Source organism: Micromonospora sp. NPDC049004 (assembly GCF_040649315.1).
In the GTDB taxonomy this organism is placed as follows: Bacteria; Actinomycetota; Actinomycetes; order Mycobacteriales; family Micromonosporaceae; genus Micromonospora.
Genome location: NZ_JBEZFG010000004.1, coordinates 124562 through 353402 on the forward strand (window position 1 = coordinate 124562; position 228841 = coordinate 353402).

The following is a 228841-nucleotide window of genomic DNA, read 5'->3' on the forward strand; positions in this document are numbered from 1 at the left end:
GTGTGGGGCTGGCCCTGCGGCTGGCGGGGTTGGCGGGTGTTGTCGTGCTGCGCCGGGTGTGGGGCTGGCCCTGCGGCTGGCGGGGTTGGCGGGTGTTGTCGTGCTGCGCCGGGTGTGGGGCTGGCCCTGCGGCTGGCGGGGTTGGCGGGTGCTGTCGAGCTGCCCCGGATATGGGCCGGCGCTCCGTGGCCCTGCATGGCGCTCCGGCAGTGGGGGAACTGGCGCCCTGGGTGGGCTGCGGGCGCGGCTCCCGGCCATGATCGACTCGGGATCCCCGATATCGGGGTGACCGGGAGTCCTGGACACCCCGATATCGGCGATCCCGAGTCGATCAATGCCTGACGTCGAGCCATCGGAGGCACTCCGCCCCACCAGCGGGGCAGCTCGACAGGGAACGCAGCAGGCGGCCAGGGTGCCGCTCCGGATCCACGGATCCACAGGTCCGCGCGTCCACAGGTCCGCGCGTCCACAGGTCCGCGCGTCCACAGGTCCGCGCGTCCACAGGTCCACAGGTCCGCGCGTCCACAGGTCCGCGCGTCCACAGGTCCGCGCGTCCACAGGTCCGCGCGTCCACAGGTCCGCGCCTCCGCTTTAGGGCCGCCGCTTCGTCGTCGCCCGTTGCGGGCCGCCGGTTGGTGGGCGCGCGAGGGGTGGCCGCCGGTCCGCGGTTGTGGGGTCGAGGGCTTGGGGTGTTGGCTTCGCGGGGTCGTTCGGCTTCGGGGCGGCCCGACCGTGCGGCGGCCGTGCAGCGGCCGTGCGGCAGCGGCGCGGGCGGGCCGCGAGGGGGCAGGATGGCGGGTGATGTCGGTCACCGTGGCCGGTGTCGATGGCCCAGGTGATCGCCGGGCGGGACGGGTACGCGCCGCGCCGCCCCGGTCGGAGGGAGGCGCACGGTGAGCGACGAGTTCGACGTGGTGGTGGTGGGGGCGGGGCCGGCCGGGGCGGCTGCGGCGCTGACGGCGCGCAGGGCGGGCGCCAGTGTGTTGCTGTTGGACCGGGCGGACTTCCCTCGGGACAAGGCCTGCGGCGACGGGATCGCCGCGCACTCGGTGGACGTGCTCGCCGAGCTGGGCGTGACCGAGGCGGTGGCCGGCTACGCCGCGCTGCCCGCGCTGCGGATGGTCTCGCCGGGCGGCCAGGCGGTCGCTCGGGCGCTGCCCCGGCCCGCGTACACGGTGCCTCGGGAGGTCTTCGACGCGCGGCTGGTGGCGGCCGCGGTGGCCGCCGGGGCGCAGTTGCGCCGCCACAACGTCCGGCGGGTCCAGCCGCGCTCCGACCGGGTGGTGCTCGACGGGGAGCTGTCCGGCCGGGTGGTGGTGGGTGCGGACGGCGCCGGGTCGGTGGTGCGCCGGGCACTCGGCCACCCGGTGAACCCCGACCGGCACCTGGCGCTGGCCATCCGGGGGTACGCCCCGGCGCTGCCCGGCCCACCCGAGCAGCTCATCGTCACGTCGAAGGCACGCTGGCCGGCGTACGCCTGGTCGTTCCCGATCGGCGACGGGCGGGCGAACGTCGGGTACGGGGAGGTGCTGCGCGTCGAGCCTCTGAGCCGGGCGTACCTGCTGGACCGGCTGGCCGCGCTGCTGCCCGGCACGGACCTGTCGACGGTGACCGCGCTGCGCGCCCACCACCTGCCGCTGTCCACGCACCGGCCGGCACCGGGCCGGGACCGCACCCTGCTGGCCGGTGACGCCCTGTCGCTGATCAACCCGTTCACCGGGGAGGGCATCTTCTACGCGCTGCTCTCCGGTGCGCTGGCCGGCGCCGCGGCGGCCCGTGCGCCCGAGGCGGCGGCGCGGCGCTACGCCCTCGGTCTGCGTCGTCGCCTCGGCACCCACCTGCGGCACAGCTCGGTCGCCGCGTGGCTGGCACGACGGCGGCGGGTGGTCGACGCGGCGGTCCGGGCGGCCCGCCGGGACGACCGTGTGTTCGACGATGTGGTCGAGCTGGGGCTGGGCGACGGGCGGCTCACCGCCCGTACGCTGGGCATGATCGGCATCGAACTGTCCGGCGGGGATCGGCCTCCGAAGGGGTGATCCCGCTGGCGGGTCGCTACGCTGCTAGGTGATGACGCTGCGGAACCTTATCTACTCCGTGTACGAGCGCCGGCTCACGGCGAAGCTCGCGGGCAAGCCGGTGCCCCGACACGTCGGGGTGATGTGCGACGGCAACCGCCGGTGGGCGAGGGAGATGGGCTTCGTCGACCCCAACGACGGGCACCGGGTCGGCGCGGCGAAGATCAAGCATGTCCTCGGTTGGTGCGACCAGGCCGGCATCGGGCACGTGACCCTCTATCTGCTGGCCACCGACAATCTGCGCCGTCCCGCCAGCGAGTTGGACCCGCTGCTGCAGATCATCGAGGACCTGGTGGTGGAGCTGGCCGAGGAGGGCAACCCCTGGCGGCTGCGTATCGTCGGCGCGCTTGATCTGCTGCCCGCCCAGACGGCGGCGGCGCTCAAGGGCGCCGAGGAGCGCACCCGGGACCGCAGCGGCGGCGCGGAGGTCAACATCGCCGTCGGCTACGGCGGCCGACGGGAGATCACCGACGCGGTCCGTTCGCTGCTGCTGGAGCACGCCGCCTCGGGCGGCACGATCGAGGAGCTGGCCGAGGTGCTGGACGTCGAGCACATCGCCGAGCACCTCTACACCCGCGGCCAGCCCGATCCCGACCTGGTCATCCGCACCAGCGGGGAGCAGCGGCTGTCCGGTTTCATGCTCTGGCAGTCCGCGCACTCGGAGTTCTACTTCTGCGAGCTCAACTGGCCGGATTTCCGGCACATCGACTTCCTGCGCGCGCTGCGCTCGTACGCCACCCGCCAGCGCCGGTACGGCGCCTGAGCCCTGCTGCGGGCGGAGGCGAGCCCGGTCAGGGCAGCCGGGTCAGGGCCCGGGTGAGGAAGTCACCCAGTGCGGCCGGTGACTCGATGGTCAGGTCGGCGGCGTTGGCCACCTCCTGACCGGTCTCCGGGTTGGCCACGGCCACGCAGACGCCGAAGAAGTCCGGGTCCGCCTCGGCGCGGGCACGTAGCGCCGCGAACGCCTTGATGTCCGAGACGTCGTCGCCGAAGTACCAGGCGCCGGTGGCGCCCTGGACCACCTCGCCGATCACCATTCCCTTGTCCCGGTCGACGGGCGGCTTGAGCTCCAGCACCATCCGCCCGGCCTGCACCCGGAGCCCCAGCCGGTCGGCCTGCGCCTGACCCCACTGCTGCACGGTCGCGCCGAGCTGCGGCGCCGTACGCCAGTGCAGCGCGACCGAGAGCCGCTTGAACTCGACGAGCGTGCCGGGTGGCAGTTCCGCCCGGGCCAGGTCGGCCAGCTCGGCCATGGTCGGCACCCACGGCAGGGCGGTGGGCTCGGTGACGGTCTCGCCACCGGAGTGGCTGTGCTCCAGCCCGTAGAGACCGTAGAGGTCGACGCCGCTCAGCTCGCCGAGGCGGTCCCGGAGGAACTCCACGGGCCGCGCGGAGACGATCGCGATCCGCTGCACCATCGGGGCCAGCGCCTCGATCGCGGCGAGGGCGTTGGGTGCGGGGCGGACCGCCGTCGGGTCGTCGTCGACGGGCGCGAGTGTGCCGTCGAAGTCGAAGAAGAGCACGGTCCCCGCCGCCCGGCCGGCAGTGAACTGCCATGCCTGATCGGCGTCCAACGGGGTCCTCGGCTGGTGGTTGCCCAGATTCAACGGTGGCACGCGCGTCAGCGTACCCCGGCGTTGAGGGCTCATTCCTGGCCGAGCACCACCGCTCGGCGGCGCGCGATCAGCGTTCGGCGGCTCCCCGTCCGCGGCGTCCGAATGGCACCACCGCAGCGTCCTGCCCGTGGCTGAGCAGGTAGCCCTCCACGAAGCCGGTGTTGCGGTCCCCGGTGCGGGTCTCGATCTCGTTGAGTCGTGCCACCAGGAACTCGGTGAGTGCGCTGATCCGGTCGTTGAGCCGCTCGTGCAGCTCCGCGACGACGGCCAGGATGACCGCCGTGCCGGCGCTGATGAGGGCGAGAAGGTTGACGGGCAGCGGCAGCTGCCCACCGTTGACCGCGAGGGTCACCACGTTGCCGGTCGCCCACAGTGTCATCGACACCGTGGCGACCACGACTGCCCACCACTTCAGGGTCATGGACAGACCCCTCCTTATGTCCCGCAGGGCTGGGTTCGGCCTTGTCCCGTCCCCCCGCCGATGACGAGCCCAAGCAGTACGAGTACGGACGCTAGCGTGCCCGTTCCGACCCCGGAGCGAAACGAATGAACCTGACCAGGCGTTCTTTCGCCATCTGAGGAACTAGCCTGCCTGATTGCCTCTATTTCGGACATCGACCGGCAACGTTGGGCGGTATGCGAGATATCTGATGGTTTCGCGGATGTGGAACTTCTCCGCGTCCGACACGTTCGGGTCGACGAGGCGGCGCAGCAGAGCCTCCACGTCCGGGTCCATCGGTGGGGCCGGCTGGCCGGCGCGCGGGCCGGTCGCGGTGCGGTCCCAGCCGAGCGCGGCGAAGGCGGCGGCGGGGTTCAGGCCCAGGCCCTCGCAGAAGGCGACGACGCGTTCGGCCTCGGGGTCGCTGGCCCAGTCTCCACGGACCCACCGGTTGATGGTCTGCCGGGAGACGCCGGTACGTCGGGACACCTCGGTGCCGCTCCAGGCCCGCGTCGCCCGCGCCTCGTCGAGGGCACGCCGGACGAAGGTGGCGAAGGCGATCTTTCGCGCATTGGCCGTCTCGGTCACCCCGTGACGGTACGACCAGCCTGGTTCGGGCGTACGCCCAGGCACGCTGCTGTCACGCTGACGTGACGGCTCTCTCGGATTCGTGGTAAACGATCCAGCGCCGCTCTGGAGGGGTGTCACCCGGGCAGAATAGATGCCCGTAGTGGCGAATGTAAGAGGACGAAAAGCTGATACTGTCACGCTCATGGGACAATCTACGGTGTGTCACGTGCATGAGACGACTGGTGCTCACATGCGTCACGCCCCCGGTGCCGAGGGGGTGTGGTGACCGAGCTCGCCACCCGAGCCCAGGCCTTCGGGCTGATCGCCGAGGGAGTGGCCGCGGGGCTGAGTGCCCCGTGGCGCCTCTATCTCGCCCGAGGCTGCCGATACCTGTCGCTGAGCGTGGGCGACCGCACCGAGTGGAACGCCTGGCGTACCCACCTCGGCTGCCCCGAGTTGAGCGTCCGTGTCTACGACGCCGGCGGGGAGATTCGCCGCTCCTCCGTCGCCGAGGTCGTGCTGGACGGCTGCCGGATCAGCGTCGAACTGGTCGAGGAGGTCAGCACCGACGACCTGGACCGGCTGCTGGTCGCGGATCCCACCGCCGACCCCACAGCGGCCGAGCCGGAGGAACGATGACGCGGCGTCCGGGCCGGGCCGGGGCCGCCCGATGAGCCCGTTCCTCGTGGTCTTCCTCGTCCTGGTGCTCGGTGCCACCAGCTACGCGGCTGGTCGGCTGCACGGGCAGCTCAGCTACCGCATCGGCTACCGCTTCGGCTATCGACAGGGCTACTTCGACGGTGACCGGGGCGCCTGGAACCGGCGCCGACGCGACGCCCAGGCGGCGATCGCCTCCGCCCTGTCGGTCTCCTCGGCGGGGGCCGTCCGCTCCGCCGGCACGGTGGCCCGCCCCGGCACCACGTACACCGGCTCGTCGTTCACGGCGCCGGCCGCCCCCATCACGGGGCGGCACCCGACCGGCACGCTCGTTCGACGGACCGGCTGAGCCGGCCGGCGGGCCGCCCCGGGCGGTCCCGCCGACCGGTGCCGAAAAGCGCGGTGCGTCGTCCGCGGCGGACACGCACCGTCGGGGCCACGTCAGACCGGTGACGGTGGCCCCGGCCGGCCGGGATGCGCGCAGGGGGCATGCATCCCGGCCGGCTCGCCGCGCCCCGCTGTCGACCTGGCGGCGCGGTGTTCACAGGGCTGTCTCCGGAGATCCACGATCACGGCACTAGCCGGGACGGTCCGCCGCCGCTAGCGTCTAGGCATGGCACGGGGTTCTCCCGAGCCAGCCGGTCCGCCCGGATCTGCGACCTCGCGCACGGGGTTCCGCATCCGACCCCGTGTCCCCGGGCACCGGACGAGGCGGAACACGGGTGGCCGGGTGCCCATCCGTCGGAGCAGGCCTGTGACGACTCGCCGTACCACCGCCGGTGCCGACCAGATCCCGGCCGCGACTGCCACGACCCGCCGCGCCCCCCGGAGCCGCCGTAGCGCGGCAACCGCGCCGGCTGACCCCAAGGAGCCGCGACCAGCGGGCCAGGCTTTCGTTCTGGACACGTCCGTGCTGTTGTCCGACCCGGCGGCGTTCCACCGATTCGCCGAGCACGAGGTGGTGCTGCCGCTGGTGGTCATCACCGAGCTGGAGGGCAAGCGGCACCACCCGGAGCTGGGCTGGTTCGCCCGGCAGTCGCTGCGCATGCTCGACGAGCTGCGGATCCAGCACGGCCGGCTGGACACGCCCGTGCCCGCCAACGACGCCGGTGGCACGCTGCGGGTGGAGTTGAACCACACCGACGACGGCGTGCTGCCCCCCGGGTTCCGCACCGAGAGCAACGACGCCCGGATCCTCTCCGTGGCGCTCAACCTCGCCGCCGAGGGCCGGGACGTCACCCTGGTCAGCAAGGACATGCCGCTGCGGGTCAAGGCCGCCTCGGTGGGTCTGCGCGCCGACGAGTACCGCCACGGCCAGGCCAGCGACCCGACCTGGACCGGCATGTCCGAGCTGGAGTTGGGCGAGGAGCAGATCTCCGCGCTGTACGCCGGCGACACGCTCGACGTCGACGAGGCGGCGGGTCTGCCCTGCCACACCGGCCTGGTGCTGCACTCGACGCGCGGCTCCGCGTTGGGCCGGGTGCTGCCGGACAAGTCCGTCCGGTTGGTCCGGGGCGACCGGGAGGCGTTCGGCCTGCACGGCCGCTCGGCCGAGCAGCGCGTCGCCCTCGACCTGCTGCTCGACGAGACGATCGGGATCGTCTCGCTGGGTGGGCGGGCCGGCACCGGCAAGTCGGCGTTGGCGCTCTGCGCCGGGCTGGAGGCGGTGATGGAGCGCCGCCGGCACAAGAAGGTGATCGTCTTCCGCCCGCTGTACGCCGTCGGCGGCCAGGAGCTGGGCTACCTGCCCGGGTCGGAGTCGGAGAAGATGTCGCCGTGGGCCCAGGCGGTCTTCGACACGCTCGGCGCGGTGGTGCACGAGAACGTGCTGGAGGAGGTCACCTCGCGGGGCATCCTGGAGGTGCTGCCGCTGACCCACATCCGGGGGCGCAGCCTGCACGACGCCTTCGTGATCGTGGACGAGGCCCAGTCGCTGGAGCGTGGCGTGCTGCTGACCGTGCTCTCCCGGATCGGGCAGGGCTCCCGGGTGGTGCTCACCCACGACGTCGCCCAGCGGGACAATCTGCGGGTCGGCCGACATGACGGCGTGACCGCGGTGATCGAGGCGTTGAAGGGCCATCCCCTCTTCGCCCATGTCACGCTCAGCCGGTCGGAGCGGTCGCCGATCGCCGCGATGGTGACCGACCTCTTGGAGGACATCCCACTGTGATGGGGGTTTTGTAGGCTTTCGTCCAGATTTTCTGTGTGGTGCAGATCACAAACAGGCCGGTTGGTTTCCCATCAGCCTCACTGTGCGCGATCGTGTCCCACGAGCGCCCACGCACCACAGGCATCGTTGGTGATCGTTCGTCCAGGCTCTGGACGGCATCGGTGACGGTCGGTGCGTCGGCGCGACCGGCTCACCGGTCGGGGCGCTCACGGCACGGCTGAGGGCCCACCTGGCCTGGCGCCGCGTCGTGTCCTTGCCCCCAACGAAGGGACCACTTCGTGAGTCGGCTGTGGAGCCGGTTGGGCGCCCGTACGGCCGCTGTCGCGCTGCTCTCCGTGGGCGTGGCCGGTGGCTTCTATCTGGGCCAAGACCGGGAAACCCAGCAACAGGGTCTGACCGCGCAGGAGAGCGTCGAGGTCGATCGGATCGACTTCGCCTACCAGCGCGAGCGCCAGGCCAGCCACCAGATCGCGTTCGCCCGGCAGCGGGCCGCCGAGTACCAGGCCAAGCTGCGGGCGGCGGAGGCCGCCAAGGAGGCCGCCGAGCGGGCCCGCCGCGCCGAGGCCGCCGCGGCGTCGCGCAAGCGTGAGCGCGAGGCCGCCGCCAAGGAGGTCACCAAGCCGTACGAGGGGCCGATTCCGGCGTCCTGCGCCGAGTACAGCGGCAACCGCAAGATCGGCTGCGCGCTGATGCTCGAAGCGGGCTTCGGCATCGCCGAGTTCCCCTGCCTGGAGAAGCTCTGGACCAAGGAGAGCGGCTGGAACCACAAGGCCAGCAACTCCTCCTCCGGCGCGTACGGCATCCCGCAGTCGTTGCCGGGCAGCAAGATGGGCTCGATCGCCGACGACTGGCGGACGAACCCGGCCACCCAGATCAAGTGGGGGCTGGGCTACATCAAGGGCCGGTACAAGACGCCCTGTGGCGCCTGGAGCAACTTCCAGAACAACGGCAACTACTGACGTCGTCGAACGGCGGGGCGGGTGGGCGACCACCCGCCCCGCCGTCGCGCGTACGACAGGCAGGCGAGCGGGACGCGAGTGGCGGCCGGCCCCTTTTGCTGATAGCAGTTGGGGGGTGAGCCTGCAGCCGCCAAGCGGCGACCCCTACCGGTTCGGCACCGAGGCGTTCTACGCCGCGCTCGGCCGGGCCTTCGTCGCCATGTGCGCGGTGGTCCCGTTCCTCTTCCTCATCGAGGCCGTCGACCAGGGGCTCGCGTTCGGCCTGGACGCGACGGCCGGCATCATCCCGCACCGCATCGACGGCCTGGACGGCGTCTTCTTCTCGCCGTTCCTGCATCACGGCTTCGACCACCTCTACAGCAACAGCATCCCGCTGATCCTGTTGGGCACCTTCGTGCTGGCCGCGGGCGCCCGCCGGTTCCTCTGGTCGACCCTGATCATCATCCTGGTCAGCGGGCTCGGGGTCTGGTTCACCGGCTCGCCCAACTCGGTGGTGGTCGGCGCCAGCGGGGTGATCTTCGGTTACCTGGGCATCCTGCTCACCCGGGGCATCGTCGAACGCAGTTGGTGGAACTTCGCCGTCTTCCTGCTCGTCGGTCTGCTCTACGGCTGGCAACTGGTCGGCATCCTCCCCACCGACGAGCGGATCTCCTGGCAGGGCCACCTGTTTGGGCTGCTCGGCGGCGTGGTGGCGGCGATCCTGTTCCGCCGTCGCCGCCCGGCCGTGGACGGCCCGGACTACTCGGGCTCCCCCCTCAGCCTGCCCTGACCTGCTCCTCGGCACGCCCCTGGGACATGCTTGCCCGACCGCTGTGCCCCGCCTACCGTCGAGATCAGCACGCGTTGATCCGTGAGCGGAAAGCGACGGTACGCCATGCGCGAGGTCGATGTCGCCGTGATCGGGGCCGGTCCAGCCGGCCTCTTCGCCGCGTACTACGCCGGGTTCCGAGGGTTGTCCGTGGCGGTGATCGACGCGCTTCCGGAGCCGGGCGGCCAGGTCACCGCCATGTATCCGGAGAAGTTGATCCTCGACGTGGCCGGCTTTCCCGCCGTGAAGGGCCGCGACCTGGTCGCCAACCTGGTCGCCCAGGCGGCGCCGTTCGGCCCGCAGTACCTGCTCGGCACGAGGGCCGAGAAGCTGTCGTACGCCGATGACCGGCCCGTGCTCGGCCTGGCCGGCGGCGAGCAGCTCGCCTGCGGCGCGGTAGTGGTCACCGGCGGGCTCGGCAGCTTCAGCCCACGGCCGCTGCCCTGCGCCGACGGCGCTCCCGGTGCCGGCATCGTCTACTTCGTCACCGACCCGGCCGAGCTGACCGACCGGGACGTGCTCATCGTCGGCGGCGGCGACTCGGCCTTCGACTGGGCGCTGGCCCTGCAACCGCTGGCCCGCTCGGTGACGCTGGTGCACCGGCGGGAGAAGTTCCGGGCGCACGCCTCGACTGTCGCCCGGGTGTTGTCGCTGCCGGTGCGGGTGGTGGTCAACGCCGAGGTCACCCGCCTGATCGGCGATGCCACGGTGACCGGCGCCGAGGTGACCGTACGCGGCGGCGCGGCCGAGACCCTTCCGGTGGACACTGTCGTCGCCGCTCTCGGCTTCACCGCCGACCTGGGCCCGCTCGCCGAATGGGGCCTCCAGCTGGACCGCCGGCACATCCTGGTGGACAGCGCCATGGCGACGAACCTGCCCCGGGTCTTCGCGGCCGGCGACATCACCGAGTACCCGGGCAAGGTGCGGCTCATCGCCACCGGCTTCGGCGAGGCCGCGACGGCGGTCAACAACGCGGCGGTGGCCATCGACCCGGCCGCCCACCTGTTCCCCGGGCACTCCTCCGACGCCGGCTGACCGTCGGTATCGGACACACACCGCCGCGTGTCCGGACCGAGACGCGCCGGGCCGATCCTGAGGGGATGACGGGGCCCGAGACATCGCGTGACGGCGCTCCCACGACACTGTCGTGGCTCTGCCACCCGGCCACCGTGGTGGCCCTGGTGGTGCTGGTGGTCAACGACCGCATGCTGAAGGCGGCGTTTCCCGGCCTGCTCACCGGCAAGCTGAGTGACGTCGCGGGTCTGGTGCTCGCGCCGCCGCTGGTGGCGGTGCTGCTCACGCTGCTCGCGCCGCGCCTGCCGGCCCGGGCGGCCGCGCTGGTCGGCCTGGTCGCGGTGGGCGCCGGGTTCGCGCTGGTGAAATCCAGTGGGTACGCCGCTGAGCTGGCCTCCTCGGCCTGGACCGCGCTGGCCGGGCCGTCACTGGTACGAGCCGACTGGACCGATCTGCTCACCCTGCCGGCGCTCGGCCTGGCCGGGTGGAGTTGGACCCGGGCCCGGCGGCGACCGGTGCGTCAGCGCGCGGCCCGGCTGGTGCGGCTGCTGGTCGTGCTGCCGCCGGCGGTGCTGGCGGTGGCCGCCACCAGCGCTGTCCACTACCCGTACGCGCTCGGCACCACGACGCTCGACGGCCGCCCGGCGATCTCGATCGGCTCCGGCTTTCAGGATCCGTACATGCCGGACAAGCCGGCCGACGGCCGTTGGCGGGTCAGCGAGGACGGCGCGACCACCTGGCGAGAGTCCACCGACAACGAGGAGGCCCGGCTGGACGGTCTGGACTCCCCGCGCCAGCAGGCGTGTGCGCCGGACGACCCGCGACGCTGCTACCGGGTGGCCGCCGGGCACCTGCGGGTGGAGCAGAGCGACGACGCCGGCATGACCTGGCAGGTTGCCTGGGAGGTGGCGGACGCCCGGCGTGACGAGTTGGCCCGCCGGTACGACGACCCGGGTGACTTTCGCCGGCACTTCTCATCTCGCGAACTCGTCGTCTACCCGCACGCCGGGGGCGGCCACGAGGTGCTGGTCGCCAACGGCCGGGACGGATTCGTACGCCGCCTGTCGGACGGCGGGTGGCGGCGCGAGGGCTTTCTCAGCCTCCAGTCGTACATGGCTGACACGCCCGAACTGCCCGACGTGTACGACGGCGGGCGGGTCCAGCGCGCGATCGACGTGTGGCTCGCGCTCGCGCTCGCGTTGCTGCTCGGCTGCGCGGTCACCGTGGTCGCCGGTCATCTGGCGATCCGACGTGGTGGCGGCGGTCGCGGTTGGGGGATCGCCGGGGCCCTCACGCTCCTGCTGGCCGGGCTCGTGTTGAACGCTTCCTGGTCCCAGGTCGACGGCACCGGCGTGGTCACCGTGCTGGTCGTCGTGCCATTGGGCGCGGTGGCGGTGGCGGTGCTGCTGCTCGTACCGTGGCTCGGCCCCGCACCAGGTCGTTGGGTGCTGTGGACCGTGGGCAGCTTCCTGCTCACGATGGTCCTGGCCGGGCTGCCGATGGTCGGCTGGCTCAACGGGACCCCGGAACAGGCCTGGGTCGCGGTCCCGCTGGCCCTGCTGGCCACCGTGCCGGGACTGCTGCTGGCCGTCCGGCTCGCCAGCCTGGCCGACCCGACCCGCGAGGAGAACCGGCGCGACACGCCGCCCTACCCGCCGTACCAACCCCTGCCGCCGCGAGTGCCGCTGCGCTGACGGTCAGCGGCGGGCCGGTGGTGCCAGCGCGGCGATCAGCACGGCCACCATGGTCAGCGCGGCCCCGAGCAGGGTGTTCACACCAGGGTGTGAGGCCGCCGTGGGCAGCACCAGGTCCAGCAGGACCGCCCCCACGATCTGGCCGGCGATGGTGGCCAGGCCGAGCAGCAGCACACCGGTGAACCGCACGATCGCTGCGGCGATGGCGATGAACACGATGCCGATCGGGCCGCCCAGGTAGAGCCACGGCTCGCTCGGCAGGTGGCCGGTCGGCCACCCTCGTACGGCGACGTCGATCGCGAACGCGACGAGCAGGGTGGCCGTGCCGACGGCGAAGTTGACGAGCGTGGCGGTCAACGCGCTGCCGGCAGCCGCCCGGACCCGCCCGTTGACCGCCTGCTGCCAGGCCGTGCCCACCCCGGCGACCAGGGGCAGGAGGGCCAGCGCCAGCGCGCCCGGAGCACTGAGCCGGTCGCCGACCGCCAGGCCGACCGCCAGCACGGTGAGGACCGCGCCGGCCAGCCGTTGCCGGGTGACCGGCTGCCGGCCGGTCGGCCCGATGCCGGCGCGGTCCACGGCGAGGCTGCTGCCGGACTGGCCGGCGACCACGGCCACGGTGAAGACCGCCACGCCCAACGTGCCGATGGTGAGGCCCTGGGAGGCCACCAGGAACGCGCCGCACATCCCGCCCAGGCACTGCCACGGTCGCAGCGCGCCCGCCGCGAGGGCACGACGCAGCGCGACCAGCCCCCGTCGCCCGCCGGGGGTGGCGGGCACCAGCACCAGCAGCACCACCAGACCCAGCCCGAACGAGACCACCGCGGCGGCGAACCCGTCGGCCAGGCGTACGCCCAGCTCGCCGTTGATCCGGGACTGCACCGCCACCGCGACTCCGGAGAACGACGCCAACGCGACACCGGCGATCCGGCGGGTCGCGGAGAGGGCCTGCGGCGTCGCGGCGTCGGTGGCGATCACTCCTGCTCGGCCAGCGGACGACCGTCGAAGTCGACAGCGGAGTAGAGCGCCAGCTTCTCCAGCCGGTGGTACGAGTCGATCACCCGGATGGTGCCGCTCTTGGAGCGCATCACGATCGACTGGGTGTACGCGCCGCCGGCCCGGTACCGCACCCCGCGCAGCAGGTCCCCGGAGGTGACCCCGGTCGCCACGAAGAAGCAGTTGTCCCCGGTCACCAGATCGTCGGTGCCGAGCACCCGGTCCAGGTCGTGCCCGGCGGCGAGTGCCTTCTCCCGCTCCTCGTCGTCGCGCGGCCACAGCTTGGCCTGCATCGCCCCGCCCATGCACTTCAGCGCGCAGGCCGAGATGATGCCCTCGGGGGTGCCGCCGATGCCCATCAGCACGTCGACGTCCGACTCGCCGCGGGCCGCCGCGATGGAGCCGGCGATGTCGCCGTCGGAGATGAACCGGATGCCCGCCCCGGTCCGGCGGATCTGGCTGACCAGGTCGTCGTGGCGGCTGCGGTCGAGCACGCAGACCGTCACCTCGGACACATCGGTGCCCTTGACCTTGGCGATCCGGCGCACGTTCTCGGCGACCCCGGCGTTGATGTCGATCACATCCGCGTACGCGGGACCGACGGCGAGCTTCTCCATGTAGAAGACCGCGCTCGGGTCGAACATGGCGCCCCGCTCGGAGACGGCGAGCACCGCCACCGCGTTCGGCATGCCCTTGCTCATCAGGGTGGTGCCGTCGACCGGGTCGACCGCGACGTCCACCTCGGGGCCGGTGCCGTCGCCGACGTGTTCGCCGTTGAAGAGCATCGGGGCGTTGTCCTTCTCGCCCTCGCCGATCACCACGACGCCGCGCATCTGGATGGAGTTGATCAGCTTGCGCATGGCGTCGACGGCGGCGCCGTCGCCGCCCTCCTTGTCGCCCCGGCCGACCCAGCGGCCGGCTGCCATCGCCGCGGCCTCGGTGACCCGGACCAGGTCGAGGGCCAGGTTACGGTCGAGATCCTGTGGGATCCGCGTCCTGGTGTTCGTCATGACGGCTGCTCCTCCTCGCGACGGTGCGGGGACGGCCGGCGGCGGAGCGGTCCCGCGCCGGCTTTGTCGCTGATCCTCACACGATGGCCGACCGGGCGTCGGCGCGGGGCGGTGATGGGCCGGATACCGCCGGTCGGGCGGCTGCGAAGATAGCAGGGTGGAACCCGCACAGCCTGCCGACCGCGTACCCGCCGACCGCACGCCGCCCGGTGGCCAGCCGCCGGTCGACCAACCCGCCGGCGCCGAGCCCGCCGCGACCGGGCCGACGACGCCGGGTACCGGCGAGCCGGCCCTCGTCGCCGGTGAGTCGTCTCCGGCTGCCGACGAGCCGGCCCTCGTCGCCGGTGAGCGGGCGCCGGCTGCTGGTGAGCCGTCGCCGGACCCGTCGCCGCGGCCTTCGGTCGCCCGGCCGGGTGCGGCCGCCGGTGGGCCCGGCGACGCCACGGGGACCGGTGAGCGGTCCGCGCCGCCGCCACGGGTGGCCGCGGCGGCGACCAAGGCCGAGCGGTCGCCCAAGGACATGGCGATCTCGCTGCTGGTGCTGCTGATCCCGATCGCGCTGCTGCTGGCGTTCTACCGGGGTTTCCTCGGCGGCGATCAGGCCACCACTGTCGATGCGGCCCCGGCGATCGAGCAGGCGCGGTCGGCGAACACCTTCCCGGTCAGCGAGCCGCAGGGGCTCGGCTCCGGCTGGCGTACGGTCAGCGCCCGCTACCAGACCGTCGAGGGCGGCGCGAACCTGCGGATCGGCTACCTCACGCCGGAGGGGCGGGGTGTCCAGCTGCTGCAGAGCAACGTGCCGGCGGAAAAACTGCTCCCCGCCGAGCTGACCGACCAGAGTCAGCCGCAGGGCCCGACGGAGCTGGCCGGGCGCACCTGGCAGCGCTACACGGCCCGGGGGAACCAGCAGGCGCTGGTGCTGCTGGAACCGGCCCGCACGGTGCTCGTCGTCGGTGACGCCCGGGACAACGAGCTGCGCGAACTCGCCGGCGCGCTGCGCTGACAGTCCGACATCGATACGCCCCCCGCGACGCTGGGGGCGTATCCGTTACGCTCCCTCGGCTCGGTCCGGTCCGCACACTGCGGCCGGGCCATGTCCATCTTCGTGAAGTGAGATCTCAGTGAACATTCGACGGTGGAGCTTCGGCTTCCTCGCCGCCGCCCTGCTCATCCCCGGCCTGGCCGCGTGCAAGTCCGACGCTGCCGAGCCGGCCGCTGCACCCAGCCCGTCCGCGCCGGCGGTGCCGGCCGACCCGAAGGAGGCGCTGCTCGCCTCCACGAAGGAGGCGGCCAAGGGCGACTTCACCTTCACCCTGACGGGCGCCGACCTGACCGGCGGCGGCCTGGTGCACAAGCCCAGCAACAGCGCGCAGCTGACCATGAAGCTGGGTGACGCCTCCCAGGACGTGTCGATGGAGATGGACCTCATCTACATCGACTCGGAGAGCTGGGTGAAGATGGACATCGGCGGTGCCATGGCCGCCATGGTCCCCGAGCTGGCGAAGAACAAGGGCAAGTACCAGCACCTCGACAAGACCAAGGTCAAGGGCATCAAGGACCTCCAGCTCGACCCGGAGACGCTCGACCCGATCGACAGCGAGACGCTGGTCAAGGGCGTGACCGACGTGCAGAAGACCGGCGAGGGCACGTACGCCGGCAAGATCGACATCAGTGCCTCCACCGACTCGGTCGCCCTCGACGAGGACGTCGTCACCGCGCTGGGCGCGCAGGCCAAGGCGCTGCCGTTCACCGCCAAGCTGGACCCGCAGGGCCGCCTCACCGAGCTGGTCATCTCGGTGCCGGCCGCCGGCGAGACCGCCGCGCACGACGTCAAGATCGCGTACTCGGGCTACGGCACCGGCACCGGCGCGAAGAAGCCGTCGGCGGACAAGGTCGTCGAGGCTTCGGCCGAGACGTACGAGATGTTCAAGTAGGTCGGCACGACGGATCGGGGTGGCCCTGGGCCACCCCGATCCTGCATTTCGGGGCAGGTTGGCGCGAGCAACCGGACGATAAGGGTGATTGTTCGACGCGTCGACGGGGAACAAAGAGGGAGTGATCCGGGCGTGCCGCTCGTCCCGGATCGCGCGACGTGGCCGAAGGGCTGCCGCGTCGCCCGGTTTCCGGCGCCGACCAGGTCGTCGGGTGACCCCCTTGGGAGACACGTATGACTGTTCGACGACTCGGTGCCGGCCTGGTAGCCGCCGCCCTGTTCACGCCCGCCCTGGCCGCCTGCGCCGGCGGTACCACCGGCACCGCCGGATCGACCGCGTCCCCCACGGTGAGCGCGTCCGGCGTGCCCAGCGCGTCCGGCGGCACGCCGGTGGCCGGCGACGCCAAGCAGGCGCTGCTGGATTCCACCAAGGAGATCAGCAACGGCAACTTCCGGTTCAGCCTCTCCGGCGCCGGCTCGGTCGCCGAAGGGCTGGTGCACCAGCCGAGTCAGAGTGCCGCGATGAAGATCTCCATCGGCGGCCCCTCCTCCGACCTGGCGATGAAGCTCGACGTGATCCACTTCAAGCCGGACAGCTGGGTGAAGCTGGAGCTGACCGGCCCCACCGCCGACAGCCTGCCCGCCATCAAGCAGCTCAACCTCGGCAAGTACCAGCACCTCGACCAGGCCCGCATCAAGGGCAACAAGAACCTCGGCTTCGACTTCGAGAAGGTCGACCCGGCCGGCAGCGCCGTGCTGACCCAGGGCATCACCGAGGTCCGCAGCACCGGCACCGGCACGTACGCCGGCACCATCGACGTCACCAAGGCCGCCGAGGCCGGTTCGCTGAACGCCGCCACGATCGCCGCGTTGGGCACCCAGGCCAAGACGGTTCCGTTCACCGCGAAGGTCGACCCGCAGGGCCGGCTCAGCGAGCTGGTGCTGCAACTCCCGGCCGCCGGGCAGACCGCCGCCCAGGAGATCAAGATGACGTACTCCGACTACGGCTCCGCCACCGCCGCGCAGAAGCCGCCGGCGGACCAGGTCGTCGAGGCGCCGGCCGAGCTCTACAGCCTGTTCAGCTGACCGTCGTACGCGGGTGGGGCGGCTCCGGCCGCCCCATCGGTGATCAGGACGCGGGGTCCTGCCGGGCGGCGTCGATCCGCGCCCGAGCGCCGTCCAGCCAGCGCTGGCAGATCACCGCCAGCCCCTCGCCGCGCTCCCACAGCGCCAGCGACTCCTCCAGGGACGTGCCGCCGGCCTCCAGCCGCTCGACCACCGAGGCCAGTTCGGCGCGGGCCTGCTCGTAGCTGAGCCGCTCGTCCGGCCCGGCCTTCGTGTCGTCAGTCATCGCGTCCATCTCAGCACACCCCTGTCCGGGTCACCGCGTCGCCACTGCGCCGTCGACAGTCGCGGCGAGCTCACCGTCGGCGAGGCGGACCCGCAGCGGGTCACCCTTGGCGACCTCGGCCGCCGCCCGCACCACGTGCCCGTCGGCGCGTTGCACGATCGCGTACCCCCGGTCGAGGGTGGCGGCGGGGGACAGGGCGCGCAGCCGGGCCACTGTGTGCCGCAGGTCGTCGCCGGCGCCGGCGAGCCGGTGGTCCAGGCAGCGGCCGGCGCGCTGGCGCAGCGCGGCCAGCTCGGTCGCGCGCTGCTCCACCATCACCTGCGGCCGGGCCAGCACCGGCCGGGACCGCAGACTGTCGAGACGGTGGGACTCCCGGTCGACCAGGTTGCGGACCGCCCGCTCGAGCCGGTGCCGGGCCTGGCCGATGAGGCGTACCTCCTCGGTGAGGTCGGGGACCACCCGCTTGGCCGCGTCGGTCGGGGTGGAGGCCCGCAGGTCGGCGACGTAGTCGATCAGCGGCGCGTCCGTCTCGTGGCCGATCGCGCTGACCACCGGCGTACGGCAGCCGAACACGGCCCGGCAGAGCGCCTCGTCGGAGAAGGGCAGCAGATCCTCGATGCCGCCACCGCCCCGCGCGATGATGATCACATCGATGCTCGGGTCGGCGTCCAGGACCTTGAGCGCGTCGACGATCTGCGGCACGGCGGACGGGCCCTGTACTGCCACGTTCACCGTCCGGAACTCCACGGCCGGCCAGCGTCGACGGGCGTTGGTCAGCACGTCCCGCTCGGCGGCCGACGCGCGACCGGTGATCAGCCCGATCCGGCCGGGCAGGAACGGCAGCCGGCGCTTGCGCGCCCGGTCGAACAACCCCTCGGCGGCGAGCAGCTTCTTGAGCTTCTCCAGCCGGGCCAGCAGCTCACCGAGCCCCACCTGCCGGATCTCGTCGGCGCGCAGGCTCAGCGTGCCCCGGGCGGCGTAGAACTCCGGCTTGGCGTGCAGCACCACGCGGGCGCCCTCGCGCAGCTCCGGCGCCCCGGCGTCCAGCACGTCGCGGTTGGTGGTGACGGTCAGGCTCAGGTCGGCGGACGGGTCACGCAGGGTCAGAAAGACAGTGGTGGCCCCGGGGCGGCGGCTGATCTGCGCGACCTGCCCGTCCACCCACACCCAGCCGAGCTTGGCGATCCACGCCCCGACCTTCTGCGAAACGACCCGAACCGGCCAAGGCTCCTCCGCGCTACTGGCCCCGCCGCTCCCCGCTCGCGCCCCACCCTCAGTCACCCGCCCACCCTACGACCCAGCCCATCTGGACCGTCGATCATGAAGTTGTCGCCTCCGTGCCGGCGTGTCGGGGCAACAACTTCATGATCAGCGCAGAGTGGGGGGTGGGGTCGTCGCCCGGTGCCGGTAGGAGAGCCGGCACGTACGATGGGGGGGTGACTGATCTCCGGACCGGCAAGCGCGTGCTCCTGGCCAAGCCCCGTGGCTACTGCGCGGGTGTGGATCGCGCCGTGCAGACCGTCGAGGAGGCGCTGAAGCTCTACGGCGCCCCGATCTACGTGCGTAAGCAGATCGTGCACAACAAGCACGTCGTGCAGACGCTGGAGGCCCAGGGCGCGATCTTCGTGGAGGAGAACGAGGAGGTGCCCGAGGGCGCCACAGTCATCTTCTCGGCGCACGGCGTGGCGCCCGAGGTCTACGAGCAGGCACGGGAGCGCTCGTTGAAGGCCATCGACGCCACCTGCCCGCTGGTCACCAAGGTGCACCAGGAGGCGAAGCGCTTCGCCGCCGAGGACTACGACATTCTGCTGATCGGCCACGAGGGGCACGAGGAGGTCATCGGCACCGCCGGTGAGGCTCCCGCGCACATCCAGCTCGTGGACGGCCCGGACGGCGTCGACAAGATCACCGTTCGCGACCCGGAGAAGGTCGTCTGGCTCTCCCAGACCACGCTCTCGGTGGACGAGACGCTGGAGACCGTCGCCCGGCTCAAGACCCGGCTGCCGCTGCTGCAGTCCCCGCCCAGCGACGACATCTGCTACGCCACGTCCAACCGGCAGCACGTCGTCAAGGAGATCGCCCCCGAGTGCGACGTGGTGATCGTCGTCGGCTCGACGAACTCCTCCAACTCGGTCCGGCTGGTCGAGGTTGCCCTGGACGCCGGCGCCCGCGCCGGTCACCTGGTCGACTTCGCCCACGAGATCGACGACGCCTGGCTGGCCGACGCCCGCACGGTCGGGGTGTCCTCCGGGGCCAGCGTCCCGGAGGACCTGGTCAACGATGTGCTGACGCACCTGGCCGCACGCGGGTTCGACGACGTGGAGGAGATCACCACCGCCAACGAGCGGCTGACCTTCTCGCTTCCGCAGGAGCTGAAGCGGGACATGAAGGCCGCCGCGAGCCGCGGCTGAGCACGTTCGGGCGCCGGGGCACGCCGTGCCGCGGTGCCGCCGGTGATCAGGAGGCGAATCACTGTGGGAACGCCACGCGGTCCCGGTGCGTCGAAGACGGCATGAGGACCCTTCGGCTCGTCGTCCCCGCCCTGGTCGCCGTCGCGGCGCTGAGCGCCTGCGGGGGGACGGACGGCTCCACCACCCCCGGAGCGCCGTCGGCAACTGCCGGGCAACCCACTGCGGCGTCGCCCAGCAGTTCCGCACCGGCGATCACGCCCTCGGGCCCGCTCAAGTCGCCGGGCGGGCCCACCGTCCCGCCGCCGGTCGGTGCCACCGAACTCACCGGCACGATCACCGCCGGGGTGGAGCCGAACTGCCTGCTGCTCGACGGCTATCTGCTGGTGGGCGGCCCGCGGGACGTGCTGGCCGCCGGCACCCGGGTCACCGTCACCGGCCGGGTCGAGAAGGGCATGATGACCACCTGCCAGCAGGGCATGCCCTTCGTCGTGGAGAGCGCCAATCGCAGGTAGGAGCAGGCGCGGCGCGGTCAGCGGTCGGCGTCGTCCAGCAGCTCCGGTGCCTGGGGCTGGCGGGGAGTCAGCTCGATCTGCGCGGGCGTCGCCAGCTCGTCGTCCGAGACGCCCAGCTCGGCGAGCTTGCGGGCGCTGACCAGCACCCGCGCCTCCAGCGAGCCGACCGCCCTGTTGTACGCGGTCACCGCGCCGGCCAGCGACGAGCCGAGCTTGCCCACGTGGTCACCGAGGGTGGAGAGCCGGCCGTACAGCTCCCGGGCGAGGGTGTGCACCGCCACGGCGTTGCGGGCCAGGGCTTCCTGTCGCCACGAGTAGGCCACCGTGCGGAGCAGGGCGACCAGGGTGGCCGGCGTGGCCAGCACCACGTTGCGGGCGAACGCGTGCTCCAACAGCGTCGGGTCGCGTTGGAGCGCGACGTCGAGAAACGGGTCGGCGGGCACGAACAGGACCACGAACTCGGGTGAGCTGTCGAACGCCGACCAGTAGGACTTGGCGGCCAGGGCGTCGACGTGCCCGCGCAGGTGGCGGGCGTGGGCGTCGAGGTAGGTGTCCCGGCCACGCTCGTCGCGGGCCTCCATGGCGGTGAGGTACGCGTCGAACGGCGCCTTCGCGTCCACCACCACCGACCGGCCCCCGTGCAGGCGGACCACCAGATCCGGGCGGACGACCTGGTCGTCGGTGGCGGCCGTGACCTGCTCGGAGAAGTCGCAGTGCTCCAGCATGCCGGCCGCCTCGACGATCCGGCGCAGCTGGTGCTCGCCCCAGCGGCCCCGCACCTGTGGCGCGCGCAGCGCGGCGACCAGCTGCTTGGTCTCGGTGCGCAGCTCCCCGGAGACCGCGTTCATCGAGCGGACCTGCTCGCGCAGCTCGGCGTACGCGTCGACCCGGTCGTGCTCCAACTCGGCGACCCGCTGTTCGTAGCGGCGCAGGCTGTCGTGCAGCGGCGCCACGGCACGGGCCACCGCCTCCTGCGACTGCGCGGTGGCCTCGTAGCTCAGCGCCCGCATGGACTGCTCCAGCCGCCCCTCGCCTTCCCGCGTCGCCGTCAGGGTGGCATCCAGCCTGGCGATGTCGGCCGCCGACCGGGACCGGGCCGCGAGCCAGCCCACCGCCCCGCCGGCACCGAGGCACACGATCACCACCAGCAGCGTCGAGACGTCCATCACCGGAGCTTGCCAGACGGGTACGACGTGACACCCGGGGGTACGTTCGATGACATGGAACTTGTGCTGTGCCTCGCGATCGTGCTGGTCGGCGCGCTCGGTGCCGCGGCGCTCATCCGTGCCCAGGGCACCGCCCGCCGGCGCACGGAGCTGGGCGACGCCCGCGCCGAGGCGCACCGCTGGTACGAGCGCCTCGGTGGTCAGCTGTTGACCCTTCAGGGCGACGAGCCGGCGGTCCGCCAGGCGCTGGCCGACGCCGGTGAGCGGTACAACGCGGCGGGTTCGCAGTTGGAGCAGGCGCGTACGCCGCACCAGTTCGCGCTCGCCCGGGAGACCGCGCTGGAGGGACTGGCGTACATCCGGGCGGCGCGGACCGCGCTGGGGATCGATCCCGGCCCCGAGGTGCCGGCGCTGGCCGCCGCGCGGGGCGTCGGGCAGCTCACCAAGGAGCGCGAGGTCGACGTGCAGGGGCAGACCTTCCGGGCCGGCCCGCAGCCCGGTCGGCAGACGCCGTACTACTACCCCGGTGGCCGCTACCAGGGCCGGCCGGTGCCGGCGGGCTGGTATTCGACGCCGTGGTGGAAGACCGCGTTGGGTGCGGGGGCCGGCGTGCTCGGCGGCATGTTGATCGCTGACGCGCTGTTCTCGCCGGCCTTCGCCGACCCGGGCTACGGGTACGACGAGGGCTACCAGGAGGGCTTCGGTGACGGCGCCGACTACGCAGGTGACCAGGGCGGCGATGCCGGCGACCAGGGCGGCGACTTCGGCGACCAGGGCGGCGACTTCGGTGGCGGCGACCAGGCTGGCAACGTCGGCGGCGGCGACTATGCCGGCGGTGACTTCGGCGGCGGAGGTTTCGGCGGCGGCGACTTCGGTGGCGGCGACTTCGGCGGCGGTGACTTCGGCGGCGGCGACTGGTGAGCACCGCTGGCTGAGCATGCGGAACGGGCCCCGGTCGTGGTGACCGGGGCCCGTTGCCGTGCTGCTTGATCAGCCGGTGTTGCGCATGCCGGCGGCGATGCCGTTCACCGTGGTGAGCAGTGCCCGCTCCAGGGCCGTGCCGTCGCTCGGGGCGCGTCGGCCACCCGGGGCGGTGGCCACCGCACGGCCGGCCGCGCCGGATTCCCGGTACTGGCGCAGCAGCGCCACCTGGAGGTGGTGCAGCGGCTCCAGGTAGGTGTCCCGGACGGCCAGGGTGCGCTGGAGCACCGGCGAGTTCTCCAGCAGGGCGGGCGAGGCGGTGACCGCCAGCACCTCCCGCTTGGTCAGCTCGTACTCCTGCTCGATCTGCTCGAAGATCGGGTGCAGCTTCTTCGGCACGAGGGTCTCGACGTACCGGCGGGCGATGCTGAGGTCGGTCTTGGTCAGCATCATCTCGACGTTCGACAGGAACGTGCGGAAGAAGTGCCAGTTGCGGTGCATCTCGGCGAGCACGTCCGCCAGACCGGCCTCCCGGGCGGCGGCCAGGCCGGAGCCGACGCCGAACCAGCCCGGCACGATCTGCCGGGTCTGCGTCCAGCCGAACACCCACGGGATGGCCCGCAGCCCGGAGAGCCCGGCGCCCGTGTTGGGGCGCTTCGCCGGCCGGGAGCCGATGTTCAGCGCACCGAGCAGCTCGGTGGGGGTGGACGCCCAGAAGTACGCCGGCAGGTCCGGGTCCTCGACGAGCGACCGGTACGACCGGAACGCCGATTCGGAGACCACGTCCATGGTCGCGTCCCAGCGTTCCAGCATCTCGGCCGGCTGCCGGGGCGCGGTGTGCAGGAGCGTCGCCTGGAGCACGGCGGCGAGGGTCAGCTCCAGGTTCTCCCGCGCCAGCGAGGGCAGGGTGTACTTGTCGGAGATCACCTCGCCCTGCTCGGTCACCTTGATCGCGCCGTCCAGCGTGCCGTACGGCTGCGCCAGGATCGCCTCGTGCGTCGGGCCGCCGCCGCGGCCGACGGTGCCGCCACGACCGTGGAACAGCCGCAGGCGTACGCCGTGCCGGGCCGCCACGTCACGCAGCGCGCGCTGGGCCCGGTGGATCGACCACTGGCTGGTGGTGATCCCGGCCTCCTTGTTGGAGTCGGAGTAGCCGAGCATGACCTCCTGCACGTCGCCCCGGGCCGCGACGAGCGCCCGGTACGCGGGCAGCGACAGCAGCTCGTCGAGGATCTCCCCGCCGGCGTTCAGCTCGCCCGGGGTCTCCAGCAGCGGCACGAAGCCGATCCGGGCCCGGCCGCTGTGCACGTCGACCAGCCCGGCCTCGCGGGCCAGCACCACGGCGGCGAGCACGTCGTCCACGCCGAGGGTCATCGAGATGATGTACGACTCGATGACCTCCGCGCCGAACCGGTCCTGCGCCTCGCGGATCGTGCTGAACACGTCGAACGTCTTGCGGGCCGACTCGGTCAGCGGGGTGTCCAGGGTGGACAGCGGCCGCCGGCCGGTCAGCTCGTCGGCGAGCAGCTTGGTGCGCTCCAACCGGCTCAACGCCGGGTAGTCGGGCACCTCGCCGACCGCCTCGTAGAGCTGGGTGAGCACCTCGTGGTGCTTCTCGGCGTGCTCCCGCACGTCCATCGTCGCCAGGTGCAGGCCGAACGCGGAGACCGTCCGGATGGTGGAGGCGAGTCGGCCGACGGCGGTGAGCTGCCCGGAGTTGCGGGCCAGCGAGGCGCGCAGCAGGTCCAGGTCGGCGATCAGCTCGGCGGAGCCGCGGTAGTCGCGGCCCGGAACGTGGGCGGTGCCCTGGCGGAGCCGCTGCCGGGTGTTGGCCAGCTTCGCCTTCACGCAGCGGGCCTTGAGCCGGTACGGCTCCTCGGCGTTGACCCGACGGAACCGGGGTGCCACCTCGGGCAGCGCGTCGAGGTCGGCGGCGAGGCTGGCGGAGAGGTCCAGCGACACCCCGCGCAGTCGGCGGGACACCGACACCTCGTTGATCAGGTGGTCCATCGCCTTCTCGGTGGCCGCGATGCCGTGCTCGTGCTGGATGGTCAGCACCTCGCGGGTGACCGCCGGGGTGACGAACGGGTTGCCGTCCCGGTCGCCGCCGATCCAGGTGCCGAAGCTCAGCGGGCGAGCGGTCGGCGACGTCTCCACGCCGAGGGTGCGCAGCGTGTCGGCCAGGTCGTCGAGCACCTGCGGGGCGGCCTCGGCGTACAGGTCGCGCAGGTAGTAGATGGCGTTGCGGGCCTCGTCGGTCGGGTCGGGCCGGTCGAGCCGCAGCTCGTCGGTCTGCCACATCAGGTCCAGCAACTCGGCCAGCCGGCGGTTGGCCGGGCCCTCGTCGCTGGCGCCGTAGAGGATCGCGTTGGCGGTCTCGGTGTCCAGCTCGTCGGCGATGGCGCGCAGCTTGGACAGGATCGAGCGGCGGGCCGCCTCGGTCGGGTGGGCGGTGAAGACCGGGCGGACCGCCAGCCGGCGGGCCGCGGCGGCGATCTCCTCGGCCGGCACCCCCCGCTCGGCGATCATCTTGGCCGCCTGGTCCAGCCAGCCGCCCTGCACGGCGCGACGGCGACGCAGGTCCCGGGCGCGGTGCACCTGCTCGGTGATGTTGGCCAGGTGGAAGTAGGTGGAGAAGGCGCGGGCCAGCTTGGTGCCGGTGGTCACGTCGAGCCCGCCGAGCCGCTCGGCGGCGGCCGGGACGTCGGAGCGGACCTGGGCGCGGATCTCCTCGACGAGGTCGAGCAGCGGGCGGCCCTCCTGGCGGGCCAGGGTCTGGCCGAGGAGGGTGCCGAGTCGGCGGATGTCAGCGCGCAGCGCGGCGTCCGGGCCGTCGTGGTCGTGCTGGTCGGTCACGATGCGCTCCTTACGTGAGTACGAAGGACAGCGCTGTCCGACTCCCTGGATGGTATCCACGTCGGGCCGGCTGGCAGGAGGGGCTCTCCGCATGCCGCGTCGTGACACGGAACACCCCGGAGATCGCTTCAGGGTCTTGCGCCGGCAGTCGCCCGACGCCCCCGCACCCGGGTCGCGCCGAGCAGGGCGGCCAGCGCGACCACCGCCCAGAGCACCAGACCGGTCACCGGCCAGCCGATCGAGCGTCTGTCGAAGTACACGGCTGACTTGATCAGGTCGGTGGCCAGGCCGGGTACGTTCCACAGGTGCATTCCGCGCAGCCAGGTGGGCAGGAACTCGGGAGCGTAGATGCCACCGGAGCCCGGATTGCCGAGCACCACCAGCAACAGGATGACCAGCCCGGTGCCGAGGACGCCCAGCCAGCCCTGGACCGCCGCGGCGACCATCGCGGCGGCGAAGGCGGCCAGCATCCCGGCGCCGGCGACCGCCGGCAGGTCGTGGTGCCAGACGTCCAGCACCGGGCCGACGATCACCGCCCCGACGATGCCGAGCGCCACGCTGTAGAGGGCGAGCGCCCCGATGCGCAGTCCCGCGCGGCGCAGGGTGCGCGGGGCGGTACCGGCGGAGACGCCGAGCACCGTCGAGGCCAGGTATCCGCCGAGGACGTACCCGATGGCCAGGTAGAAGGGGACCAGGCCGCGGGGGTCGGTGGCGGCGACCGGCACCTCGTCGGTCACCCGCAGCGGCAGTCGGGCCTGCTGGGCGGCGCTGGTGAGCACCTGGGTGACCAGGTCGGTGGCGGACGGTGCGCCGGCGCTGGCGGTGGTCAGGACGAGCCCGCCGTCGGGGGCGGAGCTGAGCACCGCGTACACCTCGCGGCCGGTCAGGCCGTCGTCGGCGGTGCCCGGGTCCGCGTACTCGATGGCTTTGATCCTGTCGGTCCGGTCGCGGACGGCGGCCAGGACCGTGCGGGCGGCCTGGTCGCTCGCCGCCACGCCGACCGGCACGTCCCGGGGGTGGGGCTGGTGCAGGGCGCCGACGTACGCGGCGATGAAGGCGGTGGCCAGCGCGAGGGTGCCGAGCAGGAGGCCTGCGGTGCGGGGGAGCCAGTCGCGTACCCGGACCTCCGGCGCCTCGTCCACCAGATCAGCCTAGGGCGACATTTGCCCTGTTCACGGCATTTCTCGGCGAGTGGTGAAGGTGAGCAATTTTCTTCAAGACCGTCCGGGGGGCGCTCGGGAGGATGGTCTCCGTTGGTCCGGGAGCCACCCCGCAGAGGTGGCCGGATCGGGGCATGCGGGCCTGTTCGGGGAGGTCCGACGCCTCGACCGGACCTGTCGCGGGCCGCTTCGGGCGTGCCCGAAGGAGGTGCCGTACGCCCCCCGTGCGGCACCTCCGCCGGCCTCCGGGCTCAGGCTGTCGCCCCCGGGTTCTCGCGGGTCGCGGTGAGCAGGCGGCGCAGCCTGGCCGGAGGGTGACCCACCTGCTCGCGGACCACCCGGGTCAGGTGTGCCTGGTCGGCGAAGCCGTACTCGCTGGCGAGCGCGCCGAGCGGGCGGCCGTCGGGCTCGGCGAGGGTGTCCAGCACCGCACGCACCCGCAGCCGGTTGCGGTAGGCGGTCAGGCTGCTGCCGGTCATCCGCTGGAAAACCCGGCTGAGGTGGTGCGGAGAGCTGCCCACCTCCCGGGCCACCTCGTCAAGGCCCATCGTGAACCCCGAGTTGGCCAGCACCTCCCGGGCCCGGTCGGCGAGCCGTCGGTGCGCGGCGACCGTCGCCGGCCGGCGGCGGACCGCCCGCTCCACCGCGCCGTCCTCGCCGTTCTCGCCGTTGGAGGCGAGGGCGCTGTGGCTCAGCAGGCGGGCCAGGAACCGCTGGAGCCGCTCGGCCATCTCGAAGCCGTCCAGCCCGCGCCGGAACTCGGCCACCAGCAGACGGTGCGCCAGGTCCAAGGTGGCGTCCGAGGTGCCGGCCCAGCCGGCCCGGTCCATCCAGCGCTCCGCGTCCGGCCGCTGCGCCAGCACCGCCGAATCGATCTCCAGGCAGGTGTACGAGTCGCCGCAGCCGAACGGGTGCGCCACCGCCATCTCGTCGCCGGGCCGGGTCAGCAGCATCGACGTGGCGTCGGAGACCTCGACCCGCCCGTTGAGCCGGCGCCGGTACGCCCCGGAACGCCCCAGGATGACCTTGTGCCGGTCCTCCGCGACAGTCTCCGTCCAGCCGTGGTTCTCCACGATGCAGCGCACCTGGTAGATCAGCATGCCGTCCGGATGCCCCAGCACCCGCCACCGGGCCGGCGTGGTACGACGACGCGGATCACTGCCGACTCCCTCAGCGGGCATCGTCCCCCCTTGCACGGCGATCTCGCACTACCCGGCTCGATTCTGGTCACTCACCAACCCCTGGTCCACCCCGAGCGACGGGTCGCTCCGCAGCGGCTCTTCGGGTCTGTGCCGGCCCGTGCTGGCCCGTGCCGGTCCGTGCTGGCCCGTGCCGGCCCGTGCTGGCCTGTGCTGGCCTGTGCCGGTCCGTGCCGGCCCGTGCCGGCCCACCTGGTCGGCTGTGGTCGACCGGCTCGGTTTGCGCCTCGGTCGGCTCGATCCCGTGGTCGGCGGGTTCGCGGGTCGGGGAGTCGGCGTGGATCAGGGATTGACAACGGCGAAGGCGCGGACCGGGAAGGTGCCCATGCCGGCCACCATCGGTGGGGCCGCGGTGAAGCGGAACCCGCTCGGCGGCAGCGCGCCCAGGCCGGTCAGGTGCTCCACGATCGGGACGCCGGCGGCGAGCAGCGTGCTGTGCGCGGGGCGTACGCCTCGGGCCGCTGGGCTCATGTCGTCGATGTTGATCGAGTCGATACCGACCAGTGCTGCGCCGGCGTCGACCAGCGCCTGCGCGGCGTCCCCGGTCAGGTACGGCGCCTCCGGTGCGCCGTACCGCTCGGTGCCGAAGTGCACGTCCCACCCGGTGTGCAGCAGCACCGCGCGCCCGGCCACCTCGTACGGAGCCAGCGTCAGCCGGTCCACGGCTCGGGTGCCGGCCGGTACGCGGACCAGCAACCCGGGCAGGTCGGCGAGGCGGTCCAGGGACACCCCGGTCAGGTCGTCGCCGCCGGACCAGCGGTGGGCGGGAGTGTCCACGTACGTGCCGGTATTGGCGATCATGTCGATCCGGGCCACGTGGAACTCGGTGCCTGGCGCGTACCGCTCGCGGGATGCCGCGAAGGTCAACCAGTCGGCGATCCTCGGAGCGGTCCACCCCGGCAGTGTGGTCATCCCGTCGCGGATCACGTGGCTCAGCTCGACCAGCCGACGATCGGCGCCGTAGTCCTCGACGCCGACGCCCCGACCGCCCTTGTGCGGCTCCTCGATGATCGTCTTCGCGCTGATCCGGACCTCGGCGACCATCAGCAGCCCGAGGTGGCGGACGAACAACGCCGCGAGATCGTCGTCGGTGATCTCCCGACCCGGAATGTCCAGTCGGAACCCCTCCGTGCGCAGCCCGCCGCCGTTGGCGAAGCTCACCTCCGCGTCGAACTGTGCGCGCCACTGCTCACTCATTCCGAAACCCGACCACGCCTGCCGGCGCCGGTCAAGATCTTTTCGCGGCGTGGGTGGCCTGTAGTCGGCTGCCTGTGGTCGGCTGCCTGTGGTCGGCGTCGTCCAGGTGGCCAAGATCGTGCTCGATCCACGAAAGAGTGCGATCCGACGAATTCGAGACCACTACATCCTGGATCGAGCACGATCTTGGTCGGTGTCGCCCCGTGCAAGGCGGCAGCGTGCCCCGTCACCCCCGCGCGATGGCGTGTCCGCGCTCCGGGACGGCCGAGGACGCTTCCAACCCCGCAAGATCCGCACAACATCGGGGAACTTGCTGCCTCCCGCGCTCCGGAGGCAGCAACTTCCCCGATGTTGTGCGGATCTTGGGGCGAGAGGGACTGCGGAGGGGCGGACCCGTGCCGGGTGCGGACCTGGTCGGGGTGCGCGGGCCAGGGGCGCGGACGACGCGACCTGGGCGGAACGGGGTGGGTGTCGGTGCGCGGGGATAGGCTGGTTGGCGTGCACCCCCCGTCCGGTTGGACGAGGGGCCCAAGTGGTGTGCGCCGACTCCCCTGGAAGGATTCCCTTGCTCACCGGTCTGTTCTCCGCCGCTCTGGCCGACCCCGGGCTGACCCGGGCGCGTGACCTGGCGCGCTCCGGTGCCGCCCAGGTTGACGGCCTCGACATCACCGCTCCCGCCGCGCTGCGCCCGTTCGCGGTGGCCGCCGTCGCGGCCGACCCCGACGGCACCGGTGGCGGGGCCGGGCGGCCCGTGCTGGCGGTGACCGCCACCACCCGGGAGGCCGACGACCTGGCCGCCGCGCTGGGCGCGCTGCTGCCGCCGGAGCAGGTGGTGGTCTTCCCCTCCTGGGAGACGCTGCCGCACGAGCGACTGTCCCCCCGCTCCGACACGGTGGGCCGCCGGCTGGCCGTGCTGCGCCGCCTCGCGCACCCCGAGTCGACCGACGCGCACGGCGGCACCGGGCCGCTGCGGGTGGTCGTGGCGCCCGTCCGTTCACTGCTGCAACCGCAGCTCAAGGGCCTCGGCGACCTGGAGCCGGTGCAGCTCGCCGCCGGCGAGGAGGCGGACCTGGAAGAGGTCGCCCGCCGGCTGACCGACATGGCGTACGCCCGGGTCGACCTGGTCACCAAGCGCGGCGAGTTCGCGGTGCGCGGCGGGATCCTGGACGTCTTCCCGCCCACCGACGAGCACCCGTCCCGGGTGGAGTTCTGGGGCGACGAGGTGGAGGAGATCCGCACCTTCGCCGTCGCCGACCAGCGGACCATCGAGCAGGTTCCGCTGCTCTGGGCGCCGCCCTGCCGTGAGCTGCTGCTGACCCCGGCGGTGCGCGAGCGGGCCGCCGCGCTCGCCGAACAGCACCCTGAGCTGGCCGAGATCCTGGACAAGCTGGCCGAGGGCATCCCGGTGGAGGGGATGGAGTCGCTGGCCCCGGTGCTGGTCGGTCCCGACTCGCTGGAGTTGCTGCTGGACGCCATGCCGGCCGGCACCCACGTCCTGCTGTGCGACCCGGAGCGCATCCGCACGAGGGCGCACGATCTGGTGCGTACGTCGGAGGAGTTCTTGCAGGCCAGCTGGGCCGCCGCCGCGGTCGGTGGCCAGGCCCCGGTGGACGTCGGCGCCGCCGCCTTCCGCACCCTGGGCGAGGTCCGCGCCACCGCGGCCACGCTCCGCCAGCCGTGGTGGACGCTGTCCCCGTTCGGCCTGGTCGAAGCGGAGACCGCCGAGACACGGCAGCCGTGGGAGGACGCGCCCGAGCAGGCCAGCGTGACCCCCGACGACGCCATCGCGGTGACCCTCGCCGCGCAGCCGGCCCCGCTCTACCACGGCGAGACCGCGCGGGTGGTCGACGACCTCAAGCGCTGGGCCGGCGAGGGCTGGTCGATCGCGCTGGTCTTCGAGGGGCACGGCCCCGCCCAGCGGGCGGTGGAGGTGCTGCGCGACGCCGGGCTGGGCGCCCGGCTCACCGAGGAGGTGCCGACCGCGCCCGCCCCCGGCGAGATGGTCGTCACCTGCGGCGCGCTGGGCAGTGGGTTCGTCGACGAGGCGTCCCGTTTCGTGCTGCTCACCGGCAACGACGTCACCGGCGGTCGGGGCACCTCGACGCGGGACATGCGCAAGATGCCGAGCCGCCGGCGCAACACCATCGACCCGCTGGAGCTCAAGGCCGGCGACTTCGTGGTGCACGAGCAGCACGGCATCGGCCGCTACGTCGAGCTGGTGCAGCGCACAGTCAACGGCGCGAGCCGGGAATACCTGGTCATCGAGTACGCGGCCAGCAAGCGTGGCCAGCCCGGCGACCGGCTGTTCGTCCCGACCGACCAGCTCGACCAGCTCTCCCGCTACGTGGGCGGTGAGCAGCCGACGCTGCACAAGATGGGCGGCTCGGACTGGCAGAAGTCCAAGGCCCGCGCCCGCAAGGCGGTCCGGGAGATCGCCGCCCAGCTCATCCAGCTGTACGCCGCCCGCAAGGCGTCCAAGGGCCACTCGTTCGGCCCGGACACGCCGTGGCAGCGGGAGTTGGAGGACGCCTTCCCCTGGCAGGAGACGCCGGACCAGCTCGCCGCTATCGACGAGGTCAAGCGGGACATGGAACAGACCGTCCCGATGGACCGGCTGATCTGCGGTGACGTCGGCTACGGCAAGACCGAGATCGCGGTCCGGGCGGCGTTCAAGGCCGTGCAGGACGGCAAGCAGGTGGCGGTGCTGGTGCCGACGACGCTGCTGGTGCAGCAGCACTACAACACCTTCGCGGAGCGGATGAGCCAGTTCCCGGTGCAGATCCGGCAGCTGTCGAGGTTCCAGACCCCGAAGGAGACCGAGCGGACGTTGGAGATGGTCGCCGACGGCACCGTCGACATCGTCATCGGCACCCACCGGCTGCTGCAGACCGCGACCCGGTTCAAGCAGCTCGGCCTGGTGATCGTGGACGAGGAGCAGCGCTTCGGTGTCGAGCACAAGGAGCACCTGAAGACGCTGCGGGCCTCGGTGGACGTGCTGAGCATGTCGGCCACCCCGATCCCGCGCACCCTGGAGATGGCGATCACCGGCATCCGGGAGATGTCCACCATCGCCACTCCGCCGGAGGAGCGGCACCCGGTGCTCACCTTCGTCGGCGCGCAGGACGACCGGCAGGTCGCCGCGTCCATTCACCGCGAGCTGCTGCGCGACGGGCAGGTGTTCTACCTGCACAACCGGGTCGAGTCGATCGACCGGGCGGCCCGGCGGCTGCGGGAGCTGGTCCCCGAGGCGCGGGTCGCGGTGGCGCACGGCCAGATGGGCGAGGAAGCCCTGGAGAAGGTGATGGTCGGCTTCTGGGAGAAGGAGTTCGACGTCCTGGTCTGCACCACGATCGTCGAGTCGGGCATCGACATCCCGAACGCCAACACCCTGATCGTGGAGCGGGCCGACCTGCTCGGCCTGGCCCAGCTGCACCAGATCCGCGGCCGGGTCGGCCGGGGGCGGGAGCGGGCGTACGCGTACTTCCTCTACCCGCCGGAGAAGCCGCTCACCGAGCACGCCCACGAGCGGCTGGCCACCATCGCGCAGCACACCGAGCTGGGTGCCGGCATGTACGTGGCCATGAAGGACCTGGAGATCCGGGGCGCCGGCAACCTGCTCGGCGGCGAGCAGTCCGGGCACATCGAGGGCGTCGGCTTCGACCTGTACGTGCGCATGGTCGGCGAGGCGGTGTCCGCGTTCAAGGGTGAGCGGCAGGAGGAGGAGACCGACGTCAAGATCGACCTGCCGATCGACGCGCACCTGCCGCACGACTACGTGAGCGTGGAGCGGCTGCGCCTGGAGATGTACCGCAAGCTCGCCGAGGCACGCGACGAGGAGCGTCTGCGCGAGGTCGTCGCCGAGATGACCGACCGGTACGGCGAGCCGCCGGCCCCGGTGCAGAACTTGGTGGCGGTGGCCCGGTTCCGCCTGCTGGCCCGCCGGTACGGCCTGAGCGACGTGACGATGCAGGGCAAGCACATCCGGTTCGGGCCGCTGCCGCTGCCCGACTCGAAGCAGATGCGGCTCAAGCGCTACCACCCGGACGCGGTCTACAAGCAGGCCACCGACCAGGTGAGCGTGCCCCGACCGACCACCCGTCGGATCGGTGGCGAGCCGCTGCGCGACCAGGCGCTGCTCGAGTGGTGCGCGCAACTGCTCTCCGACGTGCTGGGCGCCCCCGCCCCGCTGGTCGCCGCGGCCGGGTGAGCACGGCGGCCCGACGGTGCGGGTGCGTCGGAGTCGCCGGGCCGAGCGCGACGGGTGGAGGTGGGGGGCGTCACAGCGCCGGGTGATGGCGTGAGAGAGTGACGGACATGCGTGCTCGCCGTCTTGTCGCCGCCGCCACCGTGGCGGTCGGGATCGTCGCCCTCTCCGGTTGCCGTGCCGAGCCCGGTGTCGCCGCCTATGTCGGGGACCACCGCATCACCCAGGATGCGGTCACCGCCATGCTGGACGATCTGCGGGCGAAGAACCCGACGCCCCCGGCGGACGACCCGTCCGCCGCTGCGCGTCCGCCGCTGCCCGGTCCGGCCGAGGTGGCCAGCGTGCTGGTGCTCGGCGAGGTGTGCGGGCGGGTGTCCAGGGAGAAGAACTACCAGCCGCGCGCCCAGGTGTCGCCCGAGCAGGCCGCCCAGCAGTTCGGGCTCGCGCCCGAGACCCGGTACGCGCGCTCGGTCGCCGAGCTCTACACCTGCCTGTCCGGGGTGCCGTCCGGCGAGGCGGTCGCCCCGACCGACAAGGAGTTGGCCGACGTGGTCGCGGCGGGTCGCAAGGCCGCCAAGATCCCGGCCGACGTGAGCGACGAGGACGCCGCCCGTCAGCTCGACGGCGAGCAGTCGCGTGACCAGTTGCGCGCCGCGCTCGCGACCCGCCGGGCGCTTGTCGAGGCGGTCGAGAGCCACGACGTGACAGTCAACCCCCGGTACCGGCCGCTGGAGTTCCCGGTGCTGACCTTCGAGGGCAACGCTCCCGCGGTGAGCGTGCCGCTGGGCGAGGCGGGCTCCGGAACTGTCACCGACGTCTCCACCCCGGACGCGGTGCCGCCGAGCGCGAACCCGGACGCCGAGGGCACGGCCAGCTGAGCATGACGGCACGGATCGTCCTGCTGGTCACCTCACCCCGGTTGCCGGCCGGCCTGCTGACCTCGGCCGCCTGGGATGTCGTACGCCAGCATCCGGTCCTGGCCGGTGCGGAGAGCGAGTTGACCACGGCCGTGCGTCAGGCGGGCGCCGAGGTGCGGATCGTGAACGGCCCGGCGACGCAGCCGCTGCTCGACACGGTCGCGGCGCACGGTACGGCGGTCTGGTTGGCCGGCCCGGCCGGCGACGAGGCCCTGGCCCGGGAGTTGGGTCTGCGGCTGGCCCGGGAGCCGGGGCTGGCCGAGTTGGAGCTGATGTACGGCTCGTGGGACCCGCCGGGGGCCCGGCTGCTCGACGCGGTGGCCGTGCTGGACCGGCTGGCCTCGCCGGGTGGCGACCCGTGGAAACGGGCGCAGACGCATCGCAGCCTCGCGGGCTATCTGCTGGAGGAGAGCTACGAGGCGTACGACGCGATGGTCGAGGACGACACCGACTCGCTGCGTGAGGAGTTGGGCGACGTGCTGTTGCAGGTGGTCCTGCACGCCCGGCTGGCGGAGGAGTTGCCCGAGGGCGAGCGGTGGACCATCGACGACGTGGCGGGTGGCCTGGTCGACAAGATGATCCGGCGCAATCCGCACGTCTTCGCCGGCGCGGAGGCGGGCACGTTGGAGGAGATCACCGCCAACTGGGAGCGGATCAAGCGGATCGAGAAGGCGCGCGATTCCGTCCTGGACGGTGTGGCGCTCAGCCAGCCCGCCCTGGCCCTGGCCGCGCAGGTCCTGGAACGCGCCACCCGTAACGGCATCGAGGTCCCGCTTCCGCCGGTCGCCACGCAGGTGGACGCCGAGGCGAGACTGGGCGCGAGTCTGCTGGCGACAGTCGTCGCGGCCCGCGAGGCGGGAATCGACAGCGAAGCGGCCCTGCGCCGAACCACCCTGGCCTACGCCCAAGCCGTCCGAGCCGCCGAAACCGCACCCCCACCCCCACCCGTCGACCCGAGTTGATCAAGAGGTTCGCGTCGGAATCCGGCTCGGATCCGACCCAAACCTCTTGATCACCGAGGTGGGCGCGGAGGGCTGGGTAGGGTGGGGCCGGTGGAAGAATTTGGGGTGCTCGCGGAGCGGGTCGTTGAGGCTCTGCTGGAGTCGCGGCCGGGTGTAGCCACCGCCGCCGGGGATCATCGGTTCGACTCCCGGCTTCCGGATCTGTCCGCCGACGCGCTGGCCGCCGACCGGGTGATGCTCTCCGACGCGGCGAACGCGTTGTCCGAGTTGGACCCGGACTCGCTGGACGTCGACGAGCAGGTGGACCACGCGCTGCTCACCTCCTTCGTGGACCGGGAGTTGTTCGAGCTGACCGAGATCCGGTCGCACGAGTGGGATCCCCTGCACCACAACCCCGGCCCGCTGCTGCACCCGTTGCTGGCCCGCCCGTACGCCCCGGCCGAGGTGCGGTTGACGCAGCTGGCGGGGCGGCTCGCCGCCGTACCGGATGCGCTCGCCACCGCCCGCGCGACGCTGCGGGACATGCCGCGGATCCACGCCGAGACGGCGGTGGGGCAGTTCACCGGCACTGCCGCGCTGATCCGCGACGAGCTGCCGCCGCTGCTCGCCCAGGCCCCGGGCAGCCTCGGCCAGGTCGAGCCGGCGGCCACCGCCGCGATCGCCGCGCTGGAGGAGTTCGTCGCCTGGCTGCGCGCCGGCCTGGCCGCCGACGCGGGCCCCGGCCGCGACCCGCGACTGGGCCGCCGCCGCTGGGAGGCGCGGCTCTGGCACACCCTCGACACCGAGCTGGGGGCCGCCGAGATCCAGCGCCGCGCCTGGGCCAACCTGGACCGGGTGACCGCGGAGATCCGGGCGGCGGCCGTCGAGCTGGTCGGCGGTCCGGCCGACGACGCGACGGTACGCCGGGCGCTGGACGTGCTCGCCGCCGAGCACCCGGACGACTCGACGATCGTCGAGCTGGCCGGGGTGACCCTGGACGAGGCTACCGACTTCGTCCGCCTCCACGACCTGGTGACAGTTGTCGACGACCGGTGCGTGATCCAGGAGATGCCGGAGTTCGCCAGGGGTGTCGCGGTGGCCTACTGCGACGCGCCCGGCCCGCTGGAGACCGCCGCCCTGCCGACCTTCTACTGCATCGCGCCCACCCCGGCGGACTGGTCGGCGCGGCGCGTGGACTCCTTCTACCGCGAGTACAACGACCACATGGTCCGCAACCTCACCGTGCACGAGGCGATGCCCGGCCACTTCCTCCAGCTCGTCCACGCCCGGCGGCACGCCGGTGGCACGAGGGTGCGGGCGCTGGCCCGCTCCGGCCCGTTCGTCGAGGGGTGGGCGGTGTACGCCGAGGAGCTGATGGCCGGGCTCGGCTTCGGTGGCCTGCCGGTGCGGTTGCAGCAGCTCAAGATGCAGCTACGCATGACCATCAACGCGCTGCTCGACCAGTTGGTGCACGCCGAGGAGCTGCCCGAAGCCGAGGCGATGGCGCTGATGACCGGGCGCGGCTTCCAAGAGGAGGGCGAGGCGGCCGGCAAGTGGCGCCGGTCGCTGCTCACCTCGACGCAGCTGTCCACCTACTTCGTGGGGTACAGCGAGATGGCGGAGATCGCCGCGGCCCGCCCGGACGGGGTGTCGGTGCGCGACTGGCACGACGCGATGCTCGCCCAGGACTGCCCGCCCCCGCGCCACCTGCGCACCCTGCTGGGCATCTGACCGGGTCGGTCGGACCGGTCAGGAGCCGCCCGGCCGACGGTCCACCACGCCGGCTCCGGCGGGCGGGTCGAACGCGTTCGTCTCCACCGTCTCGGAGTAACTGCTCAACGCCAGCTCCATCGGCTTGCCATCGACCGCGCCGAGGAAGCTGCCGAGCACGCCCTCGGTGGTCACGCAGGCGCTGAAGTCGCCGTCCGAGCGCTGCACCTCGACGCATGCGGCGTGATGCCCGGCGACTGTGGTGTCGCTCTGCTTGATCACCGCCTGCGGGTCGAGTGCGGCGGCGGTCAGCAGCCCGACCACCACCGGTGGGGTGACGAGACCCTGCCGGTTCGCCTCGGTGAAGAGCGCCACGGTGGGCTTGGTGCCCGGGGTGGGTGGCGCCACGAGCGTGCACGCCATCCGACCTGCGGTCGACGTGCAGCGGGTGACGGCGTCCGGCGTGACGGTGAGCCGCCCACCCGGGTAGGTGTACGCGGAGCGGGCCGGATCCTGCGCCTGCACGATCGCGGCGCTCTGGCCGCCGGGCAGTTGGTAGTCGGCCGAGTAGGTCAACTCCAGCGCCCGGTCGAGGCGGGCGGCGAGGTCGTTGACGAGATCCGAGCGACCCATGGCGGTGCCGGCGTCCTCGTATGTCTGACAGCCGGTGACCGTGAGCGACGCGATGACCGACACGGCGAGCATGCGGAGGGTGGTCGAGGCGGCGGGCATGACGACCAGCCTGGTGGATCAAGTCGGCGCAGCGCAAACCCGTTGCCGGTTGACGCCCGGAAATCCGGGAATGTCCGTCAGTGCGGGGCGACTCGGGTGCGCGGGCGACGCCGTGCCCGATCCCGCCGCCCGATACGCTGCGTTCAACACCTGCCTCAGCCGCACCGTCGCGGCCCACCCACGGACCGGATCACAACAACGAGGAGCGACTCAGTGGCAACCATCGAGGGAATCGTCGCCCGGGAGATTCTCGACTCGCGGGGCAACCCGACGGTCGAGGTCGAGGTCGGCCTGGACGACGGCACGGTGGCCCGCGCCGCAGTGCCCTCCGGCGCCTCCACCGGCGCGTTCGAGGCGATCGAGCTGCGCGACGGTGACGCCGACCGCTACCAGGGCAAGGGCGTGGAGAAGGCGGTCTCCAACGTCGAGGACAAGATCGTCGACCAGATCATCGGGTACGAGGCCAGCGAGCAGCGGCTCATCGACCAGAAGATGCTCGACATCGACGGGACCGACAGCAAGTCGGAGCTGGGCGCGAACGCCATCCTCGGGGTCTCCCTGGCGGTGGCGAAGGCGGCTGCCGGCAGCGCCGAGCTGAGCCTCTTCCGCTACCTGGGCGGCCCGAACGCGCACCTGCTGCCGGTGCCGATGATGAACATCCTCAACGGTGGCGCGCACGCCGACTCCAACGTCGACATCCAGGAGTTCATGGTCGCGCCGATCGGTGCGCCCACCTTCCGTGAGGCGCTGCGCTCGGGCGCGGAGGTCTACCACGCGCTCAAGTCGGTGCTGAAGAAGAAGGGCCTGTCGACCGGGCTCGGCGACGAGGGTGGCTTCGCGCCGAACCTGCCCACCAACGCGGCCGCCCTGGACCTGATCGCCGAGGCGGTCGAGAAGGCCGGTTACCGGCTCGGCACCGACATCGTGTTCGCCCTCGACGTTGCGGCCACGGAGTTCTTCGACAACGGCACCTACACCTTCGAGGGCGCCGCGAAGTCCGCCGAGGAGATGAGCAACTACTACACCAAGCTGGCCGGTGACTACCCGATCGTGTCGATCGAGGACCCGCTGGCCGAGGACGACTGGACGGGCTGGCAGACGCTCACCGCGTCGATCGGCGACCGGGTGCAGATCGTCGGCGACGACCTGTTCGTGACCAACCCGCAGCGCATCGCCCGCGGCATCGCGGAGAAGGCGGCCAACGCCGTCCTCGTCAAGGTCAACCAGATCGGTTCGCTGACCGAGACCCTGGACGCCGTGGACCTGGCCCACCGGGCCGGCTTCAAGTGCATGATGAGCCACCGCTCCGGCGAGACCGAGGACACCACCATCGCCGACCTGGCGGTGGCCACCGGCTGCGGCCAGATCAAGACCGGCGCACCGGCCCGCTCGGACCGGGTCGCCAAGTACAACCAGCTGCTCCGGATCGAGGAGGAGCTGGCCGACGCGGCGCGCTACGCGGGCGCGGGTGCGTTCCCGCGTTACCGTTCGGCCTGAGAGGTTGTCGGGAAGCCCCACTGCGGGGCTTCCCGACGCACTCGGCACCACACGTAGCCTCGGGGGAGGGGTGTGACGATGCAGCGCCGCACACCGGGTGGTCAACGTCCCGCCCGTCGACCGGGTCAGTCCGGCCGACCGGGTGCCGGCCGGGCCACCCGTGGGTCGCTCCGGGACGCCGGCGTACGCGCCGAACCGCGCGGTGCCGCCGGTCGGGCGCCGGGCGCGGTCCGGGGCGCCGAGGGCGTGCGCTCCGCGAACCGTCCGGCCGCCGCCCGTCGGACGGCCTCGGGCGGTGCCGTGAAGCGGCTCGCCGCACCCCATCCCCGTCGCTTCACCGGCCGGGCCACGGTGCTCTGCGCGGTGCTGATCGCGCTCGCCCTCGCGTACACCTATCCGGTGCGCGTCTACCTGGACCAGCAGGCCGACATCGAGCGGATGGAGGCCGCCCAGGCGGCGCAGGAGGAGGAGATCGCCAAGCTGGCCGCGGAAGCGGCCAAGTGGCAGGACGACGAGTACATCACGACGCAGGTTCGGGAGCGGTTCTTCATGGGCCGGCCGGGCGAGAAGATGATGGTGGTGTTGAACGACCCGGAGGGTGCCGCCCGCGACGCCGGGAAGTCGCCCGGCTCGGGCGCCCCGGCCGGTCCGACGACCTGGTACGACACGCTCTGGTCGAGTGTGCGGGCGGCGGACAGCCAGCAGCCGGGCAAGTGAGCCACCGACCAGCACACCAGGAGAGACGAGCACCGTGACTGTCGCACCACCGCCGGAGTCGGCGGCGGATTCCGTACCCCTGCCGCAGCGGGAGCCGGCCACCGAGGCCGACCTGGCCGCGGTGGCGGCGCAGCTCGGCCGCACGCCCCGGGGCACCCGTGCGGTGGCCCACCGCTGCCCGTGCGGCCTGCCCGACGTGGTGGAGACGACGCCCCGCCTCGCCGACGGCACCCCGTTCCCGACGCTGTACTACCTGACCTGCCCCCGGGCGACCGCGGCGTGCAGCCGGCTGGAGTCGGCCGGGCTGATGCGGGAGATGGCCGACCGGCTGACGACGGATCCGGAGCTGGCCGCCCACTACCGGGCCGCGCACGAGGACTACCTGGCCCGCCGGGAGGCGATCGGCGAGGTGCCGGAGATCGCGGGCATCTCCGCAGGTGGCATGCCGGGCCGGGTGAAGTGCCTGCACGTGCACCTCGGCCATGCCCTGGGTGCTGGCCCCGGCGTGAACCCGTTCGGTGACGAGACGTTGGCGCTTGTCGAGCCCTGGTGGGCGAGCGGCAGGTGCGTCGACGTGCCCCCGGCCGAATGACAGCTCAGGCCGAGGGGCAGATCCTGGTGCGGCGGGCCCGCACCGGGGACGTCCGGGGCATCCGCCGGTTGGTCGACACGTACACCGACGACCGGCGGCTGCTGAGCAAGGCCACCGTCACCCTCTACGAGGACGTGCAGGAGTTCCGCGTGGCGGTCCGGCCCGACGACGGCGTCGTGGTGGGCTGCGGGGCGTTGCACGTGATGTGGGAGGACCTGGCCGAGATCCGCACGGTGGCCGTCGACCCGTCCTGCCGGGGCCAGCGGATCGGGCACCGGCTGGTGGGTGAGCTGATCGACGCGGCCCGGGAGCTGGGCGTCGCGCGGATCTTCGTGCTCACCTTCGAGACCCGGTTCTTCGGCTCGTTCGGGTTCCGGGAGATCGACGGCGCTCCGGTGCCGCAGCCGGTCTACGAGCAGTTGCTGCGCTCGTACGACGAGGGTGTCGCGGAGTTCCTGGACCTGGAGCGGGTCAAGCCGAACACGCTGGGCAACACCCGGATGCTGCTGCGTCTGTAGCGGCCCGGCCGCGTTCGGCGTCGAGCTGTCGGGGCCGGTCACTCGGTTGAGCGTGATGCCTGTGCGGCATCAAGATGACACAGAGGCATCACGCTCATCGGCGACCAGCCGGTCCGTCCCGCCGATCGCGTCGGTGCCCCGGCGGGTGGCTGTCGTAGGGTTGCCGGGTGACGACGCGTGTGGCGGCCATCGACTGTGGGACCAACTCGATCCGACTGCTGGTCGCCGACCTGCCCGACGAGTCGGCCGGGCCGCAGGCCCCGCTGACCGACGTGACCCGGCGGATGGAGATCGTCCGGCTCGGGCAGGGCGTGGACCGGACGGGACGGCTGGCGCCGGAGGCGATCGAGCGGACGCGCGTGGCGCTGGCGTCGTACGCCGCCGACATCGAGAAGCTGGGTGCCCAGCGGGTGCGGATGTGCGCCACCTCGGCCTCCCGGGACGCTTCGAACGCCGCCGACTTCACGGAGATGGTGCGGGCGACCCTCGGGGTCGAGCCCGAGGTGGTCAGCGGCGACGAGGAGGCCCGGCTGTCGTTCACCGGCGCGGTGCGCGGGCTGCCCGCCGACGCGGTGGAGCCGTTCCTGGTGGTCGACATCGGCGGTGGCTCCACCGAGTTCGTGGTCGGTGACCGCGCCGGCGGCGTCCGGTCGGCCATCTCCGTGGACATCGGCTGCGTCCGGATGACCGAGCGGCACCTTCCGGGCGACCCGCCCACGCCGGAGCAGGTGGCGGCCGCTGAGGCCGACATCGCCGCCGTCGTGGACCGGGCGCTCGCGGCGGTGCCCGGCCGCGAGGCCGCCACGCTGGTCGGCCTCGCCGGGTCGGTCACCACAGTGGTCGCCATCGCTGCGGGCCTGCGGGAGTACGACCCGGAGCGCATCCACCACGCCCGGGTGTCGTACGAGGCGGTGGCCCAGGTGACCGCGGACCTGCTGTCCCGTACCAGCGCGCAGCGGCTGGAGATCCCGGTGATGCACCCGGGCCGGGCCGACGTGATCGGGGCGGGCGCGCTCGTGCTCCGCGTGATCATGGAGCGGGCCGGGATGCCCTCGGTGGTCGCCTCCGAGCACGACATCCTCGACGGCATCGCCTGGAGCCTCCAGTAGGCCACCAGCGCCCTTGACCGACGTCGTGTTGATCTGAGACCGGACGCGCCCGTCGGGGCGGAATCGTTGACGCTATTGCGCATTGCGCACTAGTGTGCAATGCGTGGACACCACACAGTTGTTGAAGGGCGTGCTCGACCTGGCCGTCCTGGCCGTCCTGAAGGAGGAGGACGGCTACGGTTACGACATCCTGCGCCGCCTCCGCGAGGCCGGCCTGGAGGAAATCGGCGACGCCTCGGTCTACGGCACGCTGCGCCGTCTCTTCGCCGCCGGCCTGCTCACCACGTACGTCGTGCCGAGCGAAACCGGCCCGCACCGCAAGTACTACTCACTCAACGCGGCCGGGCGTGACCAGTTGACCCGCTCCGGCAAGCTCTGGCGCTCGTTCGCCACCACAATGGACACTCTGCTCGACGATCGGGGGCTGGCGGCATGACCGTCACGGAGCAGGAGATCACCGACTACGTGGCGCGGGTCCGGGCCGCTCTGGCCGACCTTCCGCCCGACCGGCTCAACGAGCTGACCGAGGATCTCGCCGACCATCTCACCGAGGTCGCCGCCGAGGCCGAGGGCACCCTCGTCGAGCGGCTGGGCGAGCCGGAGACGTACGCCGCCGAGCTGCGCGCCGCCGCCGGCGTCGGCGTGGGTGGCGGGCGCAACCTCGACCAGCGGGTCGCCACCGCAGTGGTCCGGCTCCGCGGCCGGCTGCGCGCGATCGACACCCGGCTCGGCCCACCCCTGGGGTACGCGACGGCCAGCGACTTCCTCGGCCTGCTGCGCCCGGGTTGGTGGGTGCTGCGCGGCTATCTGGCGGCGATGCTGGTCACCGTGATCACCACGGGTGGCAGCTTCGGCCTGCTGCCCCGGTTCGGTGGGGAGCTGCTGGCCGGCCTGATCCTGCTGGTCGGTTTCGTGCTCGCCTCGATCTGGCTCGGTCGCCGATCCGGTCAGTTGAGTCGCTGGCCACGGTCGGCGTTGCAGGTCGGCAGCGCGGTGCTTGTGGTGTTCGCGCTCTCCGCCCTGATGCAGGCCGAGGACCGGATGCGCTACGGCGACTACGGCTACGACCCGACGTCGGTCGACAACCCGTACGACCGGATCCGGGACGTCTTCGTCTACGACAGCGAGGGTCGGCTGGTGGAGAACGCCCGGCTCTTCGACGAGAACGGCAACCCGATCCGACTCGGCTATCCGGACTGCGCCGACCCCGCCGCGCAATACGGCAACCCGCTGCTGCGGGCGTACCCGTACTGCCCGGACCAGGCGCCCTTCGGACCGCGGGGCCCGGGTATGCCCGGCCGGCCGACGAGCGGACCGCAGCCGACCGACACGTCGACGCCGAGCGAAAGCCCCGCGGTTCCGACCCCTTCGGCGACTTCGGCGAGCCCGAGCGTGACGCCGAGCGTCACACCGAGTGGCGGTCCGACCCCTACCGCGACGAGCTGACGGGCGATGTGAACCAGATCATGCACACGATGCTGGGAAATAGCTGAACGGACGAGGCGAGCGGGGCGACGCCGGAAATCAATGATCGTTACGGTGTCGTCTGCTCATTCACCCCTCGGAAGGAACCCCCGTGTCAGAGCAGGTCGCACCGCCCCCCGCGTCCGACGCCGCGCCGCAGCAGCCGGCCGTCGAGACGCCGCCCCCGGCCGAGCCGGAGGCGAAGAAGTCCGGTGGGAAGAAGGCGCTCGGCATCATCGGCGCGATCGTCGTGTTTCTCGTCGTCGCCGGCCTGAAGTTCGGTCTCGGCGCGGCGATCGGCAACTTCGTGAACAAGGACGAGACGGCCGACGCCAAGGCCGGTGACTGCATCGCGGAGCTGCCCGAGATCAAGGGCACCAAGGAGGAGGAGGTCGACGGCGCCAAGGTCGTCGAGTGCACCTCCACCGACGCCGCGTACAGCGTGGTGGGCCGGATCGACGGGCAGACCGAGGCTCAGGCCAAGGCCGACACCACCTGCAACGAGTTCTTCAAGGAAGACCAGGAGGGGTACGTCTTCTACAGCATCGAGTCGGGCAAGAAGGGTTACGTGCTCTGCCTGACCAAGAAGGCCTGACCGAAAAGGTCAGACCGAGCTGAGAGACCGATGACGGCGGCGGGGGAGTGTTCCCCGCCGCCGTCGGCGTACTCCCGGTCACCGCCCGGCGAACAGGAGGTGAATGCCACTGTTCCGGCGTCTTCCCGGCGGAGGCGCGGCATGGCAGGCTACCGGCACGTAGGACCACTGGGCGACCAGCCAACGATGACTGACCGCTAGGAGGACGGCCGATGGGCGACATGGTGAGCTACCGCAGCAACGGGGGTACGAGCGAGGGGTATCTCGCGATACCCGCCAGCGGCACGACCAGCCCCGCCGTCATCGTCATCCAGGAGTGGTGGGGTCTCGTCCCGCACATCCGGTCGGTTGCGGACCGGTTCGCCGAGGCCGGCTTCGTCGCCCTCGCCCCGGACTTCTACCACGGTGAGACCACCAGCGAGCCGGACGAGGCGCAGCGTCTGCTGCTGTCGATGCGGATGGACGAGGCGGCGAAGGACATCGCCGGTGCCGCCGACTACCTCGCGGGGCGGCCGGAGGTCGCCGGCAAGGTCGGCGCCGTCGGGTTCTGCGCCGGTGGCAGCCTGGCCCTCTGGTCGGCGACGCTCTCGGAGCGGATCGTCGCCACCGCCGGCTTCTATCCGGTGCTGCCCTGGGAGTCGATGCGCCCCGACTGGGTCGACTACGCCGGCAAGACGGCAGTCATCCACTGCTCCGAAGAGGACGGCACCTCGACCGCCGACGGTGTGCAGACCGCACGGCGGGCCATCGAGGAGGCCGGCGGCACCTGCCAGCTGTACGACTACCCGGGCACCTCGCACGCGTTCTTCAACGACGACCGGCCGGAGGCGTTCGACCAGCGTTCCGCCGCCAGCGCCTGGGCCCGCACCCTCGAACTCTTCCGGGCCAAACTTGGCTGAGTCGCGTACCCCCGACCAGGTCGTCGCCCGCGCCGCGCGGGCGACCGACCTGGCCGACCTCGACGCGGCCGTCAGCGACTGTTTCGCCTGTCCGCGCCTGGTCCGGTGGCGGGAGGAGGTGGCCCGCACCCGGCGGGCCGCCTTCCGCGACCAGGAGTACTGGGGTCGACCGGTGCCGGGCTTCGGCCCCGCCGACGCGCGGATCGCCATCCTCGGGCTCGCGCCCGCCGCGCACGGCGGCAACCGCACCGGCCGGATCTTCACCGGCGACCGCTCGGGTGACGTGCTCTTCGCGGCCCTGCACCGGGCCGGGCTGGCGAACCAGCCGACCAGCGTCTCCGCCGACGACGGGCTGGCGCTGCGCGACACCCGCATCTTCTCGGCCGTCCGCTGCGCCCCGCCGGACAACAAACCCACCCCGGATGAACGCGACACCTGCGCGCCCTGGCTGCACCGCGAGGTCACGCTGATCCGGCCCACCCTGCGCGTCGTGGTCGCGCTGGGCGCGTTCGCCTGGGCCGCGTGGTGGCCGGTGCTGCGCCAGGTGTACGGGCAGCGCCCGCCCAGCCCGCGACCGGCGTTCGGTCATGGGGCACACTGGTCCGGCGCGGCCGTGCCGGAGTTGCTCGGCTGCTATCACGTCAGCCAGCAGAACACCTTCACCGGGCGGCTGACACCGGGGATGTTGGACGATGTCTTCGGCCGGGCCAAGCAGCTGGCCGAAGTGGACTGAGAACGCGTGGGGTGGTGGCGATGACGAGCGCAGCACGCCCGCCCACACCGTCCCCGGTCGCCGGGTCGGGTGTGGTCCGCCCGGTGCTCGGCCTGCTGCGCCGATGGTGGCCGGTGGGTGCGGTGGCGGCGCTGCTCGCGGCCGCCGCGCTGGCATCGGCGCACTCGTCGATCGGCGCCAGTCAGATCCCGCCGGCCGCGGAGAACGTCCCCTGGGTGCCCGAATATCCGACGGACACGCCGTCGCCGCCCCCGTCGATCCCGGTCGAGCCGAGGGACGCCGGCGAGGGCACCCAGGCGCACATCCCGCAGTGGATCGCCACCGTGGCGATGGCTCTGCTCGGGCTGGCCATCCTCGCGGTGCTGGGTTATCTCAGCTGGATCCTGCTGCGTGGCGCGCTGCGCCGCACCTCGCGGGCGCTGCCGGCGCAGCGGGCCCGGCGTACGGCCGAGGGCACCGCCCGCGAAGTGGTCGCCGCCCTGGACGCCGGCCTGGTGGAGCTGGACGACCAGGCCACCGATCCGCGCGTCGCGGTGATCGCCTGCTGGGTACGCCTCGAGGAGGCCGCCGCCGCGGCCGGTGTGCCCCGGCTTCCCGGCGACACCCCGACCGACCTGGTCACCCGGCTGCTGCGGGGTGATGAGTCGACCGGGGTCCCGGCGATCGTCAGCGCCGACGTGCTGGCCGAGTTCGCGCACGTCTACCGCGAGGCCCGGTACGCCACGCGCGAGGTCGACAAGAGCACCCGCGACCAGGCCCGCGCCGCGCTGCGCCGGCTCCGCGGTGAACTCACCATCGTGACGACGGGCGCCCGCGAGGTGTCGTCGTGATCGGGCCGGGGACGGTGGGCCGGTGAGCGGCAGCGCCAGCATCGACGACCTGCTCGCCTTCGAGGAGGAGCGGCCGAGGCAGGACGACCGGGAGCGGGGTGGCCGGGCCGGGCGCGTCTTCCGCGCCCTGGCCGGCAACGCCGCACTGGTCGCCGTGCTGGTCGTGGGCCTGCGGGCGGTAGGTCTGCAGGTGTCGTTGGTGATCCTGGTGGCCGGGGTGTTCGCGGTGTCGGGGGTGCGCCGGATCGCCGCCGCGCTCGCGCCGCCACCGGCAGCGAGGTCCCGTCCTCCGGTGTCCCAGTACGACGACGGCACCTGGAACTGGAGCGCCCGGGACGCGCTGCGCGCCGCCATCAACGGCTGGGAACTCCCACTGGACTGGTCCACGACGCGACCCGAACGCTTCACCGGGGTCATCCTGCCCCGGCTCGCGGAACTGGCCGACGAACGGCTGCGCCTGAAGCACGCCGTGACCCGCGAGTCGGACCCGGTCCGCGCCCGTGCCCTGCTGGGTGACCGGCTGTGGACGTTCCTGGAATCCCCGCCCCGCCGCCCCCCGTCGCCGCGCGATCTCGCGGTGATCGTCGCCGAACTGGAGAAGATCTGATGAACGACGTGGACCGGAGCATGCCCGCCGCCGAGGTCGGTCGCCTGGCCCAAGCCGTCCTGGACGCGGTCGGCACCGTCGTGGTCGGCAAGCGGGACGCGCTGGAGCTGGTCCTCGCCGGGATCCTGGCCGGTGGGCACGTGCTCCTGGAGGACCTGCCCGGCCTGGGAAAGACGCTCACCGCGCGCTCCTTCGCCCAGGCGCTCGGGCTGGACTTCCGCCGGCTCCAGTTCACCCCGGACCTGCTCCCCGCCGACGTCACCGGCTCCTTCCTCTACGACCAGCGCAACGGCGACTTCGCCTTCCGGGCCGGGCCGGTGTTCACCAACCTGCTCCTCGCCGACGAGATCAACCGGACGCCGCCGAAGACCCAGTCCGCGCTGCTGGAGGCCATGCAGGAGAAGCAGGTCTCGGTGGAGGGCGTGACGTACAAGCTGGACGAGCCGTTCCACGTGCTGGCCACCGCCAACCCCATCGAGTACGAGGGGACCTACCCGCTGCCCGAGGCGCAGTTGGACCGGTTCCTGCTGCGGGTCTCCTTCGGCTATCCGGAGCACGAGGAGGAGTGGGAGGTGCTGCGCCGTCGGATGGGCCGCCGCCGTGAGGAGGCGGACATCAAACCGGTAGTCGACGCCGCCACCCTGCGGGCGATGCAGGCCGCCCTGGAGGACGTGGTGGTGGAGGACTCGATCGGCCGGTACATCGTGTCGTTGACCGCGGCCACCCGGGAACATCCGTCGGTGCTGGTCGGCGCCTCGCCGCGTGGCTCGCTGGCGCTGCTGCTGCTGTCCCGGGTACGCGCGGTGTTCGGCGGCCGGGACTACGTGGTGCCGGAGGACGTCAAGGAGGTGGCGGCGCCCGCCCTGGCCCACCGGATCACCCTGCGCCCGGAGATGTGGCTGCGCCGCGTCGACCCGGCCTTCGTGGTGGGTGAGGTGTTGGAGGCCACGCCCGCCCCGGCCAGCGGCGCGCTGCCCAGCTACGCCGCCGGCGGGCTCCGGCGCTGATGACCGGCCCGACCGCGCCCGCGCCGCGATCCGCCGAGCCGGAGTCGGCCGCCGGCTGGGCGCCCACCCCGGCGCTCGGCCGCGCGGTGCTGCTCGCCGGCCTGTTGCTGGTGGCGGGGGTCCTGCTGGGGCGGGTCGATCTCGTCGTGCTGGCGGCCCCGTTCGCACTGGGCACCGCGTACGCGCTGCGCCGCCGGCCCACGACGCTGCCGCAGGTCTGGATCACCGCCGGGGACGACGGACCGCTCGTCGAGGGCGGCGAGGTGTCGGCGGCCGTCAGCGTCGGCAACCCGGACGCGATCGACTACGACCTCGTGGTGGTGCGGTCCCGGGTCTCGCCGTGGTTGCGGATCGCCCGTGCCGGTTTCGCCGGCACCGGCCCTGCCGACGATGCCCCGCCCGCCGACGCCCCGCCCGCTGCCGGCACGTCCCCCGGCACCGGCCGTTCCGTCGCCGACCGGCCGTTCGTGACCTCGCTGCCGGCCGCCGAGGCGGTGGACCTGGAGTTGGCCGGCCGGGCTCTGCGCTGGGGCCGGCATCCGGTCGGCCCGGCCGGCGCGCGGGTCGCCGCGGCGGGCGGCCTGCTGGTCTCCCGAGCGGTGTTCACCGAGCCGGTCGGGGTGCGGGTCTACCCGCGTACCGAACCGTTCGAGGCGGTGGAGGCGATGCCCCGCGCCGCCGGCCTGGTCGGCGCGCACCACTCCCGCCGGCCCGGTGAGGGCGGCGAGCTGGCCGGCGTACGGATCTTCGCCCCCGGTGACCGGCTGCGCCGCGTCGACTGGCGGGTGTCGCTGCGCGCCCGGCAGTTGCACGTGGCGGCCACCCTCTCCGACCGGGACGCCGAGGTGGTGGTGCTGCTCGACGTGCTCGCCGAGGCCGGGCGCTCCGGCGGCGTGGACGGCTCCGCGTCGGTGCTGGACACCACAGTGCGGGCCACCGCGGCGATCGCCGAGCACTACCTGCACCGGGGCGACCGGGTGTCGCTTGTGGAGTACGGGCCGGGTGCCCGCCGGTTGCGCGCCGCCGCCGGCCGCCGGCAGTACCTGACCGTCCTGGAGTGGCTGCTCGACGTACGCGCCGAAGCCTCCCAGCACGAGCCGTACGACCAGGTCTTCGGCCCGCAGCAGCTCTCCTCGGACGCGTTGGTGGTGGTCCTCACCCCGCTGTTGGACGAGCGGTCGGCGCAGATGCTGGCGCGGCTGGCCCGCTCCGGCCGGTTCGTGGTGGCGGTCGACACGCTGCCGGCCAACCTCACACCGCCGAAGGATCGGGGTTGGGCCGAGGTGGCGTACCGCCTGTGGCGACTGGACCGGGAAACCATGATCGGGCAGCTCCGGGAGCACGGCGTGCCCGTCGTGCGCTGGGCCGGCGCGGGCAGCCTGGACCAGGTGCTGCGGGACGTGGCGCGGCTGGCGACGGCCCCAAGGGTCGGTTCCCGGTGAGCGTGAGGAGTGAGCCGGGTTTGCGAGCCCCGCAGTCGCGAGCGACAGGTGGCCTGGTGAGCGCGAGGAGTGAGCCGGGTTTGCGAGCCCCGCAGTCGCGAGCGACAGGCAGCCCGGTGAGCGTGAGGAGTGAGCCGGGTTTGCGAGCCCCGCAGTCGCGAGCGACAGGCAGCCCGGTGAGCGCTAGGGGTGTGTGCAGATGATCGACGCGATCACCGGGCGGGTTCGGGCTGCTCAGAATGCTGTTTCACGGATCAGCGCCGTTCCGCTGATGGTCCGGGCCGCGATCTTCGTCACCGCCCTGGCCGGGCTGGCGCTGGCGTTTCCCGCCGAGGTGTTGACCGGTCGGCCGCTGCTGTTGCTGGCGGTGGCCGCGCTGCTGCCCGCGATGGGTCCGCGGCGGCTGTGGCCGACCTTCGTGGCGCTGGTCATGGCCGGGGGCTGGCTGCTCGCCACCGACGGATACGGCCGGCCGGTGGCGTTGTGGCGCCTGCTCGCCGTCGCCGCGCTGTTGTATCTGGGGCACTCCCTGTGCGCGCTGGCGGCGCTGCTGCCGTACGACGCGATGGTGGACCCGGAGCTGGTCACCCGGTGGTTGCTGCGGGTGGCGGCGGTGCTGTTGGGCACGGCCGTGCTGGGGGTGCTGCTGTTGCAGGCGGCGGACCTGGGCGGGGAGGCCGGTCATCAGTGGGTCACGGTGCTGGGGCTGGTGGTGGCGGTGGGTCTCGTCGCGTTGCTGGGTTGGCTGCTGCGGCGTAGGTGAACCCCTGTGGCGACAGGGTTACGCAGGTCACAGGGGTTGTGTTCCGTCACAGATGGGGGGCGCGAGCGGGATTACCTGAGCCGGGCGGGGAAAGATAGATGACGTGAATCCGAAGCGGATCCTTGTGGTGGGTGCCGGGCACGTCGGTCTCTACGCGGCCCTGCGCCTGTCAAAGAAGCTCAGCTCCCGTGAGGCTGAGGTCATCGTCGTGGACCCCCAGCCCCACATGACCTACCAGCCGTTCCTGCCCGAGGCCGCGGCGGGGAACATCTCCCCCCGGCACTCCGTGGTGCCGCTGCGGCGGGAACTGCGCCGGTGCAAGGTGGTGGCGGGAACGGTCACGCGTGTCGAGCACGACCGCAAGGTTGCCACCGTGCAGCCGATCGTCGGCCCGGCCCGGGAGATCGCGTACGACCACGTGATCGTCGCGCCGGGTTCGGTGTCCCGGACGCTGCCGATTCCCGGCCTGCACGAGCAGGGCATCGGGTTCAAGACCATCGGTGAGGCGATCTACCTCCGTAACCACGTGCTGGACCGGCTGGACGTCGCGGCCGTGACCCCGGATGCGGAGGTGCGCCGCTCGGCGCTGACCTTCACGTTCGTCGGTGGCGGTTACGCGGGCATCGAGGCGCTCGCCGAGATGGAGGACATGGCCCGGGACGCCCTGCGCTACTACCCGGAGCTGAAGCCGGAGGACATGCGCTGGGTGCTCGTCGAGGCCACCAACCGCGTCCTGCCCGAGGTCGACCGGGACATGGGCGCCTACACGGTGCAGCAGCTCATGAAGCGCAACATGGACATCCGGTTGGACACCCGCCTGGAGTCCTGCGTCGACGGGGTGGTCAAGCTCTCCGACGGGGACAGCTTCCGGTCCGACACGATCGTCTGGACGGCAGGCGTGAAGCCGTCGCCGATGCTGGACGCGACGGACTTCCCGCGTGACGACCGCCGGCGGGTCACCTGCATCCCCACCCTGCAGGTGGTCGACGGTGACCGGGTCATCGAGGGCGCGTGGAGCGCCGGTGACTGCGCCGCCGTACCGGACCTGACCAAGGAGCCGGGCAACTTCTGCTCGCCGAGCGCCCAGCACGCGGTGCGCCAGGCGGCGCGGATGGCCGACAACATCGCGAATGTGATCCGGGGCCGCGAACCGGTCAACTACAAGCACAAGCACGCCGGCAGCGTCGCCAGCCTCGGCCTGCACAAGGGCGTCGCCCAGGTGTACGGCATCAAGATGACCGGCTGGCCGGCCTGGTTCATGCACCGGACGTACCACATGAGCCGGATCCCCTCGTTCAACCGCAAGGTCCGGGTGGTCGTGGACTGGTCGCTGGCGTTCTTCCTCAAGCGTGAGGTCGTCGCCCTGGGTCAGCTGCACGACCCGCGCGAGGAGTTCGTCGAGGCGTCCCAGCCGGTCGGCGCACCCCGCGTCTGAGCGAACTGGACGAAAGGGCCCCTCCTGTTCGGGAGGGGCCCTTTCGCGATTTTCGGCGTCAGACCCGCCAGATCCAGGCGTCGGCGACGCGGGTGGCCGGGCCGTACAACTGCTCCAGGGTCGCCCGCAGGCTGTCGGCGTGCGGCGCGTCGTCGGCCAGTGCCACGCAGGACGCTCCCCAGAAGTCGACGTCCCGGGCGGCCTGCCGGCGCTGCTCGTCGCCGATGGCCGGCTGGTCGCCGCGGCGGGCGACATCGGCCAGCAGGGCCGAAGTGGGCTGCTTGAAGGTGCCCATGGCGGCGGTGCCATGGCGTCCGTACGGGCCGATGAAGAACCCCTCGGGCAGGCCGAACCCGGCGTCGGCGGCGGCTGCCCAGCGCATCGGCCACGGTTCCTTGGGGGTGGGCAGCGGCACCGGGACCAGCACCCCGCCCGGGCGGACGCACTGCCGCCAGTGCCCGCCGGTGATGAACTCCGGCACGGCGGGCCGCTCGGTGGTCGGCAGGGGAGTCGGGAAGATCGGCAGCAGGGCTGCGATGACGGCCAGCGGCACCAGCCGCCGCGCCCGGCCGGTGCCGCGCAGCGCCCGGTCGACGGCCACGACGAGCACCGTCGCCACGATCGGGAGCAGCGCCAGGCCGAACCGCATCGGCAGCGCGCCGTCCACCACCGGCAACCCGGCCAGCAGGGCGTACGGGCCGGGCAGCGCGGTGCGGGTGCCGCCGAGCACCACCTCCGGGCCGAGGGAGAGCGCGCCCATCACCAGCGCCGCCACCACGCAGGCGAGCACCAGCCGGCGCCGGCCGGCCCAGACCGCGCAGACGGCGGTGACCAGCAGCAGCGGCCAGCCGAGGAAGGTGTTGTATTCGGCGGGGCCGGTGGTCAGCCGGGACGCCTCGTCACTGCCGGCGACGGACAGCGGGGAGACCGCCCACCAGCTGCTGAGGTCGGCCGAGAAGTAGGCCGGGCTGAACATCCCGTCGGCGACGCCCTGCGGTCCGGCGAACTGGAACCAGAGCGGGTAGCCGAGCACCAGCAGCGCCAGGCCGGCGGCGATCGCCAGCCCGCCGGCGAATCCGGGCAGGGCGCGGCGGGCGAGGTCCCGGTCCGCCACGGCGTAGCTGATCGCCATCACCAGCAGCGCGACGGCGCAGAGGAACAGGACCTCCTCGCCGATGAAGACCTGCGCGGTGACGGCCGCGGCCAGCCCGGCTGCGGAGCTGATCATCCGCCGTCGGTCCGGGCCGGCGGATCGGGCGCGGCCCGTCCCGTCGGTCGTCGTGGGGCCGGGGTCGGACGCGCGGAGCAGCCGGAGCACCAGCCAGACGATCACCGGCACCAGCCACTGTGCCGTCATGTGCAGATGGCTGTTGGACTGCGAGATCATGCCCGGACCGAAGCCGCACAACCCGCCGCCGAGCGCGGCGGCGAGGCGGTGGGCCCGCAGCGTCCGGTGAAACAGCAGGTACCAGGCGAGGGCGGTGCCGGCCAGGTTGGCGGCGGCGAGCAGCGCGAAGGTGGTGGGTGCGCCGAGCAGGAGGGTGATCGGCGCGCAGACGACGCCGAGCGCGATGACAGTGGTGTTGGCCATCAGGTTGACGCCGTCCGGGGCGTTGAGCCGGTCGGTGAGCAGGTGGAAGTCACCGAGCAGCGCCCGCGCGTCGACAGCCAGGAACCACTCGTAGAGCGTCTGGTCCTCGGGGTTGAGCGCCAACGTCCGCCCATTTGGGTCGGGCCACAGGCCGTGGGTCAGCCAACCGGCCAGCGCCACCCAGACCAACGCGATCAGCAGGTCCGTCCGGTGGCGGCGGACGGCGGAGCGCAGCCGGACGGCCCGGGGTCGGCGGATGACCTGATCGTCGAGACGGAAGACCTGGTCAGGGGCGGCGTCGGGGGCCGTTGGGGCTGCGCTGCTCACGGCATCGACCCTAATGTGGCCACCCCGGCGGGGTACGCCGGGTCGCCGTCGACCGGCTACGGTGACACTGGACCGTGCGTGTCGGCGCGCGGGTGCCACCCGCCCGGGTGGTGGAACGGCAGACACGGCCGCCTTAAAAGCGGCTGCCGAAAGGCATGCGGGTTCGACCCCCGCCCCGGGCACCCAGCCGCCACGGCCGCCGCGTTCTCATCGTGATCACCAGGAGTGGGTCGGGCAGTTTACTCTTGGGGTGCACGTTCACGTGCAAACGACCCCCTGAGGGAGGCCAGAAAGTGAAGACCTCGAACCCGGTGCTCGCCCGGCTCGGCCAGGCGGCCGAGCGGGAGCGCTCCGCCGGGTACGCACCGGCCGGGCCGTACGGACAGCCCGGCATTCCCCAGCAGTACCCGTCCCAGGCCGGCTACCCGGCCGCGCCGCCCGCCGTGGCGCCGATGACCGTCGACGACGTCGTCGTCAAGACGGTTGCTCTGTTCGGCATCCTCGGCATCACCGCCGCGGCAGCCTGGGTGCTCGTGCCCGACGCGCTGGTCGGCACCGCCTGGATCGGCGCGGCGGTCGTCGGCCTGGTGCTCGGCCTGATCATCTCGTTCTCCCGGATGGCCAACCCGGCGCTCGTCATCGCGTACGCGGTCGTCGAAGGTGTCTTCGTCGGCATGGTCAGCAAGGCGTTCGAGTCCGCCTACGACGGCATCGTGCTCCAGGCCGCCGTGGCGAGCTTCGGCATCTTCTTCGTGATGACGATGATCTACAAGGCGAAGATCATCCGGGCCACCCCGGTCTTCGTCAAGGTCATGACTTCGGTGATCATCGGCCTCGCCGCGGTCATGCTGATCAACCTGGTGCTGGCGCTGTTCGGCGTCAACACGGGTCTGCGTGACGGCAGCCCGCTGGCCATCGGCTTCAGCCTCGTCTGCATCGTGGTCGCGTCGCTGAGCTTCGTGCTCAGCTTCAAGGAGATCGAGGACGGCGTCCGGATGGGCCTGCCCCAGCGCTACTCCTGGGTCGCCGCGTTCGGCATCCTGGTCAGCCTGGTCTGGCTCTACATCGAGATCCTGCGCCTGCTGAGCTACTTCCAGGGCGACGACTGACCTCGTCCGTCCCGTCCGACCGGCGCCCGCTCCCGCTCATCGTGGGGGCGGGCGCCGTCGTTGGCGCCGTTTCGCCGCCGCCGTCGGGCCGTCCGGGGCAGAGTGACTGCCAGGGGTACGCGGGCGAAGGAGGCGACGGTGCGCAGCAACAACCCGGTGCTCAACCGGCTGGACGAGACCGGCCGGTTGGAGTCCCGGGTGGTCAGCTCCCGCGACGTCGAGCCGATGACAGTCGACGACGTGGTGGTGCGTACCGTCGGACTGCTCCTGCTCACCGGCGTGGCCGCCGCGGTGTCCTGGGCGCTGGTGCCCGACGCGGTGTGGTCGGGGGCGGCCCTGGCCGGCACCGCCCTGGCCTCGATCGCGCTGGTCCTGGTCATCTCGCTGCGGGGGATCACCAACCCGGTGCCGATCGTCGGCTACGCGTTGCTCCAGGGGTTGCTGCTGGGGGTCGCCAGCCGGACCTTCGAGCAGGTCTATCCGGGGATCGTGGTGCAGGCGGTGGCCGGTACGTTCGGCGTCTTTCTCGGCATGGCCGCGCTGTACCGGGCGCGGGTGATCCGCGCGACGCCCAGGCTGGCCCGCCTGGTCATCGGCACGCTGCTCGGCATCGCCGTGCTGAGCGTGGTCAACCTCGTGTCGTACCTGATCTCCGGCCGGCCGGGACTGGCGGTCTACAGCGTCAGCGGGGAGGTCGGCTGGCTGCCGTACGCCTTCTCGGTCGTGGCGATCATCGCCGGTGCGTTCAGCTTCATCCTCGACTTCGACCTCGTCGAGCGTTCGGTGCGCGACGGCCGACCCCGCCGGTACGCGTGGCTGAGCGCGTTCGGCCTGCTCACCGGCCTGGTCTTCCTCTACTGGCAGCTGCTACGGCTGCTCAGCTACCTGCGCCGCTGAGCGGCCCGCGATGTCGGGGCCGGCGTCGGCCGTAGACTCGGCGGCGATGAGCGCAGAGGAGCTGGAGCGGACCGTGCGGTTGCTGGTCCGCCAGGTCGGGCACTGGGAGCAGCCGCGCTGGGCGGCGGCGGCGACCACCGGCAACGTGCCCCGCGCCGACCTGATGCACCGGTTGGTGCAGGAGATCGCCAACCTGGCCGCCGACGCCGAGGGGCAGCCCCGCCGGACCGTGCCCCGGCTGGACAACGACCTGGCCCTGCCCGACCAGCTGCGCGTGGTCACGGCCGACCTGCTGGCCGCCGGGGCCGACGCCGAGGCGCTGGCGCGGGCCGCCGCCGAGGTGACGGCGACCCGCGGCGCGCTCTGACGTCGGGTCAGCTCAGGCGTTCGAGCACCATGGCCATGCCCTGCCCGCCGCCGACGCACATCGTCTCCAGACCGATGGTCTTGTCGTGCCACTCCAGCGCGTTGAGCAGGGTGCCGGTGATCCGGGCGCCGGTCATGCCGAACGGGTGGCCGACCGCGATCGCGCCGCCCATGACGTTCAGCTTCTCCTCCGGGATGCCCAACTGCCGGTAGGAGGGGATCAGCTGGGCGGCGAACGCCTCGTTGATCTCGACCAGGTCGACGTCGTCGATGGTCATGCCGGCCCGCTTCAGGGCCTGCCGGGACGCCTCGACCGGTCCGAGGCCCATGATCTCCGGCGACAGCGCGGTCACGCCGGTGGAGACGATCCGGGCCAGCGGGGTCAGACCCAGCTCCTGCGCCCGCTGGGCGCTCATCACGACGACGGCGGCGGCGCCGTCGTTGAGCGGGCAGCAGTTGCCCGCGGTGATCCGGCCGTCCGGACGGAACACCGGCTTCAGGCCGGCGACCGCGTCCAGGGTGACGCCCGCGCGGGGGCCGTCGTCGGTGCTCACCACTGTGCCGTCCGGCGTGGTGACCGGGGTGATCTCCCGGGCCCAGAAGCCGTCGGCGATGGCCTTCTCGGCGAGGTTCTGGCTGCGGACACCGAACTCGTCCATGTCGGCGCGGGTGACGTCGTACACCTGGGCCAGGTTCTCCGCGGTCTGCCCCATGGTCAGGTAGATGTCCGGCAGCTCACCGGCCTCGCGCGGGTCGGTCCACACCTCGGCGCCACCCTGCGCGCGACGCTTGGAGCGCTCGCCGGCCGCCGCGAAGCGCGGGTTCTCCCAGCCGCCGCCGACGAGGGCCTGCGCCTCGGGAGGCAGCCCGTCGGAGCTGCCGCGGGCGTAGCGGGAGACCATCTCGACACCTGCGGAGACGAACACGTCGCCCTCGCCGGCGCGGATCGCGTGCAACGCCATCCGGGTGGTCTGCAACGAGGAGGCGCAGTAGCGGGTCAGCGTGGCGCCGGGGACGGTGTCCAGCCCGAGCAGGGTGGCCACCACGCGGGCCATGTTGAAGCCCTGCTCACCGCCGGGCAGGCCGCACCCGAGGTAGATGTCGTCGATGGTAGTCGGGTCGAGTTGGGGGACCTTGTCCAGCGCGGCCTGGACGATGGTCGCGGCGAGGTCGTCGGAGCGGACACCGCGCAGGGACCCCTTGTGCGCCCGACCGATGGGGGAGCGGGCGGTAGCGACGATGACGGCGTCGCGGGACGACTCAATCGGCATGAGCCAACGTTAACCCGCCGGTAACATGGCACGGAAGAAGCAGGCGCGGCGGGAAATGTCACCCCGCCCGGACGCCGCTCTAGCGCCGGGAGGCGACCGCCGCCGCCGCAGCGACGGCCGGCAGCAGGGCGTGCGCCCACACCCGGTAGCCGTCGGCGGAGGGGTGGAAGCCGTCGTGGCAGAGCGTCCCCGCGTCGGCCCGGAAGACCGGACCGGTCTCGGTGGCCAGGTCGACCACCGCGCCGCCCGCCTCCAACACCGCAGTGGTCTGCGCGCGGGCCATCCGCCGCCCCGACCAGCCGACCAGCTGCCGCAGCGGCGGCGCGATGGCGCGTACGGCCCCGAGGTCGGGGCAGGTGCCCACCACCACCTCGACGCGCGCCTCCCGCAGCCGGTGCACCGCCGCCCCGAGATAGGCGGACGCGTCGGCGGGTCGGCGCAGCCCGGTCGCGTCGTTCGCGCCGATCAGGATCAGTGCCACGTCGGGACGCTCGCCGAGCAGGGCCCGGGCGACCTGGGTCGCCAGGTCCGTCGAGCGGGACCCGGAGACACCGACGCTGGACAGGTGCACCCGGCGACCGGTCGGACCCTCGGCGAGCAGGTTGGCCAACTGTCCGCCGATGGTGTCGTCGAGGCGGTCGACGCCCACGCCCAACGCCGACGAGTCACCGAGCAGCACCAGCCGCAGCGGCGCGGCGTCGGCCCGACCGATGGTGGCCCGCAATGCCAGCCCCAGCTCCGGCTCGGCATAGCGCCGGTGCCGGGCGACGAACGCCTCACCGGCCAGGACAGCGGCGCCGCCCACCGTGCCGGCGAGCAGCGACATCGCCGCCGCCCGACCCAGGCGGCCGGGGAGACCGGCGGTCACGCTCCGCTCGCTGCGCTCGTTCATGCCAGTCCCTCCACTGTCGAGGTGTCCGTCGCGGAGCCGGACTGCGGCACCGTGTTGACACCGAAGAACGCCCGGCGACGCAGCTGCGCCCACCGGCCGGCCGGCCCTCGATCGCGGCCCCGGACCTGGGTGCCGCTGACCTCGGTGCCGGCGTGCCGGGCCGCCTCCTGCGCGGCCTTTGGCAGCGACCGTACGCCCTCGCCCCGCGCCGGTGTGGCCCGTCGCTCCGGCCCGGAGCCGAGCGCCGAGAGCATCGTCGGCAGCAGGGCGGCGGCGGCCATCGCGTACCCCTCGGCGGAGGGGTGGAACCGGTCCCAGGCGAACATCCGGTGCGGTTCGGCGGCGAACCGTGGGCCGAGCAGGTCGCCGAGGGACACCGTCGAGCCGCCCGCCTCGACCACCGCCACCGTCTGGGCAGCGGCGAGCTGGCGACTCCACCGGTGCGCCAGCCAGCGCAGCGGTGGCTGGATCGGCCGGATCGCGCCGAGGTCGGGGCAGGTGCCGACGACCACCTCGCAGCCGGCGTCGCGCAGCGCGCGGACCGCCTCGACCAGATAGCGCACCGCCAGGCCGCGCGGCGTGCGGTTGGTGATGTCGTTGCCGCCGATCAGGATCACGGCGATGTCCGGCGCGCACTCCAACGCCGCCTCCACCTGGTGCCGGAGCGCCGCGGAGATGGCGCCGACCACCGCGAAACGGCGCACCAGTACCGGCCGGTGCAGCCGTCGGGACAGCCCGGTGGCGAGCAGCGCTCCCGGTGTCTCCCGGCGGCGGTGCACTCCGTAGCCGGCCGCCGACGAGTCACCGAGCACGACCATGGTGAGCGGGGGGCCGGGGAACTTCGCGCCGTACATCCCGTCGCAGCGCGGCGGCGGAGCCTCGGCCATCGGGATGGTGCGCCGGGCCTGGCGGGCCTGGCCGAGCAGCACCCCGCCGGTGGCCATCGCGGCCGCCGCGGTGGCGCCCGTCCCGATGGCCGCCAGCCGGGCGATCCGCCAGGCCTGCCGCCAGCGCGGACCAACGGGTACGACAGAACCAGCCACCCCCATATGCCGACATTATCGCGCCGGCCCGACACGCCGCTGTCGTCGTCCCGGCTCGGGAGTGCCTGGAAACCGACGCGACGGGGTACCTGTCCGGTGGAGGCCGGCCGACTTGCGCCGACCCGCCACGCTGATCCGGCGGAGAGGAGCGCGACGATGGGGAAGACACTGAAGCGCAGCGCGGCGTTCACGGCCCTGGCGCGGGCACTGGCGGCGGGGGCGCGCGGCGGGCCCTCGTTGGGCACCCGACTGGCGGCGCTGCCCCGGATGATCCGGGCGACGACCCGGGGGCAGTACGACGGCGGCCTCCGGCTGGCCCTGATGACGGCGGCCACGGCGTACATCGTCTCGCCCATCGACCTGCTGCCGGAGATCCCACTGGCGATCTTCGGGCTGGCCGACGACGCGGTGATGATCACCTGGCTGGCCGGCAGCGTGCTCGCCGAGACCGACCGATTCCTGGAGTGGGAGGCCCGACGCAGCTCGGTCATCCCCGGGGGGCTGGTGCCCTGACGGCACGTACGCTGGTCGGCGAGGATACGTCTGCCCGGCCGCCGTCGCCGGCGCCGCAACGAAGGGCACACCGTGCAGTACTACGACAACGTCGTCGACATGATCGGCAACACTCCGCTGGTCCGCCTGCGCAACGTCACCGAGGGCATCCGGGCAACCGTGCTCGCCAAGGTGGAGTACCTGAACCCGGGTGGCTCGGTGAAGGACCGGATCGCGCTGCGCATGGTCGAGGACGCAGAGGCGGCGGGCCTGCTGCGGCCCGGTGGCACCATCGTCGAGCCGACCAGCGGCAACACCGGTGTCGGGCTCGCCCTGGTGGCCCAGCTCAAGGGCTACAAGTGCGTCTTCGTCTGCCCCGACAAGGTCAGTCAGGACAAGCAGGACGTGCTGCGGGCGTACGGCGCCGAGGTGGTGGTCTGCCCGACCGCCGTCGCCCCGGAGGACCCGCGCTCGTACTACAACGTCTCCGACCGGCTGACCCGGGAAATCCCCGGCGCGTGGAAGCCCGACCAGTACAGCAACCCGGCGAACCCGCGCTCGCACTACGAGACGACCGGCCCCGAGCTGTGGAAGCAGACCGAGGGCGGGCTCACGCACTTCGTGACGGGCGTCGGTACCGGCGGGACGATCTCCGGCATCGGTAGGTATCTCAAGGAGGCGTCCGACGGTCGGGTGAAGGTCATCGGGGCCGACCCGGAGGGCTCGGTCTACTCCGGCGGCACCGGCCGCCCGTACCTGGTCGAGGGCGTCGGCGAGGACTTCTGGCCGGAGACGTACGACCGGGGTGTGGCCGACGAGATCGTCGAGGTCTCCGACAAGGCGTCCTTCGAGATGACCCGGCGGCTGGCCCGCGAGGAGGGCCTGCTGGTCGGGGGCTCCTGCGGGATGGCGGTGGTCGCCGCGTTGGAGGTGGCCCGCAAGGCCGGCCCGGACGACGTGATCGTGGTGCTGCTGCCCGACGGCGGCCGGGGCTACCTGTCGAAGATCTTCAACGACTCGTGGATGGCCCGGTACGGCTTCCTGGACAACTCCGGGCACGAGCCGACGGTCGCCGACGCGCTGGCCAGCAAGCCGGGCGGCCTGCCCGAGCTGGTGCACGTGCACCCGACCGAGACGGTCCGCGACGCGATCGACTACATGCGCGAGTACGGCGTCTCCCAGCTGCCGGTGCTCAAGGCCGAGCCGCCCGTGGTGACCGGTGAGGTGGCCGGCTCGATCGCCGAGCGGGACCTGCTCGACGCGCTGTTCACCGGTCAGGCTCACCTGCACGACACCATCGAGCGGCACATGGGTGACCCGCTGCCGATGATCGGCGGTGGTCAGCCGGTGAGCGAGGCCGTCGGCCTGCTGGAGAAGTCCGACGCCGCGCTGGTCCTGGTCGACGGCAAGCCCAAGGGCGTCCTGACCCGCCAGGACCTCCTGGCCCACCTCGGCGCCCACTAGCTGCCCCCGAGCTGCTACCGCCCCCGCGACGTGCCCCCGCAGGCTGCCCCTGCGGGGGCACAGGACACCCCGCGCGTCCTTTGCTCTGCTTCAACCCAGGCAACAGAAATGCCCGGTCACTGTTGCCTCCGCTGAAGCAGAGCAAAGGCTCTGCGTGAGGTGGGTGGGGTGGCCGGCTGGGCCGTTGCCGGGCCGGCGTTGAGGGTGGTCGGGCTGTTGCCGGCCGGTGCTCAGAGGGGGCGGGTGTAGCGGACCTGCGGGGTGCGGGCCGCGCCGATGTGCTCCTCGCGCTCCACGCCCGTCGACGTCCAGCCGCCGCGCTCATAGAAGGAGCGGGCGTGCGCGTTCTCCCGGAGCACCCAGAGCACCGCGCGGCGCCAACCCCGGGCGCGCATGGCGTCCAACGCGTCCACCATCACCAGGCGGCCGGTGCCCCGGCCCTGCTCGGTTGGTTCCAGGTGGATCGCGTTGAGCAGCCCCGTCGCCGGGTCGTCCTCGTCGTCCGGACCCAGGTAGCTGAACCCGACGAGCGCCCCGGCCCGCTCCGCGACCGTCAGTCGGTGGGTGTCCCGCTCCCAGCGCCACCGCTCGGTCCAGTACGCGCCCATCGCCTCCGGTGTCGGGTCGGCCAGGGCTTCGACCGGCAGGAAGGCGGAGTACGCGGCGATCCGGGAGCGCTGGTGCAGGGCGCCCACCGCCATCAGGTCGCCTTCGGTCGCGGGGCGGAGCGTGACGGTCATCCGGCCGAGGCTACCCGGCGCGGCGGGACCTGCACGGTGGTCAGATCCTCGGCGATGACCAGATCCCCGTCGAAGTGCGCTCGGGCCTCGTCGTAGAACCGGCGCGGGTCGGGGTAGCGCTGCGAGAAGTGCGTGAGCACCAGGGTGCGTACCTCCGATTCGGTCGCCACCCGCGCGGCCTGCGCCGCGGTCAGGTGCCCGACCTCGGCGGCGAGCGCGGCCTCCGACTCCAGGAACGTCGACTCGATGACCAGCAGGTCGGCGTGCTCGGCCAGGGCGTACACCCCGTCGCAGAGGCCGGTGTCCATCACGAAGGCGAACCGCTGCCCCGGTCGGGGCACGCTCACCTCGTCGCGGGTGACGCGACGACCGTCGAGGTCCAGGTGCCCGACGCGGATCAGCTCGCCGACGGCCGGGCCGGCGATGCCGTACGCGGCCAGCTTCTCCGGCAGCATCCGGCAGCCGTCCGGCTCGATCAGCCGATAGCCGTACGTCTCGATGGGGTGCCGCAGCCGGCGGGCCTCCAGCGTGCCGCAGCTCAGGGCGATCCGTTGACCGTCGGTCTCGATCGGGGTGACCGCCAGCTCGGCCGTCTCGTAGAAGGAGGTGGCGTGCCGCAGTCGGGCGAAGTACTCGGCGCCGCCCGCCGGGAAGTGCACGGCGACCGGATGCGCCACCCGGTCCAGCGAGAGTCGCTGGATGGTGCCCGGCAGGCCGAGGCAGTGGTCGCCGTGGAAGTGCGTGACGCAGATCCGGGTCAGGTCGGTCGCGGTGACAGTGGTGTGCAGGAGCTGCCGCTGGCTGCCCTCACCCGGGTCGAAGAGGATCACCTCGTCGTCCCAGCGCAGCACGTACCCGTTGTGGTTGCGCTGCCGGGTGGGCGCCTGGCTGGCCGTCCCGAGAATCACCAGCTCGCGCATCGACACACTGATCTCCCGCGGATATGGAGCGACCCCCGGGGCGCTCCACGCTGTCGCGCGGGCCGGCTGGACTTGGCCGGCACCCCGGGGGTCGGGTGGCTGTCTGGAATTCGCCGCACCGCTGCCACACGGTCTCGACGGTCGTACTGGTTGCCCGCCTCGCGGCGGACGGATCACTGTCGAGGACAGCGGCTAGCTGACAGCCACCTCACGAGTCCGATTGCTATACAAGTCTGGACCACCTCCTTTCACGTGTACCTGCACGCTATCGAGTCCCCGGCGGGCTCGGCAACGGATTTCGATCACAGGGCCGAACGGGAATGCCCGGCCACCTCGTCGGCAGCCGGGCATCGCGTTCACGCAGGTGGGTCAGCCAGCGGTACGGGCAACGCCGACCGGGCAGCTCAGGCCGTTCGGGCCGTGGTTGCAGTACCCGTTCGGGTTCTTGGTCGGGGCGAGGTACTGCTGGTGGTAGTCCTCGGCGAAGTAGTAGCTGCCGAGCGGGGCGATCTCGGTGGTGATCTCGCCCTTGCCGGCCCGCGTCACGATCGGCTGGAACGCGTCCCGGGACGACTCCGCGATTGCCCGCTGCTCGTCGGTGGTCGTGTAGATCGCCGACCGGTACTGGGTGCCCACGTCATTGCCCTGGCGCATGCCCTGGGTCGGGTCGTGGTTCTCCCAGAAGACCTTCAGCAGGTCCTCATACGTGATCTTGCTGGGGTCGTACACCACTTGGACGACCTCGGCGTGCCCGGTTCGGCCGGAACACGTCTCCTCGTACGTCGGGTTCCTGGTGATGCCACCCGCGTAGCCGGCGGAGGTGGTGTAAACGCCGGGCAGCGTCCAGAACAGCCGCTCAGCGCCCCAGAAGCAGCCCATGCCGAAGACCGCTACCTGCAGCCCCTCCGGGAACGGGCCCTTCAACGGGGTGCCCAGCACCTCGTGGCGGTCGGCAACTGGCATGGCGATCTGACGGCCCGGCAGGGCCTGGTCGGGCGAAACCATCTCGGCGTTCATACGGCGCAAAAACACGTGGGGATCTCCTCTCGTACCTCTCGCAGCGTGCAACACCGGTGGGTCCACCTTCCTTACCCGCACGGGTGTGAGTCAGGCAGCGCCCGAGAGCGCGGCGGCGACCCGGTGGGCGTAGGTCTGGGCCTCGGCGTCGTCCGCGTAGCGGGTGCGCGGCCAGAAGAACCCGCGCAGCCCGTCGCCCTTGGTGCGCGGCACCACGTGAGTGTGCAGGTGCGGGACGGACTGGGACACCTTGTTGTTCATCGCCACGAACGTCCCACCGGCCCCCAGAGCGGACTCCACGGCCACCGCCAGGCGCTGGACCAGCGCGAAGTAGCCGGGCAGCAGGTCGGCCGGAAGCTCGGCCAGGGTCACCAGGTGCACCCGGGGCACCACCAGCACGTGCCCCTTGAACACCGGACGGGTGTCGAGGAACGCCACCCCGTCCGGTTCGTCCGCGACCCGGAACGCCGGCACGTCACCCGACACGATCCCGCAGAACACGCACCCGCTCATCGCCCCAGGCTATGTCGCCGGCCACGCGGGGACGCGCGCCCCCCGCGCATCCATCGGCCGTGGTAGACATTTACCGGTCTGGATCAATACACGGGGGAAGGACGCACCTTGCACATCAGAAGAGGCACGACCCTGGCGCTCGCGGCACTGACCGCCGGGCTGCTCACCGCCGCGATACCGGGCGCCGCCCAGGCAGCCGTCGCGCCGACGGCCACCCCACTGTCGTTGCCGGCGGTGTCCGACGTGGTGTCCGCCGGTGACCGGGTCTTCGTCAGCGGTGGCCCCTCCTCGACCGACGTCGTGGTGAACAGTGCGACGGGCGCGGTGGTCGGCACCCTGTCCGGCCTGCCCGGCCCCTCCGACCTGCTGCTCAGCGCCGATCGGCAGACCCTCTACGTGGCGCTGCCCACCGCCAACGCCATCGCCGCCTTCGACACCGGCTCACTTGTCGAGTCGGCCCGGTACGACACCGGCGCGGGCGCGTGCCCGTCGTCGCTCGCGCTGACCGGGCGGTACCTGTGGTTCGGGTACGGCTGTGGCGGTTGGGACGGCAACATCGGCCGGATCGACCTGGGCCGCCAGCCGGCCCGCGTCACCACTGGCCTGGACACCGGTAGCGGCTTCTACGGCGCTCCGCTGCTGACCGCCGCCAGCCAGAACCGTTCGGTGCTGCTGGCCGGGCAGCCGGGCCTCAGCCCCGCCTCGGTGTACGCGTACGCGATCGGCACCGGGGGCGTGCTGGGCCCGCCGAGCACCAACGACTTCATGGCGATCGGCAGCAACCTGCGCGACATCGCGCTCGACCCCACCGGCACCACCCTCTTCACCGCGTCCGGCGCCCCGTACGAGGTGCAGGCGTTCCCGGTCGCCGCCATCAGCACCCCCTCCGCGACCTACCTCACCGGCGCGTACCCCAATGCTGTCGAGGTGTCGCGTGACGGCACCCGGATCGCCGGCGGAGCGGACGCCTCCTACGACCCGGACGTGTTCGTCTTCCGCCCGGACGGCACCGAGCTGGCCCGCTTCGAGCTGGGCGACGAACTCAGCTCCGGCGCGCTGGCCTGGGCACCCAACGGGGCCCGGCTCTACGCGGTCTCCTACGACTGGACCGGCGCGCATCCGGTCACTCTGCACGTCCTGCCCGTCCCGGCCGGCTGACCGGCCCGCCGGCCTCCCGGCCGGCACGCGGGGGCCGGGCCGAAAGGTCCGGCCCCCACCGGAGCACGGGTTCCGTTCCAGCCCGCCGGACGGGGGCACTAGCCTCACCAGAATGAGTCACGGCTTCGAGACGCTCGCCATTCACGCCGGTCAGGACCCTGAGGCCCGCACCGGCGCGGTGATCCCGCCGATCTACCAGACCAGCACGTACGCCCAGGACGCCGTCGGTGCGCCCCGGCTCGGCTACGAGTACAGCCGCTCGGGCAACCCGACCCGTGACGCCCTCCAGGAGTGCCTGGCCGCGCTGGAGGGCGGGCCCGTGGGCCTCGCCTTCGCCAGTGGCCTGGCCGCGGAGGACACCCTGCTGCGGGCGGTCTGCAAGCCGGGCGACCACGTGATCATCCCGGACGACGCGTACGGCGGCACCTACCGGCTCTTCGCCCGGGTCGCCCAGCGCTGGGGCCTGGAGTTCACCCCGGCCAAGGTCTCCGACGCGGCAGCGGTCCGGGCCGCCGTGCAGCCCGGCCGAACGAAGATCGTCTGGGTGGAGACGCCGACGAACCCGCTGCTCGGCATCGCCGACATCGCCGCCCTGGCCGCCGTGGCACACGACGCGGGCGCGCTGCTGGTTGTCGACAACACCTTCGCCTCGCCGTACCTGCAGCAGCCGATCGCCTTCGGCGCGGACGTGGTGGTGCACTCCACCACCAAGTACGTCGGCGGGCACTCCGACGTGGTCGGTGGTGCGCTCGTCGTCGCCGACGCCGGGCTCGGCGAGGAACTGCGCTACCACCAGAACGCGATGGGCGCGATCAACGGCCCGTTCGACGCCTGGCTCACCCTGCGCGGCATCAAGACCCTCGGGGTACGCATGGACCGGCACTGCGACAACGCCGAGCGGCTCGCCGCGTACCTCGACGGGCACGCCAAGGTGGCCCAGGTGATCTACCCCGGGCTGCCCTCGCACCCCGGTCACGAGGTCGCCGCCAAGCAGATGCGTCGGTTCGGCGGCATGATCTCGTTCCGCGCCTCCGGCGGTGAGGACCACGCCGTCGAGATCTGCAACCGCACGAAGCTCTTCGTGCTCGCCGAGTCGCTCGGCGGCGTGGAATCCCTGATCGAACACCCGGGCCGGATGACACACGCAAGTGCTGCCGGCTCGCCGCTTGAAGTTCCCGGCGATCTCGTGCGACTGTCTGTCGGCATCGAGACGGTCGACGACCTGCTCGCCGATCTGGAGCAGGCGCTGGGCTGACCGCTGGGGAGGATGGCCGTGCAGGACATCATGGCGACCTGGGTCGGGGCGACCGCCAAGCAGATCGCCCGGGGCGTACGCCGGGGCGACGTCTCGGCCACCCAGGTCGTCGCCGACCACCTGGAGTACATCGCCTCGGCCGACCGCGAGCTGGCCGCCTTCCGTGCCGTTCGCGGCGGCGAGGCGATCACCGAGGCCGAGAAGGTCGACGAGCAGGAGGACCTGGCCAACCTCCCCCTGGCCGGGGTGCCGGTGGCGGTCAAGGAGAACACCCCGGTCGCCGGCCTGCCTACCTGGAACGGGTCGGCAGCCGTACGGACCGACGTCGCGGAGGCCGACCACGAGGTGGTGCGTCGGCTGCGCGGCGCCGGCGCGGTGATCCTCGGCGTCACCCGGATGCCGGAGCTGGGGCTGTGGGCACTGACCGATGACGACAGCGCGGTGACCCGCAACCCGTGGGACAACACGCGTACCCCCGGTGGCTCTTCGGGGGGCGCCGCCGCCGCGGTCGCCGCCGGCCTGGTGCCGATCGCGCACGGCAACGACGGGCTCGGCTCGATCCGGATCCCGGCGGCCTGCTGCGGCCTGGTCGGCCTCAAGCCCGGCCGGGGCGTGGTGCCCTGCCAGCTCGGCGCGGACGACTGGTTCGGCCTCACCGAGCACGGCATGTTGACCAGCACCGTCGCGGATGCCGCGGTCGGCTTCTCGGTGCTCGCCGGCCGGCGAGCGGAGAAGCTGGTCCCGCCGCAGCGGCTGCGGGTGGGTGTCTCACTGCGCTCCCCGGTGCGCGGCGTCTCCCCGGACGCGCCCAACCGGGACGCGGTGGCCACCGCCGGCCGGCTGCTCGCCGCCGCCGGGCACGACACCGTGCCGGCCGATCCGGTCTATCCCACGGCCCTGGGCCTGCAGGGCATCGCCACCTGGTTCGCCGCGGCCGCCACCGACGTTCGGGCCGCCGGGCTGGACCGACGCGGCCTCCAGCGCCGCACCCGGCGGCACGTCGCGCTGGGCGAGTGGGCGCAGCGTCGCGGTTACGTCCGGGAGGCCGACCGGGCCGCCTGGCGGCAGCGTTCGGTCGACTTCTTCACCGACCACTCGGTCGACCTGCTGCTCACCCCCGCGCTGGCCAGCGCGCCGCCGGAGGCCGGGCGCTGGTCCGAGCGGTCCTGGCGGGCGAACATGTCGGCCAACATCCGGTACGCCCCGTACGCCGCGCCGTGGAACATCGCCGGCTTGCCCGCCATCGTGGTGCCGGTGGGCCGCCGGCCGGACGGCCTGCCGGTAGCCGTCCAGATCGTCGGCCCGCCCGGCTCGGAGCTGCTACTGCTCGGCGTGGCCGGTCAGTTCGAGATGGCCGCCCCGTGGCCGCGGCACGCCCCCGGCTACCCCGTCGTCGGAACGGGGTCGCCGGCCACCGCATGATCGTCTACGGTGTCCGCGCAACGTCGCGCGGACCCGGGGGACACCAATGCGCTGCCAGACCTGCGGGGACCCCACGTCCCCCGAGCACAACGATTGCCAGCGCTGCCACACGCCGCTGGGCCAGCCCGCCGTCACGCCGGGCCTGCCGACCTACCGCGTACGCGGGATCGGCCTGGCCGCGAACATCGCCGTCGGCGCGACCGCCGTGCTCTACCTGGTGGTGGCGCTGTCCCCGCTGATCGGGATGGCGATGGCCCGGCAGGCCAGGGCCAACGACGACCCGGACCTGCTGCTCGGCCCGCTGCTCATCGGAGGGCTGCTGTCGCTGCTCATGCTGGTGGCGCACCTCACCGCCGCCGTACTGGTGATCATCTGGACGTGGCGGACGCGGAAGAACACCGACGCCTTCCCCGGTGCGCTGCCGACGCTCGGGGCCGGCTGGGCGATCGCCGGCTGGCTGGTGCCCTTCGCGAACTTCGTGGTGCCGGCCCGGGTCGTGGCCAACGTGGCGCGGGACAGCCTCTGGCGGCGGTTCACGCCGACGCTCGTGGTCGTCTGGTGGTGTGCCTGGCTGCTGTTCAGCGTCGGCGACCGGGTGAGCAGCCGCCTGGACGATCGGGCGTACGAGCAGCTGCCGGAGACCCCGTCCACCGACGCCGGCTACCAGGCGTACGTCGACTACTACGGCGACTCCCTGCTCCGCAACAGCCTGCCCGCACTGGGCTGCGCGATCGCCGCGGTGACGCTGATCGTGCTGATCCACCGGATCTCCGCCGCGCAGGAGGCCCGGATCGCCCGCGCCGCCCCGGTGTGGCCGACCGCCCCGGTCTGGCCAGCGGCCCCGGTATGGCCGGCGACGCCGTGATCCACTCGGGATCGCCGAGGTGGCGGTGTCGGGGCGCGGTTGACACCGCCACCTCGGGGACGTCGAATGGATCAACCCGGTGTCGCCGCAGGGGAGGCCGGAGCCGGGTGGCACGATCTGGGGCATGACGGAACTGGTCGGCCTCGACGACGTACGGGCTGCACGGAAACTGCTCGCCGACGTCGTCCGGACCACCCCGCTGGAGCCCTCCCGGCCACTGAGCGCGGCACTGGGCGGCAAGACCTGGCTCAAGTGCGAGAACGTGCAGCGCGCCGGCTCGTACAAGGTCCGCGGCGCGTACGTGCGGATCTCGCGGCTGTCGGCGGCCGAGCGCGAACGGGGCGTGGTCGCGGCGAGCGCCGGTAACCACGCGCAGGGCGTCGCTCTCGCCGCCGGGCTGGTCGGCACGCACGCGACGGTCTTCATGCCGGTCAACGCGCCGCTGCCGAAGGTCGCCGCCACCAAGGGGTACGGCGCGCAGGTCGAACTGGCCGGCAACACGGTCGACGAGTCGCTGGTGGCGGCGCAGACGTACGCCGAGCGCACCGGCGCGGTGCTCATCCACCCGTTCGACCACCGGGACGTGATCGCCGGGCAGGGCACGGTGGCGTTGGAGATCCTCGAACAGTGCCCCGAGGTGCGCACGATCATCACCGGGGTGGGCGGCGGGGGCCTGATCTCCGGCATGGCGGTGGCAGCCAAGGCACTGCGGCCGGACGTCCGCATCATCGGCGTCCAGGCGGCCGGCGCGGCGGCCTTCCCGCCCTCCCTGCTGGCCGGGGAACCGGTCCGGCTGCCCACCTTCGCCACGATCGCGGACGGCATCGCGGTCGGGCGGCCGGGGGAGATCACGTTCAACCATGTCCGCAAGCTCGTCGACGAGATCGTCACGGTCACCGAGGAGGACATCTCCCGGGCCCTGCTGATGCTGTTGGAGCGCGGCAAGCAGGTCGTCGAGCCGGCCGGGGCGGTCGGCGTGGCCGCGCTCCTGGCCGGTGTGGTGGAGGTGGAGACGCCAGTGGTCGCGGTGCTCTCCGGCGGCAACATCGACCCCCTGCTGATGATGCGGGTGATCGAGCACGGTCTGGCGGCCGCCGGCCGCTACCTGCGGGTGACGGTGCGCTGCTCCGACCGGCCGGGGCAGCTCGCCTCGCTGCTCAGCCAGATCGCCGAGCACCGGGCCAACGTGGTGGACGTGGAACACCAGCGGGCCAATCCGCACCTGGGCCTCGGCGAGGTCGAGGTGGCGCTGTCGGTGGAGACCCGTGGTGTGGAGCACTCGGACACGCTGATCAGCGCGTTGCGAGCCAGTGGCTATCAGGTGGTCTTCGCCGCCGAGGCGTGACACGGGTGGGTGTCACGCCTCGGCGGCGGCACACGTCGAACGGCGCTCAGGTGCCCGGAAAGGCGGCTCGGTGACCGCGGCACGGAGCCGGGTGAACGCTCAGCCGGAGAACGGCTCGAAGCTGACCACTGTCACCTTGATGTCGGCGCCGCTCGGGGCCGTGTAGGTGCAGGTCTGCCCGGAACGGCCACCCAGGATCGCCTTGCCGAGCGCCGACTCGGGGCTGTAGACGGTGAGGTCGGTGGTGGCGGCGATCTCCCGGGAGCCGAGCAGGAAGGTCTCGGTGTCGTCGGCGTCGTCGTCGAAGTAGATCGTCACGACCATGCCGGGCGACACCGCGTCGGCCGACGGGGCCTCGCCGACCTTTGCGGTACGCAGCAGTTCCTGCAGGTAGCGGATGCGACCCTCGGCCTTGCCCTGCTCCTCGCGGGCGGCGTGGTAGCCGCCGTTCTCGCGCAGGTCACCCTCCTCGCGCCGAGCGTTGATCTCGGCTGCGATCGCCGGACGGTTGGCGATGTGCTCGTCGAGCTCGGCCTGGAGGCGGTCGTACGCGTCCTGGGACAGCCAGGTGGCGGGCGCCTCGTTGCCAGTGGACACAGGCGTTCTCCTCAGTTGTGCGTGGCTGGCTGACAGGTGAACTACCAAGTTACCAGTGCGGTACGACACAGCGTGTCGGCGATCACCGTCGGTGTCCGCATCCGGCACTCGCGGTCGACCCGCCGCGACGGGTTGCCCGGGGGCGTTGCGGGATGACGTTTCCGCAGCTCAGGCAGGGGCCCGACAGCGCAGCACCTCGCCGATGAACGGTCGGGCGGAGGTGCTCAGACGGTGCCGGGTGGTGACGTGCCGGTCGCCGGGTGCGGCGCTCACCGTGACCTCCTCGCGGGCCACCTCCACGCCGGCGCGGTCCCGGGCGCGCAGCACGCAGACCGCCGATCCGCCCGGCGGCACGGTCACCCGGAAGTCGACGACCACCTGGCTGTCCGTGATGTCGGTGTACGTGATCACCTGGGCGTCGTAGACGGGGTCGCCGTACTGCCGGTAGAGCCGCAGCGAGATCAGGCTCAGCACCGCCACCAGCACCAGGAGCACCAGCGCCGCCAGCAGCGTACGACGGCGGCCGTTGCCGGGCGCCCGGCGGCGTCCGTAGCGCCCGGCGGGGAAGACCGGGGTGCCCGGCGAAATTGTGGCGTGCGTCTCGGTCACCGGCGGGTATCTCCTGGCGTTGTTGTCGGCGGCATCGGCAAGAATGGCAGAAGCCCATCCTCCCAGCCCGGCCAAACGGCAGGAATGGCAGGTCGGGCCCCGCGGCGCCGACTCGCAGCGGGGCGAGGAGGGTCCCGGCAGGTCAGCCGGTCGAGCCCGGTCGGGTCCACCGGCCGGCACAGACGAGGAGCGCCGAAGTTGGCAGAGCAGCTGCGTCTCATGGCCGTCCACGCGCACCCGGACGACGAGTCGAGCAAGGGTGCGGCGACGATGGCGAAGTACGTCGCCCAGGGGGTGGACGTGCTGGTGGTGACGTGCACCGGCGGCGAGCGCGGCAGCGTGCTCAACCCCAAGCTCGACCGGCCCGACGTCTGGGCCAACATCGCGGAGATCCGGCGTGCCGAGATGGACGCCGCGCGGGCGATCCTCGGTGTCGACCAGGCCTGGCTCGGGTTCGTCGACTCCGGCCTGCCCGAGGGCGACCCGCTGCCGCCGCTGCCCGAGGGTTGCTTCGCCCTCCAGGACGTCGAGGTGGCGGCCGGCCCGCTGGTGCGCCTGATGCGTGAGTTCCGTCCGCACGTCGTGACCACGTACGACGAGGAGGGTGGCTACCCGCACCCCGATCACATCATGTGCCACAAGGTGAGCGTGGCCGCGTTCGAGGCCGCCGGCGACCCGGAGCGCTACCCGGAGCTGGGCGCCCCCTGGCAGCCATTGAAGCTCTACTACGACATCGGCTTCTCCAAGGCCAAGATCATGGCCCTGCACGAGGCCGTGCTCAGCACCGGCGCCGAGTCGCCGTACGTGGATTGGATCAAGCGCTGGGACGAGCGTCCGGACAAGGGCCCCCGTATCACCACCCGGGTGGACTGCGCCGAATACTTCCACGTCCGGGACGACGCGCTGCGCGCCCACGCCACCCAGGTCGACCCGGACGGCTTCTGGTTCCAGGTGCCCATGGAGCTGCAGCAACGTGCCTGGCCGACGGAGGATTTCGAGCTGGCGCGCACAGTGGTGGACAGCCCGCTGCCCGAGTCCGACCTCTTCGCCGGTGTGCGGGAGACGGCGCACGCGGGCTGATTCCGGCCGGGTCTACCCTGGTAGGCAATCGCACATCGGAGGAACGTCATGCTGACCGCTGCCCAGGTGCTCGCGGAGAACAACTTCGGGGACACCCGCACGGGTGGCCTGGCCGGGCCGATGGGTCTCTTCCTCATCCTGCTGCTGGCCGCCGCGACCATCCTGCTGATCCGCAACATGAACGCTCGACTGCGGCGTCTGCCCGACCGGTTTCCCCAGCAGGGGCGGTCGACCGATGCGACCAGGGCCGACGCTTCAGTCGTCGATCCGACAGACGGGACCAGCGCGCATGATTCATCCGCGCACGCTCCCAATGGGCACCAGCAGCAGCGGAACGGGTAGTCCGCGCATGATTCACGCCGAACCGGGTGGTGGACCCCTGTTGCGACCACCCGGTTTGGCTTAGCCTTCCGCCGGGGGGACCAAAAGTCCCCGAGCCGTGCGCGGGAGGGGGCGCCGATGTCCGTCACAGCACCGGCCGCCCGCCGTACCCTCGGTCGGTCGGCTGACGGGGGAGGTCGATGACCTCCGGCGCGGGCGGCGACCCGTTCGACCGGCTCGGGGTGCACGGCATGCCGGCCCGGCTGCTCGTGCTGACGACCGCGGTGACGGTGACGGCTCTGGCCGCCGCCGTGGTCGGTCTGACCCTTCCGGCCGGGCTGCCGTCCGACGATCCGCTCGGTGGACCGGCCCGCTTCGGCATCGCCGTCGCCGTCCTCGCCGTGGCCCAGCTCGCCCGGCTTCGCTTCCGCAGCTCCGCCGGCATGGTCAGCATCACCTGGGGCGAGGCCGCCCTGATCGTCTGCCTCTACCTCGCGCCGGCCGGCTGGCTGCCGTCGGCCACCCTGCTCGGCACCGGGCTGGCCTGGACGGCGCTGTCGCTGCACAGCGACCGCCGTCCGCCGCTGGAGATCGTCCGGATCGCCGCGTCGCTGACCGCCGCGTCGGCGCTGGCCGTGTCCGTGACCACCGCCCTGGGGCATCCGCTGCTCGCCGCGCCGACACCGATGCTGGCGCTGGCCGTGATCGCGGGATCGGTGACCTACCTCCTGGTGACCGCGTGGCTCGGTGGGGTGACGCTGGGCCTGCGGCACGGGCTGCCCATCGGACCGCCGCTGCTCGCCGCGCTGCGCGGCAAGCTGCTGATGTTCGTGGGCAACGTGGCGGTCGGCCTGGTCGTGATCGCGCTGCTGGAGCTGGACCCACGCTGGTTGCTGCTGCTCCCGCCGTTGCTCTGGCTGCTGCAGCAGACCTACCGCTACCGGCTGCGCGCGGACCAGGAACGCCGGACGTGGCGTGCCTTCGCCGAGGCCACCGCGGCTCTCAACCAGCTCGACGAGCGGGGCGTGGCCAGCGCGGCGGTGACCGGCGCGCTGGCGCTGTTCAACGCCGAGCTGGTCGACGTCGACGTGGCCCGGGCCGACGGCAGGTGGCGCCGCTACCGGGGAGACGCCGGCGGCCAGCTGCTCGACCGTGAGGTGGGCCCTCCGGACCGGTCGGAGCCGGACGAGTACGAGTTGGTCCGTCAGCTGTCGGTGGGCGCCGCGCCGGTAGGCCAGCTCCGGGTCCGGTTCCCGCGCTCCGCTCCACCCGCGACCCGGGAACGGGACGCGGTGGCGGCCTTCGGCGACGCGCTCGCCGCAGCCCTGCACGACGCCGCGACCCATCGTGAGCTGCGGCTGGTCACCGCCCGCTCGTCGTACGAGGCGGTGCACGACCCGCTCACCGGGCTGGCGAACCGTACGGCGATGCTCGGCAAGGGCGACCAGTCGCTGCGGCAGCTCGCCCACGACCACCCGGTGGCGCTGCTGCTGCTGGACATCAACCAGTTCAAGGAAGTCAACGACACCCTCGGGCACGCGGCCGGCGACCAGTTGCTGCGGCTGACCGCCAACCGGCTCAGCGCGCTGGCCCGCCCCGGTGACCTGCTCGGCCGGCTCGGCGGCGACGAGTTCGCGCTGCTGCTCACCTCGGTCCCCGTGCTCGGTGACCGGGCCGCGCCGATGGCGCACGCCCTGCGCCAGGCTCGCGAGATCGCCGAGCGGCTGGCCGCGCCGACCGAGGTGGCCGGGGTGCGGATGTCCATCGAGGTCTCCGTCGGGGTGGTGGTCGCCGACGCCGGCACCGCCGACCTGACCGAGCTGCTGCGCCGCGCGGACATCGCGATGTACCAGGCCAAGGAGGGCGGTGGCAGCGTCGCCGCGTACGACAGCACCCGGGACGCCGCCAGCACGGACCAGTTGGCCCTGCTGGCCGAGCTGCGCGAGGCGCTGAAGGTCGACGACCAGTTGGTGCTGGCGTTGCAGCCGGCTGTCGACCTGGCCACCGGCGCTCCCACCGGTGTGGAGGCGCTGATCCGCTGGCAGCACCCCCGGCGGGGCTGGCTGAACCCGGCCGACTTCATCCGCCCGGTGGAGAACAGCGAGCAGCTCGGCACGTTCACGCGCTACGTGCTGGACAAGGCGCTCGGCGTGGCCGCGGGCTGGGCCCGCGAGGGGCTGGACGTCCCGATCTCGGTCAACCTCTCCGCGCGCAGTCTGCTGGATCCGCGCCTGCCGGCGGAGATCGCCGACGCGCTGCGCCGACATCAGGTGCCGCCGCACCGGCTGGTCCTGGAGATCACCGAGACGGTGGTGATGAGCGAGCTGGAGATCATCGACGAGGTGCTCGCCACCCTCCGGTCGATGGGTGTGCAGCTTGCGGTGGACGACTTCGGCACCGGCTTCTCCTCGTTGACCTTCCTGACCCGGATCGCCGTGGACGAGTTGAAGGTGGACCGCTCTTTCGTGATCCGGATGGCCGACTCGCCGGAGGCGGCGGCGATCGTCCGGACCACCGTCGGGCTCGCCCACGAGCTGGGGCTGCGGGTGGTCGCCGAGGGGGTGGAGACGGCCGAGCAGCGGCTGGCCCTGGCCGAGCTGGGCTGCACGTCCGCGCAGGGCTACCACTTCTTCAAGCCGATGCCGGCGGACAAGATCGGCGCGGTGCTCGGGTCGCTGCGCGACTCGGCCGAGTCGAACGTCTTCCGCCTGCGCGCCGACGGCGCCTCCTGACCGCCCGGCGCGTCCCGACCGAGGTGGTTATGGTCGTCGGGTGAACCGACTCGCGGACGCCACCAGCCCGTACCTGCTCCAGCACGCCGACAACCCGGTCGACTGGTGGCCGTGGTGCGACGAGGCGTTCGCCGAGGCGAAACGGCGTGATGTCCCGGTGCTCATCTCGGTGGGCTACGCGGCCTGCCACTGGTGCCACGTCATGGCCCACGAGTCGTTCGAGAACGAGCAGGTCGGCGCCCTGATGAACGACAACTTCGTGTCGATCAAGGTGGACCGTGAGGAGCGCCCCGACGTCGACGCCGTCTACATGACCGCCACCCAGGCGATGACCGGGCAGGGCGGCTGGCCGATGACTGTCTTCGCCACCCCGGACGGCACCCCGTTCTTCTGCGGCACCTACTTCCCGCGCGCCAACTTCATCCGGCTGCTCCAGTCGGTCACCACCGCGTGGAAGGACCAGCGGGACGAGGTGCTGCGCCAGGGTGCTGCAGTGGTCGAGGCGATCGGCGGCGCACAGGCGGTGGGCGGCCCCACCGCCCCGCTGGACGCCCCGCTGCTGGATGCAGCGGCGGCCAACCTCGCCGGTGAGTACGACGACACGAACGGCGGGTTCGGGGGCGCCCCGAAGTTCCCGCCGCACATGAACCTGCTCTTCCTGCTGCGCCACCACCAGCGCACCGGCGACCCGCGCAGCCTGGAGATCGTCCGGCACACCGCCGAGGCGATGGCCCGTGGCGGCATCTACGACCAGCTCGCCGGCGGCTTCGCCCGCTACTCGGTGGACGCGCACTGGACCGTGCCGCACTTCGAGAAGATGCTCTACGACAACGCGCTGCTGCTGCGCGTCTACACGCAGCTCTGGCGGCTCACCGGCGACCCGCTGGCCCGTCGGGTCGCCCGGGACACGGCCCGGTTTCTCGCCGACGAGCTGCACCGGCCGGGGGAGGGGTTCGCGTCCGCGCTGGACGCCGACACCGAGGGCGTCGAAGGGCTCACCTACGCCTGGACGCCGGCGCAGCTCGTCGAGGCGCTCGGCGACGAGGACGGCCGGTGGGCCGCCGACCTGTTCACCGTCACCGACGAGGGCACCTTTGAGCACGGCACGAGCGTGCTCCGGCTCGCCCGGGACGTCGACGACGTGGCGCCGGAGGTCCGGGCTCGCTGGCAGCGGGTCGTCGGGCAACTGCTCGCGGCCCGCGACACGCGCCCTCAGCCGGCCCGCGACGACAAGGTGGTGGCCGCCTGGAACGGTCTGGCGATCACCGCGATCTGCGAGTTCCAGCAGGTAGCCGCGCTGTACGCGTCGCCGCAGGACGAGGACGCCAACCTGATGGAGGGCGTCACCATCGTCGCCGACGGCGCGATGCGCAACGCCGCCGAGCACCTGGCCACCGTGCACCTGGTCGACGGCCGGCTGCGCCGGGTCTCGCGCGACGGCAGGGTCGGCGAGCCGGCCGGGGTGCTGGAGGACTACGGCTGCGTGGCCGAGGCGTTCTGCGCGCTGCACCAGCTCACCGGCGAGGGTCGCTGGCTCAGCCTGGCCGGTCAACTGCTGGACACCGCGCTGGAGCACTTCGCCGCGCCCGGGGGTGCCTACTACGACACGGCCGACGACGCGGAGCAGCTGGTCGCCCGGCCCGCCGATCCGACCGACAACGCCACCCCGTCGGGCCGGTCGGCCCTGATCGCCGGCCTCGTGTCGTACGCCGCGCTGACCGGGGAGACGCGCTACTCCGAGGCGGCCGGGGCCGCGCTCGCCACCGTGGCGCCGATCGTCGGGCGGCACGCCCGGTTCGCCGGGTACGCGGCAATGGTCGGCGAGGCGCTGCTCTCCGGGCCGTACGAGATCGCTGTGGCGACCGACGACCCGGCCGGCGACCCGCTGGTGGCCGCGGCCCGGCGGCACGCCCCGCCCGGAGCGGTGGTGGTCGCCGGTCGCCCGGACCAGCCCGGGGTGCCGCTGCTCGCCGACCGGCCGCTGGTCGACGGGCGGTCCGCCGCGTACGTCTGCCGGGGTTTCGTCTGCCAGCGACCGGTCACCTCGGTCGAGGACCTGGTCGCCGAGCTGGGGTGAGCCGTAGCGCCCGGTAGTTGCCGGCGCTGGGTGCGGGGCGGCCGGTGCGGCCTTGTCGGGTGGGTCACCGGCCCTGCGCATCGGCACGTCGGCGGCCCGGATAGGCTGGCCGCGCTATGGATTCCCGTACCGGTCTGCCAGTTGTCGGCATGGTGGGTGGCGGCCAGTTGGCCCGGATGACCCACCAGGCCGCGATCGCCCTCGGCCAGTCACTGCGTGTGCTCGCGAGCGCCCCCGACGACGGCGCGGCGCTTGTCGCCGCCGACGTCCAGTACGGCGACCACACCGATCTGGCCGCCCTGCGCACCTTCGCCAAGGGCTGTGACGTGGTCACCTTCGACCACGAGCACGTGCCCAACGAGCACATCCGCACCCTGACCGCCGAAGGGGTGACCCTGTACCCGCCGGCGGACGCGTTGCTGCACGCCCAGGACAAGCAGGTGATGCGGGAACGCCTCACCGAGCTGGGCGCTCCCAACCCCGCCTGGCGGCCGGTAGCTGAGCCCGCCGACCTGGTCGGCTTCGGCGAGCAGGTCGGCTGGCCGGTGGTGCTCAAGGCGGCCCGGGGCGGCTACGACGGTCGGGGTGTCTGGATGGTGGACGACGCCACCCAGGCCACCGAGCTGGCGACCACGCTGCTCGCCGGAGGCACCCGGCTGATCGTCGAGGAGCGGGTGCCGCTGCGTCGCGAACTCGCGGTGCAGGTGGCCCGCTCGCCGTTCGGGCAGGTGGCCGCGTACCCGGTCGTCGAGACGGTCCAGCGTGACGGCATCAACGTCGAGGTGCTGGCCCCGGCGCCGGGCCTGGACGAGGAGTTGGCAGTCGCCGCTCAGCAGCTAGCCATCGACCTGGCCACCGCGCTCGGCGTGGTCGGCCTGCTGGCCGTGGAGCTGTTCGAGGTGCGCGACGACGCGGGCCGGCCGGCGATAGTGGTCAACGAGCTGGCCATGCGCCCGCACAACTCGGGGCACTGGACCATCGAGGGCGCCCGGACCTCGCAGTTCGAGCAGCACTTGCGGGCGGTGCTGGACTACCCGATGGGTGACACGGCGCTGACCGCGCCGGTGGTCGTGATGGCGAACGTCCTGGGCGGCGAGCCGGGCGGGATCTCGATCGACGAGCGGCTGCACCACCTCTTCGCCGCCGAGCCGGGCGCCAAGGTGCACCTCTACGGCAAGCAGGTACGCCCCGGCCGCAAGATCGGGCACGTCACGGTGCTCGGCGACGACCTGGACGACGTACGGGCGCGGGCGGCGCGGGCCGCGCGCTGGATCCGCGAGGGGCACGAGTGACCCGGGCGGCCGCGAACCAAGGAGGACCCCGGTGACCACAGTCGGACTGATCATGGGCAGCGACTCGGACTGGCCCACGATGCGGGCCGCCGCCGAGGTGCTGGACGACTTCGAGGTGTCGTACGAGGTGCGGGTCATCTCGGCACACCGGACCCCGGTCGCGATGATCGACTATGGTCGCGACGCCGTCGACCGGGGGCTCAAGGTGATCATCGCCGGTGCCGGTGGCGCCGCAGCCCTGCCGGGCATGGTCGCCTCGGTGACGCCGCTGCCGGTGATCGGCGTGCCGGTGCCGTTGAAGCACCTCGACGGGATGGACTCGCTGCTGTCCATCGTGCAGATGCCGGCGGGGATCCCGGTGGCCACCGTGTCGATCGGCAACGCCCGCAACGCCGGCCTGCTGGCCGTCCGGATCCTCGGCGCGTCGGACGAGACCCTGCGCGCCCGGATGGCGAAATACCAGCAGGACCTGGAGCAGCTCATCAAGACCAAGGACGCAGCCCTCCAAGCCACCCTCCCGTAACCCCTCCCACGCCTCCCTCCTCCGCGATCTTGCACTTTCGGTCGCGGTAACGCGGCATTTGTCCCTCTATGCGGCGACAGAAAGTGCAAGATCGCGAGGGCAGGCGCGCGGACCCTGCCGTGACCCTCCGATTCATCTCATGCCGCGTAGCGCGGTCTGGAGGCGTTCCTGGGCGCGGCGGCGGCGTTCGTTGCTCGCCCCGAGGACGAGCAGCAGGAGCCCCACGGGGATCAGCGCCAGCCACGGGCCGAGGCTGAACAACGCGTGGATCGCGGCGATCGCGGTGACGGACGCGCCGACGATCACCGGGGCCTGCTGCCGGCTGGACGAGCCGAAGATCAGCACCGCGACCGCGCCGAGCAGCAGCAGCATCTGCCGCAACGTGCTGGAATCGGTGGCCAGCACGATCGCCAGCGTCGGCAGGAACGCGGCGACCAACGCCGGCCCGTACGCCACCCAGCTGCTCAGATCGGGGCGGTGCCGCAGTTCGAGCACACCGACCAGCAGGGCCAGCGCGGCGAACGGCAGCGTGTACGCCTCGGGCAGCGCCACGTCGGCGACGCGCATCAGGATCCACCAGGCGGTGATCTCGCAGAACACCACAGCCCAGAAGAGGATCCGGCGTTCCACCGGCCGCCGGCCGGGACGGGTCGCCGCCACGCCGAGCACCGCTCCCCAGGCGGCCAGCAAAGCGGCGATGTGCCGGGGGGAGTCGAAGGCGAGCGCCAGCGCGATCAGGGCCGCCGCGTACCCGCTCCACTGCACGGTGGCGGCCTCGCGCTGCGCCTCGGGGCGGCGCAGTCGGGGCAGGGTCGCGGCGAACACCTGCAGGACCGCTCCGACGGCGAGCACCCCGAACGCGGACCACACCGCGGCCAGCCCGACGATCAGGCCGGCGGTGAGCACGAAGAGCTGGGCCATCAGCGAGGCGAAGAGCCAGCCCAGGATGCGCGCCCGCTGGGTGGTGCCGAACAGGGCCGCCACCACGCCCACGCCTACCGCGCCACCGAGGGTGAACAGGGTCAGTTGCTCCTCGGCCAGGCTGCCGGCCAGGCCGGCGCCACCGGCGGCCAGGCCGATGGCGAAGACCAGCACCCGGGCCAGCCGCAGCGACCGGGCCGGCTCGACGAGGGGCGGTGGCGGGGTCAGGGCGAGGCCGAGCATCGAGATGGTGAAGACGGAGAGCGCCGCGAGGGTGCTCGCCGGCCACCCGCTGCCCAGCGCGATGGGCGCGATCAGCAGCGTGACGGCGGCGCCGGGCAGCACGACTGGTACGGCACGGGACCGTCGTCCGCCGCTGAACCCGGTGGCGGCCAGGGCCGCCGTCGCGGTGAGCAGCAGCGCGGTCAGCACGTGGGTCGGGTTGACCACGTCCGACGGCGGCGTGAGCAGCTCCGGCGGCGGACCCTGCCAGATCCGGCTCAACGTGCGGTGCGGCTCGACGAGGGCGACGACCAGGGCCGGCGCGATCGACGCGAGCGCCAGGGCGGTCGGCAGCGCGGCGGCCGCGAGCGCGCCGGCGGACGGGCTGACCCGCCACCGCCGCCGGTCCGGGTCGTCCGGCAGTCGCCGCAGCGCGCCGTCGAGGAGCACCGCCCAGCGGCGGACCGGCTGGGCGGAACCGGTGGGCGGCACGGTCGCCGCGCGGATCAGCTCGGCGAGGACACCGAGCAGCGCGGCGGCGGCCGCGTAGACCCCGGCCGGGAGCCCGGTGGGGATGGCGGCGAGTGCGCTGATGCTGGCACCGCCGACCACTGCCACGCTGACCCAGGGCAGGTACTGCGGAACGTGTCGGCGTACCGCGGCGACGCCGGCCAGACCGAGGCTGGACGCGGCGAGCGCGGCGGTCAGCACCACCTGTGCAGCGTGCTGGAACTCGACGGCCAGCGCCGCCACCGCGCCGGGCAGCGCGAGCAGCGCCGCGCCGGCCGCCGCGCCACCGATCTGCGCCAGGTGCGGCGGCATGCCCTCGGTCTCCAGGTCGGTCACCTGCGGGCCGGCCAGGACGCGCGCCAGCGCGGCCACCACGACGCCGATCAGCGCGATGCTGCCCAGCGCCAGCGCGGTGGTCCACGGGCGGACCAGGCCGGCGCCGGCCCCGTGCAGCGCGACCACCCCGGCCACGGTGGCCCGGGACAGCCCGGCCCGGGCCTCCTCGCTGGCCACCGCCGCCATCCCGTAGACGGTGGCGACCATGGCCCCGACGAGCACCGGCGACCACCAGGGCAGGTCGAACGCGGCAGGTGCGCCGATCGTGGCGAGCACCACGGCCACCCCGGACGCGTCCCACCGCCAGGGCGGCGGGAGCAGGACGCCGGCGGCGACGGCCAACAGCACCAGCGCGATCGGCGCCTGCCAGGTCGCACCGCCGGTCGGCGCGGCCGGCCAGCCGCTCAGGTCGCCGTCCCAGATCGGCCCGGGGGTGGCCAGCACACCGACCCCACCGCGCAGCGCCGTCCAGCCGGCCAGCACCCCGATGAGCAGGCCGCCGACGGCGATGCCGAGGACCGGGCCGCGTCGCCACTCCTCGGGCATGGCGCGGGCGCCGACGGCCACCACCAGGACCAGGCCGGCGGCCACCGCCAGTTGCCCACCCGGCGCGAGGACCGCGGCGATCCGCACCATCGTGGCGATCAGGGCGGTGGTCACCGCCGCGGCGGCCAGGTCCGAACCGTCCAGGGTGAGATCCGAGCGGCGGCCGGCGTCGATCGACGGGGCCAAGAAGAGCAGCACCGCGGCGACCAGCAGCAGCGCCCCGACCCAGGCGTCGGCGACCGTCGCACCGGGTGCGCCGAAGGCGGCGGCGGTGACGACGAGCGCGCCCAGCCCGGTGCCGACCGACAGGGGCGCCGGGATGCGCCGCTGCGAGACCTGCACCATGGCGGCGTACCCGAGGGTCACACAGACGGCCAGGAAACTCGCCGCCAGCACCGGGACGGTCGCCTCGCGGAGGCTGGCCGGGGTGGGGGTCTCGTCGACGGGCATGGTGGCGGCCACGAACGCGGCCACCGCCCCGGGCAGCGCGAAGGCCGCCCCTCCGGAGGCCCAGTCCGTGACCGTGTCGGCGGCGGCCGACGCGATCCGGACCCGGGGTGCCAGCGCGACAAGCGCGCCGGCCGCGAAGAGGGTGAGCAGGACGGCGGCGGTGAGCGCGGGTCGGGACAGCCCGGCGCCCGCGGCGAACAGGCCCACCACGGCGGCGCCGACGGCGTGGGCCAGGGCGGCCCGGGTGGTACGCGCGGAGAGGCCGATGACCCCGATGCCGATCGCGGTGACCACCATCGGCCAGGGCGCCGAGGCCCAGCCGAGGCCGAACGACGCCGGTACGGCAAGCGCCGTCAGCGCCGCACCGGCGACCGCAAACTCGCGGCGGATCTCCGGTGGCAGGGCCACCACCGCGGCGATGGTGAGCAGGAACGCGGCGGCGGCGAGCTGCCACGTGGTCGGGCCGACGGCCGCGGCCAGTTCGGTGGCGTACCTGTCGAGGTCGGCGTCCCAGGCGGGCAGTGCCGCCCGGACGGGGGCGACCCCGGCGCGCAGTGCTCCCCCGGCGACCACAAGTCCGCTGACGGTGAGGGCGACAGCCGAGGCGATCTGCGGGCCGCGTCGGGCCGTCTCGGGGACCGCGCGGACCGCCAGCCCGGTCACCGTGATCACCGCCGCGATCAGCAGCAACGACTGACCGGGCAGGGCCACCGAGACGATCCGGCCGAACGCGCCGATCACGGCCAGAGTGACGATGCCGGCCGCCACGTCGGGCAGCGGTGGGCGGCGCAGCACCAGCGCGCCGGCCAGCCCGACGGCGGCCGCCAGCAGGAGCACCAGCCCGGCGCCGGTCGCCGTCGGCACGGCCTCCGCCCGCAGCAGGGCGGTGACCGCGTACGCCAGGGCGACCGCGACGGCCACCGCGTGCAGCGACCAGGTCAGCTCGCGCAGCCCGGGCACCGGGCGGGCGGGCCGCGCGTCGACGGTGCCCGCGCCAGCATCGATCAGTTCGCCGGCCTCCTCCGGGTCGGCCTCCGGTCGGGCCTCGGCGTCACGCTGCCGAGGTGTCGCCGATCCGCTGGCGGGGCTCGGCAGGTCCTGTCGGACGGGGCGCTCCACCACGATCGGGGAGCGGGCCAGCCAGAGGTCGAGAAGGGCCACCAGGGTCAGCACCAGCGCCCAGCCGCCCGGCCCGGTGATCCGGTCGTACGCGAGCAGCGGCAGCACCGGCTGCGCGGCGACCACTGTCGCGAAGCGGGGCGCGCGCAGCCCGGTCCAGGCGGCGTACCCGACGGACACGGCGGCGGTGGCCGCGAAGATCAGACCGGCGAAGACGGCGCCGGAGGTGGCGCCGTCGTCGATCCGGTCCACCGCCCACAGCGCGTACCCGGCCAGCGGCACGAGCAGCAGACCCACCGCGGAGATCGTCTCCGCGGTGGAGGTGAGCCCGCGCCGGGCCAGCGCCGGCGGCGCGAGCAGCATCAGCACCGTGGCGACCAGCAGGACGCCGAGGCGGGCCAGCGCGTCCATCGAACTCGTCGCCACCGCGGCGAAGACCACCGCGGCCACGGCGAGCAGCAGCGCGCCCAACCCGAGAGGGATGTTCTGCACCTCCCGCGAGGACGCCTCCGGCGGGTGCTCGGGGTCGTCGGCGTCCAGCCAGGACGCCCTTGGCGGGGGCGGCGGCGGATCTTCCGGGCTGGGCGGGGTGCCCTGGCGCGGGACCCGGGGCGGGGCGCCGGTGGTGGCCGTCGGCGGGCGGCGACCCGGTCGGCGGCGCAGCACCCGGCGGGGCCGGGTGGCCTGCTTGATCCGCTCCTCACCGGCGTGGGCGAGGATGTCCCGTTGGAAGAGCGCGGCCTGCATCTTGGCGGCGATCTGCCGCTGTTCGCGGGCGATGGCGGCGTCGCGCGCCTTCATCTCCGCGATCGAGCGCTCGATGTCCGCCAGATGCTCGACCCACTGGGGCTGGTCGGCCCCGCAGTGCGGACACTGCACGGCCGGCTTGATCTCCCGACCGCACGAGGAGCATTGAAAGGTCGCCACGACACCCCTCCACCCGCACTGTGGACTCCCACTGTCGCAGCATGCCCAAAGCTGGCGCGGATTTCGACACTTGTCGGCGGGTCCGGGGCAAACAACATCACCGGCCGGCCGCGCAGGGGTGCGTCGCGACCGGCCGGTGAGTGGCGAAACGTCAGGGGCGGCCCATGCCCCGATACTCCCAGCCGGCCTGGGTCCACAGTGCCGAGTCGAGGCAGTTGCGCCCGTCGACGACCTTGCGGCCGGCGACCAGCTCACCCAGGGCGACCGGGTCGGCGTTGCGGAAGTCCGCCCACTCGGTGAGGACGCAGACCAGGTCGGCGTCGGCGACGGCCTCGTTGATGCCGGCCTCGTAGGTCAGCTCGGGCACCGCGCGACGGGCGTTCTCGGCGCCCTGCGGGTCGTACACGTGCACGTCGGCGCCGGCCTTCTGCAACAGCGCGGCGACGGCGAGCGCCGGGGCGTCGCGGACGTCGTCGGTGTTGGGCTTGAAGGTGGCGCCCAGCACGGCGATGCGGGTGCCGGAGAAGTCCGGGCCGGCCGGCCCGGAGCGCCGGCCGAGCAGATCCGCCGCGAGCTGGAGCACGCGGGTCCGGCGGCGCAGGTTGATCAGGTCGACCTCGTGCAGGAAGCGCAGCGCCTCACCGGCGCCGAGCTCCTGCGCGCGGGCCTGGAAGGCGCGGATGTCCTTGGGCAGGCAGGCGCCACCGAAGCCGAGCCCGGCCTGGAGGAACCGGTTGCCGATCCGGGGGTCGTACCCGATCGCGCGGGCCAGCTGGGTGACGTCGCCGCCGCTGGCCTCGCAGACCTCGGCCATGGCGTTGATGAAGGAGATCTTGGTGGCCAGGAACGCGTTCGCCGCGACCTTGACCAGCTCGGCCGTCGCGAAGTCGGTGACCACCAGCGGCACCTCGCGGTCCTCGGTGGCGGCCAGGTCGAAGACGCCCTTGTGCGCGGCGTAGAGCATGCCGTTGGCCCACTCGCTCTTCACGCCGACCACGATCCGGTTGGGGCGCAGCACGTCGTCGACGGCGAAGCCCTCCTGGAGGAACTCGGGGCTCCACGCCACCTCGACCTCCAGGTCGCCGGGGGTGTGCTTGCCGACCAGCTGCTCGACCCAGTCGGCGGTGCCCACCGGCACGGTGGACTTGCCGACGATCAGCGCCTTGCGGGTCAGGTGCTGCGCGAGGCTGGTCACCGACGCCTCGACGTACGACAGGTCGGCGCCCATCCCGTCGGCCCGCTGGGGGGTGCCGACGCAGATGAAGTGCACGTCGCCGAACTCGGCGGTCTCGGCGATGTCGGTCGAGAACCGCAGCCGGCCGGCGGCCAGGTTGCGCTTGAGCAGCTCGTCCAGGCCGGGCTCGTGGATCGGCACCTCGCCGGCGTTCAGCTTCGCGATCTTGTCCGCGTCGACGTCGAACCCGAGCACCTCGTACCCGAGTTCCGCGTAGCAGATGGCGTACGTCGCACCGAGGTAGCCGGTTCCCAGAAACGTCACCCGCGGCCGAGGTGCACCTGAAGGCGGCGTCACCGCGGCGATGGCGGGGGTCGGCTGGATGGTGGGGTAGGGGATCGTCACGCCTGTCTTCTCCGCTCGCACTGGCGGCGCGTCGTCGCGTCGCATTCTGCTGCGGCGCCTGACGGGGCACCGGAGGGTGGCTCACTGTCTGTCTCTCATCATCGCCCAGCGGCGCGGGTGCTCCGTCATGCCCATACCTACGCGCCGGTAACATCACCTGAACTGCAGTCGCTATCCTTCAGTCTGCGCGGTCGGCGGTCAGGGGAGGCCACAGACTGCGCATGATAGCGGTGAAGGGGAGGGGCCGACATGGCCGCAGGGGAGTCGTTCGACGTCTACCGGTTGCCCGAGGAGCACGAGGCGATCCGGGAGGCGGTCCGTGAGGTCTGTGCCGCCAAGGTGGCTCCGCACGCCGCCGAGGCCGACGAGACCGGGGAGTTTCCGAAGGCGTCCTACGACGCGCTGCGGGCAGCCGACTTCCACGCGCCGCACATCCCCGAGGAGTACGGGGGCGCGGGCGCGGACGCGCTGGCCACCGCCATCGTGATCGAGGAGGTGGCGCGCGCCTGCGCGTCCTCCTCGCTGATCCCGGCGGTCAACAAACTCGGCACGATGCCGCTGCTGTTGTCCGGTTCCGAGGAGATCAAGCGCCGCTACCTGACCCCGGTCGCGGCGGGCGACGCCATGTTCTCGTACTGCCTCTCGGAGCCCGAGGCGGGCAGCGACGCGGCGTCGATGACGACCCGGGCGGTGCGTGACGGGGATCACTGGGTGCTCAACGGCGTGAAGCGCTGGATCACCAACGCCGGCGTCTCCGAGTTCTACACCGTCTTCGCCGTCACCGACCCCGCCGCCCGATCCCGGGGCATCTCGGCCTTCGTGGTCGAGAAGTCCGATGCCGGCGTGAGCTTCGGCGCACCGGAGAAGAAGCTGGGGATCAAGGGCTCCCCGACCCGCGAGGTCTACCTGGACAACGTGCGGATCCCCGCCGACCGGATGATCGGCGCGGAGGGCACCGGCTTCGCCACCGCCATGAAGACCCTCGACCACACCCGGGTGACCATCGCCGCGCAGGCCGTCGGGATCGCGCAGGGCGCGCTCGACTACGCCAAGGGGTACGTCGCCGAGCGCCGCCAGTTCGGCAAGGCGATCGCCGAGTTCCAGGGCATCCAGTTCATGCTCGCCGACATGGGCATGAAGCTGGAGGCTGCCCGGCAGCTCACGTACGCCGCCGCCGGCAAGTCCGAGCGGGGCGACGCCGACCTGACCTACTTCGGCGCGGCGGCGAAGTGCTTCGCCTCCGACGCCGCCATGGAGATCACCACCGACGCGGTGCAGCTGCTCGGCGGCTACGGTTACACCCGCGACTACCCGGTCGAGCGGATGATGCGCGACGCCAAGATCACCCAGATCTACGAAGGAACGAACCAGGTGCAGCGCATCGTCATGGCGCGGCAGCTGCTCAAGGGCTGATTCCGAGCTTTCTGGCTGCTCTGCCTGGCGGGATTACCTCTGGTCCCCCAGAACGCTTCTCCTCGGCGTTCTGGGGGATTCCTGTTGTGTCGGTCGGGGTTCCGGGTGTGTCGCGGGTAGGGCCCACCTCACCAGCGTCTTCCCGCTCACCGGCTGTCATCCGGAAAGGCCGCTTCATAGGGTCACAGGACAGTCACCGAACACGATTGCTGTCCGTTCCGGAGGTTGTCACGTGAGCCACTCCATCAAGGACCCACCCGTCGGGAGCCGCGCGTCGTCCGGGACGCTCTCCCGGATCGTCGACGTCGACGCGTTGCGCGCCGTGGCGCTGCTCCTCATCCTGATCGTCAACATCGCCTTCTTCGCCTCCGGCTATCCCTTCCAGCTGGTCCCGGATCCCGCGTACGACTCGTGGGGCGACCAGGCGGTCCTGTGGCTGGTCGAGCTGCTGTTCACGATGAAGGCGTACCTGCTCTTCTCCTTCCTGTTCGGCTACAGCTTCACGCTCCAGCTCGATTCCGCCGCGCGACGGGGCGTCGACGTCGTCCCACGGTTCCGGCGACGGCTGGTCGGGCTCTTCGTGCTCGGCATCCTGCACGCGGTGCTGCTGTTCCAGGGCGACATCCTGACCGCGTACGCCCTGCTCGGTCTGGTCCTGCTCGCCATGCGGGGAGTCCGCGTCAGGACCGCGCTTCGCGTCGCCGTACTGCTGACCGGCGGGATCGGCTTCCTCCTCGCGCTCGCCGCCACGGGCGGGACCCAGCTGGTCACCGATCCGGCGACGGCGCTGGCGGCGGGGCAGCGGTCCACCGAGGCGCTACAGGGTGGGTTCGGCTCGGTGATCAGCGAGCACGTACGCCAGCTGCCGGCGATGCTCGGCACGCTCCTCGTGCAGGGGCCGCTCGCCCTCTCGGCCTTCCTCTTCGGTTACGCGGCCGGTCGGCGCCGGCTGCTCACCGACATCGCCGGGAACCGGCAGCTCCTGCGCCGGGTGCAGCAGCTGGGCTATCCGATCGGCCTGGCCGGTGCGGTGATCTTCGCGGCGGGCGGGGGCACCGCGAACCTGACCGGGCTGACGGCGGGCGTGCTCACCGCGCCGCTGCTCGCGGCCGCGTACGCCGCCACCCTGCTCCAGTTCTTCCAGACCGAGCGAGGTCGGCGGGTCGCCGCCGTACTCGCGCCGGCCGGGCGGATGTCCCTGTCGAACTACCTGGGCCAGTCGCTGCTCTGCGTGCTGGTCTTCACCGGCGTCGGGCTGGGCCTCGCCGGTGCCGTCGCGCCCCCGGTCGTCGTCCTCATCGCGGTCGCGATCTACTGCCTGCAGCTCGCCGGCAGCGCGGCGTGGATGGCCCGGTTCCGGTACGGGCCGCTGGAGTGGCTGTTGCGGGCCTGGACCGAGCAGCGGTGGCCGCGTCTGCGGGCCGCGGACCCCGCATAGGGCGGTGGGCGATCTACCCCAGCTGTGACCGCAGCTCACAGCTGGGGCGGCCGGACGGAACCGCGTGACTCCCCACACACAGGGAACGTCGTACACCGCCGAGGTGTTGCCGACACGGGAGAATCACCCCCGGGTCATCGCCCACCCGGCCAACCCCACCACGGCCCCTGAGTCGTCACGTCCACGCCGCCCACCGCCGGGCATCCTCCGCCGCGTCCACGCGGTCCCGGTGACGCCCCGCGCCGCCGCTCGTGACGACGCGCCGGCTTCCGCAGAGAGATCGAGATGATGAAGCAGCTGGTGGAGAAGACCGCCCCCGAGCAGGATGTGCTGCCCGGCGACCTGATGACCAACCGCCAGCGGGCCCGGCTCGTGCTGGTGCTCGGCGCGTTGATCGCGATCGGGCCGTTGACCATCGACATGTACCTGCCGGCGCTGCCCGCCATCACGGCCGGCCTGCAGACCACCGAGACCGCCGTGCAGTTGACGCTGACCGGCACGCTGGTCGGCCTCGCGCTGGGCCAGTTGCTGATCGGGCCGCTCTCCGACGTGGTCGGGCGGCGTCTGCCGTTGCTCGCCGGGCTCGCCGCGCACATCGTGGCCTCCGTGCTGTGCGTCTTCGCGCCCAACATCGCCGTGCTCGGCGCGCTGCGCGTCCTGCAGGGCCTCGGCGTGGCGGCCGCCACTGTGGTCGCCACGGCCGTCGTGCGCGACCTGTTCAGCGGCGCCTCGTTCGCGCGGATCTTCTCGCGCCTGATGCTGGTCATGGGGCTGGCGCCGATCCTCGCGCCGACGCTGGGTAGCGGGCTGCTGCGCTGGACCGAGTGGCGGGGCGTCTTCGCGGCGCTGGCGGTGCTGGGCGCGTTGCTGATCGTCGTCGCGGCGTTGCAGCTTCCGGAGACCCTCGCGGTGGCCCGCCGCCGACACGGCGGGGTGGCGGCGACCCTGCGCGACTACCGGGCGCTGCTCAACGACCGGGCCTTCGTCGGTCTGGTGCTGGTCGCCGGGCTGGCCATGGCGTCGCTGTTCGCGTACGTCTCGGGGTCGTCGTTCGTGCTCCAGCGGGAGTACGGGCTCGACGAGCAGCAGTTCGGCCTGGCCTTCGGGGCCGGCGCCGTCGGCCTGATCGGCGCCACCCAGTTCAACGTCCGTCTGCTGCGGCGTTACACCCCGCAGCAGATCCTCGTCAGCGCGCTGATCGCCGGAACGGCCGCCGGGCTGCTGCTGGTCGCGTTCGCGGCCACCGGCTTCGGTGGCCTCGGCACCCTGCTCGCGTCGCTGTGGCTCGTGCTGGCCGCGGCGGGCCTGGCCCTGCCGAACGCCCCGGCGCTGGCCATGAGCCGGCACAGCGAGGCCGCCGGCACGGCCGCGGCGCTGCTCGGGGCCGTGCAGTTCGGCGTCGGCGCGGTCTCGGCGCCCCTGGCCGGCCTGTTCGGCACGGGGAGCGTACCGATGGCGGTCGTCATCGCGGGCGGCATGGCCGCGGCGCTGGCGGTCATGCTCCTGGTCGTGCCCCGCGCCACCCTCGGCGCGGTCGACCCGGACCTGGTCGTCGCCGTGCACTAGCGCGGCGGGTCTGGTCGGGCGGGCCGGGCCTCCCGGCCCGCCCGACGGTCAACGGATCTCGGTGGTGTCCTCGGGGCGGGACTGGCCCCGCGGCGGGGCGGACCACGGTGATTCGCCACCCACCCGGCGGGGCAGCGGCTCGGTCGGCGTCGGGTCGGCCGGGTAACCCAGGGTCAGCGGGGCGGTGTCGCGCTCCGCGGGCTCGGGCGACGGCCAGTCGGTGAGGGTGAAGTCGTCACCGCGCGGGCCGTCCGCCGGCGCCGGCGTCAGGGCCGGCGCGGTCGCGGCCTGCGGCCACTGCCGCCAGCGTTGGCCGCTGAACGTCGCCATGAGCAGCAGCAGGCCGATCAGGAAGAGCGTGCCGTTCTCCACCGGCAGCCGCAGCGGCAGCGGGTCACCGAACACCTTCCACCCCTGCGGGATCGCGTCGCGCACCTCGAACGGCGCCACGAACATCCCGACGTACGGGGTGACCAGCAGCAGCCCGGCCACCACCGGGCCCGCCGGTGAGAAGCGCAGTGTGCCGAGCAGCCCGAGCAGGACACCGCCGACGCCGAGGTACACGGCCGGTTCGATCAGGTTGGCGGTGTTGAAGGTGCCGATCTCCACCCAGCGGTCGACCGTCCGGCTCGACCCGTCCTGCCCGAGTGTGACAAGCGCCCACGTGATGGGTGCCACCACCAACCCGGCGAGGAAGCTCCAGAGATGTCGCATCCGCGCACCGTACCGTTTCCGGCATGACCGAGCACCTCTCCGCCGCTCCGACCGGCAAGCCGACGTCGTACTCCCGCGTCACCCTCAGCAAGATCATGACTGCGGTGGACGTGAACCTCTACGGAACCGTCCACGGCGGGGTCCTGATGAAGTTCGTCGACGACGTGGCGGGCGCCGCCGCAGCCCGGCACAGCGGCGGGACGGCGGTCACCGCGGCGATCGACGAGATCGTCTTCTCTGAGGCAGTCCGGGTCGGTGACCTGGTGCACGCGCACGCCCAGGTGAACTGGACCGGACAGACGTCGATGGAGGTGGGCGTGCGGGTGGTCGCCGAGCGGTGGGACTCGGCCGAGGACGCGCCGGTGCGGGTGGCCACGGCGTACCTGGTCTTCGTCGGCGTGGACGTCGGCGGTGCGCCGCGCATGGTCCGTCCGGTGCTGCCGGAGACGCCGGAGGACGAGCGCCGGTTCAAGGAGGCGGAGATCCGCCGTGCGCACCGCCTGGCCCGCCGCCGGGCCATCCAGGCGCACCGGGCGGGCTGAACCACATGGGTGGGTGGGCTGGAGTGTGGGCCGGGCACGCGTCGATAGGCGTACCCGGTGCGCAGAATGGCGCTTCGAGGTAGGGCAAGATGGCGCCACGGCCCATTCACAGTGTCGTGCAAGGCCAGGGGAGGGTGGAGCAGTGGGTGACGTGCTGTGGACGCCGCCGGCGGACGTGCTGGAGCGGTCCCGGATCGGCGACTACCTGCGCTGGCTGGCCGAGCACCGCGGGCTGGACTTCGCCGACTACGACGCGCTGTGGCGGTGGTCGGTCACCGACCTGGACGCGTTCTGGCGCTCGATCTGGGACCACTTCGAGGTGATCGCGCACACCCCGCCGACCGCCACCCTGGCCGAGCGGGGGATGCCCGGGGCGCGCTGGTTCCCGGGCGCCACCCTCAACTACGCCGAGAACGTGCTGCGGATGCCGGGCCGCGCCGACGACGACCCCGTGGTCATCGCGCACGGCCAGACCCGCGAGCCGGTCACCCTCACCGCCGAGGAGCTGCGCGAGCAGGTCCGCCGGGTGTCGGCCGGTCTGCGCCGGCTCGGCGTCACCGCCGGGGACCGGGTGGCGGCGTACGCCCCCAACATTCCCGAGACGTACGTCCTGCTGCTGGCCACCGCCAGCCTCGGGGCCATCTTCTCGTCCTGCGCGCCGGAGTTCGGCACGCGCAGCGTCACCGACCGGTGGCAGCAGATCAAGCCGACCGTGCTGGTCGCCGTGGACGGCTACCGCTACGGCGACAAGCCGGTCGACCGCCGCGCCGAGGTCGCCGCGATCCGTGCGGCCCTGCCGTCGCTGCGCCACACCGTGAGCATCGGCTACCTCGACCCGGCGGGCCCCGCCCCCGAGGGCGCGCTGGGCTGGGCCGAGCTGGCCGCGCCCACCGACGAGCCGTCGACGTTCACGCCGGTGCCCTTCGACCACCCGCTGTACGTGCTCTACTCCTCTGGCACCACCGGGTTGCCGAAGCCGATCGTGCACGGCCACGGCGGCATCCTGCTGGAACACCTGAAGATGCTCGCCCTGCACCACGACCTCGGCCCGGCCGACCGGTTCTTCTGGTTCACCACCACCGGCTGGATGATGTGGAACTTCCTGGTCTCCGGGCCTGCGGTGGGCGCGGCCATCGTGCTCTTCGACGGCAACCCGGGCCACCCTGACCTCGGCGGCCTGTGGCGGCTCGCGGCCGAGACCGGCACCACGTACTTCGGCACCTCGGCGCCGTTCCTGCTGGCCTGCCGCAAGGCCGGCCTGGTGCCCCGCGAGGTCGCCGACCTGTCCGCGCTGCGCGGCGTGGGTTCCACAGGTGCGCCGCTGCCCGCCGAGGGCTTCCGCTGGGTGTACGAGACCGTCGGCGACCAGGTACAGCTCCAGTCGCTCTCGGGCGGCACCGACGTGTGCACCGGCTTCGTCGGCGGGGTGCCGCTGCTGCCGGTGTACGCCGGCGAGATCGCCTGCCGCGCGCTGGGCGCCAAGGTGGAGGCCCGCTCGGCCGACGGCACACCGGTGATCGGCGAGCTGGGCGAGCTGGTGATCACCGAGCCGATGCCGAGCATGCCGGTGGGCTTCTGGAACGACCCCGACGGCGTCCGTTACGCCGAGGCGTACTTCTCCGTCTACCCCGGCGTCTGGCGGCACGGTGACTGGATCACCATCAACTCCCGGGGCGGCTGCGTGATCACCGGCCGCTCCGACGCCACCCTCAACCGTGGCGGGGTCCGGCTCGGCACCGCCGAGTTCTACTCGGTGGTCGAGGGCCTCGACGAGGTCGTCGACTCGGTGGTGGTGCACCTGGAGGACGACGAGGGAGGCGCGGGTGAACTGCTGCTCTTCGTGGTGCTGGCCGACGGGCTGACTATGGACGACGCGCTGCGCAAGAAGATCTGCCGCGAACTGCGTACGGCCCTCTCACCCCGGCACGTGCCCGACGAGATCCACCAGGTACGCGCCGTGCCCCGCACCCTTTCAGCGAAGAAGTTGGAGGTGCCGGTCAAGAAGATCCTCACCGGCACCCCGGTCGACCAGGCCGCGGCCAAGGGCGCGCTGGTGAACCCGGATTCCCTTACCGCCTTCGCAACCTTCGCAAAGTCCCGCCCCCACCCCTAACCCCCACCCCCCGCCCCGCCCCGCCCCCTGGCGTCGATCATGGAGTGGTGGTGCCCCGCAAAAGGTGCATCCCGCCGCGACCCGCCCACCACGACTCCATGATCGACCCGGGCTGGCGCTGGGCTTCCGCGATCTTGCACTTACTGTCGCGGCATACGGGGCATTCCACGCGTCTCGGCGACAGGAACTGCAAGATCGCGGGGCGCGGGGCGCGGGGCGCGGGGCGCGGGGCGCGGGGCGCGGGGGGCCAGGGCGGGGCGCAGGGGGTTAGGGGAGGGGGTGGGTTACTTTTTCGCTGGTTAGCCGGGTGGGTAGGCGGGCCGGGTCGGGGTTGGCGCACAGGACCACGGTCGCCGCCCGGGTCAGCGGCGCGAGGAGCCAGTCCACCGGGTCGGGGTAGCGGTCGGCGTCGATCAGGACCCGGGCTCCGGGCTCGATGCCCAGGTCGGTGGCGCGGGCCTCGGCGCGGGCCAGCAGTTGCGCGTCCGCGGGGCCGGGACCGGACCGCGGGGTGAAGTGGTCGCCGTGCCCGCGTACCTCGACCACGTAGTCGGCGAAGCCGGGCGGCACCTGCCGCAGCGGGGCGGCGAGCGGGGCGAGGCCCAGGGCGTACCGCTCGTCGGCGGGCCAGGACTGTGCTTCGTCGAGCCGGTCGGCGGCGGCGAAGAGCACGTCCACCGGGCCCGGTGTGTCGGCGACTGTCACCTTTGCCGACCAGCAGCCCAGCAGGACGGCGGCGGTCTGCCAGTGCGGGGGGAGCAGCACGCCGGCCGGTGTGCCCGGCGCGAGGCCGACCTCGTCGACGAGGAGGTTGGCGGTCTTCGACACCCAGTTCGCCAGGGTCGCGCCGGAGAGTTCGGTGCGGTCGCCGGTGGAGTCGTCGTACCAGGTCAGCAGCGGTCGGGTCGGGTCGGTCGCGATCGCGTCGGCGAACACCCGGGCAATGTTGTCGGCCATCGGCGCGAACGATACGCCTCTGCGGCCCGTACTCGATGACGATGACAAGTCGGCGTACCGTCGGGTCGCAGTCAGCGTCGGCCCCGTACTCCGGCGTAGGCTTTACCCCCGGAGTGTTGTTCCCCACAGACCCACCTTCAAGGAGTCGCCCCGTGACCGCCGGTCGCCCGCCCCGCGTGCTCATCGACGCCACGAGTGTCCCCGCCGACCGTGGTGGTGTCGGTCGATACGTCGACGGTCTGCTCGGTGCCCTCGGCAAGGTGTGCGGGTCGGGGGTGGAGTTGGCAGTGGTGAGCCTCCGCACCGACCTGGAGCGTTACACGCGGATGCTGCCTGGCGCGGAGATCATCCCCGCTCCGGCCGCCGTGGCGCACCGCCCGGCCCGGCTCGCCTGGGAGCAGACCGGCCTGCCGCTGCTCGCCCAGCAGGTCGGCGCGCACGTGCTGCACTCGCCCTTCTACACCTGCCCGCTGCGGGCCGGGTGCCCCGTCACGGTCACCGTGCACGACGCGACGTTCTTCACCGAGCCGGAGCACTACGACAAGTCCCGCCGCACGTTCTTCCGCAGCGCCATCAAGACCTCGATGCGTCGCGCCAACCGGGTGATCGTGCCCAGCAAGGCGACCCGCGACGAGCTGATCCGGCTGCTCGACGCCGACCCGACCCGCATCGACGTGGCCTACCACGGCGTCGACCACGACGCCTTCCACGCGCCCGGCGAGGAGGAGAAGGCCCGCGTGCGTGCCCGGCTGGGGCTGGGCAACAGCACGTACGTGGCTTTCCTCGGCGCCAAGGAGCCGCGCAAGAACGTGCCCAACCTGATCCGCGGCTGGGCCCGTGCGGTGGCCGACCGGGTCGACCCGCCGGCCCTGGTGATCGCCGGTGGGCAGGGGCACGACGACGACATCGACCGGGCGGTGGCCGAGGTCCCGTCCCACCTGCGGCTGCTGCGCCCCGGCTACCTGCGCTACGCCGACCTGCCCGGCTTCCTCGGTGGCGCGCTGGTGGCCGCCTACCCGTCGTACGGCGAGGGGTTCGGCCTGCCGATCCTGGAGGCTATGGCGTGCGCCGCCCCGGTGCTGACCACCCCCCGGCTGTCGCTGCCGGAGGTGGGTGGCGACGCGGTCGCGTACACCTCGGAGGACCCGGGCCAGATCGCCACCGACCTGGCCGCCCTGCTCGACGACGAGCAGCGCCGGCTGTCGCTGGCGAAGGCCGGCTTCGACCGGGCCAAGGAGTTCACCTGGGAATCCAGCGCCGAGGTGCACATCGCCGCCTGGAGTCGCGCCCGGTCGTGACCGTTCGGGCCTCTCGTGGTGACCCGTGCCACTGCGGGCGGATACGTCGGGCATGATGTGCGGATGCTTTATGCGGTCATCCCGGCAGGTGGCAGCGGCACAAGGTTGTGGCCGTTGTCCCGCGCCGGCCACCCCAAGTTCCTCCACCCGCTGACCGGTACCAGCGCCTCGCTGCTCCAGGCGACCGTGGAGCGGCTCGCGCCGCTGACCACACCGGATCGGACCCTCGTGGTCACCGGCGCCGCGCACGTCGCGGCGGTCGCCCGGCAGCTGACCGGGCTGCCGGAGGAGAACATCCTGGTCGAGCCGTCCCCCCGGGATTCCTGCGCGGCGATCGCGCTGGCCGCGGCGGTGATCGCGCAGCGTGACCCGGACGCGGTCATGGGGAGCTTCGCGGCCGACCACCTGATCCGCGACCCGGACAGCTGGGTGCGCACGGTCCAGGAGGCGGTCCGGGGGGCCGAGCAGGGCATGCTGATGACGGTCGGGATCACCCCGACCCGGCCGGAGACCGGCTACGGCTACCTGGAGACCGGCGACGAGGCCGAGGGCACGCCGTGGCGTCAGGTGGCCGAGTTCAAGGAGAAGCCGGCCGCCGAGGTCGCCGAGGCGTACGTCCGCTCGGGCCGGCACCTGTGGAACGCGAGCATGTTCGTCTGGCGGGTGGACGTGTTCCTCGCCGAGTTGGCCCGCCAGCAGCCGGCGCTGCACGCGGGGGTCACCGCGATCGCCACCGCCTGGGGCACCCCGGAGCAGGACGACGTGCTCGGGACGGTCTGGCCGACGCTGCCGAAGATCTCCGTCGACTACGCGGTGATGGAGGGCGCGGCCACCGCCGGTCGGGTCGCCACAGTGCCTGGCGATTTCGGCTGGAACGACGTCGGCGACTTCCACACGCTGGGTGAGGTGCTGCCCGCCGACGACGCGGGCAACGTGGTGCTCGGCACCGACGCCAAGCCGGGCGTACTCCTGCGGGACACCGCCAACCTGGTGGTGGTGCCGCAGTCGGGCCGGTTGGTGGCGGTGCTCGGCGTGCGCGACCTGATCGTGGTGGACACCCCGGACGCGGTGCTGGTCTGCCCGCGTGACCGGGCCCAGGACGTCAAGCTCCTCGTCGACGAGCTGAAGGAGCGGGGCGAAGAGGGCTACGTCTGACCCTCGACCCCGGCGGGTGACCTCGTAGCGCCGGCGATGGCGGTGCAAGCCGCTGTCGCCGGCGTACTCGTGCGCGGGCCACGACGAGGTGTCACCACCTGCCCAGCGCCGCGAGGGCCGGCTCGATGAGTTGCGCCGTCCCGCCGGCCAGCGGCTCGGGCAGCCGATCGGGCGGGAACCACCCCAGCTCCTCGGCCTCGTCGCTGACCTGCTCGACGGCGCCGGGCGGGGCGACCACCGCGAACCGGACGTCGTAGTGGCGCGACCCACCCTGGCAGAGCACCTCGTGCACGTCGATGTCGATCGGCACCGGATCGATGCGCAGGCCGTCGATGCCGGACTCCTCGATGGCCTCGCGCAGCGCGGCCCCGACAAGCGTCCGGTCCACCGGCTCGCAGTGCCCGCCGAGCTGCACCCAGCGGCCGAACTTGGCGTGCAGGCAGAGCAGCACCCGTGCGCCGGTCGGGTCGAGCACCAGCGCGCTCGCTGTGACGTGGCCGGGGCGGTGCTGCCGGCTCATCGCCACCGGCCCGGCGGCGAGCAGCGCGAGGGTCCGGTCCCGCGCGTCGGCCGCCGCCGGGCTGGTCGGCTGCCAGCCCTCCAGCAGGGCGACGGCGTCGGCGTGCAGCGTCGCGTACGACGCGGGATCGGTGGGGTCGACGGCGGGTCCGGTGAGCGCGGTGTCAGGCACCCCGTCACTGTACGAGCGCGCTCTCCGTACGCTGGCGCGGTGACCCTGCGACTCGTCGAATTCGTGGTGGCCGGCAACGAGGCCAGCGATCTGCTGCCGGTGCGCTCGTCCGCGCTGCTGCGGTCGTACGGTGCTCGGCGCGGTTTCTGGACGGTGCTGGACGAGGGCCCGGTGGAGCGCTGCCTGGCCCTGCTGCTGGAGTTGGACGACGGTGAGTGGACGGCCCGGCACGTCACGGCGGACGCCGGGGTCGAGAACGGCCGGACCGAGGACGGTGAGGCGCTCGCGCACCACGACGGCTGGGTGTACGTCTTCGGCTCCCACTTCGGCTCGAAGGCGGGCCCGCTGCGCCCCCGTCGGGCGTTCGTGGCCCGGTTCCGCGAGGACGACGCGGCGGCCGGCACGCTGCCGGTGCACGTGGTGCGCAACCGGTTCCGGCTGCACCGCGCGGTGAACGACGCCCTCGCCGCGTCGCCGCTGACCCTGCTGCCGCCGGGCAAGCGGGTGCGCGACCGGTTCATCGTGGAGACCCTGGCGCGGGGAACCAGTCGGGCGAAGAGTTGGGTGACGCGCCTGACCCCGGACGACCTCCCGTTGAACGTGGAGGCCGCGGCCTTCACGCCGGACGGCACGGTGCTGCTCGGGTTGCGGTTTCCGGTCACCGGGGCCGGCGAGCCGGTCCTGGTGGAGGTGTCCGGCGTGCCGGGCATGTTCGCCGCGGACCCGGTGTGGCCCCGGGCGTTGGGGGCGTACGCGGTGACCGGGGTGACCCCGCCGGGTGAGCTGACCGGCTTCCGGGCGATCGCGCCGACGCCGGACGGCGGGTACGCGGCCGTGATCGGCTCGATCGACGCGCTGGGCAAGGGGTCGGTGCTGCTCGACGACCATCCGGGCGGCGGCGCGGTCACGTCCCGGCACGTGCGGTTCCGGTTCCCGGCGGGGCGGACGGGCGACGCGTGCCGGCTCGTCGGCGAAGAGGTGGCCGACCTGGCGCCGTTTCATCACGTCGAGGGCCTGGCCGAGCTGGACGGGCGGCCGTTCTACGTCACGGACGAGGACCATCGGGTCGCGCTCTGGGTCGGCTGAGCGGGGCCGACGCACTGCGTCGACGGGATGACCGGACGGCACCTCCGCGGAGCAAGGGCCGCAGACCCTCGTGGTGCCGCCCGATCACCGGTCCCTCCCCGGTTCCCGGTGCCCCGGCGCCGGTCACGTCCGTGACGTGTCGGTGCCGTGCTCGGGCACTGGAAGCATGCCTAACTGGCCGGGGAGGCGTCGAGGTTTTTCAGTTCAGGCTTAAAGATGGAGATAACTGCCGGCCGGGTAGAGTCGAACGGTCGCTCGGCATCCCTCTGCCGGCGACACGGGAGCGCTCCATGCTGAAGATCCACTTTTCCGGCGAGGACATTCTCCGGACCCGGGTGGCGCCGGCGGCCGACCCGGTCTGGGAGCTGGTCCTCAGCCTGCACGTGTTGCAGGGCCGCAACCGCGATCCGTTGACGTCGACCTGGCGGCGCACCGTGACCCGCGGGCTGCGCCAGGACGTCGCCTCCGATCAGCTCCGACTGCTCTTCGCCCTGAACCCGCCGCGCGGCTACTTCCCCGACTTCCTGACCCCGTACGCCAGCGTGGAGGGTTTCGCGGCGGGGCTGGAAGCGGTGCGCAGCACGCCGACCCCGCTGCTCCAGCGGGATGTGACCCTGCTGGCCGCCGAGAACCAGCTGCCGTCCTCGGCCGCCGCGCTGGCCCGCGGTGACGTGGCGACGCTGCGCCACCTCGCGGATTCCATGGAGCAGTACCGGTCGCTGGCGATCGACCCGTACTGGAGTCGGATCCAGTCGGCGGTGGCAGCGGACCGCACCCGCCGCGCACGGGCCCTGCTCGACGGCGGCGTCGAAGGGCTGTTGGCCAGCCTCCGCCCGCGCATGCGCTGGGACAGCGGGGTGCTCGAGGTGCGCGACTACCCGCACAGCCGGGAGCTGCACCTGGACGGTCGAGGGCTGCTGTTGGTGCCGTCGTTCTTCTGCGCGGGCACCCCGGTCGCCCTGCTCGACCCGGCGCTGCCGCCGGTGCTGGTCTATCCGGTGGACCGGCTGGGCGGGCTCGCCGCGACCGACGGGGACGCGTTGGCCACGTCGAGCGCCGGTCGCGACTCGCTGGCCGCACTGCTCGGCCGGACCAGGGCGGCGGTGCTGGAGGCCAGCCACGACGGCTGCACCACGGGCGAAGTGGCCCGCCGGCTCAACATCTCACCGGCGGCGGCCAGCCAGCACGCCACAGTGCTGCGCAACGCCGGCCTGCTCGTCAGTCACCGCGACCGCAACACCGTGCTGCACACGCTGACCCCGCTGGGCCGGGCCGTCCTGGACGCGTGAGTCCGGCCCGGCCGCGCGGTCACAGGGCGAGCGCGGCGCTGGCCGGGCTGCCGGCCGGCGGAGGCAGCAGCGTCGACCGGACACCCTCGGCGGCCAGTGCGACGCGCAGCCGGTGCAGGTCGGCGCCGAAGCGGACCAGGTCCATCGGGTCGACGGGCGCCGGCGCGGTGCCGAGCACCAGCGCGCTGGCGTCGGCCGGCCAGCCCGGCACCTCGGCGACCAGGCCGGCGCGTACCTCCGCCTCGTCGATGAGGGTGAAGACCGTGCCGGGGGTCACCACCTCGGCGACCGCGTCGAGCGCCCGTCGCACCGCGGCCGGGTCGACCGGCTCGGGGTCGATCGCCTCGGTGAGGGTCGCGGCCTCGGCCAGCCCGGCCGCCCGCGCCTCGGCGGTGCCCAGCGAGAACAGGTCCTGCGCGGCATCACGGATGAGCGTCCGCGCGCCGTCGGAGTCGTCCGCGCGGGTCGCCGCGAGGTAGCCGCGCACCACGGCCACGGGGACCTGGTCACACTTGCCCTTGATCAACTCGCCGGCGCCCGCCAGCTCGTCCACCACCGCCATCTGGGTCAGCTGCAGCTCGTTGCCGTACGGGTCCACCTCGCCCCGATGGTCGCGGATCGCCGGCATCCCGGCCACCCCGAGCGCCACGTCGGTAAGCCCGTTGCGCCAGGGCCGGCCCATCGTGTCGCTGATGATCACGGCAACGTCCAGGTCGTACCGCTCCCGCAGCGCGGCGCGCAGCTCCCGCGCCGACGCGTCCGGATCCACCGGCAACAGCACCAGCCGGGTCTTGTCGACGTTCGACGCGTCGATCCCGGCGGAGGCCATCACGAAGCCGTGGTGGGTCTGCACGATCCGGGTCGCCCCGCGGCTGGCCACCACCCGGGCGGTCTCACCGGCCAGCACCTCCTCGCGCGCGGCGAGCCGCTCCGGCCCGTCCGCCGGGACATCGACCAGCCGTCCCTCCGCCTTGGAGACGATCTTGCTGGTCACCACCAGCACGTCGCCGTCGCGCAGCCACGGCGCAGCGGTGGCGATCACCGCCGCCAGGTCGTCACCCTCGGTCACGTGGCCGATGCCCAGCACCGGCAGGATCTCCAGCCTCACGTCAACTCCACCGCGGCGCGGACCATCGCCGCCGTCGCCGCCTCGTCGGTCATCCGCAGCGGCATCGCGCGGACCGTCACCTCCGGTACCACCGCGTCGGCGTCCTCCTCGGCCACCAGCCAGCCGTCCAGCAGCCCACCCGCAGCCCGAGGGCCGTAGAGCCGGCCCACACCGGCCGCGCTGCACTCGACCCCGAGCACGGCGAGACAGCGGTCAGCCATTCCCCGGACCGGAGCGCCGCCGATGATCGGCGAGACACCCACCACCGGCGCCGGGCCGTCGGTCACCGCCTCGCGCATCCCCGGTACGGCTAGCACCGGCGCGATGCTCACCACCGGGTTGCTCGGCGCGATCAACACCAGGTCGGCCGCACCGATCGCCTCCCGCACCCCCGGCGCCGGCTGCGCCGTCTCCGCGCCGACGAAGACGAAACGGTGGGTGGGGATGTCGGCCCGGTACCGCACCCACCACTCCTGGAAGTGGATCGCCCGCTGGCCCTCGTCACCGTCGCCGACGACCGCGTGGGTCTCCAGCCGGTCGTCGGTCGCCGGCAGCAGGCGTACGCCGGGCTGCCACCGCGTCGACAGCGCCTCGGTGACCGCGCTCAGCGGGTAGCCGCCGTTGAGCATGGTGCTGCGCACCAGGTGGGTGGCGATGTCCTTGTCGCCGAGGCCGAACCAGGTCGGCTCCGCCCCGTACGCGGCCAACTCCTCCTTGACCGTCCAGCTCTCGCCGACCCGACCCCAGCCCCGTTCGGGGTCGGCGCCGCCGCCGAGCGTGTACATGACGCTGTCCAGGTCGGGACAGATCTTCAACCCGTGCAGCCACAGGTCGTCGCCGACGTTGACAACGGCGGTCACCTCGGCGCCGACCTCGCGGGCGTACGCCCGGACGCCGAGCAGGAACCGGGCGCCGCCAATGCCGCCGGCCAGAACCACGATGCGCATGTCGACCATCCTCGCGTACGAGACGCCTCCGGTCCGCCGGTGGCATGGGAGACTAGGCTCACGTGCGCCCTGTCCGTTATTGCCCCGAGGGGGAGCTCGTGACCAGCCCCGCCGAGCCCGCGTCCGCCGACGCGACGCAGGCCCGCCAGCTGACCAAGCCACTGCGCGAACTGGGTGCGCTCGCCCTGCTCGGCGCCAACGCCGTGTTCCTCTTCGTGGGGCTGCTCCGGCTGCTCACCCCGAACGACTACCGCGACTTCACCGACCGGGCGGGCGACCAGTTCTCCGCGTTCATCGGGGTGGAGGCGGTGGTGCTGCCGCTGCTGGCCGTCCTGCTGGCCACCCACGTCGCGCCGGTCCTGCCGAAGGCGAAGCTGATCACGCAGGTGGCGCTTGGTGAGTACGCGGTCAGCGCGCTGCTCGGCACGCTCACCATGCTGATCTGGACGGTGGGCCGCCTCGCCGAGACCGAGATCCTCGACGCGTTGCTCGGCCTTCTCGCCCGGTTCGCCTGGCTGGTGATCTTCGCGGTGGCCGCCTGGGTGGTGTTCACCATCTGGCGGGCGTTCTACTACGTCCCCAAGCCGAAGCCGCAGCCGGGCGTCTACGGCCAGCCGCAGCCGGGTTGGCCGCAGCCGCAGCAGGGCGGTTGGCCGGCTCCCGGTCAGCCCGGCGGTCAGCCGCAGGGCGGATGGCCCGCTCCCGGCCAGCCGGGCGGTTACCCGCAGGCCGGTCAGCCGGGCGGTTATCCGCCGGCGCAGTTCCCCGGCCAGTACGGCCAGCCGTCGCCGCCGTTCCAGGCCCCGCAGTCCGCGCCGCCGCACCCGCAGTCGGCCCCGCAGTCCGCGCCGCCGTTCCAGGCCGCTCCGCAGTCGGCGCCGCCGTTCCCGCAGTCCGCGCCGCCGGCCAACCCCGCCCCGCAGTCGGCGCCGCCCGCGCCGCCGTTCGGGCAGCCGCCGTCGGCGGACCCGACGCAGACGATCCCGCGCCAGTCCGCCGAGCCGGCCTCCGCCGACCCCACCCAGGCCATCGGACGCCCGGCCGACCCCGACCGCACCCAACACATCAACCCCGCCACGCACCCCGACCAGCCCCGCTGAGCCGCCAGCACCTCCGGGCTGGTGATGGTCGGGTCCTCCTTTGCTCTGCTTCAACCGAGGCAACAGCCGGCGTCCGGATATCGGACGCGCGGTGTTGCGTAGGTTGAAGCAGAGCAAAGGAGCCGCAGGCGGTGCCCGCCCCTCCACCGACGCATCAAGTGATCATGGGGTGCGGTTTCCCACGGTGCGGGCTGGGTCTGGTGGGTCGGGCCCGCGCTGCGCATAGGCTGAGTGGATGGTTGATCGCACCCACTCCGGTCCGAGCGAGGCGAGCGTGCGGCGGGCCCTGGGCCGGGCCGCGACCGGGCGCGCGCTGGACGTCGACGAGGCGACCGCGCTTCTCGCCGCCCGTGGCGACGCGCTCGACGAGCTGCTCCGCACCGCCGGGGGGATCCGCGACGCCGGGCTGCGTGACGCCGGGCGGCCGGGCGTGGTCACGTACTCGAAGAAGGTCTTCATTCCGCTGACCCGGCTCTGCCGGGACCGCTGCCACTACTGCACGTTCGCGACCGTGCCGCACCGGCTGCCGGCGCCGTTCCTGGACCGCGACGAGGTTCTGGCGATCGCGCGGGCGGGCGCGGCGCAGGGTTGCAAGGAGGCCCTGTTCACCCTCGGTGACCGGCCGGAGGAACGCTGGCCGGCGGCCCGGAGCTGGCTCGACGAGCGCGGCTACGACTCCACTCTGGACTATCTGCGTGCCTGCGCGGTGGCCGTGCTGGAGGAGACGGGCCTGCTGCCGCACCTCAACCCTGGGGTGCTGTCCTGGTCGGAGCTGCAACGGCTCAAGCCGGTCGCGCCGAGCATGGGCATGATGCTGGAGACCACGGCCACCCGGCTGTGGTCCGAGCCGGGCGGCCCGCACTACGGCTCGCCGGACAAGGCGCCGGCGGTCCGGCTGCGGGTGCTCGACGACGCGGGGCGGGTCGGGGTGCCGTTCACCACCGGCATCCTCATCGGCATCGGCGAGACGCCGGCCGAGCGGGTGGACGCGCTGTTCGCGATCCGCCGCGCGCACCGGGAGTACGGCCACCTCCAGGAGGTGATCGTGCAGAACTTCCGCGCCAAGCCGGACACGGCGATGCGGGGCATGCCCGACGCGGAACTGCACGACCTGGCCGCCACGGTGGCGGTGGCCCGACTGCTGCTCGGCCCGAAGGCCCGCATCCAGGCTCCGCCGAACCTCATCGCCGGCGAGTACGACCTGTTGCTGCGCGCCGGCATCGACGACTGGGGTGGCGTCTCCCCGCTCACCCCCGACCACGTCAACCCGGAGCGCCCGTGGCCGCAGATCGAGGAGTTGGCCCGGCACACCGAGCTGGCCGGGTTCACGCTGCGGGAGCGGCTGACCATCTACCCGGAGTACGTGCGCGCCGGTGACCCGTGGCTCGACCCGCGGCTGCTGCCGCACGTGAGCGCCCTCGCCGACCCGGCGACCGGCATGGCTGTCGAGTCGGCCCTCCCGCAGGGGCGTCCCTGGCAGGAGCCGGAGGAGACGTTCGGCGGGCGCACCGACTTGCACGCCACCATCGACACCACCGGCCGCACCGACGACCGGCGCGGCGACTTCGACAGCGTCTACGGCGACTGGTCCGAGGTCGCCGGCAAGGTCACTCCCGAGGCGGCGGCGCGACGTGCGGGCGTACCGCCGGAATCGACCGGCAGTGGCGCGGACCGTGACGTGGCGGCCGGGCTGCGGCTGGCGGTCGACGACCCGGCGGCGCTGCTCGATCCCCGGCACACCGACGCGGCGCTGGCGCTGTTCGGCGCGGACGGGCCGGCGCTGGACGAGCTGTGCCGGCTCGCCGACGACGTACGCCGCGACGCGGTCGGCGACGACGTCACCTACGTGGTCAACCGCAACATCAACTTCAGCAACGTCTGCTACGTGGGCTGCCGGTTCTGCGCGTTCGCCCAGCGTGAGCGGGACGCGGACGCGTACCGGCTCTCCGTCGACCAGGTCGCCGACCGGGCCGAGCAGGCGTGGGCGGCCGGCGCCAGCGAGGTGTGCCTCCAGGGCGGCATCGACCCGAAGATGCCGGTCACCGGGTACGCGGACATCGTGCGCGCGATCAAGGCCCGCGTGCCGGAGATGCACGTGCACGCGTTCTCCCCGATGGAGATCGTCACCGCCGCCGCGAAGGCGGGCGTGCCGGTGCGCGAGTGGCTGACCCGGCTGCGCGAGGCGGGGCTGGACACCATCCCGGGCACCGCCGCCGAGATCCTCGACGACGACGTGCGCTGGGTGCTCACCAAGGGCAAACTGCCGGCCGCCGCCTGGGTCGACGTCGTCAGCACGGCCCACGAGCTGGGCATCCGGTCCAGCTCCACGATGATGTACGGCCACGTCGACCACCCGGGGCAGTGGCTGGCGCACTTTAGGGTGCTGGCCGGCGTGCAGGACCGCACCGGCGGGTTCACCGAGTTCGTGGCCCTGCCGTTCGTGCACACCAACGCGCCGATCTACCTGGCCGGCATCGCCCGCCCGGGGCCGACCTGGCGGGAGAACCGGGTCGTGCACGCCATGTCGCGGCTACTGCTGCACGGCCGGATCGACAACATCCAGTGCTCCTGGGTGAAGCTCGGCGACGAGGGCACCGTGGCGATGCTCCAGGGCGGCTGCAACGACCTGGGCGGCACCCTGATGGAGGAGACCATCTCCCGGATGGCCGGCTCCGACAACGGGTCGGCGCGTACCGAGGAGCAGTTGCGGGCCATCGCGAAGGCTGCCGGTCGTCCGGCGCGCAAGCGATCGACTGCGTACGGTCACGCTCCGCGCTGAGGTCGAACCTTTTCCCGCCGCCGGCCGTACCACGCGGTGCCGGCGGCGGTCGCGGCGAGGACCGCCGCCGGTGTCCCCTTCAGGGGCCCGGCGGCGTCACCCCGACGGCACCGGACCCGTCCGTCACCGCGGGCGCGTACGCGCCGCCGCCGGAAAGGTTGCCCATGACCAGTGATCAGCGGAAGCGGCAGTGGCCGCGACTGACCCGCCGGCAGACGTTGACCGCCGCGGCCAGCGCCACCCTCGGCGCCGCCGCGCTCACCGTGCCGGGCCTGTCGGCGGCGCAGAACGCGCCGGGCGCCGCGGGTCGGGCCGATGAGCCGATCGTCGTGCACCTGCGCGACGCCGCGTCCGGAACGATGGACGTCTTCGTCGGTGAGTCCCGGATCGAGGTACGCGACCGTGGCCTGGCGGACCGACTGCGGCGCGCAGCCCGGCGCTGACCCCGCACCGTCCCGACCCGCCATCAGTCCCCGCCCAGTGAGGTTGGTCCGCCATGTCTTCCCACCGCGAGGCCCCGGAGATAGCCAAGGATCCGGTCGCCGACAGCTCCGACCTTTACGCGTTCGTCAGCCCCGACAAGCCCGACACGGTCACGTTGATCGCCAACTACGTGCCCTTGCAGCTCCCGTCCGGCGGGCCGAACTTCTTCGAGTTCGGCGACGACGTGCGCTACGAGATCCACATCGACAACGACGGTGACGGTCAGCCCGACGTCACCTACCGGTTCGAGTTCACCACCGAGATCACCAACCCGAACAGCTACCTCTACAACACCGGGCCGATCGAGTCGCTTGACAGCAGGAACTGGAACCGCCGGCAGTTCTACAGCCTGACCCGGGTGACCGACGGCCGGGAGCACCGCCTCGCGCACAAGCTGCCCTGCCCGCCGTGCAACGTCGGCCCGCTGTCCACCCCGAAGTACGCCGACCTCGTCCGGCAGGCCACCTACACCCTGTCGACGGGGGAGCGGGTCTTCGCCGGCCAGCGTGCGGACGGCTTCTTCGTCGACCTGGGGGCGATCTTCGACCTCGGCACGTTGCGGCCGTTCCAGCAGCTGCACGTCGCCGGTAAGAAGATCTTCAAGTCCGAGGGGGAGCCGGTCAACGCCACCGACCGGATGAACGTGCACAGCCTCGCCGTGCAGGTGCCGCTGAAGCAGGTGCGTCGCCGTGCCAGCCGGTACGGCGCGGCCGACCCGGCGTCGGTGCTCGGCGTGTGGACGTCGGCGTCGCGCCGGCAGGTCCGGGTGCTCGGTGACCGGGTCGCGCAGGACACCTCCACCGGCCCGTTCACGCAGGTCTCCCGGCTGGGCAATCCGCTGTTCAACGAGGTCATCGTGCCGATGTCCAAGAAGGACCTGTGGAACTCGCTGCCACCGTCGGAGGACAAGCGGTTCGCCCAGTTCGTCGAGCGGCCCGAGTTGGCCGCGCTGCTGCCGGCCCTGTACCCGGACGTCTTTCCCAACCTGGACAAGCTCAACAAGTCGAAGAAGGCCCGTGCCGACCTGGTGGCGATCCTGCTCACCGGCGTGCCGGCCGGGCTGATCGACGGCTTCACCAACGCCACCGGCGACCTGCAGGCCGACATGCTGCGGCTGAACACGGCGATCCCGCCGAACCGCAAGCCGGACCGGTTCGGGGTGCTCGGCGGCGACCTGGCCGGCTTCCCCAACGGGCGGCGGGTCGGCGACGACGTGGTGAGCATCGCGCTGCGGGCGATCGCCGGGTTGACCGTCCCGCTGGTCGACAAGACGTTCCGCCCGGACGCGGCGGCCGCCGCGGTCACCCCGGGGTTGAGCGCCGCCGACGTGACCGCCCCGTTCCTCGCGAGCTTCCCCTACCTCGGTACGCCGTACGACGGGTTCAACAACCCGCCGGCGTCGTCCTGATCGTCGGCGGGGGGAGCGGCGGATGCACGAGCACACGTACGGGCCGTCGGAGACGGGGAGTGTCGTCCTCGAACTGGGTGGCGACACCGGTGCCCTGATCGTCTACACCGGTCGGGATCTGCACGGCCGGGAGATCGAGATCAGCCGCGGCGATGATCGACGCGTCCACTCGGCGGTACGGGAGCGCCGGGTGCGGGACGGGTCGTTCCACAGTGCGGTCTATCCCGATCTTCCCGCCGGGATGTATACCGTCTGGTGGGACGAGGACACGTCCGCCGGCGTCGTTTCTGTCCATGGTGGAGGGATCGCCGAGTTCGTGTGGCCCAGCAGCGGTTTTGGGGCCACCGGCTGACCCCGGAGCGCCATTTTGCACTCGCACCCCGTCCACATCGTGGGCGGGGTGCGAATGCTGTCCACGGCTCGACGGGCGGTCTGCGCCGCGCCGCGTTAACCTGTCCCCCACCAAGATCAGCTTTGCGAGAGGGGGCTGGCGGTCTCCCGTCGGGGGGAGCGCCACGGCAGAAAAGTCGGGCAACTCGCCGGAGAGGGCGTTACTCGGCCGGGGTCTGAATCGATAGGGCAGGTTGCGAGGCTGGGACGGTCCTGGTGGCCGACCAGGGGTGTCGGGAGGGCGACTCCATTATCAAGTTTGGCTTGACGGCGCACGCATTACACGCGTGTAATTTGAATGGGGTTGTTCGCACGGAACGCAACAAAAGGGACCGGACGGACAAGCACGCCTTTCGCGTGGGGGGTTGCAGCGGCGATGACGCCGGTGCGCGACAAGGAGGCATTTGATGGACGGCCAGCTTGAGGTGGCCGACCTGCTCGGAAACGCGCCGGAGTGGCAGGAGCGGGCCTTGTGCTCGCAGACCGACCCCGAGGCGTTCTTTCCCGAGAAGGGCGGCTCGACCCGCGAGGCGAAGCGAATCTGCTCGCGCTGCGAGGTCAAGACCGAATGCCTCGAATACGCTCTCGGCCACGACGAGCGGTTCGGCATCTGGGGTGGGCTCTCCGAGCGGGAGCGGCGCAAGTTGAAGCGGCGGGCCGCCTGAGCGGTGCAGGGTCGGGGCGGTGGGGGCCGCCCGGCTCAGCCGTCGTACGGGCGCGCGGTTCGCTGGCGCGTGCGGCTCAGGCCAGCTCGTCGGGATCGACCCCGAGCAGGTTCGCCACCTGTTCGATGATCACGTCGTGGACGAGGTCGGCCAGATCCTCGCGGTCCATGGCACGGAACTCCAACGGTCGCCGGTACAACACGATGCGCGGCGGCACCTCCTGGCGGCCGGGGCGGCCGGGCAGCAGCCGGGCCAGCGGCACCTCGCCGTCCTCCAGCACGTCGGAGTCGTAGACGTTCAGGTCCGGTGGGACGTCCTCGACGGCGAACTCGACACCGGCCAGCTCCTTGGCGAACCGCCGTTCCAACGTCTCGACGGTGTCCAGCACCAGGTCGTCGAAGACCTCGGCCTTGGTCCGCGCCAACGGCACGGTCGCCGGCACCAGACGCCCGCGCAGGCCACGCCCGTGCCGGTCGCGGTGCGCACGCCGGCCGGAGCCGGGGCGGCGGTGTTCCGGGCTCGTCATGAGGCAAAGGGTAGTCCCCGTGCCGGGCCGGCCAGCGGCAGCGGCACTCCTCTGGCGCGGCGCGACCCGAACCGGGAATTGTGATCACCACGACGGGCGTGTCGCAACGCGAAGCGATGCGCCGGACCCGGTAATGGAGATACCCTGCCGCCGTGAGGTCACCACGGCGCTGCTCCCGTAACGGCTGCCCCCGGCAAGCGGTCGCCACATTGACCTATGTCTACAACGAGTCGACAGCCGTGGTGGGCCCGTTGGCGGCGTTCGCCGAGCCGCACACGTACGACCTGTGTGAGCAGCACGCCCGCAGCCTCACCGCTCCGCGCGGCTGGGACGTGGTGCGGCACGAGGGCGAGTTCGAGCCGCCCCCGCCCACCACCGACGACCTGGTGGCGCTCGCCGAGGCGGTTCGCGAGGCCGCCCGCCCGGCGCCCCGCCCTCCGGAGCCCGACCAGGCCCACCCGGAAGGCCCCCACCAGACGGGCCGCCGGGGCCACCTCCGGGTGATCCCCCCGAACCACTGAGCCCGGTCACTGCCCCAGGAGGCGGGAGAGTGTCCTGGCGCGGCGGGAAGGTCGGTCGGTCCGGTTCTCCTTGGCGTCGGCGCTGGTCATGACGCGCAGGGCCGCGTTCATCGCCAGCCAGCGCAGGGGTTCCGGCTCCCACCCGGGGGAGCGGTGGTTGACCCAGGGCAGGCTCGTCAGCTCGCTGCGCTGGCCGCGGATCAGGTCGGCCAGGGTGCGGCCGGCGAGGTTGCTGGCGCCCACCCCGTCCCCGACGTAACCGCCCGCCCAGGCCAGCCCGCTGGCCCGGTCGAAGCCGACCGAGGCGGCCCAGTCCCGGGCCACCCCGAGCGGGCCGCCCCAGGCGTGGGTCACCGGGACGTCCGGCCCGAGCACCGGAAACAACTCGCCCAGGGTCCGTCGCAGCGCCGCGAAGACCCGTGGCTCCCGGTCCTGGCCGGGAGAGACCCGGGACCCGAAATGGTACGGAGCGCCGCGCCCGCCGAAGGCCAGCCGACCGTCCGCCGTCCGCTGGCCGTAGATGATCACGTGTCGATGGTCGGAGAACGTCTCCCGATCCGCCAGGCCGATCCGCTCCCAGGCCTGTGCCGGCAGCGGCTCGGTGGCCACCATCAGCGAGTACACCGGCGCCACCGCGCGGCGCAGGCCGGGCAGCATGGGCGTGTACCCCTCGGTGGCCCGCACCACCACCGACGCCCGGACCGTCCCCGCCGGGGTGCGAGCCGCGCCGGCCCGGATCGCGGTCACCGTGGTCTGCTCGTGGATCCGCACCCCGAGGCGTTCCACCGCCCGCGCCAGAGCACGCACCAGCTTCGCCGGGTGCACTGTCGCGCAGTGCGGGGTGTACGTCCCACCGCGTACCCCCTCGGCGCCGCACCGGGCCGCGGCCTCGTCGGCGTCGAGGAGCGCCAGGTGTTCGGCGCCGAAGCCGAACGCGCGGGCCTCATCCACGGCGGCCCGGGCCCGGGCGAGCTGCGGGCCGGTGCGGGCGAGCGTGACGGTGCCGCCGTCGGCCCAGTCGCAGTCGATGCCCTCCGCCGCGACCACCCGGCCCACGGCACGGACGGTGTCGTGCAGCGCCCGTTGCATGGCGACAGCCGCGTCGCGGCCGTGCCGGCGGGCCAGCCCGGTCAGTGACGTGGGAAAGAGCGCCGAGCACCAGCCGCCGTTGCGCCCCGACGCCCCGTACCCCGCGATCTCCCGCTCCAGGACGACGACCCGCAGCGTCGGATCGGCCCGGGCCAGGTGGTACGCCGTCCACAGCCCGGTGTAGCCGGCGCCCACGATCACCACGTCGGCGTCCGTGTCGCCGGGCAGCGCGGGTCGAGGGGTCAGCGGCTCGTCCAGGGTGGACAGCCAGTACGACAGGTCCTCGTAGCGCATGGTCAGAGCCGCGACCACGCCTCGGTCAGCACCGTGCGCAGGATCTGCTCGATCTCGTCGAAGTGCTGCTGCTCGGCGATCAGCGGCGGGGCGAGCTGGATGACGGGGTCGCCCCGGTCGTCGGCCCGGCAGTAGAGGCCGGCCTGGAACAGCGCGGTCGACAGGAAACCACGCAGCAGCCGCTCCGACTCGGCCTCGTCGAACGTCTCCCGGGTCGTCTTGTCCTTGACCAGCTCGATGCCGTAGAAGTAGCCGTCGCCCCGCACGTCGCCGACGATCGGCAGGTCGTACAGCTTCTCCAGGGTGGCCCGGAACGCGGCCTCGTTGGCGCGTACGTGCCCGACGAGGTCCTCACGGGCGAAGACCTCCAGGTTGGCCAGGGCCACCGCGCAGGAGACGGGGTGGCCGCCGAACGTCACCCCGTGGGCGAACATGCCCGTCTCGGTGAGGAACGGCTCCATCAGCCGGTCGCTGGCGATCATCGCGCCGAGCGGCGCGTACCCCGAGGTGATGCCCTTGGCGGTGGTGATGATGTCCGGCTGGTAGCCGTAGCGGACGGCGCCGAAGTACTCGCCGAGCCGACCCCACGAACAGATCACCTCGTCGGAGACGAGCAGCACGTCGTACGCGTCGCAGATCTCCCGGACCCGCTCGAAGTAGCCGGGCGGGGGTGGGAAGCAGCCGCCGGAGTTCTGCACGGGCTCCAGGAAGACCGCGGCGACCGTGTCCGGCCCCTCCCGCTCGATGGCCCGGCCGATCTCGTCGGCGGCCCAGCGGCCGAACGCCTCCGCGTCGTCGCCGTGCTCGGGCGCCCGGTAGAAGTTGGTGTTCGGCACCTTGATCGCGCCGGGCACCAGCGGCTCGAAGTCGCTCTTGATGCCGGGCAGACCGGTGATCGACAACGCGCCCATCGAAGTGCCGTGGTAGGCGATGTACCGGCTGATCACCTTGTACTTGTTGGGCTGACCGGTGCGCTTGAAGTAGGCCCGGGCCAGCTTCCACGCCGCCTCGACGGCCTCGGAGCCGCCGGTGGTGAAGAAGACCCGGTTCAGGTCGCCGGGGGTGAGCGAGGCGATCTTCTCGGCCAGCTCGACGGCCTTCGGGTGCGCGTACGACCAGAGCGGGAAGTAGGCCAACTCACCGGCCTGCTTGGCGGCGGCCTCGGCCAGCTCGGTGCGACCGTGACCGGCGTTGACGACGAACAGCCCGGCGAGCCCGTCGAGGTAGCGGCGGCCCTGCGCGTCCCACACGTACGCGCCCTCGCCGCGAACGATTGTCGGCACCTCGCCGGCGGAGTAGCTCGCCATCCGGGTGAAGTGCATCCAGAGGTGGTCGGTGGCGTTGGCCATGTCAGCCCCATCGGTCGTCGGGCCGGTCAAAGGGTGAAGCCGGCCGCTCTGCCAACGGTTATCGCACAGTCTTGGGCTCATAGGCAAGTGGTATCAGTGGCGTGATGGGCCAGGCACGACGGAATCAGCGAGCGGTTGCAGTCTCGGCAACGGATTTCGCATCGCTGCGTGACCTGCCGGTATGGGGTTCCAGCCCTGTCGAGCTGCCCCAGATGTGGGGCACGTGCCTGCCCTGCGCCGCCGTTCGCCCCGCGCGCCACCGTTCGCCCCGCGCCGCACGGTTGATCCACTCCAGTTCGCCGATGTTGTGCCATCGGGGCGTGGTTGATACCGCGATTTCGGCGACGTCGAGTGGATCATCGGCAGGGGCGGTGCGAGGTGAGCGTCGGGACGCTGGTGGGACACCTCGGGGGCGCTCGGTGGGCGTCCTGGATGCACGCCAACACGTCCCACCGCAACACGCCGGTAGGCCGGAGACATCGACACTCAGCGTGGCTATCGTGCGCCGCAGCGTGTGCCGAGCGGGGCGGCACAGCTTGCTCCACGCGGGGCGGCTCAGCACCCGAGCGGGGCGCTGCTCTCTACCGAGCGGGGCGGCGCAGCGGGCATGACGTGGCTGGGCGCTCCGTACCGAGCGGAGTTGTGGTGTGTGTCCGGCGGGCGGGAGGATCCGAATGGCGAACGAGGCGTTGCGGGTGGCGATGGCCGAGGCGGGGGAGACGGTCGAGTCGCTGGCCGAGAAGGTCGGCGTCGACCCCAAGACGGCGGCGCGGTGGCTCGCTGCGGGGCGCATTCCGCACCCGCGTACCCGCATCGCGGTGGCGGAGGTCCTACGCCGCGACGCCGCCGACCTCTGGCCGGAGCCGTTCCGCCGCCGGGACCTGCCGTGGTTCCGGCCGTGGGCTGAGCTGGAACAGGACGCGACCTCGATCCGCTCCTATCAACCGCTGCTCGTGCCGGGCCTGCTTCAGACCGAGGGGTACGCCCGGGCGGTCCTGAACACGGGCGGGCTGGTCCCAGTCTCCGAAGTGGACCAGATCGTGGCGAGCCGGATCGACCGGCAGGCGGTCCTCTGCCGCGATGCCCCACCCCAGCTCGTAGCGGTGATCGACGAGGTGGTGCTGCGCCGGCCGGTCGGCGACGGGTCGGTGATGGCCGGGCAGCTCCGGCACCTCGCCTCGGCTGCCGAGTGGGAGCACGTGCAGGTCCGGGTCATCCCCGCCGAGAGCCCGTGGCACACCGGCCTCGCCGGGCCGTTCGTGCTGGGCCGCCTGCCCGACGGGACGGAATTGGCGTATCTCGACAACCAGCTCCGCGGTCAGATCGTGACCGATCCTCTCGACGTCGCTAGCCTGGGACGCAGGTGGGAGAGCGTCGCCGGTGAGGCGCTGCCCCAACGCCGGTCGATCGAGCTGATCAGGGAAGTGGCCACGACATGGACATGACCGACGCCCGTTGGCGCACCTCGACCCGCAGCAGCAACAACGGCGGTGACTGCGTCGAGGTGGCCGACAACCTGCCCGGCCGGGTGCTGGTGCGGGACAGCAAGGACCCCGACGGTGGCACCCTGACCTTCGCCCCGACCGCCTGGGCGTCGTTCGTCGGCGCGGCAGGCACGGTGGGCGCAGCAGGCCGCTGATCCACTCGGGTTCACGGAAACCGGGGCATCAGGGCCACCCGGACACCCCGACTTCCGGAAAGCCGAGTCGATCAAGCGCCGACGAGCGCCGACGAGCGGTGCGTCAGGCCGTACCCCAGGTGTAGGTCTGCTTGCGCAGCTTGAGGTACACGAACGCCTCGGTGGCGAGCACGCCGGGCACCGCGCGCAGCCGTTGCAGGATCTCCAGCAGGTGGTCGTCGTTGCGGCAGACCACCTCGGTGAGCAGGTCGAACGATCCGGCGGTGATGACCACGTAGTCGACCTCGTCCAGCTCGGCCAGTCGGTCGGCCACCGCCTCCAGGTCGCCGTCGGTACGCAGCCCGATCATCGCCTGGCGGGGGAAGCCGAGCTGGAGCGGATCGGTCACCGCGACGATCTGCATGACGCCCGAGTCGAGCAACCGCTGGACCCGCTGGCGGACCGCCGCCTCGGACAGGCCGACGGCCTTGCCGATCGTCGCGTACGGCCGCCGGCCGTCCTCCTGGAGCTGTTCGATGATCTGCTTGGCCACGTCGTCCAGCAGAGCGTGATTGGCGCCTTCACGTACGGCGACGCGTCGACCGCCGTTGCCGCTCTCGTGCTGCCGGTTCGTCATCGTGCGCTCCCCATGTCCCGAATCGTGATGTCGTGCGTGTGTCCCCGCGCAGTCTGGCGTATTTCGTCGTGCATCGCTAACCCCGCAACGGAATCCCTTGTGAGAGAGGGTGTCTCATGTCAGGATCAGTCGTCCCTGGTACTTGACCCTCCCGACATTCCCGCCGGCGCGCGCCTCCCCCGTCCCGCCCGCCGACGATGACCCCCTAGGAGTCGTCATGCGTACTCCCCTCCGGCCCCTTTCCCGGCGTGGACTGCTCACCGGCACTCTCGGATCGGCCGCCCTGCTCGCTGCGGGCGGCAGTCTCGCCGGCTGCGGCACCAAGGGCGCCCAGCAGACCGAGGCCGGCTGCGTCAGCGAGGACCTGTCCGGCACCGAGAAGAAGCTGGCCTTCTCCAACTGGCCGCAGTACATGGACGTCGACGAGAAGGACGAGTCGAAGCGGCCGAGCCTGGACGAGTTCATCACGAAGACCGGCATCCAGGTCACCTACACCGAGGACATCAACGACAACAACGAGTTCTTCGGCAAGGTGCAGAACCAGCTGGCCGCCTGCCAGAGCACCGACCGGGACATCATCGTGCTGACCGACTGGATGGCCGCGCGGATGATCCGGCTCGGCTGGATCCAGAAGCTCGACGCGGCAAAGATCCCGAACGTCCAGGCGAACCTGCTGCCGTCGCTGCTCAACCGCTCGTTCGACACCGAGAACCGGATCTCGATCCCGTGGCAGTCCGGCCTGGCCGGGTTGGCGTTCAACGGCAGCGTCACCAAGGAGCTGCGCACGGTCGACGAGCTGCTGACCCGCCCCGACCTCAAGGGCAAGGTGACGGCGCTCAGCGAGATGCGCGACACGATGGGTCTGCTGCTCGGCTCGAACGGGCACGACCCGTCGAACTTCACCGCCGCCCAGTTCGACGACGCGCTCAACAAGCTCAAGAAGGCAGTCGACTCCGGGCAGATCCGCAAGTTCACCGGCAACGACTACGCACCCGACCTGGCCAAGGGCGACATCGCCGCGTGCATCGGCTGGTCCGGGGATGTCATCCAGCTCTCCAGTGAGAACGAAAAGGTGCAGTTCGTCGCGCCGGACTCCGGCGCGATGCTCTACAGCGACAACATGATGGTCCCGAACAAGGCCACCCACAAGGGCAACGCCGAAGCGCTGATCAACTACTACTACGAGCCGGCGGTCGCGGCGAAGCTCGCCGCGTACGTCAACTACATCTGCCCGGTCAAGGGCGCCCAGGCCGAGATGGAGAAGATCGACCCGGACCTGGCCGCCAACCCGCTGATCTTCCCCGACGACGCGCTGCTGGCGAAGTCCAAGGTGTTCATGGCCCTGGACGAAAAGCAGGAGAAGGAGTACGAGGGTAAGTTCCAGCAGGTCATCGGGGCGTGACTCCGATGGCGCGCGAGACACCCGCAGGCGACCTGCGCCTGGCCGACCTCACCAAGCGGTTCGGCATCTTCACCGCCGTCGACGACCTCAGCCTGACGATCAGCCAGGGCTCGTTCTTCGCGCTGCTCGGCGCGTCCGGCTGCGGCAAGACCACCACGCTGCGCATGATCGCCGGGCTGGAGGAGCCGACCAGCGGCCAGGTGCTGCTCGGCGACACCGACATCGCCCGGCTGCGGCCGTACAAGCGGCCGGTCAACACGGTCTTCCAGAGCTACGCGCTCTTTCCGCACCTCACCATCTTCGAGAACGTGGCCTTCGGGCTGCGGCGGCGCGGCATCCGCTCGGTCGACGACCAGGTCCGGCGGATGCTGTCGCTGGTGCAGCTCGACGGCTTCGGCCCCCGCCGCCCGGCCCAGCTCTCCGGTGGCCAGCAGCAGCGGGTCGCGCTGGCCCGCGCTCTGATCAACCAGCCGCAGGTGCTGCTGCTCGACGAGCCGTTGGGCGCGCTCGACCTCAAGCTGCGCCGGCAGATGCAGATCGAGCTGAAGCGCATCCAGACCGAGGTTGGCATCACGTTCGTGCACGTCACCCACGACCAGGAGGAGGCCATGACCATGGCCGACACCGTCGCGGTGATGAACGCCGGCCGGATCGAACAGCAGGGCGCCCCGGCCGACCTCTACGAGTTCCCGGCCACCGCGTTCGTGGCGAACTTCCTCGGCCAGTCCAACCTGCTCGCCGGCGAGGCCGCCGGCACGAGCGGCGGCGAGGTCGCGGTGACGGCGCACGGCGCGCGCTTCTCGGTGCCCGCCGGCCGGTCGCGCGCCGACCGGGGTCCGGTCCACCTGGGGGTACGCCCGGAGAAGCTGCATCTGGTCGGCTCCGCCGACCAGGTCCCCCGAGGACACCAGCACCTCACCGGTGTGGTCACCGACGCCTCCTACGTGGGGGTCAGCACGCAGTACCTGCTGCGCACCGGTTGGGGCACCGAGCTGTCGGTGTTCGCGGCGAACGACGGCGCCCAGGTGCCGGTGCCGGTGGGCAGCGAGGCCGTGGCGTACTGGGATCCGCGCCACGCGTTCCTGCTGGCGCGCGACGCCGCCGACACCGACCGGACCACGCCGGTGCTCGACGAGCCGGTGGGCGCGTCGTCATGACCCTCCTGGCCCCCACCAGACCGGGGCAGCCGGCGCCTCCACCACCGGCCGGCCGATCCGGGCGGCACCGGCTCCTGCCGTACCTGTTGCTGCTGCCCGGCGCGGTCTGGCTGCTGGTGTTCTTCGGCGTGCCGCTGCTGCAGCTCGCCGCGGCGAGCCTCTACGACCCCAGCGGCTCGCTCTCCACCGGGTACGCGATGACGTGGGCGTTCGGCAACTATCCGGACGTCGTGCAGGCGTACTGGCCGCAGCTGCTGCGCTCGTTCGGCTACGCCGGACTGGCCCTGGTGCTGGCGCTGCTGCTCGGCTACCCACTGGCGTACGCCATCGCGCAGAAGGCCGGCCGGTGGAAGAACCTGCTGCTGGTGTGCGTGGTCGCGCCGATGTTCACCAGCTTCCTGGTCCGCACGCTGGCCTGGAAGACGATCCTGTCGGACAACGGCGCGCTCGTCGGCCTGCTGCGGGACGTGCACCTGCTCGCGCCGGACGGGCGGCTGCTGGCCACGCCGTTCGCGGTGGTGCTCGGCCTGACGTACAACTTCCTTCCGTTTCTGGTGCTGCCCCTGTACGCGAGCCTGGAGCGGCTGGACCCCCGGCTGTTGGAGGCTGCGAACGACCTGTACGCGAGCGGCGTCCAGGCGTTCCGCCGGGTGACCCTGCCGTTGTCCATGCCCGGTCTGGTCGCCGGCACGCTGCTGTTCTTCATCCCGGCCAGCGGCGACTACATCAACGCCGAACTGCTCGGCACCCCGAACGAATACATGATCGGCAACGTCATCGACTCGGCGTTCCTGGTCCGGCTGGACTACCCGCAGGGCGCCGCGCTGTCGTTCCTGCTGATGGCGGCGATCCTCGCGGTGGTCTTCGGCTACCTGCGCAGGGCCGGCACGGAGGAGGTTCTCTGATGAGCGCGAGGAGTGCAGCGCAGCGGAGCCCCGCAGTCGCGAATGAAGGCAGGCTCTGATGCGAGTGTCGCGCTGGTTGGCGGATCGCTGGGTGATGATCGTGGCGCTGCTGGTGCTCGGCTACCTGGCGCTGCCGATCCTGGTGGTGGCCGGGCTGTCGTTCAACCGCCCGTCCAGCCGCCTGTCGTACGACTTCAACGAGTTCACACTGGACAACTGGCGGCAGCCCTGCGCCACCTCCGACATGTGCGACGCGGTAGTGCGCAGCGTGCAGATCGGGTTCATCGCCACGGTGGTCGCCACCGTGCTCGGCACCCTGATGGCGTTCGCGCTGGTCCGGCACCGCTTCCGCGGCCGGGCCGGCGTCAACGTGCTGATCTTCCTGCCGATGGCCACCCCGGAGCTGGTGATGGGCACGTCGCTGCTGGCCCTGTTCGTCTCGGCCGGGGTGCCGCAGGGCTTCTGGACCATCGTCATCGCGCACGTGATGTTCTGCGTGTCGTTCGTGGTGGTCACGGTCAAGGCGCGGCTCGCCGGAATGGACCGGCGGCTGGAGGAGGCCGCCATGGACCTCTACGCCAACGAGTGGCAGACCTTCCGGCGGATCACGCTGCCACTGGTGCTGCCGGGCATCGTGGCCGCCGCGCTGCTGGCGTTCTCGTTGAGCTTCGACGACTTCATCATCACGAACTTCAACGCCGGCACGACAGTCACCTTCCCCATGTACGTCTGGGGCGCCGCCCAGCGGGGCATCCCGCCGCAGGTGAACGTCATCGGCACCGCGATGTTCGCGATCGCGCTGCTGCTGGTCGGGCTCAGCTCGCTGCGCGGGAGGCGGGCCCGTCGCGCCGCGCTGCTGGCCGGCCCGGTGCCGCAACCGCGTCGCTCGTCATGACCGCCCTGGATGCGGGCCGTCCGACCGGGTCGCAGTCATGACCGTCCCGCATGCCTGCCGTTTGACCGGGTCGCAGTCATGACCGTCCCGCATACCGGTCGGGCGCTGGCCGACGCGGCGCCCGTGCCGTACTGGCTGGACCGCCCGGAGCGCCCCGACCCGGTGGCGCCGCTCACCGGCGCGCAGACCGCCGACCTGCTGGTGATCGGCGGCGGGTACGGCGGGCTCTGGGCCGCCTTGGAGGCCAAGCGGGCCGAGCCGGACCGGGACGTGCTGCTCGTCGACGCCGGGACCTGCGGGTGGGCCGCCTCCGGGCGCAACGGCGGGTTCTGTGCCGCCTCGCTCACCCACGGCCTGGCCAACGGCGTCGACAGGTTCCCCGGCGAGATCGGCGAGCTGGAACGCCTCGGCCGCGCCAACCTGGACGCGATCGCCGCCACCGTCGCGGAGTTCGACATCGACTGCGACTTCGAGCGCACCGGCGAACTGGCCGTCGCCGTCGAGCCGTACCAGCTCGACGGGTTGGTCGCCGACGCCGAGCTGGCCCGCCGGTACGGCCACCGGGTGCGGCTGCTCGACACCGACGAGGTACGCGCCGAGGTGAACTCGCCGACGTACCTGGGCGGCATGCTCGACGCCGACCGGGTCGCCATGGTGGACCCGGCGAAGCTGGCGTGGGGGCTGCGCCGGGCCTGCCTCGACCTGGGCGTACGCGTGCACGAGCACACCCGGGTCACCGGGCTGCGCGCCGACGGCCCGGCCCTGCGCGCGTCGACGGTCGGCGGGCCCGGCAACGCGCCCGGCTCGGTACGCGCCCGCCGGGTCGTGCTGACCACCAACGCGTTTCCGCCGCTGCTGCGCCGATTGCGCGCGTACGTGGTGCCCGTCTACGACCACGTGCTGATGACCGAGCCGCTCAGCCCGGCGCAGCGCGACGCGATCGGCTGGCGCAACCGGCAGGGGCTGGCCGACACCGGCAACCAGTTCCACTACTACCGGATCACCCGCGACGGGCGGATCCTCTTCGGCGGCTACGACGCCGTCTACCACTACGGCAACCGGGTCGCCCCCAAGCTGGAGCAGAACCCAGCCACCTTCACCACCCTCGCCCAGCACTTCTTCACCACGTTCCCGCAGCTCGCCGACGTGCGCTTCAGCCACCGCTGGGGCGGCGTCATCGACACCTGCACCCGGTTCTGCCCGTTCTACGGCACCGCGTTCGGCGGTCGACTCGCCTACGCGGCCGGCTACACCGGCCTCGGCGTCGGGGCCACCCGCTTCTCCGCCCGGGTGCTGCTCGACCTGCTGGCCGGCGGGGACACCCCGCTGACCCGGCTCGACCTGGTCCGCCGCAAGCCCCTGCCGTTCCCGCCGGAACCCGTCCGCGCGGTCGGCATCAATCTCACCCGCCGGTCGATGGCCCGCGCCGATGCGCATGAGGGCAGACGCGACCTGTGGCTCCGTACTCTCGATCGTCTTGGTTTGGGGTTTGATTCCTGATGCGTGTCCTGCTCGTCGGCGCCGGTGGCGTCGGCTCCGCCGCCGTAGCCATCGCCGCCCGACGCTCCTTCTTCGAGACGATCGTGGTCGCCGACCATGACCCGGACCGCGCCGCCCGCGCGGTGGCCGGGCACGGCGACCGTTTCGTCGCCGCCCAGGTGGACGCCTCCTCGGCCGACGCGGTCACCGCGCTGTGCCGCGAGCACCGGATCACCCACGTGCTCAACGCCGTCGACCCGCGCTTCGTCATGCCCATCTTCGACGGCGCGTTCGCGGCCGGCGCGGACTACCTCGACATGGCGATGTCGCTGTCCCGCCCGCACCCGTCGCAGCCGCACGCGCGGACCGGGGTGAAGCTGGGCGACGAACAGTTCGCCGCCGCCCCCGCCTGGGAGGAGGCCGGCCGGCTCGCGCTCGGCGGCATCGGCATCGAGCCCGGCCTGTCCGACGTCTTCGCCCGGTACGCCGCCGACGAGCTGTTCAGCGAGATCGACGAGATCGGCGTCCGGGACGGGGCGAACCTGACCGTCGACGGCTACGACTTCGCGCCCTCGTTCTCCATCTGGACCACTATCGAGGAGTGCCTCAACCCGCCGGTGGTCTGGGAGGCCGACCGGGGGTGGTACACGACCGAGCCGTTCAGTGAGCCGGAGGTCTTCGACTTCCCGGAGGGGATCGGGCCGGTCGAGTGCGTCAACGTGGAGCACGAGGAGGTGCTGCTCATCCCGCGCTGGGTCAAGGCCCGCCGGGTCACCTTCAAGTACGGCCTCGGCGACGAATTCATCGACGTGCTCAGGACGCTGCACAAGCTCGGCCTGGACGGCGTCTCCCCGGTCCGGGTGCGCGGCGCCGACGTGTCCCCGCGCGACGTGGTCGCCGCCTGCCTGCCCGACCCGGCCACCCTCGGCGAGCGGATGCGCGGCAAGACCTGCGCCGGCACCTGGGTGCGTGGCCTGGGCCCGGACGGGAAGCCCCGGGAGGTGTACCTCTACCACGTGGTCGACAACGAATGGTCGATGCGCGAGTACGGCCACCAGGCGGTCGTCTGGCAGACCGCGGTCAACCCGGTGGTGGCGCTGGAACTGCTCGCCACCGGAGCGTGGACCGGTGTGGGGGTGCTCGGGCCGGAGGCGCTGCCCCCGGTCCCCTTCCTCGACCTGCTCACGAGTTACGGCTCGCCGTGGGGGATGCGGGAGAGCTGAGGAGGCATTGACAGCAGTCATAGCCACAGTGATCATGGTGGGGCGCTGCGGCCATACGGGGGCCCGCAGCCCAATCCCTGGAGGACCGTCATGGGTCGTGCCATGTCCGCATTCGCCCTGGGCGTCACCGCTCTCGCCGCCGCCGTCCTCGTGGACACCGCACCCGCGTACGCCGCCACGGAGCAGTTGCGGCTGGACTTCGACGCCACCCCCACCGGACAGGTCGAGCCCGGTCCGTGGACGTCCGGCTGCTTCGCTGACGTCGCCACCCTCGGCGACTCCGGCTGCATCGCCGTGAGCGCCCCGGGCGCCATCTCGCGGGCGACCCGCCCCAGCGGTGGGGGTGCCAGCCCGGCGCTCGCCTTCCCCGCCTCGGGCAGCGCGGTCGTCCAGGTCCCGGACGCCGCCAACCTCAACCCGGGCAGTCAGGACTTCACCATCAGCGCACTGGTGAAGGTGACCACCGGGCAGGTGACCAGCGGCGCCAATCTCATCCAGAAGGGCGTCTTCGCCGACCCGGCACAGTGGAAGCTCCAGCTCGACAACGGCAAGCCGGGTTGTCGAATCGCCGGTGCGGGCCCCGACGGGGCGGCGTCGCTGCTCATCACCGCCGACACCTCCATCGCCGACCAGGGCTGGAAGTTCGTGCAGTGCAAGCGACGCGGTGACGTGCTCAGCCTGATCGTCGGCAGCGAGACCGTGAAAACCGCGACGGGCGCCACGATGACCATCACCAGCACCGCGAAGGTCAACATCGGTGCCAAGGGGCCGGGTCTCAGCAACAACGACCAGTTCCGCGGCGAACTGGACAACGCGCTGATCAGCATCGGCTGACCGTGCGGTGCCCCTGAGTCGTATCCACGACTCAGGGGCACAGTTGTCGTACCGTTTCCGTCGGACTCCGCCACCCGCTCCGGGCATACGCCCGCTGTGTCTGCTTTTGCGGGCGTTCTGTCCCGCACGATCGGCCCTGCGCGGTCGGCCCCACGGACCGGTCGACCGGCCGACCCGCCATCGACGGAGAACTGTCGGCGGCCAAGGCTGCTCCCGCCGATGATCCGCCGGCGGGCGAACGGAGCAGGCGACCGGCGCGACGGTGGATATTTCCGGTAGTACTTGCGACGACACTCATCGTCGTGACGATGCAACCACCGACCGGGCCTGCGTACCCACCGCCGTACGGCCCCGGACCTCAGCCGCCCGCCGCCCCGAACTGGTTCCGCCGCGCCAGCCCAGGCCGCCGCGTCGCCGTGATCCTCGGCTCGGTGGCGCTCTCCGTCCTGCTGCTCTGCTGCGCCGGCACCGCCATCGTCAGCGCGCTGGGTGGCGAGCCGGAACCCAAGCGCACCGGCACGGCGGCCGAAGAGGCGCAGCGACCCATCGTGGCCGCCCCCGCCGAGCCCACGCAGGAGGCTCCCGCGCAGGCGCAGTCGCCGGAGGCCGCGCCCTCCGCCACGCCGGCGCCCACCCCCTCGGGTGCCGCACCCTCGCCCGTGGTACGGGTGACGACCGTGACGGAGCGGGCCACGATCCGGCACGGTCAGCGCACCGTCAAGGACGCGTCCCTGGCCGAAGGCAAGCGGGTCGTCCGCACCAAGGGCGTCGACGGCGTCCGCACGCTGACCTACCAGGTGACCACCACCGACGGCGTGCAGACCGGCAAGAAGCTGGTCAAGTCCACCGTGACGAAGCAACCGGTGACCGAGGTGGTAGCCGTCGGCACCAAGAAGAAGTCGAACTGCGACCCGAACTACAGCCCCTGCGTCCCGATCGCCAGCGACGTGGACTGCCTTCCCGGCTCCGGAAACGGACCCGCCTACGTCCGCGGGACCGTCAAAGTCATCGGCACCGACATCTACGACCTGGACCGCGACAACGACGGCTACGGCTGCGACTAGCCCTCCGCCCACAGCCCTCCGCCCTCCCGCGCCGATCTTGCACTTTCTGTCCCCGCATTACGCTCCAATCGGGCATATCTGCGACAGAAAGTGCAAGATCGGCGGAGGGAGGGGTGGGGGTAGCACTGGGAGGGGTGGTTTGGGGGTTTTCCACAGGGCTGATTGTTTTCCACAGGTGGGACGCCGGGGGTCTCGTTGAGGGTCCGGGGTGGCCAGCCTGCTCGGTATGGCTACTCAGTTGTGGCGGACGGACGCGTTGGTGCGGGACCTCACCATCAGACGAATCCGTACCCGGCTCGGTCGTGAGGAACTGCTTCGAGTCCGAAGGGGCGTCTATGCCGACCAGCCCTGCGACGAGGATGACGAACTGCGTGCGCTGATGCTGCGCCTCCCCGACGAGGCCATGCTGGCGAGGCAGAGTGCTGCCCGCAGACACGGCTTCGGCGTTCTGCGGGAAGACCTGGTACATGTCCAGCTGCCTGCCTCGGTGCCGAAGCCGCGCCTGCCCGGCGTCGTCGTGCACCGGACGGTGCTACCCGTTCGACCGGTCCTGGTCAGGGGCCTGCCCTGTGTCCCCGCGGCCCGCTGCGCCGTCGACCTGGCGCGTGTCGCCCGGCGGCTCGACGCCCTGCCGGTGCTCGACGCGGCGCTCCGGTCGGGCGTGGTGAGCCAGGATGATCTGCTGGCGGAGGTTTCGGCCCACGCTGCCCTGCGGGGCGTCCGGCAAGCCCGGAGTCTCATCGCGTTGGCGGACGGTCGGGCCGAGTGTCGGCAGGAAAGCCAACTGCGACTGATCCTGATCGACGGCGGGCTTCCACCGCCCGAGCCGCAACTGTGGGTCACCGACCGGTTCGGGATCCGCCTCTACCGGCTCGACCTGGGGTACCGGGAGAGGCGAGTTGGCGTTGAGTACGACGGACTGTCGCACCTGGACCGCGATCGTCTCCGCCATGACCGCGAGCGGGTCAACTGGTTGGATGCGGCCGGCTGGCGTATGCGCTACTTCACCGACCGCGACCTCTACCGCCGCCCCCACCACGTAATAGCCACCGTCCGAACGGCCCTGTCCTAACCCCCAACCCGCCGATCTTGCACTTTCTGTCCTGACCAATGACCACAACAGCGACATTTGAGCGACACAAAGTGCAAGATCGGCGGGGGTTGGGGCGGCGGGAGGGCGGGGCTGGTGAACGGTTTTGGGGTGCTTTCCGTATCAGGCGGTGAAGGACACCACCGAGGACGGGAGTGACGGCGATGAGGGTGCAGCGCAGGCACGTGCTGGCGGCGACCGTGGCGGTGCTCGCCGCGGCGGGCGTGGCGGTGGGGACCGGGTTCGGGTTCGCCGATACCGCTCCGGCACGGTCGTCCGTCTGCTCCGGATCGGTCACGTTCTCGGCGGAGGCCGGGGCGCCGGCGGCTACCAGCGACCGGTTCCCGGTGGGCACGCGGTTGCGGGTGACGAACCTGGACAACAACCGTACGGCCACGGTGACGGTGACCGGCCCGTCGGGCAGTTGTGTGCTGCTCAACTCCGCCGCCATGGAGCTGGTTCGCGAGCCGGGCAAGAACGTGATCCGCCGCAACGTGGTGGAGAAGCTGGAGGGCGCGGTGGCCCAGCCTGCCCCGGGTTCGGTCCGTCCGGGTGCCGCCTCGCCCGGCGTGCCGGGCCCGCCGCCCCGTTCGGCCTGCTCCGGCGCGATCACCTTCTTCGCCGAGAACGCCGCGCCGGCGGCGACCAGCGGGCAGTTCCCGGTCGGTACGCGGCTGCGGGTGACCAACCTGGACAACAACCGGGCCACCACCGTGACGGTGACCGGCCCGTCGGGCAGTTGTGTGCTGCTCAACACCGCCGCCATGGACCAGATCCGCGAGCCGGGGAAGAACCTGGTCCGCAACAACACCGTCGAGGTTCTGCGCTGACGTGAGTGGAGGGGCCCGACGTGGGCCCCTCCACACGGTCAGCCGAACGCCGCGTCGAGGATGTCGGCGCCGCGGGCGAGGTGCTCGTCGGAGATCACCAACGGCGGCAGGAAGCGCAGCACGTTGCCGTACGTGCCGCAGGTCAGGGTGAGCAGGCCGGCGGCGTGGCACGCGGCCGAGATGGCCGCCGTGGCGGTCGGGTCGGGGACGAGGGAGCCGGGCTGGACCAGTTCCACCGCGAGCATCGCGCCGCGCCCGCGTACCTCGGCGATGCGCGGGTCCCGCTCGGCGATGGCGCGGAGCCGGGGCGCCAGCACGGACTCGATCCGGCGGGCCGCGCCGGCGAGGTCCAGCTCATGCATGGTCTCGATGGTGGCCAGCGCGGCGGCGCAGGCGATCGGGTTGCCGCCGTACGTGCCGCCGAGCCCGCCGACGTGCACCGCGTCCATCAGCTCGGCCCGACCGGTCACCGCAGCGAGGGGCAGGCCGCCGGCGATGCCCTTGGCCAGCGTGACCAGGTCCGGTTCGACGCCCTCGTGCTGGCAGGCGAACCAGTCGCCGGTACGGCAGAAGCCGGTCTGGATCTCGTCGGCGACGAAGACCACCCCGGCCGCCGTCGCCCAGTCGCGCAGCGCCGGCAGGAAACCCGGCGCTGGTACGACGAAACCGCCCTCGCCCTGGATCGGTTCGATGAGCAGCGCGGCGACGTTCTCCGCGCCGACCTGCTTCTCGACCATCTCGATCGCCCGTGCGGCCGCCTCGGCGCCGGAGAGCCGGCCGTCGCGCAGCGGGTACGACATCGGCACCCGGTAGATCTCCCCGGCGAACGGTCCGAACCGGTGCTTGTACGGCATGTTCTTCGCGGTCAACGCCATGGTCAGGTTGGTCCGGCCATGGTACGCGTGGTCGAACACCACCACCGCCGGTCGCCCGGTGGCGTGCCGCGCGATCTTGACGGCGTTCTCCACCGCCTCGGCCCCGGAGTTGAACAACGCCGAGCGCTTCTCGAACCCGCCCGGCGTCAGCGCGTTGAGCTGCTCGCACACCGCCACGTACGACTCGTACGGCGCGACCATGAAGCAGGTGTGGGTGAACCGTTCCACCTGCGCGCGGACCGCCTCGACCACCCTCGGCGCGGAGTTGCCGACGCTGGTGACGGCGATGCCGGCGGCGAAGTCGATCCACTCCCGGTCGTCGACGTCGGTGAGGGTGCCCCCGGATGCGGAGTCCACGTACGAGCCGATGACGCTGCCGACGCCCCGGGCGACGGCACCACTGCGACGCTTGTGCAGATCTTCCGAGGACGGCATGGCTCAGCCCTCGATGTTGTGCATGACGTGCTTGATCCGGGTGTAGTCCTCCAGGCTGTAGACCGAGAGGTCCTTGCCGTGCCCGGAGTGCTTGAAACCGCCGTGCGGCATCTCCGAGACGAACGGGATGTGCGTGTTCACCCAGACGCAGCCGAAGTCGAGCCGTCGCGTCATCCGCATCGCCCGCCCGTGGTCGCGCGTCCAGACCGACGCCGACAGGCCGTAGTCGACGCCGTTGGCCCAGCGCACCGCCTCGTCCTCGTCGGAGAAGCGCTGCACGGTGATGACCGGCCCGAACACCTCGTCCTGGATGATCTCGTCGGCCTGGCGCAGGCCGGAGACCACCGTCGGCGCGTAGAAGTAGCCGCGCTCACCCTGCCGGGATCCCCCGGTCTGGATCGCCGCGTGGTCGGGCAGCCGGTCCACGAAGCCACTGACCCGGGCGAGCTGGTTGGCGTTGTTCAGCGGGCCGTAGAGCACGTCCGAGTCGTCAGGTGCGCCGGTCTTCGTGTTGCGGGCCTGTTCGGCGAGCGCTGCCACGAAGTCGTCGTGGATGCCCGGCCCGGCCAGCACCCGGGTCGCCGCCGTGCAGTCCTGACCGGCGTTGAAGTAGCCGCCCAGCGCGATGGCCTCGGCCGCCGCCGCCACGTCCGCGTCGTCGAAGATCACCACCGGGGCCTTGCCGCCCAGCTCCAGGTGGGTGCGCTTCAGGTCGGTGGCCGCCGCGGCGGCCACCTCCATGCCCGCGCGGGTCGAGCCGGTGATCGACACGAGCTGTGGGGTCGGGTGCGACACGAGGGTACGACCGGTGTCCCGGTCACCGCAGACCACGTTGAACACACCCGGCGGGAAGAACTCGGCGGCGATCTCGGCGAGCAGCAGCGTCGACACCGGCGTGGTGTCCGACGGCTTGAGCACCACGGTGTTGCCGGCCGCGAGTGCCGGGGCGATCTTCCACACCGCCATCATCAGCGGGTAGTTCCACGGGGTCACCTGGGCGCAGACCCCGATCGGCTCGCGCCGCACGTACGAGGTGTGCCCGGCCAGGTACTCGCCGGCGGAGCGCCCCTCCAGCAGGCGGGCGGCCCCGGCGAAGAACCGGAACTGGTCCACCGCCGGCGGCAGCTCCTCCTCGGCGGTGAGCTGGCGCGGCTTGCCGGTGTTGCGGACCTCGGCGTCCACCAGGTCGGCCGCGCGGGCCTCCACGGCGTCGGCGAGCCTGAGCATCGCCTTCTGCCGCTCGGCCGGGGTGACCTCCCGCCAGCTCTCGAACGCGGTGGCGGCGGCGGTCATCGCCGCGTCGACGTCGGCAGCCCCGGAGACCGGCGCCTGGGCGAACACCTCGCCGGTGCAGGGGTCGACCAGATCGGCGTACCCGCCGTCGGCCGGTTCGACGTAGGAGCCGTTGACGAAGTTGCGCAGCTGCTGCTGGTCACTCATGACGGGATCACTCCGAGGGGCCGGGGATGCGGTGTGCGGCGGTTATCGCAATCTTCCTGCCATCTTCGCTACTGAATTCGCGGCAGACAAGGGATACGGCGACTGTTTCCGTCGGCCGTTGTCTCGTCTACGCTGCACGGCGTGGAGCCCGCTGACTTCTTCGTCGCCTCCCGTCCCGCCTCCGGCGAGGGCGAGCTGACCGTCCACCATCCGTACGACGGCCGGGCGGTGGGGCGTACCACATTTGCCACCCCTGACCAGGTCGACGCCGCCGTCGCGGCCGCGGCCGGTGTGGCCGCGCAGGCCGCGGCCCTGCCCGCGCACGCCCGCGCGGCGGCCCTGGACCACGTGTCGCGGCGGCTCGCCGAGCGTGCCGACGAGATCGCGGCGCTGATCACCGCCGAGAACGGCAAGCCGGTGAAGTGGGCGCGCGCCGAGGTTGGGCGGGCGGTGTCCACCTTCCGGTGGGCCGCCGAGGAGGCCCGGCGCTTCTCCGGGGAGCTGCAACGCCTCGACACCGACCCGGCGGCCTCCGGGCGGATCGCCCTGGTCCGGCGGGTGCCGAGGGGGCCGGTGCTCGGCATCGCACCGTTCAACTTCCCGCTCAACCTGGTCGCCCACAAGGTCGCGCCCGCCATCGCGGTCGGTGCGCCGATCATCGTCAAGCCGGCCCCGGCCACGCCGCTGTCCGCGCTGCTGCTCGGCGAACTGCTGGCCGAGACCGACCTCCCCGCCGGCATGTTCTCCGTGCTGCCGCTGCCCAACGACCGCGCCGCCGAACTGGTCGCCGACCCCCGGCTGCCGGTCGTGTCGTTCACCGGGTCGGGGCCGGTCGGCGCGGCCATCCGCCGCCAGGTGCCGGACAAGCACGTGACGTTGGAGCTGGGTGGCAACGCGGCGGCGGTGCTCTGCGCGGATTGGACCGCCGACGAGGACCTGGACTTCGCCGCGCAGCGCATCGCCACGTTCGCCAACTACCAGGCCGGCCAGTCGTGCATCGCCGTGCAACGCGTGTACGTGCACCACGCGCTGCACGCCGACTTCCTGCCCCGGCTGGTCGCGGCGGTACGCGCCCTGCGCACCGGAGATCCCGCCTCGGAGTTGACCGACGTCGGGCCGATGGTGTCGAAGGAGGCGGCCCGCCGGGTCGAGACGTGGGTGGCGGAGGCGGTCGCGGCCGGCGCCACAGTCGAGGTGGGCGGCGTGCGCGACGGCGCCACGTACCCCCCGACCGTCCTCAGCGGCGTGCCGGCCGACGCCAAGGTCGTCGCCGAGGAGGTGTTCGGGCCGGTGCTCGTGGTCACCCCGGTCGCCGACGACCAGGCCGCGTTCGCCGCGGTCAACGACTCGGCGTACGGGTTGCAGGCCGGCGTGTTCACCCGGCGCCTGGACGTGGCCTTCGCCGCCGCGCGGACGCTGGAGGTGGGCGGCGTGATCGTCGGCGACGTGCCGTCGTACCGGGCCGACCAGATGCCGTACGGCGGGGTGAAGGGCAGCGGCGTCGGCCGGGAGGGGCTGCGCAGCGCGATGGACGACTACACCGAGGCGCGGGTCATGGTGCTGACCGGGCTGGCGCTCTAGGGCCAGTTCTTACGAAACAGGCCCTAGCTCGGGTCGGCCGGCCAGGTGCCGTCGTCGCCGACCCGGGCGGGCGCGCGGCCGAGCAGCAACGTGGTGAGCGCGGCGTCGATGGTGTCGCCGAGGAACCACTCGCCGGCCTGGTCGAGGGCGAAGACCCGGCCGCGCTCGTCGACGGCGAGGATGCTGTCCTGCTGCTCGGTGCCGATCGGAAAGAGTCGTACGCCGAGCACCGCGCCGAAGTCCGCGAGGGTGTCGGCGGTGTGCGCGATGGCGTGCGGGCGGATGTCGAAGCGCGAGATCCACACCTGCGCGCCCGGGCCCCGCCGCGCGCCGACCAGGCTGGGGAACGCGGTCAGCGCCTCCACTGCGGCGGGAAAGACCTCGTGCCGGTGGACGGCCCCCGGCACGGCGGTGACATCCCGCACGCCGGCGGCGGCCATGATCTGGTCACCGATGTGCGGTCGCCAGCCCGCCGCCACCAGCGCGTTGGCCACCTCGGGTGGAAAGCGGCCCGGGTCCGGGTCCGGCTCCGCCGGTGCGAGCCACGTCTCGGTGTAGGCCCGCGCCGACTCCGGCAGCATGTTGGCGCTGACGAGAAACGAGACGCACGAGTCGCAGGGTCGCTCGGCGGCGCCACCGGCCGGGTCACCCGGCTCGCGGATCCGGAAGATCTCGAAGCGCGCCGCCCCCAGCAGGGCACCCGCCTCGGCCCGCCCCATCGGCGCGATGCCGTCGGCGGCCCGACGGTGGTCGTACTCGTGCAGCACGTCGGAGACCACGATCAACTCGGCGTGACACTCGACGCCGCGGACCAGCTCGCCCGGGGGTTGCTCGTCCAGGTAGCCACGGACGAGCGGGTGGTGGTTCAGCGCGACCGCGCCCTTCGTCCCCTGGGCCGTCCAGATGCGACCGTCGAGGGTCAGGTGCGCCACCGTGTTCGGCGTCGGGGCTCGACGGATTTCCCGGATCAGCAGGCTCGACGCGTCGACGGTGCGGGGGGCGGTCGGCCCGCTGGGCTGACTGCGCCGGTACAGATCCGCCACGACCTCGCTGGGCACACGCGGCCAGGTGGTGACCTTCCCGGTCCGCCTGTCGATGACTGTCGTCGGCAGATCGCCGGGAATCGCCCGCACCCCGTTCGACACGATCGAGGTGACGACGAAACCGAGGTCGAACTCGTCGACCACCGGAGTGCACTCGTGGCCGAGGCGCTGCGAATCCCGCCTCGCCCACGCGGAAGCGAGCTGCTCGGCCTGCTGACGGTCGATCACACATCGAAACTACCGGACTACACGAATCGATGGCGGCCGGTATGGTCTCGGATACCGACGGTGACGGGAGGAGCGGCGGTGAGCGAACGCGTGGACCGGGACGCCAATCGCGAGCTACGAGCCCGATTCGACGACGTGTACGGCCAGTATCAGCAGCTCAGGTCCGGTCTGGACACTCTGCAGGCGCGACTCGCGCAACTGCGGGTGACCCGCCGCTCGCCGGACGGCCACGTCACGGCGACCGTCGGCGCGCAGGGTCAGTTGGTCGAGGTCGTCCTGGCTCCGGCGATCTACCGGGACCGCGACGCGGAGGCGCTGAGCCGGAAAGTTACCGAAACGGTCCACGCTGCCGTGGCCGCCGCCACGCAGGCCACCCAGGACCTGGTCGCCGACACCATGCCGGCCGGCGCCGGCTCGGCGGACTTCCTGCGTACCGGCGATTTCGGCGCGTTGCTCGGCCGCGCCGACGCCATGCTCCGCCGCGGCGAGGGGCCGGCATGACCGACGGTCAGCTGTGGCTCGACGCGTCCCGGGCCCGGCGCGGTGGCGCCGACCTGGCCCTGTCCGGCGAGGCGGTGACGGCCAGCCGGGCAGCCGAGGGCGGTGAGATCGAGGCCGCCAGCGGCGCCCGCCCGTGGGGGCGGGACGACATCGGCGCCGCGTTCGAGCGGAACTACCGGGGCATCGAGCAGACCGTGCTGCGCGCCTGGGCGGGTGTCGGGCAGCGGCTCACCGAGCTGGGCGCCGACGTGGTCAGCGCCGTCGACGCGAGCGTGCAGACCGACCAGAGCAGCGCCGCCCGGCTCGACCGGGCCGCCGACCAGCGCTGACGGCGGGTCGATCCGGATGAGCGTGCTGCCCAGCCCGATCCCGCACCCGCTGGACTACGCGCCCTGGGACGTCCCCGGCTGGATCTACGAGGCCCTCGACTGGGCGGTAGGCGTGCAGTGGCCCGAGGGGAACGAACGGGCCGTCTGGGACGTCGCCGACCGGTGGTACGCGGTAGCCGGCGTCCTCGCCGGTCCGCACGCCGACGCCGCCGCGGCCGCCACCGAGGTACGCAGCGGATACGGCGGTGTCGGAGCCGTCGACGCCGCGTTCGAGGCGGCCTGGCGTGGGATCGCCGAGGGCGATGACGCGCCCCTGCCGGTGCTCCTCGCGGTCACCGCCGACCTCGGCCGACTGGTCGAGGAGTGCGGCTGCGACATCGAGGGCGCCAAGCTCGAAGTCTGGATCGAGCTGGGCATCCTCGTCATCGAGCTGCTCTCGGTGGCGGTGGCGGCGCTGCTCACCGCGGGTGCCGCATCCCCGGCCGCCGGTGCGGCCATCACCGCCACCCGGCTGCTGATCCAGCAGATCTTCAAGCGTCTCATGGGCCAGCTGGCGAGCAAGGCGCTGCGGCGCGGGCTCAAGGAGGCCGGCGAGCGCGCCGCCAAGGAGATCGCCAAGGGTGGCGTGCGCGGCCTCGCCAAGCGAGCCACCCGGGAAGGTCTGGAGGAGGCGGCCGAGGAGTCCGGGATCAGCCTGGCCACCCAGGCGTACCAGAACTCCACGGGCCGGGTGCGCGGCGTGGACCTGACCGACCTGGGCGCGTCGGCGGTCGGCGGGCTCGCCGGGGGAGCGGTCGCGCCGCTGGCCGGCCTGGGCCGCCACGCGACCGGCCGCGCCGCGCGCATCGGCGAGCACCTGGGTCGGGAGATGACCGGCGAGATGTTCGCCGAGAGCGCCGCCAGCGTCGCCACCGGGCAGGGCCTGACCTCGGTGGAGGACGCGGTACGCGCCGCCGCGTCCGGTGCCACCGGATCGGCGACCGGGCAGACCGACCACGCCCTGCAGGCCCGGCTGCACGCGCAGGCCAACGCCCTCGCCGGAGCGGCCTTCACCGGACAGTCCCTTCCGATCCCCGCCGCGCCTTCGATGGATGCCCCGCCCCCGGAACTCACGGCGTCCTCGCCGGTGCCTCCGGCGTCGCCGGCCGCGTCCGCCCCGGGGCCTGGGGCGGCGGATGGCGTCCACCACGCGGGGGTGGACGTTGTCGGGTCGCCGGTGCCGGCAGCACCCGACGCGACGTCGTCAGGCGTCGGGCACGGCACGAGTCCGGCGCTCTCCGCTGTCGCGGCGGACCCCACGCTCTCCGCTGTCGCGGCCGATCCCATGCTCTCGGCAGTCGCGGCCGATCCCATGCTCTCGGCAGTCGCGGCCGATCCCGTGCTGTCGGCGGTCACCGCGCCCGTGGCCGGTGCCGTTGATCCGACCGGCGGGCCGGTGGCGGGTGCCGGGCCGACGGAGGGTGGCGGGCCGGCGCTCGGCGCGTCGCAGGGGATCGCCTCGGGTGCGGTCACCCCGGGCACCAACGGGACGGTTGCCGTGTCTCCGTCGACCGGCCCGTCGTCGGCGTCCGTCCCTCTGACGACCGGCCCGTCGTCGGCGTCCGTGCCTCTGACGACCGGCCCGTCCTCGGCTTTCGGACCTCTGTCGACCGGCCCGTCGGCGGGGGGCGTTTCCTCGTCGGCGGCCGCGAGCACGGTGGGGCTGGCGCCGCCTGTCGCGTCCGCTGGTTCCGCCTCGACAGTCGCCCCCGGTACGGCTTTTCCACCCACCTCCACCGGTACGACGCCCGATGCCGGCGGCCGGCCCGGTGGGGTCGTGACCGGGACGGGCGGTGGCACGGTCCCCGGTGCCGCGGTGGGCCGGCACGCCGCGCCCATGCGATTGCCGACGCGGGAAGCGCCCGCGCCGGCCCGCGTACCCCGTCAACGGGCCCGCGGCCGGGCCTCAGTTCCCGTCGACGTGCTGGCGTTCGGCGATCCGTCGGTGTCCGTGGCCGAGAACGACGGGTACGCCGCCCGGTGGGTGGCCGAGGCGGAGGCTGCCGAGCGGCGGCGCTACCAGGGCCACTACGAGTCGCAGCGCACCGGCTTCGAGAACAATCGCCGGCAGGCCGAGGCCGCCCGTATGCGGACCCGCGCGGCGGAGCACGACCGCAGGGCTGTCGAGTACGCGAGCTACGCCCGACAGTTGCACCAGGCGGGGCACCGGCAGTGGGCCGACGGCTGGCAGCGGGCCGCGAACGCCGAGACACGCGCGTACGCCCAATGGCGTGACCTGGCCGACGACGTGCTGGCGGGCATCAGGGCGCCGGCAGTAGTGGACATCGCCGAGGGCGCGTTCGCGTACGCCAACAACGATGTGGGCGCGCTCGCGCTGGGTGCGGTGGAGACCGCCGGCCCGTCCCGGCTCACCGGCGACGACGTACCCCCGCCGATCGACGACTCCCGGCCGTACGGGCAGCCGGGCGGGCTCCGGCCTCCGCTCGCCCTGCACCAGGTCGACGTCGAACGGCAGATGCCCCGCGACCTCGACGGCGCTGTCAGGCGTACCGCAGACCCCCGCCGGGGCGGCTGGTTCCGCCTCCTGAACGACGGCGGCCCCCAGGCGGACGCCACCCGGGGCATCAACTGCCTCGACTGCACCCTGTCGCTCTTCGAAACCTGGGTGCACGGGCGGCCGCGGGTGTCCGCGCCGCGCACCTTCGACGGCTACCTGAACGGCGACACCCGACGTCCGATCCGCGGTGAGGCGGGTGGTCCGGGCCGGGTGGAGGACGTGACCGGCGGCCGTTTCCAGCGCGTCCTCGCCCCGCCGTCGGGCCAATGGGCACACCCGGCGCAGGCGCGGCAGGCCGCCGACCGGGGGTACGCCAACCTGCACGACCAACTGCTGCTGGGCGGCCACGGCAGCTATGCGTTCCTGATCACCGAGTGGGCGGGCGGCGGCTCGCACGCCTGGGTGGCGCTCAACCAGAACGGCACGGTGCTCTACGTCGACCCGCAGACCGGCCTCGTCCGAGACCGACCGCTCTACCCGGACGTGGTCGGCATCGACGCACTCGTGCTGGGCGGAGACGGCCGGCCGATGCCGCTCGGCGGGCTGCCCCGAGGCCGGTTCAGTGAACGTCCCGACCTGCCGACCCACCCACCGGCGTACGACGACGGCGGCCACGGCGACCCGTACATCAACCGCATGCACCTGCTGCTGGACGGGCCGGGCTCGGTGCCCGATGCCCCGAGTGGGTCGCCCGATCCGGGTCAGGACATGGGGGATCCACGTCGGTCGACGTCCGATCTCGCGCAGCTCACGCCCGGCGAGTTGGCCTCGCTGACGGGGCTGCGCGACCGAGCTCTGGCTGCCGCCGACAGTGTCGAGGATGCGTTGGCTCAGGTCGGACGGAGCGTGACCGGCGCGCTCGACCTCACTGATCCGATCCGGCTCCGGGACCGAGAGTTTCGGGTCAAAGGGCTGGAATCCCTGGCGCGGAAGTACGTCGAGGAGGGGCGCATAGCCCCGACCGATGTCACTGACTTCGTGCAGAGCGTCAATGACGCACTAAGATTCTGCCTCGAGATGCCGTCGGGCGAGCACTACAGCAAGGCCGTTGACTTGGTCCTCGCCGGCCTGGTCGACGCAGGCTTCTCGGTTCCGACTTCAGACTGCAAGAACTTCTGGCGGCGGGGCAATCGATTTTACGGATTGAATTGCACCCTTCGTGCTCCGGACGGGATGCTGATCGAGTTGCAGATGCACACGCCCGTCTCGCGGGAAGCCTGGCTGGCGACCCATGACGAGTATGAAGTTCTGCGGCGTTCGTCGAATGGTCCGGAACACCGAGTTGGTGCGCTTCTGCGGATGCTCGCCGCGAATCGAGCGCGCAGTCTGCCGGATTCCCTCCCCGACGGGCTCGATTTGCGTTTCCCCGCCAAGGACGCCAGCTTCGCAAAGTGGATCAGTAAAAACGTTGACGTCTGGCACGAGTACCAGGCCTGGCTGGTTCGGCAGGAGACGAGTTTTGCGCAGGTTGTGCAAGAGCTGAGACTAGGACCTGGCGACTTTCCCGTAGCCCCCCGAGTGGCCGAAGAGTTGGAGCATGAGGTTGTTGAGCTACTACGTGATCTACCGGATTGATGGGCAGGGGCCGCCGGCAGGTCTCTTCGTCATGGATGCGGGTCTCGGCCAAGCTGTTCTCTGGGACCATCGCGCTCGGACGTGGGCCTACGATCCCGGACTCGTAGTGCGTTTCCTTGATGACTATCGCAACGTGGACCGCTACAAGAACGTGAGCCGGGCTGTCGCTGAGGAAGTGGCGGCGACAGTCACCGACGGCGAGAGCTTGCCGGACGAAGATTCAATCCGCGCCATGTTCGGGGACGGCGGCGGTGAGCGCTGAGGCCGACACGTTTTCCAGGCCCCAAAGGCCCCTACGTCCTCCGGCCACCGGCGCTGCTGATCAGGGCAGGCTGCTGGCCAGGACAGGCTGGTGGGCGCGGACGGTTGCCGAGGTGGACGGGTATCGACAAGAGTCGCCGTATGGCTGACGCACGCGCCGACGCGGCGACCTCCGACGGCGAACCCACGCGGACCTTCGGTTGGTCGTACCTGTTCGTTCATCCGGACGATGACCCGCGCTCGGATGGCAACTTCGCCGACGAGCGGACGGTGCTCGTCGAGTATCTGCGCGACCAGCGCCTGACGTTCGAGCTCAAGTGTGACGGCCTGGACGCCGAGCAGTTGGCCCGGCGGGCGGTGCCGCCGTCGACGATGTCACTGCTCGGTCTGATCCGGCATCTGGCCGAAGTGGAGCGTGGCTGGTTCCGCAGGACGATGGCGGGGCAGGTCGCGCCCAAGTTGTACTGCTCGGACGACGATCCCGACGGCGACTTCGACGGCGCGGTGGCCGACCCGGTCGTGGTGGACGAGGCGTACCGGGCGTGGCGTACGGAGGTCGAGTTCTCCGAGCGGTTCGTCGCCGAGGCGGCGGATCTGGACGTGCAGGGGCGGCAGCGGGAGGGCAACGTCATCGTGCTCCGCAGGCTGCTGGTGCACATGATCGAGGAGTATGCGCGGCACAATGGCCACGCCGATCTCCTGCGCGAGCGTATCGATGGAAGGGTGGGTCAGTGATGGCTGAAGGGTTCGACATCCGATTGACGCGGGCGCAGGAGCGCTACGAGCAGGCAGTCTTCGGCGGCGACGCGAAGTCGTTGGACGAGGCGGAGCGTGATCTGGTGGCGTTGGAGGCGGACACGGCGCTGGCCCGGGGTCGGCTCCTGCACGCGCGCTTCCTGGAGACCGGTGCGGAGGACGCCGCCGAGCTGTCGCTCTTCGAGCGGGCGGCGCAGCTCTACCGCGAGCTGGGTGACCCTCGCGGCGAGGGGGAGTCGCTGTTCTGGGTGGGCACGGTCCACCAGGTGATCCGCGGGGACCAGGCGGCGGCCGACCCGGCCTTCGCATGGGCGCGTGAGCTGGCGACCGAGGCGGGCGACGAGCTGACCCTGTCGTACGTGCTGCGGCACCTCTGCTTCGGTGAGCAGGCAGCCGGTCGGGTCGACGCGGCGCGGGGATTGCTGGAGGAGTCGACGCGGTTGCGCCGGAAGCTGTCGTTCACCCCGGGGGTCGCGGCGAATCTGATCGGGCTGGCGGACCTGGCGGCGACCGACGGTGACCGGGACGCCGCGCGTGGCCTGCTCGACGAGGCTGCCTCCCTGGCCACCGGCAGCGGTGCGCACGGTGTTGCCCGGTGGGTCGAGGAGGCCCGCGACGAGCTGAAACTCGCCTGACAGCGGTCGGGCGGGCACGTTCCGGGGTCTGGACGGTCGGTCCGGGCCGGAGATCCGGCGCCGGCGCGGCGAACCGTGCGACGGCGGTCCACGTGGTCGGTGGTGCGGATTGGCATCGCGACACACTCACCGACGGGGCTTCGCCGAGGATGATCGACTCGACATCGCCGATAGTGGGGTGTCCGAGGCCGTGGGATGCCCCGATATCGCCGAAACCGAGTGGATCAAGGGTGAGTGCTCATGACGCCGGGTCTGGGGCTCGCGCCGCGCACGGTGGCGGAGGCGGTGGCCGTACAGGAGGAGTTGCGGCCGCTCGTCGACCTGGTCGGGCCGGGTCCGGCCGCGCCCGCGACGGTGGCCGGCCTGGACGTCGCGTACGACGAGAGCGGTGACCTCCTCGCGGCGGCCGTGACCGTGCTGGACGCCCGGACGCTGGCCGTGGTGGATTCCGCGGTCAGCGTGGGCCGGCCGTCGTTCGGTTACGTGCCGGGGCTGTTCGCCTTCCGCGAGCTGCCGGCTCTGCTCGCCGCCCTGGACACGTTGACGACGATGCCGGACCTGCTCGTCTGCGACGGGCACGGTGTGGCTCATCCGCGCCGGTTCGGGCTCGCCTGTCACCTCGGGGTGGTCACCGGCCTGCCGGCGATCGGCGTGGGCAAGACGCCGCTGGTCGGCGAGTGGGATCCACCGGCCGCCGAGCGGGGTGCCTGGTCGGCGCTGCGCGACGGGGGTGAGGTCGTGGGTCGGGTGCTGCGGACCCGGGACGGCGTGAAGCCGGTCTTCGTGAGCGTCGGGCACCGGATGAGCCTGGACAACGCGACAGCGCAGGTGCTCGCGTTGGCGCCGCGCTACCGCCTGCCCGAGACGACCCGTACCGCCGACCGGCTCTGCCGTGCCGCCCTCGCCGGGAGCACACGTCCGGGTCGGTCGTAAACCGTAACGCCGCACACATGCGGGCCGCTCTATGACAGGTGGCGGGGGTGGCCCGGTAGTAGCCTGGCCGCGAACCCCACCCGGGGAGGAACGGTGAGGTGATCATGACGGTGCGTCGACGCGCGGCACGGCTCGCGACGGTCTGCGGTCTGCTGGTCGGCCTGGTGATGCTCGGTGCGTCACCCGCGCTGGCCGACGACGACTCGGTCCGTGTGGGGTCGGCCAGCAGCTTCGCCGCCGGGGGCTCGGCCCAGGGGGTGAACGTCGCGGTGCGCAAGCGCTCCGGCGGCTGCGTCCTGCTGCGTACCGCCCTGGGTCTGAGCCTTGAGGGTCTCCAGCCGAACCAGGTGGCGGTCCAGGTGAACGTGGGCGGGCGTTGGGTCCCGGTGGCTGTCGGTGGCGGTGGCGGCAACGTCGAGACCGGGCAGACCGCACCGGCGAAGCCGATCCTGTGCAAGGGCAAGGGCATCACCATGCGGTATCGGGTGGCGTTCGGCGCCGACGCGCCGGGCGGTCAGCTCCGCGTGACAGGTGTGGGTCTCACCGCGGCCGGCCAGCAGTTGGGGCACGGCATCGACGCGGCGAAGGTCACCGGGCGGCTCTCCGCGCCGCCCACGCCGACGCCGTCGAAGAAGCCGACCCCGACCCCCAGCCCCACCGAGGTCGCGGCGGCCAGCGAGGTGGTGAACCCGGCCGCGCAGGGCCCGACGTCCGCCGCTCCCAGCGTGACCGCGGTGGCCGCCGAGTCCGGCGGAGGGTCACTGATCATGTTCTTCGGCATCGCGATGGTGGCGGTCGGCCTGCTGCTCATCGTGCTGCTGGTGCGCCGGTCCCGGCAGGACCGCACGTCGTCCGACGATCCCGGCCCGCTGCCGGGCAACCCCGGTGGCACCACCTACCGCTCCGGCGGTGGGTCACCGGCCGTGCCCGTGCAACCCGGCTCGGTGTACGGCCAGCAGCCGCCGGCCGCCGGCCAGGTGCCCCCGCCGCGTCCCGCCGGCGGAGGGGTCTACGGGGCGCGACCCGTGATGCCGACCCCGGACGCCACGCAACCGATGCCGGGTGCCCCGGCTGCTCCGGGTGCCCGATCGCTGCCCGGTGACCCGCCCGAGCCGCCCGACGGGGGCGATCACACCGTGTTCATGCCCCGGCTCCCCGGCTGAGCGGGGCCGGGCCGGGCCGCTCCGATACGCTCAGGTTCGTTGGGAACCTGCGGCCAAGGAGCGGAACTAGTGTCTGATCTGTCCCAGATCGTGAAGGCGTACGACGTCCGAGGGACGGTGCCGGACCAGTGGGACGAACGGGTCGCCGAGGCGCTCGGGGCCGCATTCACCCAGCTGCTCAACACCACTGACGAGCCCGGCGACGCGGTCGTCGTCGGGTACGACATGCGGGCCACCTCGCCCGGCCTGGCCGCCGCCTTCGCCGCGGGCGTACGCGCAGAGGGGCGCTCGGTGATCGAGATCGGCCTCGCCTCCACCGACCTGCTCTACTTCGCCTCCGGTTCGCTCGACCTGCCCGGCGCGATGTTCACTGCCAGTCACAACCCGGCGCAGTACAACGGCATCAAGATGTGCCGCTCCGGGGCCCGGCCGATCGGCCAGGACAGCGGGCTGGCGGAGATCCGGGAACGGGGGCAGGCCCTGCTGGACTCGGGGGCGTCGCGCCCGGCGGGCGAGCCGACCCGGCCGGCCGAGCGTCGTGACCTGCTTCCCGACTACGCCGCGTACCTGCGCAAGCTGGTCGACCTCTCCGGCATCCGGCCGCTGAAGGTGGTTGTCGACGCCGGCAACGGGATGGGTGGCTTCACCGTCCCCACCGTGCTCGGCGACGCCGCCCTGTCGGCCCTGCCGTTGGAGATCGTGCCGCTCTACTTCGAGCTGGACGGCACCTTCCCCAACCACGAGGCGAACCCGCTGGACCCGGCGAACCTGGTCGACCTCCAGCGCGCGGTGGTCGAGCACGGGGCCGACATCGGCCTGGCCTTCGACGGGGACGCCGATCGGTGTTTCGTGGTGGACGAGCGCGGCGAGCCGGTCTCGCCGTCGGCGATCACCGCGCTGGTCGCGGCACGCGAGCTGGCCAAGCACCCGGGCTCCACGGTGATCCACGGCCTGATCACCTCCAGCGCCGTCGCGGAGATCATCCGTGAGCACGGCGGGGAGCCGGTGGTCGCCCGGGTGGGGCACTCCTTCATCAAGGCGGAGATGGCCCGCACCAACGCCGTCTTCGGCGGCGAGCACTCCGCGCACTACTACTTCCGGGACTTCTGGTTCGCCGACACCGGAATGCTCGCCGCGATGCACACCCTGGCCGCCCTGGGCGAGCAGTCGCTGCCGCTGTCCGTGCTGGCTGGCGAGTACGAGCGCTACGTCGCCTCCGGCGAGATCAACTCGACGGTCTCCGACCAGGGCGCGGCGGTGGCCGAGGTGCGTGCCGCGTACCCGGACGCGGCGGCCGACGAGATGGACGGGCTGACGCTGCGTTTTCCCGACGGCGCCTGGTTCAATCTGCGTGCCTCCAACACCGAGCCGCTGCTGCGGCTCAACGTCGAGGCGCCCACCCGCGAGCGGATGGTCTCGCTGCGGGACGAGGTGCTCGACCGCGTTCGCCGATAAGATCGCCTGCGCCGGTCGGCACCGCCGCCGGTGACCCCGCACTCGTGGAAGGAGCCGCGCCATGGCCCTGGATCCGCAGTTGCTCGAGATCCTCGCCTGCCCGGACACGCACCACGCCCCGCTGACCTACGACGCGGAGGCGCAGACGTTGACCTGCACGGAGTGCGGCCGGATCTTCGAGGTCCGCGACGACGTGCCGGTGCTGCTGCTCGACGAGGCGCGCGGCGGCCCCGGACAGCAGTCATGATCGACGGTACGGCTGGGGTCAGTGGGCGTCGCGACGCCGACGAGGCCCTGCTCGACAACCCGGACGCGCTGGCCGAGCACGACCCGGGCGGCATGCTGCGGCACACCGCGTCGGCCGGCGCCCAGGTGCGGGAGAGCGCGGCGTTGGCCGCCGAGGCGAACCTCGCGGTGCTCGCCGACGACGGGCGTCCCCGGGCTGTGGTGATCGCCGGCATCGGCACCGCCGGGCGTACCGGTGACGTGCTGGCCACTGTCGCCGGGCCGCGCTGCCCGGTGCCGATCATCGGGCACCGCAGCGCGGGCGTACCCGGTTGGGTGGGCGCTGCCGACGTGGTGATCGCGGTGAGCGCGTCCGGTCGGAGCCCGGAGGCGTTGGGCGCCGCCGAGGCCGCGCACCGTCGCGGCGCCCGGCTGGTCGCCGTGGGCGCACCGGACTCGCAGCTGCAGTCGGTGGCCGAGCGGGCCCGCGCGCCGTTCATCCCGGTGCCGCGACGCGCGCCGGCCCGGGCCAGTCTCTGGGCGCTCACCGTGCCGGTCCTGCTCGCCGCGCGTTCGCTCGGGTTGGTGAAGGTCAACGAGGCGGACCTGGCGGAGACGGCGGCCCGGCTCGACGCGGACGCCGACCGCTGCCGCTCCGCCGCCGAGTCGTTCGTCAACCCCGCCAAGTCGCTGGCGCTGGGCCTGGCCGGCTCGATCCCGATCGTGTGGGGCTCGTCCCCGCTGGCCACCGTGGCGGCCCGCCGCTTCGGCGACACCCTGTCCGCCAACGCCCGCTACCCGGTGGTCACCGGGGCGCTCGGCGAGGCCGGGCGGGGCCGGGTCGGGCTGCTGGACGGCGTCTTCGGCGGCCTGGCCGAGGGGGAGCGGGACATCTTCGCCGACCCGGCGGAGGACGACGGCGAAGGCACCCGGCTGCGGCTGGTCCTGCTGCGCGACGGCGGCCTCAACGCCGAGGACGACACGGATGAGCCGCTCGCCGTCGAGGAGCGCCGCGCGGACGCGGTGCAGACCCTCGCGGAGCGCCGTGGTGTGCGCTGCGACGTGGTGACCGCCGAGGGTGGTTCGGCTCTGGAGCGGCTGGCCTCGCTGATCGCCGTCCCGGATTTCGCCTCGATCTATCTTGCACTGGCACACGGATTGGACCCGATGGCCGTCCCGGCCATCACCGAGATGAAGGAGCTGTCGAACCAGTGAACGAACGTAGGCGGCGGCGCGTCACGTACGTCACCACGACGCGAAGCGGAGTGGCGGCGTGAGCGCGAACGGCGGGACGAAAGCGATCGTCGCCGCCCTGCTGGCCAACATCGGCATCGCCGTCACCAAGTTCATCGCGTTCCTGCTCTCCGGGTCCTCGTCGATGCTGGCCGAGGCGGTCCACTCGGTCGCCGACTCCGGCAACCAGGGTCTGCTGCTGCTCGGCGGGAAGCGGGCGAAGCGCGCGGCCACCCCGGAACACCCGTTCGGGTACGGCCGGGAGCGCTACATCTACGCGTTCATCGTGTCGATCGTGCTGTTCAGCATCGGCGGCCTGTTCGCCCTCTACGAGGCGTACCACAAGTGGTCGCACGCGGAGGGCATCACCGAGTGGCAGTGGCTCCCGGTGGTGGTGCTGCTGGCGGCGATCGCCATGGAGTCGGTCTCCTTCCGGACGGCAATCAAGGAGTCGAACCAGATCCGGGGCAACCAGTCCTGGGTGCGTTTCATCCGACGGGCAAAGGCGCCGGAACTGCCGGTGGTGCTCCTGGAGGACTTCGGCGCGCTTATCGGTCTGGTCTTCGCGCTCTTCGGCGTCGGCATGACGCTGATCACCGGCAACGGCAGGTGGGACGCCGCCGGCACCGCGATGATCGGCATCCTGCTGGTGCTCATCGCCATCGTGCTGGCCATCGAGACCAAAAGCCTGCTGCTCGGTGAGGGTGCAGAGCAGCAGGACCTGACCGCCATCGAACGGGCCATCACCGAAGGCCCCGAGGTGGAGCGGATCATCCACATGAAGACGCTCTACCTGGGCCCGGAAGAGCTGATGGTGGCCGCGAAGATCGGCGTGCCGGCCTACGAGAGCGCCCAGGAGCTGGCCCGGGGCATCAACGCCGTGGAGGCGCGGATCCGTACGGCCGTGCCGATCGCCCGGGTGATCTACCTGGAGCCGGACATCTACAGCGCCGCCGCCGCGGCAGCCGGCACGGGCGCCGCCGCCGACACCGCCGTACCGCAGCCCGAGGACGTGTCGGGCGAGGCGGTCGGGCGGTCCGGGGGCTGAGACGGTGGAACCGCTGTACGGACCGATCCGGGACTACGCCTGGGGGTCCCGCTCAGCCATCGCCATGCTGCAGGGTCGGCCGGTGCCCAGCGCCGGCCCGGAGGCGGAGCTGTGGCTGGGCGCCCACCCGGGCGCCCCGGCCAGCGTGGAGCGTGCCGGCCTGCGGGTGAGCCTCTGTGACCTGGTGCGCGACGAGCCGGGGCAGTGGCTGGGCCCGCGGGTGGCCGACCGGTTCGGCACCCGGTTGCCCTTCCTGCTCAAGGTGCTCGCCGCCGACGCGCCGCTGAGCCTGCAGGCCCACCCGGACGCCGAGCAGGCCCGGGCGGGTTTCGCGGCGGAGGCGGGCCGCCCCGCGGCCGAGCGCAACTACTCCGACCCGCACCACAAGCCGGAGTTGCTGGTCGCGCTCACGCCGTTCGAGGCGCTGTGCGGTTTCCGGGATCCGGCGGAGTCGGCCGAGGCGCTCGCCGCGTTCGGCGTACCGGCGTTGGGGCCGGTTGTCGACGCGCTGCGGGCCGGTCCGGCGGGGCTGCGCACGGCGGTGCGGACACTGCTCGGCTGGCCGGTCGCCGAGCGCGACGGGCTGCTGCGGGCCGCAGTGGCGTCGTCGGCCGACGGGCCCGACGCGGACCTGGCCCGCCGGCTGGCGGTCGCCTATCCGGCCGACCCGGGCGTGCTGGTGGCGCTGCTGCTGCACCACCTGTGGCTGGAGCCGGGGGAGGCGATCTGGATGCCCGCGGGCAACCTGCACGCGTACCTGAGCGGCTGCGGCGTGGAGATCATGGCGGCCAGCGACAACGTGCTGCGCGGCGGCTTCACCCCGAAGCGGGTGGACGTCGACGAGCTGCTGCGGGTGCTGCGTTTCGAGGTGCTCGACGATCCGGTACGCGCCGCGCAGTCGGTCGCCCCGGGCGTGGACTGCTGGCCGGTGCCTGTGGACGACTTCGCGCTGCACCGGGTGCGGGTCGGCGCGGCCGTGCCGGAGGTCATCCTGGCGTTGCCCGGCCCCCGGGTGGTGCTCTGCGGTGCGGGCTCGGTCACTGTCGACGACGGTGCGGGCGCGCTGACGCTGGCCTCCGGCCAGGCGGCGATCGGCACCGCGGCCGGCGGGCCGCTGCGGATCAGCGGTGACGGTGAGGCGTACGTGGCGACGTCGGGGCTGCGCTGAGCCCGACACAAGTCCGACTTTCCCGGAATAGCTTGACTCGCCCCTGGCTGAGTGTGACTCTATGAGTACGCAGCGTTATCGCGACGACGGTCCGGCAACGTGCGGGGAACCAAACCGGGGGGATGCACGGGGCGGGCGGAAGTGGGCAGCAGGTCTGTCCACCACCGACCGCCCCGTGCGCTGTCCGCAGCCCGTCCCCCGTCACCCGTCGCCGGCGCGCGTAAGGTGGAGGATCGGCGCAGACATCGTTCGACAGGAGCTTTCATGACCAGCACCCTCCCGGCGGCCGCCAGCGGTACGCCGTCCGAGGCCCGGCCGAGCACGCTCGCCGAGGGCGACTTCAAGGTGGCGGATCTGTCGCTCGCCGAGTTCGGGCGCAAGGAGATCCAGCTCGCCGAACACGAGATGCCCGGCCTGATGGCGATCCGGCGGGAGTTCGCCGAAGCGCAGCCGCTCGCCGGCGCGCGGATCACCGGGTCGCTGCACATGACCATCCAGACCGCCGTCCTGATCGAGACGCTGGTCGCCCTCGGCGCGCAGGTCCGCTGGGCGTCCTGCAACATCTTCTCCACCCAGGACCACGCCGCCGCCGCGATCGTCGTCGGCCCGAACGGCACCCCCGACGCTCCCGCCGGCGTCCCGGTGTACGCCTGGAAGGGCGAGACCCTTCCGGAGTACTGGTGGTGCACCGAGCAGGTGCTCGCCTGGCCGGACGGGCAGGGCCCGAACATGATCCTCGACGACGGCGGCGACGCCACCCTGCTGGTCCACAAGGGCGCCGAGTTCGAGAAGGCCGGCGTCGTGCCGCCGGTCGAGTCCGCCGACTCCGAGGAGTACGCGGTCATCCTCGAACTGCTGCACCGCTCGCTCGCCGAGGACGGCCAGCGCTGGACCCGGATCTCCGCCGGCATCAAGGGCGTCACCGAGGAGACCACCACCGGCGTGCACCGCCTCTACGAGATGCACCGCGCCGGCACGCTGCTCTTCCCGGCCATCAACGTCAACGACTCGGTGACCAAGAGCAAGTTCGACAACAAGTACGGCTGCCGCCACTCCCTGATCGACGGCATCAACCGGGCCACCGACGTGCTGATCGGCGGCAAGATGGCAGTCGTGATGGGCTACGGCGACGTGGGCAAGGGCTGCGCCGAGTCGCTGCGCGGCCAGGGCGCCCGGGTCGTGGTGACCGAGGTCGACCCGATCTGCGCGTTGCAGGCCGCGATGGACGGTTACCAGGTCGCCACCCTGGACGACGTGGTCGAGCAGGCCGACATCTTCATCACCGCCACGGGCTGCTTCGACGTCATCACCAACGAGCACATGGCCCGGATGAAGCACCAGGCCATCGTCGGCAACATCGGTCACTTCGACAACGAGATCGACATGGCCGGCCTGGCCAAGCGCTCCGACGTCGAGCGGATCAACATCAAGCCGCAGGTCGACCTGTGGCGCTTCGCCGACGGGCACGCCATCATCGTGCTGTCCGAGGGGCGTCTGCTGAACCTGGGCAACGCGACCGGGCACCCGAGCTTCGTCATGTCGAACTCGTTCGCCAACCAGACGATCGCCCAGATCGAGCTGTTCACCAAGACCGAGGAGTACCCGGTCGGCGTCTACGTGCTGCCCAAGCACCTGGACGAGAAGGTGGCCCGCCTGCACCTGGGCGCGCTCGGCGCCAAGCTGAGCACGCTCACCAAGGAGCAGGCCGCCTACCTGGGCGTCTCGCAGGAGGGTCCGTTCAAGCCGGACCACTACCGCTACTGATCGACATCTCTCCGAACCGGGTCGGCTGCTCGAAGCCGACCCGGTTCGTCGTTCCCGCCCCGCCCCACCCCGCCCCCGCCCTGTCCCGTCGCGTCCCGCCCCGCCCCGCGATCTTGCAGTTTCGGTCGGGGATTTGCGGCTCTCGCCCCGCTATGTCGCGACAGAAAGTGCAAGATCGCGGGGGACTGTGGGCGGGGAGACAGCAACTTCGGGGATGTTGCTGTCTCCCGCGCGTCTGACGCAGCGACATCCCTGAAACTGTGACGATCTTGGGCGCGGGGCGCGGGGCGCGGGGCGCGGGGCGCGGGGCGCGGGGCGCGGGGCGCGGGGTCAGCCGCGGCGGGTGGGGCGGAACCACGTCCAGGCGCACCAGGCCAGCCAGCCCAGGGACACGACGGTGGCCAGTGCCCGCAGGCGCAGTGCGCTGAGCAGCAGCACCACGGCGAGCACCGCCAACCACGGCAGGAAAGCCTTCACGGCAGGGATCCTCCCACGCTCGGACGGTTTCCGGTTCGTGGTGGGCCGTCGGAGACCAGGTCACAGCGAGAGTGAGCTTGTCATGAACGACTTGACGAGGTCCCGGAACTGGAGGAAGGTATGGCTGCCCTAAGTTAGCTGAGGCGTGCCTAACGAACACGGAGCCAGGATGTTCGCCACCTACCTGATCGGCCTGCGGGAGGGCCTGGAAGCGACCCTGGTGGTCAGCATCCTGGTCGCCTTCCTGGTGAAGTCGCAGCGCCGGGACCGGTTGCCGCAGGTGTGGGCGGGCGTTGGCCTCGCCGTGGCGCTGTCCGTGCTCTTCGGCTGGCTCATCGAGTACACCTCGACCTCGCTGCTGTCCCGCTCCGAGGACCGCGAGCTGTTCGAGGCGATCACCTCCGTCGCGGCCGTGGTGTTCGTCACCTGGATGATTTTCTGGATGCGCAAGGCGGCCCGCACCATCGCGGGCGAGCTGCGCGGCAGGCTCACCGAGGCGCTGGCCGTCGGGTCGCTCGCCGTCGCCGGCATGGCCTTCCTCGCGGTGATCCGCGAGGGCCTCGAAACCGCCCTGATCTTCTACTCCGCCGCCCAGGGCGCGGCCGGCGACAGTGGGCCGCTGCTCGCGCTGATCGGCGGCATCGTCACCGCCGTGGTGCTCGGCGTGCTGCTGTACGCCAGCGCCCTGCGGATCAACCTCAGCAAGTTCTTCACCTGGACCGGCGCCCTGTTGATCCTGGTCGCCGCCGGCATCCTCAAGTACGGCGTGCACGACTTCCAGGAGGCCGGTGTCCTGCCCGGCCTCAACGACCTGGCCTTCGACATCACCGGCGCGCTCGACCCGAGCACCTGGTACGCGGCGCTGCTGGCCGGGATGTTCAACGTGACCCCGGCGCCCACCGTGCTCGAGACGATCGCCTGGATCGGGTACGCCGTGCCCGTCCTGGTGCTCTTCCTGCGCCCGGCCCGGCGTACGCCAGCACCGGCCGCGGCCACCGCGGCGTCGGCTGCGCCCGCGGCGTCGGCACCCGCCGCGGCTTCGGCGCCCGCCGTCGCCACGTCGACGGCCGGGTCGACGTCTCCGGACGAAACGACCACCACCACCGTCACCGAGCGCGGGGCCGACACCGGCGCCGAGGCCGAGGCCGATGCGGCATCCGCGCCGCAGCGCGCCTGACCCCCACGAGGAGAGACAGCTCAGATGCGTACCACCCGATTCTTCGCGCTGGCCGCTGCCGGCGTGCTGGCGACGGCCGGCGTCGCCGCGTGCTCCGATTCCAAGAAGGATGACGCGGGCGCGGCAGGTGGCGCGATCGTGGTCAAGGCCACCGACACCGCCTGCGAGGTCGGCACTACCGACCTCGGCGCCGGGACCGCCACCTTCAAGATCACCAACTCGGGCGCGAAGGTCACCGAGTTCTACGTGTACGCCTCCGGCGACCGGGTGATGGGCGAGGTGGAGAACATCGCCCCGGGCCTGAGCCGCGAGCTGCACGTCGAGTTGCCGGCGGGCACGTACGAGACGGCCTGCAAGCCGGGGATGAGCGGCAAGGGCATCCGGGGCGCGCTCAAGGTCAGCGGGTCGGCGCAGCCGCTGACCGCCGACGCCGCCCTGGCCGGGGCCACCGACAACTACCAGCGCTACGTCAAGAGCCAGACCGCCGCGCTGCTGGAGAAGACCGAGGAGTTCGTCGCCGCTGTGAAGGCCGGCGACGTGGCGAAGGCCAAGTCGCTCTACCCGGTCGCGCGCACCTACTGGGAGCGGATCGAGCCGGTGGCCGAGATCTTCGGCGACCTCGACCCCAAGATCGACGGCCGCGAGGAGGTCATCGAGGAGGGCATGGAGTTCACCGGCTTCCACCGGATCGAGAAGGACCTCTGGCAGTCCGGCGACATCAGCAAGGACGGCCCGATCGCGGACCGGCTGCTGGTCGACGTCAAGGAGATCGTGGCCAAGGCCAACGCCGAGAAGCTCTCCCCGCTCCAGCTCGCGAACGGCGCGAAGGAGCTGCTCGACGAGGTCGCCAGCGGCAAGATCACCGGCGAGGAGGACCGCTACTCGCACACCGACCTGTGGGACTTTGCCGCCAACCTCGAAGGTTCCAAGGCGGCGCTGTCCGCCCTCCGGCCCGCGCTGGAGCAGCGCTCGCCGGAGCTGGTCAAGCAGCTCGACACCGAGTTCGCGAACGTCGAGGCGCAGCTCGGCAAGCACCGCGACGGCGACGGGTGGAAGCTGCACACCGCGTTGAGCAAGGCTGAGCTCAAGGAGCTCTCCGACGGCATCAACGCGCTCGCCGAGCCGATCAGCAAGGTTGCCGCAGTCGTCGCCAAGTGACCGGACAGCAGGGGGAGTCGAGTCGATGAGCGTACGCAGGTTGACCCGCCGGCGGGCTATCACGCTCGCCGGCGCCGGGGTGGCCGGAGTCGCCGGGGTGGCCGCCGGTGCGGGCGCGCTCGTCGGTGACTCCCGCGGCCCGGCCTCGGCCAGCGACCACCCGGCGGGTGCGGTGCCGTTCTTCGGCGAGCACCAGGCGGGCATCGTCACTCCGGCCCAGGACCGGCTGCACTTCGTCGCCTTCGACGTCATCACCAAGGACCGGGCCCGCCTGGTCTCGATGCTCGAGGAGTGGTCGGCCGCCGCCGCGAGGATGACGGCCGGCCGTGACGCCGGTGTGCTCGGCGCGGTCGGTGGCATGCCGGAGGCCCCGCCGGACGACACCGGCGAGGCGCTCGGCCTCCCGCCGTCGCAGCTCACCCTGACCATCGGCTTCGGCCCGACGCTGTTCCGCGACGCCGACGGACGGGACCGGTTCGGCATCGCCGACCGCCGTCCCGCCGCCCTGGCCGAGCTGCCCAAGTTCCCCGGCGACGCGTTGCAGGCCCCGATCTCCGGCGGTGACCTGTGCGTGCAGGCGTGCGCCAACGACCCCCAGGTGGCGGTGCACGCGATCCGCAACCTGGCGCGGATCGGCATGGGGGTGGTCAGCGTCCGCTGGTCGCAGCTCGGCTTCGGCCGTACGTCGTCGACGTCCCGCGACCAGGCGACCGCCCGCAACCTGTTCGGTTTCAAGGACGGCACGGCCAACCTCAAGGCCGAGGAGACCGACAGGCTCCGCGACCAGCTGTGGGTGCAGCCGGGGGACGGGCCGGACTGGATGACCGGCGGGTCGTACCTGGTGACCCGCAAGATCCGGATGCTCGTGGAGACCTGGGACCGGACTTCCCTGGCCGAGCAGGAGGAGATCGTCGGTCGCACCAAGGGCAGCGGCGCCCCGCTCGGGCGCAGCAAGGAGTTCGACGAGCCGGACTTCGCGGCACGCGGTGACGACGGCAAGCCGCTGATCCCCGAGCACGCCCACGTCGCCCTGGCCCACCCGAGCAGGAACAACGGCGCGCACCTGCTGCGGCGGGGCTACAACTTCGTCGACGGCTCGGACGGTCTCGGCCGGCTCGACGCCGGCCTCTTCTTCATCGCCTACCAGCGGGATCCACGCCGGCAGTTCGTGCCGATCCAGACCCAGTTGGCCCGCCACGACGTGATGAACGAATATCTGCGGCACGTCTCCAGCGGCCTGTTCGCCTGCCCGCCCGGAGTACGCGACGGTGGGGACCACTGGGGCCGCGCGCTCTTCGGCTGAGCGCCGGACGGCGACCCGTCGTCTCCGATCGTGACAGCGCGGCCGGCCGGGGCTACGGTGGCGCCGGACGGCGCCGAGGGGGGATCATGGTGGCAGCCGGCCCCGGGTCCGATCCCTGTGCTGGCCCCCGCACCACGTGGCGCCGCCGCCGCGGGTCGCGGGCGACTGGTTCTGCCGGCGGCACCATCCGTACCGGGTGACGCCGGTCCCACCGAACTGAACGGGGATGCAATATTAATCCCATGAGAGCCCGGGTACTGGTGGTCGACGACGACCCCGCACTCGCCGAGATGCTCGGCATCGTGCTGCGCAATGAGGGTTTCCTGCCCTCGTTCGTGGCCGATGGCGAGCGGGCGTTGGCAGCGTTCCGTGACAGTCGACCGGACATCGTCCTGCTCGACCTCATGTTGCCCGGTATGAGTGGTATCGACGTGGCACGGTCGATCCGTGCCGAGTCCGGCGTGCCGATCGTCATGCTGACCGCCAAGAGCGACACCGTGGACGTCGTCCTGGGCCTGGAGTCCGGCGCCGACGACTACGTGGTCAAGCCGTTCAAGCCCAAGGAGCTGGTGGCCCGGATGCGGGCCCGGTTGCGCCGTGGCGAGGACGTGGCCCCGGAGATGCTGACGATCGGGCCGCCCGGCAACCAGATCACCATCGACGTGCCGGCACACACCGTGAGCCGTAACGACGAGGAGGTGAAGCTGACGCCGTTGGAGTTCGACCTGCTGGTCGCGCTCGCCCGCAAGCCGCGTCAGGTCTTCACCCGTGAGGTGCTGCTGGAGCAGGTCTGGGGCTATCGGCACGCGGCCGACACCCGACTGGTCAACGTGCACGTGCAGCGGCTGCGCGCCAAGATCGAACCAGATCCGGAGCGGCCGGAAATCATCCTCACCGTGCGGGGCGTGGGCTACAAGGCGGGCACCGGATAGCCTGGTCACACTGTGTCAACCTCGCCGCCCCCGCACCCTCAGAGCACGCCTGCCCGCCGGCTCGACGCCGGCCGGGACCTGTGGCGTGCCCTCAGTGGCCGGGTCGCACGGCTGGTGGCCCGGGCGCACCAGACCTGGCGTCGCTCGCTCCAGGTCCGGGTGGTGACCATCACGCTGGTCGCCTCAAGCCTGCTGGTGGGCGGTTTCGCGTACCTGATCGCTGACAAGATCACGACGATCCTGCTCGACAACGCCCGCAGCGACGTCCAGTTGCGGGTCAAGGGCGGCGCGGGCTACGCGGCCAAGCAGGTCTCCCTCTACGGTCAGCCGCAGGAGGCGCAGCTTCAGGAGACCATCGAGGGCACGGTCAACTACCTGGCCGGCGGCGACCCGCAGCAGACCAGTGGTGTGGTGGTGGCGATCACCGCCGCCGACTACCCGACCATGATCCAGACCCGCACCGCGCCGGCGGCCAACGTCCAGCCCCTGATCAGCAAGGAGCTGCGGGCCGCGGTCGCCAGCGGCAAGGTGGCCAGCCAGATCCAGACCGGTCGACTCACCGGCGAAACGACGAAGTACCTGGTCTACGGCTCGCCGGTGCCGACCCGCTTCGGGCAGATCGAGCTCTACTACCTGGTGCCGCTGACCCGGCAGGACGCCACCGCGGCGGACGCCCGAGCCACGGTCGTCGCCACCGGGATCGCCCTGGTGGTCCTGCTGGGTCTGCTCGCCGCCCTGGTCACCCGCCTGGTGGTCAACCCGGTCCGCGTCGCCGCGCGTACCGCCCAGCGGCTCTCCGCCGGCCTGCTCGACCAGCGGATGGTGGTCAACGGCGAGGACGATCTCGCACTTTTGGCCGCCTCGTTCAACCAGATGGCGACCAACCTGCAACGGCAGATCCTGCGTCTGGAGGAGATGTCCCGGTTGCAGCGCCGGTTCACCTCCGACGTGTCGCACGAGCTGCGGACCCCGCTGACCACGGTCCGGATGGCCGCCGACCTGATCTTCGCCGAGCGCGACGAGTTTGACCCGGCGGTGGCTCGCAGCGCCGAACTGCTCCAGGCCGAGCTGGACCGTTTCGAGGAGCTGCTCACCGACCTGTTGGAGATCAGCCGGTTCGACGCGGGCTTCGCCATGCTGGACGCCGAGCCGACCGACCTGGTGCCGGTGGTGCACCGGGTCGTCGACCGGTTGGCCGGCCTGGCCGAGCGGGTGGGCGTGGAGATCGAGCTGGACCTGCCGACCACGCCGGTGATCGCCGAGGTCGACCCCCGCCGGGTCGAGCGGGTGCTGCGCAACCTGGTCGGCAACGCCGTCGAGCACGGCGAGGCCCGCCCGGTGCTGATCACCCTCGGCATCGACGACACCGCCGTGGCGATCACGGTTCGCGACCACGGCGTGGGGCTGAAGGTGGGTGAGGAGAAGCTGGTGTTCAACCGGTTCTGGCGGGCGGATCCGTCCCGGGCCCGGCAGACCGGCGGCACCGGGCTGGGTCTGTCGATCAGCCTTGAGGACGCCCGCCTGCACGGTGGTTGGCTGGAAGCCTGGGGAGCGCCCGGGCAGGGCGCCCAGTTCCGGCTCACCCTGCCGGCCCGCGCCGGTGACCGGCTCACCACGTCGCCGCTGCGGCTGGTGCCCGCCGACGCGGCGCTGCCGTTCGGCGGCCCCCGCGACGGCGGCCCGCTGGCCATCGGGCCGGGCGCCGGTGGAGCGCTGGCGATCGGCCCCGCGTCGACGGGGGACGGCCAGCGGGCGGAGGTGCGCTCGTGAGGGCTCGACCACTTTTGGGCGCCTTCGGCGCGGCGCTGCTGCTCAGCGCGGGCTGCGGCATCCCGGCGTCGTCCGACGTGCGGGTGGACGGCAAGGCCGGCACGGCGACCGAGGCCGGGTCGAGCAACGGCCGGAGCAGCGAACCACCATCGCGTACGGCCAGCGGCAGCGACAACGAGGCGTTCGTGCGTAACTTCCTGTCCGCCGCCGCCGGCGAACCGGACCGGGCGTACGAGCGGGTGAAGGCGTTCATCGCTCCGGAGCACAAGCCCCGCCTGCAGGACAAGAAGGGCAGCGAGGTCGCGCTGACCGTGGTGCGGCTGGGCGAGACCGTCTTCACCTTCAACAGCGACTCCACCACCACGGTCAAGATCACGGTGCAGCAGATCGGCGTGCTGCGGACCAACGGCACCCTGGCACCGCCGGTGGCGACCGAGACCGAGTACGAGTTCCGGCTGCGCAGCGCCTCCCTCGGCGGGGCCGACAACGACGAGCGCGCCGGTCAGTACGTCCTCGACCCGCCGAACGTGCTGCTGCTCAGTGACGTCGCCCTTCAGCAGTACTACCAGGACGAGTCGATCTACTTCTGGAGCTCCGACCGCACGCGGCTGGTGCCCGACCAGCGTTACCTGCCGTTCGCGGTGCCGGACGAGCGCCGGGTCAACGAGGTGGTGCGTTGGCTGGTCGGCGGCCCGTCCGACTGGCTGCGGCCGGGCGTCGTCGGCCTGCCCGACGGCACCGAGCTGATCAACAACGCCACCGGCGCGAACAACCGCTGGGAGGTCAACCTGGACATGTCCGGCGACGACCAGAGCCGGGTCGACCAGGTGATCACGCAGCTCGCCTGGTCACTGGGGGACCTGCCGGGCGAGTTGGAGCTGAAGATCCGCAACAACTCGCAGCCGGTCCAGGATCTCAACGAGCGCCGGCTGGCCCAGCCGCTCTACCCGGTTCGGGAGGGCCCGCAGCGGTTCGGGGTCTACGAGGGCGCGATCCGCCCGCTGGACTTCGTCAGTGAGCCCAGCGGCGTGGTGCCCCTGGCGGCCGAGGTCAACCGCAACATCGTGTCCGCCGGCCTCGCGCGGGGCACCAGCCGGATCCTCGCCGCGATGGTGGTGACCAGCGGCAAGGACCGGCAGCGACTCGCGGTGGGCGTCGGCGCGGACGCGGTGACCGCGCTCAACCGCAGCGGCACGGAGTACGCCTCGATCAGCCGCCCGGTGTGGCTGCGTACCGTCGACTCCCGGCCGGCGCAGGGGCTGGTGGTGGCAGATGGCCGCCTGTACCGCTTCGACGAGGCCGCCCGCATGTCGGAGGTGCCGCTGAACCTGCCTTCGCCGCAGGTCACCGCGGTCGCCGCCGCGCTGGACGGTCAGCGGGTCGCGTTGATCGCCGGCGGGCGGCTCTACGTCGCGGCGATCACCCTCGACGGCGCCGGGAGCGGGATGTCGGTCGGCCCGCCCCGGGCCCTGGTCACCTCGTTGACCGGCCTGACCGCGGTGGACTGGATCGGCGAGGATCGGCTGGTGGTGGCCGGGTCGGCCGGCCAGCCGGCGATCTACGAGATCAGCGTGGACGGCGCTCTGGAGACCCCGCTGCGCACCGACGTGGGCGCGAAGGTCAACCACCTGACGGCGTACCCCACCAACCGCAGCGTGCGCGTTCCCACCGGGTCGTACATGTACGAGGCGAACAAGGTGGCGTACCGCAGCAGCCCGTTCGAACGGATCGAGCCGGGAAGTGTGCGCGACGTCCCCGCGCCGCCGGCCGGGGTCCGGCCGAGCAACCCGTCCGCCCCGTTCTTCCTCTACTGACGCCGTGCGCGGCCTCTGGGCGGACCTCGCCGACCTGGTCCTGCCCGCGGACTGCGCCGGCTGCCGGGAGCGTCACGCCGTCCTGCGGCAGGGCTTCTGCCCCGCCTGCGTGACGGCGCTGGGCGTGCTGCGTCCCCGGACGGTCCGCCCCACGCCCGCCCCACCGGGGCTGCCGCCCTGCGTCGCCCTCGGCCCGTACGCCGGCCCGCTGCGGGAGGCCCTGCTGGCGTACAAGGAGCACGGCCGGCACGGTCTGGCCCGCCCGTTGGGCGCGCTGCTGGCCGAGGTGGTCGTCGCGGCGGTCGGCGGAGTCCGCCCGGTGGAGTTGGTGCCCGTGCCGGACACCGCCGCGGCGGCCCGGGCCCGCTACGGTGACCACCTGGACCGGTTGGCCCGGCACTGCGCGAGCCGGCTGCGCCGGGGCGGCTGGCCGGCGCGGGTGAGCCGTCCGCTGCGCGCGCTGCCCCGCCCGGACTCGGTGACGCTGGACAGCGCGGGCCGCGCCGCGGCGGCCGAGGCGGCGTTCCGACCCCGGTCCGGCGCCTCGGACGGGCCTCGCCGGGCGGTCGGCGCCCCGGTCGTCGTGCTGCTCGACGACATCGTCACCACGGGCGTGACCCTGGCCGCGGCGACCCGGGTGCTGACCGCGAGCGGACGGCCACCCGGTGTCGCCGCGGTGCTCGCCGCGACCGAGAAAAGACACCAGTTGTAACCGACAGTGTTTCCGTTTCACCCGTTGGTGTATGAGGTGCGAAAAATCCTGGGCGGTCTTGGCAACATGGGGTGACTGCCGAGCGAACAGGAGTTAGCGTTTCGCTGTCAGGGGTAGGAGGTCGTTCCATCCCGCCCCCGGCGGTGAGAGGAGGCGTAGCCGTACTGACCGGTCGACGCCAGCGGGTCTCCCCACGGCGCGCGACCGGGAAACCGGATCGAAGACGTCCGAACAAGGGAGGTCACGTGGACATCGTGGTCAAGGGCCGCAACGTCGAAGTGCCGGACCATTACCGGGTACACGTAGCCGAGAAACTCGCAAAGGTCGAACGCTACGACCACAAGATTATCCGTATCGATGTCGAGCTGTTTCACGAGCGCAATCCGCGCCAGGCCGACCACTGCCAGCGGGTGGAGATCACCTGCGTTTCCCGGGGCCCCGTGATTCGGGCCGAGGCCTGCACGAACGATTTCTACAGCGCGCTCGACGCCGCCATCGCGAAGCTCGACACCCGGCTACGTCGTGCGGCGGACCGCCGCCGCGTACACCGTGGTCGGCACGCGCCGATCTCCGTCGCCGCCGCCACCGCCGACCTGCCGGTCACGGATCTGGTGGCCGCCCCGCTGTCCGCGCCGGGCGCTGGCGCACGCGCCGGCACCGCCGTCGCCGAGCGGGTCGAGGAGGACCACGACCAGCCGTGGCACATCGCCCGGGAGAAGGTGCACCCGGCGGAGCCGATGACGATCGACGACGCCCTGTTCCAGATGGAGCTGGTCGGCCACGACTTCTACCTGTTCCAGGACAAGGAGACGGGCCGCCCCAGCGTCGTCTACCGACGCCACGCCTACGACTACGGCATCATCTCGCTCGACACCTGAGCCGGGCCTGACCCGCGTCGAGCACGGGGTTGTGGCGGGCGACCGCCGCAACCCCGTGTCTCGTCAGCGCCTGTCAGCCGGCAGCAGGGCGAACGTCAGGTCGTCGAGGCGGGCACCCGCCAGGCCGGGCAGGCGACCGCGTTGCAGGGCCTCGCGCTGGAAGCCGACCCGCTCCAGCACGCGATGCGAGGCGGTGTTCTCCGGCACGGTGCCGGCGGTCAGGCGGGCGATACCCGCCGGGCCGAACGCCCACTGCGCGAGCAGCCGTACCGCCCGGGTGGCGTAGCCGTGCCCCCGCCAGCGTGGGAGCAGCGCGTAGCCGATCGACGCCTCACCACTTGTCACTTCGGTGTACGACAGGCCGCAACTGCCCGCCGGCTCGCCGGTGGCCACGTCGACGATCAGCAGTCGGGCGATGTCGCCGGTCAGCCATGCGCTCTCCGCCAGCCGGCAGCGCCGCTCGATCGACTCGGGCGTCGGTGGCACCGGCGGGGCCTGGTTGGCGACGACCTCGGGCCGGCTGTGCAACCCGTACATCATCTCCGCGTCGTCCGGCGCGAGGCGGCGCAGCGCCACCACCTGATCGGTGAGCATCCCGTCGGGCAGGTCGGGCAGCAGCCGGGGGGTCGGGCCGGGCGGATCGTCGGCGAGGCGTACCCAGGTCAGCAGATCGTGCCGGCCGCCGTCCCGGCGCTGCCCGGCCGACCGACGCAGGCCCTCGTACCGGAAGCCGGCGGCCAGCGCGACCCGCTGGCTGGCCGCGTTCTCCAACTCGGTGAGCAGCTCCAGCCGGAGCGTCCCGGTGCCGAAGGCGTGTTCGCTCAACGCGCGGGTCGCGGCCGTGGCCACCCCGCGCCCCCGCGCCGCCGGCCGCAGCCAGTAGCCGATCTCCGCCTGACTCCGGCCCGGTACCGGGTTGCTCAGTCCGGCCCCGCCGAGCAGCCGGTCGGTGGCCGGGTCCGCGATGGCGTACGCGGCGCCGCCGCCGGCCCAGACCGCCGGTGCGCCGGCCTCGACCCACCAGTGGGCGTCGATTTCGGTGTACGGAGACGGCATGCTGGACACGAACCGTTGGCTGAGCGGGTCGGCGCACCCCTCGACCAGGTCCGCGATGTCGCCGGCCCGAAACGGCCGGAGCCGCACCCCGTGCGCCTCGACGACCGGCACCGCCCCGGTCATGCCAGATCTCCGGCGAGCAGCGCGGCCACCCAGGCGTCGACCCGCTCACCCCGGTGCTGGACGCCGCCCCGGGCGGTCCCCTCGAACGTGAACCCCGCCTTCTCGGCGGCCCGCCGGGAGGACGTGTTGCCCACGTTCGCCTTCCATTCGATCCGGGCCAGTCCCAGCGTGGTGAAACCCCAGGCGCTCAGCGCGATCAGGGCGGCCGGCAGGTGACCCCGCCCGCGGGCCGCCGGGGCGGTCATGAAGCCCACGTCCGCGAGCAGCGGGTCGGCGGGGGAGAGCCGCAGGTCCAGAGTGCCGACGTACCTGTCGTCCGGGTCGGCGACCACGAAGCAGGCGGAGTTCCCCCGGGCCCAGGCGTCCTGGGCGTAGCCCCGGTACCCCTGGGCGTCGGAGCGGTCGTACGGGTCCGGAACCGTTGTCCACCGGATCGTCTCCGGGTCGCGGCAGGTCTGCACGATGGCGTCCAGATCGCGCTCCTCCATCGGTCGCAGCCGCAGCTCACCGGTCGCCGAGGTGGCGAACAGGGTCGGCTGTGGGCGGCCGAAGACGGCGGCCCGGCGAGCGACCAGGGTGCCGGGGCCGGCCGGCCCGGTCGATCCGGGTTCGGGCACCTCGCCGGGCAGCAGCGAGCCGATCCAGGTGTCCGCGCCGTTGTGCGGTTCCGTCTCGGCCGACCGGACCCGGCCGTCGATGCGGAACCCGGCCCGCAGGGCGACCAGCCGCGAGGCGTGGTTGCCCACCTCGGCCTGCCAGAGCAGCCGGCGCAGCCCCAGCTTCTCGAAGGACCAGCGGGCGACCGCCCGGGCGGCCCGGACGGTCACGCCCCGACCGCGCGCCCACGGTGCCGTCCAGTAGCCGATCTCACCGGTGCCGGCACGGTCGACGGAGATCAGCCCGCACGAGCCGAGCAGCTCGCCGGTGGCCGCGTCGCAGACCGCGAACGGCGCCCCGGTGCCGTCCGCCCAGGCCCGACCGCTCAGCTCCGTGACGAAACTGTGGGCATGTTCGCGAAGGTATGGGCGCGGTACGGTGGTCCAACGCTGAATGTCCCGATCCTGGCAGGCGCGGTGTACGCCGTCGGCGTCCGCCTCCCGCCAGGGTCGCAGCAGCACGCCGTCCTCGACGATCTCCACAGGCTCCACCCGTGCATCGTGCCGGAACGTTCGCCGAAGGCGTAACCGGATAACGTCCCGGGCGCATCCCGTGCGCGAATTATGTCGGGTTCGGCGAGGTGGACCGCCGCCACCAGTGACCATCGCGCCGATGGAGCGCCTACGATGGTTCGAGACTGTCTAGGGGAGCGTTGATCCGTGTCGATTCTGGAAAAGGTCCTTAATGCGGGCGAGGGCCGCATGGTGCGCCGGCTCAAGGCCATCGCCGCCGCCGTCAGCTCGATCGAGGACGACTACGTCAACCTCACCGACGAGGAACTGCGCGGCATGACCGAGCAGTTCCGGGAGCGGCTCGCCGACGGTGAGACCCTCGACGACCTGCTGCCGGAGGCGTTCGCGGTGGCCCGCGAGGCGGCCGCCCGGGTGCTCGGCCAGCGGCCGTACGACGTCCAGGTGATGGGTGGCGCCGCGCTGCACTTCGGCAACATCGCCGAGATGAAGACCGGTGAGGGCAAGACGCTGACCTCGGTCATGGCCGTCTACCTCAACGCGCTCTCCGGCGACGGCGTGCACGTGGTCACCGTCAACGACTACCTCGCCCAGCGTGACGCGGCCTGGATGGGTCGCGTGCACGAGTTCCTCGGGTTGACCGTCGGCGTGGTGCTGCCCAACCGGCCGGCCAGTGAGCACAAGGCCGCCTACGAGTGCGACATCACGTACGGCACCAACAACGAGTTCGGCTTCGACTACCTGCGCGACAACATGGCCTGGTCCAAGGACGAGCTGGTGCAGCGCGGGCACAACTTCGCGGTGGTCGACGAGGTCGACTCCATCCTGATCGACGAGGCGCGCACCCCGCTGATCATCTCCGGCCCGGCCGAGCACTCCGCCCGCTGGTACGGCGAGTTCGCCGGCGTCGTGGCCCGGCTCCAGCCCGGCACGGACGGCGAGGGCGACTACGAGGTCGACCACTCCAAGCGCACCATCGCGGTCACCGAGCGCGGCGTCGCCAAGGTCGAGGACCGGCTCGGCATCGACAACCTGTACGAGTCGGTGAACACCCCGCTGGTCGGCTACCTCAACAACGCCATCAAGGCCAAGGAGCTCTACAAGCGCGACAAGGACTACATCGTCAGCGACGGTGAGGTCCTGATCGTCGACGAGTTCACCGGTCGCATCCTGCACGGCCGTCGCTACAACGAGGGCATGCACCAGGCGATCGAGGCCAAGGAGGGGGTGGAGATCAAGCAGGAGAACCAGACCCTGGCCACCATCACCCTCCAGAACTACTTCCGCCTCTACAACAAGCTGTCCGGGATGACCGGTACGGCGCAGACCGAGGCGAGCGAGTTCAACAAGGTCTACAAGGTCGGCGTCGTGAGCATTCCGACGCACCGCCCGATGGTCCGCGAGGACCGGCCGGACGTCATCTACAAGACCGAGAAGGCCAAGTTCAACGCCGTCATCGAGGACATCGCCGAGCGGCACCAGATGGGCCAGCCGGTGCTGGTCGGCACCGTCTCGGTGGAAAACTCGGAGATCCTCTCCCAGCTGCTGCGCCGCCGGGGCATCCCGCACAACGTGCTGAACGCCAAGTTCCACGCCCGGGAGGCCGAGATCGTCGCCCAGGCCGGGCGTAAGGGCGCGGTCACCGTGGCCACCAACATGGCCGGCCGCGGCACCGACATCCTGCTCGGCGGCAACCCCGAGTTCCTCGCGGCCAACGAGCTGCGCCAGCGCGGTCTCGACCCGCTGGAGAACGAGGAGGACTACGCCAAGGCGATGGAGGAGGTCCTGCCCACCTGGAAGCAGGCCTGCGACGCCGAGGCGGACGAGGTCGCCGCCGCCGGTGGCCTGTACGTGCTGGGCACCGAGCGGCACGAGTCCCGGCGGATCGACAACCAGCTGCGCGGTCGCGCCGGCCGGCAGGGCGACCCGGGCGAGTCCCGCTTCTACCTGTCGCTGCAGGACGAGCTGATGCGACGCTTCCGGGCCGGCGCGGTCGAGGCGGTGATGGAGCGCTTCAACATCCCGGAGGACGTGCCCATCGAGTCGAAGATGGTCACCCGCCAGATCAAGAGCGCCCAGGCCCAGATCGAGGGTCAGAACGCCGAGATCCGCAAGAACGTTCTGAAGTACGACGAGGTGCTCAACAAGCAGCGCCAGGTCGTCTACGCCGAGCGGCTGCGGGTGCTCAACGGCGAGGACCTCTCCGACCAGGTCCGCAACATGATCGACGACACCGTCGAGGCGTACGTGCGGGGTGCCACCTCCGAGGGTTACGGCGAGGACTGGGATCTTGAGCAGCTCTGGTCCAGCCTCAAGCAGCTCTACCCGGTCGGCGTGACGATCGAGGAGCTGGAGGAGGAGGCCGGTGGTTCCCGGGCCGGCATGGACGCCGACTTCCTGGTCGCCCGCCTCAAGGAGGACGCGAACGCCGCGTACGACCGCCGCGAGGAGCAGCTCGGCACCGAGGGGGTGCGCCAGCTCGAGCGGATGGTGCTGCTCCAGGTGATCGACCGCAAGTGGCGCGAGCACCTCTACGAGATGGACTACCTCCAGGAGGGCATCAACCTCCGGGCGTACGCCCAGCGCGACCCGGTGGTGGAGTACCAGCGCGAGGGCTTCGACATGTTCGCCACCATGATGGAGGGCATCAAGGAGGAGACCGTCGGCTTCCTCTACAACGTGGACGTCCAGGTCACCGAGCCCGAGCCGGCAGCCGACTCGGAAGAGGTCACGCTGCTCGACAAGCCGGTGGAGATCCGGGCCAAGGGCCTCAACCGCTCGCCGCAGCGGCAGGGCCTGCAGTATTCGGCTCCGACCATCGACGGTGAAGCCAGCCCCGGCGCCGTCAGCGTCGAGCAGGAGCAGCAGCAGGCGCCGGCGCTCGGTGTGGGCCGGCCGGCCCAGGGCATGCCCGCAGCCCCCGGGCAGAGCGCACCGTCCGCCCCGCAGCGGCCGGCCTCCGGGCTGCGTGGCCCGACGCTGCCGTCCGCCGGCTCCCGACGTCCGGTCCCCAACCAGGCCGATGCCGGCAACGGCCCGTCCCGCAACGCGCCGTGCCCGTGTGGCTCGGGCCGCAAGTACAAGCGCTGCCACGGCGCCCCCAACGGCGGCAACTGACCCACAGCGCGTCCCGATGGGCCCTGGCCGACGAGGCCGGGGCCCATCGGCGTCTCCACCCGGCGCATCCCCGGGCCACGTCCCCTCCGACGCCCACGGCCGGGTGACGGCCGATCATCTCGGGTTCCTGGAAGTCGGGGCGTCGGCGCCAGGTTGATACGGCGCTTTCCTGGAAGTCGAGTCGATCAACGCAGAGCCTGGGCCTGCGGCACGCCGCGTGGCCCCCCCGGGGGGCGGCGGTGGCGGCGTGGGCGGGCCCCTGGCGGGTTGTCAGAGGACGTGCAGGGCCGTGCACAACCAGCGGCCTCGGCGGTGTTCCAGGCGTACCGCCATGGCCCAGCTCCGGCCACCGGCACCGCTCACCACGGCAGCCGCTTCCACAGCGGCTTCCCGGGGCTCACACACCCGCAGTCGGAGCAGCCGCAGGGCCGGCCGCGTTGCGCGACGGCGAACCGGCCCGGCCCGGCCGGTCGCGCGGGCGAGTTCGGTGAGCAGTTCGACGGCCCGGCCCGGGTCGAGCAGGGGGCGCACCTGGGCCGGCGAGCGGTAGCCGTTGACCACCTCCAGGCACGTGCCGACGAAGCGGTGTGCGGCGCGGGTCGCCTCGGGGGCGCTCGCCGGTGGGAGCGGCGCACCCGGGTGGCTGGCCGGCCGGGACGGCGTCCGGCGTGGGGCCGCGCGGCGCTCCGCCGGCCGGACCGGATCCGGTCGTGTCGAGGCGAACAGGTCGAGGGCGAGTTGGCCGTGGGTCGGCCCCGGCCAGTACGTCTCGTCGGGGTACGGCGGATCGATGGGCGGGACGGGGCGCAGGCGCACAGGTGGCCGGGAGGGACCGGGTCGCCGCTCACTCATCGCTGCTCCCTTTGATCTTGCGTTTGCCTTCGTTTGCCTCCGACTGACTCGATTGTGCGCGACACAACGGCCTCGGTCAATGCCCGCGACGGTGGGCGTGCCGGCCCCTGGGAATGATCGACCCGGTGTCGCCGACGTCGCGGTGTCCCGGCAGGCCGGACAGCCCCATCCCGGCGATACGGAGTCGATCACGCGGGCCGTGAGCAGGGCGGGAGCGGGCCGGGAGCGGGGGCGGAACGTGGCGCGCGGCCACCCGGGCCTACTCCGGGTCGCGGTCGATCAGGGGGTTACCGCGTACCCAGTCGGCGGTTTCGGCGTACTTCTGCGCGATGTACTCCTCCAGCCGGGCGCGCTCGACCCGCCACTGACCGCGTCCGCCGATCTTGATCGCCGGCAGCTCCCCGCTGCGGACCATGTGGTAGACCTGCGAGTCCGACACGTTCAGCTCGGTGGCCACGTCGGAGAGCAGCAGGAACCTCGGCTCCACGGAAACTCCCGGGGTTGACGTCGTTTGCCTCAGTTTGCCATCGGCAGGGCTCACCGCCCAGCATCCACCCGGCCCGGCGGCGGACCAACCAGAGCCCGGACACACCGGCGGGAAACTTCCACCGGCCGGAGGCGGGGTGTATGACGGTCACGGCGTGCGGCATGATCTGCGCCCGTGCCGGCTGCCGCCGGCACAGGACCGAGCGGGGAGACGACCGGTGACCGACGAGCTTGTCCGGGTGTACGTGCCGGCGACCGTACCCATGCTGGCCCGCCTGCGCGAGCAGGGGCTGACCGCCGACCGGGCGCACGCGGTGACACCCGCGCTGCGCGAGTGGTACGCCGAGGGCGACGAGGAGGAGTTGGAGTACGTCGCGTTCACCCGGGCTGCCCAGGACGCGCTGCACCTGCTCAGGGCCGATCCCGCAGCGCCCCGCCGCCGCGTGGTCGTCTCGGTCGACGTGCCGCCCGCCGCGCTCGGCCGTGGCGATGGTGAGCTGGGGTCCAGCATGGTGACGTTGGCCGACACCGTGCCGGTGGGAGCCGTCGCGGCGATCCACGTGGACGGCGCGGACGCCGTCGAGGAGGTCGCCGCCGCGGCCGACGTGGTGGCCGAGGCCGCTGCCGGCGACCCCGACGCCCAGTTCACCGTCGACGGGGCCGAGGATCACGAGCTGGAGTGGTACGACGTGACTGAGCTGGACCTGCTGCTGCGCGCCACCGACTGAGCCGGCAGCGGTCAGCGGGCCGGGTCGGCCCTGGCCGGGTCGACGTCGACGGCGTCGTGAGCGGTCGTGTCCGCCTCGTCGTCGTCGGTGTCGGCGTCGGCGTTGGTCTCGTTCGCGACTGCCGGCTGCGTGGCACCGGGACCGTCGGCCACGGCGGGACCGTCGGCCACCACGGGGTCGTCGTCGCTGTGCGAAGGGCCGAGCGTGCGGCCGAACGCGATGAGCGCGGTCAGCGCCCCCACGAAGACCATCCAGATGCCGTTGTCCACCCGCGAGGTGCCCAGCGAGGTCTGCGCCACCGCGTCCGCCTCGCTGAGCGCGCTGGCCAGGTCCAGCAGCGACCGGCCGCCGACCCGGATGATCACCTCGGCGAGCAGCAGGAGCAGGCCCGGCCCGGCGCCGGCGAGCAGGTAGGCCGGCCAGCGCAGCGCGGGCGTCAGCGGATCGCGCCGCAGGGCTCGCCGCCGTGCCCAGGTGAGGTAGCCGAAGGCGAGCAGCCCGGCCAGGAGGCCGGCGATGAGCGACTCGGTGCGCGACACCCACTTGGCGGCGTCGACAAGCGACTGCTGGGTGTCGCCCGCGCCGAACAGGTCGAACAGCGGGTCCCGGGCACGACTGAACGCCACCACGAAGACCAGCGCGCCCAGCGCGGCGGTCACCACCGCGCCGACCGCCGGGGCGGTTCGCGCGCCGGCGATCGCCCCACCGATGATCGCGGCGGCCGCCGTCGTCCCGGCGATCACGTTCGTGGTCGAGGTGTCGAAGTAGGTCAGGTTGATCGCCAGCGCGGCGGCCAGCCCGACGAGCATCCCCGCGCCGATCGCACCGACGAAACGCAGGGTCGCTCCGTCGCCGTACCGGCGCGACAGCAGGTTGCCGAAGGCCAGCGCGGTCGCCGCGCCGGCCACCAGCGCCGCCGAGATCACACCGGGCAGAGCGAACGCGGAGAGGCTGATCGCGGTGATGCCCGCCGCCGCCGAGGTGATGGCCTCCCGGGTCGACCAGAGCATGGCGGCCAGCCAGCCGAGCGCCAGCAGCGCGAGCACTGCCGCGCCGGGCGCGGACACCGGTCGGCCGCCGGGGGTGGCCGCGTCGACCGCCGGCTGGTCCGACTCCGCGGCTGGGACGCGGCCGGGCTGCTTGGTCATCGTCTCCCCTTCGAGGCGCCAGGTCACCGACCATTCAGGGTACGCGGGCCGCCGCGACCCCCTCTGAACGAGCCACACCTCATGGGTACGCGCCAGCGACGTACCCCCGAAGGAACCGCAACGGGCCCACGGTCCGCGACCAACGTCGGGGCTGGGGCGAGCGTCCCCGGCGCAGGGATCAAGCCTGACCGCCCGGAGCCGGGGACGCTCGCCCCAGCCCCACCACGACGCCCGATATGGCACGACGCCCAGTAAGGAGAGAAAGGGCAGCCGGTCCTGAGCAACCGGGAGGTGGTGGAGGCGAGTCGAGCACCCCCGCATGAAACAATCGTGGGAGGTCCCGCCGCTGCTCGGCCCTCCCGCGCGGCGTCCGGTGTCCGGCCGTCCGGTCGGTGCCCGCGGGTCCGGTTTCGCCACCGCTGTCGAGATCGCCAGGAGCCTTGATGGATGCCGTGTTCTCCGTTCCCGAGCCGCGCAACGAGCCGGTTCGCAACTACGAGCCGGGCAGCGGAGACCGGGACCGGCTCCAGCGGCGGCTGACCGAGCTGGCCGCCGAGCGCATCGACCTGCCGATGACCATCGGCGGGGAGCAGCGGATGGCGGCCGGCGACCCGATCAACGTGGTGCAGCCGCACAAGCACGCCCACGTGCTCGGCGTGACCGCGCACGCCACCCACGACGACGCCCGCGCCGCGATCAAGGCGGCCAAGGACGCCGCGCCGATGTGGCGGGCGCTGCCGTTCGAGGAGCGCGCCGCGATCTTCCTGCGCGCCGCCGAGCTGCTCGCCGGCCCGTGGCGCGACACTCTCAACGCCGCGACCATGCTCGGCCAGTCGAAGACCGCGATCCAGGCGGAGATCGACGCGGCGTGCGAGTTCATCGACTTCCTGCGGTTCAACGTGCACTTCGCCCGCCGCCTGCTCGAGGAGCAGCCGGCGTCCTCGCCGGGCGTCTGGAACCGCTTCGACCACCGCCCGCTGGAGGGCTTCGTCTACGCGGTCACCCCGTTCAACTTCACTGCCATCGCCGGCAACCTGCCGTCCGCGCCGGCGCTGCTGGGCAACACGGTGATCTGGAAGCCGGGCCCCACGCAGCAGTTCGCGGCGCACTTCACCATGCGGCTGTTCGAGGCCGCCGGCCTGCCGCCCGGCGTGATCAACATGGTCACCGGCCGGGGCGAGGAGGTCTCCGACGTCGTGCTCGCCGACCCGGATCTGGCGGGTATCCACTTCACCGGTTCGACAAAGGTCTTCCAGCAGTTGTGGCGGACCGTCGGCGACAACATCTCCCGCTACCGGGGCTACCCGCGGCTGGTCGGCGAGACCGGTGGCAAGGACTTCGTGGTCGCGCACACCAGCGCCGACGTGGACGCGCTGCACACCGCGCTGATCCGTGGCGCGTACGAGTACCAGGGCCAGAAGTGCTCGGCGGCCTCCCGGGCGTACGTGCCGCGCTCGCTCTGGGAGGGGGGCCTGCGGGACCGCCTGGCCGCCACCGCCGACTCGTTGACCTACGGCGACGTGGCCGACTTCGGCAACTTCGGTGGCGCGGTGATCGACGACAAGGCGTTCGCCCGGCACACCGCGGCGCTGGAGCTGATCGGCGGTGACGACAGCTGCCGGGTGCTCGCCGGCGGCACGGCCGACGACTCGGTCGGATACTTCGTCCGGCCGACGCTCTTCGAGTGCTCCGACGCCGCGCACGAGACGTTCACCACCGAGTACTTCGGGCCGATCCTGGGCGTGCACGTGTTCGACGACGCGCGCTTCGACGAGGTGGTCACGCAGGCCGAGTCGATCGCCCCGTACGCGCTGACGGGGTCGGTGTTCGCCACCGACCGCCGGGTGATCGACGCGGTCGGCGAGCGCATGCGGTACGCGGCCGGCAACTTCTACATCAACGACAAGCCGACCGGCGCGGTGGTCGGGCAGCAGCCGTTCGGCGGCGCCCGGGCCAGCGGCACCAACGACAAGGCGGGCTCCTGGCTCAACCTGGTTCGCTGGGTGTCGCCGCGGACGATCAAGGAGACCTTCGTGCCGCCGACCGACCACACGTACCCCCACATGGGCTGACCTGCGGCGACCCGCCGGCGGCGTGCGCAGCGCCGCCGGCGGTCGGCCGAGGGGCCGCAACCCATCGATAGTCCTCAACGGACAGTCTGCCGCCGACAGTGCACTTAGGAAGTCCTGTTGGGTGGCAAACTGCCAAATCCTGGACGCCGGCAGCGCAAAGTGGCAGCGTAACGGGCATGGCGGAATCCGGAGTCAACCCCACGGCGGCGGCCCTGCTCGGGCTGCTCCACGAGGGTCCCATGACAGGCGGCCAGTTGATGGCCGCCGCAGAGCGCCGGCTGGCGCCGTACTGGTCGATGACCCGCAGTCAGGTCTACCGCGAGTTGCCGGTACTGGCCGAGCGGGGTTACGTGCGGCTCGGCAAGCCGGGCCCACGAATGAGTCAGCCGTACGCGCTCACCGCCAGCGGGAAACGGACGTTTTCCCGCTGGCTGGCGGAGAACCCGGGGCGGGACACCATCCGCAACCCGATCGCGCTCCGGATGGCCTTCGGCAACCTGCACTCGTCCAGCCAGCTCAAGAGCCTGTACGCCTCGGCCAACGAATACCACACCGAGGCCCTCGCCCAGGTACGCGAACAGGTCAAGAACGCCAAACGGGACGGCGAGACGTACGACGCCAGCGCGCTGGAGTTCGCCGTCGCCTACCACCGGGCGGCCCTGTCGTGGCTGAAGTCCGCCCCCGTCGGGTGATCTCCTGCGGCTTCGCCCACCGGGAACGAGCTGAGCGGCCAGCGGCACAGTACGCTTGCTTGTCGTGACCGCTGCCGATTACGCCGAACAGCTCAAGGAACTCGACGCGACCCTGCGCAACATCGAGGCCGTCCTCAATCTGGACCGGCTGCACGAGGACAAGGCCCGCCTGGAGCAGGAGGCGTCCGCCCCCGACCTGTGGGACGACCAGGCCAAGGCGCAGCAGGTGACCTCTCAGCTGTCGTACGTCAACGGCGAGATCAGCAAGCTGGGCAGTCTGCGCTCCCAGCTCGACGACGCCCGGGTGCTGCTGGAGTTGGCCGAGGCCGAGTCCGACCCCGGCGTGCTGACCGAGGTCGAGGCGGAGATCACCGGCCTGACCAAATCCATCCAGGAGATGGAGGTCCGCACCCTGCTCTCCGGCGAGTACGACTCCCGGGAGGCGCTGGTCGCCATCCGGGCCGGCGCCGGTGGCGTGGACGCGGCGGACTTCGCCGAGATGCTGCTGCGGATGTACCTGCGCTGGGCCGAGCGGCACGGCTACCCGACCGAGGTCTACGAGACCTCGTACGCCGAGGAGGCGGGCCTGAAGTCGGCCACCTTCGCGGTCAAGGTGCCCTACGCGTACGGCACCCTCAGTGTCGAGTCGGGCACCCATCGGCTGGTCCGGATCAGTCCGTTCGACAACCAGGGCCGCCGGCAGACCAGCTTCGCGGGCGTGGAGGTGCTGCCGGTGACCGAGCAGACCGACCACATCGACATCCCGGAGAACGAGGTACGCGTCGACGTCTACCGTTCCTCCGGCCCCGGTGGGCAGAGCGTCAACACCACCGACTCGGCGGTCCGGCTCACCCACATCCCGACCGGCATCGTGGTGACCTGCCAGAACGAGAAGTCCCAGCTGCAGAACAAGGCCTCCGCGCTGCGGGTGCTCCAGGCCCGGCTGCTGGAGCGCAAGCGCCAGGAGGAGCAGGCCAAGCTGGAGGGCCTGAAGGAGAACGCGGCCGGGTCGTGGGGCGACCAGATGCGCTCCTACGTCCTGCACCCGTATCAGATGGTGAAGGATCTCCGAACCGAGCAGGAGACCGGCAATCCGAGCGCTGTCTTCGACGGCGAGTTGGACGGTTTCATCGAAGCTGGTATCCGTTGGCGTAAGCAGCGGCAGCTCGCCGGCGACGGTGCGTGACGGCTCGCGGGCGGAGCGCTTCGTCGATCTCCAGGTGAGGGCCTGATTCGACGACGCGCGCCGCTTCTGCGGGGCGTGGGGCTTGGCTCAGTTGTTACACCGCGTAGACTCACCACCCGTGATTCAGCTTGAGCAAGTGACGAAGACGTACCCGAAGGCGTCCCGGCCTTCGCTCGACAACGTGTCCGTCTCGATCGAGAAGGGCGAGTTCGTCTTCTTCATCGGTCCATCCGGCTCCGGCAAGTCCACAATCATCAAGATGCTGCTGCACGAGGTCACCCCCAACAAGGGGCGGGTCGTCGTCAACAGCAAGGACGTCACGTCGATGCGCTCCTGGAAGCGACCCCACTTCCGGCGTTCGATCGGCTGCGTCTTCCAGGACTTCCGGCTGCTGCCGAACCGCACCGCGTACGAGAACGTGGCGTTCGCCCTTGAGGTGATCGGCAAGACCAAGGCGGTTGCCCGCCGGGTCGTGCCGGAGGTGCTGGAGCTGGTCGGGCTCGGTGGCAAGGAGCATCGCTACCCGCACGAGCTCTCCGGTGGTGAGCAGCAGCGGGTCGCCGTCGCCCGGGCGTTCGTGAACCGTCCGCTGATCCTGCTGGCGGACGAGCCCACCGGAAACCTGGACCCGGACACCTCGATCGAGATCATGCGCCTCCTGGACCGGATCAACCGCACCGGCACGACCGTCGTGATGGTCACCCACGACTCCAACATCGTGAACCAGATGCGTCGCCGCGTCATCGAGATCGAGAGCGGTCGCATCGTGCGTGACCAGGCCCGCGGCGTCTACGGGTGAGCCGGCGCTCCACCCCTCTCGCAGCCTGACGACGAACACCTCATGCCGGAGACCCGGAGGAAATCCCGATGCGCGTGAAATACGTCCTGTCCGAGGTACTGGTCGGACTGTGGCGCAACGTGACCATGACCATCGCGATGATCATCACGATGGCGGTCTCGCTGACCATGCTTGGCGCCAGCGGTCTCATGTACCGCCAGGTTGACGACATGAAGGACCTCTACTACAAGAACATCGAGGTCTCGATCTTCCTGAGTCAGGAGGTGAGCGAGCAACAGCGCACCGACCTGGACGGCAAGCTGAAGAACGACCCCCTGGTCAAGGAGGTCATCTACGTCAACAAGGACGAGGCGTACAAGAAGTTCCAGGAGATGTACCAGGACGCGCCGGACCTGGTCAACGCGGTCAAGCCGGACCAGCTGCCGGAGTCGTTCCGGCTCAAGCTGAAGAACCCGGAGCAGTACAAGAACATCTACGACCAGTACAAGGACACCGAGGGTGTCGACGAGATCGTCGACCAGAGTCGACTGCTGGACAAGATCTTCGACGTCCTCACCGCGATCCAGAACATCGCCCTGGCCGCCGCGATCGTGATGGCCATCGCCGCACTGCTCCTGGTGGCCAACACCATCCAGGTCGCCGCGTACAGCAAGCGGCGTGAGGTGGCGGTCATGAAGCTGGTCGGCGCATCCAACTGGTTCATCCAGGCGCCGTTCGTGCTGGAGGCCGTGGTGGCCGGCCTGATCGGCTCACTGCTCGGCCTGGTGGCCCTCGTCGCGGCGAAGTATCTGCTCTTCGACGGGTCACTCAAGGCGTTGCAGGGCCTGCTGTCGCCGATCAGCTGGGGCGACATCCTGTTCATCTTCCCGCTGATGGCCGGCGTCGGTGGCCTCGTCAGCGCCGCCACCGCCTGGATCACCCTGCGCTTCTACCTGCGGGTCTAGGCAGCGTACGGGTCGTCCCGTCGTCACTCGGGGACCCTCCCGCAGCCGGAAATAAACGGCGCGGGAGGGTCCTTGTCATTCGGGTAGCATGATCGGTTGTCCGGCCGGGGGGAGCTCGGTGACGGACGTTTCCGGGAGAGGGGGTGGCGCCGATGCCACGGGAAAAGGGGCGCAAGGTGGTCGCCTCCAACAAGAAGGCACGCCACGACTACTCGATCCTCGACACGTACGAGGCGGGCATGGCGCTGACCGGCACCGAGGTCAAATCGCTGCGGGCCGGGCGGGCGTCGCTCGTCGACGCGTTCGCGCAGGAACGTGACGGCGAGTTGTATCTGCACTCGATGCACATTCCGGAGTACACCCAGGGCACGTGGACCAATCACGAGCCCCGGCGTACGCGCAAGCTGCTGCTCAACCGGGGCGAGATCGACAAGCTGCTCGGCAAGACCCGCGAGGGCGGTTACACGATCGTCCCGTTGCAGGTCTACTTCTCGGACGGCTGGGCCAAGGTCGAGATCGCCCTGGCCAAGGGCAAGAAGTCGTACGACAAGCGTCAGGACCTCGCCAAGCGCGACGCGGACCGGGAGATCGCCCGGGTGTCCGGTCGACGCGGCAAGGGGATGGACGACTGATTCATCCTGTTTGTCCGGGTCGGTGGGTCGGCCCGGGGCTCGGGATGAAAGCTGTTGCGCCAGGCGTTAGTCTTGTCAGTGCCGCCACATCGGCGGCCTGTCGAGGGGGTGACTGGTTTCGACTTCGTACGCAGCGACAGGGGAAGCGAGCCGAGGAAGCCGACGTCGTCTCGAGAATCGGTCGTCGGAACTTTATAAGCGCCAATAACAATCGCGCTGACTTCGCTCTCGCCGCCTGAGGCGAGTAGCTAAGTCTGTCGGTCTGGGAACGCCTTCGTCCCAGTAGCCGGCATCAGCTAGGAGGCTGGCCAATCGGACCCGGTCGCGGGGTCCGTGCGGCGAGATCAATCAGCGACTGGGCCCGTCACACCAACTTGCTCGCGTGAGCGGTGGGGCCGAGTAGAGGCACAGCGAGCTGCGCTCGGAGAAGCCCTGACAAACCGGCGAAGGACCCGGGTTCGATTCCCGGCACCTCCACCACCTCGAAGCGATGCGCCCCGGCCCACCGGCCGGGGCGCATCGTCGTATCCGCCGACGCCACCGAGCGAGGCAGGGTGAATGATCCACTCCACCTCGCCGATGTGGCGGTATCCGACCGTCCTGACACGCCCACATCCGCGACCTGGAGTGGATCACCGGGGGCGGCGGACCGCATCGACACCGACGCCCGGGCACCGCGGGCGGGGCGCCGCCGCCTACGCTGCCGCTGTGACGAACCAGCAGCTGCGCCTGTCGGTCGGCGCGTCGGCCGGCCAGCGCACCGTCGCGGTGGTGACCGGGGTCCTCGTCGCGGCGATCGGCGCGGCGTTCGTGCTGGTGCCCCTGCTCGCCGGCGGGCTGCTGCGCCGCCTCACCGGCCCGGGAGACGGGTTCGCTTCCTACGAGGAGGCCCGCGACCTGCCGCCCGGAATGCTGCCGCCCGCGCTGCGCGAGTCCACGAGCGGCTCGGGAGGGGCCGGACCGTTCCTCGGGCTGTGCGGGCTGCCGTTCGTCCTGCTCGGCGTCTACCTGGTGCTGCGGGTGCTGCGTACGGCCGCATGGCTGGACGGCAGCCGGGTGCGGGTGCGGGGCGCCATCCGCAGTCGTACCGTCGATCTCGCCATCGCCCACGTCGACTCCCGTCCCGCCGGGCAGTTGGGGGCCGACCCGTCGGCTCCTGCGGGTCGATCGCCGGGGATCGTCGTCACCGATCGGGCCAGTGGGCACCGCGTCACCATCCCGCTGCAGGGGATGGGCCTGCCCGTCCTGCCGCCGTCCGAGCTGCGCGCGCTCGCCGACGCGTTCGCGGCGGGCCGACCCGGCGCGGAGCCCAGCGACGAGGCCCGCGCCGTCGCCGCCGACCTGCGTCGTCTGGCGAGCGCCTGAGCGGCCCGCTGACGGCGGTGCCCGGCGTGCGGGTGAGGCGCAGGCCAACAGCTGTTACCAGTGGGACGGATGAGCAGCAGACGCCTCTGGACAGGGCGAACGGGCGGGTTCACCATCACGGTATGGGATAGCAGCCCGCGCGGGAGGTGCCATGGTCACCGGTGGAATCCAGCAGCCGTCAGTCACCGCGCGGCCGTCCGCCGCCCGCACGTATCCGACCGGGCTCCCCGGCGAGCCGGGGCCCGCCGGGCTCGCCGGCGACCTGCACGCCCTGGCCCGTGCCGTGGCGGTCGCCACGACCGAGCCGAGCTGGCGCGAGACCGTGCTGCTTCGCCTGCGCCCGGTCGGGCAGGGCTTCGCCGAGCACGTCCGGGTCACCGAAGGGCCGGCCGGGCTCTATCGGGAGCTGCTCACCCACTCGCCCCGCCTCGATCACGGCATCCGGCTGCTGACCCGGGAGCACGGCGCGATAGTCGCCGCGATCCTGGCCGTGCAGCGGGTCGCCGAGCGGTCCGAGGCCGGCCCGGACGAACTGCGCCGCCGGACGGGGCACCTGCTGCGGACGCTCGCGCGGCATCGGCGCCGAGGTGCCAATCTGCTCTGGCAGGCGTACCAGACGGATCTGGGCGGCGAGACCTGAGCCGAGGCGGGAACCCACCTGGCGGCGGTCCCGTCGAACCTGGCATGCGTCGACCGGTTCTGCTGCTCGTACTTCCGCTGCTGTCCATGGTGGGCTGCGCCGCGACCGGCGCGACGCCCGCCGCCGGGCCCACCACGACGGCGCACAGCGCCTTCGACCAGCGGGCCAGCGCGGTCGCCGCGGCGTGGCGGCCCGGCCCCGGCTGGCGTGACGGCTACGTCCCCCTGCAGGGGCCGACGGTGCTCACCGGCGACCCGCGCTTCACGCCCGACACCGAGACGGCCTTCCGGGCCGGCTGGTACCGCGCCCAGGTCGCCATCCCACCCACCCGCGTCGGTGCCGAGATCCGGTTCCCGGACGGGCGGTTGACCCTGCCGCTGGTCAGCGCGGCCGAGGCGTACCGGCAGCTCGACCGGGGCGACCCGCTGCCCTGCCCCGGACGGCCGAAGCGGCCCGGCCTGCCGACTCCCGGCGGTCCCACAGTCGAACCCGGACCGGACGGCTGGGCGACCAGCACGACGGAGACGGCCTGCCTTCCGCTGACCGTCACCGGGGTGACCCTCGGTGCCGTCCCGGTCCGCACGAGTCGCGGGGAGGCGCAGGTGCCGGCCTGGCTGTTCACGGTGGAGGAGCTGGCCACCCCGGTCGCCCAGCTCGCCGTCGCGCCGACGGCCGTCACGCCCGTCCCCTCGGCGCCCACGCCGACCCAGCCCCTGCCGGAGGGTCTGGTGGCCGCCCAGGACATGGTGGCGGTGGACGGCGCTCGGTTGACCGTCCGGCTCGGCGTCGGCGCCTGCGACACCGACATCACCCCGGTGGTGTCGGAACGGCCGGACGTGGTCGTGGTCGGCGGCGCCGTCACCCGGGCCACCGGCGTGTGCACCGACGTGCTCAAGCTGGAGCCGGTCACCGTCACCCTGACCGCCCCGCTGGGGGCGCGGCCGGTGCTGGACGTCTTCACCGGCGCCCCGCTGACGATCGCCGCCCGGTGACGGGCCGCTGACCGCCCGCGCGGGCTCGGTCAGAGGATCGTGGGCACGTCGGTGCTGATCGGCACCGGCAGCACCGTGGGTCCGTCGGCGCGCAGGCCGGCGGCGAGGGCGGCGCCGAGCTGGTCGGGGGTCCGCACCACCTCGGTGGCGCAGCCGTAGCCGGCCGAGATGGCGGTGACGTCCAGCCCCGGCAGGTCCAGGCCGGGCACCCCGGGAGTGTTCTTCAGCTCGGCGAACGCCTTGAGGATCGCGTACTGCTGATTCACCGGGACGACTACCACCACGGGCAGTGCCAGGCGCGCGGCGGTCCACAGCGCCTGCACCGAGTAGTGGAACGAGCCGTCGCCGATCACCGCCACCACCGGCCGGCGACGCCCGGTGTCCCGCTCGGCCAGCGCCACCCCGATCGCGGCCGGCAGGCCGTAGCCGAGTCCGCCGCTGGCCATCGTGAAGTACGACGCCGGCCGGGTGATGCGCAGGTGGCGGCGCAGTGCGGACAGGTTGGACGGTGACTCCTGGACCAGTACGCCGTCGGCCGGCCAGTGCGCGGCCAGCGCGGCGAACATCGCGTCGGCGCTCAGCGGCACGGTGACCTCCGGGGGCTGCGGAGCGGCGCGCGGCGTCGGCGGCTGCCGGTCGGCGGCCGGAAGCCTGTCGAGCAGCGCGGCGAGAGTCAGCCCGGGGTCGCCGAGCAGGCTGTCCCCGACCGGGGCGCGGGCGGCCTCGTCCGGGTCGTCCGTGACGTGCAGCAGGCGGGCGCCCTCGGGCAGGTGGTCGCCCGGGACGTGCGGGTAGTAGCGGAACACCGGGGCGCCGACGACCAGGACGGTGTCGTGCCCCTGCAACGCTTCGGCCAGCGGCCTGATGGCGAACGGCAGGACCCCGCGGAACTGCGGGTGATCCTCCGGGAACACGGCCCGTTCCGGTGCGGGGGCCGACCAGACCGGTGCGGCCAGCCGCTCGGCCAGGGCGACGGCCGCCGGCCAGCTGCCGGAGCGGTCCACGCCGGGCCCGAACACCAGCACCGGGTTGCGGCTCTCGGCCAGCACCCGCGCGAACATGTCCAAGCGCTGCGGATCCGGCCCGAAGCGGGTAGCCACCGAGCGCGACGCGGGAGGCGCCTCGGCGGGCTGCGCCCAGTCGTCCATCGGCAGGGAGAGGAAGACCGGCCCGGCGGGCGGCTGCACGGCTGTCGCGTACGCCCGCAGCAGCGCCGCCGGGATGTCCTGCGCGCGGACCGGCTCGTAGCTCCACTTGACGTACGGTTCGGGCAGCTCTACCGCCCGTCGGTTGGTCAGCCGGGGCTCCAGCAGCAGCATCTCCCGGGTCTGCTGGCCGGCGGTGACGATCAGTGGCGTCTTGTTGTGCCAGGCGGTGACCAGGTTGCCCATACCGTTGCCCATTCCCGGGGCGGTGTGCAGGTTGACGTGCGCGGGCCTGCCCGCCGCCTGGGCGTACCCGTCGGCCATCGCCACCGCCGTGGCCTCCTGCAACGCGTGCACGTAGTGGAAGTCGGCCGGGAAGTCCTGCAGGAACGGTTCCTCGGTGGAGCCGGGGTTGCCGAAGACGGTGGTCATGCCGAGGGTGCGGAGCACGTCGTACGTCGCGTCCCGGACCGTTGCCATCGTCACCTGCCTCCGTGTCGCGCGCAGGGGCGACCGTGGCCGCCCTCCCGATCAGCCGAATCTATCGGGATGTGACGGACCTTTCGGGCGTTTCCCGGCCGTCAGCGGTCCGGCTCACCCACCGGGCCTCGTGCGGCGCAGGTCAGGGCAGCGCGAAGGGCAGTGTGATTCCGTCCAGCGCCCGGCCGCACGCGCAGTCCTGCTCGGCGGGCAGCGCCGCCACCGCGTCCAGCAGCACGTCCCGCAGGCGCTCGGTGTTGGCCGCGAAGACCCGGAACACCTCGTCCTGGGTCACCGACTCGCCCGCCTGCACCCCGGCGTCCAGGTCGGTGATCAACGCGATGGACGAGTAGCAGAGCGCCATCTCCCGGGCGAGCACCGCCTCCGGGTGACCAGTCATGTTCACGACAGTGCCGCCGATCGAAGCGAACCAGCGGGACTCGGCACGGGTGGAGAACCGTGGACCCTCGACCACCACCACCGTCCCGCCGTCCACCGCCGTGACGTCCCGGGACGCCGCCGCGGCGAGCAGCGCGTGCCGGCCCCGCGGGCAGTACGGGTCGGCGAACGGCACGTGCACCGCGCCCTCGTCGTAGTAGGTCTGCACGCGCCCGCTGGTGCGGTCGATGAGCTGGTCCGGCACCACGAACGTGCCCGGCCCCAGCTCCGGACGCAGCCCACCGACAGCGCACGGCGCCAACACCTGGCGTACGCCGAGGGACCGCAGTGCCCACATGTTGGCCCGGTACGGGATCCGGTGCGGCGGGTACCGGTGGTCGGAACCGTGCCGGGGCAGGAACGCGACCCGCCGCCCGGCCACCTCCGCAATGGTCACCGCGTCCGAGGGCGGACCGTAAGGGGTGCCCAGCTCATGCGGGGTGCCGTCGAGGAGGGCGTACAGGCCGGAGCCGCCGATCACCGCGAGGTCCGCCGTCGGTGCCATGGAACCTCCGTCGCAACTGTCCGATCACCCGCCGGTCAGACCTTAGCCAGCACCGGGGACGCAGGCTATGGTGCCAGGCATGGCGTTGACAGCGCGGCTGATCCCGATGCACCGTGCGGGTCCGGCGAATGACGGGTCCCCGGCGCGGGCTCACGGCTGACGGGTAGGTGAGATGCAGGGAGAGGGCCAGGCGATCGGCGGACGAGCGATGGAGTCGATGACCGGGCGGCTGCTGGTCGCGACTCCGGCGCTCAAAGACCCGAACTTCGACCGTACGGTGGTGCTGCTGGTCGCCCACGAGCCGGGTGGCGCGCTCGGCGTGGTCCTGAACCGGGCGACCGAGGTGCCGGTCGCCGAGGTGCTGGGTGACTGGAGTGACCTGGCCCGCCACCCCGCGGTGCTCTTCGAGGGCGGCCCGGTGCAGCCCGACTCGGCGATCTGCCTGGCCCGGATGCGGCAACCGCTGCGCCGGCTCAAGGGCTTTCACCAGGTCTCCGGCGCGGTCGGCACGATCGACCTCTCGGTCGACCCGGAGAAGCTGCGCGAGAGCATCGGCGGCATCCGGGTCTTCGCCGGCTACTCCGGCTGGGGCAGCGGGCAGTTGGAGCAGGAGATCGCCGACGGGTCCTGGTTCCTGCTGGACGCTCTGCCCGGCGACGCCTTCGTCGACCGCCCCGACGACCTGTGGCCGATGGTGCTGCGCCGGCAGGGCGGCATGATGGCCGCCGTCGCCCACTTCCCGCCGGACGTGGCCCTCAACTGACCCGGCCGGGCGGGACCCCGCGAGATGACCATGCCGGCCGGTCTGTGTATAGTTTCCCAGTGCCCGGGCGACCGGGACGACAGCAAGGGGCCGTGGCGCAGCTGGTAGCGCACCACACTGGCAGTGTGGGGGTCAGGGGTTCGAGTCCCCTCGGCTCCACCCTTGCGAAACGCCCTGGCGGGGATCATTCCCTGCCAGGGCGTTCTGCTGTGCCGACTCGTCTACTGGCTGAAGCGCATCCGGATGTCGTACTCGTAGGTGCTCTTCTGCCAGATCACCGAGAAGCGGCCCGTCGGGCTGGACGCGGGCTGCGCGAAGCGCCCGTCCGGGGAGAGGATCTCGGCCGCGCCGAACGCGCCGTCTGGCCCGATCGTCCTGGCCTGCACCCGTGTGGTCGAGAAGTCCGGGCTGGGCGAGTTCCACGTGACCAGGCCGTCACCGTCGTCGTCCAGGGCGACCTTCGGCCAGTCGCCGACACCGAGCCTGGTCACCGCGCCGAGGGCGCCGGTGCTGGAGATCGTGCGACCGAACACCTGGGTGCCCTCCGGGGTCCAGCGGCCCCAGGTCAGCACCGCGTCGCCGTCCAGGTCGGCGGCCAGTTCGTCGTGCAGGGTCAGCTCGTGGGTGGCCGGCGACACGCTGATGACGCTGCCCAGCGTGTCGGTGTGGCTGTAGTGGCGCACCCGCAGGCGAGGAGGCGCACCCGCCTTCGACCACCGGTAACTGATCACCGCGTCCCCGTCGCGGTCCAGGGCGACCGAGACGCTGCCGTACCGGATGTCGGTGGCCGCCCCGGCGATGGCGCGCAGGGCGGACACACCCTCCGGGCGGACCCGCCGCGCGACCACCCGCTCGTAGTTCTCGGTCCAGGCGACGAGGGCCGTTCCGGTGCGGTCCATGGCCACGACGGGCTGGTCGGCGCCCACGCCGAGGGTCAGCTCCGGCCCGAGGGAGCTGTCCGCGGCGAAGTACCGAGCCTTCGTGATGAACCCGCCGTCGCGGATCTCGGTCCAGGTGACCAGCGCCTGACCCGTGGGGTCCACCGCGACAGCCGGACTGGTCGCGCTCCAGGTGGCGATCGTCTGCAGCGGACCCGGTTCGCCCGTCGCGGACACCCGGCGGCCCACCACGAGGCTGTCCTGCGTCCACACCACTGCGGAGTCGCCGTCGTCGTCGGAGGCGATCTTGGGCCAGGACGCCACGGCGCCGCGCGGCGAGAGGGTCTGGATCGGGCCCCACACGCCGTCGGCGGAGACGGTCTGCGTCTTGACCTGGTCGTAGCAGCCGCTCGCGCTGCTGTCGCACCCCGCCCAGGCGAGCAGCGAGTCACCGTCGCGGTCGACCGCCACGAAGGGCTGGTCCTGCCCGCTCCAGCCGGCCTCGGACACCACCCGGACCGGGGTCCAACTGGCGGCCTGCGCGGGTGCCGGAACGGTGGCCAGCACCGCCAACGCGCCCGCCGCGCCGGCCACGAACCTGCGCGTACGCCGTCGGGTCGCTGACCTGTCTTCTCCGTGCACCGTCGCCCCCTGCAATCGATGAACATGCTCAGTCCAGGGCATGATCGCATCGACCGGGCCGTACCGCTCGCCGGTCGGGCCGCGGTGTGCGGGGCCTGCGGCCATCGCGACCACCGGGGCCCGTCGAGGGGTGCCGTGCAAATCTTTTTCCGGCTGCGGTAAATGAATCACCGTGCTCATGCGTGTGCCAGGTGTGGAGCAAGAACGGAAGGACTTCGCGGACTTCTACCAGCGCTGCCGGGACAACTGCCTGCGTGCCGTACTGGCCAGTACGGGTGATCGTGCGCTGGCGGAGGACCTGGTCGCCGAGGCGTTCGCGCGGGCCTGGGCCTCCTGGCGGAAGGTGAGTCGGCATCCGGCACCAACGGCGTGGGTGGTGCGCACCGCCCTCAACGTCCGGGTGTCCTGGTGGCGGCGTCGTCGGCGCGAGGTCGCCTTCGACGGCCACGACCTGCCCCGGCCGGATGACGACGTTCACGACGTCGACCAGGCGATGCTGAGCGCCATTCGCCAGCTACCGAAGCGGCAACGCGAGGTGATCGTTTTGCGGGTCTGGCTTGACCTGGACACCAACACCGTGGCCCACGAACTGGGCATCTCACCGCGGACCGTAGCGGTCCACCTGTCTCGCGCCACAGCGGCCCTGCGGGCGCAATTCGTGCCCGTGACCAGTTAGGACTCGAAATGAACGAGGATGAGGTGCTCAACGCGATGAGGAAAACTCTCTCCGGCGTGCGGATGGACCGTCCGGTCGAGGCGATCGAGGCGCGGGGCCACGCACGCCGGCGTAACCGTGGCGTGCTCGGTGTGGCCGCCGGCGGCGGGCTCGCCGCCCTGGCCGCCATCGCGCTGGCTGTGCCGCTGGGCTTCGGCAGTTCCGGCTCGTCGACGGCCGGCAGCACCGCTGCCGGCGGCACCGCGGCGCCGGCGGCCTCGGCGGGTGACGCCGTCACGGCGCCGGCCATGGAACCGGCGGCGTTCTCGGTGGTCAAGAAGGCGGACGGCTCGGTGCAGCTGCGCCTGCGGTCCAAGCAGGTGATCAATCCCGATGCGCTGGAGAAGGCGCTTGCCGACGCGGGCGTTCCGTCCGTCGTCAAGGCGGATCTCCTGTGCACGCCCAAGGGTGCGGAACTGCCCCAGATCAAGGAGGTCCTGACGTTCGACCGGATCCCCGGCGCCAACGAGGACGGCGTGTTCGGTGACTCGGAGTGGGTGATCGCGCCGTCGAAGATGCCGAAGGGCAGCATCCTGCACTTCAGCGTCTTCCCGGTGCACAAGGGCGCGGGCTACGAGAAGGTGGCCTGGGCTCTGGTGCCGAAGGACGCCCCGATGAACTGCCGCTCCCTCGTGGACTGAGTCCCGAACAGCGCCGGGGCGGATGCGGCATCGTGCCGCATCCGCCCCGGCGGAGGTATATCCGATAAGTGTGTTATCAGCCCTGACGGCTCTTCCACTGCGGGTTCGCGCGGTTCACCACGACCACCCGGCCGCGACGACGGACCACCACCGAACCCGGCTTCTGCTTCAGCGCACGCAACGAGCTACGTACCTTCATGTCTGCCTCCTCGGCCTGGGGGTCTGGCCTGAATCCGTACCGCCTATCGAAACGCCGAGGCCCGCCGGGCGATTCCCGGGCCCCGAGCGGTCGAACCTTTGGCGTCCCGCGTCCGTACCACTGCGCGGGAGGTCAATCCATGAGCGTGCGTCGAGTGCTCGCCGCCGTGCTGGTCGCCGTGGCGGCCGCACCGCTGGGCGCGGCGCCCGCCTGGGCGCACGGCGCCCCCACCGACCCGATCAGCCGGGCAGCGGCCTGCGGGCCGGAGGGCCGGCACGCCGCCAGTGCGGCCTGCCGGGCGGCGGTGGCGGCGGGCGCGGCCGTACGGGAATGGGACAACGTACGCGTCGCGGCCGTCAACGGTCGGGACCGGGAACGGATCCCGGACGGTGAGCTGTGCAGCGGTGGGCTGTCCGCGTACCGGGGACTGGACCTGCCCCGCACCGACTGGCCGAGCACCGAGGTGACCACGGGCGCGGCGTTCACCTTCCGCTACCGGACGACCATCGAGCACCGGGGCACCTTCCGGCTCTACGTCACCAAGTCCGACTACGACCCCCGTAAGCCGCTGACCTGGTCGGATCTGGAGTCACGGCCATTTCTGACCCGGACCGACCCGCCGGTGCGGGGCGGGGCGTACCAGTTGGCGGGCCGGCTGCCGGCGGACCGCAGCGGCCGACACCTGATCTACACGATCTGGCAGAACTCGAACACCCCGGACACCTACTACTCCTGCTCGGACGTCGTGTTCCGCACGGCGCGAAGCGGCGCGACGAAGAGCGCGACGAAGGCGGCCCCGGCTGCTGCGCGTACCGCCGCGAGTCAGCCGGCCGCCACCGACGCGGCGGCGGTGGCGGCGGCGGCCGACCCGGGCGTGCCGGTGGCGTCGGTGACCGACCTGGGTGCGCGGTGGCCGGTGCTGGCCGGCGCCGCAGTCGTGCTGGTCCTGGTGCTGGTCGGTGTGGGCCGCCGGCGACGCGGCGCGGCCGCGCCGGTGGGACGGCAGTGCGAGGTCCGCAACCACCGGGCCGGGCGGCGCCGGATCTGGTGACCCGGCCCGCCGCTCGACCCGGCGGCGCTCAGCCCAGCAGCCGGTCGATCTCGGCCAGCTCCTCGGCGGTGAAGTCGAGGTTGTCCACTGCGGCGATGTTGGTCTCCAACTGCTCGACGCTGCTCGCACCGATGATGAGGCTGGTCATCCGCGGGTCGCGCAGCGCCCAGGCCAGCGCGAGCTGCGCGAGGGACTGACCGCGTCGCTCGGCGACCGCGCCGAGCCCCCGGATGGTGGCCATCTTCTCGTCGCTGAGGTCGCTCTCGTTGAGAAAGACGCTGGTGCGCACCCGCGAGTCGGCCGGGATGCCACCCAGGTAGCGGTCGGTCAGCAGACCCTGAGCCAGCGGGCTGTACGCGATGCAGCCGGCCCCGACCTGCTCCAACGTGTCGAGCAGACCGTCGGACTCGGTCCAACGGTTGAGCATCGAGTACGACGGCTGGTTGATCAGCAGCGGCGTGCCCAGCTCGCGCAGGATCGCGGCGGCCCGCGTGGTCTGCTCCGAGTTGTAGTTCGAGATGCCCACGTACAGCGCCTTGCCGGAGCGGACGATGGCGTCCAACGCGCCCATCGTCTCCTCGAGCGGGGTGTCCGGGTCGAAGCGGTGCGAGTAGAAGATGTCGACGTAGTCCAGGCCCATCCGGCCCAGCGACTGGTCCAGCGACGAGATCAGGTTCTTGCGCGAGCCCCACTCGCCGTACGGGCCGGGCCACATCAGGTAGCCGGCCTTGCTGGAGATGACCAGCTCGTCCCGGTACGCCTTGAAGTCGGTGGCGAGCATCCGACCGAAGTTCTCCTCCGCCGAACCGGGCGGCGGACCGTAGTTGTTGGCCAGGTCGAAGTGGGTGACGCCCAGGTCGAAGGCACGGCGGACGATGTCGCGCTGCCTGTCGAACGGACGGTCCGGGCCGAAGTTGTGCCAGAGCCCGAGGGAGACGACGGGCAGCCGCAGGCCACTGCGTCCGCTGCGCCGGTAGGTCATGGTGTCGTAGCGGTCATCCGGGGCGAGGTAAGTCACGATCATGAGCCTAGCCGCGGGCCGTGGTGCACGGGATCGGGCGTGGAAACCGGGACAACGGGGTAGTTTCGAGGCCATGCGGTTCATCGCCCTCGACACCCCCAAACCGCTCTCCAAGATCGGCCTCGGCACCTGGCAGTTCGGCTCCCGCGAGTGGGGCTACGGCCCCGACTTCGAGCAGCGGGCCGCGCAGATCGTCCGGCGGGCCGTCGAGCTGGGCGTGACAGTCTTCGACACCGCGGAGATCTACGGCTTCGGGCGCAGCGAGCGGATCCTCGGCGCGGCGCTCGGCGACGACCGGCCCAAGGTCGTGGTCGCCAGCAAGATCTTCCCCGTGCTGCCGGTGGCCGCGGTGGTGCAGCAGCGGGCGGTCGCCTCGGCGGCCCGCCTCGGCGTCACCAGCATCGACCTTTACCAGGTGCACCAGCCCCACCCGCTGGTCGCCGACCACACCACGATGCGCGGCATGCGGGCCCTGCAGGACGTCGGGCTGGTCGGTGAGGTCGGGGTCAGCAACTACGGGCTGCGCCGCTGGCAGGTCGCCGAGGCCGCACTCGGCCGGCGGGTGCTCAGCAACCAGGTCCGCTACAGCATGCTGGACCGCGCACCCGAACAGGACCTGCTGCCGTACGCGCGCCAGACCGGCCGGGTCGTCATCGCGTACAGCCCGCTGGCGCAGGGCTTCCTGTCCGGCCGGTACGACGCGAAGAACCCGCCGACCGGCGCGGTCCGCCGCGCCAACCCGTACTTCCTGCCGGAGAACCTGGAGCGGGGCGCCGTCCTGATCGACACGCTGCGCCAGGTCGCCGAGGCACACGACGCCACACCCAGCCAGATCGCGCTGGCGTACCTGCTGCGCCACCCGAACGTGCTGGCCATTCCCGGCGCGTCAAGCGTGGAGCAGATGGAACGCAACGCCGCGGCGGCCGACCTCGACCTCGCCGACGACGAGTACGCGGCGCTGGCCGAGGCCGCCAAACGGTTCCGCCCGGTCACCGGGCTCGCCGCGCTGCCCCGGATGCTGCGTAACCGGATCGCCGGCCCGACGGAGAAATGAGCACAGTGGACGACATCACCGCACTGATCCTGGACGACCACGCCACCTTCCGGCGCGGCTTCGCCCGCCTGGACGACGCCCGCGACGAGCAGGAGCTGCTGGCCATCTGGGAGGCGCTCGCCCTGCACCTGGACATCCACGCCGAGGCGGAGGAGGCGATCCTCTACCCGCACCTGGTCAAGCACGGTGACGACGGCGAGGACGAGACCGCCGACGCGATCGGCGACCACAACAAGATCCGGGACGCCATCGCCGAGTCCAAGCTGCACCCGGTCGGCTCGAAAAAGTGGTGGGAGGCCGTCGGTACGGCCCGCCGGGAGAACAGCGAGCACCTCGCCGAGGAGGAGGACGAGGCGCTGCCCGACTTCCGCCGGCACGCCAGCTTCGAACTGCGCGCCGAGCTGGGCCAGCGCTGGCTGACCTTCTACGGCGAGCACAAGAACGGCCGCGACCTGCCGTTCCGCGACAAGGACCCGCAGGGGTACGTCGCCGACCACCGCTGAGATCTCCCCGGTGCGGGGGAGTCGCACCCCGGGGTGACGGCAGCAGAATGACCGCATGACCTTCCGCGCGGCACTGGCCCCGCTGGTGGCCGGCAGCACCTGGCGACGCGGCGTGTTCCTGCTGCTCGGTGGTGTGCTGGCGCTGCCGTACGGCGTCCTCGCGGTGACGTTCGCGCAACTGCTCACCGACTCGACGATCCCCCGCCCACTGGTGTACGCCCTCCTGCTGATCGCGGCGTTGATCGCCGTGGTGCCGCTGCTGCTGGACGGCAGCCGGGCGCTGGAGATCGCCGCCGTGCGGGCGCTGCTCGGCGTCGACCTGCCCGACCCCGCCCCGGGGCACCGCGGCGACCGGGAGAGCCGCCTGCGCAGCGCGCTCTGGATCGCCACGCACCTCATCATCGGCGCGCTGGTGATGATCGCCCTGTTCAGCGCCCTGCCGATGGCGCTGGCGTTCATCGCCCAGCAGTTCGGTGTGGGCGCCGAACTGACCAGCCAGGAGCGGTTCGGGCCGCTGGACGGACGGGACAGCGGCGCTCTGACGCTGACCGGGGTGGCCCTGCTGGTCGGCCTCGGCTACGCCGTCGCCGGACTCGGCGCGCTCGCCGTCTCGATGGCGCCGGTGCTGCTCGGCCCCGCGCAAGCCGAGCGGATCGCCGCGCTCGAGGCGCGCGCCACCCGACTGGCCGAGCGCAACCGGCTGGCCCGGGAACTGCACGACTCGGTAGGTCACGCGCTGACCGTGGCCACCCTCCAGGCCGGCGCGGCCCGCGAGGTGCTCGACAGCGATCCGGAGTTCGTCAGGCGGGCGCTCACCGCCATCGAGGAGGCCGGGCGGACCGCGATGGACGAGCTGGACCACGTGCTCGGGCTGCTCCGCGAGAACGGCGGCGACCGGCCCTCGGTGGCACCGCAACGTACCCTCGCCGACCTGGACCGGCTGGTCGCCGACACCCGCGCGGCCGGGCTGACCGTGCACGCGCAGCGCGTCGGCGACCCGGCGCGACTGCCCGCGATCGTCTCCCGGGAGGGCTACCGGATCGTCCAGGAGGGACTGACCAACGCCGTCCGCTACGGCCACGGGCCGGTGACACTGCGCCTGGACCTGCGGCCGGACGCGCTGGAGCTGGAACTGGTCAACACGATGAGCAGCCCCGACCGGGCCGACACGGGGCGGTCCGGTCGGGGCCTGGACGGCATGCGGGAACGGGTGCTGCTGCTCGGCGGTCGACTCACCGTGGGGCCGGACGGCGACCGCTGGCTGATCCGGGCCCGCCTGCCCTATGAGGACGTGCGATGACCACGGGTGTGCTGATCGTCGACGACGACGAGTTGATCCGGGTCGGGCTGCGGGCCATCATCGACGCTCAACCCGATCTGCGGGTGCTCGCCGAGGCCGCCGACGGCGCCGAGGTGCCGCCCCTGGTCGCCCGGCACCGCCCGGACGTGGTGCTGATGGACGTGCGGATGCCCGGCATCGACGGCATCCAGGCCACCCGGCACCTGCTGGCCACCTCCGCCGACCCGCCCCGGGTGCTGGTCGTCACCACGTTCGCCAACGACGAGTACGTCTACGAGGCGCTGCGCGCCGGCGCCTCCGGCTTCCTGCTCAAACGGGCCCGGCCGGCGGAGGTCATCGAGGCGGTCCGGGTCGTCGCGGCGGGCGAGTCGCTGCTCTTCCCGGCCGCGATCCGCCAGCTCGTCGGGGCGTACGGGCCGGCGGGTGGCGACCGGCTGCGGGCTGCCCGGCTCACCGAGCGGGAGGCCGAGGTGCTGCGGCTGATGACCACCGGCCGGTCCAACCCGGAGATCGCCGCGCACCTGGTGGTCGGGGTGGAGACGGTCAAGACGCACGTCGGCAACGTGCTGGCCAAGCTGGGCGTCCGGGACCGTACGCAGGCAGTGATCGCCGCCTACGAGTCCGGCTTCGTCACCCCGTCCGGCTGATCGGTCCCCCACCCGGGGGAGCGGGTTCACCGCCGGCCGGGAGGGTTTCGACCGGCTGCCGGCCGAGGCTGAGAGCATGACGACGATCACCGCATCCCGACCCCGTTCCGACTCCCGCTGGCCGGACCGGTTCGCCCCACTGGCCGCCGGTTGGCTCGGCCTGTGGGGCGTACTCGCCCTGGTCAGCATGCTCACCGGCGCCGGCTACCCGTTCGGCGCGAACGACAGGCACGGCGGCGACGTGAACCTGCTGCGCCTGGTGCCCGTGGACGTGGCCACCCCACTCTTCGCCGGCGTCCTGCTCACCGCCGCGGTGGCCGCCCTCGCCATGAGCCGCCCCGCGGTCCGCCCGCCCGGCCCGCTGCGGGTGTTGCTCGCCGGCTACGGCTGGGCGGTGGCGTTCGGACTCGCCGTGATCGTCCCGGACGCCCGCGTGCTGATCGTCCTCGGCTACCTGCCGATCCTGATCGTGGGAGCGCCGTTCGGCTGGCCGCCCGTCGACTACTCCGACATCTTCAACTGGGCGCTGTTCGGTCGGTTCGCCGCGCTCGCCGGCGGGCTGCTGCTGGCCGGGGCGGTCCTCACCTGGCAGCGCCGTACCGCCGGGGCCTGCGTCGGCTGCGGGCGCGGCGACACCGACCGGGGTTGGACCACCCCGGCCGCCGCCGCGCGCTGGGGTCGGTGGGCCGCCGGCATCGCGGCGGCGATTCCGCTGACGTACGCGTCGACCCGGTTCGCCTGGGCCGCCGGCATCCCGCTCGGCATCTCCCGCGAGTTCCTGACCGAGATGCAGGACACCGGGCTGGTCTGGGCGGGGTTCGGGCTGGGCGCGTTCGCCACCGTCGGCGCGATCCTCACCCTCGGGCTGGTCCAGCCTTGGGGCGAGCGGTTCCCGCGCTGGATGGTCGGGCTCGCCGGTCGCCGGGTGCCGGTGCTGCTGGCCGTGGTGCCGGCCACCCTGGTCGCCATCGCGGTGACCGCCGCCAGCCTGGGACTGCTCAGCAACCCCAGGTTCTGGGAGCTCACCGGCGGGGTCAGCCTGACCGGGGCGCCCATGCTGCTCTGGCCGCTGTGGGGCGTGGCGCTCGGCGCGGCGACGTACGCGTACCACAGGCGCCGCCTGGGGACCTGCGGACGCTGCGGCCGGGGCTGAGGGTGGGCGGTGGGGGTGCTCCCGATGCCCGGGGCGCCCCCGCGAATGTGAGCTAGCGTTACTCGGGTGACTGCGCCTACCCCGGTAATCCCGGTTCCACCGGCCGACCTGCCCGGCACGCTCGGCGCGCTGCGCGCGGCCGGTCACCAGTACCGCACCGTCAAGCAGGAACTCCGCGACAACCTCCTCGCCCGGATGCGTTCCGGCGAGACCCGTTTCCCGGGCATCGTCGGCTACGACGACAGCGTCCTTCCCGAGGTCGAGCGGGCTCTGCTCGCCGGGCACGACATGGTGCTGCTCGGCGAGCGCGGCCAGGGCAAGACCCGACTGATCCGCGCGCTGGGCGGGCTGCTCGACGAGTGGACCCCCGTCATTGCAGGTTCGGTCCTCAACGAGCACCCGATGCACCCGCTCACCCCCGCGTCGGTCGCCCAGGTCGCCGAGGCCGGCGACGAGCTGCCGATCGGCTGGCTGCACCGCTCGATGCGCTACGGCGAGAAGCTCGCCACCCCGGACACGAGCGTCGGCGACCTGATCGGTGACGTCGACCCGATCCGGATCGCCCAGGGACGCACCCTCGGTGACCCGGAGACCATCCACTTCGGGTTGGTGCCGCGCACCAACCGGGGCATCTTCGCCGTCAACGAACTGCCCGACCTGGCCGAGCGCATCCAGGTGGCGCTGCTCAACGTGCTGGAGGAGCGGGACATCCAGGTCCGCGGCTACCAGCTGCGCCTCCCGCTGGACCTGCTCCTGGTGGCCAGCGCCAACCCGGAGGACTACACCAACCGCGGCCGGATCATCACGCCGCTCAAGGACCGGTTCGGCGCCGAGATCCGCACCCACTACCCGGTAGACCTGGAGTTGGAGCTGGCGCTGATCCGCCAGGAGGCCGACCTGGTCGCCGAGGTGCCGGAGCACGTGCTGGAGGTGCTGGCCCGGTTCGCGCGCGCCGTGCGGGAGTCCCCGTCGGTGGACCCGCGCTCCGGTGTCTCCGCCCGGTTCGCGATCGCCGCCGCCGAGACGGTCGCCGGTGCCGCGTTGCGCCGTGCCGGCCTGCTCGCCGCCTCCGCCAACCCGGACGGTCGGTCCGAGGCCGCGGTGGCGCGGGTCGGCGACGCGGTGTCGGTGACCAGCACGCTGCGCGGCAAGGTGGAGTTCGAGAGCGGCGAGGAGGGGCGGGAGATCGAGGTCCTCGCCCACCTGCTGCGGACCGCCACCGCCGAGACGTTCCGCGCCCACCTCGCCGGGCTGGACCTGTCCGGGTTCACCGCCCTGGTCGAGGACGGGACGGCGATCGAGACCGGCGAGCTGGTCGGTTCGACCGAGCTGCTGCGCCAGGTGGGCACCGTTCCCGGCCTGGCCAAGGTGCTGGACCGGCTCGGCCTCGGCGACGCGCCCACCCCGGAGGAGGCCGCTGCCGCGGTCGAGTTCGTGCTGGAGGGGCTGCACCTGACCCGCCGGCTCGGCAAGGACGTGACCGACTCGGGGCGCACCGTCTACGGCGGCCGGGGCTGACCATGGCCGGCAACCGGTTCCGGTACGGGCAGTGGAACGGCGGGCCCGACCCGCTCGCACCCCCGTACGACGTGCGTGAGGCGGTGGACGCGGTCGGCGCCGAGGTGCTGGCCGGCGGCAGCCTGCGGGAGGCGCTGCGCGACCTGCTGCGCCGTGGCCCGCTGGGGCGTGGCGGGCTCGACGACCTGGCCGCCCGGGCGCGACGGCTGCGCCGCGAGGCGCTGCGCCGTGGCGATCTCGACGGTGCGGTGACCCGCGCACAGGCGCTGCTCGACCAGGCCCTCGCCGCCGAGCGCGACGAGCTGCGGGGCCGCGACGACGACGACGCGCGGTTCGCCGAGGCGGTGCTGGACAACCTGCCCCGCTCCACCGCGCGGGCGGTCGAGGAGCTGTCCGGCTACCAGTGGGCCAGCGAGGACGCCCGCCGCTCGTACCAGCAGATCCTCGACCAGCTCCGCGACGACGTCCTCGGTCAGCGGTTCGCCGGGCTGCGCGACGCGGTACGCGCGTCGGCCGATCCGGCGGCGCAGCAGCGGCTCGCCGAGATGATGCGGGACCTGAACGACCTGCTGGCCCGGCACGGCCGCGCGGAGGACACCACCGACGCGTTCGCCGAGTTCATGCGCCGGCACGGTGACTTCTTCCCGGAGCAGCCGGAGACTGTCGACGAGCTGATCGACGTGCTGGCCCGCCGCTCGGCGGCCGGTGAGCGGCTGATGAACTCGCTCTCCGAGCGGCAGCGCGCCGAGCTGGCCGGCCTGATGCGGCAGTCACTCGGCGACCGACTCGCCGGGGAGCTGTCCGCGCTCGACGCGAACCTGCGGGCGCTGCGACCGGATCTGCGGTGGGGGCGTGGCGAGCGGGTCCGGGGTGAGCAGCCGCTGGACTACGCCGACGCCGCCGGGGCGCTGGGTGAGATCGGCGAGCTGGACGACCTGCTGGACCAGCTCGACCAGGAACACCCCGGGGCCACGCTGGACGACGTGGACGTCGATGCGGTGGCCCGGACGCTGGGCCGGGACGCCGCCGACGACGTACGCCGCCTGCGTGATCTGGAGCGGGAGCTACGCCGGCAGGGTTGGGTGAGTCGGGACGCGGACGGGCTCACGCTGAGCCCGAAAGCGCTGCGCCGACTCGGTGGCACCGCGCTGCGGCGGGTCTTCGCCGAACTGACCGCCGGGCCGCGGGGCCAGCACGACCTGCGCTCGGCGGGCGCCGCGGGCGAGGTCAGCGGCGCGTCCCGCCCCTGGGAGTACGGCGACGAGCAGCCGTTGGACGTGGTCCGCACGCTGACCCGGGCGGTCCGCCGGGCCGGCCCGACAGTTCCGCTTCAGCTCGCGGTGGACGACTTCGAGGTGGTGGAGACCGAGAAGCGGGCCTCCGCGGCGGTGGTGCTCTGCGTCGACCTGTCGTACTCGATGATCTCGCAGGGTCGTTGGGGGCCGATGAAGCAGACGGCGCTGGCGTTGGCGCACCTGATGGAGACCCGTTTCCCGCAGGACGCGTTGCAGATCGTGGGCTTCGGTCGGGAGGCGATGACCCTCACCCAGCAGGAGCTGGCGGCGGTGGAGCCCGACATGGAGCAGGGCACGAACCTTCAGCACGCGTTGCGGCTGGCCGCTCGGCACCTGCGCCGCCATCCGGACGCCGAGCCGGTGGTGCTGGTGGTCACGGACGGGGAGCCGACCGCCCACCTGGACCCGGACGACGGCGAGGCGCTGTTCCACTGGCCGCCGCTGCCGGAGACGATCGAGGCGACCGTCCGTGAGGTGGACAAGCTGAGCCGCTACGGCGCCACTCTCAACCTGTTCATGCTCGGCGACGACCCGGGTCTGCGCCGCTTCGTCGACGCGGTGGCCCGGCGCAGCCGGGGTCGCATGTTCACTCCCGACACCGACGACCTGGGCGAGTACGTGGTGTCCGACTACCTCCGCTCCCGCCAGTCCCGCCGCTGAACCGACCCGTGTCGATCATGGAGTTGTCGTGGGTGGCAAATGCCGCTCATCCGGGTGAACCGGGCACCACAACGCCATGATCGACACGGTGGGGCGGGTGTGGTGGGGGTGTGGTGGAGACTGGTGGCTTGCGGCGCGCTTATGACGGGGTGTTCGCCGAGATCGACGGGGCGACGTTTGGTCCGGCTCCGGAGGGGCAGCTCAGCGCGGAGCAGATCGTCGCGCATCTGGTCGCCAACGACGAGCTGATGATCCAGGCCACCGAGGCGCTGCTGGCCGGGTCGCCGTTCGCCTACTACGAGCTGGAAGAGGACATCCACCGTCCGCAGCTCGACGCGCTCGCCGCCGAGCACGGTGGTCTGCGTGGCCTGACCGCGCTGCTGCACGACACCAGCGACCGGCTGTGCGGGCTGGTCGATCAGCTCGGCCTGGCCGCCGACACCCCGGTCGAAACGCACCTGCGCGAGGGCTTCGACCTCATCGTGGACGAGCCGCTGCCCTGGTCCCGCACCCTCGACCTGCACACCCGCGTGCACCTGCCCAAACACCAGTCCCAGCTGCACCTGCTCCGTACCTGAGCCGCAGCCCCAGGGCCCTCGCCGATCTTGCATATTCTGTCTCGACAAAGGTGTGCACAAAGGGCATCTCGGCGACCGAAAGCGCAAGATCGCGGTGGTGGGGGGTCAGGGGTTGATCAGCTCGGGGCGAGGGTGGAAGGTGCGGCGGTAGGTGGACGGGGCCACGCCGACGCGTTGGTGGAGCTGCTGGCGTAGGGCCGCCGTCGTGCCGAAACCGCAGCGGCTGGCGATCTGGTCGACGGTGAGGTCGGTCGTCTCCAACAGCAGTCGCGCGTGGTCGGTGCGCTGCTGCAGCAGCCACTGGGCCGGGCTCAGGCCGGTCTCCGAGCGGAAGCGGCGGGTGAAGGTCCGCACGCTCATCCGCGACTGCTCGGCCAGGTCGCGCAGCGCGATCGGCTCGTGCAGCCGCTGCCGTGCCCACTCCCGGGCGCCCGCCGTGCTGGTGTCGGTCGCCTTCGGCACCGGCTGCTCGATGTACTGCGCCTGCCCACCGTCGCGCCACGGCGGCATCACGCAGCGGCGGGCCGCCCGGTTGGCGACCTCGCTGCCGTGGTCGAGGCGGATGACGTGCAGGCAGAGGTCGATGCCGGCGGCCACTCCGGCCGAGGTGAACACCCGGTCGTCGACGATGAAGAGCACGTCCGGGTCGAGGGCCACCCGGTCGTACAGGCAGCGGAACCGCTCGGCGTACGCCCAGTGGGTGGTGGCCCGGCGTCCGTCGAGCAGACCGGCCGCGGCCAGCACGAACGCCCCCGTGCAGATCGACATGATCCGGGCGCCCCGCTCGTACGCCGACCGCAGCGCCGCGGCCACCTCCGGCTCGATGCCGCCGGAGGTCAGTGCGGCGCCGTCGTGGATGCCCGGGACGATCACCGTGTCGGCGGTGTCGAGCAGCTCCAGCCCGTGGTCGGCGAGCACCTGGAAGCCTGCGGTGCTGCGAACCGGCCGCCCACCCGGGGTGCACACCCGCACGTCGTAGTGGTGCTCGTCGTCGGCCCCCCGGGCGGTGCTGAAGACCTGGGACGGGGTGCCCAGATCGAGGCCGACGACCTGGTCGAGGGCGAGGACGGCGATCCGGTGCGGGCCACTGCTCATGGCCCGATTATTGCGCATGATGGCTTTCCGGCCACTCGTCGCCACGGAGGGCGCGACTCAGACTGAGCAGCGTGACCAAGAACCGTCGCCTGCACCCCGCCTGGCTCGTCGCCGCCGTGGCCTTCGTGGCGCTGGTCGGCGCGGCCGGCTTCCGCGCCACCCCGTCGGTGCTGCTGCACCCGTTGCACGAGGAGTTCGGCTGGCCGCTCGCCACCATCTCCGCGGCCGTCTCGGTCAACCTGCTCCTGTACGGGCTGACCGCGCCTTTCGCCGCCGCGCTGATGGACCGGTTCGGGATCCGCCGGGTGGTCTCGGTGGCGCTGCTGCTGGTCGCCGCCGGCAGCGGCCTGACGGTCTTCATGACCGCGAGCTGGCAGTTGCTGCTGTGCTGGGGCGTCCTCGTCGGCCTGGGCACCGGCTCGATGGCGCTGGCGTTCGTGGCGACGGTCACCGGGCGCTGGTTCGTCCGTCGACGGGGGCTCGTGACCGGCGTGCTGACCGCGGGCGGGGCTGCCGGCCAACTGATCTTCCTGCCGCTGGTCGCCGTGCTGGTGCGCGACCACGGATGGCGCACGGCGGCGCTCGTCGTGGCCGGAGCCGCCCTGGCGGTCGTACCCCTGGTGGTGTGGTTGCTGCGCGAACACCCGGCGGATCTCGACCTGCCCGCCTACGGCGCGACCGAGGTTGTCGCGGCGCCGCCGCCGACCGGCGGCGCGGCGACCCGGGCGCTGGGCGCGCTGGCCGCCGCGGCCCGGACCCGGCCGTTCTGGCTGCTGGCCGGCGGGTTCGCGATCTGCGGCGCCACCACCAACGGCCTCGTCGGTACGCACTTCGTGCCGGCCGCGCACGACCACGGCATGGCCGAGACCACGGCGGCCGGGCTGCTCGCGCTGGTGGGGCTCTTCGACATCGTCGGCACGATCGCCTCCGGCTGGCTCACCGACCGGGTGGACAGTCGGTTGCTGCTCGGCGCGTACTACGCCCTGCGCGGGTTGTCGCTGCTGGTGCTGCCGAGCCTGTTCAGTGGCGCCGCCCGGCCGAGCATGCTGGTGTTCATCGTCTTCTACGGCCTGGACTGGGTGGCCACCGTGCCGCCGACTGTCGCGCTGTGCCGGGAGTACTTCGGCGGCGCCGGCGCCGTCGTGTTCGGCTGGGTGTTCGCCGCCCACCAGTTCGGGGCGGCGCTCGCGGCGACGGGCGCCGGACTGGTCCGCGACCGGCTCGGCGACTACGCGCTGGCCTGGTACGTGGCGGGTGCCCTGTCGATCGGCGCCGCCGGGCTGTCGTTGCTGCTGCGTCGACGGCCGGGCCGACCGGTGCCGGAGGCCGTCCTTCTCGCCGCGACCGCACCCCGGGCGTGGAGCTTCCGGGGCTGAGTCAGCTCACCGTCCACTGCTGGGCGGGCCGGCCGTCGCAGGGCCGCTGCCGGATCTCGTCCCCGGCCTCGGCGCCGTCGTCGTCGGCCTGCGCGCACTTGCCGCTGTGCACGGCGACGACCAGCACCGGACCGGTGCCGGTCGGGCTCAGCCGCCACTGCTGGTTGGCCTTACCGTGGCAGGGGAACTGCTGCAACTTCGCGCCGTCGTCACCGCTGCCGCCCTCGACGTCGAGGCACTGCCCGTGGGCGGCGTTGGTCAGCGTCACCGCGTCCGTTCCGATCGGGCTGACGACCCACTGCTGCTCCGGGCCGCCGGTGCAGGCGGCCAACTCGGCCTGCGCCTTCTCGCCGTCGCCGTCGAGCCCGAGGCAGAGCCCGGAGGGCGAGCGCAGCACGCGGGGCCCGGTGGTCGGGACGGCCGGGATGGCCGACGGGGTCGGCGACGGCTCGACCGAGGGGGTCGGGCTGGGCTCGGCCGCCGCGGTGGTCGGCTCGGCCGCGTCGGACTGCGCGGCGACGGTGGCGGGCACCACCGGTTTGTCGTCGCCGTCGAGGAGGCCGGTGGCGAAGACCACCCCGAGGAGTACGCCCACCAGCCCGACCGCCAACGCCACCCGCAGCAGCGGGTCGGCGAGCGGCCCGGAACGCGCTCGCCGCCGACCGCCGTAGACGGTGCCGGCGGGATCGGGGCGCTCCTCGGGCGGGGACATACTGCACATCCTCGCCCACCGCGGCGGGTCGGGGCCAGCCGAGCCACGCCGGGCGGGGCAGCCGGCCGGGCGGGATCAGCGCGTCGGCTGCGGGTCGGTGACGTCGGCAACAGTCGCACCGAGGGCGGTGATCGCCGCGTCGGCGTCGACCGCGACGGCGAGACCGCGCTCGCCCGCGCCGAGGGTGATCTCCCGGCCGCGCAGTCGCTCGTCGGCGATCACCGGCCACGCGGTGCTCGCGCCGAACGGGGTGATCGTGCCGCGCTCGTAGCCGGTGGCGGCCAGGGCGCCCGCCGCGTCCGGCATGGAGATGCGCTGCACACCGAGCAGGGCGCGCAGCTTGGGCCAGGAGACGACCCGGTCGCCGGGGGTCAGCACGAACAGGTGATCGTCGGCACCCCGGCGGACGACAATGGTCTTGACCACATCCGGGACCGCCACGCCACGGGCTGCGGCGGCCTCCGCGAGGCTGCCTACCGCACCGTGGCTGACCAGGCGATACGGCAGTCCGGCGGAGTCCAGGGCGGCGATCGCGGGCGACGGCATGCCCGCCACGGTAACCGTCGAACCTGGCGTCGGACGGGAAACAGCGGGCGTCGACATCCCACCGTTTCCGGGGGCCGGGCGTAAGGTGATCACATGCGCGCTGAGCGTGTGGATCACCCCATTGACCATGATGAAGCGGTGGACACGCTGCGGCGGTCGTACGCCGCGGTGCCCACGGGCGAGCCTGTCCGGCTGGCCAAACGCACCTCCAACCTGTTCCGCCCCCGGTCCGCACCCCGGACCCCGGGCCTCGACGTGAGCGGCCTCAACCGGGTGCTCACGGTGGACGCGACCGCCCGGACCGCCGACGTGCAGGGCATGTGCACGTACGAGGACCTGGTCGACGCGACGCTGCCGCACGGGCTGATGCCCCTGGTGGTGCCGCAACTGCGCACCATCACCCTGGGCGGGGCGGTGACCGGCCTCGGGATCGAGTCGACCTCGTTCCGCAACGGCCTGCCCCACGAATCGGTACGCGAGATGGACATCCTCACCGGCTCCGGCGAGATCGTCACCGCCCGGCCGGACGGGGAGCACGCCGACCTGTTCACCGCGTTCCCCAACTCGCTGGGCAGCCTGGGGTACGCCACCCGGCTGCGCATCGAGCTGCAGCCGATCGGCCGGTACGTGGCGTTGCGCAACATCCGGTTCACCCAACTGGAGGCGCTCACCGACGCGATCGCCGAGGTGACCGCCACCCGGTCGTGGGCCGGCGAACCGGTCGACGTGATGGACGGCGTGATGTTCAGCCCCGGTGAGGCGTACCTGATCCTGGGCACGTTCACCGACGCCGCCGACCCGCCCAGCGACTACACCGGCCAGTCGATCTACTACCGGTCGCTGCGTCGGCGCACGCGGGACGTGCTGACCGCGTACGACTATCTGTGGCGCTGGGACACCGACTGGTTCTGGTGTTCGGCGGCGTTCGGCGCGCAGCACCCGGTCGTGCGCAGGCTCTGGCCGGCGCGATATCGGCGCAGCGACGTCTACCACCGACTGGTCCGCCTCGAGCACCGGCACCAGGTGGCGGCCCGGATCGACCGGCTGCGCGGCCAGCCGGCCCGCGAGCGGGTCGTGCAGGACGTGGAGATCCCGCTGGACCGCACTGCCGACTTCCTGCGCTGGTTCGCGGGCAGCGTGGGGATGACCCCGGTGTGGCTCTGCCCGTTGCGGTTGCGCGAGCCGGAGGGTCCCGGTTCCGCGCGGTCGTGGCCGCTGTATCCACTCCACGCGGGGCAGGACTACGTCAACATTGGTTTCTGGGGGAGCGTTCCGATCGCGCCCGGCGCCGCCGACGGCGACGTCAACCGCACGATCGAACGCAGGGTGTCGGAGTCGGGCGGGCACAAGTCGCTCTACTCGGACGCGTACTACGACCGGGACGCCTTCGATCGCCTCTACGGCGGCGAGACCTGGCGCGCGGTGAAGGACCGCTACGACCCGGACCACCGGCTGACGGGACTGTACGAGAAGGCGGTAGCACGAGCATGAGCCTGACCGATCGAGACCAGGGGGCGGCGAGCGTCCCCGCCACCCCGCCGGCGGGGGGCCGGCGCACCGGTCCGACTGTGGCGGACGTCGTCCGCGCGGTCACCGGGGGGCCGTTGCCGGTGCGGATCACCGGGTACGACGGCAGCGCCGTCGGCCCGGCCGACGCGGGCATCACCCTGTCGATCCGTTCCGAGCGGGGTCTGTCGTACCTGCTCACCGCACCCGGTGACCTGGGTATGGCCCGGGCGTACGTCAGCGGTGACCTGGCGTTGCAGGGGGTGCACCCGGGTGACCCGTACGAGGCGCTGCGGGTGCTCAAGGACGAGTTGCGGCTGCGCCCGCCGTCGGTGGCCGACGGGGTGGCGCTGGTGCGCGGGCTGGGCTGGGAGCGGCTGCTTCCGCCTCCGGCTCCGCCGCAGGAGGCGCTTCCGCGCTGGAAGCGGGTGATGAACGGGATGCGGCACTCGCGGGTGCGCGACAGCACCGCGATCTCGCACCACTACGACGTCTCGAACGCCTTCTACGAGAAGGTGCTCGGCCCGTCAATGACGTACACCTGCGCGGTCTACCGGTCCCCGGACGACACGCTGGAGCAGGCCCAGGCGGCGAAGTACGACCTGGTCGCCGGCAAGCTGGCGCTGAAGAAGGGCATGCGGCTGCTGGACGTGGGCTGCGGCTGGGGCGGGATGGTCCGCCACGCCGCCCGGGAGTACGGCGTGAAGGCGCTCGGGGTGACCCTGTCGAAGGCGCAGGCGCAGTGGGCGCAGGCGGCGATCGAGCGGGAGGGGTTGAGCGAGCTGGCCGAGGTGCGGCACCTGGACTACCGGGACGCCCCGGCGGAGCAGTTCGACGCCATCTCCTCGATCGGTCTGACCGAGCACATCGGTGTGCGCAACTACCCGTCCTACTTCGGCGCGCTGCGGTCGCGGCTGCGTACGGGTGGACGGCTGCTGAACCACACCATCACGCGGGCCGACAACCGGGCGCCCCACCGCTCGGGCGCGTTCATCGACAGGTACGTCTTCCCGGACGGCGAGTTGGCCGGCCCGGGTCGGTTGATCAGCGAGGTGCACGACGCCGGGCTGGAGGTGCACCACGAGGAGAACCTGCGCCAGCACTACGCGCTGACGCTTGCCGCGTGGTGTCGCAACCTGGTGGAGCACTGGGACTTCTGCGTCTCGGAGGTGGGCGCGGGGACCGCCCGGGTGTGGGGCCTCTACATGGCCGGCTCGCGGATGGCCTTCGAGCGCAACGGCATCCAGCTGCACCAGGTGCTGGCCACCCACAACGGCCCGGACGGTGTGAACGGCTACCCGCTGCGACCCGACTGGTTGCCCTGATCATCTACTGAACGTCGCCTGAAGCTGAGCATCGCCTGGAGCCGCGTCGAGAAAGTCGGCGCGGCTTCTCGCGAAGCGATTGACAAACAAATTTTGTACGTACAAACTGATTTTGCCATGAGAGACGTCCTGTACCTGGAGCAGATCGAGCAGGCCGAAGTCCTGCTCAAGCCGCAGCGCGTCGAGGTGCTGCGGCAACTCGCCGAACCGCGCACCTGCACGGAGGTCGCGGCCCGACTCGACCAGACGCCGCAGCGCGTCTACTACCACGTCAAGCAGCTCGTCTCGGCCGGCCTGGTCGAGCTCGTCAACGAGCGCAAGGTTCGCGGCATCACCGAAGGCATCTACCAGGCCGCCGCCCGGTCCTACTGGCTCTCCCCGCGGCTGGTCGGCCGGATCGGGCTGCGCCGGGCCCGCGACGAGCTGAGCCTGGGCTACCTGCTCGACCTGATGGAGGAGGTCCAGGCCGACATCGCCGACCTGGACCGCTCGGCGCCCGAACTGCCCTCGATCGGGGTCTCCGGCGAGATCCGGGTGCCCGCCGAGCAGCGCCAGCAGTTCCTGCACGACCTGCAAACCGCACTTCAGGACCTGTTCAGTCGCTACGGCGGGAGCGAAGGCGATGCCTTCAAGCTCGCCGTCGCCTGCTATCCGAAAGGGAATGACAATGAGTGAACAGCTGAAGGTCCAGGCCCGCCTCTCCGCGTCTGTCGGGCGCGTCCGTGAGGCCCTGACCGACCCGGCCGAGCTGCGACTCTGGCTGGCCGAGCACGCCGAGGTCGAGCTGCCCCAGCGGTACGAGTTCTGGGGTCGCTACACGCCCGAGGGTGACGCCCCGCACCAGCGTCTGCTGCACGCCGACGACGACACGCTGCGCTTCGGCTGGGTGCTCGACGGGGTGGAGACCACCACCGAGTTCCAGTTGACAGCCGAGGGCACGGACAGCACGGTGTTGACGCTGACCCAGAGCCACTTCGACTTCGCCGAGGCGATGAGCGGTTCCAGCATCCGGGGCGTGCTCCAGACGTTCTGGGCGCTGTCCATCGCCAACCTGGCCGCCCACCTGGAGGGTCGGCCGCTGCTGCCGCGTACCGACTTCACCTCCGCCGACCTGCGCGGCGAGCTGGTCATCGCCGCCCCGATGGACAAGGTGTGGGAGTCGCTCACCGACTCCGAGCAGGCCAGCGCCTGGTTCGGCTACCCGATCGGGATCGAGCCGTGGGTCGGCGGCCGATACGCGATGGGCGGCTTCGAGACCGGGTACGCGGCCAAGATCGTCGACCTGGAGCCGGGCCGGAAGATGTCCGTGGACTGGGGACCGACCGGCGTCACGAACTGGGAGCTGGCCGAGTCCAACGGCCGGACCACGCTGACCTTCGTGCAGAGCGGCTTCGACGAGGGCAATCCTCCGTACGCTGCCTGGAGTGGGTCGGTGGCCGGCCTGGCCGAGCTGCGCCGCTTCCACGAGGTGCCGGACTGGCAGCCGATCTGGCTCGCGACCGAGGTGCCCGGCCTGGAGCCCGAGCCCGCCAGCTGACCGTCGCGCCGGGAAGCCCGCCCGGGTGGTCACGCCCATCCGCTCAGCGAGCTGGGTTCAACATCCGAGCAACATCAGGGAAACTGCTGCCTCAAGCGGTGCGGAGGCAGCAGTTTCCCGGCACTTGTGCGGATCTTGTGTTGGTCGGGGCGGCTCCGGTCGGGCACGCCACCCGAGCGTCTCAGGCGATGGCGGCGATGTCTCCGTCATCGAAGTAGATCGCCTGGTGCAGCCGGCCGCCGAGTGCCGCGGCGTACCGGGCCACCACATCCTGGCCGGAGATCCGGCCCTGCTCGATCTGGGACACGCGGCCCTTGGTCACGCCCATCCGCTCAGCGATCTGTTGCTGAGTGAAACCGCGAGCACGTCGGACCTCTGCGAGACGGTGCCCGACGACCTGCGCGAGCAGCTCCTCCTTGCCCGCCTCGACGGCCGCCTCGCCGCCAGCGCGCTGCACATACTCCGCCCGAACGTCCGACCACCGCACATGACCGCTCACCGCCATCCCCCTTCCTGCTGTGTGCGTTCCTTCAAGTAGATCTCATACCGTTGTTCGGCGAGCGGGATGGCCTGTCGATACCAGCTGCTCCACTGACCCGCTTTGTCGCCGGCGACAAGGAGAATGCTGGCTCGCCAGGGGTCGAACACGAAGAGGATGCGGACAGTGCCTGGCCGCAACTCTTTCAGGTTGGCTATCGATGAGCCGGTGATGGTGTCGACGAGCGGCCGTCCCAGCCCGGGCCCGGCTTCGGCGAGAGCATCGATCGCCTGCACAACGCGGGCGAACGTCGCTTGATCAAGGCCGTCGATCCAGTCTCGAACCTCGTCGACGACGAAGACGTCCCAATCTTCCTGACGCACCAAAGAAGTATAGCGAACACTATACCCTGTGGCGAGTGTTCGGGTGGGTTTCACCGATCCGGCTGTCGGACCCGGTGACTTTTCGGGGCCGAGTGGGTAATGGCGGGCGATGTTCTTCATCTTCGGTCTGCGTACGAAGGTCGACAGGTCCGGCGTCGTGCAGCAGGTCTGCCGCCACTGCGGCAATCACGCCGCGCAGGTCATCACCCGCCGGTCGACCAGGTTCACCCTCTTCTTCATTCCGCTCATCCCGATCCGCACCCGCTACGCGCAGCAGTGCACGTTCTGCGGCGCGCAGTACGAGATTGCCAAGTCCGACGCCCAGCGCCTCCCGGTCGGCTGAACCGCAGATGGCCCGCTTCCTGTGCTGGCTGATCGGCAGGCAACCCCGGCCCGCCGGCCCTCTGGTGCACACCGTTCGCCGCCCGCCCTGCACCCCGGGCCGGCGCAAGCGCCGACGCGCGCGTCGACCGCTGGCCGGCACCACGCTGCCGCGCTCGCCGTGGAACCGCTCCGCCGGCCGCTGACGTACGCCCGTACCGGTGGTTGGCGGCGCACCGGTCAGGTGTCAGCCATCGGTGCCGGGGCGAACAGCGGGGGCATCGGATCCGCCGCCCGGATCGCGGCGACGAGCTGGGCCAGTTGCGGGTAGCCGCCGCCGGCCGCCCTGATGTGGGCGTCCGCGTCGGCGCGGTTGCCGAGGTGGCACTCGGCGATGGCCCGCAGGAGAGACGCGACGGCGCACAGGTCCGGCGGGTCCACCCCGGGCCGGACGTCGAGAAGTAGCGACCGCGCCTGCTCGGGCCGCTGGTTGAGCAGGTACGCCAGGCTCATCGCGACACGGGCGGCCAAGCTCTGTGGCCGCACCCGGGAGCCGAGCTCCGCCAGTTCCCAGATCTCCACCACCTCCCGGTGCGCGACAGGCGATCGGGCCACCACCGCGGCGTGCAGGTACCACAACCCGAACTGGATGCTGAGGACCTGCCCGATGGCGGCGGCCGTCGGGGGATCGGTGCTGTCGGCGCGAGCCATCGCCGCGAGTCGCTCGGCGTCGGCCACGAAGTTCGTCGGGGAGCGCCCGTGGCCGGTGCTCCAGCGCCGTTGGAAGGCGGCGAGCGCGAGCCGCGGCTCGTCACCGAAGCGATCCGGATCCGCGCGGTGACCGTCGGCCGCCTCCACGGGGCTGATCGTCCGCAGCGTCCGGGCTATCTCCTCCTCGTAGTAGGCAGCCCACAGCGCCGCGCCGGTGGCGGTCGGCGCCCGGAGCCAGTGGAGCAGGTTGCGGCCGTCGCTGTGGGGCGAGGGGACGAGGCTGACCAGTCCGCGAAGCGCCGCCAGAAGCGCCGTGCCGAACAGCGCGAGACGGGTCACTGCTGTGGTCGCCGACGCCGTCGCCGCACCGAGCGCCGCAGCGGTGCACAGGTTGACCACCGGGCCGGCGAGGTAGAACAGCACCAGGCGCAGCGGCAACGCGGTCGTCGACGGCGCCGGCCGGATCGCCACGTTGTTGCGCCACCCGGTGAACGGTGCGACACGGACCGCGACGACCTCCAGGCGCAGCAGCTTCGCCGCGACGAGGTGCCCGCACTCGTGCAGGACGGTGTGCACCCACAGCGACAGGCAGGTGATGCCGACGACGACGATGGCACCCACCAGGGACTCGGTGACGACGAGCGCGAACAGCAGCGCTTCGATCACCAGGAGGATGGACGCGGCCACCAGCCGTCGGCGGGGAGAGGTCACCGCGGAGATGGTACGGCGCACCGGGTGGCGGCGGGGGTACGTCCGCGCGTCGCGACGCCACCCGGAGGCGGACCGTTCCGGAAGGACCGTCCTACGTGGCCGGACCGGCTCGATGCGCGCGGCCGTCCGGACCTTGGCGGGCACCCGGGGCGCTGGCTAGGCTTTCGGGGTTTGCCGTGGACAGGTCCGCCGAGGGTGCACGTACGACGAAGAGCCGGAGCGACCGTGTCGCGACAGGACGTGAAGCAGGCCGCGCGGACCAGTGGCGTCGCGCCGGCCCGGCTCAGCCGCGTCGGGCTGGTCGGCGCGGGCTCGGTGGTCCTCCTGGAGGCGTTCTGGCTGGTCGCGGCGCTGCCCGGGGCCGCGCTGGTCAGCGACGTGGGCGCGCTGGTGGTGGCCGGCTGGGCGACCGTCGCCTGCGCCGGCGTGGCCCGTCGGCACCCGGCCCCGCTGCGCAGGTTCTGGAGGCTGCTCGCCGGCACCATGGCGCTCGCGGCGCTGGGCCGGGCGATCTGGACGGCGCAGCGGCTCGTCGGCGGCGACCTGCCGCACACTCCGCTGGTCGGGGTGGTCTTCACCGCCGGCATTCTCACCGGCACGGCCGCGCTGCTCAGCTCCCCGTCCGGGCCCCGGACGGGGGTGGGCCGGGCCCGGACGCTGCTGGACGGCGTGATCGTCGCGCTGGCCCTGGTGCCGATCGGCTGGGTGCTGGTGTTCCGCGGGGTCGCCGCCGCCGAGCTGGCCGACCCGGCGCGCACGCTGGGGCTGCTCTACCCGATGTTCGACCTGATGCAGCTCACCATCCTGGTGGCGGTGGCCGGGCCGGCGCGACCGCTGTGGCGGCCGATGAGCGTGCTCGCGGTGAGCCTCACCATCCGGGTGGTCGCCGACGTCGTCTACGTCTCGCTTGTCGCCCGCGCTGACTACGCCGCCGGTCACCCCATCGACCTGTGCTGGCCGCTGAGCTACCTGCTGATCGGCCTGGCCACGGGGAACCCGCCGCCGCCGGACTGCGACGGCACCGACGAGACCGCCGAGTCGCCGCTGCCGCCGTGGTGGCGGGTGGCGCTGCCGTACCTGCCGGTCGGTGGGGCGATCATCGCGGTGCTGCTGGCCCGCCGGCCCACCGGCCAGACCCCGCCGCTGGTCTTCGTGACCATGATGACGTTGCTCGCCGCTCTCGCCGTGCGCCAGGGGCTGGCCGCCAACGAGAACCTGCGCCTGGTGGCGCGACTGCGCCGTCTCGCGTACGGCGACCAGCTCACCGGCCTACCGAATCGGCTGTTGTTCAACAGGCTGCTGCGCCTGGCTCTGCGCGACGGCCGGCCGGTGGCCGTCCTGCTGCTCGACCTCGACGGGTTCAAGCAGGTCAACGACCGGTTCGGGCACGCCACCGGGGACACCCTGCTGACCGGCCTGGCGGCTCGGATGCGGACGGCGGTGGCCGGCGACGGCACCATCGCGCGGCTCGGCGGGGACGAGTTCGCGGTGCTTGTCGAGCGGGAGGGGCCGGTGTCGCCGGAGCGGCTGGCCGAACGTCTGCTGGACGCGCTGCGGCCGTCCGAGGGTGAGGAGGACGTGGGCGTGCACCCGTCGGCGAGCATCGGCATCGCCGAGTACGGGCCGCAGCACGCCTCGCACACCGACCTCCTGCGCGACGCCGACATCGCCATGTACGCGGCGAAGGCGGCCGGCAAGTCCGCGTACCGGACGTGCACGCCGGGCCTGCGCGAGTCGGCCGTGTCCCGGGCGGAGTTGATCGCCGACCTGCGCCGGGCCGTCGACGAGGAGCAGCTGCACCTGGAGTTCCAGCCCATCGTCGACCTGTCCAGCGGTGCGGTCCGCAGCGCCGAGGCGTTGGTGCGCTGGCGGCATCCCCGGCTCGGGATGCTGCCGCCGGCGAAGTTCCTGCCGCTGGCCGAGGAGACCGGGCTGATCCTCCCGATCGACCGCTGGGTGATCCACGAGGCGTGTCGGGCGGCGGCGACCTGGCGGGCCCGCGCGCCGGAGGCGACGGTCGCGGTGAACATCGCCGCGGCACACCTGCGCCGGCCCGACCTGATCGCCACGGTCACGGCGGCCACCGCCAGCGCCGGGTTGGCGCCGCGCGCGTTGACGCTGGAGCTGACCGAGTCGGCGTTGATCGAGGGGACCGACGCGGTGCTGGAACGGCTGCACCAGCTGCGGGAGCTGGGCATCCAGATCGCCATCGACGACTTCGGCACGGGCTACTCGTCGTTGAGCTACCTGCACCGCATCCCGGCCACCGAGCTGAAGATCGACAGGTCGTTCGTGGCACGGCTGGGCACGGACGACCGGGCGTACGCCACGGTGGAGATGGTCACCCGGCTGGCCGGAGCGTTCGACCTGGCGGTGATCGCCGAGGGCGTGGAGACCGAACGCCAGCACGACGCGGTCGCCGCGATCGGCTGCCCACGGGGCCAGGGCTATCTGTACGGGCGTCCGGACAGCCCCGCCACGGTGGGTCAGAATCGAGCTTGACCCCGACGTAACGGCAGGCGGGAGCCTGGTTCCCGGAAGGGAGGGGAACCATGGCGTACACGGTGGGTCAGGTGGCGAGGATCGCCGGCGTGACGGTACGGACGCTGCACCACTACGACGAGATCGGTCTGCTCTCGCCGAGCGGCCGGACGCCGACCGGCTACCGCCGCTACGACGACGCGGACCTGCAACGGCTGCAACTCGTCCTGTACTACCGCGAGCTGGGTTTCCCACTTGAGGAGATCACCGCGATCATCGACGACCCGGCGGCCGATCCGGCCGCGCATCTGCGCCGACAGCACGAGCTGCTGACGGTACGGATCAAGCGGTTGCAGGAGATGGTCACGGCTGTCGAGTTCGCGATGGAGGCGAGCAAGTTGAACATCCAACTCACGCCGGAGGAACGGTTCGAGGTCTTCGGCGACTTCAGGCCGGAGGAGCACGCGGCCGAGGCGGAGCAGCGCTGGGGCGACACCGACGCGTACCGGGAGTCGAACCGGCGGGTCGCCGGCTACCGCAAGGACGACTGGCTGCGTAACAAGGCCGAGAACGAGGACTGGGGCCGGCGGATCGTCGCGCTGCTGGCCGCGGGCGCACCGGCGGACGGCCCGGAGGCGATGGACCTGGCCGAGGAGCACCGGCAGCTCATCAGCCGCTGGTTCTACGAGTGCTCGTACGAGATGCACACCGGGTTGGCCGACATGTACCTGGCCGACGAGCGGTTCACCGCGTACTACGAGAACATCGCCGCCGGCCTGGCGGCGTACCTGCACGAGGCGATCCACGCCAACGCGATCAGCCGCGCCTGATCGACGGGGTGGTCGGCCGGGAACGGCTGTCGGTGCGGTCCGGCTACTCTGGCCGGACCGCACCGCGGTACGCGTCGATCGGCGACCGGCCGGCGGGCGCCCCGCCCAGGGGAGATGACAGTGAAGAAGCCCAAGCTGGTCGCCGTCGGCGCTGTCCTCGTCGTGGCCGTCGCGGTCGGCGTGTGGGCAGTGGTCGCAGCCGGTGACGAGCCGGAGGCGGGCCGCCCGTCAGCCGGTGCGTCGACCTCCCCGACCGGCGCGGCTCCGGCCCCGACCGACCCGGCCGGTGTGCTGGTGGCCGCCGCCGCGAAGGTCGACGAGCAGCCGTACCGGCTGACGGTGGGCAGCGGCGCGACGGCCGAGGGGGACACCACGGTCCTGACGTGGGACCCGAAGGCGCGGCGCGGCACGGAGACCACCTCGCTCAAGGTGCGCAACGGCGAGGTGCGGATCGAGCGGCTGACCACCGGTGCGGACGTCTACGTGCGGGTCAGCGCCCCGGACCGCCGGGTACCGGTCTGGGACGGCAGGACCTGGTGGCACGTCGGCAGGCCGGGCCGACCGGTCACCAACAAGGGCCTGGACAACACGCGGCTGGCCAGCACGCTGACCGCGCCGTCCGTCGTCCGCCAGACCGGCGCCCGGGAGTACGCGGGCACGCTGGATCTGCGCGACAGCGCCGCCGTGCTGGGCGGCGGGATCGGCGGGGTGCTCGGTGACCGGGCCGCGAAGGTGCCCTTCACCGCCAGCGTCGACGAGCAGGGCCGGTTGGTCCGTTACCGGATCGAGTTGGCCACCGAGCAGGAGAAGACGGCTCAACTCGACCTGACGTACTCGGATTTCGGGCTGTCGGTGGCGGCGGACCCGCCGGCGGCCGACCTGGTCGGGGAGGACCCGCCGGCGAACATCCCCGGCGCCTGACGCCGGTTCACTCCTCGACCGCTCCGTCGCTCGGAGTGACCAGGAAGTCGTAGACGGTCCGGGCCATCCGGCGGACCGTCTCGTCGCCGGTCGCCATCGGGCCGGCGGTGAGGAAGGCGACGGCGGTCTCGGTGCCGGGGATCAGGTAGTAGCCGACGTCGTGGGAGGCGTCCGGCAGGTCGCCGGTCTTGTGGGCCACCGGAACTCCGGGCGGCAGCGCCGCCGGGATCTTGGTGTTCAGGGTCTGTTCCCGCATGAAGCCGATCATCAGGTCGCGGGAGGCCGGGGTGAGGATCTCGCCGTCCCAGACCGCGCCGAGCAGCGACACCACGTCGTCCGGGCTTGTGTAGTTCTCCTCGCCGCGCTGGGCCGCCGCGCTGTCGAGCATCCGGCGGGCCAGGATGGTGGACCGCTGGTTCATCGAGTCGATCAGCGCGTTGACCGGGGCGAACCCGCCCAGGTAGGTGATCAGCACGTTGGCCGCGACGTTGTCGCTGTACTTGATCAGGTATCGGGCGAGCCGGTACAACGTGACCACCTGCGGAAACGTCTCGAACTGGAGCTGACCGGTGCCGCCGACCACGTCGGCAGGTGTCACCAGCACGCCGTCGTCCAGCGACACCTGTCCACAGTCGACCCGGCGGAGCAGCTCCACCAGGATCCACAGCTTGATGACGCTGGCGGCCTTGGGGCGCAGCGCGCCGTTGACCGAGATCTGCTGGTCCCCGTACCGGCCGGACAGGTCGCGGACTGTCGCTCCGGACGGGTTGAGGCTCGCGTCGGCGACCACCCGGGCGAGCTGCCCGCTGAGCGGGAACAGCCGGGCGCCCTCGACCGGATCGGTGGGCGGCTGCGGGCTGGTGACCACCACGCCGGGCAGCTCCACCGGCTGAGCCTGCGGCCCGGACACCACGAGCGTGCCCGCGCTGCGCCCGATCAGCGGCACCCGGTAGCGAAAGCTCCTGCCCTCGACGGTGACCTCGCCACTGGCCACCCCGGCGGCGACCCGCATGTCCGGATCGGCGACCCGGCCGGTGTCGCCGTCGCAGGCCCGGTATCGCACGGTGTGCCCGAGCGAGTCCACAGCGAACGCCCCGCCGGGGAACGACAGCCAGGACACCTCACTTGTCGGCGCCCGCTCCGGCGCGGGCTCCACGCCCGGCTCGTCGCTGCGCCCGTCCTCGTCGACCGGCCCGTCGTTTCCCGTCGGTCCGTCGTGGGCCGGCTCGGTCCCGTACCCCGGCGTGGTCCGGTGGTCCGGGCCGGTTGCCGGGTCGAGGCCGTCGGCGGTGGCCGGCCCGGTCGTCGCGACGACGACCAGCGCGACTGTCGTCGCCAGCCACCGCAGGGGTACGCGGGGGTACGGCACGAAGAGGGAAGATGAGCGCTTCTTGTCGCTTTTTCTCACGTTCGCACGATAAGAAGCGGGGCAGGCGGATGGGGCTGCCGGGACCGCCATCACCCGTCCGGGAGCCGATGTGCCCGGGAGCGACATACCTCAGAGGTATAAATATGACTCTGCGGTATCAAGGGCATCAGCGACACCCGGCCCGGGGAGGCACCCATGTTGATCATTGCCGGCAGTCTGCGCGTCGAGCCGGACGCCCGCGACGACTACCTCTCCGGTTGCCGCCAGGTCATCGAACAGGCCCGGGCGGCGGCCGGCTGCCTCGACTTCCTGCTCGCGGCGGATCCGCTCGACCCGGGCCGGATCCACGTCTTCGAGCGCTGGGAGTCCCCGGAGCAGTTGGCGGCGTTCCGCGGCGCCGGGCCGAGCGACGCCCAGACGGTGGCCATCCTCGACGCCGACGTGCACCGTTATCTGATCTCCGGCGTCGAGGCGGCCTGACCCCTCCGCGCGCTACACCAGCAGATCGAGCAGGAGTACGCCGGCGAAGCCGATCACCGAGATGAGCGTCTCCATCACCGACCAGCTCTTGATGGTCTGGCCGACGGTTAGGCCGAAGTACTCCTTGACCAGCCAGAACCCGGCGTCGTTGACGTGCGAGAAGAACAGCGACCCACAGCCGATGGCCAGCGCCAGCAGGGCCACCCCCGGCCGGTCCAGGGTCGCGGCGAGCGGTGCCACGATGCCCGCCGCCGTGATGGTGGCTACCGTCGCCGAGCCGGTGGCGACCCGGATGCCGACCGCGACCAGCCAGCCCAGCAGCAGCGGGGAGAGGTTCGCGTCCTTGGCGGCGTCGGCGACCAGGTTGCCGACCCCGGCGTCCACCAGCACCTGCTTGAACCCGCCGCCGGCCGCCACGATCAGCAGGATGCCGGCGATCGGGGGCAGCGAACCGCCGAGCACCGACGAGACCTGGGACCGGCTGAACCCGGCCTGGTAGCCGAGGGTGAACATCGCCAGGATCACCCCGGCGAGCAGCGCCACGATCGGCGTGCCGACGATGTCGAGCGTCTTGCGGCCCGCCGTGCCCTCGTCCAGCGCCAGTTCGCCGATCGCGCGGAGCAGCATCAGCACCACGGGCAGCAGCACGGTGATCACCGCGGGCCAGAACGCCGGGGTACGCCGGGCGGTCTCCGTGCCGCTGTCGTCCACCGGCTCGCCCGGTCGACCGCCGCCCGGGTTGACGAGATCGTCGTCGGTGAGCAGGTCGCCGTCCACATCGCGCCGAGCCGGCGTCCCGGCGGTGCCGGTCGGTCCGGCTTGGCCCGTCGTTCCGGTGATGCCAGTCGTTCCAGCTGGGCCCGTCGTTCCGGCTGCGCCAGCCGTTCCGACCGTGTCCGTCGTTACGTTGGTGCCCGGCGTTTCGGGGATGCCCGCGGGGGTGGCGGGCCGGCGGCGGGTGGGCAGCAGCGCGGCGGGTGCGGTCGCCGGCACGTACCGGGCGATGAGGTTGCCGAAGACCGGCCCCGAGATGATCACCGTGGGGATCGCCACCAGCAGGCCCAGTCCGAGCGTCAGGCCCAAATCGGCGTTGAGCGACGAGATCGCCACCAGCGGCCCCGGGTGCGGTGGCACCAGGCCGTGCAGCACCGACAGGCCGGCCAGCGCCGGGATGCCGAGTTTCATCAGCGGTACGTCGGTGCGCATCGAGACGAGCAGCACGATCGGCACCAGCAGCACCACGCCGACCTCGAAGAAGAGCGGCAAGCCGATGAGCGCCGCCACCCCGGCCATCGCCCAGGGCAGCGCGCGGCCGGACACCCGGCCGACGACCCGGCTGACGATGCCGTCCGCGCCACCGGACTCGGCGAGCAGACCGCCGATCATGGCTCCCAGCGCGATCAGCAGCCCGACGCCGCCGACAGTGGTGCCGACGCCACCGGTGAACGAGGTGATCATCTTGTCGGGCGCGACGCTCGCCACCACGCCGAGCACCGCCGCGCCGAGGATCAGCGACAGGAACGGGTGGACCTTGGCCCAGGCGATCAGCAGCACCACGGCGACGATGCCGAGCACCGCGGCGAGGACGAGCTGGCCGTCGCCGGCGGTGGTGACCGGCTCGGCCGGCGCGGCGAGCGAGGCGTGCGACGCCGGCGTGGCGAGGGAGGTCAGCGGTTCGGTGAGGGGTGGGAGCACGGCGATCACGACCTTCGGGACGGGGGTCGGCCCTGGACGGGGCCGGCCGAAGGGCCTACATCGGTGGTCCTGCGGGGTTGGCCGGCTCGGCGGGCAGGCCGGGTTCCAGCCGGCGCATCGACGTGAAGGTGGGCACCAGCGCGTCGTACAGCTCGGCGAAGAGCGGCAGCAGCGCCGCGTACGTGGCGGCGGCGGCCGGGTCGGGGCGGATGACCTCCTCGATGCGGACCAGGTCGGCCGCCACGTCGATGCTGGGGATCAGGCCCAGCGCCTGCATGCCGAGCAGGGCCGCGCCGAAGCTCGACCCCTCACGGCCGGCCGGGAAGCTCACCGGCATGCCGAGCACGTCGGCGAGCATCTGCCGCCACAGGCCACTGCGGGCGAAGCCGCCACCGGCCCGGATCTCGCGAACCTCGTTGCCGGCGGCACGTACGGAGGTGAGCACCAGCGCGAGCTGTTGGCAGACCCCCTCCATCGCGGCCCGGACGAGGTGTTCGCGGCGGTGCCCGTGGGTCAACCCGACGTACGCGCCGCGGGGCAGCGCGCTCCAGTGTGGAGCCCGTTCGCTGTGCAGGTACGGCAGCATGATGAGCCCGCCCGAGCCGACCGGGGCACGGGCCGCGAGGGCCACCAGATCCTCCTCGGGGTGCTCGCCCAAGTCCGGCGCCAACGCCGCGCCCGCCCACTTGAGGACGATGCCGCCGTTGTTGATCGCGCCGCCGACCACCCAGCGATCCTCGGTCAGCGCGTAGCAGAACACCCCGCCCAGCGGGTCCACGCCGGGGCGTTCGACCATGACCCGCATGGCGCCGCTGGTGCCGATCGAGCAGGCCACCATGCCGGGGTGCACCGCGCCCAGGCCCAGATTGGCCAGCGGTCCGTCACCGGCGCCGACCACCACCGGGGTGCGTGGCGGCAGGCCGAGGGCGCTGGCCGCCTGCGGGGTGAGGCCGGGCAGGACGGCGGTGGTGGCGACAAGTTGCGGCAACTGCTCCTCGGTGATGCCCGCGATCGTCAGCGCCTCGGTGTCCCATTCGAGGGTGTGAATGTTCATCAGGCCGGTGGCCGAGGCGATCGAGTGGTCGGTGACCAGCGCCTCGCAGAGTCGCAGCAGCACCCAGTCCTTGATGCCGACCCAGTGCGCGACGCGCTCGAAGAGCCTGGGCTCCTGCTCGGCGAACCAGAGCAGCTTGGGCAGGGGTGACATCGGGTGCATGGGCGTACCGGTACGCCGGTGCAGGGCCAGCCCGGACGGCACCGCCCGCAGCCGCTCGGCCTGGCGGGTGGCCCGGGAGTCGGCCCAGGTCACCGACGGCGTGAGCGGCTTGCCGGCCGCGTCGAGCCCGATGAGGCTGTGCATGGCGGAGCAGAAGGCCAGGCCGGAGACCGGAACGGTCAGCTCCGCCACCACGGTCCGGATCGACTCGACGACGGCGGCGAGGATCACCTCCGGGTCCTGCTCGGCGTACCCGGGGTGCGGATCGTCGAGGGGATAGGCGGCGGAGTGACTGGCCAGCAGCCGCCCGTCGGTGTCGTACGCCATGGTCTTGGTGCTCGTGGTGCCGATGTCGACCCCGATCACCACACCGGGCAGGGTGTCTGGCGGCATGACCCTCACCCCCTTTCGTGCAGGCGGTGCGGCGGCGTCGCCACCCGGCTGCGGCTGACGTTACCGAGACCGCGACCGCCCCGCACGACACGACGGAAGGTGAATCGACGCAGCAGTATCGCCCTATCGTCCGGGTTGCTCCGCCGTTCGGATAGTTCGTCCGTCGTGGCGTGTCCCGGTCGACCGTCAACGCTGTTAATCCGAGTGCACCCCGGATTGGTGGCCTGCGCGGCGAAGGAGTCGGCGTGGCAAAGACTGAATCGACGGGTTCCACGTGGCGGTACCGCTGGGCGCAGCGGCAGAACGTGCGGCGGGTCAGCACGTACCGCGGCGCCGAGAAGGCCTGGCGGCGACGCGACGACGAGTTACGGCGGCTGCGCGCCCTGGCCGCCGACTTCCAGGGCTCGGCGGCGGCCGGCGCGGGCCTCCCACTCGAGCTGGCCAACGACGAGGTGGTGCTGTGGGCACTGCCCGCCGCGCAACTGGTCGAGGTGCGACACACGACAGTGCTGCCCGCACCGGACCTGACGGTCGCCGCGCCGGCAGCGCCGCTGCGCCCACGCCGGCCCGACGGCGTACGCGTCGCCGACGCCGGCATGGCCGTCATCACCAGCCGTCGGCTGGTCCTGCTCGGCGGGCGCGGCCGGCGTGACTGGGCGTACGGCCGGATGACCGGCCTGGCGCACGACCCGGCGGCGCCGGTGACCCTGATCCAGGTGCTGGACCGGCGGCGTACCTCCGGACTGCTGCTGCCCACCGACGCGGCGGCGGACTTCCGGTTCAAGCTGACGTTGGCCTTCGCCGACGCGATCGAGCAGCGCGCCGCGGTGCTCGCCCAGCTCGACGAGCTGATCGCGGAGCACGGCCAGCTCAAGCCGTTCCGGCCGGCGGTGACCACACCGGCGCAGGCCCGGCTCTCCGCACTCGTTCCCGGCGGTCGTCGGACCATCGCGGTGGCCGCGGGGATCGCGTTGCTGGTGCCGGCGGCGCTCTTCGACTCGAACCCGTCGGACCCGACCGGGGGCGCGGAGCTCGCGGTGGCGGCCACGCCGGCGCCGACCCCCAGCGCGCTTCCCGCGCTGCTGCGCCCGGCCTCCCCGCCGCCGGCGCACACCACCGCGCCGAAGCGGTCGTCGTCGCCGCGCCCGCCGTCGCCGCGCCCGTCGTTTACCCCGACCGCCGGGCCGCGCTGCGGGGCGCCGGAGAATCCCCTCGGGTACGACTTCTGTGCCGGAACCCGGATCCGCCGGCCGGCCGCCGAGGTCTGCGACTGGTTCGACTGCGTGCCGCAGTTCTGGGCGGGCCGGGGCTATCTGGTCCAGTGCCGGGACGGCTCGGTCAGCCTGACCGGTGGCCGGGCGGGCGCGTGCGCGGACCATCGGGGCGTCCGGCGGACCATCTCTCAGTAACCTGATTTGGGGGTTGTTGTCCGCTTCGGTCGGCGAGAATGATCGGGTGGAGATCCGGTCCGATGATGGTGCCCGGGTGCGGATCCGCCCGGTCGGCTACCAGCCCGGCATCGACCCGCCCGACGATCCCGAGCGGGCCGCGCCGGGCTGGCAGGACTGGCTGCTCATCGAGGTGGACGCCCGCACCGCCGACGGCCAGACCTGGTCGCACCACTACCCGAGCCTCATGGTCGAGGAGGCCCGCGCGCTGGGCAGTTGGCTGCACGGGCAGGCGACGGCGGCCGGCGGGCCGACCCCGCCACCGGCGCTGGTCCGCTTCACCGAACCCAACCTGGCCCTGCGCACCCGGGCGATCCGCCGCCGCCGGCTGGAGTTGACTGTCGAGTTCTCCGCCGAGTCGCTGCCCCCGTGGATGCGCCGGCCGGCCACCGCCGTCTATCCGCTGGTCCTCACCGTCTCCGCGGACGCCCTCGCCGTCGCCGCCGACCAGTGGGCCGGGCACTGCGAGGCGTACCCGCCGCGTACCCGGTCGCGGTTTCCGGCCGACGGTCCACTGCTCGGCCCCCTGCCCCGTCGGCGGCGCGCGGGTTGAGCGGGGTACGGTGATCCACGTCAGCGACGAGAAGGAGGTGAGCCCCGTGAACACCAGTTGTCACGTCTGGGCGCCCTTCTCGTCCGTCCCCCTCAGCTGACGTCTTCGCGTCGGGGAGTGCGCCCTCCTTCATCGGAGGATCAATGTCTGTTTCCCCGTTCCGCATCGACGTGTCCGATGCGGTCCTCGACGACCTGCGGGCCCGACTGGCCCGCACCCGCTTCACCGACCGCAGCGGCCACCGACAGTGGCAGGGCGGCACCGATCCCGACTACCTGCGGGACCTGGTGTCCTACTGGCACGACGGGTTCGACTGGCGTGCCCGGGAGGCCGCGCTCAACGCGTACCCCCAGTACCTGGCACTCGTCGGCGGTCGGAAGCTGCACTTCGTGCATGTCCGCGCGGACCGCCCGGCCGGTACGCCCGCGCCGCCGCCGTTGCTCCTGAGCCACGGCTGGCCCAGCAGCTTCGTCGAGATGCTGCCCCTGGTCGACCGGCTGACCGGCCCGCTCGGGGGCGCGTTCGACGTGGTGGTGCCCTCACTGCCCGGCTTCGGCTACTCGGAGCTGCCCGACGTGCCGCTGACCCGGGCGGTCCTCGCCCGGACGCTGCACGAGTTGATGACCGACGTGCTCGGCTACGAGCGGTACGGCGCCTTCGGCGGCGACGTCGGCGGGGTCGTCACCGGTTGGCTCGGTGCCCTCTACCCGAAGCAGGTGGCGGGCATCCACATGATCCATCCACCGTTCCCGGCCAGCTTCGACGACCAACCGCTGTCGGCGGCCGAGCAGGCGTTTCTGGACGCCGAGGCCGCGTACGACGAGACCGACGGCGGCTACAGCGCCATCATGGGCACCCGGCCGGACACCCTCGCGGCGGCGCTCGCCGACTCCCCGGCCGGGCTGGCCGCCTGGCTCGTCGACAAGTACCGGGACTGGAGCGACAACCGCGGCGACCTGTCGAACAGCTTCGACACCGACACGCTGCTCACGATCATCACGCTCTACTGGGTGACCGGCACGATCGGCTCGTCGTTCCGGCAGTACGTCGACTTCGATCACAACACCCCACGACCCGCCATCACCGTGCCCGCCGCGTTCACGGTGAGCACCGAACCCTCGCAGGCCAACTTCCCGCGCGAGATCGCCGAGCGGGCCTGCACCGATATCCGGCACTGGAGCGAACCCGGCCGAGGTGGGCACTTCATGCCGCTGGAGGAACCGGACCTGCTTGCCGGTGAGCTGAGGGCCTTCTTCACCTCGTTGCGGCAGTAGCCCTGTCCCGGCGGCTGCTCCGGTTCTTTGCCGGAGCAGCCGTCGGCGTCCGTCAATTCTCTCCTTTCGGGCGCAACGGGAGACATCGATTCGACGAGCGTTGCCTGTCACGTACGTGAGCGGTTGTACCGCGTGTGACCGTGACCGCACTGCTGGCACCTCCCTCCTGGCGGCTCGCCTGGGCCGAGCGCGAGAACGAGCGCCGCCGGCGCGCGTACCGCGACGCCACCGCCGCCTGGCGCCGACGCGGGGACCACCTGGTCCGGCTACGGATCGAAGCCGCCGGGTTCCTCGGGTGTACGCGGCCACGAACCGGCCTCCCCGTCGACCTCGACGTCGACGAACTCGTCTTCCGGGTCGTACCCGTCGCAGAGCTCGTCGAGGCGGAGGCTCGGCACGTCGCCGGCCTGCCCACGCCCGGCGGCTGCGCCTTCACCGAGACCACCGACGCGGTCCTGCCTCCGGGCCTGCGGACCGTCGACAGTGGCCTGGCCGTCGTGACCAGCCATCGCGTGGCCTTCGCGGGCCAGAGGCACCGGCGCGAGTGGCGGTACGCGGACCTGCTCGGCGCCGCCCACCACCCCGGCGTGCCCGTCACCCTGCTGCACGACCACGGCCGACTCTCCGGGCTGCTGGTCCCGGCCAGCGCCGCCGTGAACTTCCGCTTCTATCTCACCCTCGCGGCCGCCTCGGCCGCCGGGGATCGTGCCGCCGTCACCGCTCAGCTCGACGCCCTGCTGGCCGCGCACCAGGCATCCCCGCCCGTGCCGCCGCCGACGGTCGGGCCGGCCGACGCGCCGCTGACTGCGGTACGCCCCGACCGCCGGGTGCTCGCCGTCGCCGCCGTCGCGACTGTGGTGTTCGCGGCACTGGGCCCCGGTGCCGTGGGACCACAGCAGGCCGGGCCGATGCGGCGGGCGGAAGCGGCGACAGTCGAACCGGCCGCGCGGAACACCGGTGTGCTCGCCCCGCTGCGGGTGCCCGCCGTCCTGGTGGCACCGCCGGCCCTGGTTCCGCCCGCCCGTCCGGCCGAGCCGGCACGGCCTCCGGCGGCCGAACCGCTGCGGCCCGCCGCGCCGGTCCCGTCCGCCGTCGCGGCTGCTGCGCCGGTGCCGGCGACCGCTCCGCAGTCGTCCACCGCTCCGCGGCCGTCCACCGAGCCGCCGCCGTCCATCGAACCGCCGCCATCCAGCGTGCCGACGCCCTCCAGCGCTCCCGAACCGTCGGCCAGCGCGATGACGCCTACCGACCCGCCCACCGCGGCCCGGCCCGGCCCGGCGTCGCCCTCGCCAACCACGACACCCGATCCCGCCCTGTTGACGGTGTGCCTGGACACCCTGCTGCCGCTTGTGGACCGGCTGCTCTGCCCGCCGACCGGGCCGTGATCCGCCGCCGCTGCCGCTGGGGGCGGGTCAGGCCGTGGTGCCGAAGTCGGGGAGGGTGAGCGAGCCGTCCGGGCCGAGCGTGAAGCCGGGGTTCCAGGCGATCTCCCAGACGTGACCGTCCGGGTCGGCGAAGTAGCCGGCGTAGCCGCCGTAGAACGTCTCGCGCGCCGGCTGGGTCACCTCGGCGCCGGCCTCGCCGGCGGTGGCCATCACCTCGTCCACCTCGGCCCGCGAGCGGACGTTCTGGGCCAGGGTCATTCCGCCGAAGCCACCGGTGTCCGGGTTGGGGACGTCCGCGTCGGCGGCCAGCTTGTCGCGACTCCACAGGACGAGGGCCAGGCCGCCGGCCTGAAAGAAGACAGTCCCCTCGACCTCCTGGCCGCGCCAGCCGAGGTGCTCGTAGAAGGCCTTGGCGCGTGGCAGGTCCGAGACGCCGAGGGTGATCAGGCTGATCCGCTGCTCCATCTTCGTAACCTAACGCGCGATCGCCCGGCAGCCGACGTTGCCCGTAGACCAGAGCAATCCAATGTATCTACAATCGTCGCTGTTAACGCTCACACTCGTCCCAGTGCTGAGGCAGTGACGCCGTGCCGATGTGACGATCGGCGCGCGCCGGGTGAACGCCCGGCAGCCGGCGGCTGCTCGGTCCGGCCGGCCCCGATCCCAGACGGTTGCCGGCCGCCCGTGGCGGCCCTACCGGTCGGCCCATGCCCTCGGCCAGCTCGACCAATCCAGGGGAGAAAGCTATGCGAACGAGGGCACGATGGCTCGCGACGCTCGCCGCGCTCGGTGTGGTGGTCGCTTCAGTGGTGACACCCACCGGACCGGCCAACGCGGAATCCAACGGTGGAGTGCGGGTGATGCCGCTCGGCGACTCCATCACCGAGGGCACCCAGGTGCCCGGCGGGTACCGCATCGGGCTCTGGCAGCGTCTCGCCGCGGGGCGGTACACGGTGGACTTCGTCGGATCGCAGTTCAACGGGCCGGCCAGCCTGGGCGACCACGACCACCAGGGGCACCCCGGCTGGCGCATCGACCAGATCGACGCCAACATCGTCGGCTGGCTGAACACCCAGCGACCGCAGACCGTCCTGCTGCACATCGGCACCAACGACATCCTGCAGAACTACAACGTGAGCACCGCGCCGAACCGGCTCTCCACCCTGATCGACAAGATCACCAGCACCGTGCCCACCGCCGAGGTGTTCGTGGCGCAGATCATCCCGATCTCGAACAGCGGCCAGAACGCGGCCGCCCGTACCTTCAACGCGGCGATCCCCGGCATCGTCCAGAGCAAGGTCAGCGCCGGTAAGCGGGTGCACCTGGTCGACATGTACAACGCGCTCAGCACCTCTGACCTGATCGACGGCGTCCACCCCACCGCCAGCGGCTACGACAAGATGGCCGCCCGCTGGTACAGCGCGTTGCAGTCGGTGCCCGGAAGCATCGGCAACCCGAGCAGCGGCGGCGGACAGACCACCACGATCGTCGGCACCCGGTCGGGCCGGTGCGTCGACGTCCCCGGCTCCTCCACCGCCAACAGCACCCAGCTGCAGTTGTGGGACTGCCACGGCGGCACCAACCAGCAGTGGACCTACACGTCCAACAAGGCGCTGACCGTCTACGGCAACAAGTGCCTCGACGCCGCCGGCAACGGCACCTCCCCGGGCACCCAGGTCACCATCTACGACTGCCACGGCGGGACGAACCAGCAGTGGAACGTCAACACGAACGGCACCATCACCGGCGTGCAGTCCGGCCTCTGCCTCGACCCGTACAACCAGGGCACCGCCAACGGCACGAAGCTCGTCCTCTGGACCTGCACCGGCCAGGCCAACCAGCAGTGGAGCCGTCGATGAAGCAGCCAACACGATGGCTGACGGCCACGCTCGCGCTGGTCCTCGGCCTGGCGATGACGACAGCGACACGGGACGCGGCCGCCGCGGACAGCCCGTACCAGCGGGGGCCGGATCCGACCCTGGCCAGCGTCGCCGCCACCCGGGGCCCGTTCGCCACGACCCAGGCGACGGTGCCCGCCGGCAACGGCTTCAACGGTGGGTACGTCTACTACCCGACCGACACCAGCCAGGGCACCTGGGGTGCGGTAGCGATAGTCCCCGGCTATTCCGCCCTGTTCGCCAACGAGGAAGCCTGGATGGGCCCCTGGCTGGCGTCCTTCGGCTTCGTGGTGATCGGCATCGAAACCAACAGCCGCACCGACGGCGCCGACGCCCGCGCCACCCAGCTGCTCGCGGCGCTGGACTACCTCACCCGCACCAGCCCGATCCGCAACCGGGTCGACCCCAACCGGCTGAGCGTCATGGGCCACTCGGCGGGCGGAGCGGGAACCCTCCTCGCCGCCCTCCGGCGGCCGACCCTGAAGGCGGCGGTCGGCCTCGCACCCGGTACGCCCGGCAACAACCTGAACATGTCCACCACCCAGGTCCCCACCATGCTTTTGTCGGGACAGAACGACGGCACTGTCACGCCCTCCTACGTGCAGGGCATCTACAACACCCTGCCCGCCGGTGTGGAACATGCCTGGGCGGAGCTGGCCGGCAACGACCACCTCTCGTTCACCAGGTCGAACCCCACCGAGATGCGACTTCTGATCCCCTGGCTCAAGACGTTCCTGGACAACGACACCCGCTACACGCAGTTCCTCTGCCCACTGGCCGACAGCACCGGCGTCTCGCGGTACAACGCCACCTGCCCCCTGGTGCCGCCGGACGGGCCGACGTCACCACCCACGACCACCCCGCCCACGACGACCCCGCCCACGTCCACGCCACCCACCACCAGTGCGCCGACCACGCCGCCGCCCTCCGGCGCCGCCTGCACCGCGACGTACCGCACGGTCAACTCGTGGTCCGGTGGCTTCCAGGGTGAGGTGACCGTGACGGCGGGCACCGCCGCCGTCAACGGCTGGACCGTCACGTGGAACCTCAGCAACGGCCAGAGCATCAGCCAGGTCTGGAACGGCACGCTGAGCACCAGCGGTTCGACCGCGACCGTCCGCAACGTCTCCTACAACGGGTCGCTCGCTCCCGGTGGCACGACGACCTTCGGCTTCCTCGGCTCCGGTACGCCAGCAAACGCGTCACCGACCTGCGCCAGCCCGTGAGCAGTCGTAGGACATAACCGCGGGTCGTACGGCTCCGATCGGAGCCGCCTGTGGATCGCCGCGCCCTCGGCGGCAAGCGTCGAGGTGCGCGGCGAGGCTCGCCGACCTAGCTGAAACTCCCGCGGTCCTTGAAGGCCATGCATCCGAAAAGGAGTGGCGGGCGACGGTAATCTGCACAGCGGGTAGTGAAGACCACCCACAAGAGTGATGGGGTGTCCGCCCTGGGCGCTCCAGGCCCAGACGACGGTGGTGTCGAACGTACGGGGGAAACCATGTTCGAGCGGCTGGGCAGATTCGTTGTGGGCAGAGCGTGGTGGGTGATTGCCGGCTGGGTGCTGGCGGCGGCCGCCATCATCCTCACCACACCCTCGCTGAGCGACATCACCTCAGCGGATCAGGAGAGCTTCCTGCCCCGCTCGTACGAGTCCGTACAGGCCACCGAGCTCGGGCAGAAGGCGTTTCCGCAGCAGGCAACCGCGACCGCCGTCATCGTGGTCAAGCGCGCCGACGGTCAGAAACTCACGCCGGCGGATGAGGCGAAGGTGGGCCAGCTCGCCCAGGAGCTCAAGGCCAGGAACATCCCGCACACGTCCGGCTACCTGACCGGTCCGCCAGCTGTGGCACCGGACAAGTCGGTGCAGATCATCAACGTCGGGCTGGACGCCCCCACCCCCGACGACCCGACGCTGCTCGACGCCGTCCGCGATCTGCGGGCGGACATCGGCCCCGAGCTGGCGAACAGTGGACTGTCCGCGGGCGTGGCCGGCGACGTGGCGAGCTTCGTCGACAACGAGGACACCTTCAACAACGCCTTCGCCGTGGTCGGCATCGCGACGATCATCCTGATCATCGGACTGATCCTGATCATCTTCCGGAGTCCCATCGCCGCACTGCTGCCCGTGGTGGTCGTCGGCGTCGTCCTGAGCATCACGACCGGTCTCGTCGCCGCCGCCGGCAAGGCATTCGATCTCAGTGTCAGCCAGGACCTGCAGACGATCCTGCTGATCGTGCTGTTCGGCATCGGTACCGACTACATCCTGTTTCTGCTCTTCCGCTACCGGGAGCGACTGCGGGCCGGCGACGACAAGCGCACCGCGATGATCGTCACCGTCCAGCGGGTGGGCGAGGTCATCACCTCGGCCGCCGGAGCGGTAATCGTCGCGTTCCTCGTGCTGCTCCTCGCCTCCCTGGGCTTCTTCGGCTCGCTCGGCCCGGCGCTCGCCATCGCGGTCGGCGTCATGCTTGTCACCTCGCTCACCCTCGTCCCCGCAGTCGTCTCCCTGCTCGGCCGGTACGTCTTCTGGCCGTCGAAGGCGTGGCAGCGTACGCCCAAGGCCACCCTGTCCCACCGGCTCGGCACCACAGTCGGGCGCCGGCCGGCACTCGTCGCGGCGATCTCCGGCGTCATCCTGGTCGCGCTCGCCGCAGGCGTGCTGAGCTACAAGGCCGACTACGACTTCAGCGCCGGCTTCCCACAGGACACCGAGTCGGCGAAGGCCGCCCAGGACCTCCAGCGCGGGTTCGCCGCCGGTGCGCTCGCCCCGACCGAGGTCTACCTGACCACCACCAACCGGTCGCCGCTGACCGAGCAACAGGTCAACGACTTTGCTGCAGCCGTAGCGAAAGCCCCGGGTGTGGGTCAGGCGCAGCCCCCGGAGCGCAGTACCGACCCGAGTGTGGCTCGGGTCAACCTGCTGCTCAACGAGAACCCGGTCTCCAACGAGGCGATCACCCTCGTCCGCGAGGACCTGCGCGGCGCCGTGCACGCGTCGGCGCCGCCTGGCACCCGGGCGCTGGTCGGCGGGACCACCGCGATCTTCGCGGACATCAACTCGGCGAACAACCGCGACCTGTCGGTGATCCTGCCGGTAGCGGCCGGCCTGATCGCGCTCATCCTCGCGCTGCTGCTGCGCAGCCTGGTCGCGCCGATCTACCTCGTGATTGCGGTGCTGCTCAACTTCGCCGCCACGCTGGGCGCCACCGTCTACCTCTTCCAAGGGCTGCAAGGCGAGCCCGGTGTCACCTTCCAGTTGCCGATCATCCTCTACCTCTTCGTCGTGGCCATCGGGACCGACTACAACATCCTGATGATCGCCCGACTACGCGAGGAAGCGCGGGAAGGCAGCGAGCCACATGAGGCAGCCGCCATCGGCGTGCAGCACGCCGGCCCGACGGTCGCGGCAGCAGGACTGATCCTGGCCGGGACGTTCGCGGTGCTGCTGCTCGCGCCGATCTCGTTCCTGCAGCAGATGGGCTTCGCGGTGGCGATCGGCATCGTACTGTCGGCGTTCGTCATGTCGATGTTCTTCGTTCCCGCGCTGACCGCGCTGATCGGGCACAAAGCGTGGTGGCCGGGCCACGGCGACGAGCGGCCGACCAGCGGGCGACACGCCCGTGCCGTCGACCAGCCGGGCTAGTGGCACTGCGACGGCAGGATTCGAGTCGAATTCGACACGACTATCCCCGACCCACCGCCTGGCGCCGGACAGGGTTCAAGAAGGGCGAATCGAGCGTATTGCCTCGACGACTGCGCTCCACGGAGTCGATCCCTGCCTCGGGCTGAGCACTCTACCGTCGGCGATGACAACACCCGCTGCGCGCAGCACCCGCACATGGCCCGCATGCGCCGGGTGACGGGCCAGCTCCGCCTTCACGTGTGGAAAGGCGAGGATCGGTAGGCCCGCGCCCAGCGATTCGTTGAGCACGCCGAGCGCCAGGGTGTCATTGATGCCCAGCGCCCACTTCGTCACCGTGTTGAACGTGACCGGCGCGGCCACCACCACGTCGGCCGGCGGGTGCGGCTCCGGGTCGCCGGGCATGCGCCACTCGACGCGTACGAGATAGCCGGTCTTTTCTTGCAACGCCGCCCGATCGAGCCACGGTGCCGCGGTGGGACTGACGATCATGCACACCTGCCACCCGTCGGCGATCAGCAGGTCGACCAACTCGTCGATGTGCTCAGCGGGACCGGCGGCGCACACCACCAGATACAGCACCGGGCGTTCCGTCATGACCGCAGTCTGCCCGAGCCGGACGACGTTCGATCGGCGGGAGACGACCCCGGTCCTCGCGGCACGCGTCCGTCAACGTGTGCGGTCCGCCCGCGATGCTGGCCGGTGTCCGGTCGCGTCTGCGGTCCCTCGGCTTCCCCGCCGCCCGCATTCACACGCCGGTCACCTTCACCCGCTGACCCGCGCCTGCGTCAGAACGTGTCGCCGAACTCGCGGACCCCGTCGACGTCCAGCGTGATCCGGTCGTTCTCGGTCCACTGCCCTGCGGGGGCGAGCCAGCTCGGGTCGTCGCGCTCATCGATGTCGCTCCAGCTGTGCCGGTGGTGGCGTAGCTGGATCGGCCCGGTCGACGCGCCCGGGGCGAGCGTTCCGCCGGTGAAGGTCAGCTCGATCCAGCCGGGGATCGTGGTGCCCGGGATCGGATATCCGGGCGGCGTCGGCGTGCCCGGCATGGTCGGCGGGACGAAGAACTGCACGGTCTGCCGGACGGTGTCGCAGCCCAGCGCGGCCCAGTCGCAGTTGGTCACCAGCGAGGTGTTGCCGCCCTCGAAGCGCAGGTGGTAGCGGACCCGGACGGTGCTCAGTTCGAGCGGCCCGCCGCCGGTGTTGGTGACCTGGAGGACGTACTGGATCTGGTTGTTCGTCGGTGACCAGTCCAGGTTGCGGTAGCTGACCGTGGCCCGGCCGGCGGCGGTGCGGACGGTCGTCGTGGGGGAGCTGTCGGAATAGCCGCCGGGCGCGCGGGCGGCGACCGCGATCCGGTACGCCGTGCCGGGCGCCAGGTCGGTGAGCGTGAGGGTGGTGGCGGTGGTGGTGCCGAGGAGGCGGTACGTGTAGGGGCCCAGCGGCACCTGCACCTCGTAGCTGATCGGACCGTCGCCGGTCGGCTCACCCGCCCAGGCGGCCGGCGCCCAGGTCAGGGTGAGCCGGTGTGGCTCGTTGGCCAGCACCGTCGGGCTGCCGGGGGTGCTCAGCGCCGGGGTGTCGTCGGCGCGGGCGGAGGCGACGGTGAGCAGGCTCGCCAGCACGGCGAGGGCGACGACGGCGGTGACGCGGCGGGCACGCATGGCCGAATCGTAACTGTGATTAACGAAGGTCTATCAGATTTTCCCACCTGGCGGCGTCAGCGCCCGGCGAGCTGACTGCCTCGGGTCTTTCGCACTTGGCGCTGCTTCAGGACTTGTGTCTATTTAGAATACGGCTGAGCCTCGGTGTAGGCATCTGCGGCTCTGGCGCCTAAATTCAGATACCAATGATGGCCTGACCGGCCAACGTTGCTGTACGAAGTGTAAAGCAGTGACTGGGATAGCAGCGAGAGCAGGTATTGCTTATGAAAAATCTGACGATGGAATGGGTCTAAGCAGCCAACAGCTGCGGCGCGTATCGCTTGAACCGTAAGAGTGGAGGTCGACTCATCTGCTGCTGAAGTCACCGTCGGGCTTTCTTTCAGCAGTGCATGGGTGAGGGCTTTGCTTTGCGAATCGGGCATTCCATCTCGAACCGCCGACAGGACGGAAGAGAGGAGGAGGGCGGCCAGATCTCGTGACAGGGGGGCAGACGGATTGTATCCGGAGAGATCGATAAGGCGGATATCGTGAGCCGTGACCTTCGGATCCATTGTCGGAGGTACAAGAATGTTGTCTAGGTGCAGGTCTCCGTGGCTGTGCCCTGATATGTACTCGACTGACCTGGCGCGGAGGTGGGATCTGCCGGCCAGACGCTGAAGCAGCCCCGATGGCAGCATGCCTACTTGAATCACCGGGTCGGCCGCGTCGCTTTGGGTGTACGAGGGGCCGGTTTGACCGATCCGCGTCCCGGCGGCATCATCTTCTTGCGGTGTGCAGCCCAATTCGAGGCGGATGAAGCTCCTGGCGGAGGTGGTTATCCGTCTGAGACTCCCAGGATTGTTCCATTCTCGGAAAACTAGTCGGATGGTTGCCGTGGCCGCTTCCCGCTGGAGAGTAGTCGGCAATTCTCCCAATGTCCTGGCGTCCAGAAAAGCCTTGGGCGATTCCAGGAACATGATGGTGCGTCCGTCCTTCATGGCAACCGGAGGAAAGAGTTGCATGAAGAGATGCTGACCTGCGAACGCTGGTGCGTTTAGCCAGGCTCGTTCATGATTCTCTGGCTCGTTCGCTGGGCTTCCCTGGGCGCAGACCTTCATCAACGTGTCAGTCGGCTTGGCGGCCCTCCGGCTGGAGGTGATCTGGAGCCGCACCAGCAGTGCTCCACTGCCGCCACGTCGGCGCCAAGGCACTCCGGGAACGTCTACGGCAAGCGATTGATCTTGTGCCCACGCTTCGAGAGCCCGCAGCACCTCTGAGTCGCCAACATGTCGGTCCAGGTCAGCGGCGTATTGACCGAGTTTCTGGTTCATCGGCACCGATGTTACTTAGGTCTTCGGGCAATCCTCAATCCTGCAGTCGCTCGGTATAGTGCCCGCATGCCTCCGCCTGAGCCCCTGTTCGTCAAAGCTCAGATCACGCCTTCGGCGCTGACGACGCTGAAGGCCATGTCGGTTTCACACGCGCGAGTTCGCGTTCTAGCGAGTGTTCGGCTCGCGTTGTCGGCGGTTATTGCCGTAGCTGGTGCGGTGGTCACCGTGACAGCACTTCCCGCAGCATGGATAACCGTGCTCGGTGCTGTGTGGGCGGGTGTGTATTCGATTGGTCTCGCATCATGGGTCGAGATGGAGTTAAATCGCGCTGCCAAGCTCCAGGAGATGTTCGAAGCGGAGCTGTTCGGGTTGGGTTGGAACACGGTCCTTGCGGGCCCCGTGGTTCGCTCGGAAGATGTCAGTCGGCTGAGCGGCAAGTTTGCGAGACGGAAAATCTCCGATGACTGGGATCACGTGCCGAACCTTCCGCGTCCCTTCAACGTCCTCGCTCGTCAGATCCAGAATCTCGGATGGGGTTCGAGGATTCGACGGCGGTACGCGAACGTGATTCAGGGAGTCTTGTTGGTGTGGACCCTCGCTGGCGCGGTAGTGGGATTTATCGGCGATTTTACTGTAGGTGAAATCGTGCTGCGATGGTACATTCCATCGCTGGGTGGGCTATTGCTGGGGATAGATGTTGTTCGTCAGCAACGAGCGATCGCGAAAGATCGCGAACGTGCGTGTGTATTTGCGGAGGAGGAGGTCCTGAAGGCTGCGACGAAGGCCGCTGGAGCGCTGCCGGACGCCGACTTGATATTGCTGTCGCGGCAGGTGCAAGATGTGCTCTTCAGGACACGTTGCCAGGCCCCGCGAGCGCCTAGTGGAATCTTCTACCGTGCCTTCTATGGCAATGACGAGATCGACTTCCGGGCTCCGGTTCAGCGGCTGGCGATGGCGCTCGCCCCTCCGGGCGGCACTGATGGCGTAACAGGTGATCCTGGCCTGATGTCCCCGCTCCCTGAGAGACGGAATCCATAACTCAGGTGAAGTCGAGTCCGAGTCGTGTACGCGTTTGAGCACCGCTTCTTTCACACTCGGCAAAGGCAGGCCCGCGTACCCGGCTGGTTCTTCCGACGGTTCCATGCCGCCGACCGGGTCGGCTTCCAGGCCGCGATGGTGAGCCTCGCCGAGTTGCTGGGCGCTCGCCCGCCGGCGGCTCGCACCGGCTGACGTCGCCTTCCGGGAGGCTATGGGACTCGGCTCACGAACCGCCTTGGCGCTGGATCCGTCCGTCGCCGGAGACCTTGGCCCGGCCCTGGTCGCGTTCGGTGCCGGCGGGGCCGGTCGCTGTACGGCGGTGCCGTTGGTCTGGCGAATGCTCAACTGTCGAACCCTGGCGGCCCGGAGCGCCGCTGCCCGGATGGCGCCGACCTCGCGCCGACTCGCCACCACTGTCGTGTTTGTTCTGCTTGTGGCTACCCATGCGGCACGCGTACCCGGTCGCCGGGCGGCTAGTCGTGAGCCCGCTCCCGGTTGATACCGCGATATGGCGTCAGCGGTCCGCAGGTGGGCGTCCCCGTCCGTAGCGTCCGACGGCAGGCGCAGGATCGAAAGGGGGCGGCCATGCAGGTGACCGGAGATGTGATGGTGTCGGATGAGGTCCCGGTGGCGGTTCGCGTCGACCGCTGGCGGCGTGGGCTGCCGCCGGATGCCTGGCCCGACAGCCTCCCGTCGACCGGCGTGATCTGGCGGCGGGACGCGTTTGCGGTCGCCGAGGCGTACCGGGCCGGGTCGGCGAGCGCGCGGCAACTGCTGGCCGCCGTGCTGGCCTGGGCCTACGGGCCGATCGGCTACGGGCCGTGGCGTGCCGCCAGGTCGCTCGCCGCCGACCCGCAGGGCACGCGCCTGGCGTACGCGCTCGAGGGCGTGTCGGGGCCGACGCCCGACGACGTTGCGCTGGGTAGGGCGTACCGGCGCTTGCGTGACCCCGACCAGGCTCGGCTGCCGTGGTTGGGGCCGGGCCTGGTCACCAAGGTTCTCTACTTCGTCGGCTACCGGCGTGGCGTCGGCGGGGTGCAGCCGTTGGTTCTCGACCGCGTCGTGGCCAGCCGTCTTCCCGCGAAAGCCGGTGTCCACCGGCCAAACGGCTGGTCGGCCGAGGAGTGGCTGGCCTATCTGCGCTGGGCGGCCGAGCAGGCCAACAGCCACGGTGTGGAAGCGGACGCGGTGGAGATGGCACTACGCCGTGGCGCGGAGGCGCTCGTCGAGGGCGTCGAGGTCGGGGACGAACCAGATGTGCCCGGCCTGGTTCGACTCGTGCACCAGTGCCCGTAGCGCCGAGCTGCCGTCCAGGTGCGTCGAGATGTCACCGACGATGGCCAGGCGCAGTCGGTAGTTGACGAACTTCTGCATTACGTCGCCGGCGAAGCGGGTGCCCAGCGAGAAGAAGCGTTCGTCGAGTCGGTTGGCGGGCACGGCGACCACCTGCGCGCCGGCGAAGGCCGCGCCGATCAGGTCCAGCGCGTCCTGTTCGGTGGCGACGATCGGGCCGGCCGGGTCGCAGACCAGCACCGGCACTCCGGCGCGTTCCTGGATCTCGTCAGGCATCGTGGACCTCCCGGTCGAGTAGGCCGTTGTCGGCGTTGAGGACGGCGTCGAGCAGGTGCAGCACCTCGGCGGTGCCTGCGGGGTCACCGAGGATGATGATCTTCAGGCGGCGACGGTCATCGTCGTGCACGGTCTGCACCCGCAGCGGCCGGGCCGGGTCGTGTCCGGTGTTGACGCTGGCCAGCACGAGCGTGCCGAGCCGGTCGGCGGCGGCCCGGTCGACACCGTCGATCTGCACGATGCTCGACACCTCCGCCTGGCCGGCCACGTTGGGGGCGGGCGGCCGTCCGGTGAGCGCGTCGAGATCGCTGGCGGCGATCCGGTACTGCTTGCCGATCCGCACTGCGCGCAGCCGGCCGGAGCGGATGTAGCCGCGCACCGTCCGCACGTGCAGGCCGA

At 72.1% G+C, this 228841-nt stretch carries 208 protein-coding genes, 2 tRNA genes and 1 other RNA gene (1 of these 211 only partly in view); 148 read left to right on the forward strand and 63 right to left on the reverse strand.

Translation table 11 applies throughout. The annotated features are described in order from the left end of the window. Window positions 1–893 precede the first annotated feature (893 nt). Together AB0B97_RS13920 and AB0B97_RS13925 are read left to right on the forward strand one after the other, a co-directional pair. Complete coding sequence (locus AB0B97_RS13920; RefSeq protein ID WP_357493626.1) at window positions 894–2036, forward strand: geranylgeranyl reductase family protein; 1143 nt, start codon at window positions 894–896, stop codon at window positions 2034–2036. Between the two features lie 31 nt (window positions 2037–2067). Then, complete coding sequence (locus AB0B97_RS13925) at window positions 2068–2838, forward strand: isoprenyl transferase (RefSeq protein WP_234589120.1); 771 nt, start codon at window positions 2068–2070, stop codon at window positions 2836–2838. Window positions 2839–2866: 28 nt separating this feature from the next. Here the strand turns inward: AB0B97_RS13925 and otsB are convergent, their stop codons facing one another. The 3 genes from otsB to AB0B97_RS13940 form a co-directional block, all read right to left on the reverse strand. Continuing rightward, entirely contained in the window at window positions 2867–3691 is an 825-nt protein-coding gene (gene otsB, locus AB0B97_RS13930; protein ID WP_234589122.1) for a trehalose-phosphatase, read from the reverse strand. Window positions 3692–3758: 67 nt separating this feature from the next. Then, window positions 3759–4112 (reverse strand): hypothetical protein, encoded by a 354-nt coding sequence (locus AB0B97_RS13935; protein ID WP_234589124.1) that lies wholly within the window; start codon window positions 4110–4112, stop codon window positions 3759–3761. Between the two features lie 162 nt (window positions 4113–4274). After that, a complete protein-coding gene (locus AB0B97_RS13940) occupies window positions 4275–4718 on the reverse strand; it encodes an XRE family transcriptional regulator (protein ID WP_204943358.1) in 444 nt (147 codons plus the stop codon). Between the two features lie 264 nt (window positions 4719–4982). On the opposite strand from AB0B97_RS13940, the gene AB0B97_RS13945 reads away from it, so the two are divergent. From AB0B97_RS13945 to AB0B97_RS13975, 7 genes are all read left to right on the forward strand, one after another. Beyond that, window positions 4983–5339: a hypothetical protein gene (locus tag AB0B97_RS13945; RefSeq protein ID WP_234589126.1), complete on the forward strand. Its 357-nt coding sequence runs from the start codon at window positions 4983–4985 to the stop codon at window positions 5337–5339. A gap of 31 nt (window positions 5340–5370) precedes the next feature. Further along, window positions 5371–5706 (forward strand): hypothetical protein, encoded by a 336-nt coding sequence (locus AB0B97_RS13950; protein WP_007455629.1) that lies wholly within the window; start codon window positions 5371–5373, stop codon window positions 5704–5706. A gap of 405 nt (window positions 5707–6111) precedes the next feature. Next, complete coding sequence (locus AB0B97_RS13955) at window positions 6112–7527, forward strand: PhoH family protein (RefSeq protein ID WP_234589129.1); 1416 nt, start codon at window positions 6112–6114, stop codon at window positions 7525–7527. 278 nt (window positions 7528–7805) lie between these two features. Beyond that, entirely contained in the window at window positions 7806–8486 is a 681-nt protein-coding gene (locus AB0B97_RS13960; protein ID WP_357493630.1) for a lytic transglycosylase domain-containing protein, read from the forward strand. A gap of 115 nt (window positions 8487–8601) precedes the next feature. Then, window positions 8602–9255, forward strand: coding sequence for a rhomboid family intramembrane serine protease (locus tag AB0B97_RS13965; RefSeq protein ID WP_234589133.1), 654 nt, complete (start codon window positions 8602–8604; stop codon window positions 9253–9255). Between the two features lie 105 nt (window positions 9256–9360). Continuing rightward, a complete protein-coding gene (locus AB0B97_RS13970; RefSeq protein ID WP_234589141.1) occupies window positions 9361–10329 on the forward strand; it encodes an NAD(P)/FAD-dependent oxidoreductase in 969 nt (322 codons plus the stop codon). A 65-nt stretch (window positions 10330–10394) separates the two neighbouring features. Further along, window positions 10395–12002 (forward strand): hypothetical protein, encoded by a 1608-nt coding sequence (locus AB0B97_RS13975; protein ID WP_357493633.1) that lies wholly within the window; start codon window positions 10395–10397, stop codon window positions 12000–12002. Window positions 12003–12005: 3 nt separating this feature from the next. Here AB0B97_RS13975 and AB0B97_RS13980 read toward each other — a convergent pair whose 3' ends face one another. After that, the gene (locus AB0B97_RS13980; protein WP_234589137.1) at window positions 12006–12977 is read right to left on the reverse strand and encodes a DMT family transporter; all 972 of its coding nucleotides are present in this window, start codon (window positions 12975–12977) and stop codon (window positions 12006–12008) included. Further along, window positions 12974–14005, reverse strand: coding sequence for a class II fructose-bisphosphatase (gene glpX / locus AB0B97_RS13985; protein WP_234589139.1), 1032 nt, complete (start codon window positions 14003–14005; stop codon window positions 12974–12976). Before glpX ends, AB0B97_RS13980 begins: the two co-directional genes overlap by 4 nt. Before the next feature lie 157 nt (window positions 14006–14162). Between glpX and AB0B97_RS13990 the strand changes: the two genes are divergently transcribed. The 3 genes from AB0B97_RS13990 (at window position 14163) to AB0B97_RS14000 (ending at window position 17024) form a co-directional block, all read left to right on the forward strand. Further along, window positions 14163–15008: a DUF4245 domain-containing protein gene (locus AB0B97_RS13990; RefSeq protein WP_357493636.1), complete on the forward strand. Its 846-nt coding sequence runs from the start codon at window positions 14163–14165 to the stop codon at window positions 15006–15008. A 118-nt stretch (window positions 15009–15126) separates the two neighbouring features. Continuing rightward, window positions 15127–15939, forward strand: a complete 813-nt coding sequence (locus tag AB0B97_RS13995; protein WP_234584124.1) for a hypothetical protein — start codon at window positions 15127–15129, stop codon at window positions 15937–15939. Window positions 15940–16172: 233 nt separating this feature from the next. Then, window positions 16173–17024 carry a hypothetical protein gene (locus AB0B97_RS14000; protein ID WP_357493638.1) on the forward strand — a complete coding sequence of 284 codons (852 nt, stop codon included), beginning with the start codon at window positions 16173–16175 and terminating at the stop codon, window positions 17022–17024. A gap of 43 nt (window positions 17025–17067) precedes the next feature. On the opposite strand, the gene AB0B97_RS14005 is transcribed toward AB0B97_RS14000, so the two are convergent. Continuing rightward, window positions 17068–17289 carry an exodeoxyribonuclease VII small subunit gene (locus AB0B97_RS14005; protein WP_357493640.1) on the reverse strand — a complete coding sequence of 74 codons (222 nt, stop codon included), beginning with the start codon at window positions 17287–17289 and terminating at the stop codon, window positions 17068–17070. Between the two features lie 30 nt (window positions 17290–17319). Continuing rightward, complete coding sequence (xseA, locus tag AB0B97_RS14010) at window positions 17320–18570, reverse strand: exodeoxyribonuclease VII large subunit (protein ID WP_357493642.1); 1251 nt, start codon at window positions 18568–18570, stop codon at window positions 17320–17322. Window positions 18571–18653: 83 nt separating this feature from the next. On the opposite strand from xseA, the gene AB0B97_RS14015 reads away from it, so the two are divergent. Further along, complete coding sequence (locus AB0B97_RS14015; RefSeq protein WP_357493644.1) at window positions 18654–19700, forward strand: 4-hydroxy-3-methylbut-2-enyl diphosphate reductase; 1047 nt, start codon at window positions 18654–18656, stop codon at window positions 19698–19700. Window positions 19701–19801: 101 nt separating this feature from the next. Next, window positions 19802–20212, forward strand: coding sequence for a hypothetical protein (locus AB0B97_RS14020; protein ID WP_357493646.1), 411 nt, complete (start codon window positions 19802–19804; stop codon window positions 20210–20212). A gap of 17 nt (window positions 20213–20229) precedes the next feature. Here AB0B97_RS14020 and AB0B97_RS14025 read toward each other — a convergent pair whose 3' ends face one another. Next, window positions 20230–21378, reverse strand: a complete 1149-nt coding sequence (locus AB0B97_RS14025) for a DNA recombination protein RmuC (protein ID WP_234584118.1) — start codon at window positions 21376–21378, stop codon at window positions 20230–20232. Window positions 21379–21432: 54 nt separating this feature from the next. Between AB0B97_RS14025 and AB0B97_RS14030 the strand changes: the two genes are divergently transcribed. Next, the gene (locus AB0B97_RS14030) at window positions 21433–22299 is read left to right on the forward strand and encodes a hypothetical protein (RefSeq protein ID WP_357493648.1); all 867 of its coding nucleotides are present in this window, start codon (window positions 21433–21435) and stop codon (window positions 22297–22299) included. A 69-nt stretch (window positions 22300–22368) separates the two neighbouring features. On the opposite strand, the gene ppc is transcribed toward AB0B97_RS14030, so the two are convergent. From ppc to AB0B97_RS14050, 4 genes are all read right to left on the reverse strand, one after another. Continuing rightward, window positions 22369–25155, reverse strand: a complete 2787-nt coding sequence (gene ppc, locus AB0B97_RS14035; RefSeq protein ID WP_234584116.1) for a phosphoenolpyruvate carboxylase — start codon at window positions 25153–25155, stop codon at window positions 22369–22371. A 128-nt stretch (window positions 25156–25283) separates the two neighbouring features. After that, window positions 25284–26297: a hypothetical protein gene (locus AB0B97_RS14040; RefSeq protein ID WP_357493650.1), complete on the reverse strand. Its 1014-nt coding sequence runs from the start codon at window positions 26295–26297 to the stop codon at window positions 25284–25286. Between the two features lie 269 nt (window positions 26298–26566). Further along, window positions 26567–27496, reverse strand: a complete 930-nt coding sequence (locus tag AB0B97_RS14045) for an AraC family transcriptional regulator (RefSeq protein WP_357493652.1) — start codon at window positions 27494–27496, stop codon at window positions 26567–26569. Between the two features lie 300 nt (window positions 27497–27796). Further along, complete coding sequence (locus tag AB0B97_RS14050) at window positions 27797–28711, reverse strand: cyclase family protein (protein WP_357493654.1); 915 nt, start codon at window positions 28709–28711, stop codon at window positions 27797–27799. 565 nt (window positions 28712–29276) lie between these two features. On the opposite strand from AB0B97_RS14050, the gene mfd reads away from it, so the two are divergent. From mfd to AB0B97_RS14070, 4 genes are all read left to right on the forward strand, one after another. Continuing rightward, the gene (mfd, locus tag AB0B97_RS14055) at window positions 29277–32918 is read left to right on the forward strand and encodes a transcription-repair coupling factor (protein WP_357493656.1); all 3642 of its coding nucleotides are present in this window, start codon (window positions 29277–29279) and stop codon (window positions 32916–32918) included. Between the two features lie 107 nt (window positions 32919–33025). Further along, window positions 33026–33793, forward strand: a complete 768-nt coding sequence (locus tag AB0B97_RS14060) for a hypothetical protein (protein ID WP_357493658.1) — start codon at window positions 33026–33028, stop codon at window positions 33791–33793. A 2-nt stretch (window positions 33794–33795) separates the two neighbouring features. Continuing rightward, window positions 33796–34794 carry a nucleoside triphosphate pyrophosphohydrolase gene (locus AB0B97_RS14065; RefSeq protein WP_357493660.1) on the forward strand — a complete coding sequence of 333 codons (999 nt, stop codon included), beginning with the start codon at window positions 33796–33798 and terminating at the stop codon, window positions 34792–34794. Window positions 34795–34884: 90 nt separating this feature from the next. Further along, the gene (locus AB0B97_RS14070) at window positions 34885–36504 is read left to right on the forward strand and encodes a DUF885 domain-containing protein (RefSeq protein WP_357493662.1); all 1620 of its coding nucleotides are present in this window, start codon (window positions 34885–34887) and stop codon (window positions 36502–36504) included. A gap of 18 nt (window positions 36505–36522) precedes the next feature. Here AB0B97_RS14070 and AB0B97_RS14075 read toward each other — a convergent pair whose 3' ends face one another. Then, window positions 36523–37215, reverse strand: coding sequence for a hypothetical protein (locus AB0B97_RS14075; protein WP_234584108.1), 693 nt, complete (start codon window positions 37213–37215; stop codon window positions 36523–36525). A gap of 213 nt (window positions 37216–37428) precedes the next feature. Between AB0B97_RS14075 and eno the strand changes: the two genes are divergently transcribed. From eno to AB0B97_RS14155, 16 genes are all read left to right on the forward strand, one after another. Further along, window positions 37429–38712: a phosphopyruvate hydratase gene (eno, locus tag AB0B97_RS14080; RefSeq protein WP_234584107.1), complete on the forward strand. Its 1284-nt coding sequence runs from the start codon at window positions 37429–37431 to the stop codon at window positions 38710–38712. A gap of 78 nt (window positions 38713–38790) precedes the next feature. Next, entirely contained in the window at window positions 38791–39429 is a 639-nt protein-coding gene (locus AB0B97_RS14085; protein WP_234584106.1) for a septum formation initiator family protein, read from the forward strand. Between the two features lie 34 nt (window positions 39430–39463). Further along, entirely contained in the window at window positions 39464–40021 is a 558-nt protein-coding gene (locus AB0B97_RS14090; protein WP_234584105.1) for a DUF501 domain-containing protein, read from the forward strand. Continuing rightward, the gene (locus AB0B97_RS14095) at window positions 40018–40539 is read left to right on the forward strand and encodes an amino-acid N-acetyltransferase (protein WP_234584104.1); all 522 of its coding nucleotides are present in this window, start codon (window positions 40018–40020) and stop codon (window positions 40537–40539) included. Before AB0B97_RS14090 ends, AB0B97_RS14095 begins: the two co-directional genes overlap by 4 nt. Before the next feature lie 179 nt (window positions 40540–40718). Further along, on the forward strand, window positions 40719–41648 hold the full coding sequence (locus tag AB0B97_RS14100) for a Ppx/GppA phosphatase family protein (protein ID WP_234584130.1): 930 nt from the start codon (window positions 40719–40721) through the stop codon (window positions 41646–41648). A gap of 103 nt (window positions 41649–41751) precedes the next feature. Then, window positions 41752–42084 carry a PadR family transcriptional regulator gene (locus AB0B97_RS14105; protein ID WP_234584103.1) on the forward strand — a complete coding sequence of 111 codons (333 nt, stop codon included), beginning with the start codon at window positions 41752–41754 and terminating at the stop codon, window positions 42082–42084. Beyond that, window positions 42081–43094: a hypothetical protein gene (locus AB0B97_RS14110; protein ID WP_357493669.1), complete on the forward strand. Its 1014-nt coding sequence runs from the start codon at window positions 42081–42083 to the stop codon at window positions 43092–43094. Before AB0B97_RS14105 ends, AB0B97_RS14110 begins: the two co-directional genes overlap by 4 nt. A 130-nt stretch (window positions 43095–43224) precedes the next feature. Next, window positions 43225–43707 carry a hypothetical protein gene (locus tag AB0B97_RS14115; RefSeq protein ID WP_234584101.1) on the forward strand — a complete coding sequence of 161 codons (483 nt, stop codon included), beginning with the start codon at window positions 43225–43227 and terminating at the stop codon, window positions 43705–43707. A gap of 212 nt (window positions 43708–43919) precedes the next feature. Next, on the forward strand, window positions 43920–44606 hold the full coding sequence (locus AB0B97_RS14120) for a dienelactone hydrolase family protein (protein WP_234584100.1): 687 nt from the start codon (window positions 43920–43922) through the stop codon (window positions 44604–44606). Beyond that, window positions 44599–45339, forward strand: a complete 741-nt coding sequence (locus tag AB0B97_RS14125; protein ID WP_305076133.1) for a uracil-DNA glycosylase — start codon at window positions 44599–44601, stop codon at window positions 45337–45339. Before AB0B97_RS14120 ends, AB0B97_RS14125 begins: the two co-directional genes overlap by 8 nt. A 92-nt stretch (window positions 45340–45431) precedes the next feature. After that, window positions 45432–46169, forward strand: a complete 738-nt coding sequence (locus AB0B97_RS14130; protein ID WP_357494272.1) for a DUF4129 domain-containing protein — start codon at window positions 45432–45434, stop codon at window positions 46167–46169. A 22-nt stretch (window positions 46170–46191) separates the two neighbouring features. Next, on the forward strand, window positions 46192–46776 hold the full coding sequence (locus AB0B97_RS14135) for a hypothetical protein (RefSeq protein ID WP_357493672.1): 585 nt from the start codon (window positions 46192–46194) through the stop codon (window positions 46774–46776). Continuing rightward, complete coding sequence (locus AB0B97_RS14140; RefSeq protein WP_234584098.1) at window positions 46776–47783, forward strand: MoxR family ATPase; 1008 nt, start codon at window positions 46776–46778, stop codon at window positions 47781–47783. The genes AB0B97_RS14135 and AB0B97_RS14140 overlap by 1 nt, the downstream gene beginning before the upstream one ends. Further along, window positions 47783–49225, forward strand: coding sequence for a DUF58 domain-containing protein (locus tag AB0B97_RS14145; protein WP_357493674.1), 1443 nt, complete (start codon window positions 47783–47785; stop codon window positions 49223–49225). The genes AB0B97_RS14140 and AB0B97_RS14145 overlap by 1 nt, the downstream gene beginning before the upstream one ends. Before the next feature lie 199 nt (window positions 49226–49424). After that, window positions 49425–49988 carry a hypothetical protein gene (locus AB0B97_RS14150; protein WP_357493676.1) on the forward strand — a complete coding sequence of 188 codons (564 nt, stop codon included), beginning with the start codon at window positions 49425–49427 and terminating at the stop codon, window positions 49986–49988. Window positions 49989–50091: 103 nt separating this feature from the next. Next, window positions 50092–51423 (forward strand): NAD(P)/FAD-dependent oxidoreductase, encoded by a 1332-nt coding sequence (locus tag AB0B97_RS14155; protein ID WP_357493678.1) that lies wholly within the window; start codon window positions 50092–50094, stop codon window positions 51421–51423. 58 nt (window positions 51424–51481) lie between these two features. On the opposite strand, the gene AB0B97_RS14160 is transcribed toward AB0B97_RS14155, so the two are convergent. Continuing rightward, window positions 51482–53341, reverse strand: coding sequence for a hypothetical protein (locus tag AB0B97_RS14160; protein WP_357493680.1), 1860 nt, complete (start codon window positions 53339–53341; stop codon window positions 51482–51484). Window positions 53342–53442: 101 nt separating this feature from the next. Between AB0B97_RS14160 and AB0B97_RS14165 the strand changes: the two genes are divergently transcribed. The 4 genes from AB0B97_RS14165 to AB0B97_RS14180 all read left to right on the forward strand — a co-directional run bounded on the left by AB0B97_RS14165 (window position 53443) and on the right by AB0B97_RS14180 (window position 55714). Next, window positions 53443–53523 (forward strand) — tRNA-Leu (locus AB0B97_RS14165). A 111-nt stretch (window positions 53524–53634) separates the two neighbouring features. Continuing rightward, the gene (locus AB0B97_RS14170) at window positions 53635–54450 is read left to right on the forward strand and encodes a Bax inhibitor-1/YccA family protein (RefSeq protein ID WP_357493682.1); all 816 of its coding nucleotides are present in this window, start codon (window positions 53635–53637) and stop codon (window positions 54448–54450) included. A 138-nt stretch (window positions 54451–54588) separates the two neighbouring features. Continuing rightward, window positions 54589–55347 carry a Bax inhibitor-1/YccA family protein gene (locus AB0B97_RS14175; RefSeq protein ID WP_234584092.1) on the forward strand — a complete coding sequence of 253 codons (759 nt, stop codon included), beginning with the start codon at window positions 54589–54591 and terminating at the stop codon, window positions 55345–55347. A gap of 46 nt (window positions 55348–55393) precedes the next feature. Further along, complete coding sequence (locus tag AB0B97_RS14180; RefSeq protein ID WP_234584091.1) at window positions 55394–55714, forward strand: hypothetical protein; 321 nt, start codon at window positions 55394–55396, stop codon at window positions 55712–55714. 7 nt (window positions 55715–55721) lie between these two features. Here AB0B97_RS14180 and AB0B97_RS14185 read toward each other — a convergent pair whose 3' ends face one another. The 3 genes from AB0B97_RS14185 to AB0B97_RS14195 form a co-directional block, all read right to left on the reverse strand. Further along, window positions 55722–56984 carry an acetyl-CoA C-acetyltransferase gene (locus AB0B97_RS14185; RefSeq protein ID WP_357493685.1) on the reverse strand — a complete coding sequence of 421 codons (1263 nt, stop codon included), beginning with the start codon at window positions 56982–56984 and terminating at the stop codon, window positions 55722–55724. Window positions 56985–57063: 79 nt separating this feature from the next. Beyond that, window positions 57064–57876 (reverse strand): SGNH/GDSL hydrolase family protein, encoded by an 813-nt coding sequence (locus tag AB0B97_RS14190; protein WP_234584089.1) that lies wholly within the window; start codon window positions 57874–57876, stop codon window positions 57064–57066. Then, entirely contained in the window at window positions 57873–58925 is a 1053-nt protein-coding gene (locus AB0B97_RS14195) for an SGNH/GDSL hydrolase family protein (protein ID WP_357493687.1), read from the reverse strand. Before AB0B97_RS14195 ends, AB0B97_RS14190 begins: the two co-directional genes overlap by 4 nt. A 150-nt stretch (window positions 58926–59075) precedes the next feature. Between AB0B97_RS14195 and AB0B97_RS14200 the strand changes: the two genes are divergently transcribed. Together AB0B97_RS14200 and AB0B97_RS14205 are read left to right on the forward strand one after the other, a co-directional pair. After that, window positions 59076–59432 (forward strand): YkvA family protein, encoded by a 357-nt coding sequence (locus AB0B97_RS14200; protein WP_234584087.1) that lies wholly within the window; start codon window positions 59076–59078, stop codon window positions 59430–59432. A gap of 72 nt (window positions 59433–59504) precedes the next feature. Then, window positions 59505–60875, forward strand: coding sequence for a cystathionine beta-synthase (locus AB0B97_RS14205; protein ID WP_357493689.1), 1371 nt, complete (start codon window positions 59505–59507; stop codon window positions 60873–60875). 230 nt (window positions 60876–61105) lie between these two features. Here AB0B97_RS14205 and AB0B97_RS14210 read toward each other — a convergent pair whose 3' ends face one another. The 4 genes from AB0B97_RS14210 to AB0B97_RS14225 all read right to left on the reverse strand — a co-directional run bounded on the left by AB0B97_RS14210 (window position 61106) and on the right by AB0B97_RS14225 (window position 64065). Continuing rightward, complete coding sequence (locus AB0B97_RS14210; RefSeq protein ID WP_357493691.1) at window positions 61106–61615, reverse strand: GNAT family N-acetyltransferase; 510 nt, start codon at window positions 61613–61615, stop codon at window positions 61106–61108. Then, window positions 61612–62541 carry a ribonuclease Z gene (locus AB0B97_RS14215; protein WP_357493693.1) on the reverse strand — a complete coding sequence of 310 codons (930 nt, stop codon included), beginning with the start codon at window positions 62539–62541 and terminating at the stop codon, window positions 61612–61614. Before AB0B97_RS14215 ends, AB0B97_RS14210 begins: the two co-directional genes overlap by 4 nt. A gap of 363 nt (window positions 62542–62904) precedes the next feature. Next, window positions 62905–63567, reverse strand: coding sequence for a peptide-methionine (S)-S-oxide reductase MsrA (gene msrA, locus AB0B97_RS14220; RefSeq protein ID WP_357493695.1), 663 nt, complete (start codon window positions 63565–63567; stop codon window positions 62905–62907). 75 nt (window positions 63568–63642) lie between these two features. Further along, on the reverse strand, window positions 63643–64065 hold the full coding sequence (locus tag AB0B97_RS14225; protein WP_357493698.1) for an HIT family protein: 423 nt from the start codon (window positions 64063–64065) through the stop codon (window positions 63643–63645). A 108-nt stretch (window positions 64066–64173) separates the two neighbouring features. Between AB0B97_RS14225 and AB0B97_RS14230 the strand changes: the two genes are divergently transcribed. From AB0B97_RS14230 to ilvA, 5 genes are all read left to right on the forward strand, one after another. Continuing rightward, entirely contained in the window at window positions 64174–65223 is a 1050-nt protein-coding gene (locus tag AB0B97_RS14230; RefSeq protein ID WP_357493700.1) for a WD40 repeat domain-containing protein, read from the forward strand. A gap of 112 nt (window positions 65224–65335) precedes the next feature. Beyond that, window positions 65336–66478, forward strand: coding sequence for a cystathionine gamma-synthase (locus AB0B97_RS14235; RefSeq protein WP_357493702.1), 1143 nt, complete (start codon window positions 65336–65338; stop codon window positions 66476–66478). Between the two features lie 12 nt (window positions 66479–66490). Continuing rightward, entirely contained in the window at window positions 66491–67900 is a 1410-nt protein-coding gene (locus tag AB0B97_RS14240; protein WP_234584075.1) for an amidase family protein, read from the forward strand. Window positions 67901–67946: 46 nt separating this feature from the next. Beyond that, a complete protein-coding gene (locus AB0B97_RS14245; protein ID WP_357493704.1) occupies window positions 67947–68765 on the forward strand; it encodes a DUF4328 domain-containing protein in 819 nt (272 codons plus the stop codon). A 124-nt stretch (window positions 68766–68889) separates the two neighbouring features. Next, window positions 68890–70110 (forward strand): threonine ammonia-lyase, encoded by a 1221-nt coding sequence (ilvA, locus tag AB0B97_RS14250; protein WP_357493707.1) that lies wholly within the window; start codon window positions 68890–68892, stop codon window positions 70108–70110. 99 nt (window positions 70111–70209) lie between these two features. Here the strand turns inward: ilvA and greA are convergent, their stop codons facing one another. Next, window positions 70210–70707 (reverse strand): transcription elongation factor GreA, encoded by a 498-nt coding sequence (gene greA, locus AB0B97_RS14255; RefSeq protein WP_234584069.1) that lies wholly within the window; start codon window positions 70705–70707, stop codon window positions 70210–70212. Window positions 70708–70875: 168 nt separating this feature from the next. Further along, a complete protein-coding gene (locus tag AB0B97_RS14260) occupies window positions 70876–71316 on the reverse strand; it encodes a DUF4307 domain-containing protein (RefSeq protein WP_357493709.1) in 441 nt (146 codons plus the stop codon). Window positions 71317–71514: 198 nt separating this feature from the next. On the opposite strand from AB0B97_RS14260, the gene mca reads away from it, so the two are divergent. From mca to purE, 6 genes are all read left to right on the forward strand, one after another. After that, window positions 71515–72396: a mycothiol conjugate amidase Mca gene (gene mca / locus AB0B97_RS14265; RefSeq protein WP_357493711.1), complete on the forward strand. Its 882-nt coding sequence runs from the start codon at window positions 71515–71517 to the stop codon at window positions 72394–72396. A 48-nt stretch (window positions 72397–72444) separates the two neighbouring features. Beyond that, the gene (locus tag AB0B97_RS14270; protein WP_234584066.1) at window positions 72445–72738 is read left to right on the forward strand and encodes a hypothetical protein; all 294 of its coding nucleotides are present in this window, start codon (window positions 72445–72447) and stop codon (window positions 72736–72738) included. 230 nt (window positions 72739–72968) lie between these two features. Further along, on the forward strand, window positions 72969–75449 hold the full coding sequence (locus tag AB0B97_RS14275; protein WP_357494274.1) for a bifunctional diguanylate cyclase/phosphodiesterase: 2481 nt from the start codon (window positions 72969–72971) through the stop codon (window positions 75447–75449). A gap of 40 nt (window positions 75450–75489) precedes the next feature. Continuing rightward, window positions 75490–77526 carry a thioredoxin domain-containing protein gene (locus AB0B97_RS14280; protein ID WP_357493713.1) on the forward strand — a complete coding sequence of 679 codons (2037 nt, stop codon included), beginning with the start codon at window positions 75490–75492 and terminating at the stop codon, window positions 77524–77526. 116 nt (window positions 77527–77642) lie between these two features. Continuing rightward, complete coding sequence (locus tag AB0B97_RS14285) at window positions 77643–78818, forward strand: 5-(carboxyamino)imidazole ribonucleotide synthase (protein ID WP_357493715.1); 1176 nt, start codon at window positions 77643–77645, stop codon at window positions 78816–78818. A gap of 31 nt (window positions 78819–78849) precedes the next feature. Next, window positions 78850–79341, forward strand: a complete 492-nt coding sequence (purE, locus tag AB0B97_RS14290) for a 5-(carboxyamino)imidazole ribonucleotide mutase (protein ID WP_357493717.1) — start codon at window positions 78850–78852, stop codon at window positions 79339–79341. Between the two features lie 132 nt (window positions 79342–79473). Here the strand turns inward: purE and AB0B97_RS14295 are convergent, their stop codons facing one another. Both AB0B97_RS14295 and AB0B97_RS14300 read right to left on the reverse strand, forming a co-directional pair. After that, window positions 79474–84372: a permease gene (locus AB0B97_RS14295; protein WP_357493719.1), complete on the reverse strand. Its 4899-nt coding sequence runs from the start codon at window positions 84370–84372 to the stop codon at window positions 79474–79476. Window positions 84373–84523: 151 nt separating this feature from the next. Next, on the reverse strand, window positions 84524–85951 hold the full coding sequence (locus AB0B97_RS14300) for a UDP-glucose/GDP-mannose dehydrogenase family protein (RefSeq protein WP_234584057.1): 1428 nt from the start codon (window positions 85949–85951) through the stop codon (window positions 84524–84526). A 249-nt stretch (window positions 85952–86200) separates the two neighbouring features. On the opposite strand from AB0B97_RS14300, the gene AB0B97_RS14305 reads away from it, so the two are divergent. From AB0B97_RS14305 to AB0B97_RS14315, 3 genes are all read left to right on the forward strand, one after another. Continuing rightward, window positions 86201–87364 carry an acyl-CoA dehydrogenase family protein gene (locus AB0B97_RS14305; RefSeq protein ID WP_357493721.1) on the forward strand — a complete coding sequence of 388 codons (1164 nt, stop codon included), beginning with the start codon at window positions 86201–86203 and terminating at the stop codon, window positions 87362–87364. Between the two features lie 232 nt (window positions 87365–87596). After that, window positions 87597–88802 (forward strand): DUF418 domain-containing protein, encoded by a 1206-nt coding sequence (locus AB0B97_RS14310; RefSeq protein WP_357493723.1) that lies wholly within the window; start codon window positions 87597–87599, stop codon window positions 88800–88802. Window positions 88803–89087: 285 nt separating this feature from the next. Further along, window positions 89088–90368 carry a multidrug effflux MFS transporter gene (locus AB0B97_RS14315; RefSeq protein ID WP_357493725.1) on the forward strand — a complete coding sequence of 427 codons (1281 nt, stop codon included), beginning with the start codon at window positions 89088–89090 and terminating at the stop codon, window positions 90366–90368. 48 nt (window positions 90369–90416) lie between these two features. Here AB0B97_RS14315 and AB0B97_RS14320 read toward each other — a convergent pair whose 3' ends face one another. Continuing rightward, window positions 90417–91082, reverse strand: coding sequence for a hypothetical protein (locus tag AB0B97_RS14320; protein WP_357493727.1), 666 nt, complete (start codon window positions 91080–91082; stop codon window positions 90417–90419). A gap of 23 nt (window positions 91083–91105) precedes the next feature. Between AB0B97_RS14320 and AB0B97_RS14325 the strand changes: the two genes are divergently transcribed. Continuing rightward, window positions 91106–91624: a hotdog domain-containing protein gene (locus AB0B97_RS14325; protein WP_357493729.1), complete on the forward strand. Its 519-nt coding sequence runs from the start codon at window positions 91106–91108 to the stop codon at window positions 91622–91624. 142 nt (window positions 91625–91766) lie between these two features. Then, window positions 91767–93737 (forward strand): acetoacetate--CoA ligase, encoded by a 1971-nt coding sequence (locus tag AB0B97_RS14330; protein WP_357493731.1) that lies wholly within the window; start codon window positions 91767–91769, stop codon window positions 93735–93737. Window positions 93738–94004: 267 nt separating this feature from the next. Here AB0B97_RS14330 and AB0B97_RS14335 read toward each other — a convergent pair whose 3' ends face one another. Then, complete coding sequence (locus AB0B97_RS14335) at window positions 94005–94694, reverse strand: TIGR03089 family protein (RefSeq protein ID WP_357493733.1); 690 nt, start codon at window positions 94692–94694, stop codon at window positions 94005–94007. 152 nt (window positions 94695–94846) lie between these two features. Between AB0B97_RS14335 and AB0B97_RS14340 the strand changes: the two genes are divergently transcribed. Next, on the forward strand, window positions 94847–95992 hold the full coding sequence (locus AB0B97_RS14340) for a glycosyltransferase family 1 protein (protein WP_234584044.1): 1146 nt from the start codon (window positions 94847–94849) through the stop codon (window positions 95990–95992). Window positions 95993–96055: 63 nt separating this feature from the next. Then, window positions 96056–97147: a sugar phosphate nucleotidyltransferase gene (locus tag AB0B97_RS14345; protein WP_234584042.1), complete on the forward strand. Its 1092-nt coding sequence runs from the start codon at window positions 96056–96058 to the stop codon at window positions 97145–97147. Between the two features lie 91 nt (window positions 97148–97238). Here the strand turns inward: AB0B97_RS14345 and AB0B97_RS14350 are convergent, their stop codons facing one another. Continuing rightward, the gene (locus tag AB0B97_RS14350) at window positions 97239–97775 is read right to left on the reverse strand and encodes an NUDIX hydrolase (RefSeq protein ID WP_357494276.1); all 537 of its coding nucleotides are present in this window, start codon (window positions 97773–97775) and stop codon (window positions 97239–97241) included. Between the two features lie 102 nt (window positions 97776–97877). Here AB0B97_RS14350 and AB0B97_RS14355 point away from each other — a divergent pair, with 102 nt between their 5' ends. Together AB0B97_RS14355 and AB0B97_RS14360 are read left to right on the forward strand one after the other, a co-directional pair. Beyond that, complete coding sequence (locus AB0B97_RS14355) at window positions 97878–98924, forward strand: hypothetical protein (RefSeq protein ID WP_357493736.1); 1047 nt, start codon at window positions 97878–97880, stop codon at window positions 98922–98924. 290 nt (window positions 98925–99214) lie between these two features. Then, window positions 99215–100213 carry a winged helix-turn-helix domain-containing protein gene (locus AB0B97_RS14360; protein ID WP_234584040.1) on the forward strand — a complete coding sequence of 333 codons (999 nt, stop codon included), beginning with the start codon at window positions 99215–99217 and terminating at the stop codon, window positions 100211–100213. A gap of 19 nt (window positions 100214–100232) precedes the next feature. Here AB0B97_RS14360 and AB0B97_RS14365 read toward each other — a convergent pair whose 3' ends face one another. Then, a complete protein-coding gene (locus AB0B97_RS14365) occupies window positions 100233–101321 on the reverse strand; it encodes a coenzyme F420-0:L-glutamate ligase (RefSeq protein ID WP_357493738.1) in 1089 nt (362 codons plus the stop codon). Continuing rightward, window positions 101318–102268 (reverse strand): 2-phospho-L-lactate transferase, encoded by a 951-nt coding sequence (cofD, locus tag AB0B97_RS14370; protein ID WP_234584038.1) that lies wholly within the window; start codon window positions 102266–102268, stop codon window positions 101318–101320. The genes AB0B97_RS14365 and cofD overlap by 4 nt, the downstream gene beginning before the upstream one ends. Before the next feature lie 98 nt (window positions 102269–102366). Between cofD and AB0B97_RS14375 the strand changes: the two genes are divergently transcribed. The 6 genes from AB0B97_RS14375 to AB0B97_RS14400 all read left to right on the forward strand — a co-directional run bounded on the left by AB0B97_RS14375 (window position 102367) and on the right by AB0B97_RS14400 (window position 109093). Further along, window positions 102367–103368, forward strand: a complete 1002-nt coding sequence (locus AB0B97_RS14375) for a hypothetical protein (RefSeq protein ID WP_357493741.1) — start codon at window positions 102367–102369, stop codon at window positions 103366–103368. Between the two features lie 235 nt (window positions 103369–103603). Next, window positions 103604–106147: a bifunctional FO biosynthesis protein CofGH gene (locus AB0B97_RS14380; protein WP_357493743.1), complete on the forward strand. Its 2544-nt coding sequence runs from the start codon at window positions 103604–103606 to the stop codon at window positions 106145–106147. A gap of 164 nt (window positions 106148–106311) precedes the next feature. Then, window positions 106312–106590 carry a hypothetical protein gene (locus AB0B97_RS14385; RefSeq protein ID WP_234587743.1) on the forward strand — a complete coding sequence of 93 codons (279 nt, stop codon included), beginning with the start codon at window positions 106312–106314 and terminating at the stop codon, window positions 106588–106590. A 53-nt stretch (window positions 106591–106643) separates the two neighbouring features. Beyond that, the gene (locus tag AB0B97_RS14390) at window positions 106644–108038 is read left to right on the forward strand and encodes a DUF4331 domain-containing protein (protein ID WP_357493745.1); all 1395 of its coding nucleotides are present in this window, start codon (window positions 106644–106646) and stop codon (window positions 108036–108038) included. A 22-nt stretch (window positions 108039–108060) separates the two neighbouring features. Next, window positions 108061–108390, forward strand: a complete 330-nt coding sequence (locus AB0B97_RS14395) for a phospholipase (protein ID WP_357493747.1) — start codon at window positions 108061–108063, stop codon at window positions 108388–108390. Window positions 108391–108835: 445 nt separating this feature from the next. Then, window positions 108836–109093 (forward strand): WhiB family transcriptional regulator, encoded by a 258-nt coding sequence (locus tag AB0B97_RS14400; RefSeq protein WP_007455784.1) that lies wholly within the window; start codon window positions 108836–108838, stop codon window positions 109091–109093. Between the two features lie 76 nt (window positions 109094–109169). Here AB0B97_RS14400 and AB0B97_RS14405 read toward each other — a convergent pair whose 3' ends face one another. After that, window positions 109170–109619 (reverse strand): metallopeptidase family protein, encoded by a 450-nt coding sequence (locus AB0B97_RS14405; protein WP_074316962.1) that lies wholly within the window; start codon window positions 109617–109619, stop codon window positions 109170–109172. A gap of 152 nt (window positions 109620–109771) precedes the next feature. On the opposite strand from AB0B97_RS14405, the gene AB0B97_RS14410 reads away from it, so the two are divergent. Beyond that, complete coding sequence (locus tag AB0B97_RS14410) at window positions 109772–110140, forward strand: DUF3499 domain-containing protein (protein ID WP_234587740.1); 369 nt, start codon at window positions 109772–109774, stop codon at window positions 110138–110140. A 6-nt stretch (window positions 110141–110146) separates the two neighbouring features. On the opposite strand, the gene AB0B97_RS14415 is transcribed toward AB0B97_RS14410, so the two are convergent. Both AB0B97_RS14415 and AB0B97_RS14420 read right to left on the reverse strand, forming a co-directional pair. Continuing rightward, the gene (locus AB0B97_RS14415; RefSeq protein WP_357494278.1) at window positions 110147–111523 is read right to left on the reverse strand and encodes an FAD-binding oxidoreductase; all 1377 of its coding nucleotides are present in this window, start codon (window positions 111521–111523) and stop codon (window positions 110147–110149) included. A 2-nt stretch (window positions 111524–111525) separates the two neighbouring features. Beyond that, the gene (locus tag AB0B97_RS14420) at window positions 111526–112872 is read right to left on the reverse strand and encodes an aspartate aminotransferase family protein (RefSeq protein WP_357493749.1); all 1347 of its coding nucleotides are present in this window, start codon (window positions 112870–112872) and stop codon (window positions 111526–111528) included. 674 nt (window positions 112873–113546) lie between these two features. On the opposite strand from AB0B97_RS14420, the gene AB0B97_RS14425 reads away from it, so the two are divergent. Further along, on the forward strand, window positions 113547–114317 hold the full coding sequence (locus AB0B97_RS14425; RefSeq protein ID WP_357493751.1) for a helix-turn-helix transcriptional regulator: 771 nt from the start codon (window positions 113547–113549) through the stop codon (window positions 114315–114317). Then, a complete protein-coding gene (locus tag AB0B97_RS14430) occupies window positions 114308–114511 on the forward strand; it encodes a DUF397 domain-containing protein (RefSeq protein WP_357493753.1) in 204 nt (67 codons plus the stop codon). The genes AB0B97_RS14425 and AB0B97_RS14430 overlap by 10 nt, the downstream gene beginning before the upstream one ends. A 103-nt stretch (window positions 114512–114614) precedes the next feature. Here AB0B97_RS14430 and AB0B97_RS14435 read toward each other — a convergent pair whose 3' ends face one another. Further along, a complete protein-coding gene (locus tag AB0B97_RS14435; RefSeq protein WP_139584073.1) occupies window positions 114615–115127 on the reverse strand; it encodes an Lrp/AsnC family transcriptional regulator in 513 nt (170 codons plus the stop codon). A gap of 217 nt (window positions 115128–115344) precedes the next feature. Here AB0B97_RS14435 and AB0B97_RS14440 point away from each other — a divergent pair, with 217 nt between their 5' ends. The 10 genes from AB0B97_RS14440 (at window position 115345) to AB0B97_RS14485 (ending at window position 126006) form a co-directional block, all read left to right on the forward strand. After that, window positions 115345–116529, forward strand: a complete 1185-nt coding sequence (locus tag AB0B97_RS14440) for a spermidine/putrescine ABC transporter substrate-binding protein (protein ID WP_234587738.1) — start codon at window positions 115345–115347, stop codon at window positions 116527–116529. A gap of 5 nt (window positions 116530–116534) precedes the next feature. Continuing rightward, window positions 116535–117686, forward strand: a complete 1152-nt coding sequence (locus tag AB0B97_RS14445) for an ABC transporter ATP-binding protein (RefSeq protein WP_357493756.1) — start codon at window positions 116535–116537, stop codon at window positions 117684–117686. Next, a complete protein-coding gene (locus AB0B97_RS14450) occupies window positions 117683–118591 on the forward strand; it encodes an ABC transporter permease (RefSeq protein ID WP_357493758.1) in 909 nt (302 codons plus the stop codon). The genes AB0B97_RS14445 and AB0B97_RS14450 overlap by 4 nt, the downstream gene beginning before the upstream one ends. A 58-nt stretch (window positions 118592–118649) precedes the next feature. Continuing rightward, complete coding sequence (locus tag AB0B97_RS14455; RefSeq protein ID WP_357493760.1) at window positions 118650–119486, forward strand: ABC transporter permease; 837 nt, start codon at window positions 118650–118652, stop codon at window positions 119484–119486. Between the two features lie 78 nt (window positions 119487–119564). Continuing rightward, window positions 119565–120986, forward strand: a complete 1422-nt coding sequence (locus AB0B97_RS14460; RefSeq protein WP_357493762.1) for an FAD-dependent oxidoreductase — start codon at window positions 119565–119567, stop codon at window positions 120984–120986. Next, complete coding sequence (locus AB0B97_RS14465; RefSeq protein ID WP_357493764.1) at window positions 120986–122188, forward strand: saccharopine dehydrogenase C-terminal domain-containing protein; 1203 nt, start codon at window positions 120986–120988, stop codon at window positions 122186–122188. Before AB0B97_RS14460 ends, AB0B97_RS14465 begins: the two co-directional genes overlap by 1 nt. Window positions 122189–122290: 102 nt before the next feature. Beyond that, a complete protein-coding gene (locus AB0B97_RS14470; RefSeq protein WP_357493766.1) occupies window positions 122291–123022 on the forward strand; it encodes a LamG-like jellyroll fold domain-containing protein in 732 nt (243 codons plus the stop codon). A gap of 308 nt (window positions 123023–123330) precedes the next feature. Beyond that, the gene (locus tag AB0B97_RS14475) at window positions 123331–124086 is read left to right on the forward strand and encodes a G5 domain-containing protein (RefSeq protein WP_357494280.1); all 756 of its coding nucleotides are present in this window, start codon (window positions 123331–123333) and stop codon (window positions 124084–124086) included. A 208-nt stretch (window positions 124087–124294) separates the two neighbouring features. Beyond that, entirely contained in the window at window positions 124295–125158 is an 864-nt protein-coding gene (locus tag AB0B97_RS14480; RefSeq protein ID WP_357493768.1) for a DUF559 domain-containing protein, read from the forward strand. Window positions 125159–125340: 182 nt separating this feature from the next. Beyond that, complete coding sequence (locus tag AB0B97_RS14485) at window positions 125341–126006, forward strand: hypothetical protein (RefSeq protein ID WP_357493770.1); 666 nt, start codon at window positions 125341–125343, stop codon at window positions 126004–126006. A 38-nt stretch (window positions 126007–126044) separates the two neighbouring features. On the opposite strand, the gene gabT is transcribed toward AB0B97_RS14485, so the two are convergent. Both gabT and AB0B97_RS14495 read right to left on the reverse strand, forming a co-directional pair. Next, window positions 126045–127316, reverse strand: coding sequence for a 4-aminobutyrate--2-oxoglutarate transaminase (gene gabT, locus AB0B97_RS14490; protein ID WP_357493772.1), 1272 nt, complete (start codon window positions 127314–127316; stop codon window positions 126045–126047). Between the two features lie 3 nt (window positions 127317–127319). Continuing rightward, window positions 127320–128756: a gamma-aminobutyraldehyde dehydrogenase gene (locus tag AB0B97_RS14495; protein ID WP_234587727.1), complete on the reverse strand. Its 1437-nt coding sequence runs from the start codon at window positions 128754–128756 to the stop codon at window positions 127320–127322. Window positions 128757–128897: 141 nt separating this feature from the next. Here AB0B97_RS14495 and AB0B97_RS14500 point away from each other — a divergent pair, with 141 nt between their 5' ends. Next, the gene (locus AB0B97_RS14500) at window positions 128898–130337 is read left to right on the forward strand and encodes an aldehyde dehydrogenase family protein (protein ID WP_357493775.1); all 1440 of its coding nucleotides are present in this window, start codon (window positions 128898–128900) and stop codon (window positions 130335–130337) included. A 23-nt stretch (window positions 130338–130360) separates the two neighbouring features. Here AB0B97_RS14500 and AB0B97_RS14505 read toward each other — a convergent pair whose 3' ends face one another. Beyond that, window positions 130361–131608 carry an SUKH-3 domain-containing protein gene (locus AB0B97_RS14505; protein ID WP_357493777.1) on the reverse strand — a complete coding sequence of 416 codons (1248 nt, stop codon included), beginning with the start codon at window positions 131606–131608 and terminating at the stop codon, window positions 130361–130363. A gap of 78 nt (window positions 131609–131686) precedes the next feature. Between AB0B97_RS14505 and AB0B97_RS14510 the strand changes: the two genes are divergently transcribed. The 14 genes from AB0B97_RS14510 to ahcY all read left to right on the forward strand — a co-directional run bounded on the left by AB0B97_RS14510 (window position 131687) and on the right by ahcY (window position 147211). After that, window positions 131687–132109 (forward strand): YbaB/EbfC family nucleoid-associated protein, encoded by a 423-nt coding sequence (locus tag AB0B97_RS14510; protein WP_357493779.1) that lies wholly within the window; start codon window positions 131687–131689, stop codon window positions 132107–132109. Then, window positions 132106–132438: a hypothetical protein gene (locus tag AB0B97_RS14515; RefSeq protein ID WP_234587722.1), complete on the forward strand. Its 333-nt coding sequence runs from the start codon at window positions 132106–132108 to the stop codon at window positions 132436–132438. The genes AB0B97_RS14510 and AB0B97_RS14515 overlap by 4 nt, the downstream gene beginning before the upstream one ends. Window positions 132439–132454: 16 nt before the next feature. Beyond that, window positions 132455–136570 carry a toxin glutamine deamidase domain-containing protein gene (locus AB0B97_RS14520; RefSeq protein WP_357493781.1) on the forward strand — a complete coding sequence of 1372 codons (4116 nt, stop codon included), beginning with the start codon at window positions 132455–132457 and terminating at the stop codon, window positions 136568–136570. Continuing rightward, window positions 136542–136832 (forward strand): hypothetical protein, encoded by a 291-nt coding sequence (locus AB0B97_RS14525; RefSeq protein ID WP_357493783.1) that lies wholly within the window; start codon window positions 136542–136544, stop codon window positions 136830–136832. Before AB0B97_RS14520 ends, AB0B97_RS14525 begins: the two co-directional genes overlap by 29 nt. A gap of 140 nt (window positions 136833–136972) precedes the next feature. Beyond that, the gene (locus AB0B97_RS14530) at window positions 136973–137566 is read left to right on the forward strand and encodes a DinB family protein (RefSeq protein ID WP_357493785.1); all 594 of its coding nucleotides are present in this window, start codon (window positions 136973–136975) and stop codon (window positions 137564–137566) included. Continuing rightward, window positions 137566–138222, forward strand: coding sequence for a tetratricopeptide repeat protein (locus tag AB0B97_RS14535; RefSeq protein ID WP_357493787.1), 657 nt, complete (start codon window positions 137566–137568; stop codon window positions 138220–138222). The genes AB0B97_RS14530 and AB0B97_RS14535 overlap by 1 nt, the downstream gene beginning before the upstream one ends. 240 nt (window positions 138223–138462) lie before the next feature. Then, a complete protein-coding gene (gene nfi / locus AB0B97_RS14540; RefSeq protein WP_357493789.1) occupies window positions 138463–139155 on the forward strand; it encodes a deoxyribonuclease V in 693 nt (230 codons plus the stop codon). Between the two features lie 104 nt (window positions 139156–139259). Then, a complete protein-coding gene (locus AB0B97_RS14545; protein ID WP_357493791.1) occupies window positions 139260–140318 on the forward strand; it encodes a hypothetical protein in 1059 nt (352 codons plus the stop codon). Between the two features lie 69 nt (window positions 140319–140387). Next, on the forward strand, window positions 140388–141773 hold the full coding sequence (locus tag AB0B97_RS14550) for a phosphomannomutase/phosphoglucomutase (RefSeq protein WP_357493793.1): 1386 nt from the start codon (window positions 140388–140390) through the stop codon (window positions 141771–141773). A gap of 61 nt (window positions 141774–141834) precedes the next feature. Continuing rightward, window positions 141835–142020 (forward strand): Trm112 family protein, encoded by a 186-nt coding sequence (locus tag AB0B97_RS14555; RefSeq protein ID WP_007455824.1) that lies wholly within the window; start codon window positions 141835–141837, stop codon window positions 142018–142020. Continuing rightward, window positions 142017–143213 carry an SIS domain-containing protein gene (locus AB0B97_RS14560; protein WP_234587712.1) on the forward strand — a complete coding sequence of 399 codons (1197 nt, stop codon included), beginning with the start codon at window positions 142017–142019 and terminating at the stop codon, window positions 143211–143213. Before AB0B97_RS14555 ends, AB0B97_RS14560 begins: the two co-directional genes overlap by 4 nt. Window positions 143214–143271: 58 nt before the next feature. Next, window positions 143272–144279, forward strand: coding sequence for a cation diffusion facilitator family transporter (locus AB0B97_RS14565; RefSeq protein ID WP_234587710.1), 1008 nt, complete (start codon window positions 143272–143274; stop codon window positions 144277–144279). Between the two features lie 4 nt (window positions 144280–144283). Further along, window positions 144284–145447 (forward strand): mannose-6-phosphate isomerase, class I, encoded by a 1164-nt coding sequence (gene manA / locus AB0B97_RS14570; protein ID WP_357493796.1) that lies wholly within the window; start codon window positions 144284–144286, stop codon window positions 145445–145447. Window positions 145448–145711: 264 nt separating this feature from the next. Continuing rightward, on the forward strand, window positions 145712–147211 hold the full coding sequence (gene ahcY / locus AB0B97_RS14575; protein ID WP_234587706.1) for an adenosylhomocysteinase: 1500 nt from the start codon (window positions 145712–145714) through the stop codon (window positions 147209–147211). Between the two features lie 330 nt (window positions 147212–147541). Here the strand turns inward: ahcY and AB0B97_RS14580 are convergent, their stop codons facing one another. Beyond that, window positions 147542–147688, reverse strand: a complete 147-nt coding sequence (locus AB0B97_RS14580; RefSeq protein WP_234587704.1) for a hypothetical protein — start codon at window positions 147686–147688, stop codon at window positions 147542–147544. Window positions 147689–147857: 169 nt separating this feature from the next. Between AB0B97_RS14580 and efeU the strand changes: the two genes are divergently transcribed. The 8 genes from efeU (at window position 147858) to raiA (ending at window position 157432) form a co-directional block, all read left to right on the forward strand. After that, window positions 147858–148865 carry an iron uptake transporter permease EfeU gene (gene efeU, locus AB0B97_RS14585; protein ID WP_357493799.1) on the forward strand — a complete coding sequence of 336 codons (1008 nt, stop codon included), beginning with the start codon at window positions 147858–147860 and terminating at the stop codon, window positions 148863–148865. Window positions 148866–148889: 24 nt separating this feature from the next. Then, entirely contained in the window at window positions 148890–150023 is a 1134-nt protein-coding gene (gene efeO, locus AB0B97_RS14590) for an iron uptake system protein EfeO (RefSeq protein WP_357493801.1), read from the forward strand. A 25-nt stretch (window positions 150024–150048) separates the two neighbouring features. Then, window positions 150049–151326, forward strand: a complete 1278-nt coding sequence (efeB, locus tag AB0B97_RS14595; RefSeq protein ID WP_357493803.1) for an iron uptake transporter deferrochelatase/peroxidase subunit — start codon at window positions 150049–150051, stop codon at window positions 151324–151326. A gap of 242 nt (window positions 151327–151568) precedes the next feature. Then, entirely contained in the window at window positions 151569–152258 is a 690-nt protein-coding gene (gene mtrA, locus AB0B97_RS14600; RefSeq protein ID WP_234587699.1) for an MtrAB system response regulator MtrA, read from the forward strand. Between the two features lie 12 nt (window positions 152259–152270). Continuing rightward, window positions 152271–154028, forward strand: a complete 1758-nt coding sequence (gene mtrB / locus AB0B97_RS14605; protein ID WP_357493806.1) for an MtrAB system histidine kinase MtrB — start codon at window positions 152271–152273, stop codon at window positions 154026–154028. Beyond that, window positions 154025–155842: an LpqB family beta-propeller domain-containing protein gene (locus tag AB0B97_RS14610; protein ID WP_357493808.1), complete on the forward strand. Its 1818-nt coding sequence runs from the start codon at window positions 154025–154027 to the stop codon at window positions 155840–155842. The genes mtrB and AB0B97_RS14610 overlap by 4 nt, the downstream gene beginning before the upstream one ends. Window positions 155843–155846: 4 nt before the next feature. Further along, complete coding sequence (locus AB0B97_RS14615) at window positions 155847–156554, forward strand: ComF family protein (protein WP_357493810.1); 708 nt, start codon at window positions 155847–155849, stop codon at window positions 156552–156554. 245 nt (window positions 156555–156799) lie between these two features. Further along, window positions 156800–157432, forward strand: coding sequence for a ribosome-associated translation inhibitor RaiA (raiA, locus tag AB0B97_RS14620; protein WP_234583100.1), 633 nt, complete (start codon window positions 156800–156802; stop codon window positions 157430–157432). 63 nt (window positions 157433–157495) lie between these two features. Here raiA and AB0B97_RS14625 read toward each other — a convergent pair whose 3' ends face one another. Together AB0B97_RS14625 and AB0B97_RS14630 are read right to left on the reverse strand one after the other, a co-directional pair. Next, on the reverse strand, window positions 157496–158611 hold the full coding sequence (locus AB0B97_RS14625; RefSeq protein ID WP_357493812.1) for a GNAT family N-acetyltransferase: 1116 nt from the start codon (window positions 158609–158611) through the stop codon (window positions 157496–157498). Beyond that, on the reverse strand, window positions 158608–159759 hold the full coding sequence (locus AB0B97_RS14630) for a GNAT family N-acetyltransferase (RefSeq protein ID WP_357493814.1): 1152 nt from the start codon (window positions 159757–159759) through the stop codon (window positions 158608–158610). Before AB0B97_RS14630 ends, AB0B97_RS14625 begins: the two co-directional genes overlap by 4 nt. Before the next feature lie 168 nt (window positions 159760–159927). On the opposite strand from AB0B97_RS14630, the gene secA reads away from it, so the two are divergent. Then, window positions 159928–162855, forward strand: coding sequence for a preprotein translocase subunit SecA (gene secA / locus AB0B97_RS14635; RefSeq protein WP_357493816.1), 2928 nt, complete (start codon window positions 159928–159930; stop codon window positions 162853–162855). A gap of 270 nt (window positions 162856–163125) precedes the next feature. Here secA and AB0B97_RS14640 read toward each other — a convergent pair whose 3' ends face one another. Together AB0B97_RS14640 and AB0B97_RS14645 are read right to left on the reverse strand one after the other, a co-directional pair. Next, window positions 163126–163707, reverse strand: a complete 582-nt coding sequence (locus AB0B97_RS14640; protein WP_234583096.1) for an Rv3235 family protein — start codon at window positions 163705–163707, stop codon at window positions 163126–163128. Window positions 163708–163966: 259 nt separating this feature from the next. Beyond that, a complete protein-coding gene (locus AB0B97_RS14645) occupies window positions 163967–164194 on the reverse strand; it encodes a helix-turn-helix domain-containing protein (RefSeq protein ID WP_234583095.1) in 228 nt (75 codons plus the stop codon). A gap of 217 nt (window positions 164195–164411) precedes the next feature. Between AB0B97_RS14645 and AB0B97_RS14650 the strand changes: the two genes are divergently transcribed. After that, complete coding sequence (locus tag AB0B97_RS14650) at window positions 164412–164921, forward strand: hypothetical protein (RefSeq protein ID WP_357493819.1); 510 nt, start codon at window positions 164412–164414, stop codon at window positions 164919–164921. Between the two features lie 11 nt (window positions 164922–164932). On the opposite strand, the gene AB0B97_RS14655 is transcribed toward AB0B97_RS14650, so the two are convergent. Next, window positions 164933–166069, reverse strand: a complete 1137-nt coding sequence (locus AB0B97_RS14655) for a hypothetical protein (RefSeq protein ID WP_357493821.1) — start codon at window positions 166067–166069, stop codon at window positions 164933–164935. A 443-nt stretch (window positions 166070–166512) separates the two neighbouring features. On the opposite strand from AB0B97_RS14655, the gene pruA reads away from it, so the two are divergent. From pruA to AB0B97_RS14705, 10 genes are all read left to right on the forward strand, one after another. Next, entirely contained in the window at window positions 166513–168141 is a 1629-nt protein-coding gene (gene pruA, locus AB0B97_RS14660; RefSeq protein ID WP_357493823.1) for an L-glutamate gamma-semialdehyde dehydrogenase, read from the forward strand. A gap of 176 nt (window positions 168142–168317) precedes the next feature. After that, window positions 168318–168833, forward strand: a complete 516-nt coding sequence (locus tag AB0B97_RS14665; RefSeq protein ID WP_007455856.1) for a PadR family transcriptional regulator — start codon at window positions 168318–168320, stop codon at window positions 168831–168833. Window positions 168834–168897: 64 nt separating this feature from the next. Next, window positions 168898–170019 (forward strand): peptide chain release factor 2, encoded by a 1122-nt coding sequence (gene prfB / locus AB0B97_RS14670; protein ID WP_234583091.1) that lies wholly within the window; start codon window positions 168898–168900, stop codon window positions 170017–170019. A gap of 118 nt (window positions 170020–170137) precedes the next feature. Further along, on the forward strand, window positions 170138–170818 hold the full coding sequence (gene ftsE / locus AB0B97_RS14675; protein ID WP_161687384.1) for a cell division ATP-binding protein FtsE: 681 nt from the start codon (window positions 170138–170140) through the stop codon (window positions 170816–170818). Between the two features lie 68 nt (window positions 170819–170886). After that, window positions 170887–171762 carry a permease-like cell division protein FtsX gene (ftsX, locus tag AB0B97_RS14680; RefSeq protein ID WP_234583090.1) on the forward strand — a complete coding sequence of 292 codons (876 nt, stop codon included), beginning with the start codon at window positions 170887–170889 and terminating at the stop codon, window positions 171760–171762. A gap of 152 nt (window positions 171763–171914) precedes the next feature. Beyond that, window positions 171915–172394 (forward strand): SsrA-binding protein SmpB, encoded by a 480-nt coding sequence (gene smpB, locus AB0B97_RS14685; RefSeq protein WP_357493826.1) that lies wholly within the window; start codon window positions 171915–171917, stop codon window positions 172392–172394. Window positions 172395–172498: 104 nt separating this feature from the next. Further along, window positions 172499–172874, forward strand: a transfer-messenger RNA (tmRNA) gene (gene ssrA / locus AB0B97_RS14690). 228 nt (window positions 172875–173102) lie between these two features. After that, window positions 173103–173759, forward strand: coding sequence for a hypothetical protein (locus AB0B97_RS14695; protein ID WP_357493828.1), 657 nt, complete (start codon window positions 173103–173105; stop codon window positions 173757–173759). Window positions 173760–173910: 151 nt separating this feature from the next. Then, the gene (locus AB0B97_RS14700; protein WP_357493830.1) at window positions 173911–174399 is read left to right on the forward strand and encodes a hypothetical protein; all 489 of its coding nucleotides are present in this window, start codon (window positions 173911–173913) and stop codon (window positions 174397–174399) included. A 44-nt stretch (window positions 174400–174443) separates the two neighbouring features. Next, window positions 174444–175391, forward strand: a complete 948-nt coding sequence (locus AB0B97_RS14705) for a hypothetical protein (RefSeq protein ID WP_357493832.1) — start codon at window positions 174444–174446, stop codon at window positions 175389–175391. 29 nt (window positions 175392–175420) lie between these two features. Here the strand turns inward: AB0B97_RS14705 and mdlC are convergent, their stop codons facing one another. Together mdlC and AB0B97_RS14715 are read right to left on the reverse strand one after the other, a co-directional pair. Beyond that, on the reverse strand, window positions 175421–177016 hold the full coding sequence (gene mdlC / locus AB0B97_RS14710) for a benzoylformate decarboxylase (protein ID WP_357493834.1): 1596 nt from the start codon (window positions 177014–177016) through the stop codon (window positions 175421–175423). Window positions 177017–177158: 142 nt separating this feature from the next. Continuing rightward, entirely contained in the window at window positions 177159–177959 is an 801-nt protein-coding gene (locus AB0B97_RS14715) for an S-methyl-5'-thioadenosine phosphorylase (RefSeq protein WP_234583084.1), read from the reverse strand. Between the two features lie 172 nt (window positions 177960–178131). Between AB0B97_RS14715 and AB0B97_RS14720 the strand changes: the two genes are divergently transcribed. Further along, a complete protein-coding gene (locus AB0B97_RS14720) occupies window positions 178132–178722 on the forward strand; it encodes a YqgE/AlgH family protein (protein WP_234583082.1) in 591 nt (196 codons plus the stop codon). Between the two features lie 86 nt (window positions 178723–178808). Continuing rightward, window positions 178809–178881: transfer RNA gene (locus AB0B97_RS14725), tRNA-Ala, on the forward strand. A 62-nt stretch (window positions 178882–178943) separates the two neighbouring features. On the opposite strand, the gene AB0B97_RS14730 is transcribed toward AB0B97_RS14725, so the two are convergent. Next, on the reverse strand, window positions 178944–180194 hold the full coding sequence (locus AB0B97_RS14730; protein WP_357493837.1) for a hypothetical protein: 1251 nt from the start codon (window positions 180192–180194) through the stop codon (window positions 178944–178946). A 241-nt stretch (window positions 180195–180435) separates the two neighbouring features. Here AB0B97_RS14730 and AB0B97_RS14735 point away from each other — a divergent pair, with 241 nt between their 5' ends. Both AB0B97_RS14735 and AB0B97_RS14740 read left to right on the forward strand, forming a co-directional pair. Continuing rightward, window positions 180436–180918: a sigma-70 family RNA polymerase sigma factor gene (locus AB0B97_RS14735; protein WP_234583080.1), complete on the forward strand. Its 483-nt coding sequence runs from the start codon at window positions 180436–180438 to the stop codon at window positions 180916–180918. Window positions 180919–180926: 8 nt separating this feature from the next. Next, complete coding sequence (locus tag AB0B97_RS14740) at window positions 180927–181598, forward strand: hypothetical protein (protein ID WP_357493839.1); 672 nt, start codon at window positions 180927–180929, stop codon at window positions 181596–181598. Between the two features lie 76 nt (window positions 181599–181674). Here the strand turns inward: AB0B97_RS14740 and AB0B97_RS14745 are convergent, their stop codons facing one another. Then, complete coding sequence (locus tag AB0B97_RS14745; RefSeq protein WP_030490864.1) at window positions 181675–181797, reverse strand: 50S ribosomal protein L36; 123 nt, start codon at window positions 181795–181797, stop codon at window positions 181675–181677. Window positions 181798–181936: 139 nt separating this feature from the next. Between AB0B97_RS14745 and AB0B97_RS14750 the strand changes: the two genes are divergently transcribed. Beyond that, window positions 181937–182848 carry a lytic polysaccharide monooxygenase gene (locus AB0B97_RS14750; protein WP_357493841.1) on the forward strand — a complete coding sequence of 304 codons (912 nt, stop codon included), beginning with the start codon at window positions 181937–181939 and terminating at the stop codon, window positions 182846–182848. Between the two features lie 28 nt (window positions 182849–182876). Here the strand turns inward: AB0B97_RS14750 and mgrA are convergent, their stop codons facing one another. Next, entirely contained in the window at window positions 182877–183872 is a 996-nt protein-coding gene (gene mgrA, locus AB0B97_RS14755; protein WP_357493843.1) for an L-glyceraldehyde 3-phosphate reductase, read from the reverse strand. Window positions 183873–183942: 70 nt separating this feature from the next. Between mgrA and AB0B97_RS14760 the strand changes: the two genes are divergently transcribed. The 8 genes from AB0B97_RS14760 (at window position 183943) to AB0B97_RS14795 (ending at window position 192577) form a co-directional block, all read left to right on the forward strand. Continuing rightward, window positions 183943–184923, forward strand: a complete 981-nt coding sequence (locus tag AB0B97_RS14760) for an aldo/keto reductase (protein ID WP_234583075.1) — start codon at window positions 183943–183945, stop codon at window positions 184921–184923. Beyond that, a complete protein-coding gene (locus AB0B97_RS14765) occupies window positions 184920–185426 on the forward strand; it encodes a hemerythrin domain-containing protein (protein ID WP_357493845.1) in 507 nt (168 codons plus the stop codon). Before AB0B97_RS14760 ends, AB0B97_RS14765 begins: the two co-directional genes overlap by 4 nt. 55 nt (window positions 185427–185481) lie before the next feature. Beyond that, entirely contained in the window at window positions 185482–186726 is a 1245-nt protein-coding gene (locus AB0B97_RS14770) for a histidine kinase (RefSeq protein ID WP_357493847.1), read from the forward strand. Continuing rightward, window positions 186723–187373 (forward strand): response regulator transcription factor, encoded by a 651-nt coding sequence (locus AB0B97_RS14775; RefSeq protein WP_234583069.1) that lies wholly within the window; start codon window positions 186723–186725, stop codon window positions 187371–187373. Before AB0B97_RS14770 ends, AB0B97_RS14775 begins: the two co-directional genes overlap by 4 nt. A gap of 76 nt (window positions 187374–187449) precedes the next feature. Then, window positions 187450–188526 (forward strand): hypothetical protein, encoded by a 1077-nt coding sequence (locus tag AB0B97_RS14780; protein ID WP_357493849.1) that lies wholly within the window; start codon window positions 187450–187452, stop codon window positions 188524–188526. Window positions 188527–188592: 66 nt separating this feature from the next. Next, window positions 188593–190044 (forward strand): sigma 54-interacting transcriptional regulator, encoded by a 1452-nt coding sequence (locus AB0B97_RS14785; protein WP_234583066.1) that lies wholly within the window; start codon window positions 188593–188595, stop codon window positions 190042–190044. A 2-nt stretch (window positions 190045–190046) separates the two neighbouring features. Beyond that, window positions 190047–191999: a VWA domain-containing protein gene (locus AB0B97_RS14790; protein ID WP_234583065.1), complete on the forward strand. Its 1953-nt coding sequence runs from the start codon at window positions 190047–190049 to the stop codon at window positions 191997–191999. A 113-nt stretch (window positions 192000–192112) separates the two neighbouring features. Then, window positions 192113–192577, forward strand: a complete 465-nt coding sequence (locus AB0B97_RS14795; protein ID WP_234583063.1) for a hypothetical protein — start codon at window positions 192113–192115, stop codon at window positions 192575–192577. 105 nt (window positions 192578–192682) lie between these two features. On the opposite strand, the gene AB0B97_RS14800 is transcribed toward AB0B97_RS14795, so the two are convergent. Beyond that, window positions 192683–193690 (reverse strand): DJ-1/PfpI family protein, encoded by a 1008-nt coding sequence (locus AB0B97_RS14800; RefSeq protein WP_357493852.1) that lies wholly within the window; start codon window positions 193688–193690, stop codon window positions 192683–192685. 53 nt (window positions 193691–193743) lie between these two features. Here AB0B97_RS14800 and AB0B97_RS14805 point away from each other — a divergent pair, with 53 nt between their 5' ends. Beyond that, window positions 193744–195048 (forward strand): MFS transporter, encoded by a 1305-nt coding sequence (locus AB0B97_RS14805; protein WP_357493854.1) that lies wholly within the window; start codon window positions 193744–193746, stop codon window positions 195046–195048. 1 nt (window position 195049) lies between these two features. On the opposite strand, the gene AB0B97_RS14810 is transcribed toward AB0B97_RS14805, so the two are convergent. Next, window positions 195050–195760, reverse strand: a complete 711-nt coding sequence (locus AB0B97_RS14810; RefSeq protein WP_357493856.1) for an RICIN domain-containing protein — start codon at window positions 195758–195760, stop codon at window positions 195050–195052. Window positions 195761–195835: 75 nt separating this feature from the next. Further along, window positions 195836–196306: a YbaK/EbsC family protein gene (locus AB0B97_RS14815; protein WP_354860779.1), complete on the reverse strand. Its 471-nt coding sequence runs from the start codon at window positions 196304–196306 to the stop codon at window positions 195836–195838. 93 nt (window positions 196307–196399) lie between these two features. On the opposite strand from AB0B97_RS14815, the gene AB0B97_RS14820 reads away from it, so the two are divergent. The 4 genes from AB0B97_RS14820 (at window position 196400) to AB0B97_RS14835 (ending at window position 200674) form a co-directional block, all read left to right on the forward strand. Further along, a complete protein-coding gene (locus tag AB0B97_RS14820; RefSeq protein ID WP_234583054.1) occupies window positions 196400–197797 on the forward strand; it encodes an FAD-binding oxidoreductase in 1398 nt (465 codons plus the stop codon). Continuing rightward, on the forward strand, window positions 197794–199137 hold the full coding sequence (locus AB0B97_RS14825; RefSeq protein WP_234583052.1) for a class I SAM-dependent methyltransferase: 1344 nt from the start codon (window positions 197794–197796) through the stop codon (window positions 199135–199137). Before AB0B97_RS14820 ends, AB0B97_RS14825 begins: the two co-directional genes overlap by 4 nt. A 117-nt stretch (window positions 199138–199254) precedes the next feature. Further along, the gene (locus AB0B97_RS14830; protein WP_234583050.1) at window positions 199255–199812 is read left to right on the forward strand and encodes a helix-turn-helix domain-containing protein; all 558 of its coding nucleotides are present in this window, start codon (window positions 199255–199257) and stop codon (window positions 199810–199812) included. Continuing rightward, window positions 199805–200674 (forward strand): SRPBCC domain-containing protein, encoded by an 870-nt coding sequence (locus AB0B97_RS14835; protein ID WP_357493859.1) that lies wholly within the window; start codon window positions 199805–199807, stop codon window positions 200672–200674. The genes AB0B97_RS14830 and AB0B97_RS14835 overlap by 8 nt, the downstream gene beginning before the upstream one ends. A gap of 181 nt (window positions 200675–200855) precedes the next feature. On the opposite strand, the gene AB0B97_RS14840 is transcribed toward AB0B97_RS14835, so the two are convergent. Next, window positions 200856–201173, reverse strand: coding sequence for a helix-turn-helix transcriptional regulator (locus tag AB0B97_RS14840; RefSeq protein ID WP_234583048.1), 318 nt, complete (start codon window positions 201171–201173; stop codon window positions 200856–200858). Then, window positions 201170–201535, reverse strand: a complete 366-nt coding sequence (locus AB0B97_RS14845; protein ID WP_357493862.1) for a type II toxin-antitoxin system RelE/ParE family toxin — start codon at window positions 201533–201535, stop codon at window positions 201170–201172. Before AB0B97_RS14845 ends, AB0B97_RS14840 begins: the two co-directional genes overlap by 4 nt. Window positions 201536–201644: 109 nt before the next feature. Between AB0B97_RS14845 and AB0B97_RS14850 the strand changes: the two genes are divergently transcribed. Next, window positions 201645–201878 carry a zinc-ribbon domain-containing protein gene (locus AB0B97_RS14850; RefSeq protein WP_355132985.1) on the forward strand — a complete coding sequence of 78 codons (234 nt, stop codon included), beginning with the start codon at window positions 201645–201647 and terminating at the stop codon, window positions 201876–201878. Between the two features lie 218 nt (window positions 201879–202096). On the opposite strand, the gene AB0B97_RS14855 is transcribed toward AB0B97_RS14850, so the two are convergent. Next, on the reverse strand, window positions 202097–203278 hold the full coding sequence (locus AB0B97_RS14855) for a hypothetical protein (RefSeq protein WP_357493864.1): 1182 nt from the start codon (window positions 203276–203278) through the stop codon (window positions 202097–202099). 225 nt (window positions 203279–203503) lie between these two features. Here AB0B97_RS14855 and AB0B97_RS14860 point away from each other — a divergent pair, with 225 nt between their 5' ends. From AB0B97_RS14860 to AB0B97_RS14870, 3 genes are all read left to right on the forward strand, one after another. Next, complete coding sequence (locus tag AB0B97_RS14860) at window positions 203504–205780, forward strand: EAL domain-containing protein (protein WP_357493866.1); 2277 nt, start codon at window positions 203504–203506, stop codon at window positions 205778–205780. A gap of 50 nt (window positions 205781–205830) precedes the next feature. Then, on the forward strand, window positions 205831–206589 hold the full coding sequence (locus AB0B97_RS14865) for a MerR family transcriptional regulator (protein ID WP_357493868.1): 759 nt from the start codon (window positions 205831–205833) through the stop codon (window positions 206587–206589). A gap of 120 nt (window positions 206590–206709) precedes the next feature. Beyond that, window positions 206710–207510, forward strand: coding sequence for a hypothetical protein (locus tag AB0B97_RS14870; RefSeq protein WP_357493870.1), 801 nt, complete (start codon window positions 206710–206712; stop codon window positions 207508–207510). Between the two features lie 7 nt (window positions 207511–207517). On the opposite strand, the gene AB0B97_RS14875 is transcribed toward AB0B97_RS14870, so the two are convergent. Beyond that, window positions 207518–208918, reverse strand: coding sequence for a serine hydrolase (locus AB0B97_RS14875; protein ID WP_357493872.1), 1401 nt, complete (start codon window positions 208916–208918; stop codon window positions 207518–207520). Window positions 208919–209074: 156 nt separating this feature from the next. Here AB0B97_RS14875 and AB0B97_RS14880 point away from each other — a divergent pair, with 156 nt between their 5' ends. Next, complete coding sequence (locus AB0B97_RS14880) at window positions 209075–209359, forward strand: antibiotic biosynthesis monooxygenase (RefSeq protein ID WP_234583040.1); 285 nt, start codon at window positions 209075–209077, stop codon at window positions 209357–209359. A gap of 12 nt (window positions 209360–209371) precedes the next feature. On the opposite strand, the gene AB0B97_RS14885 is transcribed toward AB0B97_RS14880, so the two are convergent. Both AB0B97_RS14885 and AB0B97_RS14890 read right to left on the reverse strand, forming a co-directional pair. Next, window positions 209372–211054 carry an SLC13 family permease gene (locus AB0B97_RS14885; RefSeq protein ID WP_357494282.1) on the reverse strand — a complete coding sequence of 561 codons (1683 nt, stop codon included), beginning with the start codon at window positions 211052–211054 and terminating at the stop codon, window positions 209372–209374. 55 nt (window positions 211055–211109) lie between these two features. Continuing rightward, window positions 211110–212663 carry a gluconokinase gene (locus tag AB0B97_RS14890; protein ID WP_357493874.1) on the reverse strand — a complete coding sequence of 518 codons (1554 nt, stop codon included), beginning with the start codon at window positions 212661–212663 and terminating at the stop codon, window positions 211110–211112. 245 nt (window positions 212664–212908) lie between these two features. On the opposite strand from AB0B97_RS14890, the gene AB0B97_RS14895 reads away from it, so the two are divergent. The 4 genes from AB0B97_RS14895 to AB0B97_RS14910 all read left to right on the forward strand — a co-directional run bounded on the left by AB0B97_RS14895 (window position 212909) and on the right by AB0B97_RS14910 (window position 217323). Beyond that, window positions 212909–214072 (forward strand): hypothetical protein, encoded by a 1164-nt coding sequence (locus AB0B97_RS14895; protein WP_357493876.1) that lies wholly within the window; start codon window positions 212909–212911, stop codon window positions 214070–214072. A gap of 46 nt (window positions 214073–214118) precedes the next feature. Then, on the forward strand, window positions 214119–214664 hold the full coding sequence (locus tag AB0B97_RS14900; protein ID WP_357493878.1) for a hypothetical protein: 546 nt from the start codon (window positions 214119–214121) through the stop codon (window positions 214662–214664). Window positions 214665–214807: 143 nt separating this feature from the next. Continuing rightward, on the forward strand, window positions 214808–215938 hold the full coding sequence (locus AB0B97_RS14905) for an epoxide hydrolase family protein (RefSeq protein ID WP_357493880.1): 1131 nt from the start codon (window positions 214808–214810) through the stop codon (window positions 215936–215938). Between the two features lie 140 nt (window positions 215939–216078). Then, window positions 216079–217323, forward strand: coding sequence for a hypothetical protein (locus tag AB0B97_RS14910; protein WP_357493882.1), 1245 nt, complete (start codon window positions 216079–216081; stop codon window positions 217321–217323). A 27-nt stretch (window positions 217324–217350) separates the two neighbouring features. Here the strand turns inward: AB0B97_RS14910 and AB0B97_RS14915 are convergent, their stop codons facing one another. Then, the gene (locus AB0B97_RS14915) at window positions 217351–217788 is read right to left on the reverse strand and encodes a VOC family protein (protein ID WP_357493884.1); all 438 of its coding nucleotides are present in this window, start codon (window positions 217786–217788) and stop codon (window positions 217351–217353) included. 281 nt (window positions 217789–218069) lie between these two features. Between AB0B97_RS14915 and AB0B97_RS14920 the strand changes: the two genes are divergently transcribed. The 3 genes from AB0B97_RS14920 (at window position 218070) to AB0B97_RS14930 (ending at window position 222864) form a co-directional block, all read left to right on the forward strand. Beyond that, entirely contained in the window at window positions 218070–219182 is a 1113-nt protein-coding gene (locus AB0B97_RS14920; RefSeq protein ID WP_357493886.1) for a ricin-type beta-trefoil lectin domain protein, read from the forward strand. Beyond that, on the forward strand, window positions 219179–220447 hold the full coding sequence (locus AB0B97_RS14925; protein ID WP_357493888.1) for a cellulose binding domain-containing protein: 1269 nt from the start codon (window positions 219179–219181) through the stop codon (window positions 220445–220447). The genes AB0B97_RS14920 and AB0B97_RS14925 overlap by 4 nt, the downstream gene beginning before the upstream one ends. Window positions 220448–220746: 299 nt before the next feature. Next, the gene (locus tag AB0B97_RS14930) at window positions 220747–222864 is read left to right on the forward strand and encodes an MMPL family transporter (RefSeq protein WP_357493890.1); all 2118 of its coding nucleotides are present in this window, start codon (window positions 220747–220749) and stop codon (window positions 222862–222864) included. A 75-nt stretch (window positions 222865–222939) separates the two neighbouring features. Here AB0B97_RS14930 and AB0B97_RS14935 read toward each other — a convergent pair whose 3' ends face one another. The 3 genes from AB0B97_RS14935 to AB0B97_RS14945 form a co-directional block, all read right to left on the reverse strand. Continuing rightward, window positions 222940–223458, reverse strand: coding sequence for a flavoprotein (locus AB0B97_RS14935; protein ID WP_357493892.1), 519 nt, complete (start codon window positions 223456–223458; stop codon window positions 222940–222942). A gap of 191 nt (window positions 223459–223649) precedes the next feature. After that, a complete protein-coding gene (locus AB0B97_RS14940) occupies window positions 223650–224525 on the reverse strand; it encodes a cellulose binding domain-containing protein (RefSeq protein ID WP_357493894.1) in 876 nt (291 codons plus the stop codon). A 119-nt stretch (window positions 224526–224644) separates the two neighbouring features. Next, window positions 224645–225835: a hypothetical protein gene (locus AB0B97_RS14945; protein WP_357493896.1), complete on the reverse strand. Its 1191-nt coding sequence runs from the start codon at window positions 225833–225835 to the stop codon at window positions 224645–224647. Between the two features lie 66 nt (window positions 225836–225901). Here AB0B97_RS14945 and AB0B97_RS14950 point away from each other — a divergent pair, with 66 nt between their 5' ends. The 3 genes from AB0B97_RS14950 to AB0B97_RS14960 all read left to right on the forward strand — a co-directional run bounded on the left by AB0B97_RS14950 (window position 225902) and on the right by AB0B97_RS14960 (window position 228169). Then, window positions 225902–226873, forward strand: a complete 972-nt coding sequence (locus AB0B97_RS14950) for an S-4TM family putative pore-forming effector (protein WP_357493898.1) — start codon at window positions 225902–225904, stop codon at window positions 226871–226873. A gap of 24 nt (window positions 226874–226897) precedes the next feature. Next, window positions 226898–227065, forward strand: a complete 168-nt coding sequence (locus AB0B97_RS14955; RefSeq protein ID WP_357493900.1) for a hypothetical protein — start codon at window positions 226898–226900, stop codon at window positions 227063–227065. A 393-nt stretch (window positions 227066–227458) separates the two neighbouring features. Next, complete coding sequence (locus AB0B97_RS14960) at window positions 227459–228169, forward strand: hypothetical protein (protein WP_357493902.1); 711 nt, start codon at window positions 227459–227461, stop codon at window positions 228167–228169. Here AB0B97_RS14960 and AB0B97_RS14965 read toward each other — a convergent pair. Further along, window positions 228074–228442, reverse strand: coding sequence for a DUF4180 domain-containing protein (locus AB0B97_RS14965; protein ID WP_357493904.1), 369 nt, complete (start codon window positions 228440–228442; stop codon window positions 228074–228076). The genes AB0B97_RS14960 and AB0B97_RS14965 overlap by 96 nt on opposite strands. Continuing rightward, window positions 228435–228841, reverse strand: partial view of a helix-turn-helix domain-containing protein gene (locus tag AB0B97_RS14970; protein ID WP_357493906.1) — the 3' portion only. It continues 43 nt past the right edge of the window; only the last 407 of its 450 coding nucleotides appear in the window; the start codon falls outside the window, past its right edge — the gene reads right to left on this strand; the stop codon is at window positions 228435–228437. The genes AB0B97_RS14965 and AB0B97_RS14970 overlap by 8 nt, the downstream gene beginning before the upstream one ends.

Bases quoted from the DNA above. Each gene is read 5' to 3' on its own strand.
- nfi (WP_357493789.1), top strand. From the start codon at position 138,463: ATGACGCCGGGTCTGGGGCTCGCGCCGCGCACGGTGGCGGAGGCGGTG.
- AB0B97_RS14560 (WP_234587712.1), top strand. From the start codon at position 142,017: ATGATCGACGGTACGGCTGGGGTCAGTGGGCGTCGCGACGCCGACGAG.
- mtrA (WP_234587699.1), top strand. From the start codon at position 151,569: ATGAGAGCCCGGGTACTGGTGGTCGACGACGACCCCGCACTCGCCGAG.
- AB0B97_RS14380 (WP_357493743.1), top strand. From the start codon at position 103,604: ATGGTTGATCGCACCCACTCCGGTCCGAGCGAGGCGAGCGTGCGGCGG.
- AB0B97_RS14385 (WP_234587743.1), top strand. From the start codon at position 106,312: ATGACCAGTGATCAGCGGAAGCGGCAGTGGCCGCGACTGACCCGCCGG.
- AB0B97_RS14960 (WP_357493902.1), top strand. From the start codon at position 227,459: ATGCAGGTGACCGGAGATGTGATGGTGTCGGATGAGGTCCCGGTGGCG.
- AB0B97_RS14515 (WP_234587722.1), top strand. From the start codon at position 132,106: ATGACCGACGGTCAGCTGTGGCTCGACGCGTCCCGGGCCCGGCGCGGT.
- AB0B97_RS14465 (WP_357493764.1), top strand. From the start codon at position 120,986: ATGCGTGTCCTGCTCGTCGGCGCCGGTGGCGTCGGCTCCGCCGCCGTA.
- ftsX (WP_234583090.1), top strand. From the start codon at position 170,887: ATGCGCGTGAAATACGTCCTGTCCGAGGTACTGGTCGGACTGTGGCGC.
- AB0B97_RS14810 (WP_357493856.1), bottom strand. From the start codon at position 195,760: ATGTCCCCGCCCGAGGAGCGCCCCGATCCCGCCGGCACCGTCTACGGC.
- AB0B97_RS14950 (WP_357493898.1), top strand. From the start codon at position 225,902: ATGCCTCCGCCTGAGCCCCTGTTCGTCAAAGCTCAGATCACGCCTTCG.
- AB0B97_RS14530 (WP_357493785.1), top strand. From the start codon at position 136,973: ATGGCTGACGCACGCGCCGACGCGGCGACCTCCGACGGCGAACCCACG.
- AB0B97_RS14400 (WP_007455784.1), top strand. From the start codon at position 108,836: ATGGACGGCCAGCTTGAGGTGGCCGACCTGCTCGGAAACGCGCCGGAG.
- AB0B97_RS14555 (WP_007455824.1), top strand. From the start codon at position 141,835: ATGGCCCTGGATCCGCAGTTGCTCGAGATCCTCGCCTGCCCGGACACG.
- AB0B97_RS14225 (WP_357493698.1), bottom strand. From the start codon at position 64,065: ATGAGCGGGTGCGTGTTCTGCGGGATCGTGTCGGGTGACGTGCCGGCG.
- AB0B97_RS14700 (WP_357493830.1), top strand. From the start codon at position 173,911: ATGGTCACCGGTGGAATCCAGCAGCCGTCAGTCACCGCGCGGCCGTCC.
- AB0B97_RS14925 (WP_357493888.1), top strand. From the start codon at position 219,179: ATGAAGCAGCCAACACGATGGCTGACGGCCACGCTCGCGCTGGTCCTC.
- AB0B97_RS14335 (WP_357493733.1), bottom strand. From the start codon at position 94,694: ATGGCCGACAACATTGCCCGGGTGTTCGCCGACGCGATCGCGACCGAC.
- AB0B97_RS14460 (WP_357493762.1), top strand. From the start codon at position 119,565: ATGACCGTCCCGCATACCGGTCGGGCGCTGGCCGACGCGGCGCCCGTG.
- AB0B97_RS14705 (WP_357493832.1), top strand. From the start codon at position 174,444: ATGCGTCGACCGGTTCTGCTGCTCGTACTTCCGCTGCTGTCCATGGTG.
- AB0B97_RS14050 (WP_357493654.1), bottom strand. From the start codon at position 28,711: ATGAGTGAGCAGTGGCGCGCACAGTTCGACGCGGAGGTGAGCTTCGCC.
- AB0B97_RS14025 (WP_234584118.1), bottom strand. From the start codon at position 21,378: ATGGACGTCTCGACGCTGCTGGTGGTGATCGTGTGCCTCGGTGCCGGC.
- AB0B97_RS14435 (WP_139584073.1), bottom strand. From the start codon at position 115,127: ATGACGAACCGGCAGCACGAGAGCGGCAACGGCGGTCGACGCGTCGCC.
- AB0B97_RS14520 (WP_357493781.1), top strand. From the start codon at position 132,455: ATGAGCGTGCTGCCCAGCCCGATCCCGCACCCGCTGGACTACGCGCCC.
- AB0B97_RS13975 (WP_357493633.1), top strand. From the start codon at position 10,395: ATGACGGGGCCCGAGACATCGCGTGACGGCGCTCCCACGACACTGTCG.
- AB0B97_RS14285 (WP_357493715.1), top strand. From the start codon at position 77,643: ATGGATTCCCGTACCGGTCTGCCAGTTGTCGGCATGGTGGGTGGCGGC.
- AB0B97_RS14425 (WP_357493751.1), top strand. From the start codon at position 113,547: ATGGCGAACGAGGCGTTGCGGGTGGCGATGGCCGAGGCGGGGGAGACG.
- AB0B97_RS14075 (WP_234584108.1), bottom strand. From the start codon at position 37,215: ATGCCCGCCGCCTCGACCACCCTCCGCATGCTCGCCGTGTCGGTCATC.
- AB0B97_RS14915 (WP_357493884.1), bottom strand. From the start codon at position 217,788: ATGGAGCAGCGGATCAGCCTGATCACCCTCGGCGTCTCGGACCTGCCA.
- AB0B97_RS14275 (WP_357494274.1), top strand. From the start codon at position 72,969: ATGCCGGCCCGGCTGCTCGTGCTGACGACCGCGGTGACGGTGACGGCT.
- AB0B97_RS14185 (WP_357493685.1), bottom strand. From the start codon at position 56,984: ATGCCGATTGAGTCGTCCCGCGACGCCGTCATCGTCGCTACCGCCCGC.
- efeU (WP_357493799.1), top strand. From the start codon at position 147,858: ATGTTCGCCACCTACCTGATCGGCCTGCGGGAGGGCCTGGAAGCGACC.
- AB0B97_RS14390 (WP_357493745.1), top strand. From the start codon at position 106,644: ATGTCTTCCCACCGCGAGGCCCCGGAGATAGCCAAGGATCCGGTCGCC.
- AB0B97_RS14890 (WP_357493874.1), bottom strand. From the start codon at position 212,663: ATGCCGCCAGACACCCTGCCCGGTGTGGTGATCGGGGTCGACATCGGC.
- AB0B97_RS14030 (WP_357493648.1), top strand. From the start codon at position 21,433: ATGGAACTTGTGCTGTGCCTCGCGATCGTGCTGGTCGGCGCGCTCGGT.
- AB0B97_RS14820 (WP_234583054.1), top strand. From the start codon at position 196,400: ATGCGCGCTGAGCGTGTGGATCACCCCATTGACCATGATGAAGCGGTG.
- cofD (WP_234584038.1), bottom strand. From the start codon at position 102,268: ATGCGCATCGTGGTTCTGGCCGGCGGCATTGGCGGCGCCCGGTTCCTG.
- gabT (WP_357493772.1), bottom strand. From the start codon at position 127,316: ATGCCGTCCTCGGAAGATCTGCACAAGCGTCGCAGTGGTGCCGTCGCC.
- AB0B97_RS14180 (WP_234584091.1), top strand. From the start codon at position 55,394: ATGAGCGCAGAGGAGCTGGAGCGGACCGTGCGGTTGCTGGTCCGCCAG.
- AB0B97_RS14420 (WP_357493749.1), bottom strand. From the start codon at position 112,872: ATGGCCAACGCCACCGACCACCTCTGGATGCACTTCACCCGGATGGCG.
- AB0B97_RS14140 (WP_234584098.1), top strand. From the start codon at position 46,776: ATGAACGACGTGGACCGGAGCATGCCCGCCGCCGAGGTCGGTCGCCTG.
- AB0B97_RS14455 (WP_357493760.1), top strand. From the start codon at position 118,650: ATGCGAGTGTCGCGCTGGTTGGCGGATCGCTGGGTGATGATCGTGGCG.
- AB0B97_RS14190 (WP_234584089.1), bottom strand. From the start codon at position 57,876: ATGAACGAGCGCAGCGAGCGGAGCGTGACCGCCGGTCTCCCCGGCCGC.
- AB0B97_RS14545 (WP_357493791.1), top strand. From the start codon at position 139,260: ATGACGGTGCGTCGACGCGCGGCACGGCTCGCGACGGTCTGCGGTCTG.
- AB0B97_RS14760 (WP_234583075.1), top strand. From the start codon at position 183,943: ATGCGGTTCATCGCCCTCGACACCCCCAAACCGCTCTCCAAGATCGGC.
- AB0B97_RS14095 (WP_234584104.1), top strand. From the start codon at position 40,018: ATGACAGCTCAGGCCGAGGGGCAGATCCTGGTGCGGCGGGCCCGCACC.
- AB0B97_RS14905 (WP_357493880.1), top strand. From the start codon at position 214,808: ATGTCTGTTTCCCCGTTCCGCATCGACGTGTCCGATGCGGTCCTCGAC.
- AB0B97_RS14315 (WP_357493725.1), top strand. From the start codon at position 89,088: ATGATGAAGCAGCTGGTGGAGAAGACCGCCCCCGAGCAGGATGTGCTG.
- AB0B97_RS14815 (WP_354860779.1), bottom strand. From the start codon at position 196,306: ATGCCGTCGCCCGCGATCGCCGCCCTGGACTCCGCCGGACTGCCGTAT.
- AB0B97_RS14945 (WP_357493896.1), bottom strand. From the start codon at position 225,835: ATGAACCAGAAACTCGGTCAATACGCCGCTGACCTGGACCGACATGTT.
- AB0B97_RS14775 (WP_234583069.1), top strand. From the start codon at position 186,723: ATGACCACGGGTGTGCTGATCGTCGACGACGACGAGTTGATCCGGGTC.
- AB0B97_RS14240 (WP_234584075.1), top strand. From the start codon at position 66,491: ATGGCCGTGCAGGACATCATGGCGACCTGGGTCGGGGCGACCGCCAAG.
- glpX (WP_234589139.1), bottom strand. From the start codon at position 14,005: ATGACGAACACCAGGACGCGGATCCCACAGGATCTCGACCGTAACCTG.
- AB0B97_RS14450 (WP_357493758.1), top strand. From the start codon at position 117,683: ATGACCCTCCTGGCCCCCACCAGACCGGGGCAGCCGGCGCCTCCACCA.
- AB0B97_RS14790 (WP_234583065.1), top strand. From the start codon at position 190,047: ATGGCCGGCAACCGGTTCCGGTACGGGCAGTGGAACGGCGGGCCCGAC.
- AB0B97_RS14470 (WP_357493766.1), top strand. From the start codon at position 122,291: ATGTCCGCATTCGCCCTGGGCGTCACCGCTCTCGCCGCCGCCGTCCTC.
- AB0B97_RS14395 (WP_357493747.1), top strand. From the start codon at position 108,061: ATGCACGAGCACACGTACGGGCCGTCGGAGACGGGGAGTGTCGTCCTC.
- AB0B97_RS14475 (WP_357494280.1), top strand. From the start codon at position 123,331: ATGCAACCACCGACCGGGCCTGCGTACCCACCGCCGTACGGCCCCGGA.
- AB0B97_RS14965 (WP_357493904.1), bottom strand. From the start codon at position 228,442: ATGCCTGACGAGATCCAGGAACGCGCCGGAGTGCCGGTGCTGGTCTGC.
- AB0B97_RS14880 (WP_234583040.1), top strand. From the start codon at position 209,075: ATGTTGATCATTGCCGGCAGTCTGCGCGTCGAGCCGGACGCCCGCGAC.
- AB0B97_RS14235 (WP_357493702.1), top strand. From the start codon at position 65,336: ATGAGTCACGGCTTCGAGACGCTCGCCATTCACGCCGGTCAGGACCCT.
- AB0B97_RS14150 (WP_357493676.1), top strand. From the start codon at position 49,425: ATGATCGACGCGATCACCGGGCGGGTTCGGGCTGCTCAGAATGCTGTT.
- AB0B97_RS14045 (WP_357493652.1), bottom strand. From the start codon at position 27,496: ATGCCCGCTGAGGGAGTCGGCAGTGATCCGCGTCGTCGTACCACGCCG.
- ilvA (WP_357493707.1), top strand. From the start codon at position 68,890: ATGACGGAACTGGTCGGCCTCGACGACGTACGGGCTGCACGGAAACTG.
- AB0B97_RS14085 (WP_234584106.1), top strand. From the start codon at position 38,791: ATGCAGCGCCGCACACCGGGTGGTCAACGTCCCGCCCGTCGACCGGGT.
- AB0B97_RS14625 (WP_357493812.1), bottom strand. From the start codon at position 158,611: ATGACCGGGGCGGTGCCGGTCGTCGAGGCGCACGGGGTGCGGCTCCGG.
- AB0B97_RS14715 (WP_234583084.1), bottom strand. From the start codon at position 177,959: ATGGCACCGACGGCGGACCTCGCGGTGATCGGCGGCTCCGGCCTGTAC.
- AB0B97_RS13925 (WP_234589120.1), top strand. From the start codon at position 2,068: ATGACGCTGCGGAACCTTATCTACTCCGTGTACGAGCGCCGGCTCACG.
- efeB (WP_357493803.1), top strand. From the start codon at position 150,049: ATGAGCGTACGCAGGTTGACCCGCCGGCGGGCTATCACGCTCGCCGGC.
- AB0B97_RS14770 (WP_357493847.1), top strand. From the start codon at position 185,482: ATGACCTTCCGCGCGGCACTGGCCCCGCTGGTGGCCGGCAGCACCTGG.
- AB0B97_RS14060 (WP_357493658.1), top strand. From the start codon at position 33,026: ATGCGTGCTCGCCGTCTTGTCGCCGCCGCCACCGTGGCGGTCGGGATC.
- AB0B97_RS14325 (WP_357493729.1), top strand. From the start codon at position 91,106: ATGACCGAGCACCTCTCCGCCGCTCCGACCGGCAAGCCGACGTCGTAC.
- AB0B97_RS14765 (WP_357493845.1), top strand. From the start codon at position 184,920: ATGAGCACAGTGGACGACATCACCGCACTGATCCTGGACGACCACGCC.
- AB0B97_RS14430 (WP_357493753.1), top strand. From the start codon at position 114,308: ATGGACATGACCGACGCCCGTTGGCGCACCTCGACCCGCAGCAGCAAC.
- AB0B97_RS14655 (WP_357493821.1), bottom strand. From the start codon at position 166,069: ATGACCAAGCAGCCCGGCCGCGTCCCAGCCGCGGAGTCGGACCAGCCG.
- AB0B97_RS14750 (WP_357493841.1), top strand. From the start codon at position 181,937: ATGAGCGTGCGTCGAGTGCTCGCCGCCGTGCTGGTCGCCGTGGCGGCC.
- AB0B97_RS14800 (WP_357493852.1), bottom strand. From the start codon at position 193,690: ATGCGCAATAATCGGGCCATGAGCAGTGGCCCGCACCGGATCGCCGTC.
- AB0B97_RS14245 (WP_357493704.1), top strand. From the start codon at position 67,947: ATGCGCTGCCAGACCTGCGGGGACCCCACGTCCCCCGAGCACAACGAT.
- AB0B97_RS14195 (WP_357493687.1), bottom strand. From the start codon at position 58,925: ATGGGGGTGGCTGGTTCTGTCGTACCCGTTGGTCCGCGCTGGCGGCAG.
- AB0B97_RS14935 (WP_357493892.1), bottom strand. From the start codon at position 223,458: ATGACGGAACGCCCGGTGCTGTATCTGGTGGTGTGCGCCGCCGGTCCC.
- AB0B97_RS14825 (WP_234583052.1), top strand. From the start codon at position 197,794: ATGAGCCTGACCGATCGAGACCAGGGGGCGGCGAGCGTCCCCGCCACC.
- AB0B97_RS14145 (WP_357493674.1), top strand. From the start codon at position 47,783: ATGACCGGCCCGACCGCGCCCGCGCCGCGATCCGCCGAGCCGGAGTCG.
- mdlC (WP_357493834.1), bottom strand. From the start codon at position 177,016: ATGGCAACGGTCCGGGACGCGACGTACGACGTGCTCCGCACCCTCGGC.
- AB0B97_RS14200 (WP_234584087.1), top strand. From the start codon at position 59,076: ATGGGGAAGACACTGAAGCGCAGCGCGGCGTTCACGGCCCTGGCGCGG.
- AB0B97_RS14270 (WP_234584066.1), top strand. From the start codon at position 72,445: ATGCTGACCGCTGCCCAGGTGCTCGCGGAGAACAACTTCGGGGACACC.
- AB0B97_RS14920 (WP_357493886.1), top strand. From the start codon at position 218,070: ATGCGAACGAGGGCACGATGGCTCGCGACGCTCGCCGCGCTCGGTGTG.
- mgrA (WP_357493843.1), bottom strand. From the start codon at position 183,872: ATGATCGTGACTTACCTCGCCCCGGATGACCGCTACGACACCATGACC.
- AB0B97_RS14830 (WP_234583050.1), top strand. From the start codon at position 199,255: ATGAGAGACGTCCTGTACCTGGAGCAGATCGAGCAGGCCGAAGTCCTG.
- AB0B97_RS14020 (WP_357493646.1), top strand. From the start codon at position 19,802: ATGAGGACCCTTCGGCTCGTCGTCCCCGCCCTGGTCGCCGTCGCGGCG.
- AB0B97_RS14940 (WP_357493894.1), bottom strand. From the start codon at position 224,525: ATGCGTGCCCGCCGCGTCACCGCCGTCGTCGCCCTCGCCGTGCTGGCG.
- ahcY (WP_234587706.1), top strand. From the start codon at position 145,712: ATGACCAGCACCCTCCCGGCGGCCGCCAGCGGTACGCCGTCCGAGGCC.
- AB0B97_RS14740 (WP_357493839.1), top strand. From the start codon at position 180,927: ATGAACGAGGATGAGGTGCTCAACGCGATGAGGAAAACTCTCTCCGGC.
- AB0B97_RS14120 (WP_234584100.1), top strand. From the start codon at position 43,920: ATGGGCGACATGGTGAGCTACCGCAGCAACGGGGGTACGAGCGAGGGG.
- AB0B97_RS14665 (WP_007455856.1), top strand. From the start codon at position 168,318: ATGGCGGAATCCGGAGTCAACCCCACGGCGGCGGCCCTGCTCGGGCTG.
- AB0B97_RS14495 (WP_234587727.1), bottom strand. From the start codon at position 128,756: ATGAGTGACCAGCAGCAGCTGCGCAACTTCGTCAACGGCTCCTACGTC.
- AB0B97_RS14345 (WP_234584042.1), top strand. From the start codon at position 96,056: ATGCTTTATGCGGTCATCCCGGCAGGTGGCAGCGGCACAAGGTTGTGG.
- AB0B97_RS14720 (WP_234583082.1), top strand. From the start codon at position 178,132: ATGCAGGGAGAGGGCCAGGCGATCGGCGGACGAGCGATGGAGTCGATG.
- AB0B97_RS14780 (WP_357493849.1), top strand. From the start codon at position 187,450: ATGACGACGATCACCGCATCCCGACCCCGTTCCGACTCCCGCTGGCCG.
- AB0B97_RS14445 (WP_357493756.1), top strand. From the start codon at position 116,535: ATGGCGCGCGAGACACCCGCAGGCGACCTGCGCCTGGCCGACCTCACC.
- AB0B97_RS14440 (WP_234587738.1), top strand. From the start codon at position 115,345: ATGCGTACTCCCCTCCGGCCCCTTTCCCGGCGTGGACTGCTCACCGGC.
- AB0B97_RS14000 (WP_357493638.1), top strand. From the start codon at position 16,173: ATGACTGTTCGACGACTCGGTGCCGGCCTGGTAGCCGCCGCCCTGTTC.
- AB0B97_RS14535 (WP_357493787.1), top strand. From the start codon at position 137,566: ATGGCTGAAGGGTTCGACATCCGATTGACGCGGGCGCAGGAGCGCTAC.
- AB0B97_RS13935 (WP_234589124.1), bottom strand. From the start codon at position 4,112: ATGACCCTGAAGTGGTGGGCAGTCGTGGTCGCCACGGTGTCGATGACA.
- AB0B97_RS14415 (WP_357494278.1), bottom strand. From the start codon at position 111,523: ATGCGCTACGAGGACCTGTCGTACTGGCTGTCCACCCTGGACGAGCCG.
- AB0B97_RS14850 (WP_355132985.1), top strand. From the start codon at position 201,645: ATGTTCTTCATCTTCGGTCTGCGTACGAAGGTCGACAGGTCCGGCGTC.
- AB0B97_RS13950 (WP_007455629.1), top strand. From the start codon at position 5,371: ATGAGCCCGTTCCTCGTGGTCTTCCTCGTCCTGGTGCTCGGTGCCACC.
- AB0B97_RS14320 (WP_357493727.1), bottom strand. From the start codon at position 91,082: ATGCGACATCTCTGGAGCTTCCTCGCCGGGTTGGTGGTGGCACCCATC.
- AB0B97_RS14110 (WP_357493669.1), top strand. From the start codon at position 42,081: ATGACCGTCACGGAGCAGGAGATCACCGACTACGTGGCGCGGGTCCGG.
- efeO (WP_357493801.1), top strand. From the start codon at position 148,890: ATGCGTACCACCCGATTCTTCGCGCTGGCCGCTGCCGGCGTGCTGGCG.
- AB0B97_RS14485 (WP_357493770.1), top strand. From the start codon at position 125,341: ATGAGGGTGCAGCGCAGGCACGTGCTGGCGGCGACCGTGGCGGTGCTC.
- AB0B97_RS14865 (WP_357493868.1), top strand. From the start codon at position 205,831: ATGGCGTACACGGTGGGTCAGGTGGCGAGGATCGCCGGCGTGACGGTA.
- AB0B97_RS14405 (WP_074316962.1), bottom strand. From the start codon at position 109,619: ATGACGAGCCCGGAACACCGCCGCCCCGGCTCCGGCCGGCGTGCGCAC.
- pruA (WP_357493823.1), top strand. From the start codon at position 166,513: ATGGATGCCGTGTTCTCCGTTCCCGAGCCGCGCAACGAGCCGGTTCGC.
- smpB (WP_357493826.1), top strand. From the start codon at position 171,915: ATGCCACGGGAAAAGGGGCGCAAGGTGGTCGCCTCCAACAAGAAGGCA.
- AB0B97_RS14005 (WP_357493640.1), bottom strand. From the start codon at position 17,289: ATGACTGACGACACGAAGGCCGGGCCGGACGAGCGGCTCAGCTACGAG.
- AB0B97_RS14640 (WP_234583096.1), bottom strand. From the start codon at position 163,707: ATGAGTGAGCGGCGACCCGGTCCCTCCCGGCCACCTGTGCGCCTGCGC.
- AB0B97_RS14210 (WP_357493691.1), bottom strand. From the start codon at position 61,615: ATGACCGTCACGCTCCGCCCCGCGACCGAAGGCGACCTGATGGCGGTG.
- AB0B97_RS14360 (WP_234584040.1), top strand. From the start codon at position 99,215: ATGCTGAAGATCCACTTTTCCGGCGAGGACATTCTCCGGACCCGGGTG.
- AB0B97_RS14835 (WP_357493859.1), top strand. From the start codon at position 199,805: ATGAGTGAACAGCTGAAGGTCCAGGCCCGCCTCTCCGCGTCTGTCGGG.
- AB0B97_RS14745 (WP_030490864.1), bottom strand. From the start codon at position 181,797: ATGAAGGTACGTAGCTCGTTGCGTGCGCTGAAGCAGAAGCCGGGTTCG.
- AB0B97_RS14015 (WP_357493644.1), top strand. From the start codon at position 18,654: ATGATCAGCGCAGAGTGGGGGGTGGGGTCGTCGCCCGGTGCCGGTAGG.
- AB0B97_RS14065 (WP_357493660.1), top strand. From the start codon at position 33,796: ATGACGGCACGGATCGTCCTGCTGGTCACCTCACCCCGGTTGCCGGCC.
- AB0B97_RS13970 (WP_234589141.1), top strand. From the start codon at position 9,361: ATGCGCGAGGTCGATGTCGCCGTGATCGGGGCCGGTCCAGCCGGCCTC.
- AB0B97_RS14305 (WP_357493721.1), top strand. From the start codon at position 86,201: ATGGCCGCAGGGGAGTCGTTCGACGTCTACCGGTTGCCCGAGGAGCAC.